At 57.7% G+C, this 162,291-nt stretch carries 139 protein-coding genes, 3 pseudogenes and 1 riboswitch (1 of these 143 cut by a window edge); of the genes and pseudogenes, 74 read left to right on the forward strand and 68 right to left on the reverse strand.

Going from position 1 to position 162,291, the window contains the following annotated elements; translation table 11 throughout:
- On the reverse strand, window positions 1-152 hold the 5' portion of the coding sequence (uraH, locus tag GS614_RS11075; protein ID WP_171118073.1) for a hydroxyisourate hydrolase. Its footprint begins 202 nt before the window's first position; only the first 152 of its 354 coding nucleotides appear in the window; the start codon lies at window positions 150-152; its stop codon lies off the left edge, out of view.
- Window positions 153-298: 146 nt separating this feature from the next.
- Between uraH and puuE the strand changes: the two genes are divergently transcribed.
- The 3 genes from puuE to GS614_RS11090 are packed head-to-tail and all read left to right on the forward strand — an operon-like array spanning window position 299 to window position 3,671.
- Window positions 299-1,711 carry an allantoinase PuuE gene (puuE, locus tag GS614_RS11080; protein WP_371807897.1) on the forward strand — a complete coding sequence of 471 codons (1,413 nt, stop codon included), beginning with the start codon at window positions 299-301 and terminating at the stop codon, window positions 1,709-1,711.
- A complete protein-coding gene (locus GS614_RS11085) occupies window positions 1,708-2,193 on the forward strand; it encodes an ureidoglycolate lyase (protein WP_171726287.1) in 486 nt (161 codons plus the stop codon). The genes puuE and GS614_RS11085 overlap by 4 nt, the downstream gene beginning before the upstream one ends.
- A 53-nt stretch (window positions 2,194-2,246) precedes the next feature.
- Entirely contained in the window at window positions 2,247-3,671 is a 1,425-nt protein-coding gene (locus tag GS614_RS11090; RefSeq protein WP_171726288.1) for a uracil-xanthine permease family protein, read from the forward strand.
- Between the two features lie 166 nt (window positions 3,672-3,837).
- Here the strand turns inward: GS614_RS11090 and bhcD are convergent, their stop codons facing one another.
- The 4 genes from bhcD to bhcA form a co-directional block, all read right to left on the reverse strand.
- Window positions 3,838-4,803: an iminosuccinate reductase BhcD gene (bhcD, locus tag GS614_RS11095; protein ID WP_171726289.1), complete on the reverse strand. Its 966-nt coding sequence runs from the start codon at window positions 4,801-4,803 to the stop codon at window positions 3,838-3,840.
- 116 nt (window positions 4,804-4,919) lie between these two features.
- On the reverse strand, window positions 4,920-6,083 hold the full coding sequence (gene bhcC, locus GS614_RS11100) for a 3-hydroxy-D-aspartate aldolase BhcC (RefSeq protein ID WP_171205828.1): 1,164 nt from the start codon (window positions 6,081-6,083) through the stop codon (window positions 4,920-4,922).
- Window positions 6,084-6,110: 27 nt separating this feature from the next.
- Window positions 6,111-7,079, reverse strand: a complete 969-nt coding sequence (gene bhcB, locus GS614_RS11105; protein ID WP_171169969.1) for a beta-hydroxyaspartate dehydratase BhcB — start codon at window positions 7,077-7,079, stop codon at window positions 6,111-6,113.
- Complete coding sequence (gene bhcA, locus GS614_RS11110; protein WP_171205826.1) at window positions 7,079-8,269, reverse strand: L-aspartate--glyoxylate aminotransferase BhcA; 1,191 nt, start codon at window positions 8,267-8,269, stop codon at window positions 7,079-7,081. The genes bhcB and bhcA overlap by 1 nt, the downstream gene beginning before the upstream one ends.
- Window positions 8,270-8,438: 169 nt before the next feature.
- Between bhcA and bhcR the strand changes: the two genes are divergently transcribed.
- Entirely contained in the window at window positions 8,439-9,287 is an 849-nt protein-coding gene (gene bhcR, locus GS614_RS11115; protein WP_171726290.1) for an HTH-type transcriptional regulator BhcR, read from the forward strand.
- Here bhcR and GS614_RS11120 read toward each other — a convergent pair.
- From GS614_RS11120 to GS614_RS11140, 5 genes are all read right to left on the reverse strand, one after another.
- On the reverse strand, window positions 9,265-10,137 hold the full coding sequence (locus GS614_RS11120; RefSeq protein WP_171726291.1) for a bifunctional allantoicase/(S)-ureidoglycine aminohydrolase: 873 nt from the start codon (window positions 10,135-10,137) through the stop codon (window positions 9,265-9,267). The genes bhcR and GS614_RS11120 overlap by 23 nt on opposite strands.
- Before the next feature lie 181 nt (window positions 10,138-10,318).
- Window positions 10,319-11,452, reverse strand: coding sequence for an N-acetylglucosamine-6-phosphate deacetylase (gene nagA / locus GS614_RS11125; RefSeq protein WP_171726292.1), 1,134 nt, complete (start codon window positions 11,450-11,452; stop codon window positions 10,319-10,321).
- The gene (locus tag GS614_RS11130) at window positions 11,449-12,477 is read right to left on the reverse strand and encodes an SIS domain-containing protein (RefSeq protein ID WP_171726293.1); all 1,029 of its coding nucleotides are present in this window, start codon (window positions 12,475-12,477) and stop codon (window positions 11,449-11,451) included. The genes nagA and GS614_RS11130 overlap by 4 nt, the downstream gene beginning before the upstream one ends.
- A 12-nt stretch (window positions 12,478-12,489) precedes the next feature.
- Window positions 12,490-13,245: a GntR family transcriptional regulator gene (locus GS614_RS11135; RefSeq protein WP_171118052.1), complete on the reverse strand. Its 756-nt coding sequence runs from the start codon at window positions 13,243-13,245 to the stop codon at window positions 12,490-12,492.
- Window positions 13,232-14,119: a BadF/BadG/BcrA/BcrD ATPase family protein gene (locus GS614_RS11140; protein WP_171726294.1), complete on the reverse strand. Its 888-nt coding sequence runs from the start codon at window positions 14,117-14,119 to the stop codon at window positions 13,232-13,234. Before GS614_RS11140 ends, GS614_RS11135 begins: the two co-directional genes overlap by 14 nt.
- Window positions 14,120-14,277: 158 nt before the next feature.
- On the opposite strand from GS614_RS11140, the gene GS614_RS11145 reads away from it, so the two are divergent.
- From GS614_RS11145 to GS614_RS11170, 6 genes are all read left to right on the forward strand, one after another.
- Window positions 14,278-15,201 (forward strand): N-acetylmuramic acid 6-phosphate etherase, encoded by a 924-nt coding sequence (locus GS614_RS11145; protein WP_171726295.1) that lies wholly within the window; start codon window positions 14,278-14,280, stop codon window positions 15,199-15,201.
- Complete coding sequence (locus GS614_RS11150; protein ID WP_171726296.1) at window positions 15,198-16,448, forward strand: ABC transporter substrate-binding protein; 1,251 nt, start codon at window positions 15,198-15,200, stop codon at window positions 16,446-16,448. Before GS614_RS11145 ends, GS614_RS11150 begins: the two co-directional genes overlap by 4 nt.
- A gap of 63 nt (window positions 16,449-16,511) precedes the next feature.
- Window positions 16,512-17,426, forward strand: coding sequence for a carbohydrate ABC transporter permease (locus GS614_RS11155; protein WP_171169949.1), 915 nt, complete (start codon window positions 16,512-16,514; stop codon window positions 17,424-17,426).
- 10 nt (window positions 17,427-17,436) lie between these two features.
- A complete protein-coding gene (locus GS614_RS11160) occupies window positions 17,437-18,276 on the forward strand; it encodes a carbohydrate ABC transporter permease (protein ID WP_171169947.1) in 840 nt (279 codons plus the stop codon).
- Complete coding sequence (locus GS614_RS11165; RefSeq protein WP_171726297.1) at window positions 18,273-19,307, forward strand: Gfo/Idh/MocA family protein; 1,035 nt, start codon at window positions 18,273-18,275, stop codon at window positions 19,305-19,307. Before GS614_RS11160 ends, GS614_RS11165 begins: the two co-directional genes overlap by 4 nt.
- Window positions 19,304-20,299 carry an ABC transporter ATP-binding protein gene (locus tag GS614_RS11170; protein WP_171726298.1) on the forward strand — a complete coding sequence of 332 codons (996 nt, stop codon included), beginning with the start codon at window positions 19,304-19,306 and terminating at the stop codon, window positions 20,297-20,299. The genes GS614_RS11165 and GS614_RS11170 overlap by 4 nt, the downstream gene beginning before the upstream one ends.
- A gap of 59 nt (window positions 20,300-20,358) precedes the next feature.
- On the opposite strand, the gene GS614_RS11175 is transcribed toward GS614_RS11170, so the two are convergent.
- Both GS614_RS11175 and GS614_RS11180 read right to left on the reverse strand, forming a co-directional pair.
- Window positions 20,359-22,590, reverse strand: coding sequence for a CHASE2 domain-containing protein (locus GS614_RS11175; protein WP_253285337.1), 2,232 nt, complete (start codon window positions 22,588-22,590; stop codon window positions 20,359-20,361).
- 57 nt (window positions 22,591-22,647) lie between these two features.
- Window positions 22,648-23,619, reverse strand: a complete 972-nt coding sequence (locus GS614_RS11180; protein ID WP_253285338.1) for a FecR domain-containing protein — start codon at window positions 23,617-23,619, stop codon at window positions 22,648-22,650.
- Window positions 23,620-24,129: 510 nt separating this feature from the next.
- Here GS614_RS11180 and GS614_RS11185 point away from each other — a divergent pair.
- The 8 genes from GS614_RS11185 (at window position 24,130) to GS614_RS11220 (ending at window position 31,201) form a co-directional block, all read left to right on the forward strand.
- Entirely contained in the window at window positions 24,130-24,558 is a 429-nt protein-coding gene (locus tag GS614_RS11185; protein WP_152460518.1) for a hypothetical protein, read from the forward strand.
- Window positions 24,555-25,220: a MotA/TolQ/ExbB proton channel family protein gene (locus tag GS614_RS11190; protein ID WP_171169941.1), complete on the forward strand. Its 666-nt coding sequence runs from the start codon at window positions 24,555-24,557 to the stop codon at window positions 25,218-25,220. The genes GS614_RS11185 and GS614_RS11190 overlap by 4 nt, the downstream gene beginning before the upstream one ends.
- Before the next feature lie 31 nt (window positions 25,221-25,251).
- Window positions 25,252-25,578 (forward strand): biopolymer transporter ExbD, encoded by a 327-nt coding sequence (locus GS614_RS11195; RefSeq protein ID WP_171118035.1) that lies wholly within the window; start codon window positions 25,252-25,254, stop codon window positions 25,576-25,578.
- A gap of 4 nt (window positions 25,579-25,582) precedes the next feature.
- The gene (locus GS614_RS11200; RefSeq protein WP_171205816.1) at window positions 25,583-25,960 is read left to right on the forward strand and encodes a biopolymer transporter ExbD; all 378 of its coding nucleotides are present in this window, start codon (window positions 25,583-25,585) and stop codon (window positions 25,958-25,960) included.
- Window positions 25,957-27,105, forward strand: a complete 1,149-nt coding sequence (locus tag GS614_RS11205; protein ID WP_171726299.1) for an energy transducer TonB — start codon at window positions 25,957-25,959, stop codon at window positions 27,103-27,105. The genes GS614_RS11200 and GS614_RS11205 overlap by 4 nt, the downstream gene beginning before the upstream one ends.
- A gap of 199 nt (window positions 27,106-27,304) precedes the next feature.
- The gene (locus tag GS614_RS11210) at window positions 27,305-29,227 is read left to right on the forward strand and encodes a DUF3604 domain-containing protein (protein WP_171726300.1); all 1,923 of its coding nucleotides are present in this window, start codon (window positions 27,305-27,307) and stop codon (window positions 29,225-29,227) included.
- A 157-nt stretch (window positions 29,228-29,384) separates the two neighbouring features.
- Window positions 29,385-30,215 carry a peptidyl-prolyl cis-trans isomerase gene (locus GS614_RS11215; RefSeq protein ID WP_171726301.1) on the forward strand — a complete coding sequence of 277 codons (831 nt, stop codon included), beginning with the start codon at window positions 29,385-29,387 and terminating at the stop codon, window positions 30,213-30,215.
- Window positions 30,212-31,201, forward strand: coding sequence for a HupE/UreJ family protein (locus GS614_RS11220; RefSeq protein WP_171726302.1), 990 nt, complete (start codon window positions 30,212-30,214; stop codon window positions 31,199-31,201). Before GS614_RS11215 ends, GS614_RS11220 begins: the two co-directional genes overlap by 4 nt.
- A gap of 160 nt (window positions 31,202-31,361) precedes the next feature.
- On the opposite strand, the gene GS614_RS11225 is transcribed toward GS614_RS11220, so the two are convergent.
- The gene (locus GS614_RS11225; RefSeq protein WP_216601151.1) at window positions 31,362-32,309 is read right to left on the reverse strand and encodes a helix-turn-helix domain-containing protein; all 948 of its coding nucleotides are present in this window, start codon (window positions 32,307-32,309) and stop codon (window positions 31,362-31,364) included.
- A gap of 57 nt (window positions 32,310-32,366) precedes the next feature.
- Here GS614_RS11225 and GS614_RS11230 point away from each other — a divergent pair, with 57 nt between their 5' ends.
- The 4 genes from GS614_RS11230 to GS614_RS11245 all read left to right on the forward strand — a co-directional run bounded on the left by GS614_RS11230 (window position 32,367) and on the right by GS614_RS11245 (window position 36,274).
- Complete coding sequence (locus GS614_RS11230) at window positions 32,367-32,588, forward strand: hypothetical protein (RefSeq protein WP_171118020.1); 222 nt, start codon at window positions 32,367-32,369, stop codon at window positions 32,586-32,588.
- 4 nt (window positions 32,589-32,592) lie between these two features.
- Window positions 32,593-34,257, forward strand: coding sequence for a sulfatase-like hydrolase/transferase (locus tag GS614_RS11235; RefSeq protein ID WP_171726304.1), 1,665 nt, complete (start codon window positions 32,593-32,595; stop codon window positions 34,255-34,257).
- Window positions 34,258-34,400: 143 nt separating this feature from the next.
- Window positions 34,401-35,510, forward strand: coding sequence for an HlyD family secretion protein (locus GS614_RS11240; protein ID WP_171118017.1), 1,110 nt, complete (start codon window positions 34,401-34,403; stop codon window positions 35,508-35,510).
- Window positions 35,511-35,527: 17 nt separating this feature from the next.
- Complete coding sequence (locus GS614_RS11245; protein ID WP_253285339.1) at window positions 35,528-36,274, forward strand: outer membrane protein; 747 nt, start codon at window positions 35,528-35,530, stop codon at window positions 36,272-36,274.
- 257 nt (window positions 36,275-36,531) lie between these two features.
- Here GS614_RS11245 and GS614_RS11250 read toward each other — a convergent pair whose 3' ends face one another.
- The 4 genes and pseudogenes from GS614_RS11250 to GS614_RS11265 form a co-directional block, all read right to left on the reverse strand.
- On the reverse strand, window positions 36,532-37,602 hold the full coding sequence (locus GS614_RS11250) for a DUF2793 domain-containing protein (protein WP_171726305.1): 1,071 nt from the start codon (window positions 37,600-37,602) through the stop codon (window positions 36,532-36,534).
- 170 nt (window positions 37,603-37,772) lie between these two features.
- A pseudogene (locus tag GS614_RS11255) lies at window positions 37,773-39,188 on the reverse strand (mannose-1-phosphate guanylyltransferase/mannose-6-phosphate isomerase).
- A gap of 63 nt (window positions 39,189-39,251) precedes the next feature.
- Entirely contained in the window at window positions 39,252-40,145 is an 894-nt protein-coding gene (locus GS614_RS11260) for a UTP--glucose-1-phosphate uridylyltransferase (RefSeq protein ID WP_171726306.1), read from the reverse strand.
- Between the two features lie 661 nt (window positions 40,146-40,806).
- Entirely contained in the window at window positions 40,807-42,048 is a 1,242-nt protein-coding gene (locus GS614_RS11265) for a lytic murein transglycosylase (RefSeq protein ID WP_171726307.1), read from the reverse strand.
- 178 nt (window positions 42,049-42,226) lie between these two features.
- On the opposite strand from GS614_RS11265, the gene GS614_RS11270 reads away from it, so the two are divergent.
- From GS614_RS11270 to GS614_RS11295, 6 genes are read left to right on the forward strand one after another with little or no spacing between them, the layout of a single operon-like run.
- Window positions 42,227-43,186 carry a cytochrome ubiquinol oxidase subunit II gene (locus GS614_RS11270; RefSeq protein WP_253285340.1) on the forward strand — a complete coding sequence of 320 codons (960 nt, stop codon included), beginning with the start codon at window positions 42,227-42,229 and terminating at the stop codon, window positions 43,184-43,186.
- The gene (locus GS614_RS11275; protein ID WP_171726308.1) at window positions 43,183-45,273 is read left to right on the forward strand and encodes a cbb3-type cytochrome c oxidase subunit I; all 2,091 of its coding nucleotides are present in this window, start codon (window positions 43,183-43,185) and stop codon (window positions 45,271-45,273) included. The genes GS614_RS11270 and GS614_RS11275 overlap by 4 nt, the downstream gene beginning before the upstream one ends.
- A complete protein-coding gene (locus tag GS614_RS11280; RefSeq protein WP_171118007.1) occupies window positions 45,270-45,902 on the forward strand; it encodes a cytochrome c oxidase subunit 3 in 633 nt (210 codons plus the stop codon). Before GS614_RS11275 ends, GS614_RS11280 begins: the two co-directional genes overlap by 4 nt.
- Window positions 45,895-46,221 (forward strand): cytochrome o ubiquinol/quinol oxidase subunit IV, encoded by a 327-nt coding sequence (locus tag GS614_RS11285; protein WP_224856200.1) that lies wholly within the window; start codon window positions 45,895-45,897, stop codon window positions 46,219-46,221. The genes GS614_RS11280 and GS614_RS11285 overlap by 8 nt, the downstream gene beginning before the upstream one ends.
- 34 nt (window positions 46,222-46,255) lie before the next feature.
- On the forward strand, window positions 46,256-47,239 hold the full coding sequence (locus tag GS614_RS11290) for an HlyD family secretion protein (protein WP_171726309.1): 984 nt from the start codon (window positions 46,256-46,258) through the stop codon (window positions 47,237-47,239).
- Window positions 47,236-48,759, forward strand: coding sequence for a DHA2 family efflux MFS transporter permease subunit (locus tag GS614_RS11295; protein ID WP_171726310.1), 1,524 nt, complete (start codon window positions 47,236-47,238; stop codon window positions 48,757-48,759). Before GS614_RS11290 ends, GS614_RS11295 begins: the two co-directional genes overlap by 4 nt.
- On the opposite strand, the gene GS614_RS11300 is transcribed toward GS614_RS11295, so the two are convergent.
- The gene (locus tag GS614_RS11300; protein WP_171726311.1) at window positions 48,756-49,118 is read right to left on the reverse strand and encodes a CrcB family protein; all 363 of its coding nucleotides are present in this window, start codon (window positions 49,116-49,118) and stop codon (window positions 48,756-48,758) included. The genes GS614_RS11295 and GS614_RS11300 overlap by 4 nt on opposite strands.
- Entirely contained in the window at window positions 49,115-49,483 is a 369-nt protein-coding gene (locus GS614_RS11305) for a CrcB family protein (RefSeq protein ID WP_152460497.1), read from the reverse strand. The genes GS614_RS11300 and GS614_RS11305 overlap by 4 nt, the downstream gene beginning before the upstream one ends.
- Window positions 49,484-49,731: 248 nt before the next feature.
- On the opposite strand from GS614_RS11305, the gene GS614_RS11310 reads away from it, so the two are divergent.
- Window positions 49,732-51,312 carry an FMN-binding glutamate synthase family protein gene (locus tag GS614_RS11310; RefSeq protein ID WP_171726312.1) on the forward strand — a complete coding sequence of 527 codons (1,581 nt, stop codon included), beginning with the start codon at window positions 49,732-49,734 and terminating at the stop codon, window positions 51,310-51,312.
- An 86-nt stretch (window positions 51,313-51,398) separates the two neighbouring features.
- Here the strand turns inward: GS614_RS11310 and GS614_RS11315 are convergent, their stop codons facing one another.
- From GS614_RS11315 to GS614_RS11330, 4 genes are read right to left on the reverse strand one after another with little or no spacing between them, the layout of a single operon-like run.
- Window positions 51,399-52,055 (reverse strand): ABC-type transport auxiliary lipoprotein family protein, encoded by a 657-nt coding sequence (locus tag GS614_RS11315; protein WP_171117998.1) that lies wholly within the window; start codon window positions 52,053-52,055, stop codon window positions 51,399-51,401.
- Window positions 52,052-53,368, reverse strand: coding sequence for an MlaD family protein (locus GS614_RS11320; protein ID WP_171726313.1), 1,317 nt, complete (start codon window positions 53,366-53,368; stop codon window positions 52,052-52,054). Before GS614_RS11320 ends, GS614_RS11315 begins: the two co-directional genes overlap by 4 nt.
- A 5-nt stretch (window positions 53,369-53,373) precedes the next feature.
- A complete protein-coding gene (locus tag GS614_RS11325; protein WP_171726314.1) occupies window positions 53,374-54,189 on the reverse strand; it encodes an ABC transporter ATP-binding protein in 816 nt (271 codons plus the stop codon).
- 1 nt (window position 54,190) lies between these two features.
- Window positions 54,191-55,315, reverse strand: a complete 1,125-nt coding sequence (locus tag GS614_RS11330; RefSeq protein ID WP_171331473.1) for an MlaE family lipid ABC transporter permease subunit — start codon at window positions 55,313-55,315, stop codon at window positions 54,191-54,193.
- Window positions 55,316-55,576: 261 nt separating this feature from the next.
- On the opposite strand from GS614_RS11330, the gene GS614_RS11335 reads away from it, so the two are divergent.
- The 3 genes from GS614_RS11335 (at window position 55,577) to GS614_RS11345 (ending at window position 59,834) form a co-directional block, all read left to right on the forward strand.
- Entirely contained in the window at window positions 55,577-57,109 is a 1,533-nt protein-coding gene (locus tag GS614_RS11335) for an alkaline phosphatase family protein (protein ID WP_171726315.1), read from the forward strand.
- A gap of 158 nt (window positions 57,110-57,267) precedes the next feature.
- The gene (locus GS614_RS11340) at window positions 57,268-59,133 is read left to right on the forward strand and encodes a PAS-domain containing protein (RefSeq protein WP_371809400.1); all 1,866 of its coding nucleotides are present in this window, start codon (window positions 57,268-57,270) and stop codon (window positions 59,131-59,133) included.
- A complete protein-coding gene (locus GS614_RS11345) occupies window positions 59,133-59,834 on the forward strand; it encodes a response regulator transcription factor (protein WP_152460491.1) in 702 nt (233 codons plus the stop codon). The genes GS614_RS11340 and GS614_RS11345 overlap by 1 nt, the downstream gene beginning before the upstream one ends.
- A gap of 142 nt (window positions 59,835-59,976) precedes the next feature.
- On the opposite strand, the gene GS614_RS11350 is transcribed toward GS614_RS11345, so the two are convergent.
- The 5 genes from GS614_RS11350 to GS614_RS11370 are packed head-to-tail and all read right to left on the reverse strand — an operon-like array spanning window position 59,977 to window position 69,537.
- A complete protein-coding gene (locus GS614_RS11350) occupies window positions 59,977-61,287 on the reverse strand; it encodes an HlyD family type I secretion periplasmic adaptor subunit (protein WP_171614554.1) in 1,311 nt (436 codons plus the stop codon).
- Window positions 61,271-63,418: a type I secretion system permease/ATPase gene (locus GS614_RS11355; protein WP_253285341.1), complete on the reverse strand. Its 2,148-nt coding sequence runs from the start codon at window positions 63,416-63,418 to the stop codon at window positions 61,271-61,273. Before GS614_RS11355 ends, GS614_RS11350 begins: the two co-directional genes overlap by 17 nt.
- Complete coding sequence (locus GS614_RS11360; RefSeq protein WP_216601153.1) at window positions 63,415-64,758, reverse strand: TolC family protein; 1,344 nt, start codon at window positions 64,756-64,758, stop codon at window positions 63,415-63,417. Before GS614_RS11360 ends, GS614_RS11355 begins: the two co-directional genes overlap by 4 nt.
- Complete coding sequence (locus tag GS614_RS11365; RefSeq protein ID WP_171726317.1) at window positions 64,745-65,578, reverse strand: SapC family protein; 834 nt, start codon at window positions 65,576-65,578, stop codon at window positions 64,745-64,747. The genes GS614_RS11360 and GS614_RS11365 overlap by 14 nt, the downstream gene beginning before the upstream one ends.
- A gap of 47 nt (window positions 65,579-65,625) precedes the next feature.
- Window positions 65,626-69,537 (reverse strand): Ig-like domain-containing protein, encoded by a 3,912-nt coding sequence (locus GS614_RS11370; RefSeq protein WP_253285343.1) that lies wholly within the window; start codon window positions 69,535-69,537, stop codon window positions 65,626-65,628.
- A gap of 151 nt (window positions 69,538-69,688) precedes the next feature.
- Between GS614_RS11370 and GS614_RS11375 the strand changes: the two genes are divergently transcribed.
- The 5 genes from GS614_RS11375 to rfbA all read left to right on the forward strand — a co-directional run bounded on the left by GS614_RS11375 (window position 69,689) and on the right by rfbA (window position 75,475).
- Entirely contained in the window at window positions 69,689-71,746 is a 2,058-nt protein-coding gene (locus tag GS614_RS11375; RefSeq protein ID WP_216601154.1) for a dockerin type I domain-containing protein, read from the forward strand.
- A gap of 377 nt (window positions 71,747-72,123) precedes the next feature.
- Window positions 72,124-72,693: a dTDP-4-dehydrorhamnose 3,5-epimerase gene (rfbC, locus tag GS614_RS11380; RefSeq protein WP_171726318.1), complete on the forward strand. Its 570-nt coding sequence runs from the start codon at window positions 72,124-72,126 to the stop codon at window positions 72,691-72,693.
- The gene (gene rfbB / locus GS614_RS11385) at window positions 72,690-73,730 is read left to right on the forward strand and encodes a dTDP-glucose 4,6-dehydratase (protein WP_171614548.1); all 1,041 of its coding nucleotides are present in this window, start codon (window positions 72,690-72,692) and stop codon (window positions 73,728-73,730) included. The genes rfbC and rfbB overlap by 4 nt, the downstream gene beginning before the upstream one ends.
- A complete protein-coding gene (gene rfbD, locus GS614_RS11390) occupies window positions 73,727-74,590 on the forward strand; it encodes a dTDP-4-dehydrorhamnose reductase (RefSeq protein WP_171726319.1) in 864 nt (287 codons plus the stop codon). The genes rfbB and rfbD overlap by 4 nt, the downstream gene beginning before the upstream one ends.
- An 18-nt stretch (window positions 74,591-74,608) precedes the next feature.
- Window positions 74,609-75,475: a glucose-1-phosphate thymidylyltransferase RfbA gene (gene rfbA / locus GS614_RS11395; RefSeq protein WP_171726320.1), complete on the forward strand. Its 867-nt coding sequence runs from the start codon at window positions 74,609-74,611 to the stop codon at window positions 75,473-75,475.
- Between the two features lie 74 nt (window positions 75,476-75,549).
- Here the strand turns inward: rfbA and GS614_RS11400 are convergent, their stop codons facing one another.
- Window positions 75,550-76,434, reverse strand: a complete 885-nt coding sequence (locus tag GS614_RS11400; RefSeq protein WP_253285344.1) for a glycosyltransferase family 2 protein — start codon at window positions 76,432-76,434, stop codon at window positions 75,550-75,552.
- Window positions 76,435-76,736: 302 nt separating this feature from the next.
- Window positions 76,737-78,088, reverse strand: a pseudogene (locus tag GS614_RS11405) (IS3 family transposase).
- A 284-nt stretch (window positions 78,089-78,372) separates the two neighbouring features.
- Here GS614_RS11405 and GS614_RS11410 point away from each other — a divergent pair.
- Window positions 78,373-79,443 carry a glycoside hydrolase family 99-like domain-containing protein gene (locus tag GS614_RS11410; RefSeq protein ID WP_216601155.1) on the forward strand — a complete coding sequence of 357 codons (1,071 nt, stop codon included), beginning with the start codon at window positions 78,373-78,375 and terminating at the stop codon, window positions 79,441-79,443.
- 81 nt (window positions 79,444-79,524) lie between these two features.
- Here the strand turns inward: GS614_RS11410 and GS614_RS11415 are convergent, their stop codons facing one another.
- Window positions 79,525-80,460: a LysR family transcriptional regulator gene (locus GS614_RS11415; RefSeq protein WP_171169889.1), complete on the reverse strand. Its 936-nt coding sequence runs from the start codon at window positions 80,458-80,460 to the stop codon at window positions 79,525-79,527.
- A 103-nt stretch (window positions 80,461-80,563) separates the two neighbouring features.
- Between GS614_RS11415 and GS614_RS11420 the strand changes: the two genes are divergently transcribed.
- Both GS614_RS11420 and GS614_RS11425 read left to right on the forward strand, forming a co-directional pair.
- On the forward strand, window positions 80,564-81,598 hold the full coding sequence (locus GS614_RS11420; RefSeq protein ID WP_171726322.1) for a phosphotransferase family protein: 1,035 nt from the start codon (window positions 80,564-80,566) through the stop codon (window positions 81,596-81,598).
- Between the two features lie 11 nt (window positions 81,599-81,609).
- Window positions 81,610-82,851 carry an acyl-CoA dehydrogenase family protein gene (locus tag GS614_RS11425; RefSeq protein WP_171726323.1) on the forward strand — a complete coding sequence of 414 codons (1,242 nt, stop codon included), beginning with the start codon at window positions 81,610-81,612 and terminating at the stop codon, window positions 82,849-82,851.
- A gap of 92 nt (window positions 82,852-82,943) precedes the next feature.
- On the opposite strand, the gene GS614_RS11430 is transcribed toward GS614_RS11425, so the two are convergent.
- Window positions 82,944-84,539, reverse strand: a complete 1,596-nt coding sequence (locus tag GS614_RS11430; RefSeq protein ID WP_171726324.1) for a GMC family oxidoreductase — start codon at window positions 84,537-84,539, stop codon at window positions 82,944-82,946.
- Window positions 84,540-84,648: 109 nt separating this feature from the next.
- Between GS614_RS11430 and GS614_RS11435 the strand changes: the two genes are divergently transcribed.
- The 4 genes from GS614_RS11435 to GS614_RS11450 all read left to right on the forward strand — a co-directional run bounded on the left by GS614_RS11435 (window position 84,649) and on the right by GS614_RS11450 (window position 88,766).
- Window positions 84,649-85,887, forward strand: coding sequence for a TRAP transporter substrate-binding protein (locus GS614_RS11435; RefSeq protein ID WP_152460475.1), 1,239 nt, complete (start codon window positions 84,649-84,651; stop codon window positions 85,885-85,887).
- A 64-nt stretch (window positions 85,888-85,951) separates the two neighbouring features.
- The gene (locus GS614_RS11440) at window positions 85,952-86,617 is read left to right on the forward strand and encodes a TRAP transporter small permease (protein ID WP_152460474.1); all 666 of its coding nucleotides are present in this window, start codon (window positions 85,952-85,954) and stop codon (window positions 86,615-86,617) included.
- Window positions 86,617-87,975 (forward strand): TRAP transporter large permease, encoded by a 1,359-nt coding sequence (locus GS614_RS11445; RefSeq protein ID WP_171331461.1) that lies wholly within the window; start codon window positions 86,617-86,619, stop codon window positions 87,973-87,975. Before GS614_RS11440 ends, GS614_RS11445 begins: the two co-directional genes overlap by 1 nt.
- An 11-nt stretch (window positions 87,976-87,986) precedes the next feature.
- The gene (locus tag GS614_RS11450; protein WP_171117966.1) at window positions 87,987-88,766 is read left to right on the forward strand and encodes an IclR family transcriptional regulator; all 780 of its coding nucleotides are present in this window, start codon (window positions 87,987-87,989) and stop codon (window positions 88,764-88,766) included.
- A 306-nt stretch (window positions 88,767-89,072) separates the two neighbouring features.
- Here the strand turns inward: GS614_RS11450 and GS614_RS11455 are convergent, their stop codons facing one another.
- The 6 genes from GS614_RS11455 to GS614_RS11480 form a co-directional block, all read right to left on the reverse strand.
- The gene (locus GS614_RS11455) at window positions 89,073-90,809 is read right to left on the reverse strand and encodes a Mur ligase family protein (protein WP_171726325.1); all 1,737 of its coding nucleotides are present in this window, start codon (window positions 90,807-90,809) and stop codon (window positions 89,073-89,075) included.
- A gap of 14 nt (window positions 90,810-90,823) precedes the next feature.
- Window positions 90,824-93,625 (reverse strand): cyanophycin synthetase, encoded by a 2,802-nt coding sequence (gene cphA, locus GS614_RS11460; RefSeq protein WP_171726326.1) that lies wholly within the window; start codon window positions 93,623-93,625, stop codon window positions 90,824-90,826.
- A gap of 15 nt (window positions 93,626-93,640) precedes the next feature.
- The gene (locus tag GS614_RS11465; protein ID WP_171205788.1) at window positions 93,641-94,534 is read right to left on the reverse strand and encodes a cyanophycinase; all 894 of its coding nucleotides are present in this window, start codon (window positions 94,532-94,534) and stop codon (window positions 93,641-93,643) included.
- Window positions 94,535-94,628: 94 nt separating this feature from the next.
- On the reverse strand, window positions 94,629-94,796 hold the full coding sequence (locus GS614_RS11470; RefSeq protein WP_171117957.1) for a hypothetical protein: 168 nt from the start codon (window positions 94,794-94,796) through the stop codon (window positions 94,629-94,631).
- Window positions 94,797-95,070: 274 nt separating this feature from the next.
- Entirely contained in the window at window positions 95,071-96,567 is a 1,497-nt protein-coding gene (locus GS614_RS11475; RefSeq protein WP_171233345.1) for an aldehyde dehydrogenase family protein, read from the reverse strand.
- Window positions 96,568-96,585: 18 nt separating this feature from the next.
- Window positions 96,586-97,692, reverse strand: coding sequence for a saccharopine dehydrogenase family protein (locus GS614_RS11480; RefSeq protein ID WP_171726327.1), 1,107 nt, complete (start codon window positions 97,690-97,692; stop codon window positions 96,586-96,588).
- A 640-nt stretch (window positions 97,693-98,332) separates the two neighbouring features.
- Between GS614_RS11480 and GS614_RS11485 the strand changes: the two genes are divergently transcribed.
- From GS614_RS11485 to GS614_RS11495, 3 genes are all read left to right on the forward strand, one after another.
- On the forward strand, window positions 98,333-100,807 hold the full coding sequence (locus GS614_RS11485) for a CoA transferase (RefSeq protein ID WP_171726328.1): 2,475 nt from the start codon (window positions 98,333-98,335) through the stop codon (window positions 100,805-100,807).
- A 241-nt stretch (window positions 100,808-101,048) separates the two neighbouring features.
- Complete coding sequence (locus tag GS614_RS11490) at window positions 101,049-102,299, forward strand: aminotransferase class V-fold PLP-dependent enzyme (RefSeq protein ID WP_171726329.1); 1,251 nt, start codon at window positions 101,049-101,051, stop codon at window positions 102,297-102,299.
- Between the two features lie 28 nt (window positions 102,300-102,327).
- Complete coding sequence (locus tag GS614_RS11495) at window positions 102,328-104,745, forward strand: FAD-dependent oxidoreductase (protein ID WP_171726330.1); 2,418 nt, start codon at window positions 102,328-102,330, stop codon at window positions 104,743-104,745.
- A gap of 61 nt (window positions 104,746-104,806) precedes the next feature.
- Here GS614_RS11495 and GS614_RS11500 read toward each other — a convergent pair whose 3' ends face one another.
- Window positions 104,807-105,424, reverse strand: coding sequence for a UbiX family flavin prenyltransferase (locus GS614_RS11500; RefSeq protein ID WP_171726331.1), 618 nt, complete (start codon window positions 105,422-105,424; stop codon window positions 104,807-104,809).
- Entirely contained in the window at window positions 105,421-106,929 is a 1,509-nt protein-coding gene (locus tag GS614_RS11505; RefSeq protein WP_171331563.1) for a UbiD family decarboxylase, read from the reverse strand. The genes GS614_RS11500 and GS614_RS11505 overlap by 4 nt, the downstream gene beginning before the upstream one ends.
- 137 nt (window positions 106,930-107,066) lie before the next feature.
- Here GS614_RS11505 and GS614_RS11510 point away from each other — a divergent pair, with 137 nt between their 5' ends.
- From GS614_RS11510 to GS614_RS11520, 3 genes are read left to right on the forward strand one after another with little or no spacing between them, the layout of a single operon-like run.
- Window positions 107,067-107,609: an SCP2 domain-containing protein gene (locus GS614_RS11510; RefSeq protein WP_367396986.1), complete on the forward strand. Its 543-nt coding sequence runs from the start codon at window positions 107,067-107,069 to the stop codon at window positions 107,607-107,609.
- On the forward strand, window positions 107,609-108,586 hold the full coding sequence (locus GS614_RS11515; RefSeq protein WP_171615258.1) for a peptidase U32 family protein: 978 nt from the start codon (window positions 107,609-107,611) through the stop codon (window positions 108,584-108,586). Before GS614_RS11510 ends, GS614_RS11515 begins: the two co-directional genes overlap by 1 nt.
- 4 nt (window positions 108,587-108,590) lie before the next feature.
- Entirely contained in the window at window positions 108,591-109,508 is a 918-nt protein-coding gene (locus GS614_RS11520) for a U32 family peptidase (protein ID WP_171726332.1), read from the forward strand.
- Window positions 109,509-109,562: 54 nt separating this feature from the next.
- On the opposite strand, the gene GS614_RS11525 is transcribed toward GS614_RS11520, so the two are convergent.
- From GS614_RS11525 to GS614_RS11535, 3 genes are all read right to left on the reverse strand, one after another.
- A complete protein-coding gene (locus tag GS614_RS11525; RefSeq protein WP_171726333.1) occupies window positions 109,563-110,825 on the reverse strand; it encodes an MFS transporter in 1,263 nt (420 codons plus the stop codon).
- Between the two features lie 178 nt (window positions 110,826-111,003).
- Window positions 111,004-112,176, reverse strand: coding sequence for a diaminopropionate ammonia-lyase (locus tag GS614_RS11530; protein ID WP_171726334.1), 1,173 nt, complete (start codon window positions 112,174-112,176; stop codon window positions 111,004-111,006).
- A 14-nt stretch (window positions 112,177-112,190) separates the two neighbouring features.
- On the reverse strand, window positions 112,191-113,333 hold the full coding sequence (locus GS614_RS11535) for an amidohydrolase (RefSeq protein ID WP_171726335.1): 1,143 nt from the start codon (window positions 113,331-113,333) through the stop codon (window positions 112,191-112,193).
- Between the two features lie 109 nt (window positions 113,334-113,442).
- Here GS614_RS11535 and GS614_RS11540 point away from each other — a divergent pair, with 109 nt between their 5' ends.
- Window positions 113,443-113,904 carry an Lrp/AsnC family transcriptional regulator gene (locus tag GS614_RS11540; RefSeq protein ID WP_171726336.1) on the forward strand — a complete coding sequence of 154 codons (462 nt, stop codon included), beginning with the start codon at window positions 113,443-113,445 and terminating at the stop codon, window positions 113,902-113,904.
- Window positions 113,905-114,035: 131 nt separating this feature from the next.
- Here the strand turns inward: GS614_RS11540 and GS614_RS11545 are convergent, their stop codons facing one another.
- The 3 genes and pseudogenes from GS614_RS11545 to GS614_RS11555 all read right to left on the reverse strand — a co-directional run bounded on the left by GS614_RS11545 (window position 114,036) and on the right by GS614_RS11555 (window position 116,998).
- Complete coding sequence (locus GS614_RS11545) at window positions 114,036-114,500, reverse strand: hypothetical protein (protein ID WP_216601156.1); 465 nt, start codon at window positions 114,498-114,500, stop codon at window positions 114,036-114,038.
- 3 nt (window positions 114,501-114,503) lie between these two features.
- Window positions 114,504-115,262: a CocE/NonD family hydrolase C-terminal non-catalytic domain-containing protein gene (locus GS614_RS11550; RefSeq protein ID WP_216601157.1), complete on the reverse strand. Its 759-nt coding sequence runs from the start codon at window positions 115,260-115,262 to the stop codon at window positions 114,504-114,506.
- Between the two features lie 17 nt (window positions 115,263-115,279).
- Window positions 115,280-116,998 (reverse strand): annotated as a pseudogene (locus tag GS614_RS11555) (FAD-dependent oxidoreductase).
- 425 nt (window positions 116,999-117,423) lie between these two features.
- Here GS614_RS11555 and GS614_RS11560 point away from each other — a divergent pair.
- Window positions 117,424-117,768 (forward strand): Rid family hydrolase, encoded by a 345-nt coding sequence (locus GS614_RS11560; RefSeq protein ID WP_171726339.1) that lies wholly within the window; start codon window positions 117,424-117,426, stop codon window positions 117,766-117,768.
- Between the two features lie 80 nt (window positions 117,769-117,848).
- Here the strand turns inward: GS614_RS11560 and GS614_RS11565 are convergent, their stop codons facing one another.
- On the reverse strand, window positions 117,849-118,775 hold the full coding sequence (locus GS614_RS11565) for a LysR family transcriptional regulator (protein ID WP_171726340.1): 927 nt from the start codon (window positions 118,773-118,775) through the stop codon (window positions 117,849-117,851).
- A 157-nt stretch (window positions 118,776-118,932) separates the two neighbouring features.
- On the opposite strand from GS614_RS11565, the gene GS614_RS11570 reads away from it, so the two are divergent.
- From GS614_RS11570 to GS614_RS11610, 9 genes are all read left to right on the forward strand, one after another.
- The gene (locus GS614_RS11570; protein WP_171726341.1) at window positions 118,933-119,949 is read left to right on the forward strand and encodes a TRAP transporter substrate-binding protein; all 1,017 of its coding nucleotides are present in this window, start codon (window positions 118,933-118,935) and stop codon (window positions 119,947-119,949) included.
- 67 nt (window positions 119,950-120,016) lie between these two features.
- Window positions 120,017-120,553, forward strand: coding sequence for a TRAP transporter small permease (locus GS614_RS11575; protein WP_170347177.1), 537 nt, complete (start codon window positions 120,017-120,019; stop codon window positions 120,551-120,553).
- A 17-nt stretch (window positions 120,554-120,570) separates the two neighbouring features.
- Complete coding sequence (locus GS614_RS11580) at window positions 120,571-121,911, forward strand: TRAP transporter large permease (RefSeq protein ID WP_171205775.1); 1,341 nt, start codon at window positions 120,571-120,573, stop codon at window positions 121,909-121,911.
- Window positions 121,912-121,928: 17 nt separating this feature from the next.
- Window positions 121,929-122,423 carry a universal stress protein gene (locus GS614_RS11585; protein WP_152460448.1) on the forward strand — a complete coding sequence of 165 codons (495 nt, stop codon included), beginning with the start codon at window positions 121,929-121,931 and terminating at the stop codon, window positions 122,421-122,423.
- 26 nt (window positions 122,424-122,449) lie between these two features.
- The gene (locus GS614_RS11590; RefSeq protein ID WP_216600355.1) at window positions 122,450-122,836 is read left to right on the forward strand and encodes a nuclear transport factor 2 family protein; all 387 of its coding nucleotides are present in this window, start codon (window positions 122,450-122,452) and stop codon (window positions 122,834-122,836) included.
- 37 nt (window positions 122,837-122,873) lie between these two features.
- Window positions 122,874-124,277, forward strand: a complete 1,404-nt coding sequence (locus tag GS614_RS11595) for an FAD-binding oxidoreductase (protein ID WP_171117915.1) — start codon at window positions 122,874-122,876, stop codon at window positions 124,275-124,277.
- Window positions 124,278-124,321: 44 nt separating this feature from the next.
- Entirely contained in the window at window positions 124,322-126,100 is a 1,779-nt protein-coding gene (gene xsc / locus GS614_RS11600; protein WP_171726342.1) for a sulfoacetaldehyde acetyltransferase, read from the forward strand.
- 89 nt (window positions 126,101-126,189) lie between these two features.
- Complete coding sequence (locus GS614_RS11605) at window positions 126,190-127,227, forward strand: YeiH family protein (protein ID WP_171172696.1); 1,038 nt, start codon at window positions 126,190-126,192, stop codon at window positions 127,225-127,227.
- Between the two features lie 90 nt (window positions 127,228-127,317).
- A complete protein-coding gene (locus tag GS614_RS11610; protein ID WP_171617662.1) occupies window positions 127,318-127,689 on the forward strand; it encodes a cupin domain-containing protein in 372 nt (123 codons plus the stop codon).
- A 63-nt stretch (window positions 127,690-127,752) separates the two neighbouring features.
- Here GS614_RS11610 and GS614_RS11615 read toward each other — a convergent pair whose 3' ends face one another.
- The 11 genes from GS614_RS11615 to GS614_RS11665 all read right to left on the reverse strand — a co-directional run bounded on the left by GS614_RS11615 (window position 127,753) and on the right by GS614_RS11665 (window position 137,736).
- A complete protein-coding gene (locus GS614_RS11615) occupies window positions 127,753-128,829 on the reverse strand; it encodes a 2Fe-2S iron-sulfur cluster-binding protein (RefSeq protein ID WP_216601158.1) in 1,077 nt (358 codons plus the stop codon).
- Window positions 128,826-129,980 (reverse strand): aromatic ring-hydroxylating dioxygenase subunit alpha, encoded by a 1,155-nt coding sequence (locus tag GS614_RS11620; protein ID WP_171726344.1) that lies wholly within the window; start codon window positions 129,978-129,980, stop codon window positions 128,826-128,828. Before GS614_RS11620 ends, GS614_RS11615 begins: the two co-directional genes overlap by 4 nt.
- 23 nt (window positions 129,981-130,003) lie before the next feature.
- Window positions 130,004-130,255, reverse strand: coding sequence for a hypothetical protein (locus GS614_RS11625; protein WP_171331921.1), 252 nt, complete (start codon window positions 130,253-130,255; stop codon window positions 130,004-130,006).
- The gene (locus GS614_RS11630; protein WP_171726345.1) at window positions 130,252-130,800 is read right to left on the reverse strand and encodes a TetR/AcrR family transcriptional regulator; all 549 of its coding nucleotides are present in this window, start codon (window positions 130,798-130,800) and stop codon (window positions 130,252-130,254) included. Before GS614_RS11630 ends, GS614_RS11625 begins: the two co-directional genes overlap by 4 nt.
- Window positions 130,801-130,846: 46 nt before the next feature.
- A complete protein-coding gene (locus tag GS614_RS11635) occupies window positions 130,847-131,278 on the reverse strand; it encodes a DUF2141 domain-containing protein (RefSeq protein WP_171726346.1) in 432 nt (143 codons plus the stop codon).
- Window positions 131,279-131,464: 186 nt separating this feature from the next.
- Window positions 131,465-132,397 carry a hypothetical protein gene (locus tag GS614_RS11640; RefSeq protein ID WP_171726347.1) on the reverse strand — a complete coding sequence of 311 codons (933 nt, stop codon included), beginning with the start codon at window positions 132,395-132,397 and terminating at the stop codon, window positions 131,465-131,467.
- Window positions 132,398-132,404: 7 nt separating this feature from the next.
- Complete coding sequence (locus GS614_RS11645; protein WP_152460436.1) at window positions 132,405-133,718, reverse strand: TRAP transporter large permease; 1,314 nt, start codon at window positions 133,716-133,718, stop codon at window positions 132,405-132,407.
- 4 nt (window positions 133,719-133,722) lie between these two features.
- The gene (locus tag GS614_RS11650; RefSeq protein WP_171120825.1) at window positions 133,723-134,256 is read right to left on the reverse strand and encodes a TRAP transporter small permease; all 534 of its coding nucleotides are present in this window, start codon (window positions 134,254-134,256) and stop codon (window positions 133,723-133,725) included.
- A gap of 69 nt (window positions 134,257-134,325) precedes the next feature.
- Window positions 134,326-135,303: a TRAP transporter substrate-binding protein gene (locus tag GS614_RS11655; protein ID WP_171120827.1), complete on the reverse strand. Its 978-nt coding sequence runs from the start codon at window positions 135,301-135,303 to the stop codon at window positions 134,326-134,328.
- Between the two features lie 52 nt (window positions 135,304-135,355).
- The gene (locus GS614_RS11660) at window positions 135,356-136,606 is read right to left on the reverse strand and encodes an FAD-binding oxidoreductase (RefSeq protein ID WP_171120829.1); all 1,251 of its coding nucleotides are present in this window, start codon (window positions 136,604-136,606) and stop codon (window positions 135,356-135,358) included.
- Complete coding sequence (locus GS614_RS11665; protein ID WP_171726348.1) at window positions 136,603-137,736, reverse strand: enolase C-terminal domain-like protein; 1,134 nt, start codon at window positions 137,734-137,736, stop codon at window positions 136,603-136,605. The genes GS614_RS11660 and GS614_RS11665 overlap by 4 nt, the downstream gene beginning before the upstream one ends.
- A 98-nt stretch (window positions 137,737-137,834) precedes the next feature.
- Between GS614_RS11665 and GS614_RS11670 the strand changes: the two genes are divergently transcribed.
- Window positions 137,835-138,755, forward strand: coding sequence for a LysR family transcriptional regulator (locus tag GS614_RS11670; protein WP_152460431.1), 921 nt, complete (start codon window positions 137,835-137,837; stop codon window positions 138,753-138,755).
- Here the strand turns inward: GS614_RS11670 and GS614_RS11675 are convergent.
- Complete coding sequence (locus tag GS614_RS11675) at window positions 138,716-140,410, reverse strand: thiamine pyrophosphate-binding protein (RefSeq protein WP_171726349.1); 1,695 nt, start codon at window positions 140,408-140,410, stop codon at window positions 138,716-138,718. The two genes, GS614_RS11670 and GS614_RS11675, sit on opposite strands and share 40 nt — an antisense overlap.
- Window positions 140,411-140,522: 112 nt before the next feature.
- Here GS614_RS11675 and GS614_RS11680 point away from each other — a divergent pair, with 112 nt between their 5' ends.
- Entirely contained in the window at window positions 140,523-141,227 is a 705-nt protein-coding gene (locus tag GS614_RS11680; protein WP_171726350.1) for a GntR family transcriptional regulator, read from the forward strand.
- The gene (locus GS614_RS11685; protein WP_171726351.1) at window positions 141,224-141,940 is read left to right on the forward strand and encodes an aspartate/glutamate racemase family protein; all 717 of its coding nucleotides are present in this window, start codon (window positions 141,224-141,226) and stop codon (window positions 141,938-141,940) included. The genes GS614_RS11680 and GS614_RS11685 overlap by 4 nt, the downstream gene beginning before the upstream one ends.
- Window positions 141,941-141,986: 46 nt before the next feature.
- Here the strand turns inward: GS614_RS11685 and GS614_RS11690 are convergent, their stop codons facing one another.
- The 4 genes from GS614_RS11690 to GS614_RS11705 all read right to left on the reverse strand — a co-directional run bounded on the left by GS614_RS11690 (window position 141,987) and on the right by GS614_RS11705 (window position 145,599).
- Entirely contained in the window at window positions 141,987-142,625 is a 639-nt protein-coding gene (locus GS614_RS11690; protein WP_371809398.1) for a hypothetical protein, read from the reverse strand.
- Window positions 142,622-143,398, reverse strand: a complete 777-nt coding sequence (locus tag GS614_RS11695; RefSeq protein WP_152460427.1) for an ATP-binding cassette domain-containing protein — start codon at window positions 143,396-143,398, stop codon at window positions 142,622-142,624. The genes GS614_RS11690 and GS614_RS11695 overlap by 4 nt, the downstream gene beginning before the upstream one ends.
- On the reverse strand, window positions 143,398-144,471 hold the full coding sequence (locus GS614_RS11700; RefSeq protein WP_171172710.1) for an ABC transporter permease: 1,074 nt from the start codon (window positions 144,469-144,471) through the stop codon (window positions 143,398-143,400). Before GS614_RS11700 ends, GS614_RS11695 begins: the two co-directional genes overlap by 1 nt.
- Window positions 144,472-144,579: 108 nt before the next feature.
- On the reverse strand, window positions 144,580-145,599 hold the full coding sequence (locus tag GS614_RS11705; protein ID WP_152460425.1) for a sugar ABC transporter substrate-binding protein: 1,020 nt from the start codon (window positions 145,597-145,599) through the stop codon (window positions 144,580-144,582).
- Between the two features lie 252 nt (window positions 145,600-145,851).
- Here GS614_RS11705 and GS614_RS11710 point away from each other — a divergent pair, with 252 nt between their 5' ends.
- The 6 genes from GS614_RS11710 to GS614_RS11735 all read left to right on the forward strand — a co-directional run bounded on the left by GS614_RS11710 (window position 145,852) and on the right by GS614_RS11735 (window position 150,830).
- Complete coding sequence (locus GS614_RS11710) at window positions 145,852-146,976, forward strand: ROK family transcriptional regulator (protein ID WP_171726370.1); 1,125 nt, start codon at window positions 145,852-145,854, stop codon at window positions 146,974-146,976.
- 122 nt (window positions 146,977-147,098) lie between these two features.
- Window positions 147,099-147,298, forward strand: a riboswitch (cobalamin riboswitch).
- 130 nt (window positions 147,299-147,428) lie between these two features.
- Window positions 147,429-148,214: a DUF4198 domain-containing protein gene (locus GS614_RS11715; RefSeq protein ID WP_171726352.1), complete on the forward strand. Its 786-nt coding sequence runs from the start codon at window positions 147,429-147,431 to the stop codon at window positions 148,212-148,214.
- 6 nt (window positions 148,215-148,220) lie between these two features.
- Window positions 148,221-148,832, forward strand: a complete 612-nt coding sequence (gene cbiM / locus GS614_RS11720) for a cobalt transporter CbiM (RefSeq protein WP_152460423.1) — start codon at window positions 148,221-148,223, stop codon at window positions 148,830-148,832.
- On the forward strand, window positions 148,829-149,404 hold the full coding sequence (locus GS614_RS11725) for a cobalt ABC transporter permease (protein ID WP_171726353.1): 576 nt from the start codon (window positions 148,829-148,831) through the stop codon (window positions 149,402-149,404). The genes cbiM and GS614_RS11725 overlap by 4 nt, the downstream gene beginning before the upstream one ends.
- A complete protein-coding gene (cbiQ, locus tag GS614_RS11730; RefSeq protein WP_171120848.1) occupies window positions 149,404-150,183 on the forward strand; it encodes a cobalt ECF transporter T component CbiQ in 780 nt (259 codons plus the stop codon). The genes GS614_RS11725 and cbiQ overlap by 1 nt, the downstream gene beginning before the upstream one ends.
- Window positions 150,180-150,830, forward strand: a complete 651-nt coding sequence (locus GS614_RS11735) for an energy-coupling factor ABC transporter ATP-binding protein (protein WP_171120850.1) — start codon at window positions 150,180-150,182, stop codon at window positions 150,828-150,830. The genes cbiQ and GS614_RS11735 overlap by 4 nt, the downstream gene beginning before the upstream one ends.
- A gap of 104 nt (window positions 150,831-150,934) precedes the next feature.
- On the opposite strand, the gene GS614_RS11740 is transcribed toward GS614_RS11735, so the two are convergent.
- From GS614_RS11740 to GS614_RS11760, 5 genes are all read right to left on the reverse strand, one after another.
- Window positions 150,935-151,147, reverse strand: a complete 213-nt coding sequence (locus GS614_RS11740; protein WP_152460419.1) for a hypothetical protein — start codon at window positions 151,145-151,147, stop codon at window positions 150,935-150,937.
- Between the two features lie 76 nt (window positions 151,148-151,223).
- A complete protein-coding gene (locus GS614_RS11745) occupies window positions 151,224-152,222 on the reverse strand; it encodes a hypothetical protein (protein ID WP_171331933.1) in 999 nt (332 codons plus the stop codon).
- A complete protein-coding gene (locus GS614_RS11750) occupies window positions 152,215-155,928 on the reverse strand; it encodes a hypothetical protein (RefSeq protein ID WP_171726354.1) in 3,714 nt (1,237 codons plus the stop codon). The genes GS614_RS11745 and GS614_RS11750 overlap by 8 nt, the downstream gene beginning before the upstream one ends.
- Window positions 155,929-156,105: 177 nt before the next feature.
- Window positions 156,106-156,951: a Rossmann-like and DUF2520 domain-containing protein gene (locus GS614_RS11755; RefSeq protein WP_171726355.1), complete on the reverse strand. Its 846-nt coding sequence runs from the start codon at window positions 156,949-156,951 to the stop codon at window positions 156,106-156,108.
- A 22-nt stretch (window positions 156,952-156,973) separates the two neighbouring features.
- Window positions 156,974-157,603: a response regulator transcription factor gene (locus tag GS614_RS11760; protein WP_224859546.1), complete on the reverse strand. Its 630-nt coding sequence runs from the start codon at window positions 157,601-157,603 to the stop codon at window positions 156,974-156,976.
- Between the two features lie 220 nt (window positions 157,604-157,823).
- On the opposite strand from GS614_RS11760, the gene GS614_RS11765 reads away from it, so the two are divergent.
- Genes GS614_RS11765 through GS614_RS11780 form a run of 4 tightly spaced genes read left to right on the forward strand, consistent with a single transcriptional unit; the run spans window position 157,824 to window position 162,135 of the window.
- A complete protein-coding gene (locus GS614_RS11765; protein ID WP_171726356.1) occupies window positions 157,824-159,065 on the forward strand; it encodes an aminotransferase class V-fold PLP-dependent enzyme in 1,242 nt (413 codons plus the stop codon).
- A 15-nt stretch (window positions 159,066-159,080) separates the two neighbouring features.
- On the forward strand, window positions 159,081-160,277 hold the full coding sequence (locus GS614_RS11770) for a malate--CoA ligase subunit beta (RefSeq protein WP_171230724.1): 1,197 nt from the start codon (window positions 159,081-159,083) through the stop codon (window positions 160,275-160,277).
- The gene (sucD, locus tag GS614_RS11775) at window positions 160,277-161,164 is read left to right on the forward strand and encodes a succinate--CoA ligase subunit alpha (RefSeq protein ID WP_171120863.1); all 888 of its coding nucleotides are present in this window, start codon (window positions 160,277-160,279) and stop codon (window positions 161,162-161,164) included. The genes GS614_RS11770 and sucD overlap by 1 nt, the downstream gene beginning before the upstream one ends.
- A complete protein-coding gene (locus tag GS614_RS11780; protein ID WP_171726357.1) occupies window positions 161,164-162,135 on the forward strand; it encodes a D-glycerate dehydrogenase in 972 nt (323 codons plus the stop codon). The genes sucD and GS614_RS11780 overlap by 1 nt, the downstream gene beginning before the upstream one ends.
- Window positions 162,136-162,291 lie beyond the last annotated feature (156 nt).

Raw genomic sequence — 162,291 nt, forward strand, 5'->3', positions numbered from 1 at the left:
ATTTGTTCGTCGGTCCTGCCGTCGTCATTGGTGACCAGAGTTTTCAGTAACTGGCGGTCTGCACCTTCAATGCGGAACAGTTCAATTTTCAATCCTTCGGCGGGGCACCCCCGTGCCGTATCCAGAACATGTGTTGTAAGGTAACCGGTCATTTGCGCTACTCCTCAAGTTATACAGTTACTAGTCTGTTTTCGCATCCAGGAGCAAAGGCAGTCTGTGGGAAGCTGCTTTCTGCATTTTTTGAAAAACATCTTTGATTATCTGGGGTATTGATCAATTCGAGAAGAAGGAAACCGATGTGAAGCCTTATCCACGAGACATGACCGGTTACGGTGGGCAAGTTCCCAAAGCAAACTGGCCGAACGACGCCAAAATCGCCATTCAGATCGTGCTGAATTACGAAGAGGGCGGTGAAAACAACGTTCTGCACGGCGATGCCGCATCCGAAGCGTTTCTGTCCGAGATCACCGGAGCCGCCCCGTGGCCGGGGCAACGGCACTGGAACATGGAATCGATCTATGAATACGGGAGCCGCGCGGGGTTCTGGCGCGTGCATCGCCTTTTGCAGGATCTGCCTGTTACCGTCTACGGCGTTGCAACCGCTTTGGCGCGTGCACCTGCTCAGGTTGCGGCGATGAAGCATGCCGGGTGGGAGATCGCCAGCCACGGTTTGAAGTGGATTGAACACAAGGACATGGGCGCAGAAGAAGAACGTTCCCAGATCCGCGAAGCAATCCGCCTGCACACAGAGGTTACAGGTCAGCCGCCCCGTGGTTGGTATACGGGCCGCTGTTCGATGAATACGGTCGAACTGGCCGCCAGGGAAGGCGACTTTGCCTATATCGCCGACAGCTACGCCGACGATCTGCCATATTGGATCAAGGCAGGGGGCAAGGATCAACTGATCATGCCCTATACACTGGACTGCAACGATATGCGCTTTGCAATCCAGGCTGGGTTCACCAATGGGGAACAATTCGAAAGCTATCTGAAAGACAGCTTTGACATGCTCTATGCCGAGGGTGAGGCGGGCGCGCCCAAGATGCTCTCGATTGGGTTGCACTGCCGTCTGATCGGTCGCCCGGGTCGCGCCATGGCGCTGAAACGCGCACTTGATTATTTCAGAAACCACGACGGTGTCTGGTTCGCAACGCGCGAGCAGATTGCCGACCACTGGGCCAGGGAACTCCCACCGGTGCAACGGCTGACCCCGTCCGAAATGGATCGACCAACCTTCGTGTTGGAATTCGGCGGCGTGTTCGAGCATAGCCCGTGGATTGCCGAAGGTGCGTATGAACTGGAACTGGGCCCGACGCATGACAATGCCGCTGGTGTCCACAACGCGCTGGCGCGTGTGTTCCGTTCCGCCTCGCCCGAGCAGCGCCTTGGCGTTCTGACAGCCCACCCGGACCTGGCGGGCAAGCTGGCCGCCGCCGGCCGCCTGACCAAGGAAAGCACCGCGGAACAGGCCGGTGCGGGTCTGGACATGCTGACCGATGAAGAACGCGCAACGTTCACGGCGTTGAACGAAGCCTACACGACCAAGTTCGGCTTTCCTTTCATCATTGCCGTCAAAGACAACACCAAAGCCAGCATTCTGGAAGCCTTTCGCCGTCGCATCGACAATGACCGCGACAGCGAATTTGCCGAAGCCTGCCGTCAGGTCGAGCGCATTGCCGAATTGCGCCTGATCGAGAAGTTCGCGCAATGACGGCTGCCTTGAAACTCCGCCCATTGACGTCAGAGGCATTTGCACCTTTCGGCGATGTCATCGAGGCGGCTGGCCAGGCGGACAAGCTTATAAATCAGGGTAGATGCGCCCGCTATCACGACCGGGCCGTGTTGGATTTCCACGATGGGCGCGCGGGTATCAGCGTGTTTCAGTCCGAAGCCTTCAACCTGCCGATCAAGTTGGAAATGGTTGAACGCCATCCGGATGGCAGCCAAGCCTTTTTGCCTTTGTCGGACAAGCCATTTGTCGTGGTTGTGGCCCCGGATGAAAACGGAACACCCGGGCGGCCCATCGCCTTCAAAACAGCGCCCGGACAGGGAGTGAATTATCATCGCAACACCTGGCATGGCGTTCTGACCCCGCTTCATGCGCCCGGACTTTTTGCGGTGGTCGACCGAATTGGAGCCGGGCCCAACCTCGAAGAGCATTGGTTCGAGGAGGCGTTTGAAATCACAGAATGAGGCGCGTTGCCGGAAGAGGAGCCGGCTGCGAACCTCAAGGGAGGAAAGACCAAATGTCAGATGCATCCATCGGATCGCCGGAACAACTCCGCGATCCGAATTATACTCCGCCGCTGTTGAAGGCGGTGCCGCTTGGAATCCAGCATGTGCTGGCGATGTTCGTGTCCAACGTCACGCCAGCCATTATCGTTTGCGGCGCGGCCGGTTTCGGCTTTGGCTCGAACAGCCCCGATTTTCCGCAGATGATCTACATGATCCAGATGTCGATGTTCTTCGCGGGCGTCGCCACGTTGTTTCAGTCCATTGGTGTGGGTCCTGTTGGTGCCCGGTTGCCCATCGTGCAGGGGACTTCGTTTGCCTTCATCCCGATCATGATCCCGCTGGTGGTTGGAAAGGGCGTCGACGCCATTGCCGTTCTGATGGGCGGTATCGTTGTTGGTGGATTGTTCCACGCATTCCTCGGGTTGTTCATTGGACGTATTCGCTTTGCTCTTCCGCCGCTGGTTACGGGCCTTGTGGTGACCATGATCGGCCTGGCACTTGTCAAAGTCGGCATCCAATATGCCGCCGGCGGTGTGCCCGCCATAGGTACCGAGGAATATGGCTCGGGTCTGAACTGGTTCATGGCCGGAACCGTAATCGTGGTCACGCTTGGCCTGAAATTCTTTGCCCGGGGCATGTTGTCGGTGTCGGCGGTTCTGATCGGACTGCTGGTCGGATACGCCGTGGCCTTCCTGCTTGGCCAGGTGAATCTGGGCAACGTCGGCAACGCGGCATCCTTTGCTCTGCCGAACCCCTTGCATTTTGGCCTTGAATTTTCGGTCGCGGCCATCATCGGTTTCTGTGCAATGTCCTTTGTTTCTGCCGTTGAAACCGTTGGGGACGTATCCGGTATCACCAAAGGGGGCGCTGGCCGCGAAGCCACCGACAGGGAAATACAGGGCGCGACCTATGCCGATGGTCTTGGTACTGCGATCTCTGGCCTGTTTGGGGCGCTGCCGAACACGTCGTTCAGCCAGAATGTCGGGTTGATTGCCATGACCGGAGTCATGAGCCGTATGGTCGTGACCATCGGCGCGGTTTTCCTGATCGTTTGTGGGCTTATCCCCAAGATCGGGGCGATAATCTCGTCCATTCCGATCGAGGTTCTTGGCGGCGGCGTGATCGTGATGTTTGGCATGGTTGTTGCCGCAGGGGTCTCGATGCTGTCGGACGTGAACTGGAACCGGCGCAACATGGTGATTTTTGCAATCGCCCTGAGCCTTGGACTGGGTTTGCAACTGGAACCCAACGCGTTGCAATACTTGCCCGGCACATTGAAGGTTCTGGCGACATCAGGAATCCTGCCCGCCGCCGTCATCGCCATTGTATTGAATCTGGTGCTTCCCGAAGAACTTTCCGACGAAGCGACGGAAGAGGTCTCGGGCGGTATGGCCGGACATGGTCTTGGGTCCATCGAGCAAGACGACCACGTCTGATGCGTTCGGCCTGATACACTGATCTTCCTGGAAAAAACATGAAGCGGCGCGCCTTGGCGCGCCGCGTTTCATTTTTTGGTCACCATTTAATGGAGATCTGCTGTCAAAAGCTCTCCGCCCAAAAGGACCGCCGAGACAATGCCCAAGAAGGTGTCGCCGTCTGGCTTCAGAAATCGACCTCGATCGCGACCCCTTTCCGAACGGCGAGGTCAACCACGGACGCGGCGACCGCAAGATCTTGAAGGCCCACACCCGTGCCATCGAACAGCGTGATCTGATTGTCTGATATCCGGCCCGGATCGGTGCCGTTGATGACCGCGCCAAGCTGCGCCACATCGCTTTCTTGGATCAGGCCTTCGGCCACCGCGTGCTGCGCTTCACCGATGCTGACGGATTGCGCGACTTCGTCCGTGAACACGCTTGCCCTGGCCAGAAGGGCGGCTTCGACTTCCTGTTTTCCTTTAGTGTCCGTGCCCATGCAGGCGATATGAGCTCCGGCGCTGACATGGTTCGCCATCAGCGATGGCGCAAAGGCCGAAGTGATCGAAATGATCACATCCGCCTCAGTCATTTCGTCAAGCTCGACCGCCTGGAACGGAACGCCGGCTTCATTGGCGACCTTCTCGATATTCGGCAGCATTTCGGGGTGGTAGTTCCAGCCGATGACCTTTTCAAAGGCGCGCTGCTCCAGTGCCGCGCGAAGCTGAAAGGCTGCCTGGTGGCCAGCGCCTATCATGCCTATGACCTTGGCGTCCCTGCGTGCGAGATGCTTGATCGATACCGAAGATGCTGCCGCCGTTCGAAGGGCGGTCAGAAGGTTCCCGCCGACCATCGCAGATGGCTTGCCCGTGTCGGGGTCGAAAAGAAAAACGGTGGACTGGTGGTTGATCAGCCCGCGTTTTTCCAGATTGTTCGGCCAATAGCCGCCCGCCTTCAGTCCCAGCGTCAGGCCGGCGCGGTCAAACCCCCCTTTGAAGCCGTATAGTGCATCTTCGTGCCCGATGGCTTCACGCACGACAGGGAAGTTGTAGGCGTCGCCGGACGCCATTGCGGCAAAGACCTGTTCGACCGCGTCAAAAGCCGCTTGTCGGGTCATAAGGTCAGCGATCTCAAGCTCGGGTACGATCAGCATTTCATTCTCCAATCAAACATTCGTGCGCCCGCGTGCCACTGCCGGAAGGAGAGCATACACGCGGGCGGCTGTCTGGCTGCTTCCGAGCCAGCCCTCCCAAACAGAGCAAGTTCGAATCAATAAGCGCGTCCGCGGGCGGATACGGGCCAGACGGTCTCGACCTTGCCGTTGCGAACGCCGACATACCAATCATGTACATTTGCGGTTGGGTCGCAGTGCCCCGGAACCAGCCTGAGCTTGTCGTTGACCTTCAGCACACCGTTCGGGTCCATCACGACGCCGTGTTCGTCCGAACATTTGATGTACTCGACATCATCTCGGCCGAAGATAACGGGCAGACCGCTGTCCACCGATTGCGCCTTGAGGCCCGCATCGACGATCGCCTTGTCCGCCTTAGCGTGGCTCATGACGCTGGTCAGGATGAAGAATGCGTTTTCCCACTCGCCTTGATCGATCCGGTTGCCGTCCTTGTCCAGGATCCGGCCATAATCGGCGTCCATGAAGGCGTAGGACCCGCATTGCAGTTCGTTGTACACGCCCGAGTTGGATTCGAAGTAATATGAGCCGGTGCCGCCGCCCGAGACCAATTCGCATTCGATGCCTTCGGCTTTGAGGCCTTTAACCGCGTCCTTTACCATCGCAATTGCGGTGTCGAGCTTTTCCTTGCGCGCCTCATAGCTGTCGAGGTGCTGCATTGCGCCCTGATAGGCCTGAATGCCGGTGAATTTCAGGTTCTCGGCTGCTTCGACCGCTTTGGCAATTTCGATCACGTCGGATGTTGTCGTCACACCGCACCGGCCAGCGCCGCAGTCGATTTCGACGAAGACCTCCAACTGTGTTCCGTGATCCACCGCTGCGCCTGAAAGATCCGCGACATTGTCCAGATCATCGACACAGACGATGATGCGGCTGCCCAGCTTTGGCAGGCTGGCAAGACGGTCGATCTTGGCGGGGTCACGCACCTGGTTCGAGACCAGAACGTCCTTGATACCGCCGCGCACGAACACTTCGGCCTCTGAAACTTTCTGGCAGCAGACGCCAACAGCGCCTCCGATCTTCTCCTGCAACTTGGCCACGTCTACCGATTTGTGCATTTTTCCATGCACGCGGTGGCGCATGCCGTGCGCCTTGGCATAGTCGCCCATCTTCTTGATGTTGCGCTCAAGCGCATCGAGATCCAGCACAAGAGAGGGGGTCTGGATATCTGCTTCGTCCATTCCGGGCTTGGCCGGAATGTCAAAGCCTACTTCGAATTCGTCGAGATTGGTCATATCTTTCATTTCCGTATTCCTATGTCGGGATTGATGTCACGCGTTCAGCCAGGGCAGCCTGTCCAGATCGACATTGCCCCCGGTTATGATCAGGCCGACACGTTTGCCTTTGAATGCGTCCGGGTTCTTCAGGATCGTGGCCAGCGGAACGGCCGAAGATGGCTCCATCACGATCCGAAGGTGTTTCCACGTCAGCTTCATCGCATCGATGATCTCTTGCTCTGAGGCCGTGTAGATTTCAGAGACATGGTTCGACACGAAATGCCAGGTCAGCTCTTTCAGTGGAACCAGCAGCCCGTCGGCAATCGTCTTGGGTGCGTCATCCGCGATGATGTGGCCGGCCTTGAAGCTGCGATAGGCATCGTCGGCCTGTTCCGGTTCCGCCGCGATGATCGCGGTTTCCGGGGCGAGCGTCGATAGTGTCAGACAGGTGCCGGACACCATGCCACCGCCGCCGATAGGTGCGACAACTGCATCCAGACCGTCGGTCTGCTCGATGAACTCGCGCGAACAGGTGCCTTGCCCGGCAATCACCCGCGGATCGTTGTAGGGATGGACGAAATCCCCGCCCGTGGCCGCCTGAACCTCGGCAAAGGTTGCTTCGCGCGACGAGGTGGAGGGCTCACATTCCGTGATCTTCCCACCATAGCGCCGCACCGTGTCTTTCTTGGCCTGTGGCGCAGTGCGTGGCATGACGACGTTGCACGGTATGCCCCGCTTCATTGCCGCATAGGACAGGCACGAGGCGTGGTTGCCCGAAGAATGGGTTGCAACGCCTTTCTTGGCCTGATCGTCATCAAGGCCAAACACGGCGTTTGCAGCGCCGCGAACCTTGAAGGCGCCCGGTTCCTGAAAGTTTTCACATTTGAAGAACAGCTGTGCACCGCTCAGCTCGTTCAGAAAGTCCGAAGTACGTATCGGTGTGCGGCGGATGAAAGGTTCAATCCGATCATGTGCCGCCAGCACGTCCTCGTAGGTCGGGATATACATGTTGCAGTCCTTCATCATGCGGCGTCCTTTTGAACGGCGCCCGAATGACCGCGATAATATTCCTGCGCAGCCGCCACGCCCGAGCCCAACTGGATGTTCAGGCCCAGGTCGACCATGCACATTTCAGCAGTGGCAATCCCGGACAGGGCCATGACATCCGTCAGGCTTCCCAGATGCCCGATGCGGAATACCTTGCCCGCGACTTCGCCAAGGCCGACACCGAAGGCAACGCCGTATTTTTCGGCCGCGTGCGTGACAATATCGGTGGCGTTGAGACCGTTTGGCGTGCGGATCGCGCTGACGGTGTCAGAGTATACCGATGGGTCCGCCGCGCACAGGTCCAGCCCCCAGGCGCCCACGGCGGCACGTACGCCTTCGGCAATACGGTGATGCCGGGCAAAGACGTTTTCCAAACCTTCACCCAGCAGCATGTCACAGGCCTGATTGAGGCCATTCATCAAGCCAACCGCAGGTGTGTAGGGGTATGCGCTGTTGGCATAGCCTTTCGCCATGTCGTGCACGTCAAAGAAGGTGCGGGGCAGGGTCCCTGTGCTGGTCGCGTCCATTGCCCGCTGGCTGAACCCGACGATGGCAAGGCCCGCGGGCAACATGAACCCTTTCTGCGAACCCGTGACGGCCACATCAACGCCCCATTCGTCAAAACGGAAATCCATGGATCCGATCGATGAAACACCATCGACGAACAGCATTGCGGGGTGCCCGGCAGCATTCAGAGCCTTGCGTACAGCGGCAATATCCGACTTCACACCGGTCGCTGTTTCGTTATGCGTGGCAAGAACAGCCTTGATTTCGTGGCTTGTGTCGGCGGTCAGGATCTCTTCGTAACGATCGGCTGGCAGACCTTCGCCCCAAGGGGTTTCGACGATCTCGACGTTCAGACCGTGGCGCTGGCACATATCGATCCAGCGATGGCTGAACATGCCGTTGCGCGCCGCCAGAACCTTGTCACCGGCCGACAGGGTGTTGGTCAGCGCGGTCTCCCAGCCTCCTGTTCCGGTCGACGGGAAGATGAAGACTTCGGCGCTGTTGCTTTTCAGGACTTTCTGAACACCCGCGCGCGCTGGATGTAGGATTTGCCCGAACAGTGGCGAACGGTGGTCGATCGTAGGCATGTCGCAGGCCTTGCGCAGGCTTTCCGGGATGTTGGTCGGGCCCGGAATGAAAACGGGATTTTGAAAGCTCATGGGTGGTCTCCTTCCGTCGTTGACCACACAATAAGTTCTAGCCGCTCTGCCCGATATATTTTTGAAAAAGACTTTCAAAACACCACGTTTTGAATTTAATTTATAATTGTCAGTGTGTTATATTTTTCATATCATGAATTAGTCTTTCACGAATGATCAAAGGGTTTTTATGGATTCTCAAGACAATACTCGCGAAGCCCGCAGAAAAGCCCGTGGAAGACCACGGGGGTGGGACGACAAGACAGCGCAAAACACGATCAAATCTCTGGACCGTGCGATGGAAGTTTTTGAGTATTTGAGTGAAGCGCAGGGCAAGGCGTTAACCGCGCTGTCCGACGAAATGGGCCAGTCGCCCGCCACGGTTTACCGAATTCTCGTTACACTAGAGGGCAGGGGACTTGTCGAGTTCGATCATGACGAGCAGGTCTGGCACATCGGTCCTCGTGCGTTCGTAATCGGTTCGCGCTTCCTGCGTCGCACCAGCCTTGTGGACCGGGCCCGACCTGTGATGCGAAAGCTGATGGAGGCCACCGGCGAGACCGCAAACCTTGGGGTCGAAAAAGAAGGAATGGTGCTGTTCCTGAGCCAGGTGGAAACCCATGCCAGCATCCGGGCGTTTTTCCCTCCGGGCACGCTGTCTCCGATGCACGCATCGGGCATCGGGAAAGCTTTGTTGGCATATATGGATGAAGATCGGCTGGACCGGCTGTTGGCCAAGACGGAACTGCGGGCCTTCACGGACCGGTCGATTACCAGCCCGGCCGCGCTGAAAGAAGATCTTGCCATGGTCAGGGCACAGGGCTTCTCGATAGACAACGAAGAAAAGAACATGGGTATGCGATGTATCGCTGCGCCGGTTTTTGACATCAACCGAGAGGCTGTAGCCGGGATTTCGGTATCCGGACCGACAAGCCGCGTCAGCGAAGCCGAAATCGCGCGCCTAAGCCGCCCCGTCATCGAGGCGGCGCGTCAGTTAACTCTGGCCATCGGCGGGACTATTTCTGCGCCGCTGTCCTGAGGTGCCGGTGCTGCGGATAAGCCGCTGGCCCCGGCCGCAATGCCATATGACGGTTCACGTCTTTGTACAGCAGGTAACGGAACTTACCCGGCCCGCCTGCATAGCAGGCCTGCGGGCAGAACGCGCGCAACCACATGTAATCGCCGGCCTCGACCTCTACCCAATCATTGTTCAGCCTGTAGACGGCCTTTCCCTCAAGAACATACAGACCATGTTCCATCACATGTGTTTCAAGGAAAGGAATGACAGCGCCGGGCTCGAAAGTCACCACGGTCACGTGCATATCGTGCCGCAGGTCACTTGGGTCGACAAAGCGCGTCGTGGCCCATTTGCCGTCGGTTCCGGGCATCGGCGTTGGCGTGATCTTATTTTCGTTGAGAACCAGAACGTCCGGGCGGTCAAGCCCTTCCACCGCTTCATAAGCCTTTCGAATCCAATGGAAGCGCAGGGTCTCACCGCCTCGGTTTCGTAAGGTCCAGTTGCATTCAGCGGGCAGGTAGGCATAGCCGCCGGGTGTCAGCTCGTAGGTCGCGCCGTCGGCCGTCAAGGTCGCTGTACCTTCGACCACGAACAAAACGCCTTCGGCTTCGGGATCGGTCTCGGGCCGGTCAGAGCCACCGCCGGGCTGAACCTCCATGATGTATTGCGAAAAGGTTTCAGCAAAGCCGCTGAGCGGGCGTGATATCACCCATAAGCGGGTGTCGTCCCAAAACGGCAGAAAACTGGTCACGATATCCCGCATCGTTCCCTTTGGGATCACTGCATAAGCGTCAGTAAATACGGCGCGGTCAGTCAGCAATTGCTCCTGACCAGGGTGCCCACCGTGTGGAGAATAATACTTGGCGGTCATGCATGCTCCTGAAAAATGTCATATGCCTGAAATATGCGCCGAAGGATCGGGGCGGACCACCCGCAAAAAGTTGACAGCTCTATTCGTGAAGATTTGAAAAATCAGAATTCGGCCGCCAACAAACGCATGCAGCATTGGCATCGCGCGCGCTGCGCAGCCGGTCGGATCAACGAGGATTGGGTCAGGGTTGCACCGGTCTGACCCCGGACAGATCCGGGGCAATCCGTATCACCTGCGACAGGTCAGGTTTCAGTCCTGTGCTTTTACCGGAAATCATCCCAAGCGGAACGCTTGTCGCTGCGGCGAGTGCATCCTGAACGGGGATCTCTGCTTGTTCCGTCAGAACCCGCACCGCCTTTGTCAGGCACAAGTCTGCCCCGGCCAGAGTGCCATCCTCCAAAGTCAGCCTGCCGTTTTCCCGCCGGATGCGGCGTCCTTCCAACTGAAACTTGCTCAGTGACGTTCCGGCGACTGCCATCGCATCGCTGACAAGGAAAATCCGCCCTGGTCCGCGTTTGGCGGCCCAGGCAATCCGCATCGTATCGGGATGAACGTGGATGCCATCCGCGATCAAGCCCGCCGATAACGACCCGCAGGATAGAGCCGCGCCGACCAGTCCCGGTTCACGGCTGCCAAGCTGGCTCATTGCATTGAACAGATGCGTTGCGCACTGCGCCCCGGCCCTTGAAAACGCCAGGCAGGTTTCAAAAGGCGCGTCCGTATGCCCCAGAGAAACGATGACCCCCGCGCGCTTCAATGCTTCAACCTGTTGCAGAGTTGTGCTTTCGGGCGCCAGCGTGACCATCAATGCAGGCAGGTGTTTTGCAGCGTCGATCAGAATCTCCAGATCGGTTTGCTGCATCGGGCGGATCAGGGCGGCATCATGTGCACCCTTGCGTCGCACAGACAGGTGCGGACCTTCCAGATGCAGGCCCGCAATGCCCGAAACACCCGTCTGAACGGCCTTGATGGCGGCATCAATCGCGGCCCGGGTTTTCTCGGCCGTGTCCGTGATCAGGGTTGGCAGGATGCGAGTGGCACCCAGCGCGCGATGAGCGCTGGCGATTTGGGTCAGCGTGTGAACCGATGGGTCGTCGTTGAACATCACGCCCCCGCCGCCGTTGACCTGCAAGTCCGCGTAGCCGGGGCTGAGGATGTCGCCATGCAGATCCTCGATCTGGTCATCCTGTGTGATCTGGGCCTCAGGTAGCAACGCATCCAGCACACCGTTTCTGAACCGTGCGGCGTGTCCTTCACGCAATTCAGTGCCATCGAAGATCGGGCCGCCCGCAAAAGTAACAGTAGAGCTGGTCATACCGTTTCCGTCACTTTTTTCAGATGGCGTGGTGTGTCCGGGTCGATCCCGCGTTGTGTGGCCACCTTCTCCACCATTCCATAAAACGCAGCGATTGTCGGTATCGGGTCCGTCATCCAATGCGACGTCCGGACATGGGGCAGTTCCGCGGCGTGTTTCACGCGGCCGGTTGTGGCGAAAACCAAAGCGCCTTTGGACGCCAGTGCGTCCGCAACTTCGGCCAGATTGTCCTCTGCTGCATCCCCGGACGACAGGGCAAGCACGGGAAAGCCCTGATCCACGATGGAAACCGGGCCGTGCAGAACCTCGGCCGCCGAATAGCTTTCTGCGTGGATCTGGCAAGTTTCCTTGAATTTCAACGCGGCTTCATTGGAGATTGCCAAAGACATGCCCCGACCCAAGGTAAACAAAGAACGCCCGTCCACCGCGTCTGCCACGGCACTCCAGTCGCAGGCGATTGCGGTCGACAAACTGTTTGGCAGCCCATGGATTGCGCGTAACAGGTGATCATCGCGCTTCACCTGCGCAATCAGCCACAGCCCGGCGACCAGAGACGTCACGAATGTCTTTGTCGCCGCCACGCTCAGTTCGGGGCCCGCGTGAATGGGCAGTGTTGCCGCAGCCGCCTCGGCCAGGGCAGAGGCAGGGTTGTTCGTGATCGCGACCGAGTAAGCCCCGCCGGATGTGAGCGACTGCGTGAGCTGCACGATATCCGGGCTCTGACCGGATTGTGAGACTGAGATGCAGATTGCATCCTCGCAACGCATGTCGACGCCGTAGATGGATTTCACCGACGGTCCGACCGAAGCCATCGGCAAACCAAGCAGCAGTTCCGAGGCGTATTTCAGAAAACTGCACGCATGATCCGAGGATCCGCGCGCCACCGAGATCAGGAACCGCGGGTCGCGGGCCCGGATCTCGTCGGCGGTTTGCGCGATCAAATCTTCACCTTCGGTCAGAAGGCGGTCTACGGCGTCGGGAATCTCATCGATCTCGCGCCGCATCTGAGTGGTTGTGTCAGGCATTTTCCCAGGCTTTCAATTTGACAGGCGCAGCTCGGCCACAAAGTCATAGGCGTCACCGCGGTAGATCGAGCGGGTCAATTCAGCGACCCGCCCGCTTTGCAGATATGAAGTGCGTTGAATCCGAAGCCCGGCCGTACCTTCCGCAACATCCAGAAGCTCTGCTTCTGGCGGTTCGAGGTTGATGGCCGAGATTTTCTGGATCGCGCGCACCGGTCGCAGACCAGATTGTTCAAGAACAGAGTAAAGCGACCCCGTCACTTCGGTGGGGTTCGGCAGGATATCGAGCGGAAGGGCCGCTTTTTCCAACGCCATCGGGCGTCCTCCTGCCTCTCGCAGGCGGTAGATACGCGCGACCTGTTCATTTGCCGACAAGCCCAATGCCATCATTTCTTCCGGGGATGGCAGGAAAACCCCACGTTCCAGCCATGTCGAGGTCGTCTTGAGCCCGCGCCGCTCCATGTCTTCGGTGAACGATGTCAGATGGGACAGCGATTGTTCAACCTTCGCTACGGGTTCGCGAACAAAGGACCCAGACCCTTGTCTTTGCTCTATTGCACCTTTGCGCACCAGTTCATGAATCGCCTTGCGCACGGTCACACGGGACAGGTCGGTGATCTCGGCGATTTCTCTTTCAGGGGGCAGCGAACTGTTGGGAGGCAGGATGCCGTCCTTGATCCCTTGTTCAAGGCGTTGACGGAGCTGTACATAGCGCGGGCCCGAGCTGTGCCCCAACCATCCTTCGGGTCGCAGGAAATCAGCTATGTTCATGTTCGATTTCCTCCAGATACGCCTGTGCCAATGCAAGTGCGCCGGACAGTGGATCGCCTGCGGGCTCGACCAGAGCAGATTGCATGTCCGCGGGCAGGTACGGCGCGTAAAGAGGGCCAATTCCGCCGGTCAGACAAACGGGCAGGCCAACATTCCAGCCCATTTTCTTCATCACCTCGATCAGATAGCCCGCACCGTCCTGCAGGATGGATCTGGCCAAGTCGTCCCCGCGATTGGAAAGCTCGGTCACAAGCGGGGCAAGGGCGCCAAAGTCCGATGGTGTCATGTCAGCGGCGGCCCGTACAATTCCTGCGGCATCGCCAAATCGAGACAGCAGATCCTGCGCCAATGCCGAAGGGCCGGTCGTGCCGTCCGTGTGCTCTAGCGTCTTGGCCAGCGCCCGTTTGCCAACCCATTGCGCCGAAGCCTGATCGCCCAGAACTGGGCCCCATCCGCCGGCAAATTTCATCGTGCCACCCCTTTGCATTGCGACAAAAGAACCGGTGCCGCAATGTGCGACAAACCCGTCCAACGCCCCCAATGCGCCGCGCAAAGCTGCTGCGCGATCATCTTCGATCCGGACGTGCCGAAATGGCAATGCCGTCGCAAGTTTCCGGGCAATCGCGTCACCTGTTATCCCGGCCAGGCCCAGATAGGCGGGCGCTTGCGCAAGTTCCTCGGGCGAACGGCCCGCCTGAACGGCCAGAGCTTCCAGACCGCGCCGCAGCTCGATGCAGGCGGCCTCGAAATCCGTGGACACGTTTGCCGCGCCGACTTCGACCCTGTGTGCTTTGCCATCGACAAAAGCGGCGACGCGGCAGCGCGTTCCACCCCCGTCGGCGGCCAGGAACATGGGTTTTGATGACTTTACCATAAACAGACCTTTATAATACCTTTTGCGTGTTTTGAAGTCCTAATTACGACCAAAGCAGCAAATATCATGCTATATTGGCCAAAAATATCAAAAAAAATAAATGATAGACTAATGGTATTTAAAAGGTATGATATCGAGAGTTCTTGGGGGAGAATCACTTGATTACGCCGGCGACAGAACAATTGCATCAGGATGCGCATGGGCTTGATACCCGTCCGCTGGCCGAAGTGGCCGGCCTGCTGGCGCGGTCGCAGGTGTCAGCGGCAACGGCAGTGCTTGATGCGCTTGGTCCGATTTGCAGCGGGGCGACCGCCATGGCCCAGACGATCCGGACGGGCGGCAAGCTTCGATATCTTGCGGCGGGGTCTTCCGGCCTCATGGCGGCCTCGGACGCGCTGGAGCTTGGCGGAACCTTTTCCATCCCGTCGCAGCAGATCCGCATTCATATGGCGGGTGGCATGCCGACTACGGCGGACATGCCGGGGGATGTAGAGGACGCTGTTGATGGGCTGGCTCAAGAGCTGTCGGATATGGTCGCCAATGATACGCTCATCGCGGTCTCGGCCAGCGGCACCACGCCTTATACCGTAGCTGCCGCAAAACTGGCGCGCGACCGGGGGACGCCCGTGATCGGGATTGCAAACAACGCGGGTTCGCAATTGTTGCAACTGGCGGACCATGCCGTTCTGCTTGCGACGCCTCCGGAATTGATCTCGGGCTCAACCCGGATGGGGGCCGGCACTGCGCAGAAAATAGCCCTCAATACGTTGTCGACGCTGATGGCCATCGAGCTTGGGCATATTCAGGACGGCATGATGATCAATCTGCGGGCGGACAATGATAAACTGCGCGCACGCGCCAACGGAATCGTGTGCCAGCTTACCGGCGTATCACCTGAACGTGCTGATGATGCCCTGAGGGCTGCGGATGGGAACCTGAAGTGCGCGGCACTTGTCGCCGCGGGTGCCGCATCGGCAGAGGATGCACAAAAGCGACTGGCTGAAACGAATGGCCGTCTGCGTCATGCGATGAACCGGCTGAATGAAGATAACGAACATAGCAACCTGGGAGAAACCAAATGAAACGCAAAGTTCTGAGCCTGGCTCTGATGAGCACGGCGCTGGTCACAAGCGCCTATGCGCAAGACGCCACGCTGACGATCGAAAGCTGGCGCAACGATGATCTCGCTCTCTGGCAGGAAAAGATCATCCCTGCATTCGAGGCGGCCAATCCAGGTATCAAAGTTGTTTTCTCGCCTTCGGCCCCGGCGGAGTACAACGCGGTTCTGAACTCCAAACTGGAAGCCGGATCCGCCGGTGATCTGATCACCTGCCGCCCGTTCGATGCTTCTCTGGCGCTGTACGAAGCGGGCCATCTGACCGACCTGTCCGATCTGGATGCGATGGACAATTTCTCGGACGTAGCCAAATCGGCGTGGCAGACTGACGATGGGTCGGCCAGTTTTTGTGTTCCGATGGCATCGGTGATCCACGGTTTCATCTACAACAAGGATGCGTACAACGAACTGGGTCTGGAGGTTCCGACCACCGAGGCAGAATTCTTTGAAGTGTTGGACAAGATCAAGGAAGACGGCACCTATATTCCGATGGCAATGGGCACCAATGACCAGTGGGAAGCCGCAACGATGGGCTATAACAATATCGGCCCGAACTACTGGAAAGGTGAAGAAGGCCGTCTGGCATTGATCCGGGGCGAGCAGAAACTGACCGACCCTCAGTGGGTCGCGCCCTTTGCCACTTTGGCGAAATGGGCCGATTATCTGGGTGACGGATATGAGGCGCAGACCTATCCCGACAGCCAGAACCTGTTCACTTTGGGCCGCGCTGCAATTTACCCGGCGGGCAGCTGGGAGATTGCAGGTTTCAACACGCAGGCAGATTTTGAGATGGGCGCCTTCAAGCCGCCGGTCCAAAATGCCGGTGACACCTGCTATATCTCGGACCATACAGATATCGGCATCGGTCTGAACGCTGCCAGTGAAAACCAGGAGGCTGCCCGCACGTTCCTGGCCTGGGTCGCAAGCCCGGAATTCGCCAGTATCTTCGGCAATGCGGTTCCCGGTTTCTTCCCTTTGTCCAATACTCCGGTTGAACTGGAAGATCCCCTTGCCAAGGAAATCGTCGGATGGCGGGATGAGTGCGAGAGCACCATCCGTTCGACCTATCAGATCCTGTCACGTGGCACGCCCAACCTCGAAAACGAGACCTGGGGTGCATCCGTTGCAGCCATCAAGGGCACCGAAAGCCCCGAGGCTTTGGGCAAGAAACTGCAAGACGGGCTGGCCAGCTGGTACGCACCGCATCAGTAAGACCTGAACCACTCTCACCGGACGCGGCCCGTCGCGTCCGGCACCTTTTCCCCGGAGATCCCCATGCAGACCCGCCGCATACGCTGGCACATCGCCGTTTTTCTTGCACCTGCGGTGCTGGTTTACACGGCGGTGATGATCCTGCCCTTGTTCAACACGCTCCGCCTTGCGCTGTTTACCGAAGTCGATCAGGCGCGTGTGTATGTGGGGTTGGAGAATTTCCGAACCTTGTTCCTTGATCCGCTCTGGTCCGCGCAATTCTGGAATGCGCTGGGCAACAACTTCTGGTTCTTCCTGATCCACATGCTGGTGCAGAACCCCATCGGCATCGCTTTGGCCGCGATCCTGTCACACCCGAGGCTGCGCTTTGCCGCACTCTACCGGTCGGCCATTTTCATTCCGACGATCCTGAGCTTCGTGATCGTGGGTTTTGCCTGGAAACTGATCCTGTCTCCGCTTTGGGGGATTGCGCCCTCGATGTTGGACGCGGTTGGCTTGAAATCCCTGTTCGCGCCTTGGCTGGGCAAGGAAGAATACGCGCTGACAACTCTGGCGCTTGTCTCGGTCTGGCAATTCGTCGGCATCCCGATGATGCTGATTTATGCGGCCCTTCTGTCGATCCCCGAAGAAATTCTTGAAGCCGGAGAGATCGACGGGATCACCGGAGCTTCGGCTTTCTGGAAAATAAAACTGCCGCTGATCCTGCCCTCGATCGGGATCATCTCGATCCTCACATTCGTGGGCAATTTCAACGCGTTTGACCTGATCTATGTCTCTCAGGGCGCGCTGGCGGGGCCGGATTTTTCGACCGACATCCTGGGCACTTTCATGTACCGCACATTCTTCGGCTTCCAACTGCAACTGGGTGATCCGTATATGGGGTCCGCCATCGCCGGCGCCATGTTCGCCATCATCCTTGTGGGTGTTTGCATTTACCTTTTCGGCATCCAGACCCGGATGCGCCGGTATCAGCTGTGAGGGCTCTGCAATGAACAAGGCACGCTCGAATCCACTGAACACCGTCGCAATGCATGGTGCGCTGATCCTTTACACTCTGATCGCCCTGTTTCCGGTTTTCGTGATCATCATCAACAGCTTCAAAACGCGCCGTGCCATCTTTCGCGAGCCGCTTGCCTTGCCTGATGCCGAAAGCTTTTCCTTGATCGGCTACCAGACCGTGATGAAGCAGGGGGATTTCTTTCTCTACTTTCAGAACTCGCTGATCGTCACCGTGGTATCACTGGCCTTTATCCTGCTGTTCGGCGCCATGGCCGCCTTTGCCCTCAGCGAGTACCGGTTCAAGGGCAACATGTTGATGGGGCTCTATTTGGCGCTTGGGATCATGATTCCGATCCGCATCGGCACCGTGGCGATCCTGGAGATGATGGTCGCCACAGGGCTTGTGAACACGCTTTGGGCCCTGATCTTCGTCTACACGGCACAGGGTTTGCCGCTGGCGGTGTTCATCCTGTCCGAGTTCATGCGCCAGGTCAGTGAGGACCTGAAGAATGCGGGGCGCATCGATGGGCTTTCGGAATACACGATCTTTTTCCGGTTAGTGCTGCCTCTGGTCCGGCCTGCCATGGCAACCGTCGCCGTGTTCAACATGATCCCGATCTGGAACGATCTCTGGTTCCCCTTGATCCTGGCACCCGCTGAAGAGACCAAAACCCTGACGTTGGGCAGCCAGGTCTTCATCGGCCAGTTTGTGACCGACTGGAACGCGGTTCTGTCCGCGCTCAGCATGGCAATCCTGCCGGTTCTGGTGCTCTACGTCATCTTCTCGCGCCAGCTGATCCGCGGTATCACCTCAGGAGCTGTCAAATGACCCGGGTACTGATCGCTGGTCTTGGCAACATGGGCCTGAGCCATGCCTTGGCCCATCATCGCCACCCCGACGCACGGATCGTGGGGCTGGTCAACCGCACAGGTCAAGTAGACCATCACGACCTGTCAGGCTACCCGGCCTTTTCGGATTTTCAGGCGGCACTGGCCGAGACAAACCCCGATCTGGTCGTCGTCGCAACCTATTCCGACAGCCACGCAGACTTCGCCTGCGCCGCAATGGATACAGGTGCGCATGTCTTTGTTGAAAAGCCGCTGGCCACGACGGTTGCGGACGCCAGCCGCGTGGTCGCAAAAGCAGTGGAAACCGGCCGGAAACTGGTGATCGGATATATTCTGCGGCACCACCCGTCATGGATGCGACTGATCTCGGAGGCGCGTGATCTCGGCGGGCCGTATGTCTTCCGTCTGAACCTGAACCAGCAAAGCAGCGGGGCCGAATGGGAAACCCACAAGGCCTTGATGCAGACGACATCGCCTATCGTCGATTGCGGCGTGCATTACGTCGATGTGATGTGCCAGATCACCGATTCCGATCCCGTCCGCGTGCATGGCATGGGCCTGCGCCTGAGTGATGAGATTGCCGAAGACATGTACAATTACGGCCAGTTTCAGGTGATTTTCGAAGACGGTTCGGTCGGCTGGTACGAGGCCGGCTGGGGCCCGATGATGTCCGAGACCGCCTTTTTCGTGAAAGACATCGTGTCACCCAACGGATCGGTTTCAATCACGGATGGCAACAAGGGCGCATCCGCGGATATCGACGGCCACACCAAGGTTGGCGGCCTTCTGGTCCACCGCCCTGACGGCGACCGGATAATCGAGATGCCGGATGAGCCCGGCCATCAGCAACTCTGCGATGCCGAGCAAGCCTATATGCTGCGCGCCATCGCCGAAGATATCGATCTGACCCGCCACATGAACGATGCCGTGCAATCGCTGGCCATCTGCCTGGCCGCTGATGAAAGCATCCGTACCGGCCAACCCATATCGCTGAAAGAGGCACGCACATGACCGCCCTGACGCTGCAAAACGTGAACAAATCCTTCGGCACCGTCGAGGTCTTAAAGGATATCAACATCGACGTTGACGAGGGTGAATTCGTCGTCTTCGTCGGCCCCTCGGGCTGTGGCAAATCCACCCTTCTGCGTGTCATCGCGGGGCTCGAGGATGTGACGTCGGGCGAAGTGCGCATCGGCGGAGAGCTCATGAATCTCACCCCGCCTTCGAAACGCGGTATCGCGATGGTGTTCCAGAGTTACGCTCTCTATCCCCACTTGAACGTGCGCAAGAACATGTCATTGGCGCTGAAACAGGAGGGCCAGAGCAGGCAGGTCATCGACGAGCGTGTCGAAAGGGCAAGCAAGATGCTGAACCTTGAACCTTACCTTGACCGGTATCCTTCCGAACTGTCCGGTGGTCAGCGCCAGCGCGTCGCCATCGGTCGTGCCATCGTCCGGGAACCAAAGCTGTTCCTGTTCGACGAGCCTCTGTCCAATCTCGATGCGGCTCTGCGTATGAATACACGGTTGGAAATTGCGAACCTGCACCGTCAGCTTGACGCTTCGATGATCTACGTGACCCATGACCAGACCGAGGCAATGACTCTTGCCGATAAAATCGTCGTTCTGCGCGACGGGCGTGTGGAACAGGTCGGCAGCCCGATGGAGCTTTACAACAATCCTGCCAACCAGTTCGTGGCCGGTTTTCTTGGGGCGCCGTCGATGAATTTCTTTCCTGCCAGCATGATCGGCGAAAGCGCAGACATTACAACGGGTATCCGGCCGGAAGACCTGTTTTTGTCTGACGACGGTCCGGTGATCGCAAACGTCACCCATGTCGAGCATTTGGGCGGTGACACCAACGTGATTGCCATGATGCAGGATCACCAGATCACCGCGCGCCTGTTCGGGCAGCATAAGGTTGAAGCCGGTCAGAGCATCCGATTTGGATATTCTCCGGGCAGGGTCTATCGCTTCGACGCACAGGGTGCGCGTCTCGCGTGACACTCACTGACGCAGGGCTTTGGGGGCCGAAGTCAGCCGACTTTTCCATGCAGCGCCGCCTAAACACCACCGGCTATTCTGGTGTTTCGGGTGAACATGACAGGCCCAGATGATGAGACCGCGCGGAAATCGGCCGCTCGACCTGCCAAAGCGCGATAGAACTGGCGCAATCCGGGTTCGATATCTGCGGCAAGTTCTTCGCAATGCTGACACATGCGCACGATGTCGCCCTGAGGCTTTCGGGTTCTCAATGCTGCGATCAACTTATTGTGCCGGGCAAAGAGTTCCTGGAACGCGTCGGTCTTCCGCAAAGCGGAATCTCCAACCAGAACAAAAACGGGCTCTGGGTTGGCTTTGCCTTTCAGGTCAACATGGCCTGCCTGCAAAAATGCCAGGTCATCTCGCCCGGCTTGATACACCGCGTCTGAGACGACTATGTCATACTCGACCGTTCGACAGCATTGTTCGATCCGTGCCGAAACATTCACGACGTCTCCGATAACCGTATAGTTGAACCGTTTTTGCGATCCTATGTTGCCGACGCAGGCCTGCCCCGTGGCGATTCCGGTTGCCAGCGCTATCGGCTTTCGGTTCCGCATGATCTCGGATGCATTGAACTGTGCCAAGGCACGCCGCATCCTGAGCGCGGCAAGCCCTGCGCGGCATGGATGGTCCGCAACAGGTAAAGGCGCGTTCCAGAAGGCCATGATGGCGTCACCGATGAACTTGTCGATCGTACCACGCTCATGCAGGATCTGATCTCCAAGCTTGGAAAACAGCGCGTTCAGCAAGGATACAAGTTCCGTTGCCGACGCGGACTCGGACAGAGCGGTAAATCCCCGGATATCCGAAAACATCACGGTGATTGCCTGACTTTCTCCGCCCAATTGCAGCTGGTGGCCCGAATTCTCCATTTCATCAAGGATTTCCGGGGCTACGTAGTGTGAAAAGACTTTTCGAATCTGGCGCTTTTCGCGCTCAGTCGAAACAAAAAGATACCCCGCCAGCAGACCGAAATTTGCGATGCCTCCAATCAGAGGAAAGGTGGCATCGAACAGGATGGATTGGTTCTGAAAAATCAGCCAGCTGATGGCAAGAACGGCTGCGGCGGCTATGCCACCGGCGATGAAGGATGCGATGGCACCAAAGCTGGACATGACGGCAATCACCACAAGCCCCAGAAACGCAAATGCAAGCAGTTCCTGCGCCGCGGTCACATCAGACCGGCTGAGCATATCACCGGTCAGAATCTGTTCGATCATCTGGGCATGAATAGAAACACCGGGGACGCTTTCGCCAAGCGCCGTCTGGTGAATATCGAACAAACCGGCAGCTGAGGTTCCGATCAGGATTATTCTTCCTTCAATTTCGGATCGCAGCCCGTGGTCTTCAGTACCTTCCAGGACATCCTTGGCTGAAATGTAAAGGTCGGGGCTGTCCCGCCGGTACTTCAGCCAAAGCTCGCCATTCTCGGTTGTCGGTAAACGGTATCCGGCGATTTCGACGGCCAGCATGATGCCAGCCTCGTCAGGCGCGCCTTCCACGAAAATGCTGGTCTCACCCAGGGCGACCCTGAGGGCTTCGACGGCAAGGCTTGGCAGCGGACCGTCCGGACCGTTCCAGAGAACCGGCGCCCGTCTTACGATGCCGGTTCCTCCGATGGGCGAGACATTGACCCCGCCGACACCCGCCGCCGCCCGATCCAATGGTGGCGCGATCGGCGTCCAATGCGGAACCGAGATCAGCCCCTCGGCGGGGCTTTCCCCGAATTCAATGATTCCGGCCTTGGCCGCAATGGGCTCACCTTTGGCTGACAATCGCGCGGCCACGCCCAGCACCACGGGCCAGTAAGCCATTTCCATCCCAAGGACGACATCGTTGTCCAGCTTTTCGGCATGGCGTTCCACAGTCAGTACGCCCGCCAGCGATGGATCATTCAGAAGGCGAGACGGCGAATACCGGTCAGGTTCGGCAAACAGCATGTCGAACGCAATCGTCGCAGCGCCGTAGTCACCCAGATTTTGAACCAACTGCGCAACCAAAGTGCGGGGCCAGGGCCATTGTCCAAAGCTGGCAAGCGAGGCCTCATCGATATCCACGACGCGCACGGGGAGTTCGGGATTGAACTCCCGCGGGGATAATCTTTGCAAAACGTCGAAATAGATCAGGCGCGTCATTCGAACCGGGTACGGATCCCACGCCCGGATTAAGCAACCCAAAAGGATCAGACCCAGCCCCACGAGGCGGAAGGCCCATCGCCCGTTCCTGGATTTCCGCAGCTTGTCGCTCAAACCATCCTCCAGACAAATGGAACTGGAACTGCGTGTTCAACAGCAATTCCCGAGCAATTACGGATCAGTTTCTTCCCGCTCTGGTTCGTCCCGTTCGGGCTCCTCAGGTTCCGGTTCTTCCCGTTCGGGTTCCTCATGTTCAGGTTCTTCCGGTTCAGGTTCTTCCTGCTCCGGTTCTTCTCTGTCGGGCTCTTCCTGCTCTGGTTCTTCGCGTTCGGGTTCTGCATGGTCCGGTTCTTCTCTTGCCGGTTCATTGTTCGCGGAAGGCGAAGGGCCAGTGACCGTATTCTGCGCTTCGCGTTGCTGAGGAGGGTCCCTACGGGCTTCCGACCGGTCTGTCTCGATGCGCCGTATGGGCGCTCCATCACCTGAGCACCCTTCAACGCGTACCTGCAAAGGGGGCAGCAGCCCTTCCTGGGACTGAACGAATGGAAACCCGCTTTTCAGCGCTTGTTCGTATTGCGCCTGATCGGCAGGCCGTCCTACTCCTCCATCTCCGCTTGTTGCGAACATGCTGCATTGACGCCCCGAAGACCTGCACGCGCCCTGACTGCCGCACATGCGGACCGTACCTTGCAGGACAAGCATCGCGCTTTGTTTTTCCGACACGATCCACATGTCGAAGGTGGTGCCGCGCACGGCCATTGTCGCCGACGGTGTCCTGATCGAGTAGGCTCTCTTTCGGCTTTTTCCGGAAATAAACCGAAAACTGCCACCCAAAGCCTGAACGGCAAAGCTCTTGGCTTTGCGGTTATTTCGCAACATGGACACATCCAGAACCATGCGTGCGTTGGGGCCAATGGCAATCTTGGTGTCATCCACAAAAACGATTTGGATTACGCCTGTCTGATCAGTGCTGAGCGCGTCGCCGGACGCAACCTCCATTCCTGAATAAACGGGTTGTGCTTTTCCCGCGCGAACAACTTGGGCGCCTTGTTTGACGCTAATAATTTTTCCGATGTTGGCGATGGTCTGCGACGGTATAGCCACGACAACGCAAAGAACCATTACAATCTTTAACAACGACAAACTCGAACCCCTTCCCCCAATTGGCTTTAAAGCACGGAAACCGCGCTGTGCTCGACGCTTGCCTCTTAAAAAAACACGTTATTATTATTCATATGCATTAAAAATGTAGACAAATATGCATTATTTTTCGCGCTTTTAGCAAGAATTAAGTGAAAACGACGTTCAAAAACCGCTTTGAGTGATTTTCTGTGAAGACTGGATCGAGCGCAGTTTCACGCTTTTTGTTGCGGCTTAAGCACCTGTTTGGAAAAAGTGCGACTTTTCAAATTAGATCCGACATCAACTTGCTGGTTGTCCAGATGCGCGGAGCAGCTTTGTGCGCAGTTGAAATTCTGATTGCGCACCGTATGTCTTGCCGTGAACGTACGTATATCAACACGCGCTGACGACCCTTTTACTTTGCCACCCTTCGCGGCTCTTTAATGTGACATGTCCCTCGGGTAGAAACGCAGATGAGCAAGCTGACGGTCGCTGCCCGATTGTTCCAGCGCTGCAACACGGAGTCTGTTCATGCTGTTTCGTCGCATTATGGTCGCGGCCATGTTTTCTGGCTGTTTGCTGTCCACAGCGTCTGCACAATCCGATTCCGCTGCACGGCTCTTTGTGGAGCTGAACTCGGCCGAGGATGTCGCCAGCGCGTGCAGGTTGACGTTTCTGGTCAAGAATGAAACCGGGCAGCCGATCGACGGTGCCGTGTTCGAAACCGTCATTTTCGACACCGAAGGTGGTGTGTTGAACCTTTCTCTGTTCGATTTTCGCGATCTGCCCGCCGACCGGCCCCGGGTGCGCCAGTTCGACCTTCCCAACAGAACATGTGACACAGTTGGACAAGCCTTGATCAACGGCGCGAACTCCTGCGTCGTGGATGGTACCGAAAGTGACATATGCGACAGCACCCTCACGCTGAGCAGCAGGGTGGAAATGGAGTTGTTGGGATGAGTCCTATAGCCGCACTTCGTGAGATTTTTGACCTCGGCGGGCCGGTGGTGGCGATATTGATCGCCATGTCGGTTTTGACGCTGGCTGTCACCCTCTACAAACTCTGGCAATTTGCAGCCTGCGGTGTCGGGCGGCACAAGGTGCTGTCTGAAGCTCTGGCAGCCTGGGACGCAGGAGATCACAGTGCCGCGCGCGCAAGGCTGGCGGACAGCAGCAGCTATCTTGCCCCTATTGTGGGCGCGGCGATGAACGCATCTGGTGTTCCGGGGGCCGATGACCGGCTGGATGCCGAAGCGGGTTTGGCGCTTGCCGGGCTGGAACGTGGTTTTCGTTTGCTGGACACCGTGGCGCAGTTGGCGCCTTTGCTGGGTCTTTTTGGTACGGTTCTGGGTATGATCAGTGCATTCCAAAGCTTGCAAACCGCTGGATCATCGGTTGATCCGTCACTTTTGGCCGGCGGGATCTGGGTGGCCCTGATCACCACGGCTGTGGGTCTGGCCGTTGCGATGCCGACGTCGATGGTTTTGTCCTGGCTTGAAAGCCGAACCGCACGCGAGCGTGTTTTTGCGGACAAGGCTTTGCGTACGGTTCTGGTTCCCGGTCATTCCATCCAACGCACAGAGGCGGCGGCACAGGTCCCGGTCGCCCCAGAGCATGCGTAACACTGCGCCTTTTGTGCGGCGGCGCATGTCGATGACACCCCTTATCGACGTGATCTTTCTGCTTTTGCTGTTTTTCATGCTGTCCTCAACGTTTTCGCGGTTCAGCGAGATCGAGTTGAGCAGCGCCGCCACAGGCGGGAATGCCGACGCTACGCCGCCCGAACGCCTTTTCGTGCAACTTGGCCCCACACGTGTTGTCCTGAACGGCCAACCCCTGTCGCTTGAGGAATTGTTCGATCAGGTCCAGGCCGGTCAGGTGCTGGTAAGCCTTGATCCCGGGACAACCGCGCAACGTCTTGTGGACCTGCTTGTCCCTTTGCGCGGGCGCGAAGGTTTGACAGTCAGGGTGTTGGAGTGAGGCAATGATCCGTTACATCCGACCCGGTCGAAATCGCGATTCCACAATTCCGCTGATCAACGTCGTCTTTCTGATCCTGATCTTTTTTCTGATTACGGGTACGATTGCACCGCCATTGGATCCCGATCTGGATCTGGTGAATACTGCGGATATTGACGGTCGCGAGCCGCCGGATGCGCTTGTTCTTCATAGGGACGGGACATTGAGTTTTCGCGGCAATCCGATCGAGGCAGAAGCTTTCATGGCCGCGCATGACTCGGGGCCCGTGCGGATCGTTCCAGACAGGAATGCGTCGGCCTCTCGATTGATGGAGATCACCAGCAGTTTGCGCCGGTTGGGTGCGCCAACCGTTTTTCTGGTGACCGAACAGGCCCTCGAATGATCAGGCGGTCCGTTTTTGTTGCAATCATTGCAATTTCGATTTCCGTACTGGTGCATCTGATCGGCCTGATTGTCACGGTACCAGATTTGTCAGACCCGGCTTCCGGGGAAACCGGTACCGACACGATCGAACTCAGCAACGCGTTCGAAGAGTTGGCCGATACCACGATCGAACCCGTACCGCCTGCGCCGGATGAACCGCCAACCCCTCCGGTGGAACCGCCAACCCAGCCGCAGGAGGCAGAAGTTTCGACAAGTGATGCCCGCGTGGCCTCGCCGAATCCGCAAGAGACGTTCACGCCCGATACGGGGAAATCAACGATAATCCAGCCGAGGGCGCCGGATGAGGTTGTCGTGGACCCTGTAGACCAGAACCTGGAGGACGAAGGCGAAGCCGCCGAAGCTGAAGGCGCTGCGTCGGCAAGGCCCGAAGCGTTGGCCGAAACACCTGAGGTGCCGATTGAAGAGGCGGTTGCTCCGGTTGAGCCTTCTTCTGCCGAAGAACCGGTGTCCGAGGAACAGCAACAGATCGCCGCGTTACCGGTCGAGGTGGCTCCTATTGTTCCGGAAAACACGTCCCCACTTGAACCTGTAATACCAGAAGAAGCGTCGGAACCTCTGGATGACGACGCCGAACTGACCGTACCCGATGTAAGCGTGGACGGATCCGAACAGGCCGTAGCCACGTCATTGCGGCCTCGCCTTCCAGACCGACGCCCGCAACCCACCCTGCGGGGTGCGTTGGATCCGTCAAGTAACTTTGACGCTTTGAGATTTCCAGAACAGACGATTGAATCACCGCTGGCGACGTATCAAAGAGAGGGTGTCGACGCCTTCCGACAAAACCGGGGCGGCACCCGTTCAGGCGGGCGGGGGCCGGGAAATTCGGACACCACGAACTATGCGGGTCAGGTTCTTGTTCATCTGAACAGGGCGCCAATCGTTTACGTTGCCGGTCGTGGCTATGCGCGGGTGTTTTTCCAGATTGACCCGGATGGTTCATTGGCTTGGGTTGATGTCGTCGAAAGCTCTGGCTCGCCGGAAATAGAGCGCGCAGCCAAAGAACAGGTTCGAACCGCCGCACCTTTCCCGCGCCCGCCTGGGGGCGTCAGCCGGAAGCTTTCATTTTACTATCAGATAAGATGATCCGACGGGTCTTGTCAGGTGAACACGATTAGCGATCACCCTGAGGGCTTTCGCCGAATTCCCTGATTGCGCGGGTTTGCAGCTCTCAGATTAAAAAAACCCTTTGGCCAATAGAATGTGATATAAGAAAATGGGAATATAATAATGGCGCGATGAAATTCGCCCTCACAGCTGAGTATTCCTGAACTGGGAGGTCACTTTGTTTCGGAAATCTGCTTGCATAATCTCACTCGTATTGGTCCCTGCTGTTGTTGGTGCCGACGCCGTACCCAGCGAAGATGCTGCCGAGGGATTGTTTTCTGATCAGCCCTATTCCCCTTACGCGCAACGCACATTTCCTGAACGCCCATTATGGGGAGACACTCACCTTCACACCGGGCTTTCGCTGGATGCGGGTGCTTTCGGGAACACCTTGCTGCCGGATGAGGCATGGCGTTTCGCCAAGGGTGAGCAGGTCATTTCTTCGACGGGTCAGCCTGTAAGACTGTCACGACCCTTGGATTGGATGGTTCTCACGGATCACACGGACCTGATGGGGTTCGCGCCGGATTTGCAGGCTGGCAAGCCGGGCGTTCTTTCTGATCCGAAAGGACTGGAGTGGTACGAGGGGTACAAGGCCGGCGGGGAAGAAGCCGGTAAAGCGGCTTTCGACATCATCACCAATTTTTCGCAAATGACACTGCCGGAAATCCTGTTGGAATCCTACAGCCCCGGCGCCGATGCATTTGCCTTTACCTGGGAAAACATCGTTCTGGCGGCAGAGCGGCACAATGACCCCGGCACCTTTACCGCTTTCATCGGCTTTGAATGGACCTCGGTACCGAAAGGGTTCAACTTGCACCGCAATGTCATGCTGCGCGATGGGCCAATCAGGGCGCTTCAAATGGTGCCGCCGGTCACGCAGCCGCCTTACGGTGATACGGATCCAAAGGCGCTTTACGCCTGGCTTGAAGAGTATCAGGAAAAAACGGGGGGGCGTGCAGTTGCCTTTGCCCATAACGGGAACCTGTCGAATGGGTGGATGTTCCCAACCGAAGACACGTATCACGGCGGCAAGGTTGACGAGGAATATGTCGCGGCCCGCGCAAAATGGGAGCCCCATTACGAAGTCACCCAGATAAAGGGCGACGGTGAAGCGCATCCTTTCCTGAGCCCGGATGACGAATTTGCCGATTACGAGAACTGGGACGTCGGCAATCTGGACATAACCGAGTTGAAAACCGATGACATGCTGGCCGGAGAATACGCCCGAGAGGCATTGAAACGCGGCTTGATGCTGGAAGAAAAGTTTGGTGTGAACCCCTATAAATTCGGCATGGGGGGTGCGACGGACAGCCATACCTCTCTGGCCACGGCCGAAGAAGATAACTTCTTTGGAAAATCCGTCAGCGTCGAACCCTCAGCCTCGCGTATCAAGCATCCGTTCATAGCCAATGACCTTGGTGAAATTCCCGGCGATTTGCTTGTCGCCTCCGGATACACGGCCGTCTGGGCTACCGAGAATACACGCGCGGCGATCTTTGACGCGTTCAAGCGCCGCGAAACCTATGCAACGACGGGGCCAAGGATTGGTCTGCGGTTCTTTGGCGGATGGGATTTCAGTGAAGCAGATGTTGAAACCCGTTTCCTAGCCAATGTTGGTTATACCAAAGGCGTGCCAATGGGTTCGGACCTGCGCCCGCGCGAGGGTGAGGCTGCGCCAAGCTTCCTGATCGCCGCTCTGCGCGACCCGGTTGGTGCCAATCTGGACCGTGTTCAAGTGATAAAGGGATGGCTCGATTCTGAAGGTGCCTTGCAGGAGAAGGTCTACGACGTCGCATGGTCGGATAACCGCGAGGTCGATCAAAACGGCAAAGTCCCTGCGGTTGGAAACACTGTGGACGTGGAGACTGCCAGCTGGACCAACACAATCGGAACGGCCGAACTTGTCACCGTATGGTCAGACCCGGATTTCGATCCGAATGCACGCGCGTTTTACTACGTCCGCGCCATCGAAATTCCAACGCCGCGTTGGATCCTGTACGACAAGTTGAGATATGGTATCGAATTGCCCGAGGATGCAGTGCTTACGCATCAGGAACGCGCCTATTCGTCCCCGATCTGGTACACCCCGGCAGAGTGATCCGTTCTGCGATCGGAACACAAGCCGAGTCAATGACCTTACCTCGGTGCGTCCTCCGCGTTACTGTAACACGCGGAGGGCATCATCATGCAAAACCCGACCCGATGACGCCAACATCTGAACAAACAATCTGGCCACGTTTCACGCAGGAGGCTTGATGCGAGTACTGAAAGAACCTCTGCTCCATTTTTTTTTGATTGGAGCGGCAATTTTTGTTTGGTTCCATATTGTAGCGCCGGAAGGCGAGAGCGTTGAAGATCTTGAGAAAATAACACTCGACGAGGATGACGTTGCGCTTTTGTCTGCTCGTTTCGAAGCGCAGTGGAAACGCCCTCCAAGCGATACGGAACTGAAGGCTTTGGTCGACGCATCCATTCGTGAAGAGGTTCTGGTCCGGGAGGCAAGACAACTTGGTCTGGATCGCGGAGATCCCTTGATAAGGACCCGGCTGAGCCAAAAAATGGATTATCTGACCGAAGCCATTGCCACTTCCATCGTTCCGAATGACGAAGATCTGGAGGTTTTTCTTCAGGAAAACGCGGAACGCTATGCAACGCCCGTCATGGTGGCCTTTAATCAGGTCTTTCTTGGAGAGGAGCCCGGAGAGGCCGAAATCGAGAAAGCCCTGGCCAGCCTGCGCGCCAAGCAGGACATTCCCGATCTGGGCGGTTCGACCTTGCTGCCGGCGTCAATGCCGTTGTCCGCGACGCGGGTTGTCGAGTCGGTCTTTGGAGGAGGGTTTTCAAAAAGCATCACAGAGGTCGAAACAGGTCAGTGGACGGGTCCGATCCGGTCAGGTTACGGTATCCACCTTGTCGAGGTCGTTGCTGTCGAGCCCAGCCGAACACCGCCACTTGCTGAAATTCACAATACGGTGCTGCGGGACTGGCGCCGCGCGATGAGTGAAGATCTGGCGCAAGCGCAATATCAGTCTTTGGCCGAAAAATACGAGATTGTGGCCCCCGATCTTTCTGGCCCGGCCAAATGAGAACCTTGATCTGCTTCCTGTTTGCGCTGCTGTTTGTGTGGCCTGCAAATTTCGCTGCTGCGCACGCGCTTGATCCTGGATATCTGGAAATTCGTCAGATTGCCTCTGACACTTGGAGCGTTCATTGGCGAAAGCCCGACGTGAATGGCCAACCGATGGCGATTGACGCAATTTTGCCAGATGGCTGCACTCCGGCGCGTGGCCCGGATCCCATATCCGACGGTCGAGGGTGGGTTTCGTCCTGGGTCGTCGAATGCCAGGCGGGTATCGCGGGCCAATCCATTGCCATTGAGGGCCTTGAGACTCAGAGAAACGACGTGCTGGCGCGTGTGCATCCCCAGGATGCTCAACCTACTACGCTTCGTTTTACACCGGATATCAATGTCCAAATCATACCTTCTGAACAGTCGACATGGTCAGTGTTTGCCGCATATTCCCGGTTGGGGTTTGAACACATATTGGAAGGTTGGGATCACCTTCTGTTTGTCTTCGCGCTGTTTGTTCTGGTCCGCGATCCATGGAAACTTGTCGGAGCAGTAACAGCGTTCACACTTGCGCATTCAATAACCTTGGCGCTGGCAACGATGGGCGTTTTGAATGTTCCCGGACCACCGGTCGAGGCTGTTATCGCGTTGTCCATCGTTTTTTTGGCGATGGAGATCGTCAAAGGCGGCGAAAGACGGTTCCGGCTTTCAAAACAGAAACCCTGGATCGTTTGCTTCGGGTTCGGGCTTTTGCACGGCCTAGGTTTTGCAGGGGCATTGGCTGATATCGGGTTGCCCCCTAACGATATTCCCGCGGCATTGCTGGCCTTCAACCTCGGTGTCGAAGCCGGGCAGCTGAGTTTTATTGCCGCCTTGGCTCTTCTGATGGCAACCTGGCGGCTGATCGCGCTTCCGGTTGGCAAACATGCCACGGTCTTGACCGCGTATGGGATCGGCTCAGTGTCAATGTACTGGCTGATAGATCGCATAAGCGGTTTTTGAACAGCGGCGAAGTTGCGAGTTGAGCAAGATTTTGTGAATCATGACGGCGCATGTGCCTGAAATGGAATGCGGCCCGAGCCTGACCTGCTGAGCTTTTGCGCGGTTTCGGATTTGCTTCGATGAAAGGCCATGGTCATAAACAGCACAAAGCCAAGTGTTTTCAATCGACAGTGGCCGATGGCAATTCGCCGAAACACTTTTTGTAATCTTGTGAGAACTGCCCGATATGCCAAAAGCCATATCGGTTTGCGGCGTCAGAAATTGACAGATCTTTGCCTTGTTCTGCAAGCAGGCTGCGAACCCTGTTAAGGCGGAGCCTTGTGTAATAGGCCTTTGGGCCGATACCGAATTTTTCGTTGAACGCGCGTTCCAATGTGCGCAATGACACACTGATATCCCCGCAGATCTCGCTGATGGGGACGTTTTCGTCCGGGGTCGCCGTCATCCGATCAATGGCCGCAGCAAGTGCCAGAGCTTTTCGGTTTATCCGCGGTTCCCTGCGATCCGCTCCGCCCCCCAAAGCGATCCGCAGTATCTCTTCGATCAAATGGGTTTCGCCCTGTTCTGACGAATTTGGGTTCGCCAACAAAGTCTGAATGTCGTTCAAAAGCGCAGCCGAGCGATCAGGTGGCGTTGCAGGTAACAAAAATGCCCCGAATTCTGTATCAGAGACTGCGATCCCCAGCTTCTCGCCTATTTTCATCGCATTCTCAGTTTCAACGGTCATCGTATATCCGCCGAACCCGCTGTCGCTGATACAGTCGAACTCATCGCCGCTGCCGAAGGACAGAAACGGTGGCGTTTCGATGCTGGTACCGTTCCAGTCCGTCAGTCTTGAATGGGTAGGGATGCCAAATGTGATGTGGTCTTTCGGAGACGCGCCGATCTGGTGCACACGCCGCGAGAAACCAAACTTCATAACGGAAATAAGCGGGCCGGATCTGACCTTGAAATCAGCCTGCATTTCGCCGTCTTCGATCTGACGGAAATCCATATCCCATTTGGATATTGCGGCGATCTGGTTCGGATCACGGAAAGTGGCCGCAAAAAACCGGGGTGCTTCGGGCGGGGCCAAGTCTAGTTTTGTCGATTTTTTGATGCGGTGCAAAATATCTCCCCTGTAGTTTGCATGAAAAGCTTAGTCGAAACATAGGAATATGTTCAAATGAAATTGCCCGATCCGCTTGCCGCGCCCAAACGTGGTCGCCCTCCGCTTCCGAAAGCAGAAGTGCGGTCGGAACGGATCGTGACCCTTCTTACACCCTCACAGCGCCACAAACTCACTCGTCTTGCGGATTTAACCGGTCAGACGCTTTCCAGTGTCGCCCACGATCTTATCGCACAGGGTCTGGACCGAGAAGAAAACCCAAGGAAAAAGGAAACCTAAAGAAATGGATCTCAAGTTGTTTTTGCTGGGTTCTCTGGCGATCAGCGCGCCTGCCTACGCGCAGGATGCACCCATTGCGCATGATTCCGAATTCTATATTCTTCAGGCCCAGAACAAGGATGCCTGGGAGCAGGACGATACAGCCGTTGATCAGGCTCTCGCGGCATTTCGAGACGAGAACGGTGGCAACCCCCCGAACATCATCAGTATTCTGGTCGATGACATCGGTTTTGGGGATATGGGTATCCCGGAATTGAACGCGGTACGCGGCATCAGTACCCCAAACATCAACGATTTTTCTGACGAAGCGATGCGCATGGTGCGCATGTATACAGAGCCATCCTGCACCCCGACACGTGTGGCCCAGACGACCGGTCGTCTGCCGGTTCGGATCGGAATGGGTGATACGACCGTCGACATCGCCGGTTTCGGTCTGCCCGGAGAGGAAGTAACGCTTGCCGAGGTATTGAAGGCCGAAGGATATGCAACCTCGCATGTCGGGAAGTGGCACATGGGTGACATTGCCGAGAGCTGGGCAATGAACCAGGGGTTCGACTATGCGCAGCACGCCGTTCATCAACAGGGCCAGTTGACGATTTTCAATGACGATGCAATCCGCGAGCAGGTTTCGGTTGGTATCGCAGATTTTGTCGACGATTACACGATCGACGACTGGTTCCGCCCCGATGCATCGGCCATGGCCACGGTGATCGAAGGAAATGCCGGCGGACCTGTTCGTGAGATCCGAATGGAGCCGGGTGAGCGTTGGAACGCAGCCAAATATGATGAGATGAACCAAGCATTTCAGGACAAAACCCTGAGTGAACTGGAACGCTTGGCCGGCGGTACTGAGCCTTTCTTCCTACAGTATTGGCCGATGATCCCGCTGGACAACACGCGGGCCGGGCGTGACGGACCGGAAAGCGTCAATGGAGGTCTGTACGCCGACAAACTGCAAGAGCTGGACACGTATTTGGGCGAAATCTTCACGCGCATGGACGAGCTTGGCGTGGCGGATAATACGATTGTCGTGTTGATGGGCGACAACGGCCACTTCACCAAGTATTCACCGGCATCTGGTTTTACGCCAATGGTCTTTCGCGGAGGCAAAGGCGATACGACCGAGGGCGGGGTTCGCGTGGACGCTTTCATAAGGTGGCCGGGTCTGATTGAACCAGACAGCATGATCAACAACATTATTCATGTGTCTGATCTTTATACGACGCTGGCTAGATTCGGCGGCGCGGTTCAGCATATTCCCCGAGACCGGTTGATTGATGGCGTGGATCAATCTGCCTCGATCCTGTTTCAAGATGAAAGCAAAGGTCGGCGTGATCACGTGATTATATATTCGGTGAGTACCCCAAAGGCGGTCGTCAAGGACAAACTGAAGCTCAACCTGCCCGGGCCGGGTCAAAACGCGATCATTGCAGATTTCTTTGATGTGATGCGCGACACGCACGAAAAGTACCCGGTTTCGACCGAAGTTGGTGCTTGGGGCGGGCAGGAGTTCGTCCGCATTCTGGGACGCCACATGGCGAGAAAAGAGCTGTTCCCCGATACTGGCCCGGCCACAGGAATGCCGTATGAAGGAATTGAAAACCTGCGGCCGGAAACGCAACAGGCAGTTGAGGCTTTCATGGTCAAACGATCTGCGGCGCAACAATGAAACAAGGCCGCGCGCGTCAACAGAAATGCGCGGCCGCGAAATCGACACGCAAATAGGGCAAGCGTTGGCGTACTTCTTAGCCGCATCCGAAACAAATATTGCGCCCCGCTGGTATCAGCAGCTCTGCGCAATGGAGTAAACATATGCTTATTGTCTTAGGTCTCTATTTCGGAGTGATCTGGGTGGTGTTTTCCAAGCTGGGGCTGCTTCCATGGAACCGGTTCTGGAAATCTGTCGTCTATGGGGGTGCCGCAATCATTGCTCTGGTTGTAATCGGTGCCCTCAACCACACCACACCGACAGGGCCTGTTTCGGTGCAGGGTGTTGCCACCAACATTGCCCCCAATGTGTCAGGTACTGTTGTTGACGTTTCGGTTCGCCCCAACGAGCGGGTTGCGAAAGGGGACCCGCTGTTCCGGATTGACGATACACCCTTTCGGATCGAAGTCGCCCGGCTGACAGCCAGTCTTGAAACTGCGCGTTCTGCGGCAGATCAGTTACAGTCCGACCTGGCAGCGGCGGAAGCCGACATTGAATCCCTCACCGCGCAATTGACCTTTGGCGTCCAGCGCCGTGACGACATTGTCGATCTTGAGAAGCGGGGGGCATCGACGACCTTCCAGTTGCAGGAAGCCGTGTCTGCCATCGATCAATTGTCCGCAAGCCTGCGCGCGGCCGAGGCGCGCAAAGCCGGTCTGGAGCGGCGGATTGCCGCCAAGATCGACGGCATTGATGCCGGCGTGGTCGAGGCTGAGCAGGCTTTGGCGCAGGCGCTTTGGAATTTGGAGCAAACAGTCGTGCGCGCGCCGGAAGACGGCTTTGTCACCGCCGTTTCTCTGCGTCCCGGAAATCGTGTATCTATCGCACAGGGGGCGATCTCTTTTGTTGTCCCCGATGACCGCCATCTGATCGCAAGTTTGCCCCAATCAAGTCGCATGAACGTTTCCGTCGGCGACCAGATCCGCCTTGCGCTGCGAATCCAGCCGGGCGGCGAAATACCTGGGACCGTCATATCGTTGCCCGTAGGAACGGCAGAGGGCGTTGTTGACTCGCGCACGGGCCTTCCTTCACTGCGCGATCTGGCTGGCGTGTCCAGCTATCCGGTGCTGATCGAAGTTCCGGACCAGATCAATATCGAAGATTTTCCATTCGGGACTTCCGGCACGGCGCTGGTAATTACGGACAAGGCGGGCGCAATCAGTGTGTTGGCGGAAATCCTGTTCTGGATCACCAAAAAGCTGAATTACATCTGAAATATTGGAGGGACGAGATGAAAACAGAATTGGCAATAAGAGGCGCGGGTTTGGCCTTGGTTGCGGCGTTTGGCACAACCGCTTCCGCGCAGCAAAGCGATTGGTCCTATGAAGCGACGATTTACCTTTTCATGCCTGAAACGGAAACGTCTATCGAAACCCCGTCAGGGACATTGGACGGCACGTTGAGTTTTTCTGACGCTCTGAGCAACCTGGATTTCGCCTTTATGGGCGCGTTTGCGGCATCCAATGGGCGTTGGAGCCTGCTTGCTGACTACAATTATACAAATCTATCCTTCAGCAACAGTGGTGCCGGTCCGTCTGGATCCACTCTCGACACATCATTCACCACCCAGTTCCTAAGTGGGTACGTGGCCTATCGGGTCTATGAAGATCCTTCCGTTCAACTGGACATTGCCGGTGGTTTCAGATGGTTCAGTACCGAAACCAATTTCACACTAACGTCCGCTTCGGCACCTGGGCGCACGACCGTTGTTGACGACGATTGGGTAGACCCGGTCATTGGCGCAAGAATACGTTACGTTTTTTCCGACAAATGGACGGGAACCGGGTTCGTTGATTATGGCGGCTTCCGCAGTGACAGCGAAACGTGGCAGGTTCTTTTGACGGCGGATTATTCCATCAATGACAGATGGGTGATCCGTGGCGGATATCGCTATATCGCCTTCGACCATGAGATCGGCGGCAATGATTTCGAGTTCCATCAGTCCGGGCCGGTGATCGGGGCGACCTACCGATTCTGATTGATTGTAAACGAGTATTGTCTTCGGCTTCGACTTGGTGCGAGACGTCAGTCGGGGAGGCGTGCGTGTTTGGTCGGTGCAAACTTCCTTTTTACAAATTGTTTGCTGCGTTCCGCGAGCAGGAGTTCCAGCAACCATCCTGCTTTTCGGCGTGATGAAGGGCTGCAAATCTGGTGGCGCGGGTAAAAGCGGAACGGGTCGCAACCGATCTGCTGCCGGATTGGCCGCCTGATCCGGTATCCAGGCGGCCCTGCCTGTCAGAACCAGCGACCAATGGCTGTGACGGATGGCGCCAAGGCTGCCGCATCCGAGATCACCGAGAAGACAATGAATGTCGATTGGGAAGACGAAGGTGTATCAAACCCGGTAAAACGGGTTGCAACGCCTCCGGTACCGTTCAGGTTCGGGGGCGTCGAAAAGTCAGCCGGAAAATCCCAGGTTATTGGGCCGCTTTTGAAAAGAGCACCCTCAGCAGTCGTGCAGGCCAAGGGCGCAAGCATGGCCGTACAGATCTGAGTGCCGTCGGCAAACCGCACATAATCTCCGTTGGCGTTGCTGCCGCGCTCAATGACAGCGCCGGTCGGAACACCCGCGTTTTCCGTCACTGTTCCAAGAAGGTTTCCAGGGCCGTATCCATAGTCGGCGCGCATCAGTCGGCCCGAAGTCGTGTCGCTGGCGTTGGCCTGAACAGCTGCCCCCGAAACAGTTCCGGCTACAGGATCAAAGGTCATCGCTTCAGTCCAGTTGCCGCCGTCAGGAGACACTTTTATGGAAAATCCGGTTGTGCCAGACAGTCCCATTTCCGCGTGACCTGTCCAGTTCGATTGGAACAACAGCGACGCGGTATCATCTGCGCTGGCTTTGTTGATCTTCAGCTGATGCCCGCCGCCTTCGTGGCTCAGCAAGGTCGCCGGGCTGCGAACGGACAAACGGTTCGTACTGTCTGAATTGGTCGCAACCCCGACTCCGTCCAGGTTCTGAGTGCTGACAGGCAGGGGGGCCCAGGCTGTTCCTGTCCAGTATTTCAGATCTCCGGCCGCTTCATCCCAGGCGCGCCAGCCAATGTCGGGGGTCACGAAATGCCAGGCGTTGTCCAGCCAGGCGGCAAGTTCACCGGCATGTCCTGTCCAGTCCCCGGTCGGGTTGGCTCCAAGGGCATGAACTTCGCCTTGCTCGGGGACAACAGGAGGTGTCGCGGATTCTGTTGACCGTACCGAGAGTTGCACGACCAGATCGAGCTGTCTCAGGGCTTCGTTGTGGGTAACGTGTTTTTGCGCTTGTGCCGGTTGCAGCAAGGGCAGGTTCAATCGGGGGGATGTTTGTGACACGGGGGGTCCTCCTGTGGTGTCGGTCCGAAGCTTCGGTTGCGCGCTACCCTGCCGCAAAGCGCGTCAATCCTGTCTGACCGGGCCGACCGCCCAGGGAAGATTTTGGTAAGATTCTGATGTCTGCGGGGAACCCGCCGATGGGTGTTTCCGTGCAGAGCAATGCCCGAGAATCAATCGCGGGCGTAAATGTCGTCGTATCGGATGATGTCGTCTTCACCCAGATAGGTGCCAGTCTGAACTTCGATCAAAACCATGGGAACTTTCCCGGGGTTTTCCATTCGGTGTGTCGCTCCCAGTGGGATATAGACGGATTGGTTTTCGGTTACCAAACGCTCCTGATCATCGATGGTGACCTTGGCCGTGCCTTCAACCACGATCCAATGCTCGGAACGATGATGGTGAGATTGCAGGCTGAGCGACGCGCCAGGATGAACATGGATGCGTTTGACCTGAATCCTATCTCCGATCACAAGGCTTTCGAACCAGCCCCACGGACGATGATCCACCGGCAGGGATTCTGCCTGCTTCGCCCCCTTGGCCTTCAGCGCTGCAACGGCCTGTTTCACGTCCTGGGCCTTGTCCATGCTCGCGACCAAAACCGCATCGGGCATCGCAACGGCGATTACGTTTTCAAGACCCATTGCCACGACTTCCTGCGCCGGCGACTCGGACCGTATCAGTGCATTGCGGCAGTCGATTGCCGTTACTTCTCCGTTGGTCGCCACACCGTCTTCATCGGGGTTCGACAGCTCTTGAACCGCGGTCCAGCTTCCGACATCGGACCAGCCAGCGGAATAAGGCACCACGCTCAGGTTCAGGGCCTTTTCCATCACTGCGTAGTCTATTGAAATGTCTTCCACACCCGCCCATGCCGCTGGGTCCAGTCGAAGAAATCCCAAATCCGTTTTTGCCTCGGCAACGGCCTTTTGAACCAGCGGGATCAGTTCGCTCTCGTGCTGTTCAAAGGCTGCCAGGATATCGCGAACTGCAAACAGGAAGATCCCCGAGTTCCAAAGATAGCTGCCATCCGACAGCATCGCCTCGGCCGTTTTGCGGTCAGGTTTTTCCACAAAAAGATCCAATGGGACAGCCTCATGGGTCGTATCCGGCGGATGGCGGAGTTTGAGATAGCCGTATCCGGTTTCCGGGTGCGTCGGAGTGATGCCGAAAGTTACCAGATCGCGCCGTTCACTTATTGCCCGTACGCCTTCGGCAACGGCTTGATGAAAGGCGTCCATGTCCGGAACCACGTGATCAGACGGCGCCACCAGCATGATGCCATCGGAATCTCGCGCCGCCAGATACAAGGCTGCGGCAAGAACAGCGGGGGCGGTGTTTCGACCTTCGGGCTCGATCAGAATTGGCCCGGGGTCAATTCCGACGGCCATCAATTGTTCCGGGACAATAAAGCGAAAAGCCTCGTTGGTCAGAACAAGTGGCTTTGCTTACGGTGCCTGAGAAGGACCGAGCATCCGTTCCGCGCAATTCTGCAACAGGCTTGTTTCGCCGACCAGAGGAACGAATTGCTTGGGATAGCTTTTGCGTGACAGGGGCCACAAACGTGTTCCCGAGCCTCCGCAAAGAATGACGGGTTAGACTGTACTGGTCACGCACGTGCCTTGTTTTTAGTCAAGTAAAACAATCTGTGACTACTGAGCAGCTTTCCCCGTGGCGACAATGTCATTCAGATATTGGCTCAGATCATCGCGCAGGTCTTCGCGGGCAAGAGCAAAAGCAACGGTGGCTTGCAAAAAGCCTGATTTTGAACCGCAATCAAAACGCTGACCATCGAATTTATAACCGTAGGCCGGCACTCCGGCGGCAATGTCCTGGGCGATGGCGTCGGTCAGCTGGATTTCGCCGCCGCTTCCGGTTTTTTTTGCGTTGAGGTTGTTCAAAACGGACGGCCGAAGCACATACCGGCCGATGACCGCCAGATTGGATGGTGCCTCTGATGGGTCAGGCTTTTCAACCATGCCTCTGGTGGGGACGACAGACCCGATATTGTCGCCAACATCGAGCATGCCGTAAGAGCTTGTCTTTTCCCTCGGAACTTCCATCGCTGCGACCATATTGCCACCGGTTTCTTCGTAGGCCTCGATCATCTGTTGCAGACAGGGTTTGTCGGCGGCGATGACATCGTCAGGCAGCATGACGGCAAATGGTTCGTCGCCGATCAGCCGCCGGGCGCACCAGACCGCGTGTCCCAGCCCCAGAGCTTTGTGCTGGCGGATATAAGCGATCGCGCCGCTTTCCATATTCGTTTTGTTCAGCACGTCCAGAAGCTTGTTTTTGCCTTTGGCTCTCAACTCCTGCTCCAGCACCAGGTTGTGATCGAAATAATCTTCCAGCGCGGATTTCCCGCGCGACGTTACAAAAATGAACTCCTTGATCCCGGCTGCACGGGCCTCGTCAATTGCATATTGCACCAGCGGACGATCCACCAGCGTCATGATTTCTTTCGGAACGGATTTGGTTGCTGGCAAAAAACGCGTTCCCATGCCCGCTACTGGAAAAACCGCTTTGGTAACTTTGCGTGTCATGGTGCCTCTCAATTATCAAGTTTTGCCAGCAGTGCAGGAAATGTCCGGAATGTCCTCATAGGCTGCAATACCCTGTCAATCAATGATGCCTGATGGATCAGGCTGCTATCAGTCAAATCGTGCCACCTTGCCAAGGAGGAGTCAAAAGCCCGGTCTGATGCGGTATCAATATAATCTTTATGTACGACGCGCTTGGATCATTGGCTGACTGCACAGTGTAGAGCGGGACACATCACCACCGGTCCATCAAGAAAAAATTCGTAGGCTTGTTCTTCGCGACGTGTCTTGCAGATCATGGCGTTCCACGAACCGACCCGACCGGGTTGCCGCGCCGCGTATCATGTTATTTTTGCGTGGTTTTCCCATGCGGAAAACCGCAACCCGCCCAAAGTCGCCCACAACCCTCTTTTCGGAAGCAAACTGCCTGTAGGACAAGCCTCGTCAAAGGGTGCAGACGGACAGAGTATCTTCCTTGGCAAAAGGGCGGCTGACCGCCTTGTTCAACGCATCCGAGTTTTTGATTTGCCCTTTCAAATTCTGTTCTCGAATGGGCAACAATTGTCACGCGGTTCCATAGATAGGTTCTGGGAACGCCTGATTGTTGCACATTGGATCGATGAGCAGGCCGGATGTCAGAGTCGGCTGGACACCTTGGTTTGCCTCACGGGGCCAGGCTTGTTTTCATCAGCGCATCCGGAAAGCAGGTCTGTTCGATGCCCACGGTCTCTTGCCATCGACCTATCGAACGACGCGTTTTGAACCCCGGCAGTCCATCGACTCCTCCGACATCATGTCCTTTTTGTTCCAACGCCTGCTGCATCTTGGCAATATCGGATCTGTACAGCCCGCCGACCTTTCCCCAAGCGCCATTGAAATCGCCAATTCCGTATTGAATACGGTCGCCAACATGGCCGACAAACAAGGCATACAGGTCGCTTTTGTTGTATTCCTTTAGAACGTAGAAGTTTGGCGTAACCAGAAAAGCCGGACCATGTCGTCCTGCGGGCATCATCAAATACCCGTCACCACGCAGCTCATGGGCCGGAAAGGGGTTGCCCGAGACGCGACGTACCCCCATCTCAACCCAGTCCTGAATAGGTCGCCCCTGATCAGGGCCTTCCAAAGCGCAAGAGACATTTTGGGGTACGAAAACCTCGAATCCCCAGTCCCGTGCGGTGACCCAACCGTGCTTCATGAGGTAGTTTCCGATTGAAGCAATCGTATCTTCGGGTGACCCCCAAATATCAGCCGCCCCGTCGCCGTTGCCGTCGACAGCATAAGACAAGTAGTTGGACGGCATGAACTGAGGCTGACCCAAAGCGCCAGCCCAACTGCTTTTCATTTGCCGGGCGGGCTGGTGCCCTGCCTCTGCGATTTGCAGGGCGGCAACAAATTCGGTTGTGAAATAGTCTGCACGGGTGCTCATGAAGGCCTTGGTCGACAGTACCCTGAAAGCATCATGCCGGATCGGAACCTGTCCGTATCCGCTCTCTCTTCCCCAGATCGCCAGAATAATGCGGGCAGGAACGCCGGTTTCGTCTTCGACCGCCGCCAGAGTTGCGGCATGGCGCCGTGCCATTCTACGTCCTGCCGATGTTGCGCCTTGCACCGACCCCGGATTGAAATAGCGACCGGGTGAGCCAAACTCGGCCTGTTTCTGAACCTTGGGAGTTATGCGCGTGCTTCCCGGTGGCACCAGATCCGGCAATTTCCAGTCAAGGGTCACGTCGGAGAGGGCTGCTTGCATCGTCTCGCGTGTCACACCTTTGGCCTTTGCCCGGGGCCAAACGGTTTCCTGCAACCACGACTGAAACTGGCGTTCGATCGCCGCACGATCCTGCGCCAATGAGGGCTGAAAGAGCAGGATCAACCCGAAAGAGAATACCAGAATACGCATCTTCATTTTGTCTGTCCCGGTTGGGATTGCAAGTCAACGGTAAGATACCGCGCATCCTTGGTTCTATATACCCGAAGTTGAATTGGGTTAGACTTGGGCAATTTGTGGTTTGAAAAACTCTTGAGAAAATTCACGCACTTGTCGATAGTCGAATAAAATTTGTTTGAGGAAAGGGCAGTCAGTCATGGCACATGTAAAAACGCCCAATCCAGTCCCTCGGCTCGCGATGGCGTTGATCCTGTTTGTGTCGATGCCGCAAATGGTTGCCGCCAGCGACAGTTTTATGGATCCGCAAGGACCCATTGCCGCCATCCAGAAAACGCATCTGCTGCGGGCGACCGCTTTGATCATGGTGGCTGTTATCCCTGTGCTGATACTGGTGCCGTTGATCGCGTTTCGTTATCGCCGCCGAAGGAACAGCCACGCAGCTTACCGACCGGATTGGGATTTTTCCGCGAAACTGGAATTCCTCATGTGGGGTGTGCCCGTTGTGATTGTGGCGCTCCTGTCGTTCTACCTTTGGAAGGCCACCCATCGGCTTGATCCGTACGCGTCGGCGTTTGGTGAAGATCCGGCCTTGCGCGTGCAGGTTGTCGGGCTGGATTGGAAGTGGCTGTTCATCTATCCCGATCTTGGTATCGCCAGTGTGGGCGAGTTCGGCATTCCCACCAAAAGGCAAGTGGCCATGACTCTGACCACCGATACCGTCATGCAATCCTTCATGATCCCTGCGCTGGCAGGCCAGATTTACGCGATGCCGGGAATGACCACGCAACTGCATCTGGTCGCGGACGTCCCCGAGGTCATGCAAGGCGAGAACACGCAGTACAACGGGCGGGGTTTTACCAAACAGAAATTTCGTACCGTTGCCATGCACAGTGATGAATTTGAAAGCTGGGCCCAGAAAGTCCGCGAAAATGGTATCCGACTGGACCCGGAAACGTATCAGATGCTCGCGATGCGGACAGACAGGGATGAGGTGCAGGCGGCGCTGGGCACCGACAAGATGCCAAAGGACGCGCTGTACTTCACGATGGAACAAGATTTGTTTCAAACGATCCTGCACCGCTATCACAGCGGCAAAGCACTGCCGGTGGATCAACAGCCGGGAACGGCATCCTTCGGGCAGGAGGTGCAGCAATGACGCCGTCCTATTCAGGATTCCTCGGCCGCCTCAACTGGGATGCGCTTCCGATCACAGGGTTGATCCAGAACCCGAACGCGAATGAGATCGTTGCCAACGCCGCGGCCGCAATCGTCTTGGTTGGCGTTGTCGTCGTGGTCAGCCTGCTCAGCTGGTTTCGGTTGTGGACGCCCCTCTGGCGCGATTGGCTGACCAGTGTTGATCACAAGAAGATAGGGATCATGTATGTCGTCTTTGCCATCGTCATGCTGGCGCGCGGCGTGTTGGAAGGCGTTGTCATGCGCGCGCAGCAGGCTGCCGGCCCGGGCGACGGATTCCTGGAAGCCGAACATTTCGCCGAGCTGTTCAGTACCCATGGCACGATCATGATTTTCTTTGTCGCGGTGCCCTTTGTCTTTGGCATCGCGAACTATGTCGTCCCGCTGATGATCGGGGCGCGGGATGTGGCGTTCCCACGCTTGAACCAGATCAGTCTGGGCCTGACGGTGTCCTCCGGCATGATGCTTATGGTTTCGCTGGTCGTGGGGCGGTTCTCGACCGGCGGCTGGACGGCGTACCCACCTTATACCGGGGCCGCCTTCAATCCCGGCGTTGGGCCGGACTACTGGATCTGGGCGATCGTTGTTTCGGGCGTCGGCACGACGCTTACCGGTATCAATTTTGCCGTTACGATCTACAAGATGCGCGCGCCGGGCATGACCTTCATGCGGCTGCCGATGTATTGCTGGACCATCATATGCAGTTCGATCCTGATCGTCTTTGCCATGCCGCCGTTGGGCGTCGCGGCGCTTTTGCTGGCTGCGGACCGCTATTTGGACTTCCACTTTTTCACCAATGACCTCGGCGGCAATATGATGAACTACGCCAATCTGTTCTGGCTGTTCGGCCACCCCGAGGTTTACCTGCTGGTTCTGCCCGCTTACGGCATCTACTCCGAAGTTTTTGCGACTTTTTCGGCCAAGAGGCTCTACGGCTACAACTCGCTCGTCATCGCTACGATGTCTATCGCGGTTTTGTCGTTTACCGTCTGGCTGCACCACTTCTTCACCATGGGGCAGAGCGCCCTGATCAACGCTGTTTTTGGTATCGCAACGATGCTGATCGCCATTCCCACCGGTGTAAAAGTCTATGACTGGATGGCGACTTTGTGGCGGGGGCGCATCCGGTTCTCGGTGCCGATGCTGTACGGATTGGCATTTTTGATGTTGTTCGTGATTGGCGGCCTGAGCGGGGTGATCCTGGCCAATCCGACCGTGGATTATCAGGTGCACAATACATTGTTCCTGGTGGCCCACTTCCACAACGTACTGTTGCCGGGTGTGCTGTTTGGGCTGTTGGCCGCCTATAACTACTGGTTTCCAAAGGCTTTCGGCTTTCGCCTGAACGAATTCTGGGGCCGTGTGACCGTCGCCCTCTGGACGATAGGTTTTTTGCTGACCTTCATGCCGCTTTATTTCGTCGGGCTGATGGGGATGCCGCGCCGTTCTTTCAGCTATGGTGACCCATCTTTCCATCCCTTCATGATGGTGGCGATCGTCGGGGCGCTGGTGATTACCTGCGCGTTGCTCTCGGTTCTGATCCAACTTTGGGTCAGCATTCGCGACCGCGAAAAGACCCGCGTTCCCGTTGGAGATCCATGGGATGGGCGGACGTTGGAATGGTCTATCCCGTCGCCGCCGCCGCCGTACAACTTTGCGATCATCCCAACCGTTACGGACCGGGATGATTTTGCGGCAGCAAAGGAAAAGGGGGCAGCCTACCCAACGCCCGACGCCTATGAAGATATCGATTTGCCGCGCAATACAGGCATTGGTTTCGTTCTGTGTGTCATGAGTGGTATCTGGATGTTCGCGCTGGTCTGGTGGATCTGGTGGTTGGCTGCATTGATGACGGTTCTGATGATCCTGGCGGTGATCGTATGGACGTTCGACGACAGTACCGAGCTGACCATACCGGCGGAAGAAGTGCGCAAGGATCACGAAGCCTGGCTCGCACTGGTTCACGGTGAAAAGGCGGTGGATCGCGATTTCGAGACGTCTCCGGAAAATCGCGGCCTCGCCCGCCCTGATCTGGAGGCGGTGACATGAAGCGCGCGCCCACCCACAGCTATCCGGGTATCAACCTGGGGGAACGTCACGCGAGTGCTCACAAGGCGACCGAGGTCGTCACCTTCGGGTTCTGGGTCTTTTTGATGAGCGACCTGGTCTATTTCGGCCTGATGTTTGCGATTTACATCACGATGATCGATGCTCAGGCCGGTGGTCCCGGCCCGCACGAGCTGTTTGATCTCAAAAGCGTCTTTGCGCAGACGCTCATCCTGTTGACAAGCAGCCTGACGGTTGGCCTTGCCATGCTGGCGCTGAAATACAATCTGTCGCGCGCTCGCATTGTCTTGTGGTTTGGCGTCACGCTTTTTCTGGGCATCAGCTTCCTGGTGCTGGAGGTGCGTGATTTCATGGCCATGGCGGAACAAGGTGGCATTCCGCAGCGCAGCGGTTTCTTGTCGGCCTTCTTCGGACTTGTTCCGCTGCATGGTCTGCACGTCGCCGCAGGGTGCCTGTGGCTGATCGTTCTGGGTATTCAGCTGCGCGTGAAAGGGATGACGGACGTCATTATCTCGCGTGTGGTGCGGTTGGCACTGTTCTGGCATTTTCTGGACCTGATCTGGATCGGGATCATCACCATCGTTTATTTCGGAGGTCTGACCTATGGATAAGCGCTCTGAAATGCACCGTCGCGAGCGTCGGCGCTATGTGATCGGATACGGTGGTTCGCTGCTGTTGACTTTTGCGACCTTCGGCGTGGCCCATCTGTTTGGGATCGAAACCCCCGGTGTTTACCTGACAATTGGATTGCTGGGTCTGGCCCAACTTGTTCTGCAACTTGTTTATTTCCTGCACATCGATCGCCGGCGCAGCAGTCGTGAAGACCTGCATCTGGTTCTGTTTTCCACGATGGTTCTGTTGATCATGATTTTTGGAACGGTCTGGGTGCTGGGCAATCTGGCAATACGAATGCACATGCATGTGATGTGATGCTCATGGGTCGTGTGCAGAAAGGGATACGAAAATGAAGCCACTCAAAATCGCAGCCGTGGCTTTGATACTTGCAGCAATTACAGTCGGTCTTGTTCTGTTCTGGAGGCACGAAGAGCGCTACCCGTCCACTCAGGATGCATATCTGGGCGCGAACATCATTTATGTCGCTGCGCAGGTGACAGGGCAGGTGGCCGATGTACATGTGATAGAAAACCAGCCCGTGAAAAACGGCGATCTGCTTTTCACGATCGACGACACTCAATTCAAGGCTTCGGTGGATGCAGCCAAAGCCAATCTGGACAGTGCGATACAACAGGCCAAATCCTATTCCACACAGATTGCGGCGGCAGAGGCTTCGGTGGACAGCGCCCAATCGGCCTACGATACTGCATTGAAGAGTTTTGAACGTGCGAAAGCCCTGTTTGCATCAGGCGATGTCGCACAGGCATCGCTGGATCAGACGGCCTCGGATTTCGCCCAAGCCTCTGCTAGGTTGACGACGAGCCAGTCCAGCCTTTTGGCACTGAAAAGTGGGTTGCAGGCGAAACAGGATGATATCCTGTCTGCGCGTGCACAGCTTGAAATAGCGGAAACCAACCTTGCCTGGACCAAGATCCATGCCGCGGCCGACGGATGGATCGCCAATCTGACCCTTCGCCCCGGATCCTCGGTGTCCGCCAATGCCCCGCAATTTTCGATTGTCGAATCGTCCGATTGGTGGGTGGACGCGAACTTCAAAGAAACCGCATTGACGCGCATTCGTCCGGGGCAGCCAGTCACGATACGTGTCGATATGCTCCCTGGGACGACGCTTACAGGTAAGGTGGCGTCAATCGGGCGAGGGTCCGGGGACACGTTTTCCTTGTTGCCCTCGGAAAACGCGAGCGGGAATTGGGTCAAGGTCACCCGGCGATTTCCGGTTCGGATCGAGCTTGACCCGACCGATGCGCCCTTGCGTGTCGGAGGCAGCAGCAAAGTTGTCGTAGATACAACAGGTCCGGTGGACGGCAAATGACCCCTGCGGCGTCCAGCCATGTGAACATGGTGATCGTGATCGCCGTTGTTCTCAGCGCCATTCTGGAAGTCTTGGACAGTACGATTGTCAATGTGGCGTTGCCGCATATCCAGGCCGCATTCGGGGCGACCACGGATCAGGCGACATGGATTCTGACCAGCTATATCGTTTCCGCGGTGGTCATCATGCCGTTGACAGGGTTCGTCGCCCGACGCGTGGGCCGACGACGGTTGATCCTGACGGCGGTGACTGGTTTTGCCGTCATGTCGATGATGTGCGGTATGTCCTGGAGCCTTGAGGTCATCGTTGCCTTTCGGCTGGCTCAGGGCATGTTCGGCGCTTTCCTGATCCCTTTGTCCCAGTCCATTCTGTTCGATGCCTTCCCGCGGGAAAAGCGCGGACAGGCAATGGCCATCTTCGGTCTGGGCGTCGTGGTGGCGCCGGTTCTGGGGCCAACGGTCGGTGCGATCCTGACCGAATATTTTTCCTGGCGGATGGTCTTCTTTGTCAACGTTCCCGTGGCGGCCCTTGCACTGCTTCTGCTGGCCGGAGAATTGCCGGAAGACAAAACCGAGGAGGTTCAGATCGATTGGAAAGGCCTTGCTCTGCTGGCTCTTGGAATCGGGTGCCTTCAATTCGTCCTGGATCAAGGCGAGACACTGGACTGGATGTCGTCCCGCGTCATCCAGGTGGCCGTGATCGCAGCAATTCTCGGGGCGTTGGGATTCATTTTTCACGCGTTGACCTCTCGCATTTCGGTTGTGGACCTGCGTCTGTTCGCAGATCGAAACTTTGCCCTGTGCAATCTGATCATCGCGGGTTTTGCCGTGTCTCTGTTCGGGGGCATCGCGATTTTGCCGACGCTGGTTCAAAGTCTGCTGGATTTCCCAGTCATCGCGTCGGGTCATCTGTTCATTCCGCGTGGCCTGACCGCAGGGCTGTCCATGGTTCTGACCGGCGCAGTTCTGGTAAACCGCTTTGATCCGCGCCTGCTGGCGGGCATCGGTCTGTTGCTGACGGCGGTCGGGAATTTCATGATGGGGGCCATCAACCTCAATGCCGGTTTTTGGGAGCTCGCTTGGCCGGGGGCCATCAGCGGCCTCGGGATGGGTCTTGTGTTCGTGCCGATGTCGATACTGGCTTTCGAGAGCATCAGTAAAGGCCGGCAGGACGAAGCCTCTGGTCTGTTCAACGTGACAAGGCAATTGGGATCGTCGGTTGGCATCTCGCTGGTCGGCACCTGGGTTGTACGCGGGTTGCAGACCAATACGGCGGTGCTCAGCCAGAATGTGACGCCCTACAACCCCGCAGCGCAGGCGTATCTGAGCCCGCTTGGCATTGCGCCAGACAGCGCTGAAGGTGCTGCCATTCTGGGCCAGGAAATCATGAAGCAGGCCGAGATGATTTCCTATTTGACCGTGTTCAACAATCTGGGTCTGCTTGCCTTGGCCACTATTCCATTGCTTTTCTTTTGTCGCGCTCCGAAGCCCGGGTCACATGTTGCCGCTCATGTGCATTAGCGCGTCAAGGTCAGCCCAAGCCACAGGGCGAACCAGCACAGCGCCAGGCTGATCAGGATATTGCCAGCTGCCAGAACCAGAGTCCGCTCGCGCCGAAGTTCAAGAGATTGATAGACAAAGCTGGAAAACGTGGTGAACCCGCCGCAGAATCCAAAGACCAGCCGTCTTTGATCCTCGGGGATGTCGACAGGGCCGCCCAGATAGCCGATCCAGATCCCCAGCAGCAGGCTGCCCAGTACATTTACGATCAACGTTGAAAAGGGCAAATCGTGCCGCACTTTCAAAGCCAGCCAATGACGCAGGACCGCCCCCAGGCCTCCGCCCAGTCCGAACATCGCATGCAGATAGAGGTCATTCATGACGGTGACCTCTCGGAATGAAAATGGTTGCCCAGCTTCTCTCCGACCAGGGCAGCGCCAATGCCGAAAGCGATTTCCAACCCGACAGCAAGCGGCACGGCCCAAAGATCACTTTCGGCAATACGTTCCAGATCAGCTACGAAAGACGAAAAGGTGGACAACCCACCACAAAATCCGACCGCGCCCAGATGCAGCACATGCGCGTGCACCTTGTGGCGTATTGAATACAGCCACCCCAAGACGAAACAGGCCGCCACGTTGATGCCGAAGGTCGACGTGAGGAAACTGAGGCCGGGGATTTCCAGCGCGAAAACTTCGCGCAACAACGATCCCAGCGCCCCTCCGGCAAAGACGGCGAGAAACATAAGGCTCTTTCGGTCGCGCCGGTGTTGGGAATGCGTCTTTGTCAAGTGAATGCCTGTCGTCTTCTGGTATGCGTGGCATATCCACTGGCGACACCCTGTTCAACTGTTGAGCCAACGTAACGCGTTTTCACGTTTTCGTCTTCGGGCGGATAAATTCCCGCGAAAGCTTGCAATTAAAAATCAATCTGTTTCACGTTGAGTGCTGTTGGAACCCGCAACTGCCGGCGGAAACACGAGGAGACAGGAACATGATTGTACGCAGGATCTACTATTTTCTGAGCTATGTCTGCCTGCCGCTCGTGTTGCTGTTGGGGTTCTTCTGGCCGCCCGTACATTGGCTTTTGGTCATCTTGGTGCCCTACGCGGTCATCGGCCTTTATGATGTTTTGACTACCAAGCACAATGTTCTGAACAACTATCCGGTTCTGGGGCATTTCCGGTACATGCTTGAATTCGTCAGCCCGGAAATTCGACAGTATTTCGTTGAAACCAACGAAAGCGGCCGACCTTACAACCGGATCGTACGCGGGCTGGTCTATTCCCGCGCCAAGGGCCAGATGGATACGCAGGCCTTCGGAACGCAATACGACATAAACGAGGTTGGATATCACCGCGCAAATCATTCGCTTGCGCCCAAACATGTGGACAAAAGCGAAGATCGCGTCATGTTGGGCGGGCCACAATGCACGAAGCCGTACAGCGCCTCGCGTCTCAATGTTTCTGCCATGAGCTTCGGCGCGCTGAGCGCCAACGCCATCCGCGCGCTGAACGGCGGGGCAAAGGACGGAGGCTTTGCCCACAATACCGGTGAAGGCGGGTTGTCTCCTCACCACCTGGCCGAAGGCGGCGACATCATCTGGCAGATTGGGACGGGCTATTTTGGATGTCGAACGCCGGAAGGCGGGTTTGACAAGGACAAGTTTGCCGAAAGGGCCACAAAGGATGTGGTCAAGGCAATCGAAATCAAATTGTCCCAAGGTGCCAAACCTGCGCATGGGGGCGTTCTTCCCGCTGCCAAGGTCGATGCCGAAATTGCCGAAATCCGCGGGGTGCCCGAGCATCAGGATGTGATTTCCCCCCCAACTCACAGTGCCTTTGAAGGGCCTTCGGGGTTGATGCATTTTGTTCAGCATCTGCGCGAAATGTCCGGCGGCAAACCTGTCGGCTTCAAATTGTGTATTGGCAACCCGTCCGAGTTCATGTCGATCTGCAAGGCCATGCTCGAGACAGGAATTTTGCCGGACTTCATCACCATTGACGGATCAGAAGGGGGTACCGGCGCGGCCCCGGTCGAGTTCACCAACCGTCTGGGCATGCCCCTGAACGAGGCGCTTATTTTTGTAAACAATTGCCTGCGTGGCGTAGGGCTGCGCGACAAGATCCGGATCATTTGTGCGGGCAAAGTGGCGACCGGATACGACATGGTCGAGAAATTCGCGCTTGGTGCGGATATGTGCAATGCGGCGCGGGCGATGATGTTTGCGGTGGGCTGCATTCAGGCCTTGCATTGCAACACTAACCGTTGCCCGTCCGGGGTCGCCACCCAGGATCCAGTTCGCGGGCGCGCGGTGAACATCCCGCAAAAGCGGCGGCGCGTTCACCGGTATCACGACGCAACACTGGAAAGTTTCCGCGAACTCTTGGGTGCGATGGGAAAGGAAAAAGTGTCCGAGCTGCATCCACGCGACATTTTGCGGCGCACGGCGGACGAGCATGAGCGCACCTATGGCGAGCTTTACACCTATCTGGAGGATGGTGCGTTGCTGGCAGATGTGGTTCCCGAGGAATTCGCGGCGGATTGGGAACGCGCTTCGGCATCTCGTTTCTGAGACCCGATCCGTTACTAGCAACCGTTCACCCAGAACAGGCGTGGGCGAACTGCGCCCGCGCTCACCGTATTGACATGTGGCTTAACTCAACTGGGGTTCGATCTGGGATTGTTGGCCACATGCGTGTTGATCCTGCGAATGCTCCATTCAACGGAATCCCGCATCGCGCGCCCCAAGGCCAAATCAAACGCTTTGATCAAATCTGATGTCTGGTCGCTTGCGGCAACGACATTTTCCTGAAACGAATTCGAAGCGATGATCTTGTCGTCGTATTCATCGATGACCTTGATGTTCATCCGCACTTCGATACGGATTTTGTCTCCGTTCTCGGGATCCGCGACAACGATGCCCTGAAACTCGCGCAGGTCCGGTGCGATCACGTAATCAGCGCGCAGACCAACCGTTGAACGGCCGACGGCAGCGACTTTGCCAGAGTTCTCAAAGCTTTCGATCAACAGCGTCTGAACGATCAGGGGTGCGCGATCCACCCATCGCGCCCGTGGCAAATACTGAACCTGAAACGGGGTGGGCTGAATGGCGATCTGATCCGTGTTCACCGCGGCGGTTGCCGTTGGTTCTTCAACAACGATCTGTTTCTGTATTCGCGGCAGCGCTGACGAAAACGTGCTTTTGGGTGTCAACAGATACAGATCGTTGGGTTTCGCGGCTTGTTTCAAAGTGCCCAACCCGGCACATCCACCGACCAATGCAAACGTCAGAATTGCAAGTGCAGGCTTGATCATTGACGGAACTCCGATGCTTGGGTGCCCAGCAGAAACCGCGCAGGATCACGTTCGACCTTGTCCACCAGACGGTCGAGGCTGATTACCAGGCGTTGGGATTCTTCGACGAAGCGGATAAATTGCGGCAGACCCACGCGCAGGAAGTCTGACACCTGCCGGCGGTTGGTCTGAACGATGCCGTCAATTGTCCCCAGCAGCTCTGAGGCAGAGTTCGAAGCGCTCAGGACATCGTCTGAAATCTGATCGATCTTACCGGTGATGTTCGAGACTGTTTCGGTGACCTGGTTGGCCGCCTTCCGGATATCTTCCGCAACGGGCGCCACGTCTTCTTCCATGACGCGGTTGGCTGATTCAAAGGCCGTTTCCGCCGAAGACAGCGCACCTTTGGCCGTGTCCATTGCAGATGTGATCGAACCAAGTGTCGTGTTGGCGTTCAACACGGTCTCGTTCACGATCCCCAAAGTGACGCTGCCTTCATCCGACAAGAGGGTCAACCGTTCGGCCAGTTGCGACCCGCGTTCGATGAAAGGTCGAACGTCCTGCTGCAAGATGCGGTCTGCCGTTTCGATCGTCGTTTTCACTTCGTCCAGCGCAGCCCTGGCTGACTCGGACGCGGACTTGACCGAATTGAGCGTGTCCGTGCCGGTCTTGAGGGTCGTATCCGCCGTTTCGATCAAAGGGTCCAGACGTTTTGAAAATTCACCAATATCCTTGGCTGCACTGCCAATGTCGCTGGCCACGGATTCAAAGCTTGTCAATGTTTTGTCCAGCCGGCCGGTCGCAGAGGCAAGGTTGTCCAGAATGCTGCTCACGGCTTGCCGGTTCTTGTCGTCGACGACCTTGTTCAGGCTTTCCAGAAGTGTAACGGCCTCGTCCAGCACTTTTGGTGCGCCTTCAAACAATGACTGGATGGTGCTGCGCTTGCTTTTGATCACGCTGTCTTGCGGCAGCCTTTTGACAGTCGGTGACCCGCCGGTAAGTTCAACGTAACCGACGCCGGTAACACCCAGCGATTGAAGCTGGGCGATCGTTTCTTCGGTGATCGGAATATCTGCATCCACTTCTATTCGCACGCGAACCTTGGAGGGATCGTCCTCGTCCAGGTTCAGAGAGATCACCTGCCCAACAGGAAGGCCGTTGAAATTCACCCCGCCCGCCGCCGAAAGCCCCGAGACATTATCGAACAATACATCGTAATAAGCGTATTGGCGGGTCACTTCGAATTTCGCCAACCACAGGAAAAAGCCGAATACGCCCAACAGCCCCGCAAGGGTGAACGCGCCGATCAGGATGTAATTTGCTCTGGTTTCCATCGCCTTTACCTGTCCTGACCCTTCTGTTGCGCCGCGCGGGCGCGGGGGCCTGTGAAGTATTCCTGTACCCAAGGATGATCCACTTTGGTCATATCCTCAATCGGACCTTCAACCAGCACGCGTTTTTCTGCAAGCACTGCAATTCGGTCACAGATGGCGTAAAGGCTGTCCAGATCATGGGTGACCATGAAAACAGTCAACCCGAGGGCCTGCTGCAATTCGCCGATCAGTTCATCATATGCAGCCGCGCCAATCGGGTCCAATCCTGCGGTCGGCTCATCCAGAAAAACAATTTCGGGATCAAGCGCCAATGCCCGTGCCAGCGCGGCGCGCTTTCGCATGCCGCCTGACAGTTCCGATGGAAACTTGCCGCAACTCAGCTGGGGCAGACCCACAAGGCTGATCTTCAACGCACCCAGCGATTCCATCAGTTTTTCACTGATGCCCGTATGTTCTCGAAGTGGGGCCATCACGTTTTGCAATACGGTCAGCGATGAAAACAGCGCGCCGTCCTGAAAGGCCACGCCCCAGTGGCGTTCGATCCTGCGGCGATCTTCTTCAGGGCCGTTTAAGACATCCACGCCCAGCACTTCGATCCTGCCGGCGGCTGGTTTGTTCAGACCCACAATCGTACGAAGCAAAACGGATTTTCCGGTTCCGGACCCGCCAACGATGCCCAGAACCTCGCCACGCCAGACATCAAGGTTCAGATCGTCATGAACCACCTGCGTTCCGAATTGGTTCCTGAGACCGCGAACGCGGATCACGGCGTCACGCTGCGATGCGATCTGTTCCGTTTCGTGTTGCGTGCCGTCGTTCATGTCAGATTCCGATTTCGGAAAAGAAAATCGAAAACAATGCGTCGATTGCAATCACCATGAAAATGGATTGCACAACCGATGCGGTTGTACGCTGCCCCACACTCTGGGCCGACCCTTTGACCTGCAAGGCCTGCCAGCATGCGATGACCCCGATGACCAGCGCAAAGAACGGTGCCTTGATCAACCCAACCGCAAGTTGCCAGACGTCGGTGTTTTCCTTCAAACGGGTGACAAACATGCCCGGGCTTACGCCCAGATCGATCCAGCTCATCAGTGCGCCGCCGAACAGGCCGGCCATATCTGCGACAAAACCAAGAATGGGCAGCATGATCAGCAACGCCAAAACACGTGGAATGACAAGAACCTCGATCGGGTCAAGGCCCAGCGTCCGCATGGCGTCGATCTCTTCCTGTACTTTCATCGAACCGATCGAGGCCGTGAATGCCGAACCCGAGCGGCCGGCAACAATAATCGCGGTCAGCAAAATTCCCAGCTCTCGCAGAATCGAGATCGAAATCAGTTCGACCACAAAGATCTCGGCCCCGAACTGTTTCAATTGTGTCGCACCCTGAAAGGCCAGCACGACACCGATCAGAAAACCCATCAGGGCCACGATGGGAAGGGCTTTGACCCCGGTTTCCTCCATATGTGTGACAAGGGCCGCTTTGCGCAGGCGCCACGGCATGACCAGGGTCCGAAACAAGCGGTGCAGGGTAAGGCCCAGAAATTCGAGGATCGACAGGGTATCCTTCCAGGCCCCGAATGTGCCCTGACCCACATGAGCGACCCAGTCCAGAAAACCGCGAGGCTCCTCAAGCTTGCCGGGTTTGTCCGGGATGCTGCGTGTCACCGTGTCTATCAGTGTCGCATGTGCGGGTTTCACGCCTTGAAACTCCAGCGTGGCACCGATTGACGTGAACCTCCGGCCTAGGTCCGCAACCAGCCAGGCTCCGCCCGTATCCAGTGCTTCGATACCGGACAGGTCAAAAACGACCTTGCCCCCGCAAGGTTGGACCGCAGCAAAATCACGCTCCACGGTTTGCAGGGATTGTGTGAGCAACTCACCAGAAATGCGCACTTGATTGCCGCTGGCGTCGCGCTCTGATGTGATCGTTGGCTGCGTCATGGTGCCATGTGAAGTAAAACATTCAATGCCTGCAATGACTTTGTGCCCTTTGACCCGGTTTTTGCCGCAAAGGATGGCCTTGGCGTCACGCCGTACCATGAGCAGGAGCAAGCATAACTGGAGACTTGGGAGTTACTTTTCGCGGCTCAAGTCAGGCAGGAAAAGAAAACGCAGGGCTGTTCGACTAATCGGTTGCGCGAAAAACGGAAGCGGGACACATTCCGCTGCGGAACCCTGGGTGCGGAATTCGGAGAAGTCGGTATGCATCACGCCAAGAACGTTCTGTTCATCATCATCGATCAATTGAGGGCAGATTGCCTGAACGGCGCTCTGGCCGAGCACGTGCAGCTACCGAACCTGCGGGCTTTCATGGACGAGGCGGTAAGTTTTACGCGCCACTTCTCTGTCACCAATCCCTGTGGGCCATCCCGCGCATCGATTTTGACCGGCCAATACGCGATGAACCACCGTTCCGTGCGAAATGGTACCCCACTGCGTCATGATACGCCGAACATCGCCACGGAAATGCGAAAGGCGGGTTATATGCCGATGCTGTTCGGGTACACCGATACGTCTGCCGATCCCCGGGTCCATGATCCCAACGACCCCGTGCTCAAATCTTACGAACAATCGATGAACGGGTTCCTTGAAGTTGTCGAAATGCGCCTAGAAGAGTCATACCCTTGGCGATCATATTTGATGAAAAATGGTTATACGTTCGATACATATTGGGATGTCTACAAGCCTGTCTCTCCGGATGGTCACGCTCCCAAGCTGAACGACCCGGCCATGTATCGGGCGGAACACAGCGACACAGCCTTCCTGACCGATGCGTTTCTGGACGGTATTGCACCTCATCGTGGCCAGGGGTGGTTTGCTCATCTGACGTACATCCGTCCGCATCCACCTTTGGTTGCGCCTGCTCCGTATAACGACATGTACGATTCGGCGGATATACCGCTGCCGCAGCGATTGCCGAGCGAAGCCGCTGAAAAGGCGCTTCATCCGTTTTTCGGGCCAAAGCTGGACGCCTATACGGCAGAAAAGTTTGTTCATGGCTTTGCTGATGTTGAGCCAACGGATGAAAACATACGCACTTTGCGCGCCGTTTATCTGGGATTGGCGACCGAGGTCGATCACCATATCGGGCGCGTTGTTCAGTATCTCAAGGACAGCGGGCAATACGACGATACCATGCTGGTCATAACGGCTGATCATGGCGAAATGCTGGGCGACAGGTACAGCTGGGGGAAAATGACTGTGTACGATGCGGCCTATCACACACCGTTGATGATACGCCTGCCGGGGAACGAGGCACGGGCCGGCGCAAAAGTCACCGTTCCTACCGAATCAATTGATGTCACGCCGACAATCCTTGATTGGATTGGGCAGACAGTTCCAAACGCCATGGATGGCAGGTCTTTGCTACCCTTGTTGCATGGCGACGTTCCCGATGACTGGCGCAGCTATTCCTTCAGCGAGCTGGATTTCTCGGAACCCGAAGAACCGACCCTCTGGCAACAGCGGTTGGGAACGGGCAACAGTGATTCATGTCTGGGAATATTGCGGGACGAACGATTCGCGTTGATCGAATTTGCAGCTGACCTCCCGCCGATCCTGTTTGACCACCAGGGACAGGGAGAATTCGAAAATCTCGCGAAAAACCCCGAGTTTGCGGACGATCTTGCCCGGTTGGGCAGACAGATGCTGCGCCATCGGATGCGAAACATGGATCATACCTTGTCGTTGCACTCCATCACTTCCGAAGGCGCGAAGTCCCGTTCCAGGTATTAGGATCACTGACCGCTTTCGTCCTCTTTTCAGTTGGATCAGGCAAGTTGCATGGGACGTTTTGTCGTTCATCAATTCCACTACCGGCGCATCAATTCTGATGGTACCCATGGGGTGTGGAGAAGACGAACCTGGACATCACCGAACAGCGCATAAAGGCGATGACGACTGCCGGACTGAATCTCATCGGTCAGGCGCTTTCGATCTATGACAGCAACCTGAAACTGGTGCTGAGCAATCGTCGGTTCAAGGAAATGTTCGACCTGCCCGACGAGCTGGTCGAACGCGGAGCCTTGTTTCGGGATACCATCCATTTTCTCGCCAGCCGTGGCGAATACGGTGACGAAGAAAGTGTGGAAGAAATGGTGAACCTGCGCGTCGAGCAGGCTTTGGCGTTTGAGCCTCATTACATGGAACGCGTAAGGCCCAACGGGCAGGTTATCTCGATAGAAGGCGCGCCGCTGCCGCAGGGTGGATGGGTTGCGGTCTATACCGACATAACCGGCACCCGGCGTGCAGAAAACCTGCTGCGGGCGCGATCGGAAGAACTGTCGGAACAATTGCTCGGCCACGCCGAAGAACTGTCAGCAACCAACCGAAAGCTTGCGGCCACCATCAAGGCATTGGAAGAGGCCAAACGCGAGTTGACCGAAATCGAAGCCCGCACACGCATGATGACGGAAATGATGCCGGCTCATATCGCGCATTTGGATAGCACTGGTCGATATGACTACTCCAACCGCCGTTTGAGTGCGGTCCTGCCCGGGCGCCCTTCGGAAATTCTGGGGCTTCACATATCTGAAGCGCTTGGTGCCGCCGCGTTTCGGCGGGTCGAAGCGCATCTGGCAAAAGCATATGGCGGAGAAGCTTCCGTATTCGAGTTCAACGAGGATCAGGATTCCCGCCGCATCCGGGTTTCGTTCACGCCGGATGACGCCGGAGGCGTCTATGTAATGTCGGTTGATATCACCGAAGAAACGCAGGCGCGCGTCGTTTTGCAGCAAACGCGCCGGCGGGCCATGGCCGCCCAGATGACCAGTGGATTGGCTCATGACTTCTCCAATTTGCTGACGATCATCCTTGGGATGCAGTCCAAACTGAACAAAATGGACCTGCCGGATGAAGCACATGAACTGGTTGCCGCGACACAGCAAACCGCGCGCCGGGGTGGGCAATTGCTGAACCGAATTGCAGACATGACCGGGAACCGAACGCCACAGCCTCAGGCCACGGACATGAAGGCGCTGCTAGAAGACCTGAGAATACTGGCCTCGCCTTCCTTGCCGCGCGGCGTCGGTTTGTCGGTGGTCAACACTTTGCCGGACCGGGCTTTGATGCTGGATCCGGGAATGGTGCAGGATGCGTTGCTGAACCTGGTGCTGAATGCGCGGGATGCCTGCGGCAGTTCGGGCCAGATTACAATCAGCGCGCACACCATCGGAGAAATTTGGGTTGAAATCGCCGTATCAGACACTGGCCCGGGCTTTACACCCGAGGCGCTAGAAAAGGCGCTGAACCCGTTCTTTACCACCAAGGGAAGCGACGGGTCGGGGCTGGGTCTGCCCATGGTGTATGACACTGTGAAGCTCGCCGGTGGCGATTTGCATCTCAAAAACACGCCATCAGGCGCATCCGTCGTTTTGCGGTTGCCCTATCGGCCAGCTCCACCCGTGCAAGACGGTCTGGTACTTCTGGTCGAAGACAGCGAAGATTTGCGGGGGCAGTTTCGGGATATGCTGGTAGAGCTGGGCTTCGCCGTCATCGAGGCCAATTCGGTAGATGAGGCACTGGCGTTGATAAACAGCGTTGAAGACATTTCTCTGGTCCTGTCCGATATCCGTCTCGAAGGAAGTGGTACCGGTCTGGACATTTTGCGGCAGGTGAAGCCGGGATTGCCATGTATCCTTATGACATCGCTGCCCAGTTCGGACCCGTTGTACCAGCGCGCCCTTGCGTTGGCCCCGGTGTTGCGTAAACCGTTTTCGCAGGCTCAATTGTCAGCCCTGATCCAAACCGAGGCCGCCTGATGACGCAACCGCTGGTTACCATCCTCGATGACGAACCCGAAATCCGGCGCATCCTAACGGACGCTCTGGAGGATGCCGGTTTCCGTACGCAGAGTTTTTCCCGCGCGCGAGAATTCGAGGCTGCGCTCAACCGTGTGACGCCCGATGTCTGTCTGGTCGACCTGTCATTGCCGGATACGGATGGGCTGGCGTTGGTTCATCGTCTGGCGTTGGAACAAGGCGCGGCCGTGATCATCATTTCGGGGCGCGCGCAGGTGCAGGACCGTGTTACGGGGCTGGAACTTGGGGCAGACGATTATATTACAAAACCGTTTGACCCTGCGGAAGTCGTGGCGCGGATCAGGGCAAGATTAAGAACACCCCGCACTCAGACCTCTCATTCGGATACGGCGGAATTCAACGGCTGGACCGCACATTTTGACCGATACGTGCTTGAAAGTGAATCAGGTGACGAAACGCCGTTCAGCCATGCAGAGGGGGAAGTCCTGCGGCTGTTTCTGGAAAGCCCCAAGCGGCTGATCAGCAGGGGACAAATGCAGGAGTCCCTGGGCGGCGCAGCCGGAGACAGTTTTGACAGGGCGATGGATGTTCGGATTTCCAGGTTGCGTACCAAGCTGGGAGAGGACCCCAAGAACCCGCGGTTGATCAAGACGATCTACGGGGCGGGGTATATATTTTTGGGTGATGTCGGTTGGAAGTAGACGCAGATCCAACCGGCCGAGACTTGGTCAGATGAGTTGTTTTCCATGCCTGTTCAACCCTTTCGAGCCTTCCGTGCTGAAGCTGCTGACACCGTGATTTCCGTATCGGAAGTGACACGTCTGTCCCCAATTACCCTATCGCTCATTCGCGCAATGCCTGATCCTTTATCTTCACAACCGGTTGCAGAATATAATCCAGCACTGTTTTGCGGCCAGACAGAATGTCCACTTCGGCAATCATTCCAGGTATGATTTCGACCGCTATGCCATTCCCATCAAGCATGGTGCTTTTGGTTCGGATCTCGACCACAAAGACCTCTTCGTCATTCCGCTCTGATCGTGTGACCGTGTCTGCACCGATGCGGATGATTTCACCATCCAGCGCCCCGTATCGTGCGAAGTCATAAGCCGTGATTTTGACCTTCACAGGCTGACCAGCGTGCAAAAACGCGATATCCTCAGGCTTTACATAGGCTTCAACCAGCAATGTGTCGTCCAGCGGTACGATTTCAACAAGGTCCTCTCCACTGCGAGCAAGACCGCCGATGGTGGAGCGATGAATCCGGTTTACAATGCCGCGTACAGGAGACCGAACCTGCGCCCTTGAGGCCCGGTCGCGCAAAGCGGGCAGGGCGGGTTGCAAGGCAGCCAGCTCGGCAGTGGCAAGCGCCAGGTCCGTCAGCGCGGCGCTGCGAAACCGGCTTCGCACCGCTTGAATCCGATCGTCGATTTCGTCCAAGCCCGTTTGCAACCTGTTGGTCACAGCTTCTGCCCGCACCTTGCGACCGCGCCATTCGGCTTCACTTCGCCGCAACGCAAGCAATGTTGTTGCAGGCTCCATTTGACGCTCGACCAACGGCGCCATGATGGCCCTCTCTTCGGCCAGGACCACCAGGGTTTCTTCTGCCGTCACTTGATCGACCAGGCCTTCCTCAAACTCTCGCTGTTTTTGCTGACGCTGACGCTCCAGGATGGCTATTTCCGCCTCCAACTCAGCCTGCCGGCCTTGGTACAGTGCAGTTTCGGATTGCACGACGGTAGGCGCGCCATTGATCAGTTGAACATCGAAATCCAGTTGTGTCCCATCAATTTCGGACCGAAGACGTTGGATGCGCGCCATCAGCCCGAACGCGCGTTGCTGTTCTTGACTGAGCTGACTGTCAATTTGGGTTGTTTCCAGTTCCATCAGCAGTGAACCTTTTTCGACCAGTTGGCCTTCGCGCACGTGCAATGACTGCAATACGCCGGGCTCGGTGGCTTCGATCAGCTGGATGTCTCCGGAAGGCACGATCCGGCCGTCCACGCGCGTGACATCGTCCAGTTCGGTCAGATGCGCCCACAATAGCGCGGCGATCAGGCAGAGCAGAATCACCAAAAGCAGCAAGGAACTCCGAACAGGAGAGCGTCCCTGCATCTCGCGCGCCAGGGTGGCCAGATCAGGATGCTGCGACATTCAGGTGCCTCCCTGTCCGACGAACATGTTGAGTCAGCATGCTTTTGGGGCCATCCGCCGCGATTTTCCCGTGTTCAAGGATGATGACTCTGTCAACAAGCTCCAACAGGCTGGTTCTGTGTGTAATGACAACCATGGTGGACTCTGCCGTGCATTCTTTCAGACGTTGGATTACCTGGGCTTCGGTTTTGACATCCATCGCGCTTGTTGGTTCATCCAGCAGGAGAACCGGCGGACGGCCTATGAGTGCCCTTGCCAGGGCAATGGCTTGCCGCTGTCCGCCAGAGAGGCCTTCGCCGCGTTCCGCGAGTTGAAGATCGTAACCCCCGGGATGGTTAGCCACGAAATCCTCAACCCCGGCGGCGCGGCCTGCTTCGATCAGTTCGTGATCTTTTGGCCGGACTGCGCCACTCGCGATATTGTCCCGGACTGATCCGGAAAAGAGCCATATGTCCTGCAGGACGGATCCGATATTGCGTCGCAGATCGCCAGGATCGATCTGGCGGATATCAAGGCCGTCGAATGTGACAGATCCAACACGCGGCGCGTACAATCCCAGCATCAGACGTGCGATGGTGCTTTTCCCGCAGCCAATCTGACCCAAGATCGCCACTTTTTCACCCGGTTTGATCGTGAATGAAACGCCTTGCAGGGTATCTTCCCCCTGATCAGGGTAGGAAAAATACACGTTGTTGAAGGCGATCGCCCCTTTGAAATGGGGCCGGTTCACCCATGTTCGGCCTTGTGGGCGTTCGCTTTCCGCCATCATCAGCGCGTTGAGGTTTCGGTATGCGCTTCGGGCTTGGTTAAGCCTTGTCAACGTTTGCGCCAACTGCCCCAAAGGTGCCAGTGCCCGCCCTGTCAGCATCACCGAGGCAACCAAAGCGCCCATGCTGGTCTGACCGTCTGTGATCAGAAAAACACCATAAAATACGATCAACACCTGTGCCGCTTGTTGCGTAAAACCGGTGAGGTTAAGAGCAAATTGTGTAACGGCCCGGCTCTGAGCACCGTGCGAGGATTGCCGTTCTATCGCCTGCTCCCATCGGGAACGCATTTGCCGGCCCGCGGCCGTTGTCTTTATAGTTTCAAGGCCCGAGACAGCTTCTACGAGGACCGATTGTTTGGATTGCCCGTCAGACAGGCTCTTTTCTGCCATGCGGGACAGAAGCGGCTGTACGGCCAAACCTGTCAGCAGAACCACAGGCACGGCCAGAGCCGGGACCAATGCCAGTTGTCCGCCGACCAGGTAAATCACAAACACGAACAACCAGATGAACGGCAGATCCACGACGGCAACAAGCGTTGCGGACGTGAAGAACTCACGCAGGGTCTCGAACTCACGGATGGTACTGGTCATAGCGCCGGTGGAACCCGCGCGTGACTTCATCTGGATATTCAGAACGTGGTCGAAAATTCGCCGCCCCATGAGCAAGTCGGCTTTTTGCCCGGCCTTGTCGATGAACGCTGCTCGCAGCAATTTTAGCGCGAAGTCAAATAGCAGCGCCAAGGCCACGCCCGCCGTCAAGGCAATGAGCGATTCGGTTGCCTCATTGGGCAACACGCGATCATAGACAACCATGATAAAAACTGAGGTCGACAAGCCAAGAAGGTTTGCCAGTGCCGCAGCGAGAGCAACTTGTATGTAAGTCCATCGATTGGCGGACAGCGCCGCGCGAAACCAATGACCTCGGTAAGCCGTGTGACCGGTGTCCAATTCATCTGTATGATTTCGTCGAAACAAGACAGCGAAACCGGTGTAGGACTTGGCCAGCTGTTCTTCTGAAACTTCGCCGATTCCTTCACCAAGTTCCGGGTCATAGACCAGCAAGGCACCGTTTTTTGCGCGGCCATAGTATACAACCGCCTTGTTTTCGGTCATCAGCAACAAGGCCGGAGCCAATGCTTCGTCAAAACTCGCGATGCGCCGCGCGCCATAGCCCGCCTGTAGACCTGTGTTTTCCGCCACCGAGAGGATGTCACGAACAGTCAGATCCCCGTCCGAACCGGTCTGCGACGCCTGGATCGTTGCAAGGGTCAGCGGGCGTTCAAGCGTCGCGGCGATATTCAGAATGCAGGCTTCGTAGCATGTCAAACGAGCGCGGTCCTGCATTGATTTCAACGTGCTCATTTCACCTCGTTCCAATTGCCAAGCGAAAGTCCGAGCAGGTCCAGAATGTCTCCGGTAAGGCTCAGTGCCGCGTAGTTGGTCAGAAAATAACTCTGTTCGGCCAGAATCAGGCGTTCTTGCGCATTTACGTAATCGCGTTGAGCGTCCAGAATTTCGATCAGGCTGCGACGCCCAATCGAGAACTGTGCGCGGGATGCAGTAACACTGTCGGCATTGGCAGTTGCCGCAATACGGGCCGCGCGCAGCCGTTCTGCGCCTGCTTTTTGATCGGATCGAATAAAGCCCAGCTCCCGCATGATTTCGCGAACCAATTGCTCTCTCGCGAACTCCGCTTCTTTTACTTTGGCTTCTGCTGCTGCGATGGCGGCGCGGCGTTGGCCGGTGCTGTCAAGCTCGTAGTTAAAAGAAAGATCCACGCCAAAATTTGCGTCCCGAGTGTCATCCTGGTTGGCAAATGCGGCGACCCGAACGTTCGGTTTGCGCCGTGCCTGCGCGGCCGACCATTCGGCTTTGGCTGCCAGCAAGCCGGCATCCGCCCTGCGGATCTGAGGGCTGTTCATCACGATCTGGGCATCACTTCTGTTCAGCGGTGGAGCTGGTACAGGAGGGGGCAATGAGCCGGGGAAAGTTCCGAACACTTCTCGAAACCGCGCTTCGGCCCGATCAGTTCGTGCTCGTGCGTCAGCCAGTCTTGTGCGTGCATCTGCCATTCTGGACTGCGCGGTCAGAACATCAGCATTTGAACCGGCGCCACCCGCTGTGCGGTCCGAAATCTGACGCACCAGTTCTTCATGAACCGAGACATTGTCGGCCGCGATGCGGAGTAACTTTCTTTGATCAATGACAAGCACATAGGTCTCGATGGCGGCCAGCGCCGTGGCTGATGCCGTCTGAATTTGATCGCCCCGTGTTTCCAGAACACGTGCCCGGGCTGCCGTCAGATCCCCCGAGGCAGCCCCACCGTCATAAACCAATTGTGAAATTCTCAGATAGGGTGAAACATCTGCAATGTCCGATTCGACCCGTTCGGACCGTGCATTTATTCCCAACGAGATCTGCGGAAGGAAGGCGCCTTCCGCCGCATCTTTATTGGCTGATGCGATATCCATCCTGGTATTGCTTTGCGCCAGTGTCGGGCTTGTCTCTACGGCCTGGCGCACGCGTTGCCCGAATGCACTACTGCTGAGCTTTGCCGATGGCTTTGCTGCCCCGGCACCGGTGGTCCCGGGTGCAAAAGACACTGCCACTAGAGTCAAATCAGGAAGCGGCGTGCAGGCGGACAACGGTATTGCGAGCAGAGCGAACGCAACCCAGGACAAAACTGCTTTACAGGAACGCATGATGACCCTCCTGCCTGCAATGGTCCATGGCTTCTTCTTTCTGTTGCGCCGCAACCAACGCGTCCAAGAACCCTGAAACACCGGTGGTCTGTTGTGTCAGAGAACCATCAGCTTCCCGATGCGCGCGGGCATGTGCATGTGTCAGCCAGATACTGTGGGTCAGCGAAATCTGATGAGCGTGAATCAGTCGCAAACCCCCATTCGAAGTAAGCAGTGACAAGTGCGCGCGGGGAATTTTCTCCAGGGCGTTCTGCGTGACGCCAAAATGCCCGCTCGGAAACTCAACTCCCTGAAAAGTGGTGAGCGGACCAAACAATCCCATGTTCGCAAGAACACGACACAGATGAGTTGTGTATTTCATCGACTCTTTCAGGGCGCGAAAGAAAGCTGCGACTTTTTTCAGCTCCGGCGCAAGTTGACCTGATTTGTCGAAGAATGTTTCGTCCTCCGGATTGTCAGTGATAAGCCCCGCCGTTTCGTCGACAAGCAATTCGTCACGGCCGTCACCATCCGGTTCAATCAGTCGTGGCCGGAACGGAGCACAGCGCAAGACGCTTGGCACATAAGTCGCGAGCCATTTGCCATGTGCTGACACAAATGGCGTAGGCTGGTCTGATTGCATGGACAATACAGCCACTGGATAAAACCCGTGTTCAGATTTCCGAAAAGTGATTGGAAATGTGGCGGCGGCCTGAAGAATTTCTGCTTCGACCACAGGGCAATCTGCCATAGTCCGTGCGAAATCGAACGAGGTGAACCGCCTCCAGAACCGATGACCATGTCTTCCAAGACTGACCGGAGTTAAGCCATTCTGTGCCATAACCGCCTCATGATGTTGAATTACGTCTGTATGTGCGCCGGTCTGGATCAGGCCGTTGCCCCGGTCGGGTCGGTGTGCAGGATGTTATCTGCGGTCAGGCCGCTCAGATCGCTCAGGTCTTGGAACGTGGCCACGGTTTCAACGCTGGCATCGTTCGCCGCCTGGAAATCTACCTTGACCAGAACACTGTCTGTTCCGTCGGTTGCCATCACGTAAAGCTCATCGCCCGCCATGACTCCGGCAAGACTCTCGACAGCGGCTTCGATTGTGCTGAGGTTGAGGTCGGTGAGTACCGTGCTGAGGCCGACAAATCCGGTGTTCGTGCCCAACGTGTCTCCGGTTGAAAGCAATTCGAATCCGGTGCCATCACCGCGAAGCGTATTGGTGTCCAGCCCGTGGAACATCAGTGCGTCGGTTACATCCGCAGCCGGGCCAATCGTAAATCCAGTCACAGCGTCTGTACCATTGCTGGCCGGGTCGGCCTCGAAGACGACGATGTCTCGCCCTGCTGCAGAAACATCAATGGTATCGTCGCCGTCACCGCCGCGCGTGATGGTGTCCGTATTCGCAGCGGTGAGCGTGTCATCACCATTGGTGCCAAACTGCACTGTCGTCGGTCCGCCATCAGACGTTTTGATTGTCAGCTCAATAGGCTGGCTGGAGTCCTGGATCGTCATCGTGAAGGTGACAAGCGGCTGAGAAAGATCTGTAAAGGTTGTCGCGGCGCCGGCAAAATTCATCGCGCCCCCGGCGCCCGGGCTGGCCAAGAACAAATCGAAGGCGTTGTTTTCCGAAACCGACGCCGTGTTGAATGTGACAACCGAAGGGTCAAATCCAAGCTCTGCCGTCAAAGCCAGACCGCCAGAGATATCGCGGTCGGCTTCGGCATAGATTGCGAATGTCACCGTAGATCCCGAGCGCCCAACTTCAGAGATCACATAGGCGGCGGGTTCATGCGCAACGGCCTGCTCGGAAACCGGCCGCGGATCTGGTCCACCCGCAACTGTCGCCTGCGCGGAAAAGACAAGGTCATCACCTGCCTCCACTGCCGAAAAGTTGGACGCCGCGACAGCCAGCGACCAGAATCCGTCTGCGGCCACCGTTGCAGATCCGACCGAACTGCCGTTTAACGTGACATCCACCGACTGGCCGATTGACAATCCGGTCGATGACCCGCCGAGAGTAATTCCGGAAGCTTTGGCATCGGCAAGACCAATCGAATTGTTGGCCCCGACATCGTTCAACGTCAACAGGGGGCGAAAATCTGTGGAAAGTGAGCTGTTCGCCGCGGCTGAGCTGTTTCCTGCCAGATCGTCAACAGTGGCGGAAATGGAATAGCTCGTGCCGTCAGAGAGCATTCCAAGATCACTTGCTGGAACGGTAACTGCCCACGAACCATTTGATGCAACGCCTGTATAGGTTTGCCCGCCGAATGTGACCGAAACGGTCTGGCCATCTTCAGCCGTGGTTGTGCCTGAGATTGCAAGATCCACGCCCCTCTCGGTCACGTCCAACACGGCACCCACAGGCAGACTGTTTATGGTTATCGAAGGTGCTGTAAAGTCAGTGGCAAAGCTTGTCGTGGTTTGATTGTTGTTTCCCGCCGCGTCCGAGATCGACGCATTGATATTGTAAGTCTCGTTGTCTTGCAGGGCAGACAAATCTGTCACGGTTGCCGTATAGGTCCAAGTGCCCCCGGTTACCGTTGCCGTTCCGGTGACGTCCGTAGTGCCGTCAGCGCGCGTGATTTCGACGGTAACAACTGTTCCGTCCGGCGCATCGGAAGTTCCTGACACCGTCAGGTCGGTTCCTTGTTCAACGGCGTTCATGACGGCCCCGTCGGATACGGTTGAAATTCCGATCGTCGGTGGCGTGAAATCGGTGGTAAAGCTGTTGTTCGCTTGCAGAGCCGGATTCCCGGCAGCGTCCGAGACATCCGCGGTCACGGTGACCGTCGACGCGTCAGATAGACCCGTCAGATCCGAAGCAGGTACAGTTACGCTCCAATTGCCGCCGGAAACCGTTGCGCTAAAGGACTGCCCGTTCAGACTGACGGTTACGATTTGTCCGTCTTCAGCTGTCGTACTGCCCGAGATGGAAAGATCCGTGGCCCGCTCGGCTGCATTCATGACAGCTCCGTCCGAGAAACTGTCGATGCTGAGCGTCGGCGCGGTCACATCCTTGGAAAACGTCACTGCGGCCCGCGGTGCCGTCACGCCACTGGCGTCGTCGACATCTGCGGTAACAGAGAAGTTGCCTCCATCCGACAAGGACGCCAGATCCCCAGCTGGCACAGTCACGTTCCAGGCCCCGCCGGATACTGTTCCGGAATATGTTTGACCATCGAGGGTTACGGTAACTTGCTGACCATCCTCAACGTTTGACGTCAGCCCGCTGATGGTCAAGTCGGATCCGGCTTCGGTTGCGTTCAGTACGGAACCAACAGGAAGCGGTGTTATCGAAATGGAAGGACCGGTCAGGTCCACGGGAACCGATACAAGAAGCGGCACTGCCGGATTGCCCGACACGTCCTCGACGGCTACCAGAACAGATGCAGGTACTCCGGTGGAAAGACTGCTCAGATCGGAATTGGGGATCGTTACACTCCAGCTTCCGCCAGAAGCGGTGCCTGTATGCACTTGTCCGTTGAACGTGACGATGATGGTCTGACCATCCTCTGCCGTGGTGGAACCGGTCAAGGCCAGGTCGCCGGCTACGTCGATCAGTTCTATCGAGCCGCCAGCCACGGGATCCAGAGATACAGTTGGTGCAGTGAAATCAGTATCAAAGCTTCCGCTCGCCTGTGGTGCGGGATTTCCCGCCGCGTCGGCAATATCCGCTGTAACGGCAATCGTCGCGCCATCAGGAAGGGCCGAGAGGTCTGCCGCCGGAACGGTGACGCTCCATTGTCCATTGGATACCGTGCCCGAATAGTTTTGCCCGTTCATTGAGACGGTAACGGTCTGCCCGTCTTCTGCATCGGTTGTTCCGGTGACCGTCAGATCCGTTGCCTGTTCGATCGAATTCAAAACAGCGCCATCGGAAAACCCGGTGATCGACAGGGTTGGAGGAATTGTATCAATATCGAACTTGACGGATTCGCTGGACAGTTCCGTGCCTGAATCGTCCAGATGTCTGACTGTCACCGTAGAGACGCCTTGCGGAAGCGCATTTGCTTCGGCCGCAGTGAGAGAAATGCTCCAACTGCCGTCATCGTTGGGTGTTACGGTTTTGACCAGCGAACCTATCGTGACCTCGACTGTCGATGTTCCTTCGGGTGCGGCGGCATTGGTAATGGCACTGTTCAATGCCGTTGCCTGAAGTTCGGCCAGGTTCAGGCTGGTATAGCTCGGTTCCGGTTGGGGTTGGGGTTTAGGCGCTGGCGCGACAGGTTCCGGGGAATCGCCGCTGCCGCCACCGCCTCCGCCCGCAGCGGCAGCTGCGCCGGCCAGCCCGAGGCCGCCCAATGCAGCCCCGGCGCCGCTGATTCCGCCAGCTGCTGCGCCGGCTTCAGCTGCGCTGAACTGGGCGATTTCAGCAACCGCCTCTTCCGCGATCATGATTGCGCCGCTGTCTAGGACCTGCACGTTTTCCGCCGCCACGATCATCGTCCGACCGTCCACCATTTTCAGAAGAACATCGCCGTTTTTCAGCAACTTGGCGGAGCGTACACCCGGAATTGTCTCTGCGAACTGGAAGGCGTAGAGCTCTTCGATGGTTGCTTGTGACAAGGCAGGCAAGGCCATCAATGTGGACATGAGGCCGCCAGCCGCGCCGCGACCCGCCCAACGACCAAGCTTACCATTGATCCATTGTTGAACTTGAGATTTGCGATCTCCGTCCGTCGAGTCAGCCGCCGGACGATTGTTGGCCTCAGGTGCTTTGGTCATCTTGCCCTCGCATGTGGTGTCCGCGATCATCGCAACAGGAAAGGATGTGCTGTTTGGCGTTTTGCTCATCTGTCTTTCCCAATTGTTGCCGTAGCGATCGGACCTGAAAAAATTGAGTTAAACTGAAACCGAACTTCTCGTTTTCACCACAATTCTGCTTCGGTTTCGGTCTGCTCATCTGGTCATCTTGCCGTAACTGCCAGGGGTGGCGCGGGAGGTGATGGCTGTGATGCTTCAGTTCGAAAGTGTAGTGGCAACGGGGAGCACGGCGCTCGATTCAGGTATCGGCGATACGGCTTTAAAAACGCTTAACGGGAATACGTATCTCTACACGGTGACCGGCCCGGGTGGCGGCGTCGCGGTCTGGCGGCTGGTCGACGGTGCCCTGCCGCAGCTGGTTGATACCGAGTATTACAGCGGTTCGATCACCTTCCAGGTGGGGCGCAGTGCCACGTCGATAACGCTGGCGGGAACCGAGCAGATTGCGCTCGACATCAACACTGCCACGGGCCTGGTCGGGTATGACGTGAACGCGGACGGAACGATCGGTAACCTGAAGGAAACGGGTGTGCTCAACGGAGGCGGAGATATCTCGGCCATCGTACACTTTTCACTTGGGTCTTCGGGTGTCCTTGCGATGGCGCATGAGGATACAGGCAATATCGGAACCTACCATGTGAACGCGAACGGGACGCTCAGTCTTGCGGGTTTGATTGCCGGCACAGCGGATGCCATGCAGACGTTGCGGTCGGGTTCGGAACATTTTCTGATCTCAAGTGACGCGGCAACAAACTCTGTCTCGACATATCGCATCGATTCCGGCACCGGCACTTTAACCGAGATCAACAATGATTCGGCGCTCGGAACCCTTGGTGTTTCTACTCCAACGGATGTCGAGACCGTAGAGGCATACGGTAAATCCTGGGTCGTGGTGGCGGGGTCCGGAAGCAACTCTCTCAGTGTTCTTCAATTGAACAGCGATGGTAGTTTGAAGGCGACGGACCATGTGCTTGATACGCTTCATACGCGGTTTGAATCGGTTCAGGATCTGGAGGTCATAGACGTGAACGGTCGGGTCTTTGTGGTTGCAGGCGGCGGCGATGATGGCCTGTCTCTGTTCACTTTGACACCCGAAGGTCAACTTGTTCATATGGACAGTTTCGAGGATACGCTGGCCAGTGGATTGCAGAATGTCGAATCGCTGGCGGTTGCACATGTGGGCGACGAGCTGCAAATTCTCGTGACGTCACAACAGGATGCCGGGGTGACCGTCCTGACGGTCCCGGTCGATGATCTGGGTGTGGTGCGCAAGGGGTTCGGTACCGTGAACGGGAGCGCGTCGGACGATATCCTCAGCGGCGGTATTCTGCACACGACCCTTCTGGGGGGCGCCGGAGACGACATTCTCATCGCGGGGAAGGGTGCGACGACGATGTCGGGTGGTGCAGGGGCCGACATCTTCGTGATGCAGTGCGGTAGTGGTCTGACCACAATAACCGACTTTCAAGCGGGCGTGGATCGTCTGGATATGTTCGACTACCTGCTGTTGCGGTCGCCTCAGCAACTGACCTTTACCAGCACGGCAAACGGCGCTCAGATCGAATATCGTGGCGAGGTCGTGCAGGTCCAATCCGCCTCGGGCGGCGCTTTGACAAGCACGGATATCTTTGGCGCAGGCTTCGCCGGACCGGATCACATCCCGGTAGATTTCGGGGACCTGGGCGGGCAGACACCGGGCAGCTCTGGTGGATTGGTCGGGCAGATTACGGTGGACAGCGAGGCTGCGAATCCGGGGCTGACGGATGCGGAAATCCGGTTCACGCCGGACGGCGGGGGCACAGTATCCGGCACCGCAGATGATCAGGGGCGGTTCGATCTGGAATTGCCCGATGGCACCTTTCCCGGAGTGCTGGACATCACCAAACACTATTCCACGGCGAGCGGAAAGATTGACGCGCTGGACGCCTTGCAAGTGTTGCGCATCTCGGTTGGTCTCGACCCGACATGGGGTCCCGCGACCGCGGAAAACCTGATAGCCGCAGACGTCAACAGGGATGGCACTGTGAACGCCCTGGATGCGCTTGCAATTTTGCAAGTCGCCGTTGGGCAGTCCACGGCCCATGACCCTGAATGGGTATTTCTGGATGAGAACGCGGACCTTTCAGGGATTACCAGGGACAATGTAACCTATCAGACAGGTGTCGACGTCGTGGCGGTGGATGGGGTCATCAACGTGGACATGACCTCCATCCTGTTGGGAAATCTCGAAGCGGCCTGAGCGCCGAAAGATATCTCGGCCAAAGCAGGCTTGTACCTTTTTAAGCAGTAAGGTGTGGATCGGCTTTTGCGGCCAAATTGACACGTCCCAGCCTCAGCGCTCGAATACCGCCCCATGTCGCGGTGCTTTTGGTTTCGACCCAAGCGTTGGCGCGCCTGCGGCTTCACTATCTGTTACATCCCTGTGTTTTCATGCAGAGATGGTCCAATAATTTCAATGAATTCTACCAGAATCGCAACTTGCCTGCGATAATCGCCCGACCTTCGGAACCGATAAGCCGCTCAAATTGCTGATCAGACAACATAGGTCTTGGCGTCGGTGGAGCAAATGTGACATAGCAGGCCGAGACATCAACACATAGATGAAAATTAGTAACAATGGAAATATTGGCGCTTTCCATTCCGGAAGTGAAACTGATCACCCCGAAGCGTTTTGGCGATCATCGCGGGTTTTTTGAGGAAACCTACAATGGCGACAGTTTTGCGGCACAAGGAATTCATACGCAATTCGTTCAGGACAATCATTCCCTTTCGAGCACGGTGAACACGGTACGCGGATTGCATTTTCAGGCTCCGCCAAGGGCGCAGGCCAAGCTGGTGCGCTGCGGTCGTGGGCGGCTGTTTGATGTCGCGGTCGATATCCGCAAAGGCTCGCCCACCTATGGTCGCTGGGTCGGTGAAGAACTGAGTTTCGAAAACGGGCGGATGCTGTTGGTTCCTGCGGGGTTCGCGCATGGGTTCGTGACGTTGGAGCCGGAGACCGAGATCGTCTACAAGTGTTCTGATACCTACGCGCCGGAAACCGAAGGCGCGGTTCGTTGGGACGATCCCGATATCGGCATTGAATGGCCACAGAGCAATTCAGAACCCCAGCTGTCCGAGAAAGATCGGATCGCACCACTTCTGCGCGAAATTGAATCTCCTTTCGTACTCGAGGACACACAATGAAAATTCTGGTTACGGGCGGGGCGGGCTTTATCGGCTCTGCCGTTATCCGTCGCGCGATTGCCGATGGGCATTCGGTCGTCAATGTCGATGCCCTGACCTACGCGGCCTGTCTGGACAATGTTGCCTCTGTCGCGGATGCGCCGGGATACGTTTTTGAACATGCGGATATCCGGGATGCCGCCGCCATGTCGGCGATACTGGACAGGCACCAGCCAGACGCGATCATGCATCTGGCCGCTGAAAGCCATGTTGACCGCTCGATCGATGGCCCGGCCGCGTTCATCGACACGAACCTGACCGGGACCTATGTATTGCTGGAAGCAGCACGCGCCTATTGGCTGGGTGCCGGCCGGCCCGAGCATTTCCGGTTTCATCACATATCAACCGACGAGGTCTTTGGGTCCTTGGGAAAAACCGGGTTTTTCACCGAAGACAGCCCATACCAGCCGAACTCACCCTATTCGGCCTCGAAAGCGGGATCGGATCATCTCGTGCGGGCGTGGCGTGAAACATACGGCCTGCCAGTGGTTCTTACCAATTGCTCCAACAACTACGGCCCTTACCAGTTTCCGGAAAAGCTGATCCCCGTTGTCATCCTCAGCGCGCTGGCGGGCAAACCGATCCCGATTTACGGGAAAGGCGACAACATTCGCGACTGGCTGCATGTCGATGACCATGCCGAAGCCCTGTTGCTGGTGCTCGAAAAGGGTGAACTGGGCCGCAGCTACAATATCGGTGGCGAGAATGAGATGACCAATCTTGATCTTGTCAGAATGCTGTGTTCGATCCTGGATCGCCTCAAGCCGGGTGAAACGCCCTATGCGGATTTGATCACGTTCGTCGCTGACCGCCCCGGTCACGATCAGCGTTATGCCATCGATCCGACCCGGATTCGCACCGAACTGAACTGGCGTCCTTCCTACACGCCTGAAACCGGGCTGGAACAGACGGTTCAGTGGTATCTGGACAACAGCGCATGGTTGAACGCCTTGCAGGCCCGCAGTGGCGTGGGTGAGCGGCTGGGTGTTGCCAAATGAAGGCGCTGGTGTTCGGCCACGGGGGGCAGGTGGCGACCGAGTTGCGACGTCGCGGACAGGCGCATGGTGTCCTGGTTGAAGCTCTGGATCGCACCGCGGCGGACCTGTCTGACCCGTCGCAATGTGCAGACGCCATCCGGCATACGGATGCGGACGTGATCATCAATGCGGCCGCCTATACGGCGGTGGACCAGGCCGAAGAGGAAAGCGACCTGGCGCAACGGATCAACGGAGATTCACCCGGTGCAATGGCGCGTGCCGCCGCGGCCCGCGACCTGCCTTTTCTGCATGTTTCCACGGATTACGTTTTTGACGGCTCTGGTACGACCCCCTGGAACATCGATGACCCGACCGGGCCCTTGGGGGCCTATGGTCGAACCAAGCTGGACGGCGAACACCAGATCGCAGAGGCTGGCGGCCACTATGCCATTTTGCGCACAAGCTGGGTGTTTTCGGCCCACGGAAAGAACTTTGCAAAGACCATTCTCCGACTGGCAGAAACCCGTGACAAGCTGACCATCGTCGCAGATCAGATCGGCGGGCCAACACCTGCTGCAGACATCGCCGAAACCTTGCTGAAAATGGCCAAGGCTGGCCTCGAAGCCAAAGGTGGGGTGTTTCACTATTCCGGTGCACCTGATGCCAGCTGGGCGGATTTCGCCCGTGAAACTGTTTCTCAATCCGGCTTGTCGGTCGAAATCGAGGATATTCCAACCGAGGCTTACCCAACGCCGGCGCCCAGGCCGCTGAACTCACGTATGGACTGTTCGCGGCTGGAAAATGTGTTCGGAATCCAGAGACCCGACTGGAAAGCTGGACTGGCCGAGATATTGAGCGAGTTGAAGTCAGCGACCAGCTGAACCTTGAAAGGACAGATTATGCAGCGCAAAGGCATTATTCTTGCCGGTGGGTCCGGAACCCGGCTTTACCCGATCACCATGGCGATATCGAAGCAATTGCTGCCGATCTACGACAAGCCGATGATCTTTTACCCGCTGAGTGTTTTGATGCTGTCGCAGATCCGCGAAATCGCGATCATCACCACCCCCCAGGATCAGGATCAGTTTCAGCGCCTGTTGGGAGATGGCAGTCAATACGGTTTGTCCTTGACATGGATCGTCCAACCGTCTCCTGACGGTCTGGCGCAGGCTTATACTCTGGCCGAGGATTTTCTGGACGGTGCCCCGTCTGCGTTGATTCTGGGTGACAACATCTTCTTCGGACATGGCCTTCCGGACCTGCTGCTCGAGGCGGATCAACTGAAGCGCGGCGGTACGGTTTTTGCGTATCGGGTCGCTGATCCAGAACGCTACGGCGTTGTGGATTTCCAAGGGAATAAAGCCCGCGCGATCGTCGAAAAGCCCAAGGTGCCTCCGTCGAATTACGCGGTGACGGGTCTTTACTTTCTGGATGGCGACGCTCCGGCCCGCGCACATGAGGTCAAACCGTCAGATCGCGGCGAGCTGGAAATCACGTCGCTGCTGGAAATGTATCTGGACGAAGGTTTGCTGGATGTGCAGACCATGGGGCGCGGTTTTGCCTGGCTGGATACCGGCACGCACGGGTCTTTGCTGGATGCAGGAAACTTCGTGCGCACGATCACGGAACGTCAGGGTATGCAGACCGGAAGCCTGGACGAAATTGCCTGGGCAAATGGTTGGATTGACGACGAGGCGCTTGATGAGCGCGCGCGCCTGTTCGCCAAGTCCACGTACGGCACCTATCTGAAAGGGCTTCTGAGCTAGGCCGCGAACTGTCTCATGGTTACGTGTTCAGGCTTGATTTTGCTTGAGCCGCAAAACGGCTTCGCGCTTTGCGATCAAGGTCTGAACAGGGCTGGTCGGGCATTCCGGCCATGCCAAACACCGCGCAAGAAGGCCCATTGCTTGGCGCGTTTTCTCGCTGAAAACAACACAGCCGGAGACAGCAATTGCAGCAGCGCCGATGCCAGGGCCCGACCAAAGGCCATCGGGACTTCATGTTTGCGGGCGACGTAAACGCGCGATTGCCCCATATACCAGCCCTTCAGGCCAGCGATGGCTGGGCTTCCCGGCGAGGATTTGCCTCTGGCGTGGCGCATCTGAGCGTTGTGAACGTAGTAAAGTGGCCCGCAAACGGCTTTGAGCCGCAGGCTCAGATCATCGTCTTCATGATACAGAAAGATTTCGGGATCAAACCCGCCGACCGCTTCGAACGCTTCGCGGCGGACCAGGAAGGCGGCGCCGACGAGGACCGGCAATTCAAAGTCGGAATCGGCTGTTTTCCTGGGCAGGGTTTCATTTCGGGGAATGATCACACTGTATCGCCTGAAACGAGGTGCCCCCTTCCGGTCCAGAATTGCAGGGTTGAAGGCTGACGCATCCGGATGATTGTCGGCCCCCTCTTGCAACGCGTCCAATGCTCCGGGCAGCAAGTGGGAATCCGGGTTCAGAAATAAAAGCAGTTCCGTTGTTGCCTTGGCGGCACCAAGGTTGCGTGCGCGGCCAAACCCGATGTTGTCTTGGCTTTCGATCAGAGTTGCGCCATGTGTCTCGGCCATTTGCCGAACCGCTTCTATTTCGTCCGAGCCATTGTCGACCAAAATTGTCGGCACGCCCTCTGGGATGGAATTCAGCATCTTCGGCAGTACACCACTGCTGTAGTAACAAACGCTTATGATCGTAATCTGTGACAATCCTGCCTGCCGTACCTGTGGAATGGGCATGATCGTTACTTCCTCGCAAACACAGTTAGGGTCAACCCCGGTTCCAGTACGACGGATCCGGGCTGCTGAATAAGGTCTGTGATCTTTTGCATTCAGCGACGCCAATCTGAGAAACGATTGAATTGGTTTTTCACCGGTGAAGCGAAGGCAAGAAACCGATCATCAAGCGCAGCCAAATGGCAAAGCCGCGTTAGGGGATGCAAAGCCTTTTTTGATCGGAGCGGCAAGATTGTCCGTCATCGAATGAAGTATTCCGATTGAGCCGACGGCGTTTAGGACGGCCTGGCTCATTGATTGCGATCTTACGCGGCGCTCCCGAGGTTGAGCAAGCGTCGCTGTTTCAGTGTTCTTTCCTTGATGGTTCTCCTTTCCTTCAGAATGCCGTCGCTGCGACCGAAGTAGACATCGGCCGGTGTCAGATTGCCGAGACTCTCTTGATAGCGGCGGTGATTGTAGTGGTCGACGAAGGCTCTGATCGCTTCCTCGAGTGCGCCCGGTAGGTAATAGTTCTCCAACAGGATGCGGTTCTTGAGCGTTTGGCGCCACCGCTCGATCTTGCCCTGGGTCTGCGGATGATTTGATGCCCCTCGAACGTGGTCCATTCCTTGATCTTGGAGCCAATCCGCCAGGTCACCAGAGATGTATGATGAGCCGTTGTCGCTGAGCAGCCTCGGTTTTTGTCGGACGGTCGCCGACGAACAGCCTGATGCCTCCAACGCCAGTTCCAGAGTGTCGGTAACATCGTCGGCCTTCATCGTTGTGCAAAGCTTTCATGCCACGATGTAACGGCTGAAGTCGCCCAGGATCGTCGAGAGAAAAAACCAACCCCAGCCAGTCACCTTTTGGTAGGTGAAGTCGGTCTGCCAAAGTTGGTTCGGTCTCGTAGTCTTGTCATGGAACTCGTCGGCAGCCTTGATCACGTTGAACGCCGGCCCAGTAATCAGATCCTGCTCCTTGAGGATACGATAGACCGAAGGCTCTAACACAAAGTACTTTTTCGTGTCTGTAAAGCGGAATGCCAGCTCGCGGGGCGATAGTTTCGGCTCATCAATAGCGAGGTCAACGACGGCCTTCCGGATCTCGTCAGGGATGCGGTTCCAGACCCGGCCGGCGTGTGGACGGCGATCTTCAAGCCCGGCTTCACCAAACGCCTCATAGCGGGCACACCAGCGGTAGAACGTGGTTTTCGGAATGCTCAGCCTCGACAGCGTCCTCTTCGTTGGCAAGTGGGACTGCTCGACAAGTCGGATGATCTCGAGCTTCTCCGTTGCGAGGTATCTCATATGTCGTCGTCCCCATCAGCGAGCATACTTTTTTTGAGTAGGCGGTTTTCCAGGGTGAGGTCGGCAATGGCCTCCTTCAGGGCCGACGCCTCGGCCCGCAGTTCCTTCACTTCGGGGCTCGCCGCTTGCCTGGCTGTGTCGCCTGCCAGCCGCTTCTTTCCGGCCTCCAGGAACTCTTTCGGCCTGGAATAGTACAGGCTCGCGGCAATCCCCTCGTGACGGCAGAGCGCGGCGATGCTCTCCTCGCCGCGCAAACCCTCCAGTACAATGCGGATCTTCTCCTCCGCAGAATGGTGCTTGCGTGTCTTGCGGCGAATGTCCTTGACGACCTGTTCAGCTGTAGTTTTGTCGGTTCCAGCTTTCCGTCTCATCTTCACTTCTAAACGGTTCAGATGAGCCAGAAACCTTCCGTTATGCAAATCCTACAATCAGGCCTACAGGTGCTGATGTCAGACACTATTTGCTGACTGCGGCGTCGAAACTCAGCCCACCTTTGTCGCCACGTACGGCAAGGCGGTTCAGAAATTCAGCCAAGAAAAGAGACCCCAAAAGGGGTTGGGACAAACCGGGGCAATCCAACAGGCAGGGTTTTGAAGCCATCGGTCGGGCCGAAGAGTTCAAACCCTTCGACCCGCCTGCTAAAGCTGAACCCGCAGTGCGGGCAATTGCGCATTACCTGCCGCAATTCCATCCCTTCAAAGAGAATGATGAATGGTGGGGCAAAGGCTTTACCGAATGGTCCAATGTCGGAAAGGCCGTCCCGAATTATCCGGGCCATTACCAACCTCATTGTCCGATTCATCTGGGTTACTACGACTTGCGGTTGCCAGAAATCATGGTCGAACAGGCGCGGATCGCGAAGTCTTACGGGATAGGAGGGTTCTCCTATTACTACTACTGGTTCGGCGGAAAGACCCTGATGGAGCACCCGCTCGAACAAATGTTGGGCAATCCGGAAGTCGACATGCCGTTTTGCCTGACATGGGCAAATGAAAACTGGACGCGCCGCTGGGACGGACGGGCGCACGACGTTCTTATCGCGCAGAACCATTCGATCGAGGATTCCCTGAACCTTCTGCGTCACATACGCAAATGTTTTGATGATCCGCGTTATATTCGGATAGATGGGAAACCGGTTTTCATCGTGTACCGAGCGAACATCATACCGAATATCGAGGAAACAACCGCAGCTTGGCGAAAAGAGGCACAAAGCTGGGGCGAGCCGGACCTGTATCTCATAGCTGCCCAGACTTTCGATATCGGCGACCCAGAGAAACTGGGTTTTGACGCAGCTATGGAGTTCCCACCGCATCAGGTAAAGCGCACCGACATCACGGATGAGATGGGGATCTACAATCCAGAGTTCACGGGTGCCGTTCTGGATTACCAGGCCGTGGTCGAGGCAGAGCTTCAAAAGCCGGAACCCCGGTACAAGCTGTTTCGGTCCTCTACGCTCTCGTGGGACAATACCGCGCGCAATCAGGATGCCCCCCGGATTATGGGGCGGTTTACGATCGATGCCTACAAGCGCTGGACGGAACATTTGTGCCGCCAGGTTCTTGCGCAGGAAAAATACAGTGCCGACGAAAAAATCGTTTTCATAAACGCGTGGAACGAGTGGGCAGAGGGGACGCATCTGGAGCCTGACCGAAGATATGGCTTTGCCTATCTTCAGGCGACCTATGACGCGTTACCCAAGAAGTCTGAAAGTCAGATCAATACGTGATGTTTCCGACCTTGAGGTTTCGCGGACCTGACGGTTGGCGCCTCCGATATCCTGACGACACATGTTGCCCGAGGTTCCGTATCAATTCTGATCGACCCTATGATGCTGTTCCGTATCGTTCGCTCTGACGGTGCGACCTGCAATTTGGTCGAACATCCATTGTACGGCTTCGTCGCCGTCGGACCGGATATGCCGATAAAGGCGAAGTTCGATCGGAGGCACTTCAACCGGCAGCCTCAACATGCGCAGCCCCATTTCACGCGCGCTGCATTCGGTCAGCGTGGCAACCATATCTGTCTTGTGCAGAATATCCCGGATGTTCAGATAGCTTTGCATCTGAAGCCCGAGTTTGCGCCGTGCGCCCAGTTTGCGCAGGACGATGTCGACCGGACTCGCCCCCTGAGGCCGTGAGGAAACGTGCAGATGTGTCAGCTGAAGATATCGCTCCAGCGTCAATGGGACCGAACCCAGCGGGTGATCGGGTCGCATGGCACAGACATAGCGGTCCTTCATGATGGTCCGGCTGATCAGATCCGAACTGTCCGGCATCGGAATGTCCGACGCGATGTCGATCGTGCCCTGCTGCAACGCCTTACGCGTATCCCGGCGGGGAATGCGCACGAGGCTGAGTTCGACCTGTGGTGCCGTGCGTTGAAACCCGGACAAAAGCCCGGGCAGGATGATGAGGCTGTGAAGATCGACCAAACTGACCCGGAACAGCCGTTTGCTGGTGAACGGGTCGAACCGTTCACCCTGCGCCGATGCGGCTTGCAACTGGTGAAGAGCGGCTGAGATCCTGTCCGAAATGCTCTCTGCCAGGGCCGTGGGCTGCATCCCCGTGCTAGTCTTCACGAAAAGCGGGTCGTTCAGTGTCTTGCGCAACCGGGTCAGGGCGTTGCTGACGGCCGGTTGCGTGATCGACAGCCGTTCGGCAACGCGGGTCAGATTTCGTTCGGTGTAGATGGCGTCAAAAATAACAAAAAGGTTCAGGTCGATCTTGTTGAGCTTGGTCGTCATGTCATTCACCAGATTTATGCCGGCGATCATGCAAGTAAATTTCACAAATGTCATTGGGGGCGGTAAGCTGAATCGTATCCTGGCGGAATACGGAGTTTCATGCATGACCTCATCCGACCTCGAACTCGATACCGAGCGGCTTTCGACATATTTGGGGCGCCATATCGAAGGCTTCGCCGGCCCATTGTCCTATCAAAAGTTTTCGGGCGGGCAGTCGAACCCAACCTATCTGCTGAAGGCCGGTGGTTCGAAATACGTGCTGCGCCGCAAACCGCCAGGTGACCTGTTACCTTCGGCCCATGCGGTGGATCGGGAATATCGTGTTCTGAAGGCACTTCATGGCACTGCGGTTCCGGTCGCCAAACCTTACGTGCTGTGTGAGGACACGGAAGTCATCGGTTCCATGTTCTATGTCATGAGCTTCCAGGAGGGCCGTATCTTCTGGAACCCGGCGCTGCCCGAGTTGGACGTGGTCGACCATCATCCGGTGTTCGACGAAATGATCCGGGTTCTGGCCGCGCTGCATTCGGTTGACACAGGCGCCGTCGGCCTGTCGGACTTCGGCAAGCCGGGAAACTATTTCCAACGCCAATACAGCCGCTGGACCAAACAGTATCGCGCCGCAGAAACAAGTAATCTTCCCGAGATGGAACAGCTTTTGGGCTGGCTGTCACGCAACCTGCCCGATGGTGACGGTTCGGTCAGTCTGATCCACGGTGACTTTCGCATAGACAATTTTATCTTCGCTTCGGATGCCCCGCAGATCACCGCGGTTCTGGATTGGGAGCTGTCGACGCTGGGCCACCCGATGGCTGATCTGGGCTATTTCTGTGTGTGTCTCAGATTGCCGCCCACCGGTCTGATCCGGGGGCTGCAAGGGCTGGATCGCGCTGCTTTGAACATCCCTTCCGAAGCTGAGATGATCGAGCGGTATTGTTCGCTGCGTGACCTGCCGGAGATTGAAAACTGGACTTTCTATCTGGCGTTTTCCTTTTTCCGGATGGCTGCGATTGCACAGGGTGTTTACAGCCGTGCGCTGGCGGGAAACGCATCGAACGAGAACGCAATGGCGTTCAAGGGGCTGGTGGCCCCTCTGGCGCAAATGGCGCTCGACGAAATCGCTGCTGCAACTCACTGAAGAGGATCACAATGGATTTTGCTCCATCGCCACGCGCCACGGAAATGCACGACCGGCTGAAAGCCTTCATGCAGGCGCATATCTATCCGCGCATTCGCGACCACAAAGAGGAAATAGAAGCCGGCAATTTCCCCGTTTCGTTCATGGAAGACCTCAAGTCGCTGGCCCGCGCCGAAGGGCTTTGGAACATGTTCCTGCCCTCCTTGCGGGATGATGAGCCCGGAACGCGGCTCAGCAATCTTGATTACGCGCCCCTGGCCGAGCTGATGGGTCAGGTAAGCTGGTCTTCGGAAGTCTTCAACTGCAACGCGCCAGATACCGGGAACATGGAATTGCTGCACATGTTCGCCACGCCCGAGCAGCGCGAAGACTGGTTGGTGCCGCTGTTGAACGGCAAGATCCGCTCGGCCTTTGCCATGACCGAACCCGACGTGGCCAGTTCGGACGCGACCAACATAACGACATCCATCCGGCGCGAGGGTGATGAATACGTCATCAATGGCCGCAAGTGGTTCATCACCAATGCGTGCCACCCCAATACCAGACTGTTCATCGTCATGGGCAAAACCGACCCGAACGCCGATCGCCATAAACAGCAAAGCATGATCATCGTTCCAAGGAATACGCCCGGTTTGGAGATCGTGCGCAATCCGACGATCCTGAACATGCACGATCCCGAAGGCCATGCTGAACTGGTGTTCAAGGGCGTGCGCGTCCCGGTCGGCAATCTGCTGGGCGAAGAAGGCAGCGGTTTTGCACTGGCTCAGGCGCGACTTGGGCCTGGGCGAATTCATCATTGCATGCGCTCGATCGGGGCGGCGGAAATGGCACTGAACCTGATGGTGGAACGTGCTCAGGAACGGAAGACCTTTGGCAAGCAACTCTCGGAACAAGGCGTGATCCGTGAATGGATCGCCAAATCCCGGTTGGAAATTGAACAGGCGCGGCTATTGACCCTGAAGGCGGCCTGGAAAATAGATCAGGTGGGGGCGAAAAAGGCCTTCCGTGAAATATCCCTGATCAAGGTCGTGGCGCCCCAGGTACATGCAAAGGTTACGGATCGTGCAATGCAGGTTTTTGGCGCAATGGGCATGACACCCGACACGCCATTGGCCGACAGTTACACTTGGGCCCGGGCGTTGCGCTATGCGGATGGACCGGATGAGGTCCATCTTCAGGCTATCGCCAAACAGGAGTTGAAGAATTCCAATTATGGGATGTCGGCGCAGTGGCTGACACCGCCTCTGCGCTAGGTCAGGGCAGGGATGGCATCACCGGACTTTTCCTGAGATCTGCAAGCCGAGTTGCCCAGTTTTCCTGGGATCCGGATACGCGGCCTGCCGCGCTATGTTCCGGCGGCAAGCAAGTCACTCGCCTTTTCTCCGATCATGATCGCGGGGGCGTTTGTGTTGCCGCTGACGATTTCCGGCATGATCGAACAATCCGCGACCCGCAGGTTTCCGATGCCGTGCACCTTTAGCGCGGGGTCAACGACTGCGGTTTCATTCGTACCCATCGCGCAGGTCCCTGTTGGGTGATAGATCGAAACGGAATTCGACCTGACCCAGTCCAGCGTGCCCTCGTAATCGTCGGTCGAAAGTTGGGATGTCGGGCGGAACTCTTCGGAAATCTTCGATGCCAGCGGATTGTGCTGTGCGATTCTGCGGGCGATGTTCACGCCGTCGACGATGGTTCGGCAATCCGTTTCCGTCGACAGATAGTTCGGAATGATCTTTACATGCTGTGATGGGTCCGGGCCGTTCAGATGCAGTTCACCCCTGCTTTCCGGCCGCAGCTGGCACACGGACATGGTAAAGGCGGAAAACGGGTGCACGCCTTCGCCGGGGCTGTCGGCGGACCAAGGCTGTACATGGAATTGAATGTCGGGTGTATCCACGTCCGGGCGCGTTTTCATGAATCCGGTCGCAAGGCTGGCCGCCATGGTCATCGGACCGGCGCGGAACAAAGCGTATTTGAGCGCGATACGGGCCTGATTGATCAGGCTGCGCACCTCGTCATTCAATGTGGGTTCGTTGCATTTGAAAACGAGACGGGCCTGCAAATGATCCTGTAGTTTTTTGCCGACATTGGGCAAGGCATGGATCGGATCGATGCCGTTTTTCTTCAGGTGGTCTGGGTCGCCGATACCCGACAGCATCAGAATTTGAGGAGAGTTGATTGCACCGCCGGACAGGATGACTTCGCGCCGTACCTTCAGGGTTTTCTCGTTGCCTGCGCGATCCCGATAGACAAGTCCGGTCGCCTGTTTTCCATCCAGCGTTATGCGTGTCACCAATGCGTTCGTGATGATGTTCAGGTTTTGTCGGTTTCGAATGGGTTTCAGATACGCCACTGCCGAGCTGCACCTGCGCCCATTGCGGGTGGTCAGCTGAAAATACCCTACGCCTTCCTGATCTGCGCCGTTGTAATCCGGATTGAACGGGTATCCGGCGGCTTGCGCTGCCGCGACCCATGCGTCGCAGATCGGTCGCTGAATGCGCATGTTCGACACCGACAGCGGCCCACCGACACCGTGATACGGGTCTTCGCCGCGTTCTTGATCTTCGCTGCGTTTGAACAGAGGCAGCACGTCGTCCCAGCCCCAGCCGACATTCCCCATCTGGCGCCAGCGGTCATAATCCTCTTTTTGGCCGCGCACATAGAGCAGACCGTTCAGAGAGGATGAGCCGCCCAGCACCTTGCCGCGTGGCCAGTCGATCGAACGCCCGTTCAGGCCCGGATCGGGCTCGGTCCTGTAACACCAGTCCACCGAAGGGTTGTGCATGGTTTTGAAATAGCCAACCGGGATGTGGATCCAGGGATTGGTGTCGCGGCCGCCAGCCTCCAACAACGCGACGGTCGTGTTGGGGTCGGCGCTGAGCCGATTGGCGATGACACAGCCCGAAGACCCCGCGCCAACTACCGCATAATCCACTTCCATGACCGCCTCCTTCCAACGTCGTTGAAAAAAACTCTATGCAAGATGCAAGAAATATACTAGCCTTTTTTGATACAAAACGTCTCAATAATTGCGAACAGGGAGGTAAGCAATGGAGATTGGTCGGAAACTGAGTGGTATTTCTCGGCGGGATTTTTTTCGGGTGGCAGGGCGCTATGGCATGAGCTCGACGCTGCTTGCAGCAGGAGGGTTTGGCGGGGCAATGAGCTTGGCCAATCTGGCGCAAGCGGCGGAATCCACGTATGAAAAACGCTTTTCGAAAGAACCGAAGCACACGTTGAAATTTGGTGCGTCGGGCTTCAACACCCGCAACCTGCTAATCGAGCGCGCCGGCGCCATCGAGTTTGCACGCGACCTGGAAGAACGCACAGATGGCGAGATTCGCATCGAGTTCATCGGCGACAACCAGATTTGCGGTCAGCTGAGCTGTGTTGAGAAAACCCAGCAGGGAATCGTCGATATCTACGCGGCCTCGACACAGAATTCGGCCGGCGGTGCGCCTTATCTGAACGTTCTGGACTATGCCTATATGTTCCCCAGCCGGGCGGCGCAGTATCATTTCTTCTACAGCCCCGCCAGCCAGCGCATCCTGCGCGACCCGCTTGAAAAGCGTCACGGTCTGAAATTCCTGTTCACCCATTGTGAACTGCGCGGTCTGCAAATGGGCTCAACCTTTGCCGACAAGCCGACCGTCACCAAGCTGGAAGAGCTGTTCGGGACCAAGAACCGCGTGACGGGCACGCAGCTGGGCCGGATCGCGATGCAACTGCTGAACCTGAACCCTGTTCCGGTGGCATGGGAAGAAACGCTGGATGCGCTCAAGACCGGTCTGATCGATGGTGCGGAAACCTGGGCCTCGGCGGTGGCTTATGCGAACATGGCACCTGTGGTCTCGCAATCGGTGAACCTGAAGTTCTTCTGCGGTACCGAACACACTTCGATGTCTGCCAAAGTATTCGATGGGCTGGGCGGTGAATTGCAGGATGCCGTGATGGAGTCGTCCTACTTCACCCAGGCTCTGATTCAGGGAGCGAACGAGGCGGCACTGCTGAACACTGTCGGATTCTCGGATCCGCAATTGCCGCAAACCATTTTTGCGGAAAACGGTGTGCGCCCTGCCTTCCTGCCGGAGGACCAGATCAAACTGGCCGAAGAAATGTGTGCTCCGAACTACAACCCCGAGCCGTGGGCGCAGTGGCGCGAGCGGCTGAACAAATGGGCCGGTGGCATCGACACATACCAGGAGATCTACGACATCGCGCGCGAGATCCCCGCGGACACGCTGCCGGAAAATGTCGAGCCGCGCCGCTGGTGGAAGGGCGAGGCCTGATTAGACTGCCAGAACCGGCCCGAATGGGCCGGTTCAATCAATACCCACTGGGAGGACGGGCTTCATGTCACTTTGGGCAGACATTGGCGCAATATTCAGCGCTTTTCTCAGCCAGGATTCTTTCGAGATTCAACTTGCTCTGGAATCCGACGCGGCTTGGATCGTCGGTGCGGTCGTTGCCGCGATCGGGGGTTTGCTGGTCATGCTGATCTATCGCAAGGTGCCGTTGATCGAACGTCATCTGGAACGGTCGGTCATGGTGTATTCTTATCTTGCCATCGCGCTGATCATTTTCTGGGGCGTGATCGACCGGTTTGTCTTCAATGATCAGGAACCCTGGTCCACGACCATTCCTCCGCTTCTTTTCATGGTGATGGCCTGGTTTGGAGCGTCCTACAACGTACGCCTGCGCACGCATCTGAGTTTCAGTGAATTCCGCACCGCTATGCCCCGCGGCGGGCAATTAGCCTGCCTGTTTCTTGACGCGGTACTGTGGTTCATCTTTGCGGTGATCGTTATCGTGACCACCTCGCGACTGGTGGCGCTTTCGGCCTCGAACTTTCAGATCGTTCTGGGCACGGACAATATCATGCAGTGGTGGTTCCTGCTGGCTGCACCATTGTCATTCTTCTTGATGGTCGGTCGCGTGTTTCAGAACCTCGCCGATGATTTGCACAACTGGAAAACAGGCGAGCCGCTGATCAAGCAGGCCGTGATCGGGGCAGACTGATGACAGACGGAACACTTGTTACACTGATCTCGCTGGGGGTCACCTTTCTGTTCATGCTGGGCGTGCCGGTGCTGCTGGTCATCGGTTACTGGGTCATTGGATGTTCCTTTGTCCTTGGTCTGACGCTGGACAATATGGGGGCCGAACTGCTGAACGTCTTCAACAAGGGCTTCGCCCTGTTGGCAATGCCGCTGTTCATCCTGACCGGAGATCTGATCAACAAATCCGGTATCGCGCGAAGGCTCAGTGATTTTGCCTATGCCTGTTTGGGCTGGATACGCGGCGGACTTGCAATGGCGTCGCTGGGGGCCTGCGGGTTGTTTGCGGCGATTTCCGGGTCGAACTCCGCCACGACGGCGACCATCGGGTCGATGCTGCATCCCGAAATGGTAAAGGGCGGCTATGACGAACGGTTCAGCGCCGCGACCGCTGCTGCGGGCGGTACTGTCGGTATCATCATTCCCCCTTCGATCATCTTCATCGTCTATGGCTTTCTGATGAACCTGCCGATTTCCGAATTGTTCGTGGCCGGTATTCTGCCCGGTGCGCTGATGGTCATCGGGATGCAACTGGCATGCTGGGTCATCTGCCGCATGAACGGGTGGGGCTATCTGATCCCACTGCAATTGAACCGGGTGCTGAAAACCGCCTTTGGTGCCTGGCTCGGCTTTTTCGCCATCGGTCTTGTGCTCTGGGGCATTTATACCGGCAAGTTCTCTCCGACAGAGGCCGCCGGCGTGACCGTGGGCTTTTGTGTCATCGCGGGGCTGGTCAGCTACCCGATCAACCGCATCATGGGGGCCCGGAACGATATACCGCCAACCGAAAAGAGCTTCGCTGAAATGTTCGTGGTCGAAGGGTTCACGATCCCAGAGATCCCCTCAATCGTCATCAGGTCTGCCCAGATTACGGGTATCCTGGCCCCGTTGATCGCAATTTCGGTGGTGATGCAGCAGATCCTGTCCCTGCTTGGCGCACAGGAAACAATCGGAAACTTTGTGACCTCCATGGGGGGGTACCATGCGGTTCTGTTCACATCGATGGTGATCGTCTTCTTTTCAGGCATGGTGCTGGAAAGCCTTCCGGTCACCATCATCCTGGCCCCGATCCTTGCGCCGATCGCAGCCTCGGTTGGAATTGATCCAATCCATTTCTCGGTCATCTTCCTGGTCGGGGCGTCCATCGGGTTTATCACACCACCATACGGGCTTAACCTGTATGTCGCTTCAGGCGTGACGGGCGTGCCGTACTTCCGGTTGCTGCGCTATACGGTGCCTTACTTGGTGTCCCTGCTATCCGTCTGGATATTGGTGTCGCTGGTCCCCGAACTGGCCTTGATCCTTCTGCCAAATAACTAGAATGTTGAAGGATGGCCGAGACTGATACTAAAGACAGAGAAACTCAGATTCCCACCAACCTGCGCCTGTTGCTGATCCTTGAAGAGGTGGCACGGCGCGGCGTTGCGGTCAAACCCTCGGATCTGATCGATGCATTGGGATTGGCCAAACCCACCATCCATCGTTTGCTGCAAACGGCAGAGGCAGAAGGGTTCTTGCAACGCGATCTTGACGGACGGTCCTATGGTCCGGGCAGACGATTGCGGCTGTTGTCCGTGAATACCATGTCCGCCGAACACCTGCGGACTGCGCGTCTCGCCATCCTGCGCGGTGTGGCCGACGAAGTGGGCGAAACCTGCAATCTGGCCATCCCGGATCGCGAAGGCATGATCTATCTAGACCGGGTGGAAACCAAATGGCCGTTGCGGATTCAATTGCCGATTGGAACCCAGGTGCCGTTCCACTGCACGGCCAGTGGCAAGATGTACCTTTCCACCTTGCGTCCCAAAACTCTGAACGGGTTTCTGTCAGCCGGAAAGCTGAAAGAGCAGACCGCCCGTTCTTTGACAGAGCCGACGGCTCTGCTGAGCGAAATCAAGATCACCGCCGAGCGGGGATTTTCCACCGACGACGAAGAATTCATGGCGGGCATGGTGGCGATTGCCGTACCGGTGCAGGACGCGCAGGGCAGGCTGGTTGCCACGCTTTCAGTTCATGCCCCGACGCAACGGCATGACGTCGGCAGTCTGAAGTCATTTCTCGACACCTTGCGCCGGGGTGCAGAAAAACTGTCGCTGCTGTTGGGCGAGTAAGTGGCGCACCGGGATAATCGGCAATCGAACAACAACAGGGTTGTGTTATTAGGCCCGGACTGTGTTCCAAAGCTTCATGATCGCCGAATGCCCGCTGAGATCCACCGTGACCTGACAACTCGGGCGATTGGTTTCGCTCAGTTTCCCGAGGCGAGATTGAACGGTGGATTACGTCCTCACAAATATAGAAAACCCATGATCAGGCCGACAGTCATTCGTGGCCGTGATTTCTTAGATGCCGCAAATCCAATGCGGGGTTTGTTTGTTTTCCAATAGATCGCCGGGGTACGCCAATAGGTGTCGTACCTAAGCGCCCAGCATCTCAAGAACGGCGTCGCGTTCTGACAGGACAAGCAACAAAGCAAGATCGCCCGGCTCAAGTTGTTTAAGAATCCTGGCCGCGGCCTGAGAAGGGGATGGGGCCCTTTGGATCTGATCAGCGTTGTATCCGTGCTTCAAGGCCGTCCATTCGATCAGGTCCGGGATTTCTCCCAACGCCCGGCCTCTCAGATAGCCTTCCAGTTCGGCTGCAACGATTACGTCAGGTTGGAATTTCAAAGCCGTCGCGGTGACGTCCCGAATGTCCTGATCCGATCTGTCGCCCGCATGGCTGAGCATGATAAAGCGACGTTTTGCCGGAAGTCCTGACAGCGCTTCGCACACGGCAGAGATCGAGTGCGGGTTATGTGCGAAATCTACAAAAACACGGGCGTCATGATAGTTGAACTCGTTGCAGCGCCCCGGATTGTCCTTTGCATCGGGTTTGAAACCGGCCAATCCATCTCGCACTGCCTGAAGGGGTAGGTCCAGCGCCAGAGCAAGGCACATGGCGGCCAAGGCGTTCAGGGTGTTGTATTTCGCCGCCCCGCCCATGGTCACGGGCACGTTTGACACGGCAATCACCGTCTTTTCGGAAGTGCCATCGAAAAACACGATATTTTCCTGCTGCACATAGGCGCAGCATTTGTTGGAATCGCGCGCGTCACGGATCAGATCCGCTTGTGCATCCAAGGAAAACCACCAGATATTTGTCGACGTGTTTTTTGCCTCGGCACGGACATACGCATCATCAGCGTTCAGAACCAGCACGCCACCATCGGTAAGTGTGCGATGCACGGCGAATTTCGCCTGTGCCAGTTCCGGCACGGTATTGACGCCGTACTGTCCCAAATGGTCATTCGCAACATTTGTGACTGCGGCTGCCGAGGCCGCACGCGTTGGCAGACCACGGCGCAGAATACCCCCGCGGGCCACTTCAAGGCAGGCGATCTCAAGGCGCTTGTCGCGCAGCAGCATCCGGCCGCCACCCGGGCCCGAGTAATCGCCTCGGTCAAGAATGTCGTTGCCGACCCGCACAAACTCGGTCGAGGTCAGCCCTGCAACTTTGCCAGATGCCCGCGCGATCGCCTCAAGCAACCGGGTCGTCGTGGTCTTGCCATTGGTGCCGGTGATGAACGCAACTGGAATGTTGTGAAGGCTGGACCAGTCTACGTCACCAGGGACGGGCAGGGCATCAACCGGGCAGACCTGACTACCTGTACCGTGCCCGATTGAAACCTCATCGTCGTCGCACAGAATATCCACGCCATGCGCCTCGGCCGCTGCGATCAGGTCGATCAGGCGCGGATTGGCTTCTTTGGCCATAACGGTTTTGACATCGGCCACCATTTGATCAAAGTCACCAGGAGTTGCATCCAATAACTCGGCGGCACAGAAGTGCCACGCCGTCTGCACCGCGAAGATCGCCGAATACAGCTGATCCATTGGTGCGGAAATCGCCAGATTTACACCGCCAGTGAATGTGCGATGGGTCAAATCCTGATCCGTCCATCCCAGCGCGTCCAGCACTCGCCGGGCGTTTTTTTCCCACAGGGCCGAGACCGTGGATGGATCAATTCCGGTGAAAAATACATCCATCACCGCGCCGGGTTTGTTCCATAACAGGCCAGGGCCCGTCAGACGCCGGGCGTCGCCGACCTGAATATGATCAGCGGTCGCACTTACTATGGTCAGCGCGGTTTCAAGCTCTTCAATCCGGTCCATTCCGGTGCCCTCGCTCAGTCCGCGTCTTCGCTGTTTTCACGCGCCAGGCGCACACCGCGCTCGTCTCTGATCAGATTCTGATCGTTTTCGAACATGTCCTCGAAGGATGTGTCGACGGCCGTGGTCTTTGGTACAGCCTCGGCATCTGGGGTTGCACCGTCAGAGCTGAAATAGATGATCTGTTTCCAGCAGCGCGTAGTGTCGTCGCCGAAGATTACCAACAGATCCCCCGGTACCGCTTGTTGCAGCCCGGCATTTACGGCCTCGACCTCATCCGGGATAACCGTAATGGATGCGTCGTCAACGCCATTGTCGATCAGTGCCTGACGCATCATCCGCGGTACTTCATCATGTCCTCGGCCTCTGCGGCGGTCATCGGCCTTGCAGATGAAATGGTCAAAATGCCCGGCCAGCGCGGCAGCTCCGTCGATGATATCTTCATCGCGCCGGTCGCCGGGCATGGCAACGACACACAATCGGCGACCTTTGATCTCCAATTGATCCGCCAACGCGGCCATCGCGTTGAGAGCGGCGGGGTTGTGGCCGTAATCCAGGATGACCTTGAACGGATGTTCGTCATAGACGTTCATACGCCCCGGCGCCTGGAAATAGCTGGTATCGAAGGTGCGTAACCCATGCCGGATGTTGTCCAGATCGACCCCGAAGCTGTAGGCCATGGCGGCAGCAAACATGGCGTTTTGAACGTTGAAGATCGCTTTGCCTTCCAGTGCGGCGGGGATCAGATGCGACCACAGGACCGGAATGTGAAGCCCGTTGTCATAGATCGTCAGCATGTCTCCATTCATGCCTTTTTCCAGAACAATGGCCTTTCCGCCTGCCTTGATATGTTCCTTGACCAAGCTGTGGCCGGGATTGGTCGTGACGTAGAAAATCTGATCCGCCCCGGCGTAGTCAGCCATTTTCAGACAATTGATGTCATCAGCATTCAGAACCGCAGTATCCGTCGCGCTTTCCACCACCACGCGTTTCACCACGGCCAGTTCCTCGACTGTGTTTATGCCGCCAAGGCCAAGATGGTCGGCCGAAACGTTAAGGCATGCCGCCACGTTCGAGCGCTGGTATCCCAGACCAGACCGCACAAGCCCGCCGCGCGCGGTTTCCATCACGGCAAAATCAACCATCGGGTCGCGCAAGACGATCTGCGCGGATTTTGGCCCGGTCATGTCACCCTTGACGCTCAACTTACCATCGACATAGACCCCGTCGGTCGAGGTCATGCCAACGGTTTTGCCGCTGGTCTTCATAATATGGCCCAGCATTCGGGACGTCGTCGTCTTGCCGTTGGTGCCGGTGATCGCGGCGATCGGAATGCGGGTTTCCTCATTGGCTGGAAACAGCATGTCGATCACTTTGCCGGCTACATCGCGCGGTTGTCCTTCGGATGGCGCCACATGCATGCGGAAACCGGGTGCTGCGTTCACTTCGACAATGGCACCGCCGATGTCTTTGTAGGATTTGGTGATGTCGTCGATCAGGAAATCGACGCCGCCAACATCCAGCCCAACCGCCATTATGGCTCGTTCCGCCATGTCGCGGTTGTCGGGATGGACCACATCTGTCAGGTCGATCGCAGTGCCGCCGGTCGAAAGGTTTGCCGTCGAACGCAGATAGAAAATTTCACCGTCCGGCAAGACGGTCTCTTCGGTTACGCCTGCGGCATCCAAAAGGCGCCTGGCCTGAGTATCGATCTCGAGCATGGTCAGTACTTTTTCATGCCCGATGCCCCGGCGCGGGTCTTCGTTCACGATATCGACCAACTCGGCAATCGTGTGCGTACCATCACCGACCACATGGCCTGGAACCCGTTTTGCCACCGCAACAAGCTTGTTGTTCACCACAAGCATCCGGTGATCGAACCCGGTGACAAAGCTCTCCACCAGAATGGCGCGGCTGCGGGAATGTTCCTTTGCTTCGGCAAAGCCAGCCTCGACCTCTTCATCCGAGTTCAAATTGATCGAAACGCCCCGCCCATGATTGGCGTTCAATGGTTTGACGACCACCGGATGGCCAATGCGCGCCGCAGCACGCACAGCTTCGCGGGCGGAATAGACCATGCGCTGCTGTGGAACCGGCAGGCCAAGATCGTTCAGCAGGTTGTGGGTATCTTCCTTATCGCAGGAAATCTCGACCGAGATATGTTTGGTCTCGGATGTAATCGTCGCCTGAATGCGTTTCTGGTATTTGCCGTGCCCGAATTGCACCAGCGAGCCAGAGTTGAGTCTGATCCAGGGAATGTCGCGTTCTTGCGCCGCCTTGACCAGCGACCCGGTCGACGGGCCGAATTCCTTGCGCTGCGCGCGCAGAACAAAGCTGCGCAGTTCGTCGTCCCAGTTAAAGTCCGGGTCGAAATCGTAATCCACCAGATCTTTCAGGGATTGAGGCAACAGATTCATCAGTAACCGCATTGCCAGCTTCCCTGCGTCCAGCCCAACGTCGCGCTGACGGTATTCATACACCATGTTGTACTGGCCCGGCTCACCTGTGCCGCGTGTCCGGCCAAAGGTCACGTCAGTGCCCGCTACGTTCTGAACCTCGATGGCACAATGTTCCAGAACGTGACCCAGCCACGTGCCTTCGTCTTCACGCAGACGGCGGATGAAACCTCCGGGTTCGCGGTAGGAACAGCCATGCTCCGCAAGGCCAGGAAGCGCTTCGATCAGCGCGTCGATAAACTCGGAACCTATTTTTGCCGATGGCCACTCTTCCAGAATACCCAGGTCGATGACGTGGCGAATAACGGGGAAACTTGCCCAGACATTCGGGCCGACAAAGACATTGGTCGAGATTATTTTCATGAGGCTCCCCGTTGGTTAGCTTTTGTTCCCCCCGTTTGCGGCCTCTTCCCCGGAAAAATCCGGCAAGGTGCAGAACGCCAGATGCTCATCCGGCGGAAAAGCCTGGCGAGCCGTCAGGTCATAACGGCACCCTTCACCCAGAACGTCAAGCCGAAGTCCCAGAAGGCTAAGCGCTTCGCCCCGCCGGGCATCCCACATTGATGAATGAGTCAACTGGCTGGCATCCACGACAGTAACCGAGCCGCTGCCGATGACTTCAAAGACATTGTCGGGCCCAATGAAGGCGGCCGTATCTTCGTCAATTCCCAAACCAATCAAAAATGGGTTGAAAGATGAAGCCGTTAGCAGGCGACCCAGACGGTTACGCTGGGTGAAATGTTGATCGATGATGACGGCATTGGTCAGGCCCATACCTGGTGCAAGTGTAATGTTGCCTTCCGCCGGAGCCGAGTTGCTGCTGCCACCGGCAACCATGTGTTCAGACATGATCGAAGCACCCGCCGAAGTTCCGGCAACCGGAACACCGGCTGCATTCCGCCGGCGGATTTTTTGGGCGACCAGAGTTCCCCCAAGAATCGCTGACAGGCGCAACTGGTTTCCACCTGTCATGAAAACTCCGGTCGCTCGATCAAGCATCTCGACATACTCGGGGTTGTCGCAATCCGCCCTGCGCGAGATAGGCAGGAACTCTACTTTGCCCGCACCCAGTTCGGAAAAGATACGGTTATAATCGGGCCCGGTTTCTTCCAGCATCGAGGCTGTCGGGATCACGACGATGTCGGCATCGCTGCCGCCAGAAAGCTCAACGAACTTGCGATGGATCTGCATTTCCTTGACGCGATCTTCGCCGCCCCCGATCGGGATAATGAACCCGCGTGGGGTCTCTGCATCAATGGGTGCAGGGCACATGTCTTAACTACCTTCCGGTGCTGAAGCGGGCAGTCATCGGGGACCGCGCGGACGCTTTGAACTGTTCATGCATGCCACGTCGGGCTATCGGGCTTTAGCGGACATGCTGCTCCCCCCCGGCCATCACATGCCGTACAGCAAGGTTTTCGTCAAGAACCACCAGATCGGCGTCCAATCCCGCCTTCAGACGCCGTTTGCTATACGGTTCTAGCACATCGGCCACGTTCGAGATGAACAGCCCCAGCGCACCGAACAGGGTCATTCCCCGATCTATGAGGTGGCGCAAAGCCTCGGAGGGTCTCCTACCGAAACGCGTCGGATGGCCATCATGGAAACGATACGCGCGTTGCCGCCGCCCTGGCGACATTCACGACAACCCATCTGCATCGAAACGACCGCCGCAGCGTCTACATCGAAACCCGCGGCCTGAACACTGCTTCAACATATAGGAAAAAACAAACACCCGGGACTGGTCGTCCCGGGTGGTGTTTTTGCGGGCTATTCAAGTTTTTTGCCCGACAACTATCCAGCGACACTCAGATGTCGAATTTGACGCCCTGGGCCAGTGGAAGTTCGGCAGAGTAATTCACGGTGTTGGTCTGTCGGCGCATATAGGCTTTCCACGCGTCCGAACCGCTTTCGCGCCCGCCGCCGGTTTCCTTCTCTCCGCCAAAGGCGCCACCGATCTCTGCCCCTGAGGGCCCGATATTGACGTTGGCAATTCCGCAATCGGATCCGGCTGCGGACAGGAACTGCTCGGCCTCGCGCATGTTCAGGGTAAACACGCAGGATGAAAGGCCTTGCGGTACGTCATTCTGAAGCTCTACCGCGTCGTCGAAATCGTCATAGCCCATGACGTATAGGATCGGCGCAAAGGTTTCGGTTTTCACGGTCGCGGTCTGACCCGGCATTTCGACAATCGCAGGTTCCATGTATACGCCTGCCGGAACGCCTTCGGTAACGCGGTTGCCGCCGAACACCGAACCGCCTTCCGCTTCGGCCGCTTTCAAAGCCGCGGTCATCGCCGCGCCCGCCGCTTCGTCCACAAGCGGTCCAACCAACGTGCCGTCTGTCAGAGGATTGCCGATGGGCAGACCCGAATAGGCTTTTTTCAGACGGCTCACCAGTTCTTCGCGGATCGAGTTGTGCACGATCAGGCGACGCAGCGTGGTGCAGCGTTGACCGGCGGTACCAACTGCCGAAAAGACAATCGCGCGCACAGCCATCTCCAAATCAGCCGAAGGGCCGACGATCATTGCGTTGTTGCCACCCAGTTCCAGAATGCACTTGCCAAAGCGCTGTGCGACGATGGGGGCGACAGCACGGCCCATGCGGGTCGATCCCGTGGCCGAGATCACCGGAACATCTTCACTGGCCACCAGTCTTTCTCCCAGATCGGCGCCACCGATAAGCGTTTGCAGAAGACCGTCCGGCGCATCGCCAAACCGGGCCAGGGCGCGTTCGAAAACCTTTTGACAGGCCAGCGCCGTCAGCGGGGTTTTTTCGGACGGTTTCCAGATCACCGGATCACCGCATACGAGGGCCAGAGCAGCATTCCACGACCAAACCGCGACAGGGAAATTGAACGCGGAAATCACACCAACCGGGCCAGCAGGATGCCAGGTTTCCATCATCCGGTGGCCTGGACGTTCGGACGCGATGGTCAGACCATAAAGCTGACGCGACAGGCCGACGGCAAAGTCACAGATGTCGATCATCTCCTGCACTTCGCCCAGACCTTCCGAGGTGATCTTGCCTGCTTCCCAACTGACCAGAGCACCCAGATCATCCTTGGCCGCGCGCAGCTCTTCACCCAACAGGCGGATCAGTTCACCCCGGCGCGGGGCGGGGACCACGCGCCATTCCCTGAACGCGGCCTTTGCACGGGAAAAGATGGCGTCCATGTCCGAGATCGGCGTCTCGTGCACTTCGGCCAGCAGGCTTCCGTCAATCGGCGACGTGACCTTGAGCGTGCCGCCTTTGAGTTGGGCCTCGGTCAGATCCAGGTTTGCAAGCGTGGTTTGGGCTGTCATTACGATGTCTTTCATATCTCAGGCCGCCTTGTTCTGTTCGGTGACGTCGCCAGCGCGATACAGCTGGCCAAACTCAGTGTTGAGGAAATCGTCCAGCTTGACCTGTTCCTGCCGGACAAAGCCTTTCGAGGGCAGCGCTCCGATCCGCATCAGATCGACCACCCCCAGCACGCCTGCGGCGGTCGTGACCTGAATGGCGCTCCAGACCTGTCCATTGATGGTGCGGGCAAAGGATTTGTTGATCAGGGACTTTTCGCGCAGCACGCCATCAATGACGCCTTTTGCGGTGCAATATACCAGTACCACGTCCTGATCGGTGCGGGGCAGGGCGGCCTCGAATATCTCTTTCAGCAGGTCGCGGCGGCGTTCCAGCCCCAGATCGTTCAAAAGCAGCTTCAGGATATCGCAATGACCCGGATAGCGGATCGAGCGATAGGACACATCCCGCGCCTTGCCTTCCAGCGTTTCCGGCAACGTGCCCAGACCGCCCGACGTATTGAAGCATTCGTATTCCACGCCGTCATGGCCTAGAATCTCGTAGCTCTCCAACGGCGCGGTCTTGACCAGCTTGCCGTTCACGATGGCATCGCATGGGTTGCAATATTCGTTGATCAACCCGTCGGTGGACCAGGTCAGGTTGTATTTCAGCGCGTTGGTCGGATAAAGCGGCAGTGCCCCCACCCGCATGTGCAGGCTGTCAATCTGGTCAAACTCCGCCGCCAGCGAAGCTCCGGCGATGCCGACAAAACCTGGCGCCAGACCGCATTGCGGCATAAACGCAGTTGCGCTGTCCCCGGCCAGTTCACGCACCGCATTCGTGGCCGCAACATCTTCGGTCAGGTCGAAATAATGCGCCCCCGCCGCTTTGGACGCTTTGGCGATCGAAGGGGTCAAGAAGAACGGCGCCGCCGAGATGACTGCGTCGAAACCGGTCAGTTCCCGGGCCAGCCCGTCCGCGTCATTGGCATCGATCTGTCTGGTTCCAATGCCCATCTTCGAGATATCACCAAGCGCTTTCAGATCGTGATCAGCGACCGTCACAGAGTAATTCGGCGACCCTTTCAACAGGGTTGCAATCATCTGTCCGATCTTTCCAGCGCCGACAACGCACACATTCCAGGACATAAAGATCTCCGCTGTTTCCCATCCTGTTCCAAGCGTGACGCGCGGCCTCGACAATTCATAGGTGTCAATTTGACGAATTGATGTATGTGGCCGTCATATTGGCGGAAAATGAGATATTTTATCGGAAGCGCAATTGCCGGCCATGTGTCGCGACAGGTCCTGCCACGTGCCAACGTGGCCCTTGGCCGATTGCGCCGTGACCTTTTGTCTTGTGGCGCCCGACACTTGGGAAGCTCCACGTTCTTAAGCGATTCCAATAACTTGTTTTCTGACTGCCGGGCGCAACAGTCCGGTGATCTTGCAACGCGACTGATCCGCTTCCATCCGGGCCTCGGAGCGCTTCCAAGTATGCGGCACACGCGGATTTTTGAGCGATGTTTCTCGTTTGCGACATGGCTTGGTCAAATCGAACAACTTCTTGGCATTGCGCGGCTGCATGGTACGCCCAGGGGTCGTCGGAGAAGGCTGTGAAGCTCGGTCGTGGCCGCCTTGTCGCGTGTTGAACAAGGGCAGGTATTGCATTGATCGCGTTATGTCCCAAGCCTGAAAACTCAGCCTGTTCCGGAAAGGGCGTTGTGACCTCTTGCCTGCACGCCGCTACGCAACAAACACACCAAACACTCTGGGAGGGTCACAACGGATGACTGCAAGGCCTCTCGATCATATTCGTGTCCTCGATTTTGGCCAATACCTGGCTGGTCCACTGGTTGGCATGATGCTTGCTGATTTGGGGGCAGAGGTGATCCGCATCGACCCGCCCGGTGGCCCGCGATTGAAAGAACCGGCCACAGACATGCTGTCACGCGGCAAAACCGCCGTGACGATCGACCTCAAATCCGAAGGGGGTTTGCAGGTCGCGCGCGAATTTGTGGCGCGGGCTGACGTGGTGATCGAGAACTTCCGGCCCGGCGTGATGGAGAGGCTGGGCATAGGTCCGAAAGCTCTGCGCGACATAAATCCGCGCATCGTGTCATTGTCATTGCCGGGGTTTGCCTCAAATGATCCCGCGCTGGCCGATCTTCCGGCGTGGGAAGCCGTGATCGCGGCCCGTACCGGGCAATTCACGGATATGGGGCTGAACCGGCGCCTGATGGGCATCAACCCATCCTTTTCACCTTTGACGCTGGCATCCGCCTATGGCGCTTCATTCGGCGCGATGGCCGTGCAGTTCGCTTTGGCTGCACGTGACCGAAACGGAGGCGATCACATCGAGGTGCCTCTGGCTTCGGCTTTGCTGGAAGGGTTGGTGTATAACTGTGAGCAGATTGAAGACTATCCCGAACGCTACAAGTCCCCTCGCGAAGTGGAACTTGACAGGCGCGCAGCCGAAGGCTTGCCAACGGATCTGAGCTTTGCGGAACTGGAAGAGTTCCTGGACCCTTTCTATAGAACTTATACCTGCGCCGACGGGCGTGGGTTCTATGTGGTGGCGGGCAGTGTGAAAACACATCCCCGGCGGGTGTTGGAGACGCTTGGCCTCAAAGACCTTGCCGATCAATTGCCGGACTTCGACGCCTATCTCGATACCGCAGACTGGCCGGATGAATGGTCGCTGCGCAACTACCCCGTCGGTGCAAGGGATCGCGCGCGTGTGTCCAACGCGATGAAAAAGGCCTTTCTGACAAGGCCCTCTCATGAGTGGGAAGCCCTTTTCGGGTCTGCCAAGGCGCCCGGAACGGCGCAACGGTTCAGCAAGGAATGGCTGGCCGATCCGCACGCTTTGGCCTCGGGTCTGGTGTTGGAGGTAGAGGACCCGCGTCATGGGAAGATGCAGCAGATGGGAAATGTTGCGTGGCTTGCGGATGATGGCGCTGCGCTGGTCAAAAAACCGGGCCCCGACCCTGATGACGCACCCGTTTCAACGATACTTGCTGAACCACCGCGCAGCGGACCACCAGCCGCAAGCGGCCAGGGCTGGCTGGAGGGGTTGAAGGTGCTGGACCTGACCAACGTGATCGCCGGTCCGACGATCGGGTCCACGCTGGCGCGATTTGGCGCTCAGGTGACATCCGTTCAGCCGACAGAGCCATCAGTCGATCCGTGGAACACCGTGGTTTTCGGTCTGCACGCACATCGTGGAAAACAAAGCGTTTTGCTAAACCTGAGCTCGGATGACGGGAAGCGGGCGTTGCGACGGCTCATCGACTCCTCGGATGTCATCACCATGAACGGCACGGATGAGCAGCGCGATGCCCTGGGTTTGAGCGCGGAAGAGCTGGCGGCGATCAACCCCCGCCTCATACTGGTGCAACTCGATGCCTTTGGCGGTCCTGCGCGCGGACCCAAATCGGACCATCTGGGGTATGACGATCTGGCGCAGGCCGCGACAGGGGTCATGGTGCGTTTTGGCGGTGGCATGGCCACGCCCGAAGAACATGCGCATTTCGGTACCATTGACGTTCTGACCGGCTATTGCGCATGTGTTGCGCTTGGTGCGGCCCTGCTGAGATTGCAGAAAACCGGCAAAGGCGGGATTGCGCGGGCGGCGTTGGCGGCGGCCGGCAACCTCATTCAGGCGCAATTGATGTATGATTTCGAAGGCCGCGCGCCCTTTGACGAACCAGCCGGGCGCGCAGCTATGGGCTGGGGACCATTCTACCATTGTTACCGCGCGGCGGACGGGTGGATGTTCTTTGCCGCACCCGCCGAACAACGCGAAGCCCTGCGCCGTGTCTCGGACCTCGCCAGCGTGGCCGATACACCGGAGAAGGAATTGCCGGATGCGCTTGCGGATCATTTTGCAAGGCAACCTGTTGATTACTGGCGAAAGGCGTTTTCCGGTTCCGCCAGCACTGTCATGCCTCTGGGATCGCTGCATGACACGCGCGACGCCGTGTTGCAGCCGGAAAGTGCCGGGAATATCGACCTGACGCGGGGAACGTTCAGCGTCATTCGGCATGACATGCATCCTATGGGCCGGTGGTGCGATCTGGTTGCACCAAACGCTGTGCGACCCGAACGCGCCCGGATCGTCATTCCCGGACCGATGCCGAAATACGGCGCGGATACACGCAGCATTCTGCGAAGCGTCGGTTATGCAGATGAGGATATCGACGCGATGATCTCTGCTGGATCGGCCGCCGAAAGCTGGTCGGAAAAGTACTTGCCCGAGTAGTCGACCAGCCACAGATGGCTCGGAAATCAAGAAGATATGCCATCCGCCGCCGCAGGCACGGGGTCCCCGGCCCGGCGAAGGGTGGTATCCGTCGTGATAAGCTTTGGGCTGGCACCCGCGCGTCTTGCACAGAATATTCTACCGCTTTGCCACAGTTTTTTTTGCATGTCTTGCGGCAAGAACCGTCCTAGGGTCGGCAAAGCACAGCTTTGCACACACAACGAAACAAGAACCACTGACCATGAGCCAAATATCAGAGAGCCTGCTGAACCAAATCCGCAGCCGCTTTGCCCAGATCGATCATTGCCCCGAACAGGGTGAACGGATCTTTTTCGAGAATGCCGGAGGCGCACTGACATTGAATTCAGTGTTGGAAAGTTCGGTTTGTTACGCCGCCATCCCGGACAACCAGGGGCGCGACAATCCGGGATCCCATGCGCTGGTCGCCACGATCAACGCGGCCAAGGCGGATATGCGGGATTTCATGAACGCACCCGGCGGGCAGTTCTTTGTGGGTGAAAGCGGTACAGAGCTGTTGTTCCGGCTTATCATGAACGCATGTCTGGGAACGGGTCCGGGCGTTGTGCTGGGATCCACATTGGAACACCCGGCGACTCGTTCGGCCTGTGATCGTTGGGCCCGCATTTCCGGGCAAACCCACGTTTTGGTGCCCCATGATGACGCCACCGGCACCGTCTCGGCCGAAGCCTATGCCGCGGCCGTGACACCGGATACCAAAGTGGCGACGATCCTGCAGACCTCTCCGGTGACGGGAATGGGCGTTGACGTCGCTGCCGTCTCTCAGGCCATCCGCGCCGTGGCTCCGGATTGTTTCATCATCGTCGATGGCATCCAGCACGCAGCGCATGGCCGGATCGATCTGACCGCCTATTACGTCGATGGTTATGTGATTTCACCCTACAAGGTGTTTTCGCGTCATGGCTACGGCGTGGCCTGGATCTCTGATCGCTTGACCGCGCTGGAGCACAACGCCTTGCTGGATGGCCCCGCGGACAATTGGGAAATGGGAACGCGCGACACCGGAGCTTATGCCACGATGTCCGACGTCGTATCCTATTTCGAATGGCTGGGCAGTCAGGTCAGCGATGCCGAAGACCGGCGCGGCAAGTTTCTGGCGGCGGGTGATGCGATCTATGCGCAGGAAAAGGCGCTGACCGACGCGATGATCCACGGCACCGGCAACCTGAGCGGCCTGGCCGAGATGGAAAAAGTCACCATTCTGGGCGGGGCCGACAACCCGGCGCGAGAAGGTCTGGTATCGCTGCGTGTCGAAGGCGTGGCCTCGTCCGAGGTCGTCAAACGGCTGAACGAACACGGTATCCGCACGCATCTGCGCAAGGCGGATCACTATTCCGGCAATATCCTGACACCGCTTGGCTATGATGCCTGTGTGCGGGTCTCGATGTGTCACTACAACTCGATCGGCGAAGTCGCCAAATTCCTTGCCGTCATGAAAGAAATCGCCGCCTGAGCCGCGCCATATCCAAGGACATTCCCTCATGAAAACCCATGCACAAGCTGTTGTCATCGGCGGCGGCCTTGCCGGTACGTCGATACTGTATCACCTTGCCAAACTCGGCTGGACGGATTCCATCCTGCTGGAACGCGACGAGTTGACCAGCGGATCGACCTGGCACGCGGCGGCCAACATCCACGGTCTGCATGACAACAACAACATCACCCGCATCCAGCACTATACGATGAACCTGTACAAAGAGCTGGAGAAGGAAACCGGCCAAAGCTGCGGGGTGTTCCAGCCCGGATCGCTCTATCTGGCCCAGACCGAAGAGCGCGAGCAACAGCTGCGCCTGCAAGAGGCGAAGGCCCGGTTTTATGGGCTGAATTTTCACGAGATCAGCCGGGAAGAGGCCAAAGAGCTGCACCCGCTGGCGCAGTTCGATGACATCCGCTGCATCATGTACGAACCTGATGGCGGCAATGTGGACCCGTCCGGCGTGCCGCACGCCTATGCCGCCGGGGCCCGTGCGATGGGGGCCACCATCGAACGGTTCTGCCCGGTGATCGCCACGGAACAGCAACCCGATGGCAGTTGGATCGTTCGTACGCCCAAGGGTGACATTCATGCCCAATGGGTGGTCAACGCGGCGGGCCTCTGGGGGCGCGAGGTGGCGGCGCTGGCAGGCTTGACCCTGCCGCTGCAACCGACCGAACATCAGTATTTCGTGACCGAAAGCATCGACGAAGTGGCCAGTCTGGGCCGTCGTCTGCCGTCAATCGCCGACCGGGACGGCGAGTATTACTTCCGACAAGAGGGCAACGGCCTGCTGATCGGGGCCTATGAGAAAGACATGAAGTTCTGGGCCGAAGACGGCACGCCGCTCGACTTTGCGCATGATCTGTTCCCCGACGATCTGGACCGGATCATGGAAAACGTGATCCGCGCCACCGAACGCGTGCCCGTTGCCGCCACAGCCGGGGTGAAACGGGTGATAAACGGCCCGATGATCTGGTCGCCGGATGCTAACATGCTGTGGGGGCCGGTGCCCGAGCTGAAGAACTATTTCCTCTGCGGCGGCCTGATCCCCGGCTTCTCGCAATCCGGTGGGCTGGGGCTGTTGGCGGCGCAATGGATGATCGAGGGTGAGCCGCAATATGACATGTTCGCCTGGGATCTCGCCCGCTTTGGCGACTGGGCCGACAAAAAGTTCACCAAGGCCCGGGTCGAAGACGCCTACACCCATCGCTTCAAAATCCACTTCCCGAATGAAGAACGCAGCGCAGGCCGCCCGGCCCGAGTGCGCCCCGCCTACGAGATGCAGAAACAGATGGGCTGTGTCTTTGGTCTCAACTGTGGTTGGGAACACCCGTTGTGGTTTGCCGATGAACCCGGCACCGAAGAGACCACTGGTTTCACCCGCCAGAACTGGTTTGATCCGGTCGGGCGCGAGGTTCAGATGCTGCGCGACAGCGTGGGCGTGATCGACATCTCGAACTTCGCCAATTACGTGATCAAGGGGCCTGGCGCCTATGACTGGCTGGACCGCCTGGTGGCCAATCGCGTGCCGACCGAAATTGGGCGCAGCTGCCTGACGCCGCTGATCTCGGTCCGCGGTGGCGTGGCGGGGGATTTCACCATCACCAAGCTGGCGGAAGACGAATATATGATGATTGGCTCCGGCATGGCTGAACGCTATCATCAGCGCTTCTTTCAGATGGTGGAAATGCCTCAGGGCACAACTCTTGAAGTCGCAACGGACCGCATTGCCGGGTTCAACATCGCCGGCCCAAAATCACGCGAGGCATTGGCGCGCCTGACCAATACAGACCTTTCCAACGAAGCGTTCCGCTTCATGCGGTCCCGGAAGATCACCGTTGCAGGTGTTGATTGCGTGGCCATCCGGGTCAGCTTTACCGGCGATCTGGGTTGGGAACTGCACTGCGCCGAAACCGATCAGGTCGCGCTTTACTCTGCATTGCTCGAAGCCGCCGAAGACTGCGGTGGCGGCCCCGTGGGTGGACGGGCGCTTGGGTCGCTGCGCATCGAAAAGGGTTATGGATCCTGGGGGCGGGAATATTCCCAAGAATACTGGCCGCAAGAGGTCGGGCTAACGGGCCTGATCAAGCTGGACAAGGATTTCCTGCACAAAGACGCCTATCTGTCCATCAAGGGAAAAGCTCCGCGCGAGGTCCTGTCCATCTTTGAACTGGACGTGACCGAGGATGCCGACGCCACCGGCAGTGAGCCGATCTTTACACCCGATGGTGTGCCTGTCGGCCGTGTCACATCGGGGGCGTACGGGTATTCAGTCGGGAAATCTCTGGCTTTGGGTTTCCGCAACCCCGAGGTAGCGCGGCCAGGGGATGAAGTGGTGATCCAGGTGATTGGCAAACCGCATAAGGCTCGGGTGCTGGCAGATGCGCCGTTCGATCCTTTGGGCGGCAGGCTGCGCGGCTGAAACAACCGGCCCGCCCGATCAAGCTCATGCCGTGGCCACAGATCTCATCCGCGATCTGTGGCTATGGGATGTGCAATTTGCTTTCGAATCGTTCGACAGGGTCCGCCTCGGTTTCGGGGTGCCACTGTTTCGCGGCCGGTTCGCAAACCTTCAGACAATCAACCGCGCGCGCTGCGATCTGATCCGCGATTTCGGCTATGTCGACGGGGTTCAAATAAAAGGCAGGCACGGGGGGCAGGATGATGGCTCCCATTTCTGCGGCCGCCGTCATATTGCGCAAATGAGCAAGTGTCAGCGGCGCTTCTCGTGCCAGCAGTACCAGTGGGCGTCGTTCCTTGAGCTGCACGCCCGCCGCGCGTGTCAGCAGGTTGTCGTCCAGGCCATGCGCAATCGCACCCAGTGAGCGCATGGAACAGGGCGCGACGATCATCCCGGATACCGGTACCGAACCGGATGCTATACTGGCCCCGATATCGGCGGGCGCGTGATGACGGCTTGCCGACTGCCGCAGTTCCTTCAGGGCATCCGGGCCGCATTCCTGCGCAAGCGTCAGACGGGCGGCGGGGCTGACGACCAGGTCGATTTCGATATCCGCTGATGTCAGATGTCGTGCCACCGCAAGGCTCAAAACCGCACCGGAAGCGCCTGACACGCCTAAGACTACTCGGGTTTTCGTCATGTTCTCAGCTCTGGCATCAATCTGTCTATCAGGTCTTCCGCAAATGCGTGATCAACCTTTTCGGTGCGCATGACCGTCCCCCATTCCCGCCCTGTTTCACTGCCTGTTTTTGTCGTGGCGTCGATGCCAAGCTTTCCGGCCAGACCGGGTTCGGGTGAGGCGAAATCCAGATAATCCATGGGTGTCTTGTCCAGGATCATCACATCACGGCCCGGGTCCATTCGCGTGGCAATCGCCCAGGCGATATCGTCCCAGTTTCGGGGATCGATATCGGCATCTACCGCAACGATCATCTTCGTATAGCTGAATTGCGGCAGCATCCCCCAAAGCGCCATCATCACACGCCGGGCCTGGCCCGGATATCGCTTGTCGATGGCGACGATGGCGATGCGATAGGAACAGGCGGCAGGCGGCAGCCAAAGGTCGTGTATTTCGGGGATCTGAGCGCGAATGGTCGGCAAGGCCAGGCGATTGAACACTTCGCCAATGATGGCAGGTTCGTCAGGCGGGCGTCCAGTATAGGTTGACAGATACAGCGGCGCCTCGCAATGGGTCACGGCCGTGACATGCATCACCGGAAACGGCTCGGCGGGATTGTAGTACCCGGTGTGATCCCCAAACGGCCCTTCGGGTGCTGTCTCGTTTGGCGACACCCAGCCTTCCAGAACGATCTCGGCATCTGCCGGTACAAGCAGAGGGACGGATTTGGCCGGAACCAACCGCGGCCGGTTCTGGTTCAGGGCCCCGGCAAATGTCAGCTCAGACACCATTTCGGGCAGGGGCAGAGCCGCCGACAACAAGGTCGCGGGGTTTGCGCCCAGAACAATTGCGACCGGCATCGTTTCGCCATGCTGCGCCCAACTGCGATGATGAGCGGCCCCGCCGCGATGTGGCAACCAGCGCATGATCAGACGGTTCCGGTCCAGCACCTGAACGCGATAGACGCCGGCATTGTAGGTCTGTGCCGCGTCGGGTTCGCTGCCACGCGGCCGGGTGATGACCACAGGCCAGGTGATCAGGGGCCCCGCGTCCCGGGGCCAATGTGTCTGGATCGGCAGCGCTGAAAGATCAACATCGGTTTCGCAGTGGCAAACCTGCTGAACAGCGGCGGTTTTGACCTGCTTCGGCCGCGTGGACAATGCGGCCTTCAGCATCGGCCACCGGGACAGCGCATCCCGCAACCCGCCCGGCGGTGTCGGGGCCCGAAGCGCGGCCAGAAACGCGCCCAGATCGTCCAGCCCATCGGAAGAAACGCCCAGTCCGGCGGCGACGCGTTCCGAAGTTCCGAACAGGTTCACCACAACCGGTATGTCGCACTGCCCCGAGGGCACGCCCGTCGGTGTGTCGAATTGCAACACGGGCCCATTGGCCTCTAACACGGCGCGGTGGACAGCGGTCATTTGATGGCGCACGGAAACCGGTTCGGCGATGCGCCTGAACTGCCCTGTTTCTTCACACCATTTCAGAAAATGTCGAAGGCTGGGATATGGCGACAGAGTGCGAATGGGTTTGCTCCGGCGGTGGTGCCCACCCTCTAGCAGCGAAAGAGGCCGGTCGAATTGACAACCGTCAAGTCCCGGGCGCCGGTGCGGCTTTAGGAAGGCTGCACCGGTTCACTTTGTTGAGACAGCAGGAGGTCTGTTTGTCCGATCCCCGAAACCCGATACCGCGATGCCCTGCCGCTTTGGCCGCGGCCCTGCAGTTTGTTCCGCTTGCACCTTTGTCGCTGTCACTGACGGCGTTTTCCCGCAAAATAACCAAGAAACACCCCGGCTTGCTCAACCGGCTCGGTAAATACAGCCGGGCAGCCTTTGTGCTTGATCCAACGGATCTGCCCGTTGTCCTTCTGCTTGAACCGAATGACGGCGCACCGAGAATAAGACTTAGCCGAAGGCGCGTGGCAGGGGCCGCGCGAATTTCCGGCCCACTGGCCGCGCTGTTGGGGCTGGTGCATGGTGCGTTTGACGGTGACGCCCTGTTCTTTTCACGCGATCTACTGATCGAGGGCGACACAGCCGCGGCACTGGCGCTGCGCAACGCAATTGACGACGCAGAGCTGGACCTCGCGCACGAGGCCGCAGCCCTTTCCGGCCCGCTTGCGCGCCCGCTGAAGCAGATCATCGCCTTTGCAGAGCGTCGGACCGGCCTGTGTTTGAACCGACCCGAGGACGCGATCCTATGGTAATGGAAATCGTTTGCCCGGCGGGAACGCCCGCGGCCCTGCGTGCAGCCGTCAAGGCCGGGGCTCACACGGTCTATTGTGGCTTCAATGACGAAACCAATGCGCGGAACTTTCCGGGGCTCAACTTTGACCGCGCTGAAATGCGGGCCGGAATTTCCTTTGCCCATGGTCACGGATCGAAGGTGTTGATTGCAATCAATACCTTCCCGCAGGCGGGCAACGAAGGGATCTGGAAACAAGCCGTGGCGGATGCCGAAATCTGCGGTGCAGATGCTGTCATTCTCGCCGATCTGGGCTTGCTGGACTACGCGGCGCGACATCATCCCAAGCTGCGCAGACATCTGTCCGTGCAGGCCGCGGCGGCCAATGCTGACGTGATCAATTTCTATGCTGAAACTTTCGGTGTGAAGCGGGTGGTCTTGCCGCGCGTTTTGTCCGTGCCGGAAATTGCCGCGATCAACTCTGAAACCGACGTCGAAACCGAAGTCTTCGTGTTCGGCGGTCTTTGCGTCATGGCCGAGGGGCGATGCTCGCTGTCCTCTTATGCCACCGGGTTGTCTCCAAACATGAACGGTGTCTGTTCTCCTGCCAGCCATGTGCAGTATCAAGAAGAACAGGGCGCGCTGAACGCGCGCCTTGGCGGGTACCTGATCCACCGGGTCGAACGGGATGAGCCCGCACCGTATCCGACTTTGTGCAAAGGGTGTTTTTCCGCAGGTGAAAAAACCGGGCACCTGTTCGAGGATCCCGTCAGTCTGAACGCAGAACGGCTGATCCCGCAATTGCAAAAGGCAGGTGTGACAGCCTTGAAGATCGAAGGGCGCCAGCGGTCAAAATCCTATGTCGCACAAGTCGTTCGGAATTTTCGCGCCGCGGTCGATGCGCTGGAGTCAGGCCAGCCGATGCCCGAAGGTATGCTTGCGCGATTGTCGGAAGGGCAGGCCATGACGACCGGCGCTTACAAAAAGACGTGGAGGTGATCCGATGGAACTGACAGTAGGTCCGAACCAGTTCTTCTGGCCCGCCGAAACCTGGGCTGCATTTTACGATGATCTGGCCCGATCGCCCGTCGACCGCGTCGTGCTTGGGGAACTGGTCTGTTCCAAGCGCTTGCCGTTTTACCAGGATCGTATCCCCGCAGCGATTTCCCGGCTGGTGGAGGCGGGCAAAGAGGTTGCGCTGACAAGCCTGGCCCTGGTGACCCTGAAACGCGAGCGCAATCTCACCGCTGAGCTTGCAGAAATGGGCGTCATGGTCGAGATCAACGATCTGACCGCGCTGGCACATTTGCCCGGCACCTGCACGTTTGCCGTTGGCCCGTTGGTAAATGTCTACAACGAAGGCACTTTGAGGTGGTTGGCCGTTCGGGGTGCGCGCCGGGTTTGTCTTCCGCCGGAATTGCCCATCGCTTCGGTCAAAACGCTGGCGCAAGCTGCCTCGGACTTGGGCGTCGCGATCGAAATATGGGGGCATGGCAGGTTGCCGCTGGCCATTTCCGGGCGCTGTTACCACGCGCGATTGCATGGGCGCAGCAAGGACAATTGCCAGTTTGCCTGCGAAGACGATCCCGACGGGTTGGACGTTCTGACCGGCGACGGCAAGCCCTTTATGGCCATGAACGGTGTGCAGACCCTGTCAGACAGCCATGCCTGTACGGATCATCAGATCGACCTGCTGAAACAGGCTGGCATCTCGGCGTTGCGTCTTTCCCCGCAATCTGGCGGTTTTCGTCAGCTGTGCACACTGTATCGAAAACGTATCGACGGTGATCTTCCCCAAGGAGAAGTGGAGGGCGCCCTGCGTGGCGCTGATCCTGGTATTCGGTTGAGCGACGGATTTCTGACGGGGTCCTGCGGTGCAGAATGGTCCGGTGCTTCAAAGGCGGCTTCGATCTCGGTTTGATCGCGGCATCGGCATGACGTCCGACGCGCCGGACGTGAATGAAACAGCCTATGCTTAAAACCCTTGGGATGAGTCCGGGTTTGTCCGGGTTTCTTCCTCTTGAACCCAGGTTTCGGCCTGCAAGACCCCGGGTTGCCCGGTGCCGATAATCCCCACGACCTGCACATCGCCGGTGTCGGTGGGCGCGGCCACCTGAACGCGCCGGATCAATGCGAAAAGGGCGACCGCAATACCGATAGCCGCCAGAAGAAACGGAAGACCGCGCCCGCCGAACAATGAGATAGAGTTCGGCCCCAGCATGGTTCCCACCAGCAGGCCGACATTCAGCAGCAGCACCATCGTGCCACTGGCGGGAACGATCTGAGACAGCTTGAGCTGATCATTGGCATGCGCCGTCAGGATCGAATACGCGGGATACAGCCCGATTGCGATCAGTACAAAACCATAGACGATATGAGACGGCGACGTATCGATGGCCATCCAAAGACTGGACAAGGTCGTAACGACACCCAGCCCGATGACGACATAGCGTCTGTCGGTGTGATCCGACAGCCAGCCTACGGGGTATTGCACCACCGCACCGGCGATCAGCGCCGCCACCAGCGCCCCTGACGCCTGCGCCGTCGTAAAGCCGTTTTGCAACGCATAAAGCGGCAACGAGATATAGGACGCGGCGACACCGATGCTAACCAGAACGATTCCGATGACTGCGATGGGCGAAACCTTGTAAAGCACAGGAACCGACATGCGTTCCGGCGCGGCATACTCCGGCGCCTTGTTGCCCGACAGAAGAAGCGGCACGATCGAAAGCGAAATCAGGATGGAAACAAGCCCGAACAGCAGGTTCCCGGTAGGGTCGGGAAAGCCGACTATGGCGGTGCCAAGCGCCGGGCCGGCAAGCTGTATAATGAAGTATAGCGACAGAACCTGAGCGCGCATGTTGTTCTCGGATTTCGCGTTCAGCCAGCTTTCGGTGATGACGTAAAGCCCCGGGTAACAAAACCCGCCCAACAGACGCATCACGCTCCAGCTGATCGCGTCGCTGGTCAGCAGATGCACGATGGCCGCAATCGAAACCAGCGAGGCGAGGGCCGAAAATGCCCGAATATGCCCGACATTTTCAACCAGCCTCGGGGCAAGTGCCGTCCCCGCAAGCGCGCCCAAAGGATAGCTTGCCTGCATGACGGAAATCGTGAAGTCACTAAAGCCCAGACTGGCCCCCCGGATCGTCAGCAACGTCGCCAACAGACCGTTGGCAACCATCAGCATGAACATCCCCAGGAACAGTGCCCAGTTTTCGTTTAACGCGCGTATCATGGCCAACCGCTACTGATGCGGGTCTGGCCTGTATACAACTCCTACGACATCGGGATGTCGTTTGATGGAACTTCTCCGTTGCAGGCCACTATGTCGGATTCAACCGTCCCAAGGCCCATTGCAACTGGGCTTTGGGCTGAGCTGATTGGCCTCGGTGCCCGCAGGAATTGCGGCTGAGCTACACGTCGCCTTGTATGATCCGGGCATAGATATCGGGATCCGTCACACCTTCGGAACCGATCGTCAAAACCCGAGACTGCGGCGTCAATCCAAGCTTCTGAAAAAGCTCGGGGTTGTTGGCTGCTTCGATCAATGCAGCCAATCCGGCAACGCCGCTCTCACCGGCTTCGATCGCCGGATCACTGCCATGCGGACGCGCCAGGCGACGGACGGTGGGCGGTATCAGCTGATCGTCGATTGTCAGAAAGTCCGACGCTTCGCTGCGCAAAACCTCCCACGCCATCGGAGACGGCACCCCGCAGGACAAACCCGCCATGATGGTCTCTTCATCGATATCTACGGACGCGGCTTGCCCCTGCCTTGCGCTTTCGAACAAACACGCCGCCAGATGCGGTTCCACGACCACGACGCGCGGCGCGGCATCACCCCAGGCCTGACGCAAAGCTGCCGCAACCGCCGCGGCAAGCCCTCCAACTCCACCTTGCAGAAAGACATGCGTCGGTGCCGCGTCCATTGCATCCACGACTTCCTTGACCATGACGCCATAGCCCGACATCACGTCGCGCGGCGGGTCGGTGTAGCCTGGCCAGGATGTGTCCGAAACCACGAACCAGCCGTTCTCGTCGGCTTCCCGCCGACACTGATCCACCGAGGCGTCATAGTCTCCATCGATGCGCACGACGTCGGCCCCGAGTTCGCGCATGGCCTGCGCGCGACCTTCACTGACTTCGGCGTGAATGTAGATCCGGCAAGGCGCGCCGAACCGCTTGCACCCCCACGCAAGCGACCGACCGTGGTTTCCATCGGTCGCCGAAACAAGCGTGATACTGGCAACCATGTCGGCGCAGCGGCCAGTACGGATATCTTCCAATGACACGTCCTGACCGGTCCGGCGCGATATTTCACGTTGCAGAACGCGCAAGGCGGCAAAGGCCCCCCCCAAGGCCTTGAAACTTCCAAGACCAAACCGGGGACCTTCATCTTTGTAGTGAACCTCCGCGACGCCGATCTCGGCTGCCAACGCGGGCAAAGAATGCAGAGGCGTTGGCGCATACCCCTCCCATTGGATGATTTCCCTTGCTGCGCGATCGAAATCCTGTTGTGTCAAAACGGTTTCGGCAGCGGGGCCGAAGCTCGGCCTGCCTGCCTGATGCACGATGATTTCTGTCATGGTCGTGTATCCTGTCAGGGGGTCAGCGGCAGGCGCTGCCGCACCAGCTCTGCCCAGAGTTCTGCACCCAGCGGGAGCAGTTCGTCGTTGAAATCGTAATCAGCCGAGTGCAGCGGTCGGCCATTTGATCCTTCGGTCCCGTTGCCGATAAGCAGGAAACACCCGGGCACAACGGCAGCAAATTCGGCAAAATCTTCAGAAAAAGACATGGCAGGGTGGTCTCCGTCCACCTCAAGGCCCATGGCCGAAGCCGCTGCAACGACATGCGATGCGGCATCGGCATCATTGTTTGCCTCGATGAATTCGGTACGGAAATCCACACTCACCTCGACGCCATGGCTTTCGGCCACACCGCCTGCGATCTGGCGCATGGTGCGTTCGATCAACTTGCGGTCTTCCGGTGACATGGCCCGCGCGTCACCTTTCAGAACAGTGCGCCCCGGAAGCACATTGCGCTGCCCGTCGGTGATGAACTCGGTCACCGACACCACGGCGCCGGATGAAGGTGCAAGTTTGCGTGAAACGATGGTTTGCAGGGCCAATACCAGTTCCGCCGCAGGCGTGATCGTTTCGCGCCCGACATGCGGCATCGAGGCATGACCGCCTTGACCGGAAAGCGTGATTTCAAACAGGCTTTCACTGCAACAGATGACACCGGCGCGGGTGGAAACCCGCCCGACAGGCTCTCCCGGAAGATTGTGCGCGCCGTAAACCTCATCAATCGGGAAGGTCCGCAAAACCCCTTCATCGATCATCGCCCTTGCCCCAAGCCCATGCTCTTCGTTGGGCTGGAACAGAAAGACAACCGTGCCGTCAAACGCCGGATCCTTGGCCAGCAATTCGGCGGCCCCAAGCAGCATCACCGTGTGGCCATCATGGCCACAGGCATGCATGACACCTTCGTTCTGCGACGTGTGCGCAAACGTGTTGACTTCGGTGATCGGCAGCGCGTCGAAATCCGCGCGCAGCCCGATGGCGCGATTGCCATTGCCCGCCTTCAAGACGCCCACGACACCGACCCCTTCAAACACCTCGATGCCCAGGTTGCGCAGATGCTCGGCAATCCGGGCCTTGGTCCGAACTTCCTGAAATCCAAGCTCGGGGTTGCGATGAAACTCGTGGCGCAACGCACGCAGGCGTTCTGTCAATGCTGTCACGGCAAAACTTCCCCTTCGACGTGTTGCTTCACATGTGTGAAACAAGTTTATTGCAAGAGACCTGAAAAAAGGGCTCTAGTTGGTGGCCAGCGATGCAAGTTTCTTTCACATGACGCAATTGGATGATTTTGACCGCGCGATCCTGCGGATTTTGCAACAAGACAACAGAACCACGCAGCACAAGATTGGCGAGGCCGTAAATCTGTCCGCGCCCTCGGTGCAGCGCCGTATCCGCCGGATGGAGGCCGAGGGCGTGATACGAGCCAATGTGGCCGTCGTTGACCCGGCGGCCGTGGGTCTTCAGCTTACCATCTTCGTTGAACTTGAACTGGTCAGCGAAACCCCGGACGAGATTGATGCCGTCAAGAAAACCCTGCTGAATGCTCCGGAAGTCCAGCAATGCTTTTACGTGACCGGAGAGGTTGATTTCATGATTGTCGTGGTCGTCGAAAGCATGGCGGTCTACGAAGATTTCACCCGCAGGATGTTCTTTGAAAACGGAAATATTCGAAAGTTCAGAACCTTCGTTTCCATGGATACCATCAAATCCGGCAGTGCTTTGGGGTTCTGACCGGCACATGGTGCAACGACAGACCCGTCCAGACATGTCCGCGCAGGCCTGGACCATTCGGTTGGGTTGACAGGACTGCAAAGGCAAGTCCCGCCACGGGTCTCAGCGCCGTTGTTCCAAGGTGTTTTCAACTACATTCCATTGCGCGGAATGACATGCGCTTTCTCTTCTTCAAAGATCAGCTCCTCTCCTGACCATGCCTTCAGGCGCGAGATCAAATGAAACTCGGTGGCCGTTGCCTGTTGTTCGGAATAGGTCCAGATCCTGGCCGACCAGTCTTCTCGGTCGAAACCGGCGGTCTGCTCCATCGTGGCAACAGCCGAAAGCGGATCACCCGGAAGGATTGTATATCTTCGATCCGACACGTCGCTGAGCACCGTCCCAATATCGTCCAGGCGGAAATCTCCCACCGGCCCGAAAACGCCCCCATCCAGAAAAAACTTGTGTGTCACCTTGCCATTGGTCAGGTCCGTGTGGACCGAGCGTTCCATCGAGCCCGAGCGCACCTTGGTCTTTCTTGCGGCCTCACCGGACGCTGCCGGTTCCGGCAGCGGGCGGGGTTCCGTTGTGTCAACGCCTGGGTTGCGGATGGGCAAATGCTACTGAGATTGACCCGGACGGATCGTGAGCGTCACAGGTTCGGGGGCGGGCCAGAGTACGGGCCAATACGCCGAAGCGATCTGCAAAACGATGCGATGACCCGGCGGAACCCGATATCCTGTTCCATACATCGGGACGGTTACAGCCATCTCCTCGCCGGGTGTGATCGGTGTGGGTTCTATATCGCTGATGCGGTGGTTGAGGTTGCAGAATCCCCGTGCAATCAGCGTCTGCGCACCGTTCGGGGCTTCGTCCACCAACAATGCAACGACAAAGCCCTGAGCCTGATCTGCGGACACTTTCAGATCGACGGACGGTTGCCCTAGGATATCAAGCGCGTCTGCAAGTGGCGCCGCTTTGAACTGCAACGCGCCGGCGGCGTCGATCCGGCAGTCTGCCGCCATGTCTCCGGGAATGGCGAAAGAGCACATATCGCCTGCGGCCGCCCCGAAGCTTGGCGGCGAGCAAATCGCAAGCTCTGCTGCGGAAACGGCGTCTGCCTCAAGCGTCTGCTGAATCAGCCACAGGGACGTGTTGGTGATATTCGGTGACGGCCAAAACGCGGCGCCTGCCAACCGCTCGCGCCACATGTCAAGCCAGCGGTCCGCGCCGACAATCTCTGGGTCAGGTGGCATGGCGTTATTCAGTTGTATGATCGAAACCCACCAGAAATTGTCGTTGGCCAGGCATCCGCTGCAAAAGTGGACGTCCTCGCGCCACCGGTCGTCCGTGCCCATCAACGTCGCGATCGTCTTCAACTCGTATTCCGGTGGCGTCACCACCGAAGGCCAAGGCGCTGCGCGTCATAGACTGCCGCGTGTATGTTGCGTGAAAAAACGGCGTCTCCGATCCGGCAAAGATCAAAACCGGCATTCGGGTCCACCTGCGGAAACACGTCACCCGAATTGGCGACCAAAGCGTCGTGATCCACACGGCCACGATTTCGCGAAAGCGGCTTGAGTTGGAAATAGAGATCATCCAGAGGCAAGGTGCCCTGATTGACAATCACCTGATCATACATGCGCTTTTCAACAAGATCCGAGTAATCCGTTCCAATCGCCGCTTCCAGTTGATTGCCTGAACGTACCAGCGATTTCAGCGTCCGGGTTACGGTGAACACCGCCCCCGTTTTTTGCAGCGCCCGCATATATGGCACCAGAGTCATGCCCATGATCTCGGGCACAAAGCTGCGGTCGCGGGTCATGATCTCAACCTGCGCACCGGATTCGGCGATGATTTCTGCCGCCATCAGGGCCGGGTGGTCGCCCGCATCATCGTGGATCAGGACAATTTCGCGGGGGGGCACGTCTGCGGACAGGATGTCCCACGCCGAAATCGCCAGACCTTTGCCGGTTTCCAATATTGTCTTCTCGGGCAAGCCTCCGGTTGCGATCACGACCATATCAGGGGAAAGGGCTGTTACGTTCTCGGCCTCTGCAAACGTGTTGAACTGGAACCTGACGTCACGCGCAGCATATTGCGCCATGTGCCAGTCGATGATCCCGTCCTTCTCGGCCCGGTGCCGGGATTGCGCGGCCAGACGCACCTGACCGCCAGGTTCAGGGGCCGCTTCCAAAACGGCAACATCATGCGCGACCCGCGCCGCTTCAAGCCCTCCGGGCCCGGCGCCGACGACGACCGTCCGGCGGCGGGAATTGGCCGCGGGAATCACATCCGTCATGGCCGGATCCGTATGAATGCCCCCGCGAATGACTTTCAGGAAACCGACCTGACCGCTGTCGCGCAGCCGCCGGGCGATTTCCAGCCCGTCTTCTTCGGTGATGCCGCCTTTTTCAACCTCATCCGCGGTATAGCGGACGCCAACGATGAAATCCTGCCCGACACGGTCGCGGATCGCATCCAGAACCATGAAGCCGAACCGCAACCGATTGTCGAAACTGCCGCCTTAGGGCGCGTCCATCTTATTGGTCAGCGGCGACCAGAACTGATCGATCAGGTGGCTATAGGCTTGCAATTCGATTCCGTCGAGACCCGCGGCCTTCATACGCTCGGCTGCATCGGCGTAGTCGCTCACGATCCGTTCGATATCATGGTCTTCCATCTTCTTTGCAAAGGCCCGGTGGGCCGGTTCACGGTAATGCGAAGAAGAGACCGACGGCAGCCAATCGCCCTTGTTCCAACCCGTGCGCCGCCCCAGATGGGTCAACGGGATCATGACCGCGCAACCATGAGCATGGCAGGCATCCGTCAATTCGGCCATCCAGCGCACCACCTCGTCCTTGTAGGCAAGGACGTTGTTGAACACCAGAGGGCTGTCGCGACTGACGGTGGCAGAGCCCGCCGTCATGGTCATCGCCACCCCAGCTTTTGCGCGCATCTCATGATAGGCACGGTAACGCTCTTTCGGCATACCGTCTTCGGGGTAGGCGGGTTCATGACTGGTCGTCTTGATCCTGTTCTTCAGCGTCAGATGTTTCAGCTGATAGGGTAGCAGCAGCACATCGCGTGACCACCCGTCCTTTTTTGAAACCATTTTCGTCAGTCGACCAACTTCGCTGTCCTGCATCGGACATGCAAAAAAGCAGCGTTTCGGCAGTGTCGGGTGGCATATGGCGCTCCGATATAGGGGCGAGCGGAGGAGCTCTTAGCCGATTGAAAGCAGACTGGGAAATCTCCGTAAAACGCCTTGTGAACCAGGGCCGCGATGTTTCACCAAATGCGTTGGCCGAAGAGTGCAAGACAGGAAAGAAAAAGCATCGGTGAAAACGTCCTATCCGCAAGGCGCTGGCAACCGCTTATCACGTCTCCGAGCACCGGACATAAGCGTGCTATTAGGCTGAAAGCCCCCGCGCAGCAGGCTGGCAATTATTCGATGATTGAAGGTCCGGGCTGGCGGTTGGCGTCGTTTCGCTCTATCGCCCAACCGGAACATACCCATCGTGACAGGAGACAGCAGTCGTGACCATTACTCGGATCGAGACCGGCAAACGCATGAGCCGCATCGTCAAACATAACGGAACCGCCTATCTGTGCGGTCAGGTTTCCGATGCCGCAACTGTTGCGGATCAAACCCGTGACATCCTTGCCAAGATCGAGGACCTTCTGGCCAAGGCCGGCAGCGACAAGACGCGCATCCTGCAATGTGTGATCTGGCTGTCGGACATGGCCGACTTTGCCGAAATGAACGCGGTCTGGGATGCCTGGGTGCCAGAGGGCCACGCCCCGGCCCGTGCCTGCGGCGAGGCGAAACTGGCCCGTGATGTTCTGAAGGTCGAAATGATCGTTACCGCAGCCAGCGATTGATCCGCGCGGCCTCGCGTCTTGTGCAAATTTCAGGTACGGGCGGGTTTGGGCCTGGGAAACAAGACGCCCTGTCCGCGTTCCTACTGTACCTCAGAATGCACCTTTACCAGAGTTTCCAGAAACAGCTTGGCCACGCGTGTTGGCGCAGGTTGTTTTCTGGCCACGGCCGCGAAACGGGTTCTGTATTTGATCTCTTTGGGCAGGACCTGTTTCATAAGCCCCTGTTCGACAAATTCCTGCGCCAGATGATCGGGAAGAAACCCAAGGTAGCGACCTGAGAGTATCAGAATGACAAGGGCTTGTTCGTTCTGCACTTTGGCCGCACGTCGAAACCCCAGTTGTTGACCAACGATGAGATTTGGAGAGTTCACATTCAGGCCGGCATAGTTGAACTTGCGAAGAACACTCAGCTTCAATTCTGGATCCGACCGGTCAAACAGAGGGTGTTCCTGCCCACAGTACAAGAACATGTTTTCCCCATAGAGCGGTGTGTAATCCAGGCTTGCCGATGGTCGGTGCAAAGCGATGATGCCGACATCCAGATGCCCGGTGATGACCATTGTCTCAATCACGTTGGGGGGTTCCAGCGACAACTCAATGTGAACCGCCGGTGCGGCCTCATTGAACTTGTGAATGGTGCGGGCAAGTTGGGCTTCGGGGTTGGTTGTACATTGATCGAACAGAGCCACGCGAATACTGCCGGCCAGTTGTTGTTTGACTTCGTTGACCTCGGTTCTGAACTGCGCCACGGAAATAAGCAGGTCTTCAGCCGCCGCCAGCACCTTCTCGCCGTCTTCCGTCAGTGAAAACCCTGACGGCCCCCGGTTGCACAGCTTCAGGCCAAGCCTCAGTTCCAGATCAGACAAGTGTTTCGAGATCGTCGATTTTCCAATGTTCAGCTCGATCTCGGCGGCAGTGATACCACCACTTTCTGCGACGGTTTTGAACACGCGCAGCAGACGGATGTCCGTGTCGCCGATCCGGGTATCAAGTTTGTTCTGACTCATATCGTATGTTTGAGATTTATGAAACCTTTCGCGCAAATATTAACAACGACGAAACCATTTTGGCAAGTTAGCTTCGTGTCGCCGAGGTAGAATCGGACTGGCCTATTTCTCCCCAGGTCAGCGCGCACCTCGAAACACGACAAATGGGAGGAAATCCATGTCATTTATCAAAAAGCTTGGCACTTTCAGCGCAGCCGTTTCCGTTGCCGCACTGATGGTCGCCGGCACGGCCGAGGCGAAGAACTTCAAGATCGCTGTCGGCGACAGCGCCGGCAGCGCACAAGAGGCGCTGGGGCTCGCTTTCGTGAAAGCGCTCGAAGAAAAATCAGGTGGTGAGCACACCGCGACACTGTTCCTGAACGGTCAGCTCGGTTCCGAGCAGGACACCGTGAACGAAGCGGCCATCGGCACGCTCGATATGTCTTTGCTGGCAATCAACAACATCACGCCATTCTCGCCCTCGGTCGGCGTTTTCACTCTGCCCTATGTTATTCTCAGCCTGGAAGATGCCGAAAAACTGACCCAGGGTCCAATCGGTCAGGAACTGATCGAAAACACCATCCGTGATGCCGGCGTCCGCATCATCGGCTGGACGTATACCGGTTTCCGCCGTCTGACGAACTCGAAGAAGCCGGTCAAATCGGTTGCGGACTTGCAGGATCTGATCATCCGCGTTCCCAAGAACGAAATCATGATCGAAACCTACAAGGCATGGGGCATCAACCCGACCCCGATGGCCTGGTCCGAAACCTTCACCGGCCTGCAGACCAAAGTGGTTGACGGTCAGGACAACCCTTACCTGACCATCAATGCGATGAAGTTCTACGAGGTTCAGGACCACGTCACCAACCTGCGTTACATCTTCTCGATCGAACCGCTGATCATCTCGGAAGTCATCTTCCAGGACCTGTCCGAAGAGGAACAGCAGATGATCCTGGAAGCAGGGCAGGAAGCCACTCAGGTCTCGGCACAGTTCCTGCGTGATTCAGAGGCCGCCATCAAAGAAGAGCTGACGGCCAAGGGAATGGCAATCATCGACCCCGAGAACGACGAAGCCGAGTTCATTCAACTGGCAACCGAAGCCGTATGGCCGCAGTTCTACGAGTCCATTGGTGGTGTCGAGAAGCTGAATGCAGTTCTCGAAGCCATCGGCCGCGAGCCGGTCCAGCAATAATCGCCCCAGAGCGATAGCGGGAGGAGCGCTGCGGCGCTCTTCTCAATTCAGGGAGGAGTGAAACCACATGTTCTGGAAATTTCTGGACAACATAGAAAGTATCATCTGCCGGATCCTCTTATCCGGCTTCGTCTGCCTTTTGTTCGTGCAGATCATCGCGCGCGAAGTCTTCGGCTTTTCGATCAGCTGGATCGAAGAACTTTCGGTCTACATGTTCGTGTGGTTCGTCTATTTCGGCGCAAGTTACGCCGCTCTGAAAGGCGCGCATAACCGGGTGACGTTCCAGTTCAAGTTCCTGCCTGAGGGGGCGATCAAGTACATCGAAGCTTTTGCCGATCTCTTCTGGCTCTTCTTCAATGTCTACTTCCTGTATCTGGCGACAGATTTTGTCTTCAACAAGATGAACAAATTCTGGAAGTCCCAGACCCTGGGTATCGAGATGAAATACATCTACATGGTGCTGCCCATCGCCTTTGCGCTGATGACCGTCCGCATCATTCAGGTGAACTACCGCCGCCTTATCAAGGGCGAAGATATTCACGATCCCGATCAGATCGACCTCGACGAAATCAAAGCTGCGACTGAAGCAGCAAAGAAATCCTAAGGGCAGGGGGATAAACCATGGAATCCGAAATCGTCACAATCCTGTTTGGGTCTTTCCTGTTTCTGCTGCTCATTGGCGCGCCGATCACGGTGGCGCTGGGTGTGGCTTCGCTGGTCTCATTCCTTTATCTGGACGAGAACCCGATCAAGTTCGTGCAGATTGCCTTCACCTCAGTCGGTTCGTTCCCGCTGATGGCTCTGCCCGCGTTTATTCTTGCCGGCGCTTTGATGGAAGCCGCCGGTATCTCGAAACGCCTGATCAATGTTGCCGAAAGCCTGGCCGGTCCTTTCACCGGCGGTATTTCGGCTGCGACGGTCATGGCATGTCTTTTCTTCGGCGCCATTTCGGGCTCGGGCCCGGCAACAACCGCGGCCGTTGGGATGTTGATGATCCCTGCGATGATCGACCGCGGCTATGAGCGCGGCTATGCCTCGGCGATCACTGCGTCCTCTGGCGGCCTTGGGATTATCATTCCTCCCTCTATCCCGATGGTGATCTTCGGCATTGCCGCGCTCGGTATGGCGCCGCCGCCGGAAGCCGTGGAAAAGTTCGGTACGTTCCAGTCGGTTTCAATCTCGAAACTGTTCATCGCCGGATTCGTCCCGGCCTTCCTGATCGCTACCAGCCTGCTGATCCTGAACTTCTTCATGTCGAAAAAGCGCGGCTACAAAGGCGTTTCCGAAGGTTGGTCGATCCGTCACGTGGGTTGCGAAATGTATCGCGGATTCTGGTCGCTGATGGCGCCGCTGGTGATCCTGGGCGGTATCTATACCGGGTTCTTCACCCCGACCGAGGCGGCAATCGTGGCGATTTTCTACACCCTGTTCGTGGGCGTGGTTATCTACCGCGAACTGACCTGGCAGTCGCTGTTCCAGTCGCTCGAGGCCACCACATGGCTGACTGGGCGTGTTCTGCTGATCCTGTTCACCGCGACGGTGTTTGGCCGACTGCTGGTGGAAAACCAGATCCCGGCGATCATCGCGGATTCGATGCTCAGCTTCACGGACAACCTCTATGTCATCTGGACGCTGATCATCTTCTTCCTGCTGTTCGTCGGCATGTTCATGGAGACGCTGGCCACCATCCTGATCCTGGTTCCGGTGATGCTGCCGGTGGCCTATTCGGTGGGTATCGACCCGATCCACTTTGGCGTGGTGATGGTCTGCACGCTGGGTATCGGTTTCCAGACGCCGCCGCTGGGCGAAAACCTGTTCATCGCGTCAGGTATCTCGAACATCACGATCGAACAGATCTCGTTGCGTGCGCTGCCCTTTGCGGCCGCCAACACGATCGCGATCTTCATCATCGCCTTCTTCCCTGAACTGTCGCTGTGGCTTCCACGGCTGTTCGGCTACTGACCCGAAAGGATGACGACATGAAACAACTGGTCACAAACATCCTCTTTGCCACTGACCTGTCCGAAAACTCGGGTCACGCCATGCGCCATGCCGCCAGCATCGCGCAGGCCACGGGGGCTGAAATTCACGTTCTGCATGTGAATGAGCCACTATCGGACGATGCCAAGATCACGATGGAGATCTTCATCCTGAATGAAGAGACCCGCAAAACCGCCGCTGCGCGCCGTCACGAGATGGTGCGCAAGGTTCTGGCCGAACGGCAAGCCAAGTTCTGGGCTCAGTTCGATGGTGACGATGAGAGAATTCGCGATCAGGTCACTTCGGTCGAGGTCACAGATGGCCACCCGGCCGAAGTGATCCTGCGCCGCTCGGTCGAACTGGGCTGTGATCTGATCGTGCTGGGCGCGCATGATCACGGCTTTTCGCATACGTTTCTGGGCACCGTCGCAAAGCGTGTTTTGCGGCGCTCCAAGATACCGACACTGATCGTTCCGAACCCGGACGAAACGTAACAACCCCACTGACAAGGAAGTACAAAATGAGCAAGACCCTGACCGCGCAGGACCTGGCGGACACGTTTGATGCGTTCAACCGCCACGACATCGACGGCGTGATGACCCACTTCGCCGACGACTGCGTGTTCTACACCGTGGCCGGTGACGAGAAATACGGCAACAAGATTGAAGGAGCAGAGGCTATCGCCGCCGCGTTTTCAGGCGTCTGGGCAGGCATGAAGGACGCCCATTGGGATCACCACGGCCACTTTGTCCACGGTGATCGCGCTGTGTCGGAATGGACGTTTTCGGGAACCGATGCAAACGGCATGCGGATCGAAGCGGAAGGTGCGGATCTGTTCACCCTGCGTGACGGAAAAATCGTCGTAAAACAGGCGCTTCGCAAAACGCGCCCCATGTTCAAGGCCTGATCCGCCGCACTGCGCGCAGCTTCGGAGAAAAACAAGAATGGTGGACAACAGCATCCCGCGTCATTGGCCCAAGGCCAGCTATGACCCGAAATATGACCCCATCATCGATGCGGGTCCTGGTCACAATCGCGACCACGCGCCCACATACTGGATCGGAACGGCCGGTACGCCCCCGGCCGATGATGGTCCAGTGTCCAGCGATATGGATGCCGATGTGGTGGTGATCGGGTCGGGTTATACCGGCCTGTCCACCGCCATTCACCTTGCCAAGGAACACGGAATCCAGGCGGTTGTTCTTGAAGCGAATACCGTGGCCTGGGGATGCTCGACGCGCAATGGCGGGCAGGCCCAGATCTCATCCGGGCGGCTGAAACGGTCGCAATGGATTCAGCGCTGGGGCACGGATGTGGCCAAGGGCATGCACGCCGAAGTCACCGAAGCTTTCGAGTTGTTCAACGATCTCATCGCGTCGGATGACATCGACTGCGAACCGCAGCCGGGTGGCCATTACTATATCGCGCACCGTGAAAAGGTCATGCCGTCGCTCAAGAAAGAGTGCAAGCTGCTGAACGACGTGTTCGGCTACGGCTCGCGTATCATTTCCCGGGACGAACTGCATGAAAACCACGTGCGCGACATGGAAGCCGCAGGCGCGATGTGGGAGCCGGACGGAACGTGTATCCACGCCGGCAAGCTGGCTTTTGGCTATGTCAACATGGCGCGCAGGCTGGGTGTGAAAATCCATACCGGCAGCCCGGTCATGGGGTGGCAAACCAAGGACAGAGTGCATCATCTGCGTACGCCGGGCGGTATTGTGCGCGCGAAATCGGTGGCCTTGGCAACGGCCGGTTATACACCCCCGGGGCTCAACAACCGCACCAGGCACCGCTTGATGCCGATCCTGTCAAATTCGATGGTGACACGGCCTCTGACCCGGGCCGAGTTGGACGAATGCGGTATTCAGACCAGATCCCCCCTGACCGACACGCGCACGCTGCGCCACTATTACCGCCTGTTGCCGGACAATCGGATGCAGATCGGCAGCCGCAGCGCCGTGACAGGGCGTGATGCCGAGAACGGCAAACATCTGGACTTGCTGAAAAAGGGACTTGCCCGCAAGTTCCCGGCGCTCGAGGATATCAACCTCGACTACTCCTGGTGGGGTTGGGTTGATGTCAGCCACGACATGATGCCGCGCATTTTTCGGCCCGATCCAGATCAGAGCGTGTTCTACGCCATGGGCTACGGCGGCAATGGCGTCATGTACTCGGCGCAGGCCGGACGACGCATGGCGCAGTTGGTTGCCGGCCAGAAGGACAAGGCGTTTGAACTGCCGATCTTCACCTCCCCATTGCCGAGCCATGGCATCCTGACGCCTTTCCGCCGACTGGGACAGCGTATGGCGTATGTCGGCTACTACCTCAAAGACGAAATACTGTAACTCACAGGGGCTTCGGCGCCCTGAAAAGACAAGGAAGCACTCAGATGAAGATGACGACGGAAGAGGCGTTTGTTAAGGTTTTGCAGATGCACGGGATTGAGCATGCGTTCGGGATCATTGGATCTGCGATGATGCCGATCTCGGACTTGTTCCCGAAGGCCGGGATCATGTTCTGGGACTGTGCGCATGAAGGCAGCGCCGGGATGATGGCGGATGGCTACACCCGCGCGACCGGCAAGATGTCGATGATGATCGCGCAGAACGGCCCCGGCATCACCAATTTCGTGACCGCCGTAAAAACTGCCTATTGGAACCACACGCCGCTGCTGCTGGTCACGCCGCAGGCGGCGAACAAGACCATCGGTCAGGGCGGTTTCCAGGAAGTTGAGCAGATGAAGCTGTTCGAGGACATGGTCGCCTATCAGGAAGAGGTCCGCGACCCGACCCGCGTCACCGAGGTTCTGAACCGCGTGATCATGAAAGCCAAGCGCGCCAGCGCCCCGGCCCAGATCAACATCCCGCGTGACATGTGGACCCAGGTGGTTGATGTTGATCTGCCCGCCATCGTCGATTTCGAACGCCCTGCGGGCGGCGAATCCGCCGTGGCGCAGGCGGCCGAGCTGCTGTCGACCGCCAAGAACCCGGTGATCCTGAACGGTGCGGGCGTGGTTCTGTCCAAGGGCGGGATCGAGGCCTCGAAGGCGCTGGCCGAGCGTCTGGATGCGCCGGTCTGCGTGGGTTATCAGCACAACGACGCCTTCCCCGGCAGCCACCCTCTGTTTGCCGGCCCGCTGGGCTACAACGGCTCGAAAGCCGGGATGGAACTGATCAGCGAGGCCGATGTTGTTCTGTGCCTCGGCACCCGTCTGAACCCGTTCTCGACCCTGCCGGGCTATGGCATGGAATACTGGCCGGCCGAGGCCAAGATCATCCAGGTCGACATCAACCCCGACCGGATCGGCCTGACCAAGAAGGTCACCGTGGGCATCGTGGGTGACGCGGCCAAGGTGGCGACCGGCATCCTGAACCAGCTGAGCGATACCGCGGGCGACGAGGGCCGCGACGCGCGCAAGGCGAAGATCGCCGAGAAGAAGTCCCGCTGGGCCCAGCAGCTGAGCAGCATGGACCACGAGGATGATGATCCGGGCACCACCTGGAACCAGCGCGCCCGCGCGGCCAAGCCCGACTGGATGAGCCCCCGCATGGCGTGGCGCGCCATTCAGGCGGCGCTGCCGAAAGAGGCGATCATCAGCTCGGATATCGGCAACAACTGCGCCATCGGCAACGCCTATCCGTCCTTCGAGGCGGGGCGCAAATACCTGGCGCCGGGCCTGTTCGGCCCTTGTGGCTATGGCCTGCCGGCCATCGTCGGCGCCAAGATCGGCTGCCCGGACGTGCCGGTCGTGGGCTTTGCCGGTGACGGCGCCTTCGGCATCGCGGTGAACGAGCTGACCGCGATCGGCCGCGAGGAATGGCCCGCCGTGACCCAGATCGTCTTCCGCAACTATCAGTGGGGCGCGGAAAAGCGCAACTCGACCCTGTGGTTCGATGACAATTTCGTCGGCACCGAACTGGATACCAAAGTGTCCTACGCCGGTATCGCGCAGGCCTGTGGTCTGAAGGGCGTCGTGGCCCGCACCCAGGACGAGCTGACCGCAGCCCTGAACCAGGCGATCGAGGATCAGAAGAACGGCATCACCACGCTGATCGAGGCCCTGATCAACCAGGAGCTCGGCGAACCTTTCCGCCGCGACGCAATGAAAAAACCCGTCGCCGTCGCAGGAATCTCGGCCGACGACATGAAAGCTCAGGTCGAGCTGTAATCTGATCATGCCTCCACCCGGGCCGAATACGGTGGGGGTGGGGGCAGGCTTTGCCTAAAAGGCAGCTCAAATATTGCAAAGGAAGTAAGATGCAGGCGTTGAGTGCATCCAACTCGCCGTGGCTTCGGGCACGGTCTTTCGTTCGTTTGAACGGGCACGGTTTCCTTGTTTCCGTGGTTGTTGCCGTCGCAGCGAAGTTCTTGTCCGAACATTATGGTGCCCCGGCGATGCTGATGGCCCTGTTGCTGGGCATCGCGTTCCATTTCCTGGCCGAAGACGATGCCGGCGACTGCAAGGCCGGAATCGAATTTACCGCACGAACGGTTCTGCGTTTTGGCGTTGCGCTGCTTGGGGCGCGTATTTCCGTTGAATTGATGATGAGCCTTGGCGCTGATCTGATTGCCGTTGTGATTGCCGGTGTGATCCTCACGATCCTGTTCGGGCTTCTTGGCGCGCGTCTTCTGGGCCGTGGTTGGCGCTTTGGGGTGCTGACGGGGGGATCGGTTGCGATCTGCGGTGCATCGGCCGCGATGGCCTTGTCGGCCATTCTGCCCAAAAACGAGCATTCGGAGCGGAACCTGGTTTTCACGGTACTGTCGGTTACTGTTCTGTCTACAATCGCGATGATCGCCTACCCGATCCTCACCGAGGCTTTCGAGTTCAACGACGAGGTTTCAGGGGTCTTCCTGGGCGGAACGATCCATGATGTCGCGCAGGTTGTCGGGGCCGGGTTTTCGGTTTCGGACCAAACCGGTGAGGTGGCGACTTTGGTCAAGTTGATCCGTGTCGCCATGCTGGCCCCGGTGGTGCTGGTCATCTCGTTTCTTGTCCGGCGCCATGCGGAGTTCAGCGAGGAAGACGGCAAGCGCCCGCCAATTTTGCCGATGTTTGTCGTTGGCTTTCTGATCTTTGCCGTCCTGAATTCAATGGGCCTGATCCCCGAAGTGGTAGCGTCGGCCATGGCCGATCTCAGCCGGTGGGCGCTGCTGGTGTCGATTGCGGCAGTGGGCATGAAAACGTCGCTCAAGCGGATTCTGGATGTGGGCGGGCAGGCCATCGTCCTGATCGTGGCCGAGACGATCTTTATCGCTGCTCTGGTTTTGGCGGGTGTCTACCTGTTTCATTAGAAGATGGCGGAAATCCAAGTCCAGCACGTGACCGTTCATTGGCCGGTCACGTCATCTCGCACTACATGACCAGCAGGAGGGTATGACCTCATGACGACACAGGTAATCAATCTTTTCGATGAGCCCGCAACGCGCAGCGAAAGGCGTTTGGCCGATCTTCCCGATCGCGTTGTCGCGGGTGATCCGCATCACAAGATTGGAATGCACTTCACCAGCCCGGATGGACAACTGTCTGCCGGGACCTGGACGTCTACGCCGGGCAAATGGCACGCGTTCACGGACAAGGACGAATATTGCTATATCGTCAAAGGCCATTGCGCCCTGATCCACGAAGACGGGACCCGTCAGGATTTTCGCACCGGGGCCAGCTTTTTGATCCCCAATGGCTTTCGCGGCTATTGGGAAGTCGTGGAAGAAACGACCAAGCACTTTGTGATCCGAGATTGCGCGCCCGACGCATGATCCGATCCGTGAATGAACCTGAGGCGGCGTGAACCGGCATGCCTCAGGCGCGTCATTGGCTTTTCAGCGACGGGTCTGGTCAAAGCTGATCGTCAGTTTTTCCGCCGTGGGTATTGACTGGCAGGTCAGGATTTCTCCGGCTTTGATGTCTTTGTCTTCCAGCGCCATGCGCGCCCGCATATGAACTGTGCCGTCGGTCAGTTTGGCCCGGCACGCGCCGCAAACTCCGGATTGGCAGGAATAGGGTGGCTTGAGCCCCGCTGACTGCGCTGCGTGAAGAATGGTCTGTCCCTTGGAGACCGAAATGAGATGTCGGGTGCCTTCCAGCGTCAATTCAGCGCTTGCGTCCACCCCTTCAATACCCGTGTCCAGATCCGGCGCAGCACCATAGCTTTCCATGTGGATGCGGTTCTGGGGAACATCAATGGACATCAAGGCCGATTTGACGGCCTGGTTCATATCGCCCGGACCACAGATATAGTACCGCGCGTCCTGGGCGTAAGGTGGATACTCGGCGATCAACGCTTCGATTGCGGCCTTGTCGATTGTACCTTGCCGCCAGTACTCGGTGCTGGACCACCAGCCGGGTTTCGAAAAGACATGGTTGATTGTAAAACGTTCGGGATGCGCTTGCTGAAGCACGCTCAGTTCGTGCTGCAACAGGATGCTCTTCGCGTTTGTGTTGCCATACACCAGATGCGCGACTGAATGGGGCTCGGCTGTCAAAGCCGAGTTCAGCATTGCAAAGAGCGGAGTAATGCCAGAGCCCGCGCCAAAAAAGTAATGAGTGCGCCGCGCCGTTTCGTCGGGGTCCAGGCAGAAACTGCCAAATGGCGGCATGACGTCAATGGTTTGCCCTTCCTGAACAGTGTCGTTGATGAAGTTGCTGACACGGCCACCCTTGACCCGTTTGACGGTGATGCGAAGCGGGTCCCCGGAGTAAGGCGAACTGGAGATCGAATAGCTTCGACGGTGCTCTTCGCCATCAATATTGAAACGAACGGACACGTGTTGGCCCGGCCTCCAGGCGAATATGTCCATCAGGTGGTCAGGGACATCGAACATAACGGTCTTTGCCACGCCATCCGGCTCGACTCTGGTCCCGCAAACGCGCAATGGGAAAAAATCACGCGAGTTCATTTCCCTTCCCCCAACCATTGCAGAACAACTTTCTGGTGCTCGATGACGGGACTTTCACCGTTTGCCGCCGGACCTGCTTCAAAATACGGAGAATGCAGGGATTTCTGCTGTTGCTCGCACGCGTAGATATCTTCGCCGGTAAAGTCACCGGCAACCATCGGGTCATCTTCGCCCATCGCGTCATTGGCTTCGTATTTCCCAGCTATTCCAAACTTGGACCAGAAAGAGGACGACTTCATCGACTGTTTGGTGAATTCCCATTCCGAGCTGTTGGACACCCGCCCGCGGTTGTGAACTCGCGTCAGTTCCGGGCCAAGGGGTTCGACAATGAAGATGTTCCAGCCATCTTCCGAAGCGGCCAGACCAATCCCCGGGAACAGCATCGGCACCCAGGCGCCGTTCATGTCTTTGGGGATGACGCGCGGGGCGGTCAGTTTGCTGTCCTGATCTTCCAGAAACTCTGCCACGGGCATTTCCCAAAACATGTAATGAGGTCCTTCCCAGTGGAATTCGGCGGATTTGTGGTCATACATCTGAAGCGTATTCGAATGCAGATGGCTCAGGTGGTAAACGTCGATGTAATTTTCGACGACAACCTTCCAGTTGGCCTTTATCTCATAGCTGGTGTTCAGGTCTTCGTACTCAATCAGCTCTTCCGGTACGTGCGGGCCGATATGGGGTTCGACGGGGCCGAACCATTCGGCGATGGAAGGCGCGTCGGGGTCTGGATGGACGAAAATCATCGATTTCCAGATGTCGACCTTGGCGGGTTTCAGGCCAAGACAGGACTTGTCGACCTTGCCAAATTCCTCGTGCTCATCCGGCACCGAAATCAGATTGCCTTCAAGATCGTAGGTCCAATCGTGATAAGGACAGGTCAACGCTTTTTGCGTTTTGCCAACCGCGCGGATCAATTGGGTTCCGCGGTGGCGGCAGATGTTATGGAAGGCGCGCAGGCGACGATCGCGCCCCATGATCACGAATATATTGTTGAGTCCGGCCTGCACGGCGATGAACTGGCCGGGTTCACTGACATCCTCCATAAAACCGGCGTAGCGCCAGGTTTTGGAGAAGATTTCGCGCATTTCCCGGTCGAACCAATCCTGGCTCGTGTAAGCTTCGACCGGCAAAAGGTGCAGCATGGGTTTCATTTGAGCCTCTTGTGAAGGAATTTTCAAAACGTTTGGGGGAGAAAGTCGATGGCGATCATCGACAGGCCTAATGCGACCCAGGCGAGTTGGATCAGCCAAAACAGGATGGGGTCCTCATCCCGGGTTACGTCGGTCAAAAGCAAAGCGTGACCGGAATAGAAATTCGGGATTGTCCAGAACATGAAAAGAAGCCCCCACAGAGCCTGATAGCCAAGTACCGTCGTCACCATCAGCGCCGCGAAGGTGATGTAGTTCAGCTGTCGCTTGCGTGTCATGGTTCTTGCGCCAGGCCATTGAACAGCGCACGCGCGGCCTGTTCGGCCTGAGTTTTCCAGACATTCGGCATATCCAGAGCGGCCAAAGACGTCGCGTTGAAATAAAGCGCCACAATGCCATGAGCGGCGGTATTGACCTTTGCGGCATCCACATTCGGGAAATCCGCGCGCAGTATCGCAGCAATCGTAGTTTCAAAGGCAAGCAGAGCCTCTCGACAAGCCCGGCGAAGCGAAGCATCCTCGACCGCCCGCGCGGTGAGTGCTGCGAAGGCAAGTACCATATCCGGTGACGTCTGGTTCATGTCCGAGAACAGAACATCGATCAGATGTCTTGATTTTCCCGACGCCGGCAAGCCTGCAACGAGTGTGTCAGACTGTTCCGAAAAACTTTTCAGAACATAGTCTTGCAGGGTCGTAATCAATTCATCCCGATTGCCCAGGTGATGCCGGATCAGAGGCCGTGTCAGGCCCGCTTCCTTGGCTATTTGCGAAAGCGATGCACCATCAAGGCCATATCTCGCAACACATCTGACCAGGGCCTGCATAATCTGTTCATAACGTTCATCACGATTTGAGGGGCGCCCGATCATGTTATTTCCAGTATTTCAGCTTCAGGTCTGCGGTTACGCCGGCGCCGATGGCGACAGCGGCATCCGCGAATTCCGGCGGTAGACCGCTCCGATCCATGCCGCCAAAGGCGTACCCTTCGGTTGGGACATCCTTCTCGGTATCCAGGTCGCTGTTGCTGTTCTCGTCGTGAATCGCGGCAATCGCATAGGTGCCAAGCGGGAGATTGTGAAAGGTGACCGAAGCCAAGCCCTTGACAGCAGGAATGGAAGCCAAGGCCGCCGCGTTCGCCACGTCCATGGCCCTAAAAGATTTAGAGTCATCGAACACGGCAATGATCAAATCACCCTCTGCATTGCGCACGTCCTGCACCGTCGCAGTGAGAGTTTGTGCGGATGCCCCGAGGGTTGAAGCTAGTGTCATCACAGATGCGACGACCAGTTTGCTAATCGGCATGATATATCCTTTACTGTCAACATTGACAGTAAATAGGAAGAGTGCAATTAACTGTCAATAGTGACAATTATTCACCCGATTTCCCTGAGCGTGTTTTTTTGCATTGAACCAAGCACGACGTATCGGCCCAACGCCGACAAGGATCGGAGAAAAGGGATAAAAATATCCTAAGGCGGCTTTCCAAAGCTACTCGGGTAAGACTTGCCTCATGTAGAGATGACGCATGACCATTGGCGTCAGGTACATCGGGATTTGATACGCCCCGATGAAGGCCATGATGGGTGCGGTGACCTCGGGCGGTAAAGCAACGAAGAATATCGCGATGTTTCTGTTTCCCGCGATCAAAGAGACAGCGGTTGCTCTGGCTGCCGGCAGACGTCCTCGGGTAATCCGGAACGAAATGAATTGTGCTCCGAAATTGGCCAGACAGGCGAGCGCGATCCAGAAGGCCGCGACGGCCGGGCTTTTCAGCGCTGTGGTGCTGACGGAAGGCATCAGGCCGATGACAAAAACGGCCAAGGTGATTGTGCCCAACCCTTCCAGATTCACCAATGTGGAGTGTGATGGTGAACGCAACCAGACGCGCCGGACAACAATGGCGGCGCCGGTTGTGCAGAGTATCGTCAACAGCAGTTGCAACCCGGCCAGCAGAACAGAGTGAATGCCGCCCAGTTCAGGCATGAGCAGGAACACCGGAAACGCTGTCAATGGCAGCAGGGCGGTCCCAACCACCATCATTCGCATCGCGTGTTCAGGTGGGTAGCCCATCATCAAACACATGTTGGGACTGCCGGAAATCGAGGGCGCAGCCGCCAAGATGAGCAGGGACAGAAGCACCGGCGTTCCGGTCCATCCCCCGACAAATCCAATGGCCAGAATGATCAGCGGCATCACGAATTGAAACCCGATGACGGTGAACGCGACCTTGTGCAGATCGCTCAACGATCCAAGAATGGTTTCGGGGTCCATTCTCAGGACGGTTACGAACAGCAACAACACGACCAGGGGCGGCAGCAGGCCTCGCATGGGCTCGGCCAAACCCGGCAATAGAAGACCCGCCGCCAATCCGGCGACCAGAACACGGGGCCCGTGGCGGGCCGCCAGATGGAGCAGGTTCAAGGCCGTTTTACCCGCCCGGGCTCTGACGCAAATTCTCGGGCAGCCAAGTGGCGAGGTCGGGGAACCAGATGAGGATGAAAACCATCAGCACCATGATCAGGAACATCGGGATCGCAGCGCGTGCGATATAGCTCATCTCATGGTTGGTCATGCCCTGCATCACGAACAGGTTGAATCCGATCGGTGGTGTGATCTGCGCCATTTCAACGACGACCACGATGAAGATGCCGAACCAGATCAGGTCAATGCCAGCGTCGCGGATCATTGGTTCCACCACGGCCATGGTCAAAACGACGGAAGAAATCCCGTCAAGAAAACAGCCCAGAATGATGTAGAACACCAGCAGGACCATAAGCAGTTCGAAACGGGTCAGTTCCCAACCTGCAATCAGATCGGCCAGCCCGCGCGGCAGGCCGGTGAAGCCCATGGACAGCGACAGAAACGCCGCGCCAGCAAGGATCAGGGCGATCATCGCGCTGGTTCGCGTGGCGCCCATCAGGCTTTCGGTGAATGTCTTCCAGTTCAACGATCCCTGGCCTGCCGCCAGCAGCAGGCCGCCGATCACCCCGAAAGCCGCAGCTTCGGTCGCAGTGGCATAGCCCAGATACATTGAGCCGATGACGACCGTGATCAGCAGGATCACAGGCAACAAAAAGCGGGAGTTTCTGACTTTCTCGGAAAAGCTCAGCTTGCCCTCGACATCCGGGGTCCAGTCTTTGCCCAACTTGGAATAGATCGCGACATAACCCATGAACATCGCCGCCAGCACCAGGCCGGGAAGGATGCCGGCAAAGAACAGCTTGGTAATCGATTCATTGATCGTCACCCCATAGACGATCAGGGTTAGGGACGGCGGGATCATCAGCCCCAGAGTGGCCGCGCCGGTCAGAGTACCGATGATCATCCGTTCGGGGTAGTTGCGCTTGCGCAGTTCGGGGATCGACATCTTTCCGACGGTGGTCAGCGTTGCGGCCGACGAACCTGAGACTGCCGCGAAGACGGTACAACCCACGATATTGGTATGCACCAAACCGCCGGGCAAGGGGGCCATCCAGGGGGACAGCCCTTTGAACATGTCTTCGGACAATCGCGTGCGGTACAGGATTTCGCCCATCCAGATGAACATGGGCAAGGCGGTCAGGGTCCACGACGACGAAGCGGACCAGATCGTCGTGATCATCACGTCGCCCACGGGGCGGGTGGTGAACAGCTCCATCCCGACCCAGGCGACCCCCATCAGGGCTAGGCCGACCCAGACACCGGTCCCGAGAAGGGTGAACAGAACAAAAAGGAAAAGGATGATGACAGACAGGTTTTCCATGCGTCTATTCTCCGTGGCTCTGGTCGGCCAGATCGCGGACAATGCGATGGTCACCTTTGAACAGGACGTGGATCAGGTGATCCGTCAGCGCGATGGCCAGGATCAGGGCTCCGATCAGCATCGCGGATTGCGGAATCCACAGCGCGGTTCTGTCCTGACCCTGGCTGATGTCGTTGAACTTCCAGCTCCAATAGACGAAGCGATAGGCATACCAGCAGAAATACCACATGACGGCTGTGCCGATGGTGAAACACCAGATTTCAAGGACACGCCGCACGCTGTCCGGCACCGCGTTCAGAAGGATCGAAACCCGAATGTGGCTGCCCCGGTTCAACGCATTGGCAAAGGCCAGAAAAGATGCCGCCGCCATTGCATAGCCGGCATAGTCGGGCGCTCCGGGAAATACTTCACCGGTCCAGCGGGCCAGCATCTGCACGACGATCAGCAAAAGAATGGCAATCAGGCTGACCGCCGCCAGTACCCCCGCTGCAAGATAGATGAAATCCAGAACGGACCGAAGCCCCCGCAATACCGCCATGGCGTCCCCGCTTTGTTATGATTGGATGGAAAACAGGCGACGCAATGCAGCGCCGCCTGCCTCGAACGGTTACTGAGAGGCGTTGAACGCGTCGACGATGGCTTTGCCTTCGTCTCCGGCGGCTTCCAGCCATTCATTGGTCATGGTCACACCAATCTCTTTTAGCTCATTCGTCATCTGCTCGGATGCCGGACCGACGGTCATGCCACCATCACGCAGACCTTGCAGAGTAAAGCCGGTATATTCCTTGGCGCGCCAGTTGCCCGCGTATTCCGCCAGCTCTGCGCAGGCCTTGATGACGTTCTTGTTGGCGTCGGACACGCCCGACCAGACATCCGAATTCACCATCACGTAGTTGCGCGGCAACCAGGCATCGACTTCGTAGAAATAGTTCAGGCTTTCCCAGACCTTGCGGTCATACCCGGTCGATCCCGAAGACACCATCGACTCGGCGACACCCGTCGCAAAAGCCTGACTGATTTCTGCCGCTTCGATCGTCACCGGCAACATGCCCGTCAGCTCGGCCAGTCGCGAAGTCGCGTTGTTGTACGAACGGAACTTGATGCCCTTCATATCGGCGACCGAGTTCACCTCATTCTTGAAATACAGCCCCTGCGGTGGCCACGGTACAGCATAAAGCAGCGTCAGGTTCTGCTCTGCCAATACTTTTTCGATAGATGGCTTGGCGGCCTCCCAAAGCTTGGCGCTGTCGTCGAACGAGGTCGCAAGGAACGGGATCGAATCGAAACCGAACAACGCGTTCTCATTCTGGTGGCCGGACAGAAGGCGTTCGCCGATCGGGGCCTGCCCGGTCTGGATTGCGCGTTTGATATCGGCACCTTTGAACAGCGAGCCGGATGGATGCGTAACGATTTCGATCTCACCGCCGGTTCCGGTCGTTACACATTTGGCGAATTCCGCACCGGTGGCCGAATGGAAGTTCGACGCCGAATAGGCCATCGGCATGTCCCATTTTTCGGCCATGGCCGGTGCTGCCGCGGCAGCAGTCAAAGCGGTCGCCGCCAGAAGGTTTGTCAGTGTTTTCATCGTTTTCTCCCTATCGAGTTTTGAAATACCGATGTTCTTCATCGGTCTGTTCTTATGTTGCAAAGCGCGACGGCGCGTAGACGCTTACGTCGGTGTTCGGGGTTCTGCCCGCGATCATCTGCGCCAGAAGCCGTCCGGTCTTTGGCCCGCCTGTCAGGCCGATGTGATGATGACCAAAGCCCATATAGGCCCCTTTGATACCGGGCACGTCACCGATGATCGGGATCGAGTCAGCCGGGGCCGGCCTGTGCCCCATCCATTCCACTTCCTCCTTCCATGTTATGCCCGGAAACGCGGCCCGGGCATTTCTTCGCATCAATTCAAAAGGCGCGCGCGAGGGCGGTGCGTCCAGCCCTCCGAACTCCACAATACCCGCCAAGCGTATGCGCCCATCCATGGGCGTGGCAACAAACTTGCCCGAAGCCACCATGACCGGGCTGCGGGGCATGGCAGAAGGCGCCACCAATTCAAGATGATAACCGCGCTCGCTTTCAAGAGGAACAGAAACCCCCAGTCGCTTGGCCAGTGGCCCCGACCAAACGCCAGCCGTGACAATGGCGGTGTCGCAAGCGATGGTCTCACCACCCGCGCGCACACCGGTAACGCGGCCGTTCTCGCGGGTGACGTCCTCGACATTGGCGCGGATGATCCGACCACCGCCAGCCTCGACATGGGCGGCCAAGTCTTTCACGTACTGCCCGGGATCGGTGATATGACCGTGGTTTGACAGCTTGGCAGCGAAACCGATATCCGGGCTGAACACGGGGTCATAGTCGTGAAACGCCTTGCCCTCCAGTTCTTCCCAATCAAAGCCGTTCTTCCGCCTTATTCCCCAGCCCAACGCATCTTGTTCAAAATGGGCCCGGTTCTCGTAGAGAAACAGATAGTCGCTGGGCACGATCCACTTTTCAGCACGCGTGCCTGTTGCCAATGCCTTGTGATCATTCAGGCTGTCGCCGACGATCGGCGTCAGCGCCGCCGCGATCCGTTCAACGTCTGCCACGTTCGCGTGGCTCAGATATTGCCGGAGCCATGGGAGCAGCTTCGGCAAATACCCCCATTTCAAAAACAGCGGCTGCGACGAGCTCAGCAACATTTTGGGTGCTTTGCCAAGCAGTCCGGGAACCGTCACAGGTATGATGGAACAGGACGCCAGCACACCGCCATTGCCATGAGACGTGCCTTCACCCGGTCCGGCCTTGTCGAACAGGATCACGTTGTGCCCGTCCCGTTGCAGCCAGACCGCGGCCGACACGCCGACGATACCGGCGCCGATGATGGCTATGGTTTTCTTGTCGCTCATTCTGAAACCGCCCTGGCCACTGCGTAATGGTTCAGTTTGGCCACCTCGGGCCTGCCGCCAAGCCCGGGGGTTTCGGGCACGCAGACCTGACCGTTCCGGATCCGGAAGGGTTCTTCCAGAATGTCCTCTTTCAGGAAATAGGACGCCTGATAAAACTCGCAGCCCAATGTGATCTCGGGTGTCGCGGCAATCAGATGGGTGCCCGCAAGATGGGCTAGGCCGGCCTCGAACATGTCCCCGCCATACGCCGTCAGGCCGTGCGCCGCCGCGATGCGGGCGACCGTTTGCCCGCGGGTCAGTCCGCCAGACTTCATTATTTTCACCGAGACACCATCGCAAATGCTTTCACGCGCGGCGCGTTCCATATCTTCGGGACCAAAGACGCTTTCATCGGCGAGAAGGGGAACATCGGTCATATGACGTAGCTTCGCCATCATGCCGAAGTGATGGGCGCGAACCGGCTGTTCGATGAAATCAGGATTGAACCGGGCCACGTCCCGCACCCGCGTCGGAGCCTCCTCGATGCTCAGCCCCTGATTATAGTCCACGCGGACCGAGAATTCAGGGCAGTTCTGCGCAAAGTACTCCAACCGCATGATGTCAAAGGCGTGATCCTTGAACCCGGTCTTGAGTTTGACAATCCGCACGCCGTCCTCTCGCAACCGCGCCAACAGGTCTATGTCCTGAGAAAAGTCCGGGTTGGCGATGGAACAGCTGAGCGGAATGGTGCTGCGGCAACGACCGCCCAGCAAAGACCAGACCGGGATGCCGCTGATACGGCCGGCCAGATCCAGCAGAGCGGTTTCCAGCGCGGCCTTGGACTCGGTGCAATGCGCCACGGCACAGGCCGCGCGCGCCATGATGGCTGACCGGTCGCCCACGCGGGCGCCAAGAACAAGGGGGCGTAGATATCGATCCAGTGCCGCAAATGTCGCTTCCGGGGTGCCGGTGAACACCGACCAGGGTGACGCTTCGCCAAATCCCTGTGTGCCATCCTCGGATGTCAGTCGCAGTATGACGACTTCGCAGGCGCCTTCGATGGATCCTATACCGTGATCCCGGCGGGACGTGACCGGAAGCTTCAGGTGCCAAAGGTCGTAACCGATGATGTTTTGTGACAGATCGTTCATTCCGCCCCCTGTGGTTGAGCGAAAGCCTGCCTTGACGAGCATATCATTTCAAATACTATTTCTTCTACAGTTCATCAGAATAAATGATGCGGTAATCCATGTCCCTACGCTTTCGCCAGCTTCAAGCGTTTCACGCCATCATGGAAACCGGAACCGTAACCGGTGCGGCGTCGGTACTTGGGATATCCCAGCCTGGTATCAGCAATCTGTTGGCTCAGTTGGAACGCGAAGCGCGACTGCCTCTGTTCGAGCGCAACAAGGGCCGTTTGCTGCCCACCCCGGAAGCCGAGCTGCTGTTCCGCGAAGTCGACACGGTCGTGCGCGGGTTGGATCACGTGGCACAGGCCGTGACGGATTTGCAGAACAAACATCCCGGTCAATTGCAGGTTGCAGCTCCGCATCTTCTGTCATTTGGTTTCATGCCGCGCGAGATCGCTCGTTTTGCCAAAAGCCGCCCCAACCTGTCCGTCAGTTTCCAGTCGCAGTATTCATCCAAGATTCAGGAATGGGTGATTTCAGGCCTGTTTGAAATCGGCATCGTCGAGATGCCGATCCTGCACGACACTCTGAATTATCAGGTGTTTCAATTCGAAACACTTGCGACTTTTCCAGAAAACAGCCACTTGGCGGATTATGACGTTCTGACACCGGAATTACTGGAAAACGAGCCCTTCATCGTGATGGGCCCGGAACACCAAACCCACCGTCGAACCCGTGACATCTTTCAGGCATCCGGGCGCACGTGGCGGACACAGATTCACACGCACCTGTCCGAGAACCTGCTGAGTTTTGTGAAACAGGGCATGGGTGTTGCGATGATCGATCCCTTTACCGTGACGTTCGATGGTGAGAGCGGGTACAAGACCCGCCCGTTCAGGCCATCCGTCATGCTGGATCTTGCAATCATCACCGCAAAGGGGCGCCCCCTGTCCACGATTGCGCAGGAATTTCTGGCCCAGCTGACCCCGTCGATTGCCTCTTACGCGACCCATTCCGACACAGGTGCAGCGGCCTCGTGAAGCTGCTGCGAATGGATGTCGACCAATGTGGGGCCGTCATGTTCGACGGCCTGTTTCAGCACCTTCGGCAAGTCCTCAGGGTCTTTGACCGTCCATGATTTCACTCCGAAGGCGGCTGCGACGGCGGCGTGGTCAGTCCGGTTGAAATCGACGTTGTAATAGCGTTGATCAAACCCAGCATCCTGACCCGCCTTGATCCATCCGAAGACCGAGTTCGAGAAAACGATCGAGGTGATCGGCATTTTGTGCCGAACCATCGTTTCAAATTCACCGCAGGTGAACCCAAACGAACCATCGCCCATGACGGCCAGGGTCTTGACCGAGGGCCGGCCGACATGTGCACCCATGGCCGCCCCCAGAGAATAGCCCAGTGCTCCATGTGCGCGATTTGTTATGAAATGCCGCCCGGGTTGCCGCCAACGGTAATGCGCGCTGAAATAGGGGCAGGGGGTGCCGGGGTCAGCGACCACAATCGCATCGTCGTCCAGAATGTCCATCAGGGACGCCATGACAGCCTCTGGCCGGATCGGCATTTCCCGACTTGCAGCCAAGGGGTCAAACGCCGCCGCCTTGGCCTCCCACGCGGCGCGGGCCTTGGTTGCTCCGTCTTGTCCGTTCAGGTCTTGCCGGTCCTCCAGCGCTCGGGCCAATGCCTCAAGCGCGAGGCGGGCGTCAGCGCAGATCGCCACTTCGGTCTTATAGTTTGCGCCGATCACCATGGGGTCGCTGTCGATGTGAATGATCGTGGCGTTGCGCCCGGGGCTTCTCCACCGTTCGGTCGTGACCGAACCGGCGCGGCACCCGATGAACAGGACGACATCAGCCTGATCCACCACGTCGCGTGTCGCGGGGATGCCGCCGTTCGATCCGACGACACCCAGGGCCAGAGGATCGGTTTCGGCGATGGACCCTTGGCCTGAAACGGTTGTGGCGACGGGCATGTCCAACAGACCGGCGACGCGGCGCAACGCATCGGTTGCGCCGGACAGAACGGGGCCGCCGCCACAGACCGCGAAGGCGGTTTTGGCCCGGGCAAGAATGGCTGCGGCTGCTTCGATGGCATCAGGATCGGGGGCAGCCCGTTCGGCGGGATAGCTGCGATGCCGGTCGTCGGCCCAGATTTCCGCTTCGTCCACCTGTGCCTTCTGCGTATCAAACGGCAGCGCCAGATGGGTCGCGCCGGGTGTTCCCGTTGTCATCGCCCGGAATGCCGCACGAACCATGGCCGGAAGCCGGGCGGCATCATCCAGAGACGCGTTCCACTTCGTCAGTGGGCGGAACAACGCCGGCTGATCCAGTTCTGTCAAAGGGTATTTCCCGCGGCTGGTTGTCGCCACATCGGAGGTGATCGCCAGGATTGGAACCGAACTTTCATTGGCCTCGACCACACCCGGCAGAATGTAGGTTGCGCCACCGCCGGAAGGGCCTTCGCAAACGCCGGGCTTGCCTGTCACGCGGGCATAGCCATCCGCCATGTAGGCGGCGTGCCGTTCGTCGCGGGTCAGAATGTGCTGAATGCCGTGATCCACTCGGGCGAGCGCGTCATAGAACGGCAAGGTGGTATCGCCGCACAGGCCGAACATATGCGTCACGCCATGCGCCTCGAGCATACGCACCATCGCCTCGGCTCCGGTCAGGTAATTCGTCCCTGTCATGGTTCGCGATTCCTTCGAGTAATAATTGTACACATAACTGTATACAGACTTGCATATTGATTTCAAGAATTGAGTGTGGCACCTGTGAATCAACCGAAGAAGGGCATTGTTTATGGCGGGTCCACGCGTCGATGATATCTATGATCAGGTCAAAGCGATGGCGGTCTCCTTCCGCCTGCGCCCCGGTGACCGCCTGAACGAGGTCGCTCTGTCCAGGGATTTGGGCGTCAGTCGCACGCCGTTGCGAGAAGCGTTGAACCGTCTGGTTGCCGAACGGCTGTTCGATTTCCGCCCGGGGCAAGGATTCTTTTGCCGTTCCTTGGATGCGCAAAGCGTGTTCGACCTTTTCGAGCTGCGCCAGATCATCGAATCCGCGGCGGCCCGATCCGCCTGCGCCAGGGCGACCGATGAAGACCTGCAAATGCTGCGTGACGAACTTTACGAAACGGGCATCGACATCACCGGCCTGACGATCGAAGAGGCAGTTACCCGGGACGAAGCGTTCCATCTGGGGATCGCAAAGCTGTCAGGGAACATGGAGTTGTTGCAAACTCTGACGCGGATCAACGAGCGTATCCGCTATATCCGCTGGATTTCCATGAGCATGGACCGGGTGCAGAAGTCCAAGGACGAACATAAACACGTCATGCAGGCCCTGTTGGATCGGGACGCGGACGAGGCGGCCCGGGTTCTGGCGGCTCATATCACAAAACGAATGGATCAGGTTCAGGACGCTGTGCGTCACGGGATTACCAGAATCTACATGGAAGGGGCCGAAGACATCTCGACCCGCATTATCGAGGAGGCACAGGGATGATCGCGCAGGGCGGCAAATCCATTTATGGTGCATCGGTGGGAATCCTTATGCTGGACGCGCAATTCCCAAGAATTCCCGGTGACATGGGCAATGCACGGACATGGCCGTTTCCGGTGCTGTACCGCATCGTCCGGGACGCCTCGCCCGATCGGGTGGTCCGGCATCGGGCCGAAGGTATGCTCGAGGTCTTCATCGATGCCGCGCAAGAGCTGGTCAAAGACGGCGCGGATGGCATAACAACCAATTGCGGGTTCTTGTCCCTGTTCCAAAAGGAACTGGCCGAGGCCGTTCCGGTTCCCGTCGTCACCTCGTCCTTGATGCAGGTCGAAATGGTGAATCGCATCCTTCCCAAGGGAAAGCGCGCGGGCATTCTGACCATTTCGGCATCCACCCTGACCAGTGATCATCTTCAGGCCGCCAATGTCCCCTTGGATACGCCAATCGGCACAACCGAGGGTGGGCGGGAATTCACCCGCGCAATTCTTGGCAATGAACCGCATCTGAATGTTCAGAAAGCCCGGGAGGACAATGTCGAGGCCGCAATCGCGTTGGCCTCGGACCACCCCGAACTTGGGGCTATAGTTCTGGAGTGCACGAATATGTGCCCCTATGCGCCGGATATTCAGCAGGCGACCGGGCTGCCGGTGTTTTCAATCGTGTCTTTCGTGACTTGGTTCCAGGCCGGTCTTGTTCCGCCGGTGTACCGGAGCTGACCTCTGGCCTTTCATCAAGACGGATTGTATTGGCCGAATGCAAAACTCAAGCCAGTGTCAGATCTCCGGGTATCGAATTTCTGATCACGCGCTCTGCATTCGGAAGATCGTTCGACTGCGCACGGTCCTTGGCGGCATTGGCGTCCAGACCATGGCCGATCCATCTGTTGGTCAGGCGGGTTTCGAGTGTTTTCAAATCGGTGTCCAGAAATACCTTGAGTGCCCACAGTTGGTGAAGGTCCGACCAACCCGGCTCGTTCAAGAGAAGGTAATTGCCCTCAACCAGAACAACGCGCTGATCCGCCGTGATCATGGACCGCGCGGCAATGGCCAGATCCAGTTCCCGGTCAAACGCGGGTATTGCGACTTCTTCTTCCGCACGCAATCGATCAAGCAACGCATGAAAGCCGGCAAGATCAAAGGTTTCAGGAGATCCTTTGCGGTTCAGCAGGCCGCGATCCTTCAAGATCACGTTGTCATAGTGGAAGCCGTCCATGAAAACCAATCCGGTTGCGACGCCGCGCAGATTGAGCTCTTTGGTTGCAAGGCCCGCCGCGGTCGTTTTTCCCGAACCCGGCGGCCCGGCAATCGCGACAAGATGCCGGTCTTGCAGCGGCGGCAAGGCCTGGACGGCATCCGCGATTTTTCTTGCAAGCGCCTCGGGGGTGGCAAGTTTACCCGTCACGCGGCTTCGTCCTCGGCGGGCGGTTCCTTGGCACCAGTCATGAACGCCACTGCGTCGGACATCGTGTAATCCTTGGGATCAACGACGCAGAGGCGTTTGCCCAGCCGATGCACGTGAATTCGATCGGCGACCTCGAAAACATGTGGCATATTGTGGCTGATCAGGATGATCGGAATGCCGCGAGACTTCACGTCCAGGATCAGTTCAAGAACGCGCCGACTTTCCTTTACGCCCAATGCGGCGGTTGGTTCGTCCAGGATGATGACTTTTGATCCGAATGCCGCGGCACGTGCCACCGCAACACCCTGACGCTGACCCCCGGACAGAGTTTCGACGGCTTGATTGATGTTCTGGATCGTCATCAGGCCCAGTTCGCTCAGCTTGTCGCGGGCGAATTTCTCCATCGCCGGACGGTCGAGCATTCGGAACCATGATCCCAACGGCCCTTTGCGCCGAATCTCGCGCCCCATGAACATGTTGTCCGCAATCGACAGGGCAGGGGACATCGCAAGTGTCTGGTAAACCGTTTCAATGCCAGCTTCGCGCGCGTCAATCGGCGAATGAAAATTCACCTTCTGACCTTCCAGCCAGACTTCGCCCTCATCCGGCATCACCGCGCCGGACACCGCCTTGATCAGCGTTGATTTGCCTGCCCCGTTGTCGCCGATCACCGCCAGAATTTCACCCGGCATCAGATCGAAATCGCAATGGTCCAGTGCAGTCACCTTGCCATAGCGCTTCACAAGGTTCCGTCCTTTGAGAATAGGTTCCATCAGCCTGCCACCTTTCTGATCCACTGGTCGACCGCGACCGCTGCGATGATAAGGATGCCGATCAACAGGAACGTCCATTGCGCGTCAGCGCCCAGCAACCGAAGCCCAAGCGTGAAGACCCCGACGATCAACGCTCCGAACAATGATCCGAGAATGGACCCGCGGCCGCCGAACAGGGATATGCCCCCGATCACAACCGCCGTTATGCTTTCTATATTGGCCAACTGGCCTGATGTCGGAGACACTGATCCGATCCGGCCGATCAAAGCCCAGCCCGCAAAGGCACAGATCAGCCCGGACAACATGTAAACGGACATAAGCGTTCGGTGCACATTGACACCTGACAACTCGGCAGCTTCCGGGTCATCTCCGACCGCGTAAACATGCCTTCCCCATGCGGTGTGACGAAGGGCGTAGGAAAGCCCGAGGATCAGCACCAGCATGAAGATCACGCCGACGGTGAATACCGCCCCGCCCACGTTGAACTTGGCCCCGAAAAGTTGCAGAATTGCGGCGTTTTCTTCGATCTCCTGCGACCGGATTGTTTCGTTCTGAGAATACAGGAAGTTCGCCGCAAGAACGATTTGCCACATGCCAAGCGTCACGATGAACGGCGGCAGTTTGATGCGGCTGACCAGATACCCGTTCACCGCACCGATTGCGGTGCCAACGAAAAGGCCGCAAACAATCGCGACCGTTGGTGGCAGCCCATATCGGAAGGTGAACTGACCCATGACAACCGACGACATCACCATGATTGCCCCGACGCTCAGATCGATACCGGCGGTCAGGATGACGAGGCTTTGCGCCGCCGCCACGATCCCGACGATCTGAACCTGTTGCAGGATCAGGGTCAGCGCGAATGGCGAGAAGAACTTGGAGCCCAGCAAAGCCCCGAAAATGACGATGGCAGCGACAAGAACGATCAGCGGCACCAGAGAGGGGTTCACATGCAGAAAATGCTGAACCGTTCCGACGAACCCGCGGTGGTGATCGTCAAATTCGGCAATCTGTTCCGGGCTGCCTTTTGCAGCGGCTTCGAAGTCGTCTGATCGTCGTGAAGTATCGGACATAAAGGTTCCCCCAAAGCGTCAGGTTGCTGACGACTTTAGCAAGTTTTCGGGCGAATGGGTGGTTTGAAATGCGGAAGGCCGCCCTCTGCGGCCCTCCGGGTGGTCAGGTTAACCCCAGCAGAGGTCCATGCCTTCTTTGACCGAGATCGACTCGACGCCTTCGGCAGGCTTGTCCGTTACAAGCGCTACGCCGGTGTCAAAGAAATCCTTGCCAGGCGTGTTTTCAGGCTTCACGCCTTCGTCCGCCCATTTCTTGACGGCTTCAACACCCAGCGATGCCATCAACAGCGGGTATTGCTGCGACGTCGCACCGATAACACCATCGGCAACGTTTTGGACACCCGGGCAGCCTCCGTCCACGGAAACGATGAGCACGTCATTTTCGCGCCCGATGGCTTTCAGCGCCTCGTAGGCGCCTGCCGCGGCAGGCTCGTTGATGGTGTGAACAACGTTGATCGTGGGATCTTTGGCCAGAAGGTTTTCCATCGCGCGACGACCACCTTCTTCGTTGCCGGCAGTGACATCACTTCCGACAAGACGGGGGTCATCTTCATCACCGATTACGTTCGGGTCCGCCAGATCGACACCAAAGCCTTGCAGGAAGCCCTGATTGCGCAGCACGTCCACTGTCGGCTGGCTGACGGCAAGGTCCAATGTCGCAATTTTCGCGTCGTTGGCTGCGTCGCCCAGCGTGGCTTTGGCCCATTGTCCAATCAGCAGCCCGGCAAGGAAATTGTCCGTGGCAAAGGTCGCGTCAGCCGAGTCAATGGGTTCCAGCGGCGTATCCAGAGCGATAACCAGAACACCTGCATCCCGCGCCTGCTTCACGGCCGGAACGATGGATGATGTGTCCGAGGCCGTCAGCAGAATGCCTTTGGCGCCGTCCAGAATGCAGGTCTCAATGGCTTGCACCTGCGTTTCATGGTCACCGTCAACTTTGCCCGCAAAGGCTTTGAGCGTCATTCCCAGCTCTTCCGCTTTTGCAGTCGCACCTTCTTTCATTTTGACAAAGAACGGGTTGGTGTCCGTCTTGGTGATCAGGCAAACAGTTTCGCCTTCCGCCATTGCACTGCCAGCCATGGCAGTAACCCCGAGCGCAGCAGCACCCGCAAGTTTTGCAAGTTTCATCGATTATCCTCCCAGTTTTTTCTATGCCGAGTAGGGCACGAGGGCGATCAGGCAAAAATCCTGACCCCATAAGAAACAATCACAAGATTCGAATTTTGAGTCAATAAATAAATCACTCTTATTTATTATTGACAGTGCGGGCGGGCTTTCTCATTCTTCAGCAGGAAAGGGGTGGTCGTGCCGGAAAATTCATCTCGGAAAAATTCGATTGGCCTGCACGGGTCAGAGGTGCGCGGAACCAACCAAAGCGGGATGCGGGCCCGGAACGAACGGCTTGTATTGTCGCTTGTCCGGCGTCACCAGGCCCTTTCGAAGTCCGAGATCGCGCGCATGACCGGATTGTCGGCACAAACCGTTTCCGTCATCATGCGGCTGTTGGAGAAGGATGGTTTGCTTTTGCGCGGCGAACCGGTCCGCGGGAAAGTCGGGCAACCTTCTGTTCCCATGCGACTTAACCCGGATGGTGCCTTTTTCTTTGGGCTCAAGGTGGGGCGTCGCAGTGCCGAGTTGGTTTTGACTGACTTTGTCGGAAATGTGCGGCAACGCGATCGGCGAACCTATGACTATCCAACGCCGAAAGCCACTTTGGAGTTTTCCACTGAGAGTCTGGGCAAAATGATATCATCCATGTCGCCTGAGGCCAAAGGCAGGATTGCGGGACTTGGGATTGCCATGCCGTTCTACCTATGGGACTGGGCCCAGACCCTTCAGGTTCCTCAGGAAGAAATGGACCCGTGGCGCGTATCAGACCTGAAGGCTGACCTGGCGCGGCGCCTCGATATTCCGGTATTCCTGCAAAATGACGCCACTGCGGCTTGTGGGGCGGAATTGGTATTCGGTCCAGCCGATGGGCCCAGGGATTTCCTGTACTTCTATATCGGGTTTTTCATTGGCGGCGGTGTGGTCCTCAATGGCGCAATCTTTTCGGGGCGTGGAAACGCGGGCGCAATCGGCCCCTTGCCTGTGCCAGATGATGCCGGTGGTGTCAGACCCCTTATCGACGTGGCCAGCCTGTATGTGCTCGAGCGTGCAATCACCACAGCAGGTGTCACGTCGCATTCCATTTGGGAAACGACCCAGCGTTGGGATGTGCCAAAAGTTCAACTGGAATACTGGTTGAAACAGACGGCGAGCGGGATTGCCTATGCAATTGTCTCATCCTGTAGCCTGATAGATTTCGAATGCGTGAAGATTGACGGCTGGATGCCGCAGGACATCAAGGCGCGTTTGGTTGAAATGGTCGAAGACAAACTGTCTGAGCTAAACCTGACCGGTCTCGAGCGCCCTGCCGTGCTGGCAGGGGCCGTAGGCCCGGAAGCACGCTCACTGGGCGCGGCAAGCCTGCCGTTGTCGGAAAGGTATCTTTCAGAAGCCTAGATGTGAATTCACTCTGTTGCCTTGGATATTTCACAAACTGGTTCACTCTCGCAAACTGCCGAGCTCATTATTTTTCGATGGTCGTAACACATTTTCGTTGACGGAAGGCTGAGTTGTCTGGCAAGCCGCTCGGCATGTCCGGTTCCGGGGCTTACTCTGGAATCAAAAGGGAATGCGGTGCGGGCTCAGGCCCAATTCCGCAACTGCACCCGCAACTGTAAGCGGCGAGCAGGGCTGAAACGCCACTGGGGGTTGCCCGGGAAGGCCAGTCCAACGCTTTGACCCGCAAGTCAGGATACCTGCCGGACATGTGCCCTCTAACGGGCACTCCTAATCGGCGACGGGATGTGCGTCGGACCAGGATGCCTGAAAGGGTAATTTGGCGTTGAATGTCCCGTGGTCAAAACGAATTTCGCGCCGGGATTGGCGCGACGGGACAAGGACGACTGTTCATGAAAACGCTGCTCAGCGCAGCCGCTGCCGCGGTGGCTCTTCCTGCCATAGCAAATGCGCATTTCCTTTTGGAATACACCACCGAGACCATGATCGAGAAACCGGGCGATGTACCGGTCAAACTGATTTTCTGGCATCCGTTCGAGAATGGCCATGTCATGGATCTGGAAAAGCCGCAGGAATTCTATGTGATCCACAACGGTGAAAAGACCGATTTGCTGGACACGCTGGAACCTATCCGGTTCACCGGCGGGGAAAACGAGGGTGCGGCGTTCAAGGGCAGTGTCCCGGTCAAACGTTCGGGCGACTATGTGCTGGTGACGGTTCCTCAGCCTTATTATGAGGAATCCGAAGACATTTATATCCAACAGCTCACCAAAGCTTTCCTGAACCGCAACGAATTGCCGACCGACTGGATGAATCCCGTGGGTCTGCCGACCGAGATTATCCCGCTGAACAAGCCGACCAACATCATCGCGGGTTCGACTTTCACGGGCCGTGTGCTGGCTGATGGTCAGCCGGTTGCGGGGGCCGAGATCGAGATCGAGTACATGGCCGCCGAACCCGACATGGAAAGTTCGGCCGTTTCTGCACCGAAAGTGTCTCCTATGCCGGGTGGTGCGGTGGTCGCAATATCTGACGACAACGGGTACTTTTCGTTCGGCGTTCCGAAAGCCGGTTACTGGGGTTTCGCCGCCCTTGGTTCCGGTCCGGCAACCGAACATGAGGGCAAAGAACTCAGCCAGGATGCGGTCATCTGGATTCGTGCCTGGGATCTGGAGTAACCCCAAATGCACATCGTCGACGGAGCCCTTTCCAACCCGGTTGTAATTGGCGGCGCCATAGCCGCCGCGGGCGGGATCGCCATGGGTCTCAGGTCTCTGGATCTTGATCGCATCCCCACTGCGGGCGTGCTGTCAGCCAGTTTCTTCGTGGCATCCTTGATCCACGTGCCCATTGGTCCGTCGTCGGTCCATCTGATCCTCAACGGCATGGCCGGGCTGCTGCTTGGTTGGGCCGCATTCCCGGCTTTGTTCGTCGGGCTTTTGCTACAGGCGGTCTTTTTCGGCTTTGGCGGATTGACGGTGTTGGGGATCAACACCGTCAATATCGCCTTTCCCGCGGTGGTGGCCGGAATGTTGTTCGGTCGTCTGATCGCGCGTGGAACGCCTTTGCAAGGTGCAATTTGGGGGGGCGTCGGCGGCGCATTTGCGATTGCGGCGACAACCGGCATGGTCGCGTTTTCCTTGGCGCTGTCGGGGGATGAATTTCTGCCTGCCGCCAAGCTTGTTTTCTTCGCCCATATTCCTGTCATGGCCATCGAGGCGATTTTGACCGGGTTCGCCGTGTTGTTGGCGCGCAAGGTCAAGCCCGAGCTGTTTTTCAGAGGAGCAGCCACATGAAGCATCTGGTTGTCATATTGGCCGTGTGCTGCGCACCTGTGCCTGCCCTGGCGCACAAGGTCATAGCCGGCGTTTTCGAGTCGGGAGACGTCATCGAGGGCGAAATTGGCTTTTCTAACGGCGACATGGCAAACGGCACCGAGGTCATTGTCACCGGCCCGGATGGGGCCGAGCTGGGTCGATCGGTCACGGATGCGGACGGTTTTTTTGTCTACACGCCGACCTCGGCCGTGGCGCACACCTTCTTTGCCAACCTTGGCGCCGGGCATGTGGCCGAAGTCACGATGTCTGCCGAAGATGTCGCGCGGATCATGGGCGTTGCCGTGGCAGAAAACGGTGGCTCATCTTCGGCTGCTGTGACGCAGGCCAGCGGTTCGGCGGCGTCTCTCGGCGCCGAAGAGCAGCAGGTTATCGCCAAGGCCGTACGTAACGAATTGCGCCCGCTCAGGCGCGAGATTGCGGCCTATCGCGAACAGAATGACCTGCAAACCATCCTTGGCGGGATCGGGTACATCGTTGGTCTGTTTGGTCTGGGCTTTTACATGGCGGCCCGCCGCAAGCTGGCCTCCTGATGGCACACGTTCTGGGGCACAAGGAAAAAACACTGTCCGAAGCCGGTGACGGACCAGAAGGTCTGATCAGTCTGCTGGATCCTCGGATGCGGATCGTCATGGCAGTTGTTTTTGCGGTCGTGACCGTGGCGCTGTCATCCCTCGGCGCGCTTTGCGCGGCGCTGACAGTGTCGCTTTCGCTTCTGATAGTTTCACGTCTGCCGCGGCGAAAGACGTTGAAGCGAATGGCCATGATGGATGGGTTCATCCTGTTCATGCTGGTCCTGTTGCCCTTTTCCATGCCCGGGGATCCGATGTTCACGCTTTGGGGATTCTCCGCAAGCTGGCAGGGTTTTTGGAAAGCGGTCGAGATTGCCTTGACCGCCAATGCCGTGATCCTGTCCCTGTTGGTTTTGGTCGGGACGATGGAGCCGGTTACACTGGGCCACGCCCTGCATCGTCTGCGGTGCCCCGAAAAGCTGGTTTACCTGCTGATGTTCACGATCCGGTATATCGAGGTCTTGCGCGAAGAATACCTGCGGCTGCGCGCCGCCATGAAGGTGCGTGGTTTTCGGCCAGCAACAAACTGGCACACATATCGCAGCTTTGGCTACCTTGTGGGTATGATGCTTGTGCGCGCGATCGAAAGATCAGAACGCATCCTGGCCGCTATGAAGTGCCGGGGGTTTTCCGGGCGTATGCCGTTGCTTCAGGAATTTGCCCTGACCCGTGCGGACATTGTGTTTGCGGCAGGTTTCAGCGGTCTCTGCCTGGGTCTGATCGTTCTGGAATTCGCATGACACTGATCGCGCTTGAAGACATCTGTTTTTCCTACCCCGGCCAGCCACCCGTTCTGGACGGGGCAAGCCTGAGCCTGAGCGCGGGGCAGCGCCTGTCCCTGACAGGCCCGAACGGAGCGGGGAAATCGACGCTCCTGCGGATTTTGCTTGGGTTGCAGCGCCCGTGTTCAGGCACCGTCACCGTTTTTGGTCAGCAACGCGTGGAAGAGGCTGATTTCCATGAGGTCCGCCGCCGGGTGGGGCTTGTATTTCAGGATGCGGACGATCAGCTGTTCTGCCCGACCGTCGCCGAAGACGTTGCTTTTGGTCCGCTCAATCTGGGCAAGACCCGTGACGAAGCACTTGCCATCGTCGACAAAGTACTGGGCGATCTGGACCTGATGCACCTGAAGAACCGCATTACCCATAAATTGTCAGGCGGAGAAAAGCGTCTGGTGACCCTGGCGACGGTTCTGGCGATGGAACCCGAAGTGCTGTTGCTGGACGAACCGACGAATGCGTTGGATACGAAAAACGAAGCGCGCCTGCTGGAAATCCTGCGCGCGTTGCCACAGGCGATTTTGCTTGTCAGTCATTCGCCGGCGTTCCGCTTGGAACTGGCGCCCGATGAACTGGATCTTCGCGACGGGAAGCTGGTGCCGGTCTGACCTGTTCTCTTGGCAACCGGACATGGTGGTTTCAGATATGCAATCATACCGCCTGAGCCACGCCATGAAACGGAAAGCGAACCTTGTGCGTCGTCAGGCCCTGGCTATGTGCGCCTGCGGCTCATCAGCCCATATTTGACCGCCCATGCCCGAAAGGACCCGCGTCTGCGCCTGTCCTGTTTCACAGGTTGCCTGGATTGCGCACCGCCTTTGCGGTTGAATTCGAACACGTCGATTATCCGCTCGGCACAGCCACAGGCTTCGCCCATGCCGACTTTGGCGAAATAGAATTTCTCGAAACGCTCGGGGTTTTGCATGGCTGACCTCCTGAATGCATTGAACCTCATGAAGGGCGCATTGCCAATTCACTTTCCTGCGTTTCAGGCAGCCGTGCTATGGCGCCGCGAACTCGCTTCCTGTCCAGACATTGTCCAGTTGATTGAAGACCGGTGAGGTAATGAGCATTTCAGCGGAATAAAGCAGTTGCAGCTCATCCGCAAACCGCGTGACGCCCGGCACAAGCCCGGTGATGTTGCGCCATTCCGCCCAGGTTCCGGGATTTGACAGACTGGTCGGATTGCCGGGATCCGCGGGCTGGTGCCACCCGGCGGCGTTCAGCAGTGGTGTGAGCGCAAAGCGCGCATCGTTGCTGTCGACTTCGGTACAGGCAGAGGCATCGCATTCCCAACTTGTCCAGTTCGCCGCCGCGATGGTTCCGGCGATCGGTGCGGCGGCGTCGATGACCCGAGCCATAACCTCGAACCCGCCACCAGCCGTCGGACGGCTGAGCGACAAAGGATCAGTTGCCACGGCGTGCAAAGCCGCTGTTGGCGCCAGGCTGAGTGTCCGGCCGATCAGAGCCAGCTGCGCAGAGCCGTCTGTTGCGGGTGCAGACCCCGCAGCAGGCAGGACCCTGAAAGGTGTCAAAATCGGAACCGCGCCACCGCGGATTGTGATTTCCTGCACCGCATTGTCAAAGGCCGGAACAAAGTCGCTGCGGATCGTATAGGTCAACGGGAAGCTGGGTTGTTGCGGCCCCGCAGGTCGGGCACCGTCACGTGTGACAAAGGACAACGGTGGAACGGCACCGGGCTGTGGCAGCGAAATCTGCGGCCCTGCTATGCCCAGCGCGGCCGCGATCATGCGCGCGCGCTGTTCGGCCTCTCCATACTCGCTGAGCAGATTTATGTAGCCGCCGATCTCGGTGATGTTGCGCGGGGCCGGGATGCGGGATGGGGCAATGTCGCCAGCGATGGCCAGCCTGTGGGCTATAACCTCTCGGGCGCGCTGTATCGCCGGAGAATTGGTGGTTTCAAGAATATTGATGATGGCCTCGGCAAGGCTTTCATCGATGCCCGGTTCGGGAGTTGCATTTGTGCTGGTGTCACTCATCTTCGTCCTCCGCAGGGGCGCTCAGGCCATTGAGGAAATCCAGTACGGATTGGCTGCCGGCCTTGGTTGCGCTGCCGTCATCTGCATCTGTATTGGCTTTGGTAAAGGCCCCGAAAAGCTTGGCCAGAAGCAACGTGTTGGAAGGATTGGCCAGAGCCGCAGCGCCACCGGTGAAATCCTTGAACAGGTTTTGAACGAAACCGGTCCGGTTGCCATCCGGTTGCCCGCCAATCAGCGCAGAAACTCCCGAAGCGTTCTTGGCGATATCCTCAAACCCCTTGAGCTTTGCGGCATTGTCGGCAGCTGTCTTTTTCTTCTCGGCGGCCTGCTTTTTGGCTTCTTCCTCTTTGCGGGCCGCAGCGATCTCTTGCCCCTTGCCCGCCAGCTCAGTGGCCTTGCCGACAAGCTCTTTGGTCAGATCCGTCGCCGTGTCTATGGCCTTGTCCCGACCGGCGGCGACCGATTGCGTTTCAAGGGCCAGTTGCGCCTGCAACTCTTTCAGGCCGGTCAGATCGGTTCCCGCCCGTGCAAGATCAGGCGCGGCCTTGAGGATCTCGGCCAGTTGCGAAGTGGGCACGGCCTGGCCCGTGCCGATGTCGCCCCCTGCGATGGTAAGCGTGTTCGAAGGTTGATTGGCCGGCAGGTCCGATGGCGCACGGGTGCCAAAGATTGCATCACTGTCCGCGGGCAGGACCGGCGTGTCACCAACCGGGGGTGGCGTCGGGCTGTCCTGCCAGTTCCAGAAGCGGCGATGGTCGATCATCTCGCAGGAATTGCAGCGGCCCAGAACGGCCTCGCCCAACAGCCCCCGGGTCGGCAGCGAGATCGTGCGGCGCGGTGGCCGGAAGTCTTCCCGATGGAAGGCCAGCAGACTGTCCTGAATGTCGCCGGTCCGCATCTCCATTCTGTCGGCCAGATCGGGCGGGATCGAGAAGGGCATGATCATCGCATTGCCATAGAACCCCAGCACCTTGTTCTGGACCGTGCTGAGCAGCGATATTTCGCTTGAGGCGTCATCCAACCCGCCATCCGGCACGCCAATCGTGAAACGTTCCAGCAGGATGGCCCGTTCTTCATCCGTCATACTGGCCCAGATCACGCGAGAATAGCGAACGGTGTCGGCAACGATATGCTGATACATTTCTTCGATCCGCCGCAGATCACGGCGCGACAGCACATCCGGCACTTCCTGCACCGAATAGGGCAGGGTTGCAGGCAAAGCTTGGAATGTATTGTCGTCAACGATGGTCTGCGCGTCTTCATTCATGCGCGCTTCGAACTCGCTGATCATCGGCGCGCCGACCAGATCGTCGAAATCCGAGCCTGAAATCGTGGTGTGAAGGCTCCGGTTGATGTTGCGCGTGGCGCGATCCAGATCATCCGCATCTTCCAGGTTCGAGATATGTTCCCAAATGTTGAAGATGTTGATCGGGTCCGGGCCGGTATAGAATGAATAGGCAAAAGAGCCCGTCCGCCTGCGCAACTCGACGCGGGCGATGTCGGAACGTTCGACCGAGCGGGGCAACGCCACGGATCCGGTATAAGTCCGCCGGTTGGTTGGATCACGGCGCGCGTCAGCCAGCCGAACCAGCAGGTTTTCGCGTGTCTCGGCAGGCAAGTCATGCAGGTTGTCGATGTCGATCGGCGATCCGGTCAGAGGCACTGGCCCAACGCGATCGCCATCCTGCGTGAAGATCACCGCGGATATGTCATCATTGGGCATGAAAGTGCCCTGAGCCTCGAAGCTGACGATGTCCTGCGCGACACCCGGAGCATTCTGCGGTGTCGCGTCCTTGTCCGCGTAAAACTCTTCCAACAGTTTGAGGGCGGTGCGGAATCTGCGACGGTTTCGGAACACCCGGCGGAAAACGTCTGCGTGGCGCAGGATCACTTTGTATCGATGCAGCAATCCTGACCGGTTGACATTGCCCGGCAATTGATCGCCTTGCCCCAAACGGCGAAAGCGGATGAGCTGCATGGGAACGAAGACGACCAATTGCACGCCTTCGATCCGCGTTTCCAGGGAAAAGTCGCGCAGAACTTCGAACCATTGCATCGTCATTGCATGACAGTGGTTGCGGTTGGCCACGAATTTTGTCGTCGCCGTCCGCCGATCACTTGCCGTGGCTGTGCGAACGCTGGTTCGGGCCGAACTTCGCTTGACCGAAGCGGCCCGTTCCAGCGCAGCCGAGAATGTCTCGTGCGTGTCTGACAGAAAATCGCGGGACGTGTTCTGCGTGTTGGACGAACTGCCTGACGAGTTGGAGCTGGAACGCGCGCCGCTGAAACCGACTCCGCCCACTATGGCCCCGATGCCGCCGAACAGACCGCCACCAATGCCACCGGCGCCCCCGAAGCTTTTTGTGAACGCCTTGGTCGAGAAAGAGGATGTTCCCCGGATCACTTCGTCCAGCGCGGTTTCGAATGTGCTGTCGAAAGAGGTATCGCGCGCCTCTTCGAATTCCTGTTGTTCCTCGAAGGTCAGGCTTTCGCGTTCGCGCACGGTCAGGGTTTCGCGCTGTTCCGACACGACGATCCGTTGTTCCTCGCCCGGGGCAAGCGGCAGGGAATAGACCAGACGCCCCAATGACATTCCGGCGTGAACGGCGGTTGAACGCATCTTGGCGATATAGCCAAGCGCCAGGCTGGAAGCTTTTGGCACATCCTGCGGGCGCTGTTCCAGGTCTTCGAAAAAATCCTCGATATCAATGGGTTCGTCAATCGGTATCCGATCTCGGAAATCCCAGTCTCCGCCGTCATTATTGAATGCGCTCAACAGTGTTTCGGCAGAAAGATTGGCCTGCGCAAAGGTGCCGCCCGGAATTGTCGTGACAAAGCGATTGCCGCCAACGGAGCGGGTGCGAACGATGTTTTTCGGTCCGACAAGCGGGTCGATTAGCCGATAAAGAACCGAATAACGCCGCCGCGAAACCGTGCCTCCTTCGGTTCGGTATTCCGAAGCGCAATCACCTTCGCCCAGCACGATGGGCGCCTGCGTGCCGGTGAAATCGGATATGTTTTCTTCCGCATCCTCGGGATCCACCGGCAGAATATCGGCAAGCTCACCCAGGATCGAGCGCTGCAAAGGGAGGACGGTGCGATCCAGCACCACAAGTCCCAGTTCGCCATCCAATGCATCAATGCGCGGCACTGCTTCGGTCAGAGTGGTGTTCTGCCCCCGGATCCGCAATCTGAGTCCATTTTGCGGCAGGCGCAGATTGGGCAGATCCAGCGAAAACAGGCCCCGCGCATCCGTTACGGCGGCTTTTACAGCCCAGGAAAAATCCGCGTTGTCGATGCCTTCACTGGCGGTAAAGGTTGGGCGCAGCGCTTCAACGATTACCCGCTCGGCAGGGGTGCCGTCGGGATTGATCAGTTCACCGCGCAGTTTCGGGGCAAGGGTTGGGACGACAGCGCCCAGAAACCCGTCGGTCAGATCCTTGCGTATGGTTTCGAGCTGACGAAAGACTGCACCGGTGGCCTGCACGCGCTGATCGACCAGATCGTTGATCACCTCGGCAGACAGGTCAATGCCTACACCACGGCGCAGCGCCTTGAGCTTCTCGGCTTCGACGCGCCTGAGATCGTCAAGGCTGTCAGCCGTAAAACCGGCCGATCCCGAGAGTTCCGCCGAGATCGTGGGATTTGGTCGAGAGATCGGAAGGGACAGCGTAATGCGCGGGGGCTCACTGCTGGAGTCGGACATGAAGTCACCTCGTAGGAAAGCGCTGCAAGAAACTGAGTGCCGGGAAAATTCAAATCTCGAAAGTTGACCCAACGTAACATGTTTCAGGGATTCGCAAAAGAAACGCCCGGGCCCCCCTTTTCCGCGACGCGTTTCGAACGCAGGATCCAAAATGCCTTTCAGCAATGGATCTGGCGATTACTTCGTGAAACCGGTTGCCTTCAGCTTCTGCGCCAGCAGGCTCATTTGCTTGTAAATTTCACCTGCATCGCGGTGCCACGCCGCTACATCCGCGCCCTGCTGGGCAACGACCTCTGAGTCCCCTCTTGCCGCCGGACCGGTCAGGGCAGATTGTGGGCCAAGTAGGTCGACGTTTTCGACTGTGCTGCTCAACAAACCAGCGTTGAGCTTGCGGGCAGTTTCGTCCGGCACGCCCGCCTCGGCCCACGCTTCGCGGGCGATGGCCTGCAAGACAACGGCGAAGTTGTTCGATATCACAGCGGCTGCATGATACAGGCTTTTGCTTTCAGACCGGATGGGAAAACAGGTGGCTCCCAATCCCTCCAGAAGCGGCTGAATGAACGCTGCGGCGTCTTCGTCGCCTTCCAACCCGCACAATGCCTCTTTGAATTGCGCAGCAGCGGCCTGTGGATCGGCGAAAGACAGGACGGGATGAACGCTGGCCAGAGACCATGAGAGGCTTCGCAACGGCGCCAGTTGCTCGGCAGGAAAATAGCCGCTGCAATGGAACGCCACTGAAGGCTTTCCGGTTCTTTCTTGGTTCTCGAACGCCTCTTTCAATTCGTGGGCCACCGCAGAAATTTGCGTGTCGGGCACCGAGAGGATCCACAGATCAGCTGGCCGCAAATCGGCATAACTTGCTGCAACGCGCCCGGTTTTGGACAACTGGGCAGCTTCATTTGCCGACTGAAAGGATGTGCTCAGAATATCCTGGATCCGGCAGCCATCAGTGCCATCCAGAAGGCTGATCAGCGTTTTGCCGACCCGCCCGGCACCGACAACGTTAATTTTGATTTCAGTCATCTGGGCTCTCTGTTCTTGTCGTCTAGTCCGCCCCACGGTGGGACGAATAGAAAAACGCAATCGCTTGAGTTCTGTTTTTGACGTTCAGCTTCTCATAGATATTGGACAGGTGAAATTTGACCGTGTTGGTGGATATCTGAAGCTCCTTGGACAGTTCCCGGTTCGACATGCCTTGTGCCAAAGCCTCCAAAATGGCGCGTTCCTTGCGCGACAGGCTTTGAATCGGATCCTGTTTCATCTTCCGGACGTCGATGAAAGGAAACACCATCTTGCCTGCTGCCACTTCGGCGCAGGTCTCAAGAAGGCCTTCGACCTCGCCCGAGCGGGCAGCAAATCCAGCGGCACCCGCCTGCATGGCCAATCGCGGAACATCTCCGGAGGCATCGCCATAGATGACAAAGCGCGGTGCATCGGCCTGATCGCGCAACACCTCGATCAATTTGGCGGCGCCCAGGGCCGGAAGCGTCCAGTCCACGACGCCGACCTGAACAGGTATCCGCATCACCGTACCCAGAAACCCTTCCGCCGTTGCCGAAGTGGCGACCAGAGAGAATCGCGGATCACGTTCGAAAATTTCCGACATGGCCGAAAGCACCAGCGGGTTGCTGTCCGCAAGCATGATGTCGATGGGTTTGTCCGATGTCTCAACCATATGATTTTGCCCATATTTTACAAAATACTACCCAAAAGGGTGGGGTAGATTTCGGTATACCGTCGTATTTTTGCCAAAACGGGTAGGTAATTACCCACACTATTAGCCATCCAAAAGCAGTAGTAAGTTACGTTGCGCCATCCGGCAAGCTCGCGTTTTCTGATCGGTATCTTGAACCATCAGGCCGCAATGCCCGGCCAACAGCCGAGGATGTCAGACCATGACCTTTCAGATTTTCCCTCCGCTCGAAATTCCCGAGACCCTTGCCGCAGGGCCGGGGCCGGGCAATACAGATGTGCGTATCCTGAAAGCCTTCGCCGGCGCAGGGGTCGCCGATCACATGCAGGGCGACGTCCTCAGGGGCATGATCGAATGCAAGCACATGCTGCGGAAAATCTGGGGCACACGGAACGCTTACACCTTCGCTGTCGCGGGTACCGGCTGGAGCGCTCTGGACACCATGTTCTCGGCCGTCATGCCCGGTGACAAGGTCGTGGCCTTCACCAATGGCACATTTTCGGGGATCGACGCGCTGACGCTGCGGATCAAGGCGGCAACGCCCGCCGAGCACGCGGCCAGCCCGCTTGACCCGCAGGCGGCGAGTGTCACGGTGGTCGAGGTTCCACATGGCCAGCCGGTGACGGCTGAACTGGTTGAAGCGACTCTGGCCGAACACAAGCCGAAATGGGCCTTCATGGCGCATTGGGAAACCGGATCAGGCAGGGTGAACGATCTGCGCGGTTTCTCGGAGGCATGTGAACGTCATGGCGCCATGGGGCTGATCGATGCGGTCTCGTCACTGGGTGTCGAAGACTTTGCGATCGATGACTATCCGGGTGTGGCAGGCTGGGCATCCTGTCCGCAGAAAGGCCTGTGCTGCCTGCCGCTGACCTATGCCCCTGTCAGCTTTACCGATGCCTATATCGAGGCGCTGGAATCCACAGGTGCTTATACCTATGTGCACAATCCGATCTTCGAGGCCCGCCACTGGGGCATCGTCGATGGGCAGGACGTGGAAAAGGGCACCTATCACCGGACCCATTCCGGATATGCGGTTGCGGCGTTCCACGAGTCATTGCGCCTGACCTTGCAGGAAGGTCTGGCCAAGCGGTCGATGTCTTACCGGACGCATGAAAAGGTTCTTCGGGACGCGGTGACCGAGATGGGGTGCGAGGTCACCTCGGACATGCCCAGCCTGATCGTGCTCAACCTGCCTTCCGCGCTTTCTGGCCGCGAGATGGAACTGGTGCAGAACTGCCGCGCCCGCGGGTTTGGCATCTGGCCCACCTTGAGCGAACCGGTGCAGGTGCGCATCGGCATCCTCAATCAATTGAATCGCGAGGTCGTCAGCCAGATCGTACGCCTGTTCGCCGAAGCCATTCGTGAGCTGGGCCGAGAGGTCGATCAAGACGCGATCGAAGCTCTTCTGGAAAGCCGTTATGGCACTTCGATAGCTGCGTAAACAGGAGCACACCAGATGGATATCCACGAATACCAGGCGAAAGAAGTTCTTTCGAAATTCGGCGTCGACGTGCCCGCGGGCGCGCTTGCCTACAGTCCCGAACAGGCGGCCTATCGGGCGCGCGAACTGGGGGGCGACAAATGGATTGTCAAGGCGCAGGTCCATGCGGGCGGGCGCGGCAAGGCCGGAGGGGTCAAGCTCTGCAACAGCGAAAATGAAATCTACAAGGCTTGCGATGATCTGTTCGGTCGCAAGCTGGTCACGCATCAGACAGGTCCTGAAGGCAAAGGCATCTATCGTGTCTATGTCGAAGCCGCCGTGCCGATTGATCGCGAAATCTACCTTGGCTTTGTTCTGGACCGCTCCAGCCAGCGGGTGATGATCGTCGCCTCGTCCGAAGGCGGGATGGAGATCGAGGATATCTCGGCCGACCGCCCCGACAGCATTGTCAGGTCCATCGTGGAACCGGCCGTCGGGCTTCAGGAGTTTCAGGCCCGTGAAATTGCCTTCAATCTTGGGGTTGAAGCCAAACTGATCCAGCAAATGGTGCGGACGTTGCAGGGCTGTTATGCCGCCTTCAGCAATCTTGACGCCACGATGGTTGAAATCAACCCGCTGGTCATCACCGGTGATGATCGGGTGCTGGCGCTGGATGCCAAGATGAGCTTTGACGACAACGCCCTGTTTCGCCACCCCCAGATCGCCGAACTGCGCGACAAGAGCCAGGAAGACCCGCGCGAAAGCCGCGCTGCGGATCGCGGGCTGTCTTATGTCGGGCTTGACGGCAATATCGGCTGCATCGTCAACGGCGCCGGTCTGGCGATGGCCACCATGGACACGATCAAGCTGGCAGGCGGCGAGCCTGCAAATTTCCTCGACATCGGCGGTGGCGCGTCGCCTGAACGGGTGGCCAAGGCGTTCCGGCTGGTCCTGTCGGATGACAATGTTCAGGCCATTCTGGTCAACATCTTCGCCGGTATCAACCGCTGCGACTGGGTGGCTGAAGGAGTCGTTCAGGCGTTGAAGGAACTAGACCTCGATATTCCCGTCGTCGTGCGGCTGGCCGGAACGAATGTCGAAGAAGGCCAGAAGATCCTGGCCAAGTCCGGATTGCCGATCATTCGCGCCACGACGCTGATGGAGGCGGCAGAACGCGCTGTGGGCGCGTGGAAAAACGACCTTACTCAGGGCACCAAAATGAGGGTTGTGTAATGAGCATTCTTCTCGATCGTGACACGCGTGTCATCGTGCAGGGCATCACTGGGCGCATGGCGCGGTTCCACACCAAGGACATGTTGAACTATGGCACGAACGTGGTGGGTGGCGTCGTGCCCGGCAAGGGGGGCGAAACCGTCGAAGGCGTTCCGGTTTTTGACACCGTCAAACAGGCCGTCGAAGCCACCGGCGCCGATGCCAGCCTGGTCTTCGTACCGCCCCCGTTTGCGGCGGATTCCATCATGGAGGCCGCCGATGCGGGCATCCGCTATTGCGTCTGCATCACCGACGGCATTCCGGCACAGGACATGATCCGGGTGAAACGGTACATGTATCGCTATCCGAAAGAGAAACGCATGGTTCTGACCGGTCCGAACTGTGCCGGCACCATCTCGCCCGGAAAGGCGTTGTTGGGCATCATGCCGGGGCATATCTATCTTCCAGGAAATGTAGGGATCATCGGCCGTTCGGGGACATTGGGATATGAGGCGGCGGCCCAGTTGAAAGAGCGCGGGATCGGCGTTTCGACCAGTGTCGGAATCGGGGGCGACCCGATCAACGGATCGTCCTTCAAGGACATCCTTCAACGGTTTGAAGACGACGAAGACACGCATGTCATCGCCATGATCGGCGAAATCGGAGGCCCGCAGGAAGCGGAAGCCGCCGAATATATCCGCGACCACATCTCCAAACCCGTGATCGCCTATGTCGCCGGTCTGACCGCTCCGAAAGGCCGCACCATGGGGCACGCGGGGGCGATCATCTCGGCCTTCGGCGAAAGCGCCAGCGAAAAGGTCGAGATCCTGTCCGCCGCAGGTGTCACCGTGGCCGAAAACCCTGCAGTGATCGGTGAGACGATCGCCCGCGTGATGGAGGCTGCGTGATGGTCAAACCTTCGGTTCTGGTTACCCGTCGCTGGCCTGCTGCCGTCGAGGCGCAGCTGGCCGAGAACTACAACACCGTATTGAACACCGGCGACAAACCCATGTCCCCGGCTGAAATCCGGCAAGCGTTGAAATCCTATGACGCCGTGCTGCCCACCGTAACGGACACGCTGAGCGCCGAGGCACTGGATGTGCCGGGTGTGCAGACGAAAATCCTTGCCAATTACGGCGTCGGCTACAGCCATATCTGCGAGCCCTTGGCACGCGAGTTGGGTATGACCGTGACCAACACGCCCGACGTTCTGTCCGAATGCACCGCCGATATCGCCATGACGCTGCTGTTGATGGTGGCGCGTCGGGCGGGTGAGGGCGAACGCGAGTTGCGTGCAGGTCAGTGGACAGGATGGCGGCCCACGCATCTGGTCGGAACCAAGGTCAGCGGCAAGACACTGGGCATCATCGGATATGGCCGCATCGGACAGGAGATGGCCCGCCGTGCGCATCACGGGTTCGGCATGGACGTGCTGGTTTGCAACCGTAGCGCCGTATCGCCCAATGTTCTCGCCGAATGCAACGCAAGACAGGTGGACACCATCGATGACCTGCTGCCGCAATGTGACTTCGTTTCACTGCACTGTCCGGGCGGCGCAGCCAACCGCCATCTGATCAATTCGCGCAGACTTGGCCTGATGAAGCCTGACGCTTTCCTGATCAACACCGCACGGGGCGAAGTGATCGATGAATGGGCGCTGATCCAGGCGTTGATGTTCGACATGATCGGCGGCGCTGCATTGGATGTTTTCGATGGTGAACCGCGGGTCAGCCCGGATCTGTTGCAATGCGACAACCTCGTCATGCTGCCGCATCTGGGCAGCGCAACCCGCGAAGCGCGCGAGGCGATGGGGTTTCGGGTTCTCGACAACCTGAGCGATTTCTTCGAAGGCCGTGAACCTCGGGACCGCGTGATCTGAGGCCACCTTCAAACATCACGCAATGGCGTCCAACGCAGCCGTGGCTGCATTGCGTTCCTCTACAAGGAGATATGACCCGTGAATGCCCCGCACCGTTCAGACGGATTTTTCACCCAGTCCCTTTCTGATCGTGATCCCGAGCTTTTTGGCTCGATC

The organism is Ruegeria sp. HKCCD6604, from assembly GCF_013110635.1.
GTDB lineage: Bacteria > Pseudomonadota > Alphaproteobacteria > Rhodobacterales > Rhodobacteraceae > Ruegeria.

Coding starts and splice junctions, on each gene's coding strand:
- GS614_RS11085 (WP_171726287.1), top strand. CDS start 1,708: ATGACGGCTGCCTTGAAACTCCGCCCATTGACGTCAGAGGCATTTGCA.
- GS614_RS11090 (WP_171726288.1), top strand. CDS start 2,247: ATGTCAGATGCATCCATCGGATCGCCGGAACAACTCCGCGATCCGAAT.
- bhcD (WP_171726289.1), bottom strand. CDS start 4,803: ATGCTGATCGTACCCGAGCTTGAGATCGCTGACCTTATGACCCGACAA.
- bhcC (WP_171205828.1), bottom strand. CDS start 6,083: ATGAAAGATATGACCAATCTCGACGAATTCGAAGTAGGCTTTGACATT.
- bhcB (WP_171169969.1), bottom strand. CDS start 7,079: ATGAAGGACTGCAACATGTATATCCCGACCTACGAGGACGTGCTGGCG.
- bhcA (WP_171205826.1), bottom strand. CDS start 8,269: ATGAGCTTTCAAAATCCCGTTTTCATTCCGGGCCCGACCAACATCCCG.
- bhcR (WP_171726290.1), top strand. CDS start 8,439: ATGGATTCTCAAGACAATACTCGCGAAGCCCGCAGAAAAGCCCGTGGA.
- GS614_RS11120 (WP_171726291.1), bottom strand. CDS start 10,137: ATGACCGCCAAGTATTATTCTCCACACGGTGGGCACCCTGGTCAGGAG.
- nagA (WP_171726292.1), bottom strand. CDS start 11,452: ATGACCAGCTCTACTGTTACTTTTGCGGGCGGCCCGATCTTCGATGGC.
- GS614_RS11130 (WP_171726293.1), bottom strand. CDS start 12,477: ATGCCTGACACAACCACTCAGATGCGGCGCGAGATCGATGAGATTCCC.
- GS614_RS11135 (WP_171118052.1), bottom strand. CDS start 13,245: ATGAACATAGCTGATTTCCTGCGACCCGAAGGATGGTTGGGGCACAGC.
- GS614_RS11140 (WP_171726294.1), bottom strand. CDS start 14,119: ATGGTAAAGTCATCAAAACCCATGTTCCTGGCCGCCGACGGGGGTGGA.
- GS614_RS11150 (WP_171726296.1), top strand. CDS start 15,198: ATGAAACGCAAAGTTCTGAGCCTGGCTCTGATGAGCACGGCGCTGGTC.
- GS614_RS11155 (WP_171169949.1), top strand. CDS start 16,512: ATGCAGACCCGCCGCATACGCTGGCACATCGCCGTTTTTCTTGCACCT.
- GS614_RS11160 (WP_171169947.1), top strand. CDS start 17,437: ATGAACAAGGCACGCTCGAATCCACTGAACACCGTCGCAATGCATGGT.
- GS614_RS11165 (WP_171726297.1), top strand. CDS start 18,273: ATGACCCGGGTACTGATCGCTGGTCTTGGCAACATGGGCCTGAGCCAT.
- GS614_RS11170 (WP_171726298.1), top strand. CDS start 19,304: ATGACCGCCCTGACGCTGCAAAACGTGAACAAATCCTTCGGCACCGTC.
- GS614_RS11185 (WP_152460518.1), top strand. CDS start 24,130: ATGCTGTTTCGTCGCATTATGGTCGCGGCCATGTTTTCTGGCTGTTTG.
- GS614_RS11190 (WP_171169941.1), top strand. CDS start 24,555: ATGAGTCCTATAGCCGCACTTCGTGAGATTTTTGACCTCGGCGGGCCG.
- GS614_RS11195 (WP_171118035.1), top strand. CDS start 25,252: ATGACACCCCTTATCGACGTGATCTTTCTGCTTTTGCTGTTTTTCATG.
- GS614_RS11200 (WP_171205816.1), top strand. CDS start 25,583: ATGATCCGTTACATCCGACCCGGTCGAAATCGCGATTCCACAATTCCG.
- GS614_RS11205 (WP_171726299.1), top strand. CDS start 25,957: ATGATCAGGCGGTCCGTTTTTGTTGCAATCATTGCAATTTCGATTTCC.
- GS614_RS11215 (WP_171726301.1), top strand. CDS start 29,385: ATGCGAGTACTGAAAGAACCTCTGCTCCATTTTTTTTTGATTGGAGCG.
- GS614_RS11220 (WP_171726302.1), top strand. CDS start 30,212: ATGAGAACCTTGATCTGCTTCCTGTTTGCGCTGCTGTTTGTGTGGCCT.
- GS614_RS11230 (WP_171118020.1), top strand. CDS start 32,367: ATGAAATTGCCCGATCCGCTTGCCGCGCCCAAACGTGGTCGCCCTCCG.
- GS614_RS11235 (WP_171726304.1), top strand. CDS start 32,593: ATGGATCTCAAGTTGTTTTTGCTGGGTTCTCTGGCGATCAGCGCGCCT.
- GS614_RS11240 (WP_171118017.1), top strand. CDS start 34,401: ATGCTTATTGTCTTAGGTCTCTATTTCGGAGTGATCTGGGTGGTGTTT.
- GS614_RS11245 (WP_253285339.1), top strand. CDS start 35,528: ATGAAAACAGAATTGGCAATAAGAGGCGCGGGTTTGGCCTTGGTTGCG.
- GS614_RS11260 (WP_171726306.1), bottom strand. CDS start 40,145: ATGACACGCAAAGTTACCAAAGCGGTTTTTCCAGTAGCGGGCATGGGA.
- GS614_RS11265 (WP_171726307.1), bottom strand. CDS start 42,048: ATGAAGATGCGTATTCTGGTATTCTCTTTCGGGTTGATCCTGCTCTTT.
- GS614_RS11270 (WP_253285340.1), top strand. CDS start 42,227: ATGGCACATGTAAAAACGCCCAATCCAGTCCCTCGGCTCGCGATGGCG.
- GS614_RS11275 (WP_171726308.1), top strand. CDS start 43,183: ATGACGCCGTCCTATTCAGGATTCCTCGGCCGCCTCAACTGGGATGCG.
- GS614_RS11280 (WP_171118007.1), top strand. CDS start 45,270: ATGAAGCGCGCGCCCACCCACAGCTATCCGGGTATCAACCTGGGGGAA.
- GS614_RS11285 (WP_224856200.1), top strand. CDS start 45,895: ATGGATAAGCGCTCTGAAATGCACCGTCGCGAGCGTCGGCGCTATGTG.
- GS614_RS11290 (WP_171726309.1), top strand. CDS start 46,256: ATGAAGCCACTCAAAATCGCAGCCGTGGCTTTGATACTTGCAGCAATT.
- GS614_RS11295 (WP_171726310.1), top strand. CDS start 47,236: ATGACCCCTGCGGCGTCCAGCCATGTGAACATGGTGATCGTGATCGCC.
- GS614_RS11300 (WP_171726311.1), bottom strand. CDS start 49,118: ATGAATGACCTCTATCTGCATGCGATGTTCGGACTGGGCGGAGGCCTG.
- GS614_RS11305 (WP_152460497.1), bottom strand. CDS start 49,483: ATGTTTCTCGCCGTCTTTGCCGGAGGGGCGCTGGGATCGTTGTTGCGC.
- GS614_RS11310 (WP_171726312.1), top strand. CDS start 49,732: ATGATTGTACGCAGGATCTACTATTTTCTGAGCTATGTCTGCCTGCCG.
- GS614_RS11315 (WP_171117998.1), bottom strand. CDS start 52,055: ATGATCAAGCCTGCACTTGCAATTCTGACGTTTGCATTGGTCGGTGGA.
- GS614_RS11320 (WP_171726313.1), bottom strand. CDS start 53,368: ATGGAAACCAGAGCAAATTACATCCTGATCGGCGCGTTCACCCTTGCG.
- GS614_RS11325 (WP_171726314.1), bottom strand. CDS start 54,189: ATGAACGACGGCACGCAACACGAAACGGAACAGATCGCATCGCAGCGT.
- GS614_RS11330 (WP_171331473.1), bottom strand. CDS start 55,315: ATGACGCAGCCAACGATCACATCAGAGCGCGACGCCAGCGGCAATCAA.
- GS614_RS11335 (WP_171726315.1), top strand. CDS start 55,577: ATGCATCACGCCAAGAACGTTCTGTTCATCATCATCGATCAATTGAGG.
- GS614_RS11340 (WP_371809400.1), top strand. CDS start 57,268: ATGACGACTGCCGGACTGAATCTCATCGGTCAGGCGCTTTCGATCTAT.
- GS614_RS11345 (WP_152460491.1), top strand. CDS start 59,133: ATGACGCAACCGCTGGTTACCATCCTCGATGACGAACCCGAAATCCGG.
- GS614_RS11350 (WP_171614554.1), bottom strand. CDS start 61,287: ATGTCGCAGCATCCTGATCTGGCCACCCTGGCGCGCGAGATGCAGGGA.
- GS614_RS11355 (WP_253285341.1), bottom strand. CDS start 63,418: ATGAGCACGTTGAAATCAATGCAGGACCGCGCTCGTTTGACATGCTAC.
- GS614_RS11360 (WP_216601153.1), bottom strand. CDS start 64,758: ATGCGTTCCTGTAAAGCAGTTTTGTCCTGGGTTGCGTTCGCTCTGCTC.
- GS614_RS11365 (WP_171726317.1), bottom strand. CDS start 65,578: ATGGCACAGAATGGCTTAACTCCGGTCAGTCTTGGAAGACATGGTCAT.
- GS614_RS11370 (WP_253285343.1), bottom strand. CDS start 69,537: ATGAGCAAAACGCCAAACAGCACATCCTTTCCTGTTGCGATGATCGCG.
- GS614_RS11375 (WP_216601154.1), top strand. CDS start 69,689: ATGGCTGTGATGCTTCAGTTCGAAAGTGTAGTGGCAACGGGGAGCACG.
- rfbC (WP_171726318.1), top strand. CDS start 72,124: ATGGAAATATTGGCGCTTTCCATTCCGGAAGTGAAACTGATCACCCCG.
- rfbB (WP_171614548.1), top strand. CDS start 72,690: ATGAAAATTCTGGTTACGGGCGGGGCGGGCTTTATCGGCTCTGCCGTT.
- rfbD (WP_171726319.1), top strand. CDS start 73,727: ATGAAGGCGCTGGTGTTCGGCCACGGGGGGCAGGTGGCGACCGAGTTG.
- rfbA (WP_171726320.1), top strand. CDS start 74,609: ATGCAGCGCAAAGGCATTATTCTTGCCGGTGGGTCCGGAACCCGGCTT.
- GS614_RS11400 (WP_253285344.1), bottom strand. CDS start 76,434: ATGCCCATTCCACAGGTACGGCAGGCAGGATTGTCACAGATTACGATC.
- GS614_RS11415 (WP_171169889.1), bottom strand. CDS start 80,460: ATGACGACCAAGCTCAACAAGATCGACCTGAACCTTTTTGTTATTTTT.
- GS614_RS11420 (WP_171726322.1), top strand. CDS start 80,564: ATGACCTCATCCGACCTCGAACTCGATACCGAGCGGCTTTCGACATAT.
- GS614_RS11425 (WP_171726323.1), top strand. CDS start 81,610: ATGGATTTTGCTCCATCGCCACGCGCCACGGAAATGCACGACCGGCTG.
- GS614_RS11430 (WP_171726324.1), bottom strand. CDS start 84,539: ATGGAAGTGGATTATGCGGTAGTTGGCGCGGGGTCTTCGGGCTGTGTC.
- GS614_RS11435 (WP_152460475.1), top strand. CDS start 84,649: ATGGAGATTGGTCGGAAACTGAGTGGTATTTCTCGGCGGGATTTTTTT.
- GS614_RS11440 (WP_152460474.1), top strand. CDS start 85,952: ATGTCACTTTGGGCAGACATTGGCGCAATATTCAGCGCTTTTCTCAGC.
- GS614_RS11445 (WP_171331461.1), top strand. CDS start 86,617: ATGACAGACGGAACACTTGTTACACTGATCTCGCTGGGGGTCACCTTT.
- GS614_RS11450 (WP_171117966.1), top strand. CDS start 87,987: ATGGCCGAGACTGATACTAAAGACAGAGAAACTCAGATTCCCACCAAC.
- GS614_RS11455 (WP_171726325.1), bottom strand. CDS start 90,809: ATGGACCGGATTGAAGAGCTTGAAACCGCGCTGACCATAGTAAGTGCG.
- cphA (WP_171726326.1), bottom strand. CDS start 93,625: ATGAAAATAATCTCGACCAATGTCTTTGTCGGCCCGAATGTCTGGGCA.
- GS614_RS11465 (WP_171205788.1), bottom strand. CDS start 94,534: ATGTGCCCTGCACCCATTGATGCAGAGACCCCACGCGGGTTCATTATC.
- GS614_RS11470 (WP_171117957.1), bottom strand. CDS start 94,796: ATGACCCTGTTCGGTGCGCTGGGGCTGTTCATCTCGAACGTGGCCGAT.
- GS614_RS11475 (WP_171233345.1), bottom strand. CDS start 96,567: ATGACAGCCCAAACCACGCTTGCAAACCTGGATCTGACCGAGGCCCAA.
- GS614_RS11480 (WP_171726327.1), bottom strand. CDS start 97,692: ATGTCCTGGAATGTGTGCGTTGTCGGCGCTGGAAAGATCGGACAGATG.
- GS614_RS11485 (WP_171726328.1), top strand. CDS start 98,333: ATGACTGCAAGGCCTCTCGATCATATTCGTGTCCTCGATTTTGGCCAA.
- GS614_RS11490 (WP_171726329.1), top strand. CDS start 101,049: ATGAGCCAAATATCAGAGAGCCTGCTGAACCAAATCCGCAGCCGCTTT.
- GS614_RS11495 (WP_171726330.1), top strand. CDS start 102,328: ATGAAAACCCATGCACAAGCTGTTGTCATCGGCGGCGGCCTTGCCGGT.
- GS614_RS11500 (WP_171726331.1), bottom strand. CDS start 105,424: ATGACGAAAACCCGAGTAGTCTTAGGCGTGTCAGGCGCTTCCGGTGCG.
- GS614_RS11515 (WP_171615258.1), top strand. CDS start 107,609: ATGGAAATCGTTTGCCCGGCGGGAACGCCCGCGGCCCTGCGTGCAGCC.
- GS614_RS11520 (WP_171726332.1), top strand. CDS start 108,591: ATGGAACTGACAGTAGGTCCGAACCAGTTCTTCTGGCCCGCCGAAACC.
- GS614_RS11525 (WP_171726333.1), bottom strand. CDS start 110,825: ATGATACGCGCGTTAAACGAAAACTGGGCACTGTTCCTGGGGATGTTC.
- GS614_RS11530 (WP_171726334.1), bottom strand. CDS start 112,176: ATGACAGAAATCATCGTGCATCAGGCAGGCAGGCCGAGCTTCGGCCCC.
- GS614_RS11540 (WP_171726336.1), top strand. CDS start 113,443: ATGACGCAATTGGATGATTTTGACCGCGCGATCCTGCGGATTTTGCAA.
- GS614_RS11565 (WP_171726340.1), bottom strand. CDS start 118,775: ATGAGTCAGAACAAACTTGATACCCGGATCGGCGACACGGACATCCGT.
- GS614_RS11570 (WP_171726341.1), top strand. CDS start 118,933: ATGTCATTTATCAAAAAGCTTGGCACTTTCAGCGCAGCCGTTTCCGTT.
- GS614_RS11575 (WP_170347177.1), top strand. CDS start 120,017: ATGTTCTGGAAATTTCTGGACAACATAGAAAGTATCATCTGCCGGATC.
- GS614_RS11580 (WP_171205775.1), top strand. CDS start 120,571: ATGGAATCCGAAATCGTCACAATCCTGTTTGGGTCTTTCCTGTTTCTG.
- GS614_RS11585 (WP_152460448.1), top strand. CDS start 121,929: ATGAAACAACTGGTCACAAACATCCTCTTTGCCACTGACCTGTCCGAA.
- GS614_RS11590 (WP_216600355.1), top strand. CDS start 122,450: ATGAGCAAGACCCTGACCGCGCAGGACCTGGCGGACACGTTTGATGCG.
- GS614_RS11595 (WP_171117915.1), top strand. CDS start 122,874: ATGGTGGACAACAGCATCCCGCGTCATTGGCCCAAGGCCAGCTATGAC.
- xsc (WP_171726342.1), top strand. CDS start 124,322: ATGAAGATGACGACGGAAGAGGCGTTTGTTAAGGTTTTGCAGATGCAC.
- GS614_RS11605 (WP_171172696.1), top strand. CDS start 126,190: ATGCAGGCGTTGAGTGCATCCAACTCGCCGTGGCTTCGGGCACGGTCT.
- GS614_RS11610 (WP_171617662.1), top strand. CDS start 127,318: ATGACGACACAGGTAATCAATCTTTTCGATGAGCCCGCAACGCGCAGC.
- GS614_RS11615 (WP_216601158.1), bottom strand. CDS start 128,829: ATGAACTCGCGTGATTTTTTCCCATTGCGCGTTTGCGGGACCAGAGTC.
- GS614_RS11620 (WP_171726344.1), bottom strand. CDS start 129,980: ATGAAACCCATGCTGCACCTTTTGCCGGTCGAAGCTTACACGAGCCAG.
- GS614_RS11625 (WP_171331921.1), bottom strand. CDS start 130,255: ATGACACGCAAGCGACAGCTGAACTACATCACCTTCGCGGCGCTGATG.
- GS614_RS11630 (WP_171726345.1), bottom strand. CDS start 130,800: ATGCAGGCCCTGGTCAGATGTGTTGCGAGATATGGCCTTGATGGTGCA.
- GS614_RS11635 (WP_171726346.1), bottom strand. CDS start 131,278: ATGCCGATTAGCAAACTGGTCGTCGCATCTGTGATGACACTAGCTTCA.
- GS614_RS11645 (WP_152460436.1), bottom strand. CDS start 133,718: ATGGAAAACCTGTCTGTCATCATCCTTTTCCTTTTTGTTCTGTTCACC.
- GS614_RS11650 (WP_171120825.1), bottom strand. CDS start 134,256: ATGGCGGTATTGCGGGGGCTTCGGTCCGTTCTGGATTTCATCTATCTT.
- GS614_RS11655 (WP_171120827.1), bottom strand. CDS start 135,303: ATGAAAACACTGACAAACCTTCTGGCGGCGACCGCTTTGACTGCTGCC.
- GS614_RS11660 (WP_171120829.1), bottom strand. CDS start 136,606: ATGAGCGACAAGAAAACCATAGCCATCATCGGCGCCGGTATCGTCGGC.
- GS614_RS11665 (WP_171726348.1), bottom strand. CDS start 137,736: ATGAACGATCTGTCACAAAACATCATCGGTTACGACCTTTGGCACCTG.
- GS614_RS11670 (WP_152460431.1), top strand. CDS start 137,835: ATGTCCCTACGCTTTCGCCAGCTTCAAGCGTTTCACGCCATCATGGAA.
- GS614_RS11675 (WP_171726349.1), bottom strand. CDS start 140,410: ATGACAGGGACGAATTACCTGACCGGAGCCGAGGCGATGGTGCGTATG.
- GS614_RS11680 (WP_171726350.1), top strand. CDS start 140,523: ATGGCGGGTCCACGCGTCGATGATATCTATGATCAGGTCAAAGCGATG.
- GS614_RS11685 (WP_171726351.1), top strand. CDS start 141,224: ATGATCGCGCAGGGCGGCAAATCCATTTATGGTGCATCGGTGGGAATC.
- GS614_RS11695 (WP_152460427.1), bottom strand. CDS start 143,398: ATGGAACCTATTCTCAAAGGACGGAACCTTGTGAAGCGCTATGGCAAG.
- GS614_RS11700 (WP_171172710.1), bottom strand. CDS start 144,471: ATGTCCGATACTTCACGACGATCAGACGACTTCGAAGCCGCTGCAAAA.
- GS614_RS11705 (WP_152460425.1), bottom strand. CDS start 145,599: ATGAAACTTGCAAAACTTGCGGGTGCTGCTGCGCTCGGGGTTACTGCC.
- GS614_RS11710 (WP_171726370.1), top strand. CDS start 145,852: ATGCGGGCCCGGAACGAACGGCTTGTATTGTCGCTTGTCCGGCGTCAC.
- GS614_RS11715 (WP_171726352.1), top strand. CDS start 147,429: ATGAAAACGCTGCTCAGCGCAGCCGCTGCCGCGGTGGCTCTTCCTGCC.
- cbiM (WP_152460423.1), top strand. CDS start 148,221: ATGCACATCGTCGACGGAGCCCTTTCCAACCCGGTTGTAATTGGCGGC.
- GS614_RS11725 (WP_171726353.1), top strand. CDS start 148,829: ATGAAGCATCTGGTTGTCATATTGGCCGTGTGCTGCGCACCTGTGCCT.
- cbiQ (WP_171120848.1), top strand. CDS start 149,404: ATGGCACACGTTCTGGGGCACAAGGAAAAAACACTGTCCGAAGCCGGT.
- GS614_RS11735 (WP_171120850.1), top strand. CDS start 150,180: ATGACACTGATCGCGCTTGAAGACATCTGTTTTTCCTACCCCGGCCAG.
- GS614_RS11740 (WP_152460419.1), bottom strand. CDS start 151,147: ATGCAAAACCCCGAGCGTTTCGAGAAATTCTATTTCGCCAAAGTCGGC.
- GS614_RS11745 (WP_171331933.1), bottom strand. CDS start 152,222: ATGAGTGACACCAGCACAAATGCAACTCCCGAACCGGGCATCGATGAA.
- GS614_RS11750 (WP_171726354.1), bottom strand. CDS start 155,928: ATGTCCGACTCCAGCAGTGAGCCCCCGCGCATTACGCTGTCCCTTCCG.
- GS614_RS11755 (WP_171726355.1), bottom strand. CDS start 156,951: ATGACTGAAATCAAAATTAACGTTGTCGGTGCCGGGCGGGTCGGCAAA.
- GS614_RS11760 (WP_224859546.1), bottom strand. CDS start 157,603: ATGGTTGAGACATCGGACAAACCCATCGACATCATGCTTGCGGACAGC.
- GS614_RS11765 (WP_171726356.1), top strand. CDS start 157,824: ATGACCTTTCAGATTTTCCCTCCGCTCGAAATTCCCGAGACCCTTGCC.
- GS614_RS11770 (WP_171230724.1), top strand. CDS start 159,081: ATGGATATCCACGAATACCAGGCGAAAGAAGTTCTTTCGAAATTCGGC.
- sucD (WP_171120863.1), top strand. CDS start 160,277: ATGAGCATTCTTCTCGATCGTGACACGCGTGTCATCGTGCAGGGCATC.
- GS614_RS11780 (WP_171726357.1), top strand. CDS start 161,164: ATGGTCAAACCTTCGGTTCTGGTTACCCGTCGCTGGCCTGCTGCCGTC.